The 183,635-nt window shown below is 59.2% G+C and carries 166 protein-coding genes, 5 tRNA genes, 4 pseudogenes and 2 riboswitches (1 of these 177 running past the window's edge); of the genes and pseudogenes, 104 read left to right on the top strand and 71 right to left on the bottom strand.

Annotation, left to right across the window (positions count from 1 at the left end; translation table 11 throughout):
- Positions 1 to 34: 34 nt before the first annotated feature.
- From D0N36_RS01145 to D0N36_RS01125, 5 genes and pseudogenes are all read right to left on the bottom strand, one after another.
- Complete coding sequence (locus tag D0N36_RS01145) at positions 35 to 277, bottom strand: hypothetical protein (protein WP_190242463.1); 243 nt, start codon at positions 275 to 277, stop codon at positions 35 to 37.
- A gap of 516 nt (positions 278 to 793) precedes the next feature.
- Positions 794 to 2,029 (bottom strand): annotated as a pseudogene (nusA, locus tag D0N36_RS01140) (transcription termination factor NusA); the annotation flags it as partial.
- Between the two features lie 133 nt (positions 2,030 to 2,162).
- Positions 2,163 to 2,642 (bottom strand): ribosome maturation factor RimP, encoded by a 480-nt coding sequence (locus D0N36_RS01135; protein WP_190242462.1) that lies wholly within the window; start codon positions 2,640 to 2,642, stop codon positions 2,163 to 2,165.
- 217 nt (positions 2,643 to 2,859) lie between these two features.
- A complete protein-coding gene (locus tag D0N36_RS01130; protein ID WP_116939211.1) occupies positions 2,860 to 3,954 on the bottom strand; it encodes a T9SS type B sorting domain-containing protein in 1,095 nt (364 codons plus the stop codon).
- A complete protein-coding gene (locus D0N36_RS01125; protein WP_147320702.1) occupies positions 3,852 to 6,344 on the bottom strand; it encodes a DUF7948 domain-containing protein in 2,493 nt (830 codons plus the stop codon). Before D0N36_RS01125 ends, D0N36_RS01130 begins: the two co-directional genes overlap by 103 nt.
- A gap of 149 nt (positions 6,345 to 6,493) precedes the next feature.
- Between D0N36_RS01125 and D0N36_RS01120 the strand changes: the two genes are divergently transcribed.
- The 4 genes from D0N36_RS01120 to D0N36_RS01105 all read left to right on the top strand — a co-directional run bounded on the left by D0N36_RS01120 (position 6,494) and on the right by D0N36_RS01105 (position 12,142).
- Positions 6,494 to 7,618 carry an endonuclease/exonuclease/phosphatase family protein gene (locus tag D0N36_RS01120; RefSeq protein WP_147320701.1) on the top strand — a complete coding sequence of 375 codons (1,125 nt, stop codon included), beginning with the start codon at positions 6,494 to 6,496 and terminating at the stop codon, positions 7,616 to 7,618.
- Positions 7,619 to 7,919: 301 nt separating this feature from the next.
- Positions 7,920 to 9,425, top strand: coding sequence for a cysteine--tRNA ligase (gene cysS / locus D0N36_RS01115; protein WP_116939222.1), 1,506 nt, complete (start codon positions 7,920 to 7,922; stop codon positions 9,423 to 9,425).
- Between the two features lie 231 nt (positions 9,426 to 9,656).
- The gene (locus tag D0N36_RS01110; protein ID WP_116939208.1) at positions 9,657 to 10,667 is read left to right on the top strand and encodes a M28 family peptidase; all 1,011 of its coding nucleotides are present in this window, start codon (positions 9,657 to 9,659) and stop codon (positions 10,665 to 10,667) included.
- A gap of 185 nt (positions 10,668 to 10,852) precedes the next feature.
- Positions 10,853 to 12,142 carry a MutS-related protein gene (locus D0N36_RS01105; RefSeq protein ID WP_116939207.1) on the top strand — a complete coding sequence of 430 codons (1,290 nt, stop codon included), beginning with the start codon at positions 10,853 to 10,855 and terminating at the stop codon, positions 12,140 to 12,142.
- Positions 12,143 to 12,220: 78 nt separating this feature from the next.
- Here the strand turns inward: D0N36_RS01105 and D0N36_RS01100 are convergent, their stop codons facing one another.
- On the bottom strand, positions 12,221 to 13,129 hold the full coding sequence (locus tag D0N36_RS01100; protein ID WP_116939206.1) for a S66 peptidase family protein: 909 nt from the start codon (positions 13,127 to 13,129) through the stop codon (positions 12,221 to 12,223).
- Positions 13,130 to 13,350: 221 nt separating this feature from the next.
- Here D0N36_RS01100 and D0N36_RS01095 point away from each other — a divergent pair, with 221 nt between their 5' ends.
- Positions 13,351 to 14,490: an alpha/beta hydrolase gene (locus D0N36_RS01095; protein WP_116939205.1), complete on the top strand. Its 1,140-nt coding sequence runs from the start codon at positions 13,351 to 13,353 to the stop codon at positions 14,488 to 14,490.
- Positions 14,491 to 14,582: 92 nt separating this feature from the next.
- Here the strand turns inward: D0N36_RS01095 and D0N36_RS01090 are convergent, their stop codons facing one another.
- From D0N36_RS01090 to D0N36_RS01075, 4 genes are all read right to left on the bottom strand, one after another.
- The gene (locus tag D0N36_RS01090; RefSeq protein ID WP_116939204.1) at positions 14,583 to 15,860 is read right to left on the bottom strand and encodes a homoserine dehydrogenase; all 1,278 of its coding nucleotides are present in this window, start codon (positions 15,858 to 15,860) and stop codon (positions 14,583 to 14,585) included.
- 3 nt (positions 15,861 to 15,863) lie between these two features.
- Positions 15,864 to 16,877 (bottom strand): homoserine O-acetyltransferase family protein, encoded by a 1,014-nt coding sequence (locus tag D0N36_RS01085; RefSeq protein WP_317191421.1) that lies wholly within the window; start codon positions 16,875 to 16,877, stop codon positions 15,864 to 15,866.
- A gap of 178 nt (positions 16,878 to 17,055) precedes the next feature.
- Entirely contained in the window at positions 17,056 to 18,432 is a 1,377-nt protein-coding gene (locus tag D0N36_RS01080) for an O-acetylhomoserine aminocarboxypropyltransferase/cysteine synthase family protein (RefSeq protein WP_116939221.1), read from the bottom strand.
- Positions 18,433 to 18,798: 366 nt separating this feature from the next.
- A riboswitch (SAM riboswitch) is annotated at positions 18,799 to 18,922 on the bottom strand.
- 348 nt (positions 18,923 to 19,270) lie between these two features.
- Positions 19,271 to 19,558: a LysM peptidoglycan-binding domain-containing protein gene (locus D0N36_RS01075; RefSeq protein ID WP_116939203.1), complete on the bottom strand. Its 288-nt coding sequence runs from the start codon at positions 19,556 to 19,558 to the stop codon at positions 19,271 to 19,273.
- Between the two features lie 237 nt (positions 19,559 to 19,795).
- Between D0N36_RS01075 and D0N36_RS01070 the strand changes: the two genes are divergently transcribed.
- Together D0N36_RS01070 and D0N36_RS01065 are read left to right on the top strand one after the other, a co-directional pair.
- Positions 19,796 to 20,215, top strand: a complete 420-nt coding sequence (locus D0N36_RS01070) for a hypothetical protein (protein ID WP_116939202.1) — start codon at positions 19,796 to 19,798, stop codon at positions 20,213 to 20,215.
- 176 nt (positions 20,216 to 20,391) lie between these two features.
- Entirely contained in the window at positions 20,392 to 22,998 is a 2,607-nt protein-coding gene (locus D0N36_RS01065; RefSeq protein WP_116939201.1) for an erythromycin esterase family protein, read from the top strand.
- Positions 22,999 to 23,018: 20 nt separating this feature from the next.
- Here the strand turns inward: D0N36_RS01065 and D0N36_RS01060 are convergent, their stop codons facing one another.
- Positions 23,019 to 24,104 carry a lysylphosphatidylglycerol synthase transmembrane domain-containing protein gene (locus tag D0N36_RS01060; protein WP_116939200.1) on the bottom strand — a complete coding sequence of 362 codons (1,086 nt, stop codon included), beginning with the start codon at positions 24,102 to 24,104 and terminating at the stop codon, positions 23,019 to 23,021.
- 373 nt (positions 24,105 to 24,477) lie between these two features.
- Between D0N36_RS01060 and dxs the strand changes: the two genes are divergently transcribed.
- Complete coding sequence (dxs, locus tag D0N36_RS01055; RefSeq protein WP_116939199.1) at positions 24,478 to 26,418, top strand: 1-deoxy-D-xylulose-5-phosphate synthase; 1,941 nt, start codon at positions 24,478 to 24,480, stop codon at positions 26,416 to 26,418.
- Between the two features lie 63 nt (positions 26,419 to 26,481).
- On the opposite strand, the gene D0N36_RS01050 is transcribed toward dxs, so the two are convergent.
- Together D0N36_RS01050 and D0N36_RS01045 are read right to left on the bottom strand one after the other, a co-directional pair.
- On the bottom strand, positions 26,482 to 26,814 hold the full coding sequence (locus D0N36_RS01050) for a hypothetical protein (protein WP_116939198.1): 333 nt from the start codon (positions 26,812 to 26,814) through the stop codon (positions 26,482 to 26,484).
- A gap of 233 nt (positions 26,815 to 27,047) precedes the next feature.
- Positions 27,048 to 28,310, bottom strand: a complete 1,263-nt coding sequence (locus D0N36_RS01045) for an AAA family ATPase (RefSeq protein WP_116939197.1) — start codon at positions 28,308 to 28,310, stop codon at positions 27,048 to 27,050.
- Between the two features lie 98 nt (positions 28,311 to 28,408).
- Here D0N36_RS01045 and D0N36_RS01040 point away from each other — a divergent pair, with 98 nt between their 5' ends.
- Both D0N36_RS01040 and D0N36_RS01035 read left to right on the top strand, forming a co-directional pair.
- Positions 28,409 to 29,170, top strand: a complete 762-nt coding sequence (locus tag D0N36_RS01040; RefSeq protein WP_116939196.1) for an alpha/beta fold hydrolase — start codon at positions 28,409 to 28,411, stop codon at positions 29,168 to 29,170.
- 1,560 nt (positions 29,171 to 30,730) lie between these two features.
- On the top strand, positions 30,731 to 31,372 hold the full coding sequence (locus tag D0N36_RS01035; RefSeq protein WP_190242461.1) for a T9SS type A sorting domain-containing protein: 642 nt from the start codon (positions 30,731 to 30,733) through the stop codon (positions 31,370 to 31,372).
- Between the two features lie 119 nt (positions 31,373 to 31,491).
- Here D0N36_RS01035 and D0N36_RS01030 read toward each other — a convergent pair whose 3' ends face one another.
- Positions 31,492 to 32,487 (bottom strand): aspartate-semialdehyde dehydrogenase, encoded by a 996-nt coding sequence (locus tag D0N36_RS01030; protein ID WP_116939194.1) that lies wholly within the window; start codon positions 32,485 to 32,487, stop codon positions 31,492 to 31,494.
- A gap of 163 nt (positions 32,488 to 32,650) precedes the next feature.
- On the opposite strand from D0N36_RS01030, the gene D0N36_RS01025 reads away from it, so the two are divergent.
- From D0N36_RS01025 to D0N36_RS01010, 4 genes are all read left to right on the top strand, one after another.
- Positions 32,651 to 33,943: a hypothetical protein gene (locus tag D0N36_RS01025; RefSeq protein ID WP_116939193.1), complete on the top strand. Its 1,293-nt coding sequence runs from the start codon at positions 32,651 to 32,653 to the stop codon at positions 33,941 to 33,943.
- Complete coding sequence (locus D0N36_RS01020; protein WP_116939192.1) at positions 33,853 to 35,259, top strand: lamin tail domain-containing protein; 1,407 nt, start codon at positions 33,853 to 33,855, stop codon at positions 35,257 to 35,259. Before D0N36_RS01025 ends, D0N36_RS01020 begins: the two co-directional genes overlap by 91 nt.
- Before the next feature lie 57 nt (positions 35,260 to 35,316).
- The gene (locus D0N36_RS01015; protein ID WP_116939191.1) at positions 35,317 to 36,795 is read left to right on the top strand and encodes a DUF1800 domain-containing protein; all 1,479 of its coding nucleotides are present in this window, start codon (positions 35,317 to 35,319) and stop codon (positions 36,793 to 36,795) included.
- Positions 36,796 to 36,922: 127 nt separating this feature from the next.
- Positions 36,923 to 38,128 carry a DUF1501 domain-containing protein gene (locus tag D0N36_RS01010; protein ID WP_116939190.1) on the top strand — a complete coding sequence of 402 codons (1,206 nt, stop codon included), beginning with the start codon at positions 36,923 to 36,925 and terminating at the stop codon, positions 38,126 to 38,128.
- A 45-nt stretch (positions 38,129 to 38,173) separates the two neighbouring features.
- On the opposite strand, the gene D0N36_RS01005 is transcribed toward D0N36_RS01010, so the two are convergent.
- The 4 genes from D0N36_RS01005 to D0N36_RS00990 form a co-directional block, all read right to left on the bottom strand.
- A complete protein-coding gene (locus tag D0N36_RS01005) occupies positions 38,174 to 39,040 on the bottom strand; it encodes a transporter (protein WP_116939189.1) in 867 nt (288 codons plus the stop codon).
- A gap of 113 nt (positions 39,041 to 39,153) precedes the next feature.
- The gene (locus D0N36_RS01000; protein WP_116939188.1) at positions 39,154 to 40,170 is read right to left on the bottom strand and encodes a hypothetical protein; all 1,017 of its coding nucleotides are present in this window, start codon (positions 40,168 to 40,170) and stop codon (positions 39,154 to 39,156) included.
- Positions 40,171 to 40,243: 73 nt separating this feature from the next.
- Positions 40,244 to 40,780 (bottom strand): GNAT family N-acetyltransferase, encoded by a 537-nt coding sequence (locus D0N36_RS00995; RefSeq protein WP_116939187.1) that lies wholly within the window; start codon positions 40,778 to 40,780, stop codon positions 40,244 to 40,246.
- Positions 40,781 to 40,909: 129 nt separating this feature from the next.
- Entirely contained in the window at positions 40,910 to 41,152 is a 243-nt protein-coding gene (locus tag D0N36_RS00990; protein ID WP_116939186.1) for a hypothetical protein, read from the bottom strand.
- 184 nt (positions 41,153 to 41,336) lie between these two features.
- Between D0N36_RS00990 and D0N36_RS00985 the strand changes: the two genes are divergently transcribed.
- Positions 41,337 to 41,409: transfer RNA gene (locus D0N36_RS00985), tRNA-Gly, on the top strand.
- 216 nt (positions 41,410 to 41,625) lie between these two features.
- Here the strand turns inward: D0N36_RS00985 and D0N36_RS00980 are convergent.
- Positions 41,626 to 42,069 (bottom strand): hypothetical protein, encoded by a 444-nt coding sequence (locus tag D0N36_RS00980; protein WP_116939185.1) that lies wholly within the window; start codon positions 42,067 to 42,069, stop codon positions 41,626 to 41,628.
- A 104-nt stretch (positions 42,070 to 42,173) separates the two neighbouring features.
- On the opposite strand from D0N36_RS00980, the gene D0N36_RS00975 reads away from it, so the two are divergent.
- A complete protein-coding gene (locus tag D0N36_RS00975) occupies positions 42,174 to 42,410 on the top strand; it encodes a helix-turn-helix domain-containing protein (protein WP_199798292.1) in 237 nt (78 codons plus the stop codon).
- Between the two features lie 46 nt (positions 42,411 to 42,456).
- Here the strand turns inward: D0N36_RS00975 and D0N36_RS00970 are convergent, their stop codons facing one another.
- From D0N36_RS00970 to D0N36_RS00935, 8 genes are all read right to left on the bottom strand, one after another.
- Complete coding sequence (locus tag D0N36_RS00970; protein WP_242478755.1) at positions 42,457 to 43,470, bottom strand: DUF3871 family protein; 1,014 nt, start codon at positions 43,468 to 43,470, stop codon at positions 42,457 to 42,459.
- Positions 43,445 to 44,353, bottom strand: coding sequence for an ATP-binding protein (locus D0N36_RS00965; protein WP_116939183.1), 909 nt, complete (start codon positions 44,351 to 44,353; stop codon positions 43,445 to 43,447). The genes D0N36_RS00970 and D0N36_RS00965 overlap by 26 nt, the downstream gene beginning before the upstream one ends.
- Positions 44,354 to 45,251: 898 nt before the next feature.
- Positions 45,252 to 48,587 carry a DEAD/DEAH box helicase family protein gene (locus tag D0N36_RS00960; RefSeq protein ID WP_116939182.1) on the bottom strand — a complete coding sequence of 1,112 codons (3,336 nt, stop codon included), beginning with the start codon at positions 48,585 to 48,587 and terminating at the stop codon, positions 45,252 to 45,254.
- A complete protein-coding gene (locus D0N36_RS00955) occupies positions 48,584 to 49,765 on the bottom strand; it encodes a restriction endonuclease subunit S (protein ID WP_116939181.1) in 1,182 nt (393 codons plus the stop codon). Before D0N36_RS00955 ends, D0N36_RS00960 begins: the two co-directional genes overlap by 4 nt.
- Positions 49,762 to 51,243, bottom strand: a complete 1,482-nt coding sequence (locus D0N36_RS00950) for a type I restriction-modification system subunit M (protein WP_116939180.1) — start codon at positions 51,241 to 51,243, stop codon at positions 49,762 to 49,764. Before D0N36_RS00950 ends, D0N36_RS00955 begins: the two co-directional genes overlap by 4 nt.
- A 3-nt stretch (positions 51,244 to 51,246) precedes the next feature.
- Positions 51,247 to 51,762 (bottom strand): GIY-YIG nuclease family protein, encoded by a 516-nt coding sequence (locus D0N36_RS00945; protein ID WP_116939179.1) that lies wholly within the window; start codon positions 51,760 to 51,762, stop codon positions 51,247 to 51,249.
- 114 nt (positions 51,763 to 51,876) lie between these two features.
- Positions 51,877 to 53,208, bottom strand: coding sequence for a site-specific integrase (locus D0N36_RS00940; protein WP_116939219.1), 1,332 nt, complete (start codon positions 53,206 to 53,208; stop codon positions 51,877 to 51,879).
- A 234-nt stretch (positions 53,209 to 53,442) separates the two neighbouring features.
- Complete coding sequence (locus tag D0N36_RS00935; protein ID WP_116939178.1) at positions 53,443 to 54,084, bottom strand: CatA-like O-acetyltransferase; 642 nt, start codon at positions 54,082 to 54,084, stop codon at positions 53,443 to 53,445.
- A 48-nt stretch (positions 54,085 to 54,132) separates the two neighbouring features.
- Here D0N36_RS00935 and D0N36_RS00930 point away from each other — a divergent pair, with 48 nt between their 5' ends.
- Positions 54,133 to 54,840: an HAD family hydrolase gene (locus D0N36_RS00930; protein WP_116939177.1), complete on the top strand. Its 708-nt coding sequence runs from the start codon at positions 54,133 to 54,135 to the stop codon at positions 54,838 to 54,840.
- A gap of 31 nt (positions 54,841 to 54,871) precedes the next feature.
- Here the strand turns inward: D0N36_RS00930 and D0N36_RS00925 are convergent, their stop codons facing one another.
- The 6 genes from D0N36_RS00925 to D0N36_RS00900 all read right to left on the bottom strand — a co-directional run bounded on the left by D0N36_RS00925 (position 54,872) and on the right by D0N36_RS00900 (position 60,531).
- The gene (locus D0N36_RS00925) at positions 54,872 to 55,201 is read right to left on the bottom strand and encodes a DUF5615 family PIN-like protein (RefSeq protein ID WP_242478751.1); all 330 of its coding nucleotides are present in this window, start codon (positions 55,199 to 55,201) and stop codon (positions 54,872 to 54,874) included.
- A 1-nt stretch (position 55,202) separates the two neighbouring features.
- The gene (locus D0N36_RS00920) at positions 55,203 to 55,421 is read right to left on the bottom strand and encodes a DUF433 domain-containing protein (protein WP_458692959.1); all 219 of its coding nucleotides are present in this window, start codon (positions 55,419 to 55,421) and stop codon (positions 55,203 to 55,205) included.
- A 24-nt stretch (positions 55,422 to 55,445) separates the two neighbouring features.
- On the bottom strand, positions 55,446 to 57,482 hold the full coding sequence (gene uvrB, locus D0N36_RS00915) for an excinuclease ABC subunit UvrB (protein WP_116939175.1): 2,037 nt from the start codon (positions 57,480 to 57,482) through the stop codon (positions 55,446 to 55,448).
- Positions 57,483 to 57,722: 240 nt separating this feature from the next.
- The gene (locus D0N36_RS00910; RefSeq protein WP_116939174.1) at positions 57,723 to 58,091 is read right to left on the bottom strand and encodes a DUF6970 domain-containing protein; all 369 of its coding nucleotides are present in this window, start codon (positions 58,089 to 58,091) and stop codon (positions 57,723 to 57,725) included.
- Positions 58,092 to 58,271: 180 nt separating this feature from the next.
- Entirely contained in the window at positions 58,272 to 59,861 is a 1,590-nt protein-coding gene (locus D0N36_RS00905) for a hypothetical protein (RefSeq protein WP_116939173.1), read from the bottom strand.
- Positions 59,848 to 60,531: an RNA polymerase sigma factor gene (locus D0N36_RS00900; RefSeq protein ID WP_116939172.1), complete on the bottom strand. Its 684-nt coding sequence runs from the start codon at positions 60,529 to 60,531 to the stop codon at positions 59,848 to 59,850. Before D0N36_RS00900 ends, D0N36_RS00905 begins: the two co-directional genes overlap by 14 nt.
- A gap of 298 nt (positions 60,532 to 60,829) precedes the next feature.
- Here D0N36_RS00900 and wrbA point away from each other — a divergent pair, with 298 nt between their 5' ends.
- Positions 60,830 to 61,441, top strand: coding sequence for an NAD(P)H:quinone oxidoreductase (gene wrbA / locus D0N36_RS00895; RefSeq protein ID WP_116939171.1), 612 nt, complete (start codon positions 60,830 to 60,832; stop codon positions 61,439 to 61,441).
- Between the two features lie 171 nt (positions 61,442 to 61,612).
- Here the strand turns inward: wrbA and D0N36_RS00890 are convergent, their stop codons facing one another.
- Together D0N36_RS00890 and D0N36_RS00885 are read right to left on the bottom strand one after the other, a co-directional pair.
- Entirely contained in the window at positions 61,613 to 62,356 is a 744-nt protein-coding gene (locus D0N36_RS00890; protein WP_116939170.1) for a LytR/AlgR family response regulator transcription factor, read from the bottom strand.
- 169 nt (positions 62,357 to 62,525) lie between these two features.
- Entirely contained in the window at positions 62,526 to 63,803 is a 1,278-nt protein-coding gene (locus D0N36_RS00885) for a sensor histidine kinase (protein WP_116939169.1), read from the bottom strand.
- Between the two features lie 11 nt (positions 63,804 to 63,814).
- On the opposite strand from D0N36_RS00885, the gene D0N36_RS00880 reads away from it, so the two are divergent.
- From D0N36_RS00880 to D0N36_RS00865, 4 genes are all read left to right on the top strand, one after another.
- On the top strand, positions 63,815 to 64,987 hold the full coding sequence (locus D0N36_RS00880) for an ABC transporter ATP-binding protein (protein ID WP_242478749.1): 1,173 nt from the start codon (positions 63,815 to 63,817) through the stop codon (positions 64,985 to 64,987).
- A 69-nt stretch (positions 64,988 to 65,056) separates the two neighbouring features.
- The gene (locus tag D0N36_RS00875; protein ID WP_116939168.1) at positions 65,057 to 65,869 is read left to right on the top strand and encodes an ABC transporter permease; all 813 of its coding nucleotides are present in this window, start codon (positions 65,057 to 65,059) and stop codon (positions 65,867 to 65,869) included.
- A 107-nt stretch (positions 65,870 to 65,976) separates the two neighbouring features.
- The gene (locus D0N36_RS00870) at positions 65,977 to 68,532 is read left to right on the top strand and encodes a TonB-dependent receptor domain-containing protein (RefSeq protein WP_116939167.1); all 2,556 of its coding nucleotides are present in this window, start codon (positions 65,977 to 65,979) and stop codon (positions 68,530 to 68,532) included.
- Positions 68,533 to 68,595: 63 nt separating this feature from the next.
- Complete coding sequence (locus tag D0N36_RS00865) at positions 68,596 to 69,561, top strand: hypothetical protein (RefSeq protein ID WP_147320700.1); 966 nt, start codon at positions 68,596 to 68,598, stop codon at positions 69,559 to 69,561.
- Positions 69,562 to 69,618: 57 nt separating this feature from the next.
- Here the strand turns inward: D0N36_RS00865 and D0N36_RS00860 are convergent, their stop codons facing one another.
- The 13 genes from D0N36_RS00860 to D0N36_RS00800 form a co-directional block, all read right to left on the bottom strand.
- Positions 69,619 to 70,368: a LytR/AlgR family response regulator transcription factor gene (locus tag D0N36_RS00860; protein WP_116939165.1), complete on the bottom strand. Its 750-nt coding sequence runs from the start codon at positions 70,366 to 70,368 to the stop codon at positions 69,619 to 69,621.
- 237 nt (positions 70,369 to 70,605) lie between these two features.
- Positions 70,606 to 71,781: a sensor histidine kinase gene (locus D0N36_RS00855; protein WP_147320699.1), complete on the bottom strand. Its 1,176-nt coding sequence runs from the start codon at positions 71,779 to 71,781 to the stop codon at positions 70,606 to 70,608.
- A 59-nt stretch (positions 71,782 to 71,840) separates the two neighbouring features.
- The gene (locus tag D0N36_RS00850; protein ID WP_116939163.1) at positions 71,841 to 72,233 is read right to left on the bottom strand and encodes a hypothetical protein; all 393 of its coding nucleotides are present in this window, start codon (positions 72,231 to 72,233) and stop codon (positions 71,841 to 71,843) included.
- Positions 72,234 to 72,407: 174 nt separating this feature from the next.
- The gene (locus D0N36_RS00845; RefSeq protein WP_116939162.1) at positions 72,408 to 73,157 is read right to left on the bottom strand and encodes a shikimate dehydrogenase family protein; all 750 of its coding nucleotides are present in this window, start codon (positions 73,155 to 73,157) and stop codon (positions 72,408 to 72,410) included.
- Positions 73,158 to 73,276: 119 nt separating this feature from the next.
- Positions 73,277 to 73,933, bottom strand: a complete 657-nt coding sequence (locus D0N36_RS00840) for a DedA family protein (protein WP_116939161.1) — start codon at positions 73,931 to 73,933, stop codon at positions 73,277 to 73,279.
- A 75-nt stretch (positions 73,934 to 74,008) separates the two neighbouring features.
- Positions 74,009 to 74,680 carry a spermidine synthase gene (locus tag D0N36_RS00835; RefSeq protein WP_190242460.1) on the bottom strand — a complete coding sequence of 224 codons (672 nt, stop codon included), beginning with the start codon at positions 74,678 to 74,680 and terminating at the stop codon, positions 74,009 to 74,011.
- Between the two features lie 75 nt (positions 74,681 to 74,755).
- Positions 74,756 to 76,093 (bottom strand): PQQ-dependent sugar dehydrogenase, encoded by a 1,338-nt coding sequence (locus tag D0N36_RS00830; protein ID WP_116939159.1) that lies wholly within the window; start codon positions 76,091 to 76,093, stop codon positions 74,756 to 74,758.
- A gap of 252 nt (positions 76,094 to 76,345) precedes the next feature.
- A complete protein-coding gene (locus tag D0N36_RS00825; RefSeq protein ID WP_116939158.1) occupies positions 76,346 to 77,179 on the bottom strand; it encodes a phosphosulfolactate synthase in 834 nt (277 codons plus the stop codon).
- A 152-nt stretch (positions 77,180 to 77,331) separates the two neighbouring features.
- Positions 77,332 to 78,729: a tetratricopeptide repeat protein gene (locus D0N36_RS00820; RefSeq protein ID WP_116939157.1), complete on the bottom strand. Its 1,398-nt coding sequence runs from the start codon at positions 78,727 to 78,729 to the stop codon at positions 77,332 to 77,334.
- A 153-nt stretch (positions 78,730 to 78,882) separates the two neighbouring features.
- Entirely contained in the window at positions 78,883 to 79,881 is a 999-nt protein-coding gene (locus tag D0N36_RS00815) for an NAD-dependent epimerase/dehydratase family protein (RefSeq protein ID WP_116939156.1), read from the bottom strand.
- A gap of 75 nt (positions 79,882 to 79,956) precedes the next feature.
- Positions 79,957 to 80,718: a tyrosine-protein phosphatase gene (locus tag D0N36_RS00810; RefSeq protein WP_116939155.1), complete on the bottom strand. Its 762-nt coding sequence runs from the start codon at positions 80,716 to 80,718 to the stop codon at positions 79,957 to 79,959.
- Between the two features lie 14 nt (positions 80,719 to 80,732).
- Entirely contained in the window at positions 80,733 to 83,189 is a 2,457-nt protein-coding gene (locus D0N36_RS00805; protein WP_116939154.1) for a GumC family protein, read from the bottom strand.
- A gap of 27 nt (positions 83,190 to 83,216) precedes the next feature.
- The gene (locus tag D0N36_RS00800; protein ID WP_242478742.1) at positions 83,217 to 84,149 is read right to left on the bottom strand and encodes a polysaccharide biosynthesis/export family protein; all 933 of its coding nucleotides are present in this window, start codon (positions 84,147 to 84,149) and stop codon (positions 83,217 to 83,219) included.
- A gap of 262 nt (positions 84,150 to 84,411) precedes the next feature.
- On the opposite strand from D0N36_RS00800, the gene D0N36_RS00795 reads away from it, so the two are divergent.
- The 4 genes from D0N36_RS00795 to hpf all read left to right on the top strand — a co-directional run bounded on the left by D0N36_RS00795 (position 84,412) and on the right by hpf (position 87,343).
- The gene (locus D0N36_RS00795; RefSeq protein ID WP_116939152.1) at positions 84,412 to 85,551 is read left to right on the top strand and encodes an acyl-CoA dehydrogenase; all 1,140 of its coding nucleotides are present in this window, start codon (positions 84,412 to 84,414) and stop codon (positions 85,549 to 85,551) included.
- 214 nt (positions 85,552 to 85,765) lie between these two features.
- Entirely contained in the window at positions 85,766 to 85,966 is a 201-nt protein-coding gene (gene rpsU / locus D0N36_RS00790; RefSeq protein ID WP_019946232.1) for a 30S ribosomal protein S21, read from the top strand.
- 156 nt (positions 85,967 to 86,122) lie between these two features.
- Positions 86,123 to 87,010, top strand: coding sequence for a tyrosine-type recombinase/integrase (locus D0N36_RS00785; protein WP_116939151.1), 888 nt, complete (start codon positions 86,123 to 86,125; stop codon positions 87,008 to 87,010).
- 33 nt (positions 87,011 to 87,043) lie between these two features.
- Positions 87,044 to 87,343, top strand: a complete 300-nt coding sequence (gene hpf, locus D0N36_RS00780) for a ribosome hibernation-promoting factor, HPF/YfiA family (RefSeq protein WP_116939150.1) — start codon at positions 87,044 to 87,046, stop codon at positions 87,341 to 87,343.
- A 79-nt stretch (positions 87,344 to 87,422) separates the two neighbouring features.
- On the opposite strand, the gene D0N36_RS00775 is transcribed toward hpf, so the two are convergent.
- Together D0N36_RS00775 and metK are read right to left on the bottom strand one after the other, a co-directional pair.
- On the bottom strand, positions 87,423 to 87,566 hold the full coding sequence (locus tag D0N36_RS00775) for a hypothetical protein (RefSeq protein ID WP_190242459.1): 144 nt from the start codon (positions 87,564 to 87,566) through the stop codon (positions 87,423 to 87,425).
- Between the two features lie 19 nt (positions 87,567 to 87,585).
- Positions 87,586 to 88,848 (bottom strand): methionine adenosyltransferase, encoded by a 1,263-nt coding sequence (metK, locus tag D0N36_RS00770; RefSeq protein ID WP_116939149.1) that lies wholly within the window; start codon positions 88,846 to 88,848, stop codon positions 87,586 to 87,588.
- Between the two features lie 217 nt (positions 88,849 to 89,065).
- On the opposite strand from metK, the gene D0N36_RS00765 reads away from it, so the two are divergent.
- On the top strand, positions 89,066 to 89,890 hold the full coding sequence (locus D0N36_RS00765) for a phosphatase PAP2 family protein (protein ID WP_116939148.1): 825 nt from the start codon (positions 89,066 to 89,068) through the stop codon (positions 89,888 to 89,890).
- A 284-nt stretch (positions 89,891 to 90,174) separates the two neighbouring features.
- Here the strand turns inward: D0N36_RS00765 and D0N36_RS00760 are convergent, their stop codons facing one another.
- From D0N36_RS00760 to D0N36_RS00750, 3 genes are all read right to left on the bottom strand, one after another.
- Complete coding sequence (locus D0N36_RS00760; protein ID WP_116939147.1) at positions 90,175 to 92,628, bottom strand: S9 family peptidase; 2,454 nt, start codon at positions 92,626 to 92,628, stop codon at positions 90,175 to 90,177.
- Between the two features lie 84 nt (positions 92,629 to 92,712).
- Complete coding sequence (locus tag D0N36_RS00755) at positions 92,713 to 93,330, bottom strand: HD domain-containing protein (RefSeq protein ID WP_116939146.1); 618 nt, start codon at positions 93,328 to 93,330, stop codon at positions 92,713 to 92,715.
- 106 nt (positions 93,331 to 93,436) lie between these two features.
- Positions 93,437 to 93,871, bottom strand: coding sequence for a GNAT family N-acetyltransferase (locus tag D0N36_RS00750; RefSeq protein ID WP_116939217.1), 435 nt, complete (start codon positions 93,869 to 93,871; stop codon positions 93,437 to 93,439).
- Between the two features lie 126 nt (positions 93,872 to 93,997).
- On the opposite strand from D0N36_RS00750, the gene D0N36_RS00745 reads away from it, so the two are divergent.
- Positions 93,998 to 95,386 carry a PQQ-dependent sugar dehydrogenase gene (locus D0N36_RS00745; RefSeq protein ID WP_116939145.1) on the top strand — a complete coding sequence of 463 codons (1,389 nt, stop codon included), beginning with the start codon at positions 93,998 to 94,000 and terminating at the stop codon, positions 95,384 to 95,386.
- Between the two features lie 24 nt (positions 95,387 to 95,410).
- On the opposite strand, the gene D0N36_RS00740 is transcribed toward D0N36_RS00745, so the two are convergent.
- Positions 95,411 to 96,400 carry a cation diffusion facilitator family transporter gene (locus tag D0N36_RS00740; protein WP_116939144.1) on the bottom strand — a complete coding sequence of 330 codons (990 nt, stop codon included), beginning with the start codon at positions 96,398 to 96,400 and terminating at the stop codon, positions 95,411 to 95,413.
- Positions 96,401 to 96,619: 219 nt separating this feature from the next.
- On the opposite strand from D0N36_RS00740, the gene D0N36_RS00735 reads away from it, so the two are divergent.
- Together D0N36_RS00735 and D0N36_RS00730 are read left to right on the top strand one after the other, a co-directional pair.
- Positions 96,620 to 98,008 (top strand): Nramp family divalent metal transporter, encoded by a 1,389-nt coding sequence (locus tag D0N36_RS00735; protein ID WP_116939143.1) that lies wholly within the window; start codon positions 96,620 to 96,622, stop codon positions 98,006 to 98,008.
- 98 nt (positions 98,009 to 98,106) lie between these two features.
- Positions 98,107 to 100,566, top strand: a complete 2,460-nt coding sequence (locus D0N36_RS00730; RefSeq protein ID WP_116939142.1) for a TonB-dependent receptor — start codon at positions 98,107 to 98,109, stop codon at positions 100,564 to 100,566.
- A 30-nt stretch (positions 100,567 to 100,596) separates the two neighbouring features.
- On the opposite strand, the gene D0N36_RS00725 is transcribed toward D0N36_RS00730, so the two are convergent.
- The 5 genes from D0N36_RS00725 to D0N36_RS00705 all read right to left on the bottom strand — a co-directional run bounded on the left by D0N36_RS00725 (position 100,597) and on the right by D0N36_RS00705 (position 105,797).
- Complete coding sequence (locus D0N36_RS00725) at positions 100,597 to 101,412, bottom strand: DUF6503 family protein (protein ID WP_116939141.1); 816 nt, start codon at positions 101,410 to 101,412, stop codon at positions 100,597 to 100,599.
- Positions 101,413 to 101,660: 248 nt separating this feature from the next.
- Entirely contained in the window at positions 101,661 to 102,152 is a 492-nt protein-coding gene (locus tag D0N36_RS00720; RefSeq protein WP_116939140.1) for a hypothetical protein, read from the bottom strand.
- 121 nt (positions 102,153 to 102,273) lie between these two features.
- On the bottom strand, positions 102,274 to 104,559 hold the full coding sequence (locus tag D0N36_RS00715) for a B12-binding domain-containing radical SAM protein (RefSeq protein WP_116939139.1): 2,286 nt from the start codon (positions 104,557 to 104,559) through the stop codon (positions 102,274 to 102,276).
- A gap of 312 nt (positions 104,560 to 104,871) precedes the next feature.
- Complete coding sequence (locus D0N36_RS00710; RefSeq protein WP_116939138.1) at positions 104,872 to 105,444, bottom strand: helix-turn-helix domain-containing protein; 573 nt, start codon at positions 105,442 to 105,444, stop codon at positions 104,872 to 104,874.
- Positions 105,441 to 105,797: a hypothetical protein gene (locus D0N36_RS00705; RefSeq protein WP_147320698.1), complete on the bottom strand. Its 357-nt coding sequence runs from the start codon at positions 105,795 to 105,797 to the stop codon at positions 105,441 to 105,443. The genes D0N36_RS00710 and D0N36_RS00705 overlap by 4 nt, the downstream gene beginning before the upstream one ends.
- Before the next feature lie 241 nt (positions 105,798 to 106,038).
- Here D0N36_RS00705 and D0N36_RS00700 point away from each other — a divergent pair, with 241 nt between their 5' ends.
- A complete protein-coding gene (locus tag D0N36_RS00700) occupies positions 106,039 to 106,308 on the top strand; it encodes a hypothetical protein (RefSeq protein WP_116939137.1) in 270 nt (89 codons plus the stop codon).
- A 154-nt stretch (positions 106,309 to 106,462) separates the two neighbouring features.
- Here D0N36_RS00700 and D0N36_RS00695 read toward each other — a convergent pair whose 3' ends face one another.
- Entirely contained in the window at positions 106,463 to 107,545 is a 1,083-nt protein-coding gene (locus D0N36_RS00695) for a DUF5074 domain-containing protein (RefSeq protein ID WP_116939136.1), read from the bottom strand.
- A 112-nt stretch (positions 107,546 to 107,657) separates the two neighbouring features.
- A complete protein-coding gene (locus tag D0N36_RS00690; protein ID WP_190242458.1) occupies positions 107,658 to 109,580 on the bottom strand; it encodes a TonB-dependent receptor plug domain-containing protein in 1,923 nt (640 codons plus the stop codon).
- Positions 109,581 to 109,782: 202 nt separating this feature from the next.
- Positions 109,783 to 110,016: riboswitch (cobalamin riboswitch) on the bottom strand.
- Between the two features lie 189 nt (positions 110,017 to 110,205).
- On the opposite strand from D0N36_RS00690, the gene D0N36_RS00685 reads away from it, so the two are divergent.
- Complete coding sequence (locus D0N36_RS00685) at positions 110,206 to 110,790, top strand: DNA-3-methyladenine glycosylase (protein ID WP_190242457.1); 585 nt, start codon at positions 110,206 to 110,208, stop codon at positions 110,788 to 110,790.
- Positions 110,791 to 110,902: 112 nt separating this feature from the next.
- On the opposite strand, the gene D0N36_RS00680 is transcribed toward D0N36_RS00685, so the two are convergent.
- On the bottom strand, positions 110,903 to 112,111 hold the full coding sequence (locus tag D0N36_RS00680) for a class I SAM-dependent methyltransferase (RefSeq protein WP_116939133.1): 1,209 nt from the start codon (positions 112,109 to 112,111) through the stop codon (positions 110,903 to 110,905).
- A 111-nt stretch (positions 112,112 to 112,222) separates the two neighbouring features.
- Positions 112,223 to 112,843 carry a hypothetical protein gene (locus tag D0N36_RS00675; RefSeq protein ID WP_147320697.1) on the bottom strand — a complete coding sequence of 207 codons (621 nt, stop codon included), beginning with the start codon at positions 112,841 to 112,843 and terminating at the stop codon, positions 112,223 to 112,225.
- 152 nt (positions 112,844 to 112,995) lie between these two features.
- On the opposite strand from D0N36_RS00675, the gene D0N36_RS00670 reads away from it, so the two are divergent.
- A complete protein-coding gene (locus D0N36_RS00670) occupies positions 112,996 to 113,745 on the top strand; it encodes a DUF4397 domain-containing protein (RefSeq protein WP_116939131.1) in 750 nt (249 codons plus the stop codon).
- 135 nt (positions 113,746 to 113,880) lie between these two features.
- Complete coding sequence (gene ahcY / locus D0N36_RS00665) at positions 113,881 to 115,203, top strand: adenosylhomocysteinase (RefSeq protein ID WP_116939130.1); 1,323 nt, start codon at positions 113,881 to 113,883, stop codon at positions 115,201 to 115,203.
- Positions 115,204 to 115,284: 81 nt separating this feature from the next.
- Here the strand turns inward: ahcY and D0N36_RS00660 are convergent, their stop codons facing one another.
- Together D0N36_RS00660 and D0N36_RS00655 are read right to left on the bottom strand one after the other, a co-directional pair.
- Entirely contained in the window at positions 115,285 to 116,163 is an 879-nt protein-coding gene (locus tag D0N36_RS00660) for an SDR family oxidoreductase (protein ID WP_116939129.1), read from the bottom strand.
- A gap of 74 nt (positions 116,164 to 116,237) precedes the next feature.
- The gene (locus D0N36_RS00655; RefSeq protein WP_190242456.1) at positions 116,238 to 116,945 is read right to left on the bottom strand and encodes a T9SS type A sorting domain-containing protein; all 708 of its coding nucleotides are present in this window, start codon (positions 116,943 to 116,945) and stop codon (positions 116,238 to 116,240) included.
- Between the two features lie 207 nt (positions 116,946 to 117,152).
- Here D0N36_RS00655 and D0N36_RS00650 point away from each other — a divergent pair, with 207 nt between their 5' ends.
- The 7 genes from D0N36_RS00650 (at position 117,153) to nadD (ending at position 122,655) form a co-directional block, all read left to right on the top strand.
- A complete protein-coding gene (locus D0N36_RS00650) occupies positions 117,153 to 117,920 on the top strand; it encodes a glycosyltransferase family 2 protein (RefSeq protein WP_116939127.1) in 768 nt (255 codons plus the stop codon).
- Positions 117,917 to 118,960 (top strand): glycosyltransferase family 9 protein, encoded by a 1,044-nt coding sequence (locus tag D0N36_RS00645; RefSeq protein ID WP_116939126.1) that lies wholly within the window; start codon positions 117,917 to 117,919, stop codon positions 118,958 to 118,960. The genes D0N36_RS00650 and D0N36_RS00645 overlap by 4 nt, the downstream gene beginning before the upstream one ends.
- A 154-nt stretch (positions 118,961 to 119,114) precedes the next feature.
- Positions 119,115 to 120,449: an O-antigen ligase family protein gene (locus D0N36_RS19875; protein WP_147320696.1), complete on the top strand. Its 1,335-nt coding sequence runs from the start codon at positions 119,115 to 119,117 to the stop codon at positions 120,447 to 120,449.
- Between the two features lie 40 nt (positions 120,450 to 120,489).
- The gene (locus D0N36_RS00635) at positions 120,490 to 121,134 is read left to right on the top strand and encodes a sigma-70 family RNA polymerase sigma factor (RefSeq protein ID WP_116939124.1); all 645 of its coding nucleotides are present in this window, start codon (positions 120,490 to 120,492) and stop codon (positions 121,132 to 121,134) included.
- A 37-nt stretch (positions 121,135 to 121,171) separates the two neighbouring features.
- A complete protein-coding gene (locus D0N36_RS00630) occupies positions 121,172 to 121,462 on the top strand; it encodes a hypothetical protein (RefSeq protein WP_116939123.1) in 291 nt (96 codons plus the stop codon).
- A gap of 9 nt (positions 121,463 to 121,471) precedes the next feature.
- On the top strand, positions 121,472 to 122,056 hold the full coding sequence (gene gmk / locus D0N36_RS00625; protein ID WP_116939122.1) for a guanylate kinase: 585 nt from the start codon (positions 121,472 to 121,474) through the stop codon (positions 122,054 to 122,056).
- The gene (gene nadD / locus D0N36_RS00620) at positions 122,053 to 122,655 is read left to right on the top strand and encodes a nicotinate (nicotinamide) nucleotide adenylyltransferase (RefSeq protein ID WP_116939121.1); all 603 of its coding nucleotides are present in this window, start codon (positions 122,053 to 122,055) and stop codon (positions 122,653 to 122,655) included. The genes gmk and nadD overlap by 4 nt, the downstream gene beginning before the upstream one ends.
- 91 nt (positions 122,656 to 122,746) lie before the next feature.
- On the opposite strand, the gene frr is transcribed toward nadD, so the two are convergent.
- Genes frr through D0N36_RS00605 form a run of 3 tightly spaced genes read right to left on the bottom strand, consistent with a single transcriptional unit; the run spans position 122,747 to position 124,701 of the window.
- On the bottom strand, positions 122,747 to 123,310 hold the full coding sequence (gene frr / locus D0N36_RS00615; protein ID WP_116939120.1) for a ribosome recycling factor: 564 nt from the start codon (positions 123,308 to 123,310) through the stop codon (positions 122,747 to 122,749).
- 56 nt (positions 123,311 to 123,366) lie between these two features.
- Positions 123,367 to 124,146 (bottom strand): UMP kinase, encoded by a 780-nt coding sequence (gene pyrH, locus D0N36_RS00610; RefSeq protein ID WP_116939119.1) that lies wholly within the window; start codon positions 124,144 to 124,146, stop codon positions 123,367 to 123,369.
- A gap of 45 nt (positions 124,147 to 124,191) precedes the next feature.
- Complete coding sequence (locus D0N36_RS00605; RefSeq protein ID WP_116939118.1) at positions 124,192 to 124,701, bottom strand: biotin/lipoyl-containing protein; 510 nt, start codon at positions 124,699 to 124,701, stop codon at positions 124,192 to 124,194.
- 98 nt (positions 124,702 to 124,799) lie between these two features.
- On the opposite strand from D0N36_RS00605, the gene D0N36_RS00600 reads away from it, so the two are divergent.
- From D0N36_RS00600 to D0N36_RS00335, 54 genes and pseudogenes are all read left to right on the top strand, one after another.
- Positions 124,800 to 127,397, top strand: coding sequence for a M1 family metallopeptidase (locus D0N36_RS00600; protein ID WP_116939117.1), 2,598 nt, complete (start codon positions 124,800 to 124,802; stop codon positions 127,395 to 127,397).
- A gap of 242 nt (positions 127,398 to 127,639) precedes the next feature.
- Positions 127,640 to 127,719 (top strand) — tRNA-Tyr (locus tag D0N36_RS00595).
- A gap of 85 nt (positions 127,720 to 127,804) precedes the next feature.
- Positions 127,805 to 127,877 (top strand) — tRNA-Gly (locus D0N36_RS00590).
- Positions 127,878 to 127,984: 107 nt separating this feature from the next.
- Positions 127,985 to 128,056, top strand: a tRNA-Thr gene (locus tag D0N36_RS00585).
- A 174-nt stretch (positions 128,057 to 128,230) separates the two neighbouring features.
- Positions 128,231 to 129,418, top strand: a complete 1,188-nt coding sequence (gene tuf, locus D0N36_RS00580) for an elongation factor Tu (protein ID WP_116939116.1) — start codon at positions 128,231 to 128,233, stop codon at positions 129,416 to 129,418.
- Between the two features lie 128 nt (positions 129,419 to 129,546).
- A tRNA-Trp gene (locus tag D0N36_RS00575) sits at positions 129,547 to 129,620 on the top strand.
- 63 nt (positions 129,621 to 129,683) lie between these two features.
- Positions 129,684 to 129,878 (top strand): preprotein translocase subunit SecE, encoded by a 195-nt coding sequence (gene secE, locus D0N36_RS00570; protein WP_116939115.1) that lies wholly within the window; start codon positions 129,684 to 129,686, stop codon positions 129,876 to 129,878.
- A gap of 21 nt (positions 129,879 to 129,899) precedes the next feature.
- Positions 129,900 to 130,469, top strand: coding sequence for a transcription termination/antitermination protein NusG (gene nusG / locus D0N36_RS00565; RefSeq protein WP_092767945.1), 570 nt, complete (start codon positions 129,900 to 129,902; stop codon positions 130,467 to 130,469).
- Between the two features lie 206 nt (positions 130,470 to 130,675).
- Entirely contained in the window at positions 130,676 to 131,119 is a 444-nt protein-coding gene (gene rplK / locus D0N36_RS00560; protein WP_116939114.1) for a 50S ribosomal protein L11, read from the top strand.
- Between the two features lie 17 nt (positions 131,120 to 131,136).
- Complete coding sequence (rplA, locus tag D0N36_RS00555) at positions 131,137 to 131,829, top strand: 50S ribosomal protein L1 (RefSeq protein ID WP_116939113.1); 693 nt, start codon at positions 131,137 to 131,139, stop codon at positions 131,827 to 131,829.
- Positions 131,830 to 131,847: 18 nt separating this feature from the next.
- Entirely contained in the window at positions 131,848 to 132,402 is a 555-nt protein-coding gene (gene rplJ / locus D0N36_RS00550) for a 50S ribosomal protein L10 (protein ID WP_116939112.1), read from the top strand.
- A gap of 65 nt (positions 132,403 to 132,467) precedes the next feature.
- A complete protein-coding gene (rplL, locus tag D0N36_RS00545) occupies positions 132,468 to 132,845 on the top strand; it encodes a 50S ribosomal protein L7/L12 (protein ID WP_116939111.1) in 378 nt (125 codons plus the stop codon).
- A 317-nt stretch (positions 132,846 to 133,162) separates the two neighbouring features.
- Positions 133,163 to 137,038, top strand: coding sequence for a DNA-directed RNA polymerase subunit beta (gene rpoB / locus D0N36_RS00540; RefSeq protein WP_190242464.1), 3,876 nt, complete (start codon positions 133,163 to 133,165; stop codon positions 137,036 to 137,038).
- A 322-nt stretch (positions 137,039 to 137,360) separates the two neighbouring features.
- Positions 137,361 to 141,713 (top strand): DNA-directed RNA polymerase subunit beta', encoded by a 4,353-nt coding sequence (gene rpoC, locus D0N36_RS00535; RefSeq protein ID WP_116939109.1) that lies wholly within the window; start codon positions 137,361 to 137,363, stop codon positions 141,711 to 141,713.
- Between the two features lie 430 nt (positions 141,714 to 142,143).
- Entirely contained in the window at positions 142,144 to 142,491 is a 348-nt protein-coding gene (locus D0N36_RS00530) for a DUF3467 domain-containing protein (RefSeq protein ID WP_116939108.1), read from the top strand.
- A gap of 219 nt (positions 142,492 to 142,710) precedes the next feature.
- Entirely contained in the window at positions 142,711 to 143,133 is a 423-nt protein-coding gene (gene rpsL / locus D0N36_RS00525; RefSeq protein WP_116939107.1) for a 30S ribosomal protein S12, read from the top strand.
- Positions 143,134 to 143,219: 86 nt separating this feature from the next.
- Entirely contained in the window at positions 143,220 to 143,687 is a 468-nt protein-coding gene (rpsG, locus tag D0N36_RS00520; RefSeq protein WP_092738479.1) for a 30S ribosomal protein S7, read from the top strand.
- A gap of 144 nt (positions 143,688 to 143,831) precedes the next feature.
- The gene (gene fusA / locus D0N36_RS00515) at positions 143,832 to 145,931 is read left to right on the top strand and encodes an elongation factor G (protein WP_242478741.1); all 2,100 of its coding nucleotides are present in this window, start codon (positions 143,832 to 143,834) and stop codon (positions 145,929 to 145,931) included.
- A gap of 20 nt (positions 145,932 to 145,951) precedes the next feature.
- Positions 145,952 to 146,257 (top strand): 30S ribosomal protein S10, encoded by a 306-nt coding sequence (gene rpsJ / locus D0N36_RS00510; protein ID WP_019946175.1) that lies wholly within the window; start codon positions 145,952 to 145,954, stop codon positions 146,255 to 146,257.
- Between the two features lie 325 nt (positions 146,258 to 146,582).
- Positions 146,583 to 147,202: pseudogene (gene rplC, locus D0N36_RS00505) on the top strand (50S ribosomal protein L3).
- 9 nt (positions 147,203 to 147,211) lie between these two features.
- Complete coding sequence (gene rplD, locus D0N36_RS00500; RefSeq protein WP_116939105.1) at positions 147,212 to 147,850, top strand: 50S ribosomal protein L4; 639 nt, start codon at positions 147,212 to 147,214, stop codon at positions 147,848 to 147,850.
- Positions 147,850 to 148,137: a 50S ribosomal protein L23 gene (rplW, locus tag D0N36_RS00495; protein WP_019946172.1), complete on the top strand. Its 288-nt coding sequence runs from the start codon at positions 147,850 to 147,852 to the stop codon at positions 148,135 to 148,137. The genes rplD and rplW overlap by 1 nt, the downstream gene beginning before the upstream one ends.
- A 39-nt stretch (positions 148,138 to 148,176) precedes the next feature.
- Positions 148,177 to 149,004: a 50S ribosomal protein L2 gene (gene rplB, locus D0N36_RS00490; protein ID WP_116939104.1), complete on the top strand. Its 828-nt coding sequence runs from the start codon at positions 148,177 to 148,179 to the stop codon at positions 149,002 to 149,004.
- 3 nt (positions 149,005 to 149,007) lie between these two features.
- Positions 149,008 to 149,286 (top strand): 30S ribosomal protein S19, encoded by a 279-nt coding sequence (rpsS, locus tag D0N36_RS00485; RefSeq protein ID WP_019946170.1) that lies wholly within the window; start codon positions 149,008 to 149,010, stop codon positions 149,284 to 149,286.
- A gap of 2 nt (positions 149,287 to 149,288) precedes the next feature.
- On the top strand, positions 149,289 to 149,771 hold the full coding sequence (gene rplV, locus D0N36_RS00480; RefSeq protein WP_116939103.1) for a 50S ribosomal protein L22: 483 nt from the start codon (positions 149,289 to 149,291) through the stop codon (positions 149,769 to 149,771).
- Positions 149,772 to 149,776: 5 nt separating this feature from the next.
- Positions 149,777 to 150,649 carry a 30S ribosomal protein S3 gene (gene rpsC / locus D0N36_RS00475; RefSeq protein WP_116939102.1) on the top strand — a complete coding sequence of 291 codons (873 nt, stop codon included), beginning with the start codon at positions 149,777 to 149,779 and terminating at the stop codon, positions 150,647 to 150,649.
- A gap of 39 nt (positions 150,650 to 150,688) precedes the next feature.
- Complete coding sequence (rplP, locus tag D0N36_RS00470; RefSeq protein ID WP_116939101.1) at positions 150,689 to 151,114, top strand: 50S ribosomal protein L16; 426 nt, start codon at positions 150,689 to 150,691, stop codon at positions 151,112 to 151,114.
- Positions 151,114 to 151,329, top strand: a complete 216-nt coding sequence (rpmC, locus tag D0N36_RS00465; protein ID WP_242478740.1) for a 50S ribosomal protein L29 — start codon at positions 151,114 to 151,116, stop codon at positions 151,327 to 151,329. Before rplP ends, rpmC begins: the two co-directional genes overlap by 1 nt.
- Positions 151,330 to 151,331: 2 nt before the next feature.
- Positions 151,332 to 151,625 (top strand): 30S ribosomal protein S17, encoded by a 294-nt coding sequence (gene rpsQ, locus D0N36_RS00460; RefSeq protein ID WP_116939100.1) that lies wholly within the window; start codon positions 151,332 to 151,334, stop codon positions 151,623 to 151,625.
- Between the two features lies 1 nt (position 151,626).
- Positions 151,627 to 151,995 (top strand): 50S ribosomal protein L14, encoded by a 369-nt coding sequence (gene rplN / locus D0N36_RS00455; RefSeq protein WP_116939099.1) that lies wholly within the window; start codon positions 151,627 to 151,629, stop codon positions 151,993 to 151,995.
- Between the two features lie 2 nt (positions 151,996 to 151,997).
- Positions 151,998 to 152,243 (top strand): annotated as a pseudogene (rplX, locus tag D0N36_RS00450) (50S ribosomal protein L24); the annotation flags it as partial.
- Positions 152,244 to 152,269: 26 nt separating this feature from the next.
- The gene (gene rplE, locus D0N36_RS00445; protein ID WP_116939098.1) at positions 152,270 to 152,830 is read left to right on the top strand and encodes a 50S ribosomal protein L5; all 561 of its coding nucleotides are present in this window, start codon (positions 152,270 to 152,272) and stop codon (positions 152,828 to 152,830) included.
- A complete protein-coding gene (gene rpsN / locus D0N36_RS00440; RefSeq protein ID WP_092738469.1) occupies positions 152,823 to 153,092 on the top strand; it encodes a 30S ribosomal protein S14 in 270 nt (89 codons plus the stop codon). The genes rplE and rpsN overlap by 8 nt, the downstream gene beginning before the upstream one ends.
- Before the next feature lie 261 nt (positions 153,093 to 153,353).
- On the top strand, positions 153,354 to 153,752 hold the full coding sequence (rpsH, locus tag D0N36_RS00435) for a 30S ribosomal protein S8 (protein WP_088462454.1): 399 nt from the start codon (positions 153,354 to 153,356) through the stop codon (positions 153,750 to 153,752).
- Positions 153,753 to 153,772: 20 nt separating this feature from the next.
- Positions 153,773 to 154,326: pseudogene (gene rplF / locus D0N36_RS00430) on the top strand (50S ribosomal protein L6).
- Positions 154,327 to 154,335: 9 nt separating this feature from the next.
- A complete protein-coding gene (rplR, locus tag D0N36_RS00425; protein WP_116939097.1) occupies positions 154,336 to 154,686 on the top strand; it encodes a 50S ribosomal protein L18 in 351 nt (116 codons plus the stop codon).
- Between the two features lie 9 nt (positions 154,687 to 154,695).
- On the top strand, positions 154,696 to 155,304 hold the full coding sequence (gene rpsE, locus D0N36_RS00420) for a 30S ribosomal protein S5 (RefSeq protein WP_242478739.1): 609 nt from the start codon (positions 154,696 to 154,698) through the stop codon (positions 155,302 to 155,304).
- A gap of 6 nt (positions 155,305 to 155,310) precedes the next feature.
- Complete coding sequence (gene rpmD / locus D0N36_RS00415; RefSeq protein WP_116939096.1) at positions 155,311 to 155,490, top strand: 50S ribosomal protein L30; 180 nt, start codon at positions 155,311 to 155,313, stop codon at positions 155,488 to 155,490.
- A 13-nt stretch (positions 155,491 to 155,503) separates the two neighbouring features.
- Positions 155,504 to 155,947, top strand: coding sequence for a 50S ribosomal protein L15 (rplO, locus tag D0N36_RS00410; RefSeq protein ID WP_116939095.1), 444 nt, complete (start codon positions 155,504 to 155,506; stop codon positions 155,945 to 155,947).
- 14 nt (positions 155,948 to 155,961) lie between these two features.
- On the top strand, positions 155,962 to 157,275 hold the full coding sequence (secY, locus tag D0N36_RS00405; RefSeq protein WP_116939094.1) for a preprotein translocase subunit SecY: 1,314 nt from the start codon (positions 155,962 to 155,964) through the stop codon (positions 157,273 to 157,275).
- Positions 157,276 to 157,279: 4 nt separating this feature from the next.
- Positions 157,280 to 158,062 (top strand): type I methionyl aminopeptidase, encoded by a 783-nt coding sequence (map, locus tag D0N36_RS00400; protein ID WP_116939093.1) that lies wholly within the window; start codon positions 157,280 to 157,282, stop codon positions 158,060 to 158,062.
- A gap of 7 nt (positions 158,063 to 158,069) precedes the next feature.
- Positions 158,070 to 158,288 carry a translation initiation factor IF-1 gene (gene infA / locus D0N36_RS00395; RefSeq protein ID WP_019946152.1) on the top strand — a complete coding sequence of 73 codons (219 nt, stop codon included), beginning with the start codon at positions 158,070 to 158,072 and terminating at the stop codon, positions 158,286 to 158,288.
- 110 nt (positions 158,289 to 158,398) lie between these two features.
- Positions 158,399 to 158,515 (top strand): type B 50S ribosomal protein L36, encoded by a 117-nt coding sequence (ykgO, locus tag D0N36_RS00390; protein WP_092767990.1) that lies wholly within the window; start codon positions 158,399 to 158,401, stop codon positions 158,513 to 158,515.
- 114 nt (positions 158,516 to 158,629) lie between these two features.
- Positions 158,630 to 159,007, top strand: a complete 378-nt coding sequence (gene rpsM / locus D0N36_RS00385) for a 30S ribosomal protein S13 (protein ID WP_019946150.1) — start codon at positions 158,630 to 158,632, stop codon at positions 159,005 to 159,007.
- Between the two features lie 79 nt (positions 159,008 to 159,086).
- The gene (rpsK, locus tag D0N36_RS00380) at positions 159,087 to 159,479 is read left to right on the top strand and encodes a 30S ribosomal protein S11 (protein WP_019946149.1); all 393 of its coding nucleotides are present in this window, start codon (positions 159,087 to 159,089) and stop codon (positions 159,477 to 159,479) included.
- A 53-nt stretch (positions 159,480 to 159,532) separates the two neighbouring features.
- Positions 159,533 to 160,138: a 30S ribosomal protein S4 gene (gene rpsD, locus D0N36_RS00375; RefSeq protein ID WP_116939092.1), complete on the top strand. Its 606-nt coding sequence runs from the start codon at positions 159,533 to 159,535 to the stop codon at positions 160,136 to 160,138.
- A gap of 147 nt (positions 160,139 to 160,285) precedes the next feature.
- Positions 160,286 to 161,275 carry a DNA-directed RNA polymerase subunit alpha gene (locus D0N36_RS00370; protein WP_116939091.1) on the top strand — a complete coding sequence of 330 codons (990 nt, stop codon included), beginning with the start codon at positions 160,286 to 160,288 and terminating at the stop codon, positions 161,273 to 161,275.
- A gap of 210 nt (positions 161,276 to 161,485) precedes the next feature.
- Positions 161,486 to 162,085 carry a 50S ribosomal protein L17 gene (gene rplQ, locus D0N36_RS00365; RefSeq protein WP_116939090.1) on the top strand — a complete coding sequence of 200 codons (600 nt, stop codon included), beginning with the start codon at positions 161,486 to 161,488 and terminating at the stop codon, positions 162,083 to 162,085.
- Positions 162,086 to 162,285: 200 nt separating this feature from the next.
- Positions 162,286 to 164,640, top strand: coding sequence for an outer membrane beta-barrel protein (locus D0N36_RS00360; protein ID WP_116939089.1), 2,355 nt, complete (start codon positions 162,286 to 162,288; stop codon positions 164,638 to 164,640).
- Positions 164,641 to 164,670: 30 nt separating this feature from the next.
- On the top strand, positions 164,671 to 165,747 hold the full coding sequence (locus D0N36_RS00355) for a sensor histidine kinase (RefSeq protein WP_116939088.1): 1,077 nt from the start codon (positions 164,671 to 164,673) through the stop codon (positions 165,745 to 165,747).
- A gap of 110 nt (positions 165,748 to 165,857) precedes the next feature.
- Positions 165,858 to 166,658 (top strand): LytR/AlgR family response regulator transcription factor, encoded by an 801-nt coding sequence (locus tag D0N36_RS00350; protein ID WP_116939087.1) that lies wholly within the window; start codon positions 165,858 to 165,860, stop codon positions 166,656 to 166,658.
- 108 nt (positions 166,659 to 166,766) lie between these two features.
- Entirely contained in the window at positions 166,767 to 168,038 is a 1,272-nt protein-coding gene (gene eno / locus D0N36_RS00345; protein WP_116939086.1) for a phosphopyruvate hydratase, read from the top strand.
- A gap of 218 nt (positions 168,039 to 168,256) precedes the next feature.
- A complete protein-coding gene (locus D0N36_RS00340; protein WP_116939085.1) occupies positions 168,257 to 168,571 on the top strand; it encodes an FtsB family cell division protein in 315 nt (104 codons plus the stop codon).
- A 28-nt stretch (positions 168,572 to 168,599) separates the two neighbouring features.
- A complete protein-coding gene (locus D0N36_RS00335; protein ID WP_116939084.1) occupies positions 168,600 to 169,016 on the top strand; it encodes a hypothetical protein in 417 nt (138 codons plus the stop codon).
- A gap of 27 nt (positions 169,017 to 169,043) precedes the next feature.
- Here the strand turns inward: D0N36_RS00335 and D0N36_RS00330 are convergent, their stop codons facing one another.
- The gene (locus tag D0N36_RS00330) at positions 169,044 to 170,255 is read right to left on the bottom strand and encodes an anhydro-N-acetylmuramic acid kinase (protein ID WP_116939083.1); all 1,212 of its coding nucleotides are present in this window, start codon (positions 170,253 to 170,255) and stop codon (positions 169,044 to 169,046) included.
- 165 nt (positions 170,256 to 170,420) lie between these two features.
- Positions 170,421 to 172,283, bottom strand: a complete 1,863-nt coding sequence (gene hscA / locus D0N36_RS00325; protein ID WP_116939082.1) for a Fe-S protein assembly chaperone HscA — start codon at positions 172,281 to 172,283, stop codon at positions 170,421 to 170,423.
- Positions 172,284 to 172,776: 493 nt separating this feature from the next.
- Here hscA and D0N36_RS00320 point away from each other — a divergent pair, with 493 nt between their 5' ends.
- The 9 genes from D0N36_RS00320 (at position 172,777) to D0N36_RS00280 (ending at position 182,997) form a co-directional block, all read left to right on the top strand.
- On the top strand, positions 172,777 to 174,867 hold the full coding sequence (locus D0N36_RS00320; RefSeq protein ID WP_116939081.1) for a DUF4331 family protein: 2,091 nt from the start codon (positions 172,777 to 172,779) through the stop codon (positions 174,865 to 174,867).
- A 178-nt stretch (positions 174,868 to 175,045) separates the two neighbouring features.
- Entirely contained in the window at positions 175,046 to 176,407 is a 1,362-nt protein-coding gene (locus D0N36_RS00315; protein WP_147320695.1) for a tetratricopeptide repeat protein, read from the top strand.
- Positions 176,408 to 176,539: 132 nt separating this feature from the next.
- The gene (locus D0N36_RS00310) at positions 176,540 to 177,205 is read left to right on the top strand and encodes a HupE/UreJ family protein (protein WP_242478738.1); all 666 of its coding nucleotides are present in this window, start codon (positions 176,540 to 176,542) and stop codon (positions 177,203 to 177,205) included.
- A gap of 175 nt (positions 177,206 to 177,380) precedes the next feature.
- The gene (locus tag D0N36_RS00305; RefSeq protein ID WP_116939079.1) at positions 177,381 to 177,767 is read left to right on the top strand and encodes a hypothetical protein; all 387 of its coding nucleotides are present in this window, start codon (positions 177,381 to 177,383) and stop codon (positions 177,765 to 177,767) included.
- Between the two features lie 119 nt (positions 177,768 to 177,886).
- A complete protein-coding gene (locus D0N36_RS00300) occupies positions 177,887 to 180,187 on the top strand; it encodes a TonB-dependent receptor (RefSeq protein WP_116939078.1) in 2,301 nt (766 codons plus the stop codon).
- A 121-nt stretch (positions 180,188 to 180,308) separates the two neighbouring features.
- Positions 180,309 to 180,518 (top strand): hypothetical protein, encoded by a 210-nt coding sequence (locus D0N36_RS00295; protein WP_147320694.1) that lies wholly within the window; start codon positions 180,309 to 180,311, stop codon positions 180,516 to 180,518.
- A gap of 123 nt (positions 180,519 to 180,641) precedes the next feature.
- The gene (locus tag D0N36_RS00290) at positions 180,642 to 181,514 is read left to right on the top strand and encodes a murein L,D-transpeptidase catalytic domain family protein (protein WP_190242455.1); all 873 of its coding nucleotides are present in this window, start codon (positions 180,642 to 180,644) and stop codon (positions 181,512 to 181,514) included.
- A gap of 10 nt (positions 181,515 to 181,524) precedes the next feature.
- A complete protein-coding gene (locus tag D0N36_RS00285) occupies positions 181,525 to 182,001 on the top strand; it encodes a hypothetical protein (protein WP_116939076.1) in 477 nt (158 codons plus the stop codon).
- A 210-nt stretch (positions 182,002 to 182,211) separates the two neighbouring features.
- On the top strand, positions 182,212 to 182,997 hold the full coding sequence (locus tag D0N36_RS00280; protein WP_242478737.1) for a murein L,D-transpeptidase catalytic domain family protein: 786 nt from the start codon (positions 182,212 to 182,214) through the stop codon (positions 182,995 to 182,997).
- 74 nt (positions 182,998 to 183,071) lie between these two features.
- Here D0N36_RS00280 and D0N36_RS00275 read toward each other — a convergent pair whose 3' ends face one another.
- On the bottom strand, positions 183,072 to 183,635 hold the 3' end of the coding sequence (locus D0N36_RS00275; protein WP_116939075.1) for a pyridoxal phosphate-dependent aminotransferase. Its footprint extends 633 nt past the window's final position; 564 of the gene's 1,197 nt are visible here — the last part of the coding sequence; the start codon falls outside the window, past its right edge; it ends in the stop codon at positions 183,072 to 183,074.

The raw sequence follows: 183,635 nt of genomic DNA, 5'->3' as shown, positions 1-183,635 counted from the left end.
CGGCCACCAAGAGCGGGTTTGGCGAGGGGCCGGCTCAGGGCTTGGCCTCGGGGGCCGGGGCGGGAGGGGGCGTAGGCCGTGCCGCTTCGGTCGCACGGGCATGGGCCGCCGCAGCGTCCTGCTCGCTCTGGCGCTTGGCCTGGCTCACTTTTTCGGCTTCCTTCTTATCCTGCATCGACGAAGCAAAGGCCTTATTGAGCTGGGTTACCTGCTCGGCCGTTAGCTTGGTCGTTGGCTTGTTTTCGATGGAATGCCCTTTTTCCGTCAGATAATCCACAATCGTGGAAATGCCAACGTTCAGGTCTTTGGCTGCCTGATTTAGCCGTTTAGTTGATGCTTCCGCCATTCTGTGCTCGCGAACGATGCTCTTATTCAGTTGCAAAGGTACTACATTAAATCTTGCCGGGCGACGCTGAAATCAAGCCACCCGACCTGATTTCAGCGTCCTTGCCGTACCGGCCGCCGCGCACTCATTGCGCGCGCCGGAATTTGGTGAATCGTCTTTTTTAAGCGGCTCCGAATCCGGGTCGGCAGCCGTTGCCGGATGCTCTGCGGTGGCTTCGGTGGGCGCCTCACTCGTCTTCGTTTCGGCTGCTTCGGTCGTTGCTTCAACTGCTGCTTCAGTGGCCGGAGCCTCATCAGCTACCGCGTCACCAGCGTTAGCATCGTCGTCGCTGGCGATGTTGGCTACTGCGTCGGTGTTGCTGGCATCGTTGTCGTCAGCTACCGTGTCGTCGCTGTTTTCGTCCTCATCCTCGGCGAAACGGGGCTTGGAAGCTGCTTCAGCTTCGTCGTCGAATTCGTTCCGGATAACACGGAACAGCTCCTCCACGGTTTCCTCCTCCAACTCGGTGCGGCGCACAATGTCTTCCTTGTTCACCGCCAATACGGCGCGGCCGGTGTCGAGGCCGATTTTCTTCAGCTCATCAATAATCCAGCTTTCCACTTCGTCGCTGAACTCGTCGAGGGCAATGTCCTCCTCGAAGTCGCCGGCGTCGCGGAACACATCGATTTCCATGCCCACCAGCCGCGAGGCCAGCTTGATGTTGGCACCACCGCGGCCGATGGCCAGGCTTACCTGGTCGGGCCGCAGGAACACCGATACGCGGCCGGTCTGCTCGTTGATTTTCATCGACGTGAGCTTGGCCGGCGACAAAGCCCGGGCGATGTACAGTTCCAAGTTGTCGGTGTAGTTGATGATGTCGATGTTCTCGTTTTCGAGCTCGCGCACCACGGCATGAATGCGGGAGCCTTTCATGCCCACGCAGGCACCAACGGGGTCGATACGCTCGTCGTAGCTCTCCACGGCCACTTTGGCCCGCTCGCCGGGCTCACGCACAATGTTTTTGATGGTGATAAGGCCGTCGAAAATCTCGGGCACCTCCTGCTCCATCAGGCGCTCGAGGAAAGCCGGCGCGGCGCGCGAAAGGATAATTTTGGGCGTGCCGTTGAGCACATCCACGCGGTGTACCACGGCGCGGATGTTGTCGCCCTTGCGGTAGCGGTCCTTTGGAATCTGCTCGCCCTTGGGCAGGCTTAGCTCGTTGTCGTCCTTGTCGAGAATGAGCGCCTCGCGGCCCCACACCTGGTACACTTCGCCCACTACGATTTCGCCTACCTGGTCCTTGTAGGTCTGGTAGAGCAGGTCGCGCTCCAGGTCCTTCACGCGCTGAATCAGCGTCTGGCGGGCCATGAGTACGGCGCGGCGGCCGAAGTCTTCGAGCTTTACTTCCTCGGCCACTTCCTCGCCCACCTCAAAGTCGGGCTCAATCTTCTGCGCCTCCGCCAGCGGAATCTTGTCGAAGTCCCAGATGTCCTCCGAGTTATCGTCCACGATTTCGCGGTTACGCCAGATTTCCAGGTCGCCCTGGTCCACGTTGAGGATGACGTCGAAGTTGGAGTCGTCGTCGTATTTTTTGCGAATCATCGTGCGAAACACTTCCTCCAGGATGCTCATCATGGTGGGCCGGTCGATGTTCTTCGAGCGGGCGAATTCGGCAAACGATTCAATCAGGACGCTGCTGTTCATTTCTTTGAGCTTCAAGTTTCAGGCTACAAGCTGCAAGCAGCCGGGTAAGCCGGAAAGTGAATAAATAAAGGCTGATGGCTAAAAGCTTGCGCTAAACGAAAAAGCGTGAGGCTTTCAGCTTAAAGCTTGTCGTTTATTTAAACGAAATAACCACTGTCGCCTCGGTAATATCCTGGAAGGATACGGTGATGACGGGCAGGATTTTCTCCTTGTGTTTTTCTTTAAGTATTTCGGCCAGCTCGATACCGTCTCCCTCGGGCAGAATGGCTTCGAGCTTGCCGGTTTTCTCGGTGCCGTCCTGCAGTTTCAGGTGCAGGGTACGGCCCACGTGGCGCACATACTGGCGTGGGTCGCGCAGGGGCTGGTCGGCGCCGGGCGAGGTCACTTCCAGCGTGTAGCTCAGCTCGTCGCCATAATGCTCCTCGATGCGGCGGGCCAGCCGGCGGCTCACCTGCGCGCACTCATCAATGCCCAGGCCCTGCTCGCCATCAAGCGTAACGGTTACTTTGGGCCGCACGGAATCCGAAACGGTCAAATCTACCGCGAACAGGGTGCCTTCGAGGGGCAGACTATCGCGCAGCATTTCCAGTAGCAGGTTACGGTCGAGGGTCATAGGCAGCGGGCCTTGGTAATGGCAGGAAAAAGAAAGAGGGGACGATACGTCCCCTCTGGTCTTGCGTCAACTTGTGGGGCAAAGGTACAACAAGAAAATGCCGCAATCAAGTGAGGAACGAGGATGGAGCAGTGAGTACAGCGAGGTGAGACAGAGGCCATGCTGAGTATCTGCCCGATTTCTCACCTCGCTATACTCACTACGCCATCCTCATTACTTACCGCACTACTGTCAGCCAGCCTTTGGCGGTACGGCCGTCGGCGTCCTTCAACTGGTAGTAATACAGGCCGTCGGATAGCTCCGTGGCTTGCCAGTTGTTGCGGTAGTCGGCCGTTTCGTACACCTTGCTGCCCCAGCGGTTGTAAAGGCTCAGCTGGGTAGTCTGGCAGCTGAAATACGGAATAAAGGTTTGGTTCTGCTGGTCGCTGTTGGGGGTGATGATGTTGGGCACGAAGGTGCGGTTGACGATGACCGGCGCGAAGCTGGTTTCGACCACGCAATTGGCGTAGCGGGCTACTAGGCGCACGTTGTATCGGCCGGGCTGCGTAAATACGTGCTCGGGGTTTTCTTCTGTCGAGCGGGGGCTGCCGTCGCCGAAGTCCCACTCGTAGGTGCCGCCCGTGAGTACCGGCTTCATGGTGAGGGTGAGCGGGGCCAGACCGGTGAACTCCGGAAACCGTTCGCACACCGGCACCTGCAATGGCGCGTTGGTGGTGGGCGAAGGAGCCAGCAGCACCCGCCGGGTGGCCGTAATCGCACAGCCGTTCTCGTTCACTGTATAACTAAGCGTGAAAATGCCGCCCAGCAGGCGGGTATCGGGCGGGGTGAACAGGCCGGCCGGCGTAACGCCGGGGCCGCTCCAGGTGCCGCCCGCGGGGGTAGCCCCGGTCAGCTGTACGGGGGCCGTTTCGTAGGCGCACAGCGTCAGGTCGGGGCCGGCCTGGGGCGTGGGGGGGGCGTTTACGGTAACGGTGGTGCTGGCTATGCCGCAGGCCACCGTGTCGCTTATCGAGTAGGTGAGCGTGAACGTGCCCGGTCCCGACAGGCGCGGATCGAAGGTGTTACCGCTCAGGCCCCGCGGGCCGCTCCAGGTTCCGCCGGTGGGCGTAGCTCGCAGCGTTATCGGGCTGGCGTTGGCGCACAGGGGAACCAGCGGGGTAATGGTTACTGGCAGAGTCTTGGCCACAATCAGGGCCATGGGGCGGGTGCTCACGCACACGCCGGTGGCCTGCACCGTGTACTGGAGCACATTGCGGCCCACCAGCTCGGGCGTAGGCCGGAACTCGTAGCGCCCATCGGGGCGGCGCACCACGCCGGGGCCGCTCCAGGTGCGCCCGCCGGCTGCCCGCCCAGCAGCACCGGCCCATCGGTGGCGCAGGCGTAGCGGGTGGCGCCGGGGTCGGCGGTGATGATGTCGAAGTTGATGGCAAAGGCCGCGTTGTTGCAGTTGGTGCTGCCGTTGCGGGTGGTATAGAAGCTGGCGCCCGGCGGTGCCGGAAAGCCCTGGGTGCCGCCGCAGCCGCCGCACACGGCCTGGTACACCACGCCCTTCTTGCTAAAGCGGGAAGTGCCGCCGTCCACGTGTTCGCCCCGGCCACCCTGCTCGCCATAAAACGTGGCGTACTCAAGCCCGGTAAGGCCGGCCGCAAACTCGGCCAGGTAAAAGTCGTTGCCGTCGGTGGTTTTCTGGACGGCGTCGGGCGTAACGGGCAGGTTGCGGGTGGTGCCCGTGCTGTAGCCCCGGTTGGTCGCGCCGCCCCAGCCACTCACATATACCCTCTCGCAATCATCAACCAAAAAGGCGGTAGGCGAAAACTCGTGCTCCGACTGGGCCGAGCCGAACGTGGTGCTGAACATAGTGGTGCTGAGCGTGGCGTCAAGCTTATGAATAAACTGCCGGGCGCCGGGCGTACCGTAGAGGCCGGCCGTTTTGGGGTAGGCCTTCGAGTTGGTCTGGCCCAGTACGTACACGTCGCCGCTGTTGTCGAGCTGCACGAAAAAGGCCAAGTCGTCGGCCGAGGTACCCAGATACGTGCCGTAGCGCGGGGTGCCGGTGTCGGCGGCCAGGCCCACCACAAAACCCTCGCGCCCACCCGCCGACTGCGGGTGCAGGCTGCCGGCCACCGTGGGGAAGCCCGTGCCGGTAGTAGCGCCGCCCACGTAGAGCGTGCGCCCGGCCGTGAGCTGGAGCGAGAAAGCCGCGTCGGTGCCGGTGCCGCCCAAGTAAGTGCTCCAGTTCAGGCGGTCGAGCAGGCGGGGCAGCTGGCACACCACTGCGTCGGTGGTGCCGCGCAGATTGCGCTGCAGGGCTCCGGCCACCGGGAAGTCGGTGCTGTTGGTAGTGGAGGCGATGTACACGTTGTTTGCACCGTCAGTCAGCACGTCGCCCCGAAACTGGTCGCCATAGTTGTTGGCCAGGCTCAGGTTGAGGCCGTCGTTGGCCGAGCCGCCCAGGTAGGTAGCGGCCACCAACTTGCTGCCATCGGCGCTGAGGGTAGCCACGAACAGGTCGGAGCCCTCGGGGTAGCCCATCTGGTCGAGTATCGCGCCGCCAAATGGGTTCACCGGCTGCCCACCCCGGAAGGTGCGCTGCGCCGCTGCGGCAGTAACCGGGAAATTGCCCGAGCTAGTGCTGCCCAGCAGTACCAGCTCGCCCAAGCCGTTTACTACCAGGCTGTGGGGGGCATCGGTGCGGCTACCGCCGAGGTAGGTGGCATAGAGGCGGGCAGCCGCGCCGCCGGCGGTTACCTTATACTTGATGATGGCCACATCGGCCATACCCGCAAAGCTGGTCTGGAACGCGCCCGGTGAAACCGGATAGCCCGGTCCGAAAGCTACCCCGCCCGAGTACATATTGCCCTGCGCATCGTGGGTGGCCGTGAAGCCCCAGTTGTCGGCCAGCGAGCCGGTAAACGACGAAAACAGCACTGTCGGGTCGATAACCAGCGGCAGCTTGGGGTCGTAGCTCCCGAGGCGGAAGCGCACCGTGCTGCCCTGCAGCTCGAAGCGGCAGCTCACCGGGAGCCGGCGGCCGGCGGACGTGGTCTGCCAGGCCAGGGGCGCCTGCTCGACTACGGTACCCACGCTGGTTTCAATCAGCAGCTGGCCCTCAGCCGAGAGGCGCACGGCGTCGGGACCGGCATAGCGCAGGCGGATGTTGTCGGGCTTCGCGCCAGGGGCCAGCTCGAAGTCGTATTCGAGGTTTTGGCCGGCGTTTTCGTACACCCGCACATCAATGCCGGGATACACGGCCTGGTAGCGCACCTGCCGGTAGCCGGCCACGCCGCTGGCCCACTCGCGCGGGTTGCTGCCCAGAAAGTAGTTGCGCGTGCCGCTGGTGGCCTGCTCGGGTAGCAGCGTGGCCCGGGCATTGCCCCCCTCAAACGACACCGTGTAGGCATGGCCCTGCGCCTGGGTGGGCACAGGGGCCGCCGAACGAGGTGGCGCGTTATCGTCGCCGTGACGATGGTTTATCTGGGCGAAGGTGGCCGCGCTCAGAAACGAGTAGGTGAAGCCGGTGGGCGTGAGGTAGAGCCGCCCGCCGGGCAGCTCGGCCTGGTAGCGCACCGCCTTGGGCCACTGACCCTTGTTCTCCACGAATTCCAGCGTTTTTTCGGGGCCCGGGGCAGCTGTGGGGCGCGGGGCGGCAGTCAACGATAAAGGCAATAGCAAGCACAGCCAGAGCGGTAGTAGTCTACTCATATAAAGAAGGATAGAATGCCCGGGAAAGATACATAACTAGCCGCGTAAAACCCGGGCTGCCGGGTAGCCAGATGGGGCCGGTAATGCGGGGCCGGACCGGAAGAGCTACCTTTACTTATCCGCTTCCGGTTGATAGAAAAGAGGAATCTGTGCGTCGTTCGTTTGCTTTCAAGTGCACTTTGCTGGTGATGGGATGGGTGCTGGTGGGCATTGCCTGCGCGCAGATACCCGCTTACACCTTCTGGCCGGCCATTTTTGGGGCTCTCACGCTGCCCGTGGCCTTGGGCCTGAACCTGCTGGCAGCCGGCTACTGGCTGCTGCGGCGCTGGCCGGTGGCGCTGCTGCCGCTGGTGCTGGCCGGGGTCACCTGGCCCCACTTCCAGCGTGGGCTGGCCCTGCACCCGCTGCGCCTGACTACGGCCGCCGAACCAGCCACCGCCGGCCCCGTAGTGCAGGTGCTGTCGGCCAACGTGCGCATCTTTAATGTGTATCCGCAGCTGCGCAACGACGGCCTGCAGTCATCCAAGGAGATGGTACGCTGGCTGGCCGAAAGCCCGGCCGATGTGCTGTGCCTGCAGGAGTTCTACAACGAGCCCACCGGCACCAAGTCGGCCGACGGTAACGTGTTCCGCACCATGGAGAAAATCGGCCGGCAGGCGGGGCGCGAGTCGTTCCTATCGAAAACGCTGACCAACAGCGCCGGGGCCGAGTTCGGCATGGCCATCTTCTCACGCCATCCTATCGTGAATAAAGGCACCATTCAGTTTGGCAAGCTGACCCAGAACCACGGCATGTGGGCCGATTTGCGCCTGCCCAGCAATGACACCATCCGGGTGTACAGCTTCCATCTGCAGAGTATGAGCATGGATGAAAAGGATATTGTGGACAGCTACTCTAGTAAATCGGGCCTGAAAAAGAAGGGCCTGGGGCTACTACGGCGCTTCAAGCGCGGGGCGGTGCTGCGGCACGCTCAAATTGATACGCTGGTGGCCCGCTTTGCCAAGTGCCCCTACCCAATACTGCTCTGCGCCGACCTCAACGACGTGCCCTACAGCTACAGCTACGACCAGCTGGCCGACCACTTTCAGAACGCCTGGACCGCCGTGGGCAACGGTGTGGGCAGCACCTACAACGGCCGCATCCCCTTCCTGCGCATCGACAACCAGTTTGCCGGCCCGCGCTGGCAGGTGCATGACTTCTGGGTGAACTACGAAATTCTCTACTCCGACCACTTCCCCACCACGGCCACTTACCAGCTCAAGCCAAAGCAGTAGCGAAATGAGTGACCGTGGTGCCACGACTTTTATACTGGCTACCCGTCTTTATAAACCCCCGATTGAACTTTATAGACTGGCTGGCCGAGGTTTTATACCGTTTGAGTCGGGCTTTAGACTTTGTTATCCATAATTCGGGCTTATTAGCCTGTTTCTTCTCGTCTTTCCGCACTCTGGGAAACTGCCGTTACTTTTGCACCGCACCCGCTCACGCACCGACGCCACTTTCTACAAGTAGAAGCGCCTGTCAATCAAAATGAAAGCTAACAGCTATCAGCTGAAAGCTAATAGCTCAGTACATATGCCCCAGCCTCTCTCGCTCTACAACACGCTTACCCGTCAAAAAGCCCCGTTTGAACCCCTGAACGCGCCTTTTGTGGGCGTGTACCTATGTGGCCCAACGGTGTACAGCGAGGCCCACGTGGGCAACGCCCGCGGTCCGGTGGTGTTCGATGTGCTCACGCGTTACCTGCGCTACCTTGACTATAAGGTGCGCTACGTGCGCAACATCACCGACGTGGGCCACCTGGTAGACGATGCCGACGAGGGCGAGGACAAAATTGGCCGGATTGCCCGGGCCCGGCAGGTGGAACCTATGGAGGTGGCCGAGGGCTACACCAACCTTTACCAGGACCACATGGTGGCCCTGGGCTGCCTGCCGCCCGACATTACGCCCCGCGCCAGTGGCCACATCATCGAGCAGATTGAGATGGTGAAGCAGATTATCGGCAACGGCTTTGCCTACGAATCCAACGGCTCGGTGTACTTCGATGTGCCGGCCTACAATGCTGCCGGCAACGAGTACGGCAAGCTTTCGAACCGGGTAGTGGAGGAGCTGCTGGCCGGCTCGCGCGATAACCTGACGGGCCAGGACGAGAAGCGCAGCCCGCTGGATTTTGCCCTTTGGAAGCGGGCCGATGAGCATCACCTCATGCACTGGCCTTCGCCCTGGAGCGAAGGCTTCCCCGGCTGGCACCTCGAATGCTCGGCCATGAGCCGCAAGTACCTCGGCGCCGAGTTCGATATTCACGGCGGCGGACTGGACCTGATGTTTCCGCACCACGAATGCGAAATTGCCCAGAGCCAGGCCTGCGAGCATCCCACCAATGAAGCCCGGGTGTGGATGCACAACAACATGATAACGGTGAACGGCCAGAAGATGAGCAAGTCGGCGGGTAACTTCATCACCATCAGCCAGCTTTTCAGCGGCGAGAATGAGGTGCTGGCCCAGGCCTACTCGCCCATGACAACCCGCTTCTTCCTGCTCCAGGCCCATTACCGCAGCCCCGTCGATATTACCGATGAGGGCCTGCAGGCCGCCGGTAAGGGCTACCGTAAAATAATGAACGGCCTGCGCCTGCTGGAAAAGCTGCAGCTGCCCGAAGGCACGGAAGCCGCCGCCGACACCAGCGCCGCCGATGCCGAGCTGCGCAAACTGGCCGACGACTGCTTCACCGGCCTCAACGACGACCTGAACACGGCCCGCACGCTGGCCAGCCTCTTCAACCTGCTGCGCAAACTCAACGGCTACGCGGCTAAGCCTGATACGCTGGCCCAGGTAAGCCCCGAAGCCCTGGCAGAAGCCACCGCCACCTACCGCACCCTGGTGCAGGACGTGCTGGGCCTGCGCGACGAGCCCCGCGCCCGCGCCGAAGACCTGCTAAGCCTGACGCTGCACTTCTACCAGGAAGCCAAAACCGCTAAGGACTACGGCAAAGTCGACGAAATCCGGGCCGCACTCAAGCAGCAGGGCATCGTGGTGAAGGACTCCAAAACCGGCGTCGACTGGGCCTATAGCGAGGAGTAGCGGAGTGAAACGTGGAAGCTTTGGAGTTGGCCGAGAATAATGTAGGGACGCGAAATATTGCATCTCGTCGATGCTGATATCGACCGTTTTGCACCGTCGTTCAACGACGAGACGCAAAACGTTGCGTCTCTACACCGTTCCTAGCAAGCCCGAACAGTTTCTTAGTTTCGTGTTACGCTTTGCAACCAGTACAAGAGCGAATAGCTTATTACCCAACGCGCATTTCTGCCCATGAAAACCACCCTCCGATTTGTTCCGGCCGCGCTGGCGGGCCTGCTGCTGCTCACTGGCTGCCCCGGCAAAAAAGACACCGCCGATACGGTGGCCGCCGAAGTAGCGGCCCTGCCCAAAACGCCCGCTTTCAACGCCGATTCGGCTTACGCCTTTACCGCGAAGCAGGTGGCCTTCGGGCCACGGGTGCCCAACACGGCCGCCCACGTAAAAACCGGCGACTGGATTATCGGGCAATTCAAAAAGCATGGCCTTACGGTGCAGGAGCAGCCTTTCGAGGCCAAGGCGTTTGACGGCAACATCCTCAAGTCGCGTAACATCATCGCCCGCTTTCACCCCGAGGCCCCGCGCCGGGTGGCCGTGTTTGCCCACTGGGACACCCGCCCCTTCGCCGATAAGGATGCCGAGAACAAGAACGCGCCCCTCGACGGTGCTTCCGACGGCGCCAGTGGCGTGGCCGTGGCCCTGGAACTGGCCCGCGTGCTGGCCGCCCAGCCCGATAGCCTAGCGCCAGGAGTAGGCGTCGATTTCATCCTCTTCGACTCGGAGGATTACGGCTACGACGGCGTAACGCAGGCCGACAAAACGAACCTGCTCGGCAGCCAGGACAGTTGGTGCCTGGGCTCGCAGTACTGGGCCAAAAACGTGGTGCCCGCCAACTACAAGGCCAACTTTGGCATCCTGCTCGACATGGTGGGAGCCCAGGGAGCCAAGTTCAGCCGTGAGGGCCTCTCACGCGAAAAGGCCCCCGATGTGGTGGAGAAAGTGTGGAATACAGCCTCCCAGTTGGGCTTTTCCGACTTCTTTCTGTATGCCGATGCTCCTTCCATTGATGACGACCACGTGTACACCAACCAAGCCGGCGTGCGCACCATCGACATCATCGACTTTCTGCCCAGCGGCGAGTTCCGGCCCTACCACCACACCACCCAGGACAACATGAGCGTCATTGACCGGCGCACCCTCAAAGCGGTGGGCCAGACGGTGCTGACGGTTATCTATGGACAGTAGATTTTTGTGAGTTATTAGCCCTGAGATGTTGGCTGTTAGCCTTGGTTCAGAGGACAATTCTACGCGAAGGAGCCCCAGTAGTGCAAGCTGCCGGGGCTCCTTCGCGTTATGGCTGTTCCAAAGTGCTTATGTTGATTGTTTACGCAGATTTGCTACCTAGAACAAAGGCTGACAGCTCAAACTAAATGCTCCTCGTTGACGACCTGCGGCTCGATGCCGACATCCTGCCGCTGTTCAACTTTACGCACTGCCACGCGGCCGAAGAGGCAGTGCGCGGGCTGCTGCGGGAGCTGCCGCCCAGCCCGGAGCTGGTGCGGCAGAAGCAGGCCGTGTTTCGGACGCTGTTGGCCCAGTGGGACGTTATCGGGGATTTCAGCTACTCCCGCATTCAGCTGGCCGAGGTGCAGCGGTTCCTGCACGAGGTAGTGGGTGGGCAACTGGCGTTGGAAACCAACCGGGTGCGGCTGGCGGCGCGGCTGCTGGTGTCGGAGGAAACGCGCTACCGTACCCGCGCGCGTTACGTGCAGGTTATCATGTTTTTGCAGCGGCTGGAGCAGCACTATTTCCGCCGCCTCGACCCCACCGGTTTCCCGCCCTTTGCCCGCACCCGCCTCGGCACGATTACCCGGTTTCTGGAGCGTTTCAGCCTCAATTCGGCCGCCGCAGCCATTGCTGAAGACCAGTTTTCGGCGGGCCGCATGGTGGACTTTGCCCGGCAGCTGCACGCCGTAGATGAGGAGGAGCTGGCCGGTTTCTGGATGGCCTTTTTCTGGCTGGAAGCCTGTTGGTCGGTAGCGAAAGGCCTGCGTCAACGGGGCTTCGAGTTTCCGGATTTCCAGCCAACGGGCCTGCACCTGGCCGATTTCTACCACCCGCTGCTAATTGCCCCAGTGAAGAACACGCTGGCTCTGGACCCCGACGATAATGTGTTGCTGCTGACGGGCCCGAATATGTCGGGGAAATCTACGCTGCTCAAGGCCCTGGGGCTGTGCGTGTACCTGGCCCACGCGGGTCTGGGCGTGCCGGCCGCCGCGGCCCGGCTGCCGTTCTACTCGTCCATTGTGGTGGCCATCAACCTGGCCGACAGTCTCAGCGGTGGCTACAGTCACTTCCTGGCCGAAATCCGCAACCTGAAGGCCGTGCTGAAAGCTGCGCAGGGGCCGGGCCGCGTGTTTGCGGTGTTCGACGAGCTATTCCGGGGCACCAACGTGGATGACGCCCTCGACATCACCCGCGCCACTGTGGCCGGGCTGGCAGCCTTCCCGCATTCGTGCTTCCTGATTTCCACTCACCTGCTCCAGCTCGAAAGCCAACTGCCCGCCCAGCCCGGCCGCCGCACTTTCTGCATAGAATGCACCCTGCATGAGGGCCTACCGGTATTTTCTTACCGCCTTCAACCCGGCTGGTCGAGCCTGAAAATCGGCCGGATTCTATTTGATAAGGAAGGTCTGCCGGAGCTGCTGAGAATGGTGTAGGGGCGGGGCTTGTCCCCGCCCGCCGTTGAACGACACGCACGCCACCGCTTAACGGCGGGCGGGGGCAAGCCCCGCACCCTACACCGCTCTCAATAGCCGGACTCCCGTTTCATCCACCGTCAGCCGAACTTGCTGCCCCACTACCAAGGCCAAGTTGTGCGGTTCGTGGCCGACGGGGAAGCCGTGGGCCACCGGGAAAGGGTAGTGGGCAGCGTAGTGGTTGATGATTTCGCCGGGCGTGAGGCCGAAGGGAATGGTGTTGTCCTGGGGGTTGGTGAAATGGCCAACTACCAACCCGGCCAGCCCGGCCAGCTTGCCGGTGCGGTCGAGGTGCACCAGCATCCGGTCGACGGCGTAAAGGTACTCGTCGATGTCTTCCAGAAACAGGATGCGGCCCCTCGTAGCTACGTCGGAAGCGGTGCCGGTGAGGGTTTGCAGGATGCTCAGGTTGCCGCCCACCAGCTCGCCGGTAGCAGTGCCGAGGCGGTTGAGCGGGTGGGCCGGCACCTCATACGCCAGCGCCTCGCCAAATAGCGCCCGCCGCAGGCTCTCCAACGATTCGGCCCCACCTTCCTGATTAAATAAAAGCGGCATTACGCCGTGGATACTCTGAAAACCCCGGGCCAGCAGATGGCAGTTGAGGGTGGTGATGTCGGAGAAGCCGGCCACCCATTTTGGCGCTTCAGCGAAGCGCGTGAAGTCGAGCTCGTCTATGATGCGGGTGGTGCCGTAACCGCCGCGGGCACAGAAAATGGCCCGGATTTCGGGGTCGTCGAGTTGTTGCTGCAGGTCGAGGCGGCGCACTTCGTCGGCGCCGCCGAACTGGTGCTGCGTTACGTTGGTGCTCGCGCCCAGCCGCACGCACAGGCCCCAGCCTTCGAGCGTGGCTACGGCCGCGGCCAGCTCGGCGTGCGAGGCCGCCCGCGCCGGGCAGACGATGGCCACTTGGTCGGCGGGGCGGAGTGGGGGTGGGGCGGTGGTAAGCATCAGGCAAAAGTAGTTGCCAGTTGATAGTTGTTGGAAAGAACGTCATTCAGAGCAAGACAAGAATCTCGCGTGCTGAGGCTGCAATAGGAGCTTTAACGACTTCACGCGAGATTCTTCGTCCTTGCTCTATGCGCAACATGCTCTGCATGAAGTTCTTTCCAACAACTGTCAACTGACAACTCAAACGGCACCTCTTTCCCGCTATCCTTCGTTACTAACCCGTGCGTTTTCTACTGCTTCTCTTCCTATTGATTGGGCTGACTGCCCCAAATCTACGGGCCCAACCGGCCCCGCCCGACACAACCAAAGGCCGCTACCACCGCCCGCTGTTCAGCCAAGTGAAAGTGCGGCGCAACGTCGAATTTGCCCAGGTTAGCGGCCTGCTGGGCCAGACCCAGCCGCTGTACCTCGACTTCTACGAGCCGGCCAACGACACGGTGCGCCGCCGCCCGCTGGTGCTGCTGGCCCATGAGGGCGCCTTCGTAACCGGTACCCGCGACGACGTGGTGATGACCGAGCTTTGCACCCGCCTGGCCCGGCTGGGTTACACGGCCGCCAGCATCGACTATCGGCTGCTGTTCTTCCCCTTCGACAGCGTGGGCATCGGCCGGGCCGCCATCCGGGCCACCCAAGACATGCGCGCCGCCGTGCGCTTCTTCCGTCACGATGCGGCCACGGCCCGGCGCTTCAAGGTGGATGGGCGCTATATTTTCGTGGGTGGCTCCTCGGCCGGGGCCTTCATGGCGCTGCAAACCGCCTACCTCAATAAGGCTGCCGAAGTGCCCGCCTACCTGAATCTGGCGGCGCTGGGCGGCCTCGAAGGCAGCGGCGGCCACGCCGGCTATAGCAGCCGCCCGCGCGGCGTCATCAACCTGTGTGGGGCGCTGGCCCAGGCCGGCTGGCTGCAGGCTGGCGACGTGCCGCTACTCAGCATCCATGGCACCCGCGACGGTATTGTGCCCTATAATAGAGGCCTCATTGGCGGTCCGCTGCCGGCCCAGGTAGTGGCGGGCAGCGCGGTGTTGCGCCGCCGCGCCCAGGCTGTGGGCGTGCCCAATGTGCTGCGGCCCCTGCGCGGGGCCGGCCACGTGCCCTATTCCTTCGAGCCCACTTATATTGATTCGGTATTCGTGCCGATGCGCGACTTCCTGCGCCCGTTGCTCGGGACCGGTGCGCCCGGCCCGCTATTGGCTGCCGCTCTCAATCCGCGCCGCACCGCCGTTGTTACGGCCGCGCTGCCGCCGCGCCGGGTGGAGCTGGGCCGATTTATGGTTGATTCGGTAGGAGCAGCCCCGCCGGAGAATCTGCCGCTGCCGGCTGTCTCTCCGGAAACTGAGGCGGTGGTAGGGCCGCCGCAGTAAAGCCGCACTGTTTTGCGTCTCGTTGTTGAACACCATTGTGCGCCGGCCCACATCAGCAACTCAGCAACGATGAGACGCAAAATAGCGAGTCTCTACACCCTTCCGCTGGCCGTTTCCAGCACCGGAGTAGCTGCCTCGCCAATGGGCCGGAGCTGGCCGGTACGCATGATGAACGCACCGTACTCGCGCAGCAGGTCGCGGTGGGCGATGAGGTGCGCTAAGGCCACGTAACCCACTACGTAGCCGTCCTCGTCGGCTTCTTCCGACACCTCGCTGAAGTCGAGCAGATCGATGAGGCGGGGCTCGTCGGTGCGCAGGTAGATTTCGATTTCCAGGTCGGTGGCGTGAGTGGGCGGGGCGGCGGTTTTGGCGTAGTGGTAGGCGAACCCCTGGCGCAGAGCGGCCAGGTCGGCCAGCACGGCCGAGCCGGTGGGATGCCCGCCGGCCCCGCGGCCCCGCAGGAACTGCTCGCCCGCGAAATCGGCCTCCAGCACCACGCCGTTGAACTCCTCATCGACCCCAAACAGCGGCGACTCGGGCCCCACCAGCTGCGGGGTTACCAGGGCCGTAACGCGGCCGTCGGGTAGGCGCTGCAGGCCAGCCACCACCTTTATTTTCTGGCCCCGGCTGGCGGCAAAGGCAATATCCGTGGCCGATATGCCCTCGATACCCAGGTTGAGTACTTGCTCGGGGTCAAGAAACAAACCGTAGGCGTGGGCGGCCAGCAGCACGGCCTTGGAACGCGGGTCGAAAGCGCCCATATCGAGGCTGGGGTCGGTTTCGGCGAAGCCCAGCTGCTGGGCCTGGGCCAGCGCCGGGCCGTAGTCGGTGCCGCCTTCGCCCATGCGCGTGAGCACGTAGTTGGACGAGCCGTTCAGGATGCCCGTCAGCCGCCGCAACGGTTCAGTGCCAAAATAGGCATCGAGCGTGCGGATGATGGGAATGCTGCCGCACACGGCCGCCTCATATAATAAGGTACCACCGTGGGCGCGCTGCAGCGCCACCAGCGCGGGCAGGTGGCGGGCCAGCATGGCCTTGTTGGCCGTTACTACCCGGCGGCCGCGGAGCAGGGCCGCGGCTACCAGCGCAAAGGCCGCGTTGGCATCGTCAATCAGCTCCACCAGTACGTCGAGCGAGTCGTCGACCAGCAGTGCGTCGGCATCAAACTCGAACCGCTCGGCCGGGAGCGTACGGGCCTTGGCTGGGTTTTTCACCACGATGCGGGCGACGACGAAGCCACTGGCCGGGTGCTGCTGTAGGATATCGTAGAGGCCCTGGCCCACGCAGCCGAAGCCGATAAGGCCGATGTGCCAGGGACGAGCAGGGGCAATGGGAGTGAGGGGAGCGGCAGAAACAACGTCAGTGGGCATAAGTCAGCGAGTGGAATCGTTCGAGGAAATGGGTGATTTGGGCGTCCTCCAGCAGGAAGCCGTCGTGACCGTAAGTGGAGTCCATTTCGGCGTACATGGCCCCCGGAATGTGGCGGGCCAGCAGCTGCTGCTCGGCCACCGGAAACAACCCGTCGGAAGTGATGCCGATGACCAGCGTGCGGGCCGCACCCCATTTAGCGCCGCCGCTACTCCACCCCGGCCGCGGCCCACGTTATGGCTGTCCATGGCGCGGGTTAGGACCACGTAGCTATAGGCGTCGAAGCGGGCCGCGAGCTTGTCGCCCTGGTAGCGCTGGTAGGCGGCAGCCCGAAAATCGGTGAGTAGCGCGTCGGTGGGTTCGGTTTGGGTTCGGCCGTAGGCTTGGTAGCTGCGGTAGCTGAGCAGGGCCACGGCGCGAGCCGCCCGCAGCCCGGCCGCGCCCCCGGCCGGCGTGTTCTGCTGGTAGGTGAGGTCGGCGAAAATGGCCAGCCGCTGGGCTTCATTAAAGGCAATACCCCAGGCCGAATGCCGGGCGTTGGTGGCCAGCAGCACCAGGTTTTCGAACACGTCCGGCTGCTGCACCGCCCACTCCACCGCCTGCTGCCCGCCCAGTGAACCGCCAATAAGCGTATGCACCCGCGCCAGCCCCAGCTTCGCCCGAAGCGCCTCGTGGGCCGCCACCAGGTCGCGGACAGTCAGCAGCGGGAACTCCTGGAAGCCGAACTGGCCGGTAGTGGGTTCGGGCGTGAGCGGGCCGGTGCTGCCGTAGCAGGAACCCAGCACGTTGGCGCACACGATAAACCAGTCGGCCGGGTCGAAGTAACGGCCTGGGCCTACCAAACCGGGCCACCAGTCGGCCACGTCGGCGTTGGCTGTCAGGGCATGGCAAACCCACACCACGTTGTCGCGGGCGACGTTCAGGTGCCCCCAGGTCTGGTAGGCAACTTCCGGGTGGGCCAGCTGGCCGCCATTCTCAAGCGGCAGCGGGTGCGGGAGTTGGAACTGGTGAGTGGGCATAGGTTGGGGGCTTGGCTGATAAAGTGAGGTAGGGGCGGGGCTTGTCCCCGCCCGCCGCTTAAACGGGGCTGTTGAACGACACCGTTGAACGGGTCCGCCTGCTTTTGTGCACGACCTCGTTCAAGTGGCGGGCGGGGACAAGCCCCGCCCCTACGGCGGTTTCAACAGCTCAAAAAAGCTATACCTCTAGCGGCTGCTCGTGCTCGGCTACCGGCTCGGGCAGGGGCTCGTCCTGAATGTTGTCGGGCGTGGCGGCGTTGCGCACGGCGTCGAAGGCCTGCTGCAAATCGGCCTGGATGTCGTCGAAGTGCTCGATGCCGAGTGAGAGGCGCAGTAGGGTGGGCGTTACGCCGGCGGCCCGCTGGGCCTCTTCCGAGAGTTGCTGGTGGGTGGTGGCGGCGGGCTGGATGATGAGCGTTTTGGCGTCGCCCACGTTGGCCAAGTGGCTCACCAGCTTCAGGTTGTCGATGAACTGGGTGGCCGTGTGCTTGTTGCCTTTGAGGGCGAAGGTGAGCACGCCGCCGTAGCCGCGCTTGAGGTATTTACGAGCCAGTTGGTGGTAGGGACTGGAGGCCAGGCCGGGGTAATTCACGGCCTCCACCTGCGGGTGCTGTTCCAGCCAGGTGGCAATCCGCAGCGCGTTTTCCACGGTGCGTTCCACCCGCAGGCTCAGCGTTTCGAGGCCCTGTAGCAGCAGGAAGGAGTTAAATGGACTCTGCGAGGGGCCGAAGTCGCGCAGGCCCTCTACCCGGGCCCGGATGATGAAGGCAATGTTTCCAAACGGCCCATTCTTGCCAAATACGTCGCTGAATACTAGGCCCTGGTAACCTTCGGAGGGCTCCGAGAACTGCGGATACTTGCCGTTGCCGAAGTCGTAGGTGCCACCGTCCACGATTACGCCGCCTACGCTCGTGCCGTGTCCGCCAATCCATTTAGTGGCCGACTCCACCACGATGTTGGCGCCGTGCTCCAGGGGCCGGAACAGGTAGCCGCCTGCCCCGAAGGTGTTATCCACTAGCAGCGGCAAATCGTGCGCGCGGGCAATAGCGGCAATGGCCTCAAAATCGGGAATGCTGAAGCTGGGGTTGCCGATGGTTTCCAGGTAAATGGCCTTGGTACGCTCGTCAATCTGGGCTTCGAAAGCGGTTGGTTCGTCGCCGTTGGCAAAGCGGACTTCAATGCCCAACCGCTTGAACGCCACCTTGAACTGGTTGTAGGTGCCGCCGTAGAGGTGGGTCGAGCTCACGAAGTTGTCGCCGGCCTGCACGATGTTGTTGAGGGCGATGAACTGCGCCGCCTGCCCCGACGATACCGCCAGTGCCGCCACGCCGCCTTCCAGCGCCGCCACCCGCTGCTCGAACACGTCGGTAGTCGGGTTCATCAGGCGGGTGTAAATGTTGCCGAATTCCTTGAGAGCAAACAGGTTGGCCCCGTGCTCGGCGTTTTTAAACACGTAGCTGGTGGTCTGGTAGATGGGCACGGCCCGCGACCCGGTTACGGGGTCGGGCTGCTGGCCGGCGTGGAGTTGCAGGGTTTCGAAGTGGAGGCTGGACATGGCTATTTCGTTTTTATTTGTTGGTTTTTTGTTTTTCGGCAACCGGTTTTCGCACACGAATCCGCAGAAAGCAACGGGCAAAGGCTGCGGAAAGAGCGCGCCGGGCCGGGGCCGGAGCAGGCAGAAAAGTCAGGTGGGAGGGAGGCCGCAAGGCCGGGGGGCTGGCTAACAGCCGCTACAACAGCAGCAACACGCGCTACAACAGCCGCGCATTCGCATTCGGGCGGCAGCAGGAGCGGCAGCCGGCAGGGCCGAAACGGCCGGGGCCGGAACGCCGAAAGCCCACAGCGAAGCGGCGGGCCCGAAGGCGGTCGGAGCGGTGGGAGAAACTGGGGCGAAAACGCGGGAGTGGCTCATGGGACTGGGAGGTTATAGTCCCCGCCGCCGAACGGTTAGGTCGGGCTGGTCGGGCAGGCATTGGCACCTTTCGCGCGGTCGAAGGTTGCCAGTGGGTCAGGGAGCCTGTGCTCTCGCCACTTCTGTATAAATCCTATGAAAACTATCCCGCCGCGAGCGGGGCAGTACCGGGTTGGTGTTGCAAAGGTATAGCCGTTATTTTCTGTAATGCAAGAGAATGGTAAATTATTTTTCAACCATTCTCAACTGCTTATTCTTCTATATTGAATTAGGTAATAATACTGATTAACAGGTGTATAGACTTTAATGTTAGTGAAAACCACTGTTATGATCCTTTGGCCCCGCCCCGCCTGTGGTCGGTGTTCAAGCCCCCAATCAAGCCTCAAAAGTGCTTCTTTGAACGCTTTTTTCAACGATATTGGACATGAAAAAAGCCACTCCGGAGAGTGGCTTTTTTGAATATTTCCGCGAAGCGGAGGAGCTATGCTTTAGGCAGCGTCAGTACCTGGCCTACCTCAATTTTGTCGGGGTCGGAGCCGATGGTGCTTTTGTTGGCGTCATAAATCTGGTGCCACTTGCTGGCGTCGCCATAATGGTTCTTGGCGATTTTCGAGAGCGAGTCACCACTGACTACGGTATACGTGTCGCCTGCCGTGGTGTCGGCAGTTTTGTCGGTGCCGAAGAAGTCGGTGTTGCCGCCGGCAGGATTGGTGGTGGGTGCAACTGGCTTGGTTTCACCTTTGTCGGAAAGAAAATCAAAGAGTCCCATGATGGTAATACGTTAGGTGGAGGAGAGAGCGGCCGACGGTTAAGTACCGTGCGGCTTGGATGTTGGCCCTTCTTACGCCGTGTTAGGCAATAGGTTGTGCTGCTCCGCCGGAGGCTATAACGCTATTGGCCGGCGGCCGAACATCTTGAGCAACGCTACCGTAAGAGGCGCATTACCGGCGGTCGGTAGCGGCCGCTTTTTTCGCCCTAACCCTTCACTTATTCTTTCTCTCTCCCCATGAAAAATCTCACCTCTCCCGCCTCGCGCCTGCTGGCCGGCCTGTTCATGTTCGTACTGCTCTTCACGGCCGCTTGCGGCAGCAAGGAAGGCACAGTAGAAGGCGTAAACATGCTCTACGGCACCGACAGCAAAACCTGGAAAACCGATAAGGAAATGAACGCAACGGGCGACAAAGTTGCCCAGACCGATGCCATGGACGACCAGCGCGTGACCTTTTACGCCAATAAGCAGTACAATATGACATCGGGCGCCCAGACGATGAACGGCAAATACACCTTCGACCAGTCTGCCAAAACCATCACTATGATGCCCGACGGTGCCGGCCAGTCGAACACCTTCACGGTGGTAACGCTGACCGACGACAAGCTGACCCTCAAAGGCACCGACGGCTCGGAGCTGCGCCTGGAGAAGGAGTAACCTTCCGAACGAAGCCGAACAATCCGCAATGAAGCCCCTTCCGCCGCTGGTGGAAGGGGCTTTTGCGTTGCTGCCTGCCGCGCCTCGTAGTGGCTGTTGCGCCTTTCGGTTACCGGGTTGTAAATAGTTGGGCTACTTTGCTGTGGAATTTAGCCCCTAGCCGCATCCGAGTGTTTATGAACCGAATTTTACCGGCCGCTTTCGGCCTCCTGCTGGCCACGCTCAGCAGCCTCGCCACCCTGGCCCAAACCGCCCCATCCACCGCCGCTACAGCCCCGGTGCCGCTGCCCACCCACACCATCCGCACCATCGACCCCACGGATGCCGACTTTTCCGATCTGGAGTTTCTTCGCCAGGAAATTGGGGGCGCGCGGGTGGTAATGCTGGGTGAGCCGACCCACGGCGAGGGTAACGTAACGGAAGCCAAAATCCGGCTGATTCGCTTTTTAAAGGAGCGCATGGGTTTTACCACCGTGGCGTTTGAAAGCGGCTTCTACGAGCTGGACCGGGCGCAACGGGAGCTGGAGAGGGGCGCTGCGGCGGCTGAAGTGGTGGACAATAGCGTGTTTTCGGTTTGGAAGAATACCCAGGAATTTCAGCCTCTGCTACCGTTATTGGGCAAAGGTGGGCTGAAAGTAGCCGGCTTCGATGGGCAGCTGAGCGGCGCTTATCAGGATGAGCTGCTGGAGGAGTTGGAGGCCTTCCTTAAGCCCGAAAAGGGGGCCGACGGCATAGCCTACGACTACCTGGATGAGTGCGTGAGCATGATGGGGGAACACTTCATTTTCCCGCCCGCCAACAGCCTCGTTATTTTCAACTTACAGATGAACAAGGCCCGCAAGCTGCTCGAAAAGGTGGCCGCCGGGCCCGATGCTAAGCGCCGGGAGCGGGCCGCGTTCTGGCTCCAGAACCTGCGCAGCCTCCAGGCCATGGCCCGCGACTACGCCACCAACGACCCCGCCTTGAAGGATTCGGCCGATTTTAAGGCCGTCGACAGTAACCCACGCGACGCGCAGATGGCCGACAACCTGCTCTGGTACATGCGCCAGCACCCGCAAGAGAAGGTGATTTGCTGGGCGGCCTTGCTGCATGTGGCCAACCGGGTAGAAGTGCTGGCCGATGCCGATATCCAAACGTTCCGGCCAATGGGCCGGGCGGTGAAGGCGGCATTGGGGGAAGACGCCGTATATGTGCTAGGCACTCTGTCGGGCGGTGGCGAGTATGGTTTTGGTTCCTGGGGGCGAGCTACGCCGGTACCGGTGCCAGCGGCCGGCAGTCTGGAAGCGGCGCTGCTGGCGCAGGGGCAGGCCTACAGTTTTATCAGCCTCAAGCACGATGCGGCTGATAAACAACTAACTACGTACGCTTTTGATTACAAGCCGCTTACCGGAGCGTGGAGCCAGGCCGTGGATGGCTTCCTGTTTCTGCGGACCGTGAACCCGCCGCATGCGCGGGCGACCCTGGCTTCTGGGCCGGAAAACAAGTCCGCTTCGGCCGACACGCTGGCCCCGGCGCGTTTCGGCGGCCGCATCAACCCCGCCGCGAGACCGGTGGCGGGCAAAACTGGCGGCGCGGTTCTCCGGCTCAGCGGCGTGGTGCTCGACCGCAAAACCGGCCTGCCGGTGCCGTTTGCCACCATTGCCGTGCCCGCCCGCAGCGCCGGTACGGTGTCGGATGCCCAAGGGAAATTTCGCTTAGAAACCCGCCGGGGTGAGCTGGTGCAGGTGAGCAGCATCGGCTACGAGCCGGCCACGCTGGCCGCCGCGGCCGGAGCCGCCACGGTGCGCCTGGTGCCGGCGGCCTTTGCCCTGAGCGATGTGCGGGTAAGTGCGCAGTCGCAGGATCCGAAGCGGATTATGAAGAAAGTGATTCAGGCGGCGGAGAAGAACTACGAGCGGCAAAACTATGCCCAGCAGGTGTACACGCGCCGCCGGGCCATCAATTTCGACACGCTCCGGCACGAGGTGGAGTACACCAGCCAGCTATGGGTGCCGGCCGGTTACCGCAATTGGGCAGGTGGGTTTCTGATGCTGGAACCTAAGCCGGTTGAGCAGGTGCAGGAGAAAAACGTACTGACTGAAGCTTCGCCCGCTACCCTGACCCCTACGCTGGACGAAGGGGGACATGGCTTTGCGGGCGGTTTCGACCCGGTCCGAATCTCGCCCCTGTTTAAAAGCAGTACAATGGGTAAATATCAGCTACGCCTGGATACAATTGAGCAGATAGGGGGAGAGTCGGTGTACGTTATTCGTTTCGCCGCCAAACGCGCCAGCCACCGCGCTACTGGTGTGTCCCTGACGGCGGGCTACTCGGGCCGGGTGTATGTGCGGCAGGATAACTACGCGGTAGTACGCTACGAGGCACTGTGGCAGGACGATACGCTACAAAATAACGCGGTGGCCCATAAATATTACGGGCGAGGCAACCTTATTTCCAGGCTATACGACCGGGTATACACTACCAGCCGCACCGCCCACGTGGTAACCTACCAGCGGATGGAAAATGGCCGTTACTACGCGGCCGCCAGCATCGCGCAAGCCGCTGCCGTGGGGCGCGTACTGGGAAAGAAGCCATTCTACCGGCAGCTGACCTGCGAAGTGTATTTCGCGCCGCCTACCCAGGTTGCCGCCAGTGAAATACCGGACCCTAAAATAAAAGGAGATTTAGGTGGCGGCGCAATCTACCAAGTGCCCAAAGTGCCCTACCACCCCGAGTTCTGGCAAACCTACCAGCGCCCCGTGCCCGCCGAGCCGGCCCCAGCCCTGGAGGCTACGCGGCCATAACGTGAAGTAAAGGATGCGCGCTACGCCTCCATGATTTCCTGGACCTTTTTCGTGCCGTAGATGCGAGCTACCCAGCGGGGCAGGAACACGGCCCCGAGTACCAGATAGAGGTAGTAGGTGGTGATGCGGTAGAGCAGCACCATGAAGTTGGTCATGGTGGCGGTGCCGATGAACTTGCCGAAAAACGTGGGGAAGGCCCCCTCGGCAATACCCGCGCCACCGGGCGTAATGGCAATCAGCAGGATAACTTTGTAGGTGAGGTTGCGGCCGAATATCAGCCAGAACTCGGTCCAGCCCACATCAATAAATGCCCCGATGAGGCAGCCGATAACCAGGTAGCGGGCCGTCCAGACGAAGAACGTGCTTAGGGCCGCCCGCAGCCAGTAGGTGCGGCCGTTGCCACGCAGTTCGGCCGAAGCCTGCACCAAATCGTGGCCCAGCAGGTAGGCCCGGCCCCGGAACCGCCGCAGCACCCGCGCCGAAAACAGCCGCACCAGCAGCCGCCGCACCGCCTGGGGGTTGATGAAGATGGCGTACACCATCAGCAGGGCGTAGGCCGTTACGAACACGTAGCTCAGAATGAACCCGACGCGCAGCGTGGTAATCAGGCCGCCGTGCAGGGCCTCGTAGGGGTACAGCGTTTCGCCCCCGATGAGCACTACGAGCGGTACCATGAGTACATAGTACATGTTGTCGAGCATGGCGGTGGCCATGATGTAGGCCACCGCCCGGCCCAGCGGAATGCCCTCTTTGTGCAGTAGCACCGGGGCCACGGCCGTGCCGCCCACTGCCGAGGGCAGAATGCAGGAGGAGAATTCCCAGAGCATAATCACGTCGAGCGAGGCACGCCAACTCAGCACTTTCTGGGTGAGGTAGCGGATGCGGTACACGTAGCCGGCGTCGCGGGCCACCAGCACCACCAGCATCACCAACAGCCACAGGGGCTTGGCGTTGGCCAGCGCATCCAAGTCGCCGGGTTTGTAGCTGCGCCAGAACATGAAGCCTACTACGCCCAGGCCAATCAGTACTGGCAGCACAATCCGCGAGGGCCGGAGCTTGTCGAGCAGTTGCTGGTCTTCGGAAGTGGCGTTGGTAAGCTGTGGCATCCGGCAAAGGTAGCGGGTTGAATGGTTGGTTGGGGTTGGGTTGCGTAGAGGGGCGTAAGGTTGGGTTCCGTTGGATAAGGATCTTGGAAAGAACGGTGTCATGCTGAGCGAAGCGGAGCGTAGTCGTAGCATCTCTACCGCATTGGTAATTCCATTGTCAGCAACGAACAGTGTCATGCTTCGACTGCGGCTGCGCCTGCGCTCAGCATGACACTGTTCGTTTTCACTCACTCCCCAATTCCTTACTTCATCCGCCGGAACGGAAAACCCGTAACTTTGCCCGTTGCCTATTGTCGGGCCGGCCACGAGCATAACTTTCGGACCGGGCGGCGGTTGCAACGCTACTTATCCCTTCGTTTCTACCCCTGCGCGCATGATTGTTGAACCCGGGCCCCTGCTGGCGGAAATTAATTCCCCCGACGACCTCAAAAAGCTCAGCCCCGACCAACTGGTGCAAGTGAGCCAGGAATTGCGCCAGTTCATCGTTGATTCGGTTTCGATTTACGGCGGCCACTTCGGTGCCTCGCTCGGCGTGGTCGAACTGTCGGTGGCCCTGCACTACGTCTTCAACACGCCCCACGACCAGCTGGTGTGGGATGTGGGCCACCAGGCCTACGGGCACAAAATCCTGACCGGCCGCCGCGACCAGTTCCCGACCAATCGCCGCTATCAGGGCATGTCGGGCTTTCCGAAGCGGAGCGAAAGCCCCTACGACGCCTTCGGGGTGGGTCACAGCTCCACCAGCATCGGCGCGGCGCTGGGCATGGCCGTGGCTTCCGATTACAAGGGCGAGTTCGACCGCCAGCACATTGCCGTGATTGGCGACGGAGCTATGACGGCCGGTATGGCCTTCGAGGCCCTCAACCACGCTGGCGTCGAGAAGTCCAACCTGCTGGTTATTCTCAATGATAACTGCATGAGCATCGACCCCAACGTGGGCGCGCTCAAGGAATACCTCACCGACATCACCACCTCACGCACCTACAACAAAGTGCGCGATGAGCTGTGGAACGTGCTCGGCAAGCTCAGCAAGTTCGGCCCCAATCCTCAGCAGATTGCCCGCCGCGTCGAGCAGGCCATGAAGGCCACGCTGCTCAAGCAGGGCAACCTGTTCGAGGCGCTCAACTTCCGCTACTTTGGCCCCGTGGATGGCCACGACGTGCAGCACCTGGCTACCATTCTGGAAGACCTCAAGCACATCCCCGGCCCCAAGCTGCTGCACTGCGTGACGGTGAAGGGCAAAGGCTACGCGCTGGCTGAAAAGGACCAGACCCTGTGGCACGCGCCGGGGCTGTTCGACAAAATTACGGGCGAGATTTACAAGAAAACGCCCGACAAGCCCCAGCCGCCCAAGTATCAGGACGTGTTCGGGCACACGATTGTGGAGCTGGCCGAGGCCAACGACAAAATCATGGGCGTGACGCCGGCCATGCCTTCGGGCTGCTCGCTGAACATCATGATGAAGGCCATGCCCGACCGCGCCTTCGACGTGGGGATTGCCGAGCAGCACGCCGTTACGTTCTCGGCCGGTCTGGCCACCCAGGGGTTGGTGCCGTTCTGCAACATTTACTCCTCGTTCATGCAGCGGGCCTACGACCAGGTCATCCACGATGTGGCGCTGCAGAACCTGCACGTGGTGTTCTGCCTCGACCGGGCCGGTTTTGCCGGCGCCGATGGCCCTACTCACCACGGCAACTACGACCTGGCCTTTATGCGCTGCGTGCCCAACCTTGTGGTTTCGGCGCCCATGAACGAGGAGGAGCTGCGCAACCTGATGTACACGGCCACGCTGCCCGAAAACGCCGGCCCGTTCAGCATCCGCTACCCGCGGGGCGAGGGCGTGATGCCCGAGTGGCGCACGCCGCTGAAGAAAATTGCCATCGGTACCGGCCGGGTAGTGCGCGAGGGCGAAGGCGTGGCGGTGCTCAGCATTGGCCATATCGGCAACTACGCCACCAAGGCCACCCAGCAGCTCGTCGCCGAGGGCCTCAATCCCGGCCACTACGATATGCGTTTCTGCAAGCCGCTGGATGAGGAAATGCTGCACCGCATCTGCCGCAAGTATAAGTCCATCGTGACGGTAGAAGACGGCTGCCTGCCCGGCGGATTCGGTTCGGCGGTGCTCGAATTCATGGCCGATAACGGCTACGCCCTGCCCGTGCGCCGCCTCGGTATCCCCGACCGCGTAGTAGAACACGGCACCCAGGACGAGCTGTACAAGGAGTGCGGCTTCGACGTAGCCGGCATTGCCACCACCCTGCGCGAGCTGAGCGGCAAAGCAGTGAAGCCGGTAGCGGAGAAGGTGCTGCTGTAAGAGTTGGTTTCGCTTGGAATTGAAAAGCCCCGCCGGATTTTGGTCCGGTGGGGCTTTTTGCGCTTAAGCGAAAGTAGTTGAATCGGTGACCAATAGTTCAACCACTACATCTGACCCAACAAGCTTGTTGAGCTGTAGGATGCGCGCGTCAAGCTGGGCCGTGCGGGGTGGAAATTCCTCCTGAAAGCCTACGCAGGCAATGGCTAATACTACCGATTTAGGGGCAATAATGCCGGCCATGATGAAATCGTTGATGGTAGCGGCCAACTGGGGAATACACTCTTTGATGCGGTCGGCGCGTCGCCTGAAGGTGCCATGCTTGAACTCCACAAAACGGACTTCCTGCTTCCGCACCAAGGCACAGTCGCAGCGCGTGGAGTCGCCTGATTCATACATGCAACTGTCGATAGCAACCAAATGCACTGTGTGCGCTTGCGGATTGTGAACAGTTAAATCAGTAATAGCCGGTTCTCCAATTCGGCGGGCGCAAGGCTCACGCCGGCGGACGGCCTTCGAGTCATCAGCCACTTCGGATAATGGCGGGTCATAGACATGGAATAGTTTATCTGTATGGGCATTGATACAAGGGAAATCCCTTCTAGAAGGATAAGCTGTCTGGATAGCGTCTATCATTTTACGGCCACCGATTTAGATAAACGGATAAGGTTATCGAAGGCATCAGCAGCATCACCAGATAGCGCATCCAGTTCATTGTTGTCTATCAGGCCTAAGTCCTCATCTACCAACGACTGAACGCCGCCACCCTCCACCTGATAGCAGGCAAATTCCTTGGGATTAATCCAGCTTTCCCGCGGCACAAGCTTCGCCACATCATCGGCGCGGTCAGGATGATTTTCAGCAACCTGATATGCATAAAGCAGAAGATTAAGATGGGAGAGAATATAGGGGCTGTGCGTGGTTATCGTCAGGTCGTTTTCGCCGGCCGTGCATTTCTCTACCAGCCAGTTCATCAGGCCCTGTTGCGCGGTCGGGTACAGGTTGAGTTCGGGTTCTTCGATGATGAAACTCTGCACCTGCTCCTTTTGCCGCGAAAGATGCTCCAGTAACACCAGCATGGGGGTCACGGACTGGATGCCGCTAGCAGTTTCTAGCAGCATTAGTGGCTCTTCACGTTCTGGGATTTTGATAAAATCCCTCCCATCTGAATGAATATACTTTACATTAAATAATGGAATGTCTAGCTCTGTGATATCCTTACGGGATATAGAGAAGCTATTAGCAAAAGCTAAAATACTTCTCGGTAAACCTATATCATCACGTAATATACCAGCCCAAGAGTATTCAAGCGCTGATACAAATATTCTTTCAGAAGGACAATACCAAACATTATTCGGAGCTATTATTTTAGGAAATTCTTCTCTAGTATTTTCACCGGAATCTATCTTCTCTAGTTTTTCTATAATCAGAGATACATCTTCTAATATACTTTTATTTATCTCACTATAATCTTTACCCTCATTCTGTAGAACAACTGCCTTATTTGCCCTTTCACTAATTGACTTTAATTGCTCCATTATTGTTGTAGAGCTAGATTTAACGTTGTCTCTTAAATAATTCATATTTAAACTTATTAAATGATAATTGTTCTTAAATTCTACACTGCCAATGGATGTACTATAATCCAAATATGTTTCGTTTGAAAAATAATTTCCTAATGAGTGTTCATTATAGGCATCGAAACTATCAAACCTTGGATGACGAGATATTGATTCATCTACTATATAATTTTTTCTATATCTAAAAATATCTTTAAGCTTCGCCAACGTACTCTTGCCCCCGCCAGTAGGCCCAATAAAAACCGTAACCCGCTTGAAGTCCACGGTGGCGTCTTTGATGGGGCCGAAGTTCTTGACGGTGAGTTGCTCGTTCATGGCAGTGGGGCGTGGGGCCGCCGGAGCGGCGGGAAACAAAGATAACTTTCTGCGCAGGTTGCGTAGCAGGTAGGGTTATACGCAACCAACCCTCACTCATGCCCACTGCCACTCAACCTACCCTCGTCTTCCTCCACGGCTTTGCCGAGAGCCCCGCCATCTGGGCCGACTTCACCCGCGGCTTTCCGGCTGGCTACCGCCTGCTGACGCCCGCGCTGCCCGGCCACGGCCCGAACCCCGCGTCGGTAGCCAACTACGCCATGGAGGCCCAGGCGCGGGCCATGCTGGAGCAGCTAGACGCCGCTGACACGGAAAAGGTGATGCTCGTGGGCCACAGCATGGGTGGCTACGTGGCCCTGGCTTTGGCCGAAGCACAACCCGAGCGCGTGGCCGGCCTCGTGCTCTTCCACAGCACCGCCTTAGCCGATACCGACGAGAAGCGCGAAAACCGCGACAAAAATGCCGCCTTCATCGGCCGCCACGGCCTCGATAAGTTCATGAGCTCGTTTATCCGGCCGCTTCTCGCGCCAGCCAACCGCGACCGGCTGAGCCGGCAGCAGCAGCGCCTCGAAAAAATCGGCAAAGCCACGCCCGAAACCACTATCCTCGGGGGCCTCGAAGCCATGAAAGTCCGCCCCGACCGCACCCAGGTCCTGCGCGACGCCAAGTTTCCGGTGCTTTTCATCGGCGGCCACGATGACCCAGCAGTGCCGCTGGAAACGCTGCTGCCCCAACTGGCTCTGCCCGCCCAAAGCCACGCCCTGCTACTGCAGAATGTAGGGCACTTAGGATACTTCGAGGCGCCGGAGCTAACGCAGCGGGCCGTACTGGAGTTTGCGGCGGGGGTATTTGGGGAATAAGGGCAACCAAGAAGGAAAGTAGAGGAAGTTCGCTTAGTAGGCAATCCGTAACGGACGACGAAAAGGGCTGCGATTCAAAAAATTGCATTTGTTGTATAAAATACTAGCAAATTTTATGATTGATGGGTATGAGTATATGATTTTTAAGATAATAGTTAAATAGAAAGTACTTATATCAGTATGGCAGTTAAATGCCTAGTATATTTACTTTTAGCTTCATGCAAACTTTGGTCTTTCTACGCACTTCTTACGGCCACTCGTTACCCTTAAATCAATCTGCATAAAGCCGTACTCGCTTTTTCTGTTCCTGATTTACTTGATCAAGACCCTTCTCAACGCGGGTACCGCTTACAGCTAAAGGTGTTTGGGAAAGTTGCTAGTGCCTCTCCCTCTTTCGCGGCATCATCATACAACAAAAATGCTCCTACTGCGGATGTACCTGTTTGCCCCAATTGCTCGGGGTGGTCAACCATTAATGTAACAAAGGGGGCGAAAGGTGGCACTTTTACCGCCACGAATTCAGATAGGGCGCCGTGTTAGCTGGAGATTTTCTGCTCTGATTTCGGATGCCTTTTCTGATTTATTAGAGAAGATAGATGTTTTCCCTGGCTTAAGGAATCTAAATTTATCTCAAAACGTTTCGCCCAAAAACCAACATTAAGCCCGTGAGGGACAAGCCACATGAAAAACTTGTACAAAATAGCCATCCTTCTGATGGGACTGATGATTGGAGCCCAAAGCGCATCTGTTGCAGGGTGTTCCGGACAGTATTCGGTTCGCTACCCGGGTGCTGCAGCCGCTACCAATTACAACAATGGATCTGGCTTAACAGCGGTTTCATACTGCCCTGATGGCAGTGGCAAGGCCACTTTCACAATAATCGAAGGTGATAATGACGGTGGCGGTGAAACGAGAATTTATGTGGGTAATGTCACAGTACCCAACAGGGGGTTTCCTACCAATACAGAATTTGTAACCGTCTTAACTGCGCAAAATGGGTCAACCACTTTTACTTTAGAAGCTAATTCCTCCGGTGCAACCAGTTATACACTTGTCCACGCTATTCGTGGTTGCCAGAACGATAAAGCTGGGGAGGTCAGACTTACACTCACTCCCACTCTGAATCTGAGTGCTGCTGTGGGTGGCACTACAGTAACCGGAGCTATCTGTCCAAATACTGATGTAACGTTGACGGCGACAGGTGGTGTTTCCGGTGCTATATATACTTTCCGTGATGCCAGTGGAACAGTTATAGGTGTGCCTAGCACTAGTAACACTTTGAATGTGAAGCCTACCACTTCTACCTTTTACACGGTAACAACTAATACCGCTAATTGCGGCTCGACAGATGTAGTGCAGCGAATCAACGTGAATACCAATAACCTCACGCTTTCTTCCACTGCTTCTACTATTACATCGGGCCAGTCTGTGACCCTCAACTCAACGGGCGGAACTAACGGTTCTTATACTTATACGGCTTTTTCACAAGGGGTTACAACAGAAACAAAGAATGCGAATTCTTCGCTAACCGTTAGTCCGACCACTACCACTCGCTACACCGTGACCGGCCCAACGGCCGTTGGAGGCTGCCCTGGCTCGGCCGAGGTGGTAGTTCGTGTAGGCAACACACCTCTTCCGGTGGGCCTGACCAGCTTTACGGCGTCCTGGAAGGGCCGGGCTGCGGAACTGCGCTGGGCTACGGCTTTTGAAATCAATAACAGTCACTTTGTAGTAGAGCGCAGTTTTGATGGAAGCGTCTTTCGGGCCGTTGGCCAGGTAGCCGGAGCCGGTACCACCAGCGGGGCAACCACCAACTACCGCTTCGACGACCCAACGCCTGTTCCAACTGGAGCCTCGTTGCTTTACTACCGCCTGCGCCAGGTAGACCTTTCGGGGGCCGATGTGCTTTCGGGCGTGCGGGCGCTAACCGTGTCCGGCCCGAAGAATGCATTGGCTGCCATTGTTTTGCCAAACCCTACCACTGGCTCCGCTACCATCCGTTTCGTGGCAGCCACCACTGCGCCCGTACGGCTCGAAGTGTATAACATGCTTGGTCAGCAGGTACTGTTGAAAGCAGTAGCGGCCAAGGACGGCCTGATGGAGATACCGCTGCCCGAAGCTGCTGCCTGGAAAGCGGGTGTATACCAGATATCCATTAGCCAGAACCAGCAACGCCAAGTAGTCCGCCTGGTTCGTCGCTAAGCTACTAGCTTCCGCTTTTCCTTAACATAAATGAGTCCGCCTCCTTTTACAGGGGGCGACTCATTTGTGTTAAGCTAGATTGAAACGAGCGGTAATCAGCGCAGCTCAGCCAGTAAAAACTAGCCAATCAGCCCCATTTCCAGCATTTTCTCGGCAATCTGCACGGCGTTGGTGGCGGCGCCTTTGCGCAGGTTGTCGGCCACTACCCACATGTTGAGCGTCTTCGGCTGGGTTTCGTCGCGGCGCAGGCGGCCTACCAGCACGGCGTCGCGGCCGTGGGCGTCCTGGGGCATGGGGTACACGTTATTCTGCACATCGTCTACCAGCTCCACGCCTTCGGTGTGGCGTAGCAGCTCGCGCACGTCTTCGAGGTCGAATTCCTGGGCGAACTCCACGTTTACGGCTTCGGAGTGGCCGCCCATCACGGGCACGCGCACGGTGGTGGCGGTGAGGCGGATAGAGTCGTCGCCGAAGATTTTCTTCGTCTCCAGCACCATTTTCATTTCCTCCTTGGTGTAGCCGTTGTCCTGAAACACGTCGATGTGGGGCAGCACGTTCAGGTCGATGCGGTGGGGGTAGGCGGGGTTGGAGGGCGTTTGGCCGGCGCGCTCCTGCATCATCTGGTCGACGGCCTGCTTGCCGGTGCCGGTTACGCTCTGGTAGGTGCTCACCACGATGCGGGTGGCCTGGTAGCGCTTGTGCAGCTCGTTGAGGGCCACTACCAGCTGAATGGTGGAGCAGTTGGGGTTGGCAATAATTTTATCGTCGGCCGTGAGCGTGTGGGCGTTGATTTCGGGCACCACCAGATTCTTGGTCGGGTCCATGCGCCAGGCCGAGGAATTGTCGATAACCACGGTGCCAACCGCGGCAAAACGGGGCGCTTCCTGCAACGAAATAGCGCCGCCGGCCGAGAAAATGGCCACTGCCGGACGAGCCGCAATGGCATCGTCCATGCTCACCACTTGGTACTTCTGGCCCCGGAATTCGATTTCCTGTCCCACCGACCGGGCCGAAGCTACGGGCAGCAGCTCCGTGACCGGGAAGTTGCGCTCGGCCAGCACTTTAAGCATCTCGGTGCCGACCAATCCGGTGGCGCCCACTACGGCTACTTTCATATTCGTTTCTGGTTGAGCTGGTAAAGGTAAAGCGGTTATCTTACCTGCGGTTACTGACTTTGGCTTATGCGTGTTTCTCGCAGAGGTTTGCGCAGGGATGCGCAGAGGCTGAAAGGCGGTTTCCCTCCGCGTGTCCCTCCGCGAACCCCTGCGAGAAAATCCGATGAAGAAACTGCTACCCCTGCTGTTGCTCCTGCTGCCCGCCCTTGCCGCCCAGGCCCAGCTAACCGACGAATTTATCGACGGCGACTTCAGCCAAAACCCCGCCTGGACCGGCGACGAGGCCGCGTTTCAGGTGAATGCGGCCCGCCAGCTGCAAAGCAACGGCCCGGCCGTTACGGGCACCGAGCTGCAGCTGGCCACCGCGAGCCAGGCCAGCACCGGCACCAGCTGGACGTTCTGGGCCAACCTGAAGCTGGCCACCAGCAGCGGCAACTACGCCGACGTGTGGCTGATGGCCGACCGCGCCGACCTGAAAACCAGCGGCACCCGCGGCTACTTCGTGCGCCTGGGCGGCACCCCCGACGAGGTGGCCCTGTTCCGCCAGGATGCCACCGGCAGCCCCGTTTACGTCGTCAATGGTCAGGATGGAACGCTTAGCTCGGCCACCAACAACCTCGTGCGGGTGCGCGTCACGCGCTCGGTGCAGAACGTCTGGACCCTGGAGCGCGACCTGACGGGCGGCCAGAGCTTCGCGAGCGAGGGCAGCGGAACCGATGCCACGCACCAGCGCAGCGCGTTTTTTGGCGTACTGCTCACCTATTCGTCGGCCAACAACAAGGCCTTTTACTTCGATGATTTTAGGGTGCTCGACGCGACCCCGCCCGCCTCGGTGCAGGCAGCTGGCGTGGGCCCGCGCGCCCTCGATGCCACGTTCAATGAGGCCGTATCCGCCACCCAGAACGCTGCCAGCTACCAGCTGCCCGGCGGCCCGGCCGTAATTACCGCGCAGCGCGACGCGGCCAACCCGGCCCTGGTACACCTCACGCTGGCCGCCGACCTGCCGGCCGGCGGCGGCACGCTGGAAGTGCGCCAAGTGGCCGACCTCTACGGCAACGTAGCCGCTGGCCCGCTCACGGCCGCGTTCAGCTTCGCGGGCATGCTGGCCGTGCCGCAGTTTGGGCAGCTACTCATCACCGAAATCATGGCCGACGAAACGCCGGTCGTGGGTTTGCCTGCTTCCGAGTACCTCGAAATCCACAACCCCTCGGCCACCCGCACGCTCGATTTGGCGGGTGTGCGGCTGAGTAAGGGCGGCAGCACGGCCAACCCGGCCGTGTTTCCGGCCGGCGCACGCTGCTGCCGGGCGAGTACGCCGTGGTATGCGGCAGCACCCGTGGGGCCCAGTTTGCGGCCTTCGGGAAGGTGTTTGCCCTCACCAATTTCCCCAGTCTCAGCAATGCCGGCGACCAGCTGGTGCTATCGGGCCGCGACAGTCGCACCCTGTTCGAAGTAACCTATTCCGACAGCTGGTACAAGGATAACCGCAAGAAGGAAGGCGGCTGGAGCCTGGAAATGGTGGACGAGGCCAACTTCTGCGGCGGCATCGAGAACTGGACCGCCAGCAACGACGCTAGCGGCGGCACACCCGGCCGGGCCAACTCGGTGCGCACCCCCAACCCCGACCGCACCGCGCCGGCTCTGTTGCGGGCCGTGGCCCTGTCGCCTACGCTGGTGCGGCTGTTTTTCAGTGAGAAGCTCGACAGCGCGGCCGTTTCCAACCCCGCCCGCTACACGTTTGCGCCGGCCATGGGCGTGGCCCGGGTACTACCCGTCGGCCCCGATTTCCGACTGATAGACCTCCAGCTGAGTACGCCGCTGCAGCCCAACCAGCCCCTGACGCTGACCGTGCAGCAGGCCACCGACTGCGTGGGCAACGCCAGCGGACCGGCCGCCGCCGTAACGCTGGCCCTGCCCGCGCCGGTAGCGGCCGGTGACGTGGTGCTCAACGAAATCCTGTTCAACCCGCGTACCGGCGGCGTCGATTTCGTGGAGCTGCTCAACCGCTCGGCCAAGTACCTGAACGTGCAGGGCTGGCAGCTGGGCAGCGAGAAGCCCGACGGCGCCGTGGACCAGAAACCCATCAGCGCCGGCCCCTACGTGCTGGCGCCCGGCCAGCTGGTGGTGCTCACGACCAACCCGGCCAACATCCAGAGTTCCTACCCCAACAGCTCGGAGCCGGCCAATTTCCTCGGAATGCCCAGCTTGCCCTCGTACCCCGATGATGCGGGCATCGTGGTGCTGACCTCGGCAACCAACCAGCTGCTGGACCGCTTTGCCTACAACAAAAGCATGCACCTGAAGCTGCTCGACGACCAGAATGGCGTGTCGTTGGAGCGCATCCGGCCTGAGGGGCCGAGCACGGGCGCCAACTTCCACTCGGCGGCCAGCGCCGCGGGCTACGCCACGCCTGGCCGCCCCAACTCGCAGTACCAGCAGGACCCCGGTGGCGACCAGACTTTCCGGATAGAACCCGAAGTATTTACCCCCGACGAGGACGGCCAGCAGGACCTGACGACCCTCAACTACGTCCTCGACCAGCCCGGCTACGCCGCCAGCGTCACGATTTACGATGCCCAGGGCCGCCTGGCCCGCCGGCTCGTGCGCAACGAAACGCTGGCCACCAGCGGCTTTTTTCAGTGGGATGGCCTGACGGACCGGGGCCAGAAAGCCGCCGTGGGCTACTACGTGTTGCACATTGAACTGCTGCGCCCCAACAGCGGCGAAAAGAGCGAGTACCGCAAAACGGTAGTGGTGGGGGCGAGGCTGTAGAATCATCGGCAACAACTGTGATTTAAACCTAGTGGTCCTGTCTGCGTCCAAAGGGCCATGACGACGACCACAACCACGCAACGACAACTCCAGCACCTATACTGGCGGGCGAGCTTCGGGCCGACACCGGCGCAGCTGGCGGCCGGCCTAAGTCCGCAGCAGGCGCTACGGAAGCTGCTGCAGGACTCCCGCAATTTCGAGCCGCTCGATGGTCCGGCCATGCGCTACGCCGAGCCGCTGCCCACGCCCTCAACCGAGATGATGCAGGCGGCCGGCTCGCCCCAGGCGGCCATGGTTACCACGCCCGACCAGACCGCCCGACCCGCCGCTGCGGCTCCGGGCAAAATGACACCGGAGCAGCGCAAGCAGCAGAACCGGAACCTCCGGAGCGCCTTTTACGCCATGAATACCGGCTGGCTGACGCGCATGGCCACTTCGGAGGCGCAATTGCGCGAGAAGCTAACGTTTTTCTGGCACGGCCACTTCGCCTGCCGGGTGCGCCGGCCCGATGCGGCCCTGCAGCTCAACAACACCATCCGGCGGCTGGCACTGGGCAAGTTTCCGGAGTTGCTGCTGGCCGTGAGCCGCGAGCCAGCCATGCTGCAGTTCCTCAACAACCAGCAAAACCGCAAGCAAAGTCCCAACGAAAACTTTGCCCGCGAAGTGATGGAGCTGTTCACGCTGGGCCGCGGCAACTACTCGGAAACCGATGTGAAGGAGGCTGCCCGGGCCTTCACCGGCTGGGGCTACAATGGCCAGAACAAGTTCGTGTTCCGCGAAAAGCAGCACGACGACGGTCCAAAGACCTTGCTGGGCCGCACCGGCAACTTCAGCGGCGAGCAGGCGCTGGAAATTATCCTGGCGCAGCCCGCCTGTGCCGAGTTCATCACCACCAAGCTCTACCGCTTCTTCGTGAACGACGTGCCCAACCCGGCGCACATTCGGCCGCTGGCCCAGGCGTTTTTCCAAAGTGGCTACGATATTTCGGCGCTGCTGGAGCAGCTGTTTTCGGCCGACTGGTTTTACGCCGCCGCTAACGTGGGCACCCGCATAAAGTCACCGGTAGAGCTGCTGGCGGGCATGAAACGGACCTTGGGGCTGGAGCTGGCCAATGAGCGGCCGCTCATCGTCTTTCAGAAGGCCTTGGGGCAGACGTTGTTTGAGCCGCCGAACGTGGCCGGCTGGCCCGGTGGCCGCGCCTGGATTGACTCCTCGTCGCTGCTCTACCGGCTGCAGCTACCGGCCGTGCTACTGCGCAATGCCGCCTTCGACGTGCAGCTCAAGCAGGACGAAAACGACCTCGACCCCAACCTAAGCCGCGCCGCCCGCACCTTCGACCAGTCGGTGAAAACCACCGTGCGGCTGGCCCCACTGCAGCGGCTGCTGGCCGGTACACCCGCCGCGCAGCAGCCCGCCCGCCTCAGCGAAATCCTGCTTCAGGTGTCTATCCGCCCCGAAAACCTGGCTCTGGTGCGCGGCGAACTGCGCGACATGACCACGGCCCTGCTGAGCCTGCCCGAGTATCAGTTGATGTGAAAATTTCTGTCATCCTGAGCGAAGCGAGGGACCTTATCACATTTAAACGGCTTGTTCTGGAGTGATAAGGTCTTCGCTTCGCTCAGGATGACAGAAATTATTCTTCAGTCCCCATTAAACCACCGCTATGACTACCCGCCGCGACTTTCTGAAAGCTTCCACGTTGGCCAGCACGCTGCTGTTTGTGCCCAGTTTTCTGCACCGGCTCGATGCCCACGCTTTGCCCAGCCTGCGCGACGCCGGGGGCCGCCGCCTCGTGGTGGTGCAGCTCAGCGGGGGCAACGACGGCCTCAATACGGTAATTCCCTTCGAAGACGACCTGTATTTCAAGGCCCGGCCCACGCTCGGCATCCGGCCCCAAAGCGGGATTCATACCCTTGATAAGGGCCTGGGTTTCAACCCGGCCATGCGCCGCCTCAAGGGCCTCTACGACCAGGGCCACGTAGCCGTGCTCAATTCGGTGGGCTACCCCAACCCCGACCGTAGCCACTTCCGTTCGATGGATATCTGGCAGAGCGGCTCGGGCGCCGACCAGAACATGACCACCGGCTGGCTCGGCCGCTACCTCGACTCAAACTGCGCCCCCTGCGCTCTGCCCTACAACGGCGTGGAAGTCGACGACACGCTCAGCCTCGCTATGAAAGGCCGCCAGCGTAAGGGTCTGGCGCTCAAAAGCCCCGAGAAATTTCATCAACTGACCCAAGGCCGCCTGCTGGATAAAATCAGCCGCGAGCAGCCGGGCGGGCTTTCGGAAGTTGATTATCTGTACAAGACGCTGGCCGAAACCGCTTCCTCGGCCGATTATCTGTACCAGAAGAGCAAGGTGTACAAGTCGGCCGTAACGTACCCTAATAGTGAGTTCGGCAAGAGCCTCAAAATCACGGCCGAGCTGATAAATTCGGGCGTTGAGTCGCGGGTATTCTACGTGTCGCTCAGCGGCTTCGATACCCACGTGCGCCAGCAGGAGCAGCAGGGGAGGCTACTCGGCGACCTGTCGGAAGGACTGGGCTCGTTTGCCGAGGACCTGCAGAAGGCTGGCAATTTTGACGATACGCTGGTGCTGGTGTTTTCGGAGTTCGGCCGCCGCGTGGGGCAGAACGCCAGCAACGGCACCGACCATGGCACGGCCAACAACGTGCTGCTGCTCGGTGGCGGACTGCGCCAAAAGGGCATCCTCAACAACGCCCCCAGCCTGCAAAACCTCGACGCCGGCGACCTGAAGTATCAGCTTGACTTCCGCTCTGTGTACGCCACCGTCTTGCACGACTGGCTCCAGACCGATGACAAGGCCATCCTGGGCAGCAGCTTCGAACGGCTAAAGGGACTGGTGTAGGGCGCAGAACGGTGTTATGTGACTTATACTTAGCAACCAGCCAACTCATCGCCGCACTGCGAAGCCCACGAAATACTCGCGGTCGGCCTGGCCGGTGAGGGCGAACTGGCGGCCGATATCGAACTGCATATTTTTGCCCACGCTGAAAACAGCTCCGGCGTTTATGGCTTCATCCCAGCGGCGGGCGCGAAAATCGTGCTGGGCCACCAGCTCGCCGAAGCCCGTGAGCCAGGGCCGGAACGCATGGTCGAGGTTGACAGATGGGGCCGTTTGAAGGTAGTGCTGGTTTTCGTCGCGGTCGAAGTTGAGGAGCAGGGGCAGCTGGGCGCTCAGGTTCCAGGTATCGGCCAAGGCGTAGGTGGCGGGCAGCAGCAGGCCATACTCGTAGCCGCCCGCGCCCTGCCGGCCGCCAGTGGGCAGCCGCACAAACCCGATTGCGGCAACGGCCAACGGGCTTTCGGTGGAGTCGTTGCCGAGCAGGTTGCGCTTGAGGCGCACGGTTATGTCGCCGAAGCCCTGGTTGCGGGTGCCGGGCTCGTCGGCGGTGGCAAAGGTCCGGTCCCACTCGTAGGCATCGATGAACAGCTGCACATCAGTACGGTTGTCTATGCCCATTTTCAGCACGAAGGCGTTGGCCCGGAAAGTGTACTGTTTGGGTTGCCGGTTGGGGTGGCTGCTGATGAGGTTAGCCAGGGCTGTTTCGAACTGAAAGTGGCCCGCATCGACTGAAAAAGGGCTTTCGGTAACGCCGGGCCGGTCAGGAGCCAGGTCGCGCATCAGCTCCCGCGGCACCGGCCGAAACAGTGAGTAGCGGCTTTTTACAGCTGTCAGCGAATCGGTTGGCGCCTGGGCGGCGGCCAGCAGCGGCAGCAGCAGGGCAGCGGCCAAAAGGGTAGGGGAGAGCAGGCGCATGACAGCAGTAGGGAGGGGAGAGAGCAGCCCGCCCGTGGGCGCAGCCGGCAGGCGAGGACGGATAAGCACCTCAATACGGCGGAAAAGAGCCGGCAGCTAATCGTGCTTAGCGGCTACCGCGCCTTCAGCCACTCCACCAGTCCATTCCAGTACTCGGGAGCCGGCTGGGGCCACTGCCACTGGCCATCGGAACCGGTGCGGCCGGGGCGCCGGAAATCGGATGTTACACCCGCCAGCACCTGCACCTGCGTGCCCCGGCGGTAGCCTAGTATGGGCCGTAAGCGCCGGGCGCTGGCCGCCGCCTGCACCGTAGTATCGAGTCCGGCGTAGAAGGCCAGCACCGGAATCCGCTGCTGGTTGAACACTTGATATGCGGCCGCCTCGGCGTGGGTAGCGGCTGCCGCGGCCTCCAGCACCGCAAACCCGGGCTGCGGCTGCTGCCCGGCGGCTTCGGCCACCCGCGGGGCCACCGTTCCCCGGCCCCAATAGCCCACCCGCCCCGAATCGGCGGCTGATGGGGGCAGCAGCAGCGTTACAATACCGCGGCGGGCCAGGTGAGTAGCCCGCCGGGCGGCGGCGGGGCCATCGGTGGCCGAGGCCAGCAGTACCAGCGCCGGGTGTCGGGGCAGCGTATCGTCGGGCAGCAGCAGGCGCAGGCGCAGCGCGGGCTGGCCGGGCACTGCCACCGTTAAGGTGGTATCAAGGAAGCCGGGGGCCGGTGCTTCGCCGCGCCGCACCCACACAAAATCGGCCCGCACGCTGTCCCAGTTTACTACGCCGCGCAGAAAGTCGCCCTCGCGTACGGCTTGTACCACTATGCCGCCGGGCTGGCCGGGCGCTTCCTCCAGCCGCAGCTGAGGCGCCTGGTAGTTGGCCGTGGCCGCTTCAAACTCCAGTCCCGGCACTTGCGGAAAGCTCAGCGTGGCCGTCAGCTGGCCGGATTTGGTTTCGCGCAGGTCGAGGGCTGTGCGCAGCTCGCTGCCCTGGTAGCTGATGGCGCCTTCGTAGTGGCCGGTAGGCGGGGCCGCGTTGGGTACCTCGCCCGAGTCCGGGTTGCCCGAGCAGGCACTCAACAGCAAAGCCAGCAGCGAGGCCAGGCCGCTAAGACGAAGAAAGGAAGGGCGTTGCAACGGCACAGTGTAATGGGACGGGCGGGTAAAGGTAGCGGACCGGAGCGTAGCGGACAGGCGCACGCCCCGGCCCTTACAGACCCTTGCGCAGAATCAAATCGGTCTGGGCTTCGGCCCCAAACTGGAAAAGGTGCTGCCCGATGGGCCGAAAGCCGAACCGCTGGTAGAACTCGCGGGCGCGGGTGTTGTGCTCCCACACGCCCAGCACCACGGCCCGGCACTGCTGCTGGCGGGCCTCTTCAATTGCGCGGCGCATGAGCGTGGCTCCCAGGCCGGTGCCAATCCAGTCTTCGGCCACGTACAAGCGCTCCACTTCCAGCCGGTCTTCGGGCAACTTATCAGGGTCGAGACCGAGCTCAGAATGCAGCCGCAGTTTAGCGTAGCCCACCAGCTCCTGCAGCATACGGGCTTCCAGATATACGACGTTGGGATCCTCAAGCTCGGCCAGCTGCTGCTCGGGGCTGAAGGTGGCGTCGGCCTTGGCTGCCATATTCTCGGGGGTGTTCTGGGCGGCGTAGGCTTCGTAAAACAGCCGCCGACTCAGCTCGGCGAGTTGGGCCGCGGCGGCCGGGGTGCGTTTGGCAACGGTAATGCGCAGGGGTTGGCTCATATTTTTAAGCTACTAGCTGAGAGCTGTTAGCTGTCAGCTTCTGTTCAGTCGGATAGTACCTGAGCCGTTCGCTCTCGTTCAGTCAGCTAACAGCTAACAGCTAACAGCTAACAGCTAACAGCTCAATCATCAGTCCACGGTGTCGTTGCCGCGGGTTTCGCGCCAGCCGTAGCGCAGCATCATCACGGCGGCCACCAGCATCATCAGGCGTAGCACCAGGGCCGTGGAGTTCAGGTTTCCGCTGCCCAGGCGCTGGTACTCGGCATAAATGACCCAGAGCTGCATGCTCACGCCCAGCACCAGCAGGATGCCGGCCGTCAGGAACAGCCAGGCGATAACGCGGCGGGTAGCGGGGGTAGGAGGCCAGGCCATAGCAAGCGGGGTTGAAGGGTGGATAGTCACCGGTCGGCCACAGGGCTGGCGCGGCGGCCGCAACCGGCCAGCTACAAAAAGACACAATTTTTCGCGTTCGGGCAACGCCGCGACGTGCTTCGGGGCCGAAGCCGGTTGTATTTCAGTTTTCGCGGTGTATTTTTGCCCTCACCAAATCTTATAAGCGAGAGTAGCTCAGTTGGTAGAGCATCAGCTTCCCAAGCTGAGGGTCGCGAGTTCGAACCTCGTTTCTCGCTCATTCATAGTCAGCCACTTAGATGCAAATCTGGGTGGCTGTTTTGGTTTTGGTGCCCACCATGGTGCATACAGCCTACCACCTTCTTTGCCGTGGAGAATGAGAATCAGGTTTTCCTGAGTTGGCGGGAAACCCTTCGAAAGCGCCAATTTCCTTGCCCTGGTCGAGCATGGGTTCGAAAGACTTGATTCGGGTGCGTGAGAGGGAAAACTCCCGCCTACTTGCGAACCACCACTCTGTACCGATGGTCCAGGTCTAGGCCGTAGGACATTTTCCAGTAGGTCTTGCTGGCCGTGTCAACCCACCTCCTGATGCCTAAACACCTGAAGGAATTGTTGAGACTCACTTCCACCGCTTCACCGTACTCGCCTGTAGCGTCGAAAGCTACCTCTGTGACTCGCCCATTTTTCAGAGTGAATTGGATGGAAGACATTTCAGGGTCATTGTACGACCAGCCTACAACGTCGCTGGCAACACCCATGCTTTCTGATTCACGGTGATACCAGTGGTAGTGATGAGCCTCCTTCTTGTACACTGCGGCGAGGTCCACCGCAGTCATTCCTAGGAACCGACCCAATGAGCGGGCCGGTGGGCCACCTGCGTAGCAAGCAGTTGAAACCAGCAGGAAAACGAGTGCCGTTTTCAGGGATTTTGTGAACATGGTTGATGGGATGAAGTGTGATCTGCACAAAAGTAGCCAGTCAAAGCGCTAAATCTACATCAATGTAGACAGTCTTCCCGGTACGGAGTTGGAGCTTGCCAGCTGTGAAAAACCCGGCTGGTATCAGGGCATTTGGGGACCGTCTTCGGCTCTTGCGCGAAGAGCGCGGATGGAGCCAGCAGGAACTCGCCGACTACGCCGATGTGGCTAAGATGACGGTGCACAGGATCGAAACGGCTCAATTCTCGGCCACTTTGGACGTGCTTTTTTCGCTGACCAAGGCCTTGAAAATTCCTCTGCACGAGTTGATGACGGTACCTGGCACAGAAGAACCCAGTTGAGGAGCTCGCCGACCGCAGCCGCACGAGCCCCTCTCCGAATCCATGCCTACTGCAAGTACCAGTTGGTCTGGTGTCCACGTAGTCCATCTTGGATCTGCCCTACAAAGTCCAACGCGTTGACCGATCGATCGAGGAACTGGTCGATGTATGTGGACTTGTTGGCACCAGTGAACAGATTGTAGAGCCGCCACAAGTTGATGCCTCCATTGGCCTCTCGACAGAAACTCTGGTCGCGGTAGTAGTCCTTGCAGACGCTGGCCAACTGCTGATCTCCGTAGAGTAGCGCTGGAATGTGCTGCTTGGCGGCAGTTGGAAGGTGAGAGTACATCCGGCTCCGCCCGATGATTTGGGCAAACTGTTGCTCCGTGATGGAGTACTCCGTCAGAGCCTGCAACTGGCGCAGATGCCGATGCTGGTCGTAGGTGTGCAGCAACTGATAAATGGCCTTTTGGAGTTGTTCCACGCTACTAACGCGAAGGTCGCCCATGAAGCCGTCAGTTCGCACGCAGAGATTCGTGCAGACCATGTTCTCGAAGCCGACGAAGAGTTTGAAGTGCTCCACCGCCCCCTTGCGATTGTAGAGATTGTCTAGGTTGTACGCCTTGACGCCGCCCACGATCAGCGTAAGCCGGTTGCCGCCGATCTCATCGAAAATGGTCGGGATCTCAACGGCGAACATCATCCTCTCATAGTAGAGCGTGCGTTCCCAATCCTGCAGGTCTTTGGCCGGCTTGTCCTTGGCATCCGGGATGCGGCCCTTGATTGGATGCGAAACCCGAATTTGGGGGGCGAGAACCTGCTCGCCGCGAAACACATCCCGCACGGCTTCGGCGGTGACTTGGATGAAGTCAGCTTGACTGATGAGTGGTTCGTTGTCTTTCACGAACACGGGGATGATGTGGTCGCGTCGGATTTCGCAGAAGCTCGTTGGGGTGGTGTTGGCCTCAATGAAGGCCCGGGAAGTGGAAGGCACAGAAAAGGCCGACTCTTGTGGGTCGGCCTGGGGTAGAATGTGCATGAGAGTAGGCGCGGCACTAAGCCGAATGAGTGAGGTTTCCATGATTGAGTGTTGGGTTGGGTTGAATGAAAAGTTGATTGTTTCCGAGGGAACTGGGAGCCAGTGCGACGGCTTGGAGATGTTGTTTCTGATCTTGAAATGCAGGCCTGAACTCTGCCTGCTCGGCGGATGAGAGGCTGTAGTAGAGCGAGGCCATTTCATCTAGGTTCTGACACTTTTTGATGACCTGATGAATCTGCTCCCATTTGGTAGGGCTGCCCTGTTCGCACCAGCTCCGAAGTGATTCACCAGTACTTTGGCCAGGTCGGAAGGCAGGCTGCTCTCGGAACAGCTGAGTCCGATCCTTGCTGGCGGTAGCGTTATTACGCAAATCCAGTTCAAGGACAACGCTGAACTCGTAGTCGATTCCTTCTCGCTGGATGATTTTCATTCCGACCTTCTCGGGCACCTGTCTGCCGTTTTTTTCTGACAGCACGTACTCCGTCTTAGACCTGACAGTGGCAATGACATGGGCCGGGGATCTGAGAATGCGGTTGACGAAGGCCGTGTGTCTCGGGGTCACCTTGCCCCATGCCGTGAACGAGTTGCCGGGAAGCCCCGCGTGGTAATCCAGCAGGTATTCCCAGCAATGAGTCATCGAATCGATGATGATGACCTCCATTCCGGCCAGCTCACAGGCCTCAATTGCCTGGACGTAGCGCTCTGGTGTGTAGGGTGGGGACAGGGTGAGCACATTGTAGGCGCCCAGATCAGCGTAGAGTTCAGCTGAGCCGTTCTCGCTGTCAATGACGACGATTTTGGGCCAGTGCCCGGCAGCCAGCCCATGGGCGATGAGCAAGGCACTCATGGTTTTTCCTGATCCGCTTGGGCCCTGTAGAAGAAGCCGAATCTGGCATCTCCGACGACATGATTGATGAATGTTCATGAGCAACTCTGATGAATTTAAACGTGAGAAGTTTGGACTCCATCAGGTGGGAAGTCAGTCGATTGCTAGGGGGGGGGGAACCGTTTGCACTCGGCACGGGGGCGGTTCCTCTAGTGGTTCCATCCTCGCGAACTCGGACTTTCTGAAATTTCCCCAAAATTTTGGGCCCGAAAAAGCCTCGACCATGAGGGCCGAGGCTTACGTTTCATGATGACTGAATGAGCAGAAGCGCGTCTCTGGTTCAACCAAGTGCCCGCGAACTAAAACCAGTTGCGCTGGTAGCCATCTAATGATCTACAGGGGGAATCCATTTCATAGAGTTCTGAACAATGATGAAAATGGAGTGCGATCAGTACTCCCTCACTCTCGCTCCCAAATTTGGCATGATTATTGCAAATTCTTCATCAGGATCGCAATTCTGCTCACCTCTGTGGAGAGCTGGTTTTTTTGCGGGGTTTCGTACCGGACGACAACCCCGAGCAGTTGCCTGAAAAGCTCCTAAAGTCCCCTCGTGTTGTCCCACACTCAAAAGGTGCTGGTATCCGCGCACGAGTGGCACCTACAGCTGATTTGGCCCTTCTCCTCTAAATGGGGGGGGGCTGGGGGGGGGATCCATTTGCGCTTCTCAAATGATTCTAATGTGCGCATTTCCTGGCCAAGTCGGAAGGCGGATTCTTCCACCCTGCTTCTGAGAGTTTCTGATTTTTTCTCAGAAGCAGGATCACCATTTGAGTTTCCTGGCCTGGTCGGACAGATACTAGTCGTGCGCGATTTTTCTCTCGTCAGCCAATTTTTTTTACTCCTGTCCGACCGGGCCAGGAAATCTCCCTTCAATCGCAAACACCCGCATTTACGCTCTTGGGCTGATCTGGTCAGTAGACACCTTTCTGGTACAAAATCAGACCGCTTCTGCGTACTGATTCACCCGTTCTAGCATGAACACTACTTGGCCAGCCTGAGCCTGATCGAACACGCCGAGTAGACCATGAGCTGAAATTTCAGTGAATGGGGCCTCAAAGAGCCGCTCTGTTTCCAGGTACCCATTGCTGCCCAAGTACTGCACAATCAGATCCAGGAAGCGGATCTGCTGAGCGTTCATTGATGGATTGTTGATGAAGGAGCTGAAGGCGTCCCTAACCGAACTGGCCTCCAGGCCGACAATGGAGCGCACGAATTTGCCCAGTGGCTGAATGCCGTAGGCTTTCTCAAATTGCTCACGGGTGCCGACCTCACCCTGATCGAAGAGCATGTTCTCCAAGTCCTGAAGCTCGGGCTGCCCAATGGGTTGATTGGTCCGGAGCTTGTGAATGGTAAGGTGGGTCTTGTTTTCTAAGAGAAACTGCGTGACACGCTTTCGGTAGGAGTCCAAATTGACTCCCTTGATGATCAGCGCCTTGGGTTCAGCTACGGTCATCACTTCGTCGTCCAAGCTCGTGTAGATGGGTGGCCGCTTGTCCGACTGAATGAAACGCATGAGCCCCCGAAGATCCTGACGCAGGTGCTCCAGCTTTGAAAGAGGCGTTACAGTCCAGTAAGATGTCCCTTGGACCTGTTTGATGAGGGCCATTTTCTCCCCTACTGTTGGGATAGAGGCCCGCTTGGACAATGAATCTGCCAGCGAGCGGGCTTCCTGCACCAAATGAGCTGGAAGACTGCCCTTCGTCAACATTTCCAGTTCCATGGTGTAGCAGAGCTGATCGAAACGCTTGGCCAACTCGTCCTGCTCCATTTCGAAAACAATGGGGGCGATGTGGTCGGCAAGTTCTTTGACGTTCAACTCGTTGATGGAGTTGAAGCAATGAATGTCCCGGTACTTCTCTACTGCCCGCCAGTGCTGACGCACGAGGAAGCTCTCATCTTCCAGCTGAACGACCTGTTTGTGGAGGTGTTCACGGAGCTCATCGGCGTACTGCTGGAAATCCTGCTCTGGGCGTTTTTGCAGGTGAAAGATCAACTTCAGTCTCTGCTCAAACAGGCGATGAGTGAGTGACTTGCCCTGCTTTGATTCATTCCCCTGGGGCTTCTGGTTGAAGAACTCGAAGTTCTCGCAGAAGTCGAAGATCAGGAAGTTCTCCTTGTCCTGGTCGTCGCCGAGAAGGCCAGGACACAGGCGGGTACCCCTCCCGATCATCTGCCAGAACTTCGCACTGGAGCGGATGGGTTTGTAGAAGACCAGATTGACGACTTCGGGCACGTCAATGCCGGTGTCGAGCATGTCCACGGACACAGCAATGTGAGGCGCTCCTTCCTTCTCCGAGAATTTCTTGATCAGGTCATAGGCGTAGGTTTCGTAGTTGTCGATGACCTTGCAGAACTCTCCCTTGTACTGGGGATACTGGGCATTGAATCGCTCCTCGATGAATTTGGCGTGGTTGTGACTGCGAGCGAAAATGATTGTTTTGCCAAGCCGGTCACCGCCAGCTACCTTGATGCCGTGCTGCATCAGGTAGGCCAGCACCTGATTCACGGTGCCCTCGTTGAAAAGCCAGGTGTTCAAGGCTTCGCTGTCTACCTCATCGGGGAATTCGCCGGTGAGGGGGTCGGCAAACTTCTCCTCGTATTGCAGCTTCTCGGCGGGAGAAAGCTCATTGTAACGGATGCCTTGACGGTGGAACTTCAGCGGGACGGACACACTCAGAGGAGGTACCAGGTACTCGTCACTCACGGCCTGCTCCAGCTCGTAGGCGAAGGTGGGCACTCCGGGTTCCAGACCGAACAGGTGGTAGGTGTCCCGGTCGCCTTCGCTCTTGGGCGTGGCAGTGAGGCCTACTCGGTAGCCGTCGAAGTACTCGAAGATGGCCTTGTAGCGGTTGTAGACGGAGCGGTGGATCTCGTCGAAGATGATCAGGTCGAAGTGACCTGGGCCGAACGTGCGCTGCTTTTTGTCATAGCTCTGGTCGATCAGGCCGATCATCGTCTGGTAGGTGCAGAACACGACCCGAGCCTGAGCATGCTCCTTCTCCCGCGTTAGGTCTACGGCAGGTAAATTCGGCAGACTCTTGGTGAAGGCATTTTTGGCTTGATAGATCAGCGCGTTGCGGTCAGCCAGAAACAGAACCCGTTTTACCCAGCCGGCTTTGCTCATCACATCAATGAGGGCTGCAGCTGTGCGGGTCTTGCCGGTGCCGGTGGCCATGACGAGCAGCGCTTCCCGACCCTGGCCTTCCAGTACCTTGCCCACACTGCGGATGGCTTCGATCTGGTAGTAGCGGTCGGCGATGGCCGGGTCAACGGGGGCATCGGTCAGCGATAGGCGGGTCGTACGACGCTGAATCAGGCGCTCTAGCTCATCCTTTTTGTAGAAACCGTGTACTCGCCGGGGCGGGTACTCAACGTCGTCCCAGAGCCACGTTTCGAAGCCGTTGGTGTAGAACAACACCGGACGCTGGCCGTGCATTTGCTCTAGGCAGTCGGCATAGAGCTTGGACTGGTGCTGGCCCACCTTGGGATCTTTGCTGGTTCGCTTCGCCTCGACCAAGGCCAGAGGCTTCCCGTTATCACCCCAGAGCACGTAGTCTACACGACCAGGGCCATTGTTGAGGCCATTGCCGGTGGGCATGCCCATGACCTTGTACTCCGCCACATTCGGGCCCTCTGGATCCCAACCGACCTCGGCCAGCTGCAAGTCGATGTAGAGCTTGCGGGTGATGGCCTCGTTGGGGTCGGCCGGGGGTGGGAGCTTCGCGTGTGACTCCTTGGCCGCTTTAACGCGGTCGAGTTCAGCTTGCAGCCGTTGGTTCAGCTCTTGGCTCTGCTGGAACGCTGCCTCGGCCTCCTGCATCTTCTCCTTGTACCGGATGACAGGTGCACCCTGGGATACCGCAGCCACATTGAAGGCCGGTACAACTACCCGCTCGGCGCGGTACATGTTCACTACCCACGCCGAGAAGCCGTGCATGAGCTGCAGGACGTGCAACGCCTGCTCTGGCTTGATGGTGAGCGTGCCGTGGGCCGCATCGTTGCCGAGCTTGCGGATGATGTTGGCTTGCGTGAACAAGCTCGGGGCCAGTAGCTCGCGCATCTTCGGCTGGTGTAGCAGCGAGTTCAGCGAGGTGTCAAAGGGCTGCTCAAGGTCGCCGTCGTTCTCGTACATCCACCGAACCCATTCCTCCAGCGACTTCCGGCACAACACCGCCGCGTAGGGTGCGGCCGTGTAAACGTGCTGTTCGGCTTGTTGCAGGGTCGGAGCTAGTGTGCTCCACTCGGTAGGTAGAAACGAGAAGTTCGAGGTCATGATGGAAATGCCATGTCTAGTGTAGACTCGAAGAGGTGGTGCGAGTATTCAACCGATTTCTTGGCTGTCTCCTTCATGTGAGCACAGCGGACCATCGCTCGCTCGAATTGCTGCTGTAAGTCCATTGGGGGAACCACGATTCTCAGTTCTGAGATGGTGCCTGTGTAGATGCCAGCTTGAGCAGACGAACTTGAGCCGTTGCGTATCTGGCTCTGCATGTAGTCCGTCTTGAAGAGATGGTGAAGAAATTGAGGTAGTACCTTCTCTCTAATGGGTTTGATGAGTGCTACGCTCCGAGCAAGACTGAATTCACCCATCTTTGGGACGAGTGACACCCTGCCGATAGTAGCTCCAACACATACCAGCAGCAGGTCACCTTCTTCAGGGTTGCACCTTTTGTAGATTCTACGGTGGTCTGACTCTGAAATGAAACTCATGTCGGATAGGTCCAAGAAAGAGTCTCTGATGTTTCTTGCCATCAAATACATCCATCCATCCTCCAACCGCTTGACGGTGCCATGCTCACCATCCGTGACCTTCGTCGCAACGTCACGGATACTACAGCCCGGCCAGTTTCTGTCGTTGACAGCTGGGTCGCCAAACATCTCGTGAAAAATGCTCTGCGCAAGCTCATCGTACTTCTGCAGCAATTCCTGGCCTTTGCGTCGGAGTGCGTCGGCCTTTTCAAGTGTGGCGACGATTTGGTGCTGCGTATCCAGAGTCGGTAGAGTGAAAGGAAGATTCTCAAGGAACAGCTTCGGTACTCTTTTCTGACCCCCACTGCCAGTCATGTTTTTGGTGCCCTCTGCAATGAATGCGGGTTGGCGCAAAAGGTAGTAGAGGAATTGAGGATGAACAATTTTCTCTTTTGCTCTGATGACGTGAAATTCAGTTGAGCCGAATCCGTGTTCGTGGTGAATATGCGCCAGTGCGACCTTGCCGTTTTCGAAACAAGGCGTGATTTTGGCGAGAAGTACATCGCCGCGTTGAAAGTACGTGAATCCTTTTCTGACTTCTTCAAGAGGGCGTTCCTTCTCAGTAGTCAAGCAGAAGTCGGTATCTGACACTGCTGCCATCGGCACAAACGAGACAGACGGGTATTGATTCACAGTCTTCCAATCAACTTTCGGGTTGATGTCTGCAACCTCGCCAAGAGTGACATGCCGGTAGTTCATCATACTGCGTAGTACTCTGTGACGAGAAGTGACTTGAGCCCTTCGAGCAACTCGCGTCGCTCCTCGTCGAGAGCCTCAATTTGGGCGATGATGAGCTCAGGATTCTCAAAATGTTTTTGCTCGTGTACTGTCGCCTTGTAGCGATTGATGCTCAAGTCGTAGTTGTTGCTACGGATTTCCTCCACCGGTACGAGAAAGCTCTTGGCGGTACGGGTGCGTCCCGCTTCGGCGTCGAGGGCATGCCAACGAGCCACCACATCTGCGGTGTCGTTCTCCGCAATCGGGTTGCGCTTGTCGTCGAGGCTGAATCCGTCGGCCTGCATGTCGTAGAACCAGACCTTGTCGGTGCCGCCCACGCCGGTTTTGGTGAAGAGCAGGATGGCGGTGCTCACTCCGGCGTAGGGCTTGAACACGCCCGAGGGCATCGACACTACGCCGGTGAGCATGTGCTGGTCGATGAGAGTCTGGCGGATGGTCTTGTGGGCCTTGCTGTTGCCGAACACCACGCCGTCGGGCACAATCACCGCGGCCCGTCCACCAAGCTGCAGTCCTTTCAGAATCAGTCCGAGAAATAGCAGCTCAGTTTTCTTACTGTCGATGATGTTGAGCAGCTTCGGGTCAACGGCTTCGCGGTCGAGCGAGCCTTTGAAGGGCGGGTTGGCGAGCATCACGGTCACCTTGTCGGTGAAGCTGGCGTTGTCCTCACTCAGCGCGTCTACCTGCACCAAGTTGGGGTTTTCCATGCCGTGCAGCATCAGGTTCATGGCCCCGATGCGAATCATGGTCGGGTCGAACTCGGTGCCCATCAACGTCTGGTCTTGGAAACGCTTCTGCACTTCGGGCTTGAGCAGCTCGGCGGCGTGGTGTTCGCGCAAGTACTCACCAGCGGCCACCAGAAAGCCAGCACTACCCGCCGAGGGGTCACAGATGATGTCGTCCGTTGAGGGCCTGACCATCTCCACCATCATCTTGATGATGTGGCGCGGGGTGCGAAACTGCCCGTTCTGGCCGGCTGAGGCAATCTTGCTCAGCAGGTACTCGTACACGTCGCCCTTGGTGTCGCGGTCGTCCATGTCGATGGCGCTCAGCATGTCCACGACCTGGGCCAGCAGGCGCGGCGTCGGAATCATGAAGGTGGCGCCCTTCATGTAGTTGGCGAAGGTGCCATCCTGAGTGCCCCGGCTCTTTAGGAAGTCGAACACGCCGCTCTCCCGTGTGAAGAGGCGGTACATCACATCGGGGTCGGTGTTCTTGAAGAAGCTCCACCGTAGCTCGTGTTCGAGTGGCAGGTAGATGGGGTTCTCGATGTTCTTGTGCAGGAACGCAGCCTTCTGCTCGCGCTGAGTGTGTAGATCATCCAGCCGACGGATGAACAACAGGTAGGTCATCTGCTCGATGACGGTGATGGGGTTGGACAGGCCACCCGTCCAGAATGCCTCCCAAACCTTGTCAATCTTGCTTCTTAGTTCTCCGGTAATCATGGTTCAATGTGTGCGAAAAGTGTTCCATTCGGCCGTCTCCAGCTCCATGGCGGCATACGCCTCGAAGACGTACAACTCTAGTGGGTTGTCAATTTCCACCGTAGCGACAGAAAGGCTGCGAAGATAAGCTTGTGCAAGATGGAAATGGTCACCGAAAGCGTAATCCAGCATTGCAGTCTTTCGCGTACCCAGCTTCGATCCATGGTGCTTTTTGGCCATGGAGTAGGCCAAGCTGGCGGCAAAATGGTCCTTTCCCATGAGGTGTTGCCGTAGCCGAACAATCACTCTACGGGAAATGCCCACGTAGATGGGCTTGCCCTTGTCGAGCAACACGTAGCACCCGCTAAAGTCAGCAGTGCGCCCGAGCGTCTTGGCAACGCGCGTTACTCCCTGCCCCGGCTGTGAGAAGATGGAAGTCGACCAAGGCTGCTGGATTGCAATGTGCAGTTTGCCCATGTAACTAGGCAGAATTGTAGCGGCCAACTCGGCGAACGAATGACTGCAGTTGTCGATGTGCATTCTGAGTAGACAGGTGGAAAGCTCCAATCTACTCGCCTCAAGTCACTCCACCAAAGCAGATTCTGCAGAAAGCTGCCGTAGCTATGTGGTAGCACAGCAGCTTTCTCAGAAAATCTAGAGGAGCTGGTCGAAAACAGCGTCCATCGTATCCGAATCAAAAGACCCCAGATACACGGCTGTCACAGCCTCTGATTTGTGTCCCATGGCCTCGCTGATCATGCCGGTGGTTACTCCTCCCATCTTCAAGCTGGTGGCGAATGAGTGTCGGGCCACATAGGTAGTCAACGGGATGTCGATGCCCACCTGAGGACCCAATTCCTTCAGATCATGGTTCACCTGACCCAGAATTTTGTGCAGGCGGTTCCTGATCTGCGTGGGCTTCTGGTGGAAATCGGCATCGAGAATCGGGAAGAGGTAGCTTTCTGGGTTGCGGTAGGTTGTAGGCCGGTAGCAATTCACGATGGCCTCAACCGGAGCCAAGAGCTTGATTGAGAACTTCCCGCCCGTCTTCTGGCGCTCGTAGCGGAGCCGCTGGCTCCCATCTTCTCCGACCTGAAGACTACGCCACCGAAGTTGGGCAAGGTCGACAAAGTTGATCCCTCCACAGTAGAAGGAGAACAGAAACACGTCCTTGGCCAGACGTTGCCGCTCTGTCTGGGGTACGAAAGATTCCAGCCGCCGAATGGCCTCTCGACTAATGGCCCGCTTGGTGGTGGACACGTCGAACTTGCCAATGCTGAACTTGTGGATTTCGGCTGCATTGCGGGCAAATGGGTAGGTGTCCGGCTTCATGAAACCCCCGGCGATGGCCTTGTTGAGCACTGCTCGTAGTGTTCGAAATCGAAATGAAAGGGTCGTTTCCTTCATGCCAGTAGAGCGCAAGACATTTTCCCATTTAGTACAGAACCTGACCGTGACCCGATCAAAGGGCACATCCGAAGTGCCGTACTCCTGCAAGACGAACTTTGTCAGTTGATTTCGCAGATCCTTGTAGGTGCCCGCATTGCCGATCTGGCCGGCTGCTTCCATGCCAGACATCAGCTCGTCCGTGAATGCCAACAATTTCACACGCCGTAGCGCCTGTCGTTCCCTGTTGGCTTCAGCCAGCACAGCGGACGCATCGTGTACTTCGTCCGCACCAGAGAGGGAATCTGCGGCCAGACTGTACTTGTCTTGCCACTTCTGCAGATCAACCAGCAGCTTCTCGTGTAGATCCAGCGGGTAGCTCCGGCGCACCTTCTGTTTTTCTGAATTCCAGTACTTGGGATGAAGTGAAAGACCAGTTGATCGGTAGATCTGCTTGCGGTCCTTGGTGATGCGAATCTGGAAGGGGTGAGAGCCATCAGCGAGTGTTTTTCCGGTCTTGTAGAAGACGCTCACCGTGGCTTTGCCCTCTTTGTGTTCGGTGGTTCGGCTTGTGGTCTGAGAACGTGATTTGCGGTGCATACAGTGGTGCATACAAACGCGAAGAAGGTGGGGCTCATCCGAAAAGGGCCAGCCCATGAAAGTGCACCCAGTGAGCAGAAACGCAGTTTGGATTGGATGCATCCATCCCGAATTCTGCTTCCCAAGCTGAGGGTCGCGAGTTCGAACCTCGTTTCTCGCTCATTCATAGTCAGCCACTTAGATGCAAATCTGGGTGGCTGACTTGTTTTTGGGCCCCACCTTGGTGCCTACAAGCTACGCCTCCCCATCCAGCTGCCGCTGCAACTCCGTCAGAAACAGGCCTACGTGGTAGCCGTCGGCCAGGCCGTGGTGAACGTTGACGGACACGGGCAGCAGCTGCCGTGGGCCCTCGGGGCGCAGGCGGCCGACCGATATTTTGGGGATGCTGTCGGCGGGGCGGGCGAAACTGCGGGCGTGGGTGAGGCCAGTGAACGAGAGCCAGGGCAGAGCCGAGAAGTGGATAACGTCGGCCCGGCCCGTTTCGGGGCTCAGGCGCAGGCCGCTGCTGTGGCGTACGGCTTCGGTTTCGGCGGCTAGGCCCTGGCCAAAGTTGTGCAAATCGGAGCTGAAGGGGATAAAGCTGAAAGCGAAGGTGTGGTCGGGGCGCGTGAGGATGGCCGACACGTTGATCTGGTCGTAACAATCGACCTGACCGTCGGGGCTGATGCGGTAGCGCAGGTTCTCCACGGTTTGCACCGCCGCCAGCGTGGCGTGCAGGTAGAGTTGGAAGAACGATACGCCCAGCTCGCGGGCGCGGAGGTAGGCGCGGGTAGCATCTACGTCGGCTACAAGGCCGAAAAAGGGCTCCTCAAATTGCGAGAAAAAGGCAAAATGCTCCTGCCGGTTCCAACCAGCCTGCTCGATGCGGTGTTTCATAGAGGCGCAAAGGTAACTTCGCGCCTCTCTTTGCCGCTAACTTCGCCCATGCCCGCTCCCCGCCTTATTGCTTTTGACGCCGACGACACGCTCTGGCCCAACCAGCCCCACTTCGACGCCGCCGAAGCCCGCCTCCACGAGCTGCTGGGCCACTACGGCACGCCGCAACAGTTCACCGACCAGTTTTTTGCGGTGCAGCGCCAGAACCTGCCGCTGTTCGGCTACGGGGCCAAGCCCTTCATGCTCTCGATGATTGAAACCGTGCTCCAGCTCACCGACGGGCAGATTACGGGCCAGGAAATCCAACACATCCTCGACCTGGGCAAGCGCCTGCTGGACTACCCCATCGAGCTGCTGCCCGATGTGGCCGACACGCTGGCCGCCATCAAAGCCCAGGGCCTGCCGCTGATGCTGCTCACTAAGGGCGACTTGTTCGACCAGGAAAGCAAGCTGGCCCGCTCCGGCCTCGGCGACCTGTTCGACCATGTCGAAATTGTAAGCGAGAAGAACGAAAGTGCCTACCAGCGCATCCTCGACCGCCACAACTTGCGGCCCGAGGAGTTCGTGATGGTGGGCAATTCGCTCAAGTCCGACGTGCTGCCGGTGGCCCGCTTGGGCGGCCACGCGGCCTACGTGCCCTACCACACCACCTGGGTGCTGGAGCGCGTGTCGGAAGCCGAGCAGGCTGGGGCTTCGTTCCGTGAGATGCAGTCGGTGGCCGAGGTACCGGCATGGCTGCGGGGGCTAGGAAGCTAATGTCAGCACAGGGTCGAATGAGCAGGCGGGCTCAATACAGCTCTAAGATCCCTATTTCATCAGCTGCATCCAGCGCTATAATTTCATCCACATGGCGAAGCAATAGCTCTGTAATGAAGGCAGTGGATTGGTTTCCAGTTCGCAGGAGCACTACTTTCGGCGGGAAGGGGTAGATAGCCGCCAGCCGATAAAAGTCTTCGTCATTGGTGATGATAAGCGCTCCGTTAACCCTCGCCCACTCCCATATTTCTTCGTCGGATGCGGGGGCTGCGAGTCCAGACCGGCTAACATGTAGTATCTCCGCCGCGCACCTGCCAATTGCCGGACCAACCGGTAGGATAAGTTGGCATCGAGCAGCCACTTCATGCCGCTACTTGCCGGGTGCGCCGTTCAATATTGGCCGCGAAAGCCAGCGCCGCCCTGATATGCACCTGCGTCAACTCCGGGAAGTCTTCCTCGATTTCCTCAAAGCTCATGCCCGAGCCGAGCCAGGATAAAATGTCCTGCACGGCAATGCGGGTGCCTATAATGCACGGCTTACCGAACCGGATGGCGGGGTTGAACTGAACAAGCGGGTGCATAGATTCCATAATTGAAGATACGAATTACTCCCGCTTCGTTTTCAGCACCTGTTTCAGCGCGGCCAACTCGTCACGGAGCTTGGCGGCAGTGAGGAAGTCGAGGTCTTTGGCGGCCGCCTCCATCTTCTTCTCGGTTTGCTTGATGAGCTTCTCCAGGTCCACCCGGTTCATGGTGGAGATGACCGGCTCGGCGGCAATGGCCAGCGTTACATCGGCATCGGCGCCGGCGTACACTGTGTTGTCCTGAATGCGGTAGTCTGAAAGGGAAGTCTGGCCCAGAATTTCGGCGTGGCTCTTGCGCACCGTGCGGGGCGTGATGCCGTGCTCCAGGTTGTAGGCAATCTGGGTGTCGCGGCGGCGGTTGGTTTCGTCGATGGCGCGCTGCATCGAACCCGTCATGCGGTCGGCGTACATAATCACCTTGCCCCGGTCGTTTCGGGCGGCGCGACCCATCGTCTGAATCAGGCTGCGCTGGTCCCGCAGGAAGCCTTCCTTGTCGGCGTCCAGAATGGCCACGAGGCTTACTTCGGGCAGGTCGAGGCCCTCGCGGAGCAGGTTTACGCCGATGAGCACGTCGATTTCGCCCAGCCGCAGCTGCCGCAGAATTTCCACCCGGTCGAGCGTTTTCACGTCGGAGTGCACATAGCTGGACTTAATGCCCAGGCGCTCCATGTACTTCTGCAGCTCCTCGGCCATGCGCTTGGTGAGCGTGGTCACCAGCACCCGGTCGCCCATTTTCACGCGGTTATCCACCTCATCCAGCAAATCGTCAATCTGGTTGGTGCTGGGGCGCAGGTCAATTACTGGGTCGAGCAGACCGGTGGGCCGAATGACCTGCTCTACCACCACGCCGTTGGCCTGCGTCAGTTCGTAGTCGGCGGGCGTAGCACTCACGAACACGGCCTGGCGGTACATGCTTTCGAACTCGTTGAACGTGAGCGGGCGGTTATCGAAGGCCGAAGGCAGGCGGAAGCCGTACTCAATCAGCGCGGTTTTGCGGCTCCGGTCGCCACCCCACATAGCCCGGATTTGCGGCATCGTGGCGTGGCTTTCGTCCACCACCAGCAGGTAGTCGTCGGGGAAGTAGTCGAGCAGGCAGAACGGGCGGGTGCCGGGCTGGCGGCCATCGAAGTAGCGCGAGTAGTTCTCGATGCCCGAGCAGTAGCCCAGCTCCCGAATCATCTCCAAATCGAACTCGGTGCGCTCCATAATGCGCTTGGCCTCCGAGTCGCGGCCTTCCTTCTCGAAGTAGGCGTGCTGCTGCACGAGGTCATCCTGGATTTCTTTGATAGCCTGGTTGAGCGTATCCTTGCCGGTCACGAACAGCTGGGCCGGATACAGGGTCACCGATTTCTCGTCGGCCAGCTTCTTGCCGCTGGTCGGGTCGATGCGGTGGATGGCCTCAATTTCGTCGCCGAAGAAAAACAGCCGGTAGGCATGGTCAGCGTAGGCCGGGTACACGTCCACGGTGTCGCCCTTCACCCGAAAAGTGCCGCGGGTAAACTCCACCTCGGTGCGCGAATACAGAATCTGCACGAACTGGTAGAGCAAGTTATTGCGCGAGTACCGCAGGCCGGGGGCCATGTAAATCACGTTTTTGCTGAACTCCTCAGGGTTGCCAATGCCGTAGATGCACGACACCGAGGCAATCACAATCACGTCGCGCCGGCCCGAGAGTAGCGTGGAGGTAGTGTGCAGGCGCAGCTTCTCGATTTCCTGGTTGATGGCCAAGTCCTTCTCGATAAACACATCGGAGGAGGCAATGTAGGCCTCGGGCTGGTAGTAGTCGTAGTAGCTGATGTAGTACTCGACAGCGTTGTTGGGGAAGAACTGCTTGAACTCGCCGTAGAGCTGGGCGGCCAGGGTTTTGTTGTGGCAGAGTACCAGCGCGGGCTTGCCGGTTTCGGCAATCACGTTGGCCATGGTAAAGGTTTTGCCTGTGCCGGTGGCCCCGAGCAGCACCTGGGCCGGCTCGCCGTTGTTAATTCCTTCTACGAGCTGTTTGATGGCCTTGGGCTGGTCGCCGGTGGGCTGGAATTCCGAGGTAAGCTGGTAGTTCATGCAGGCAAGTTAGGCAGCCTGTGATAACCGCTTTCCGGGGCCGTTGGTTCGTGCGGTTGGGCTAATAGCTTCTGGTAGCTTTCCTGCGGAGGTGCACGGAGGAAACGCAGAGCCGTCCCGGATGCCAAAAGCCCGCTTCTGCAAGTAGAAGCGGGCTTTTGACTGGCGCTTAGCGTCTGGAGGTCCAATCAAACCCAGGAATAGCCTAAGCGCTGGGCACTAGCAACGTGGCACTGAACGCTACCGCGGGTCGCGCCAGATAAGGGTGGGGGCGGTGGCGGTGGTGGCAAAATCGGAGCAGGCGCCGTCGCCCTGGCCGGTGGGGCCACCGGCGGCGGCACACACCACGTTGCCGCAGTTATCGAACAGATAGGCGTAGGCAGCCGGGCTGCCGCCGGTTACCAGGAACACCGTGCGGCCCTGGTAGGTGTATTGGGTTACTTCGGCGGCCGGTGTTTGCTTGGGCTTCTGCTTGAGTTGCTCGATGAGCGTCAGCGAAAAATTTCCCCCGCAGTTGAGCGTAGGCGACACATCGTCGGACGTAACCGAGCAGCCCGCCACACTCAGGGCCAGACCAAATGTCGTCAGCAGGAGGGTAAAACGGTTCATGGTGGATTTTGTGCTGAGTGGCAGGTGGCGGCCGGCCGGCCGACAGAATGGTAGGTGGCGCGAAGAACCCTGTGCGGCAGGCAGGTAATAGCGGCCTGCCTACGAAGCTACCCTTGATTCTTGATTCTGCCTAATGTTCTATCCGCCTATCTCCTATCCAATTCCTTGCCACTCGAAAATTTACTGCACTACCGACATCACCTTGGTGCTGCCGAACTCTACCGTGGCTTCTACCCCCACGCTGTAGGGGCGAGTTTGATGAACGGCGCTTTGGCTGGGGTTAGCGTTGAGCGGAGTGATAAACACCTCAGCGCTGGGGCCCACCGTTACGTTCCAGGTCGAAAGCGCGGGCTGGAAGCGCACGCCACCGCCGAGGCGGCCCGAGGCAAACAGCGTCCGATAGGGCGACTCCGACGAGCGGATGTCGTAGCTGCGGGTGGCATCGGGTGAGCCCTCCAGCTCCGAGCGACTGTTGAGCAGCAGGCTAACCACAGCGCCGGCTTTTGCATAGAGCGAAAGGCCCGTTTTGCTGGAACCGTAGCTAAGGCTCACGGGTACGGCTGCGGTGCGGTAGCGGTACGAGGTAGGCCGGGCCGGAGGGCCTGCGCTGCTGGTAGTAAAACCGGCACTGGAGTTTCGGTAGGTCTGCTGGGCGAAAATATCGGGTGCCTCGCTGCCCACCTGCTTGCCATCCAGGAAGCCAAACGAAGTAGCTGAAGAAGCCCGGCTTTCGGCCCATTCGGCTCCGGTCGTTACCGTCCAGCGAGGGCTGAGCTGGTAGGAGGCCGTGAGGGCTACGCGCTGGCTGGGGCCCGAGCGCAGGTTGCGACGGTACTCGCGCTCGGCATCCTCCTGGTAGTAGCTGCGCAGGGCGCTGGTTACGGGGTCAGTCTGGGTGCGGCCATCGGCCCGCGAGAAGTTGATATTGGGGTTGAACACGCTCAGGGCATAACCTCCACCCACGCGCAGGCGCTTCCAGAGCTTACCGGGGGCTTTCGGCGCGGGTTCAGGCGTAAAGTCGGTTCTTACCACCGCTGCTGCCGTAACTTCATCTGGTAGCAGCAGTAGCAGCCGGCGCTGGCCCGGGCGGCCCAGGCCCAGCGCATCGCGCAGGTTCAGGTCGTCAAACGATACCGCCAGGTTGCTTGGGTGGTCCCAGGCGGCGGCCACGCTCTGGCGCAGGCCCGGCAGCGTTGGCAAGCCATTAGTGGCGTAAGCGCCCCGGAAGGCCTCCTTGGTTCCGGCAAAAGTCGTTGCCAACTCGTAGTTGGTAGCGGGCTGACCCGTGGTACGCAGGGCGCGGTCGGGCCCATATGCGCCAACTGACTGCGTGGCGGCCTCATCGGCCGACAGTGTTGCCGCCAGTCCGGCCGGATGGTCGTAGCGGCCGGCTCCAATGCCAGCTCCAATGCCGGTTTCGGGCAGGGCCAAGCCCTGCGAAGAGGCGGCAGGCCCGGTGGTGATGGTGGCCAGTACGGGGCTGTCGGCCCGGCCCGACTGGGCCAGGTAGGCCCAGCTGGCCACGCCCAGCGCCAACACCAGGCAGGCGGCGGCGGCCCAGCGGTACACGGCGGCCCGCTGGCGGTACATGGCGTTCTGGCGGAGCATGTCGGTATGCTGCTGGGTTACCAGCTCGTGGTCGAGCTGGTCCCAGAAATTGGCCCGCGGGCGCACCTCAGCCTCGGCCAGCTTCTGCCGGAAAAGGTGCTCCAAGTCGCCGGTAGGGCGCTCGGGCTGGTGGTTGTCAAACGGGGGTTTAGCGGAAGCCATGAGGACGTTGCGCGTCGAGGCGCTCTATTTTGTTTTTCAGAATGGCACGGGCCCGCGAGTACTGCGACTTGCTGGTGCCCTCGGAAATGCCCAGCATCTCCCCGATTTCCTTGTGCCCGTAGCCTTCAATGGCAAACAGGTTGAACACCATCTGGTAGCGCGGGGCTAAGTCCTGGACCAGCCCGAGCAGCTCTTCGAAGTTGTAGTTGGAAAGCGTGAACTCCTCGCCGGCCAGGTCCTGGGGGTATTCGCCCCCGTCGCTGACTGCCACCAGCGGGGCGTTGCGGCGGTGCTGGCGCAGGGCCGCATTCACCATAATACGACGAATCCAGAACTCCAGCGGGCACTCGCGGCGGAAGCTGGCCAAGTTCTTAAATACGGTTATGAAGCCTTCCTGCAGCACATCCTCCGCCTCGAAGGTGGTTTGGGCATAGCGCAGGCACACGGCCATCATACGGCCCGCAAACCGCTCGTACAGGTATTTCTGCATGAGCCGGCTGCCAGCCAGACAGCCGTCGAGCAGCTCGCCATCGGAAAGCTGCGCGGGGGGCGTGAGCGTGCGGGTGGCCGTGGGGGCCGTAGCCGCCGCCGACCCGGTGGCCACGTGGGCACCCGGCAGCAGGCTCCGGAGGCTGCCAACCCCACTCAGGGCCGCCGACAGGGCACTCATTGAGCTTGCCGGCCAATGCGGAGGCCGGTTCCGGAGTAGAAAGCGTGCTGCATACGCAGTTAAGATAATAGGGGCGGAACGGATTCCGGCTAGTGGCCGGCTAAGTGCCCATAAGAGGACGAACAGACCGGCGGAGGTTGCATGGCCACCTGGCTATTTCCGAACCTACAAGATAAGTCTTTCGTCTTCATGTAGTTCAACCGGCCGCAGAAGCACTGCAACCTTTTTTAACTCAACGGCTATACAGTGGGCTGCCGGCGCAGTTCTTCACTTTTACACCCTCAATATCATACCACCCATGAAAACACTGATTCTGTTTTATTCGACTTATGGCCACGTGTACAAGCTGGCCGAGGCTGTGGCCGAAGGTGCACGGGAGGTTGAGGGAAATAAGGTCGTTATCAAGCGGGTGCCCGAAACGCTGCCGCGCGAAGTACTTGACAAAACAGGGGCTACTGAAGCGCAGAAGGCGTTCGACCATATTCCGGTAGCCAAGCCTTCGGAGCTGGAAGAGTACGATGCCATCATTATTGGTACGCCTACCCGTTACGGCAACGTCTGCGGGCAGATACAGGCCTTCCTGGACGGGACCGGGGCACTGTGGGCTGCTGGCAAGCTGGTGGGTAAAGTAGGAGGGGGTTTCGTGAGCACCGCCACGCAGCACGGCGGCCAGGAAACCACGCTGCGCGCGTTGCATACCGAATTGCTACACCTTGGCATGGTGGTAGTAGGCCTGCCCTACGCTTGGCAGGGCCAGATGGGCCTCCACGAAGTAACGGGCGGCACGCCCTACGGGGCCAGCACCGTGGCCGGCGGCCAGGGCGAGCGGCAACCCAGCGCCAACGAGCTGGAAGGGGCTCGTTTCCAGGGCCGTCACTCTTCCGAAATAGCCAAGAAGCTTAGTGCGTAGTTGGTAGGGCGTAGTGCGTAGTGCGTAGGCATACGCCCTGGACCTGACGAAGGGCCTTGTCGCGCCTGGACGAAAATCGTAACAACGACTCGTTCTGGTATGACAGGGCCCTTCTTTCGTCAGAATACGGCTGTCTGCCTAAGCACTACGCCCTATCAACCAAGCACTAAATCAAAGCTGATTATAGGCCTTAATCAGGGCGTTGAAGGATTCGCGGTAGGTGTCGCCGATGGGCAGCAGGCGGCCCGCCACCTGCACTTTGCCGCGCTCCACGTGCTCGATGCGGCTTAGGGCCACCAGAAACGACTTGTGGATGCGGGCAAACCGCTCGGGGGGCAGCACTTCCTCCAGCCGCCGAAACGACTGCAGCGTGAGTACCTTGCCCGTAGTGGTATAGAGCATCAGGTACTCCTTCATGCCTTCGATGTAGAGCAAATCGTCGAAGGCCACGCGCTGTAGCCGATGCTCGTTCTTGACGAACATAGCGTCGTCGGGGGCAGCGGCGGCAGGGGCCGATTCGGGTGCGGCTGGGGCAGGCGGCGTGGCGGCGGGCGCGGCTGCCATCAGCTGCTGGCGTACCCGCTGCACCGCCTGCACAAACCGCTCGAAGGCAATGGGCTTGAGCAGGTAATCGGCCGCGCTGAGCTCGTAGCTGCGTACTGCGTACTGGTCGTAGGCGGTAGTAAACACAATGCGCGGGCCGGGCTGGGGCAGCAGCTGGGCCAGCTGAACGCCCGTCAGCCGGGGCATATGAATGTCGAGAAACACCACATCCACGGGGTTGTCCTGCAGGAAAGCCAGCGCCGCCAGCGCATCATCAAATTGCCCCACCAGCTCCAGCCCTGGTACCTGGGCGCAGTAGTCAGCCAGCAGGTCGAGGGCCAGCGGCTCATCATCAAGAATTACGCAGGTCATGGGTGAGTTGGGGAATGACTTGGTAAGCAAAAGAACGGGTCATGCTGAGCTTGCCGAAGCATCTCTACCGCAATAGTAAACCTAAACGTCAGGATTGTCAGTGCGGTAGAGATGCTTCGGCAAGCTCAGCATGACCTATTCTCTACTGCCGCCAGTCAGGGCGTCGTCTCTACGGCAGCAGCACTAAGGTAACGCGGTGCTGCTCCGGAGTAGTCTGCACATCGAGGGTGTGGCGGTGAGGGTAGAGCAGTTCCAGGCGGCGCTGCAGGTTGGCCAGGCCCACGCCGCCGGGCTGCTGGGGCAGGGGGCGCTCGGCATCGGCGGGCGCCACATGGTTGAGTACCGAGAAGCGCAGCAGGCCATCGGCGGCCAGGTGCAGGGCAATGTGCACGGCCACGGGGCGGGCCGTCAGGTCGCCGTGCTTGAAGGCGTTTTCGACCAGCGGCAGCAGCAGAAGCGGCGCAATGGGGTGTACGCAGTCGGGGTTGGTGCCTGCTACTTCCAGCACTACCGCCTCCTGGGCCGAGGCCGGCAGCCGCAGCCGCTGCAAATCCAGAAAGCTGCGCAGGTGGGCCAGCTCGCGGCTCAGCGGCACGGTGTCGGTGCTGCTTTCGTAGAGCAGGTAGCGCATAATCTCGGCCAGCCGCAGCACCGCCTCTGGCGCCTTATCCGACTTGCGGCTCGTGAGCGAGTAAATGTTGTTGAGCGTGTTAAACAGGAAGTGCGGATTGATCTGGGTTTTAAGCATGGCCAGCTCCGTGAGCAGCTGCTGCCGTTCCAGCTCGCGGCGGTTGCGCTGCCCGCGCAGGTAGTCGTCGGTGATGCGCATGGCGGAGGCACTGCCGACAATGAACGCGCCCAGAATAGCCGCCGCAAACAACCGCATAGCCATATCCGGCGGAGAGGGTTTCTTAAGCTTCGCGACGTCGATTCTTATCGTGGTTGACTTGCCCTGGCGGCTGGGTGTCGGGGGCACTTTCTGGGTTGATACATGCACTCCGGATGGAAACAGCTGGGGCATTAGCCAGCCATTCAGGCCCAGGTAAGGCAGCAGCAGCAAGGCGGCCATCGGTATGTATTGTACCACCCGGCCGCGGCCCAGCGTGGAGGGCACCAGCCAGCGCCAGGTCAGGTAAAACAACATGGCGGCGCTCACGTCTTCGAGTAGCAGTCGGCCCAGCTGCGGCAGCAAAGGGCCCCACTCGGCCGCCGTAAGCGGGAACTGGGGCAGCTTTGAGACAATGTTGCTGATTTTCAGCCCGTCAATCGTCAGCAGCCACAGCCACAGCAGAATATGCACCCAACGCGGCACCCGGGTGGCCTCCGGGTCGTGGGCCGACCACTCGGTGGGCCGCAGCCACTCGCGCAACCGCGCCTGCCAGCTTCGCCACAGCGGTGGCCGGAGTGGGGCGGGAGCGGCAGGAGCAGGTGGTGGCAGAACTTCCATCCTCGAAAATAGTGCAACGACGGGCCGCTGGGCGGCCTTCTTCAATCAACCCCGCCAGCGGCTCCCTCAACGCCCCGGGCCGGCGCACCAACCCGGCCGGCCGGGGTAAGTGGTATTTTTCGGGGGTTGAGGAGAAGGAAAATGGGTTGCGGGGCCGAAAAGCCGTGTTGGTTGAATTGTCGGGGAAAGATATAGTGCTGCTGCTAGGTTTGCAGCAGTTCTTCCCGTTTCGCCCCGTTCAGCCCACCGCCATGAGTTCCGCCACCACCGCCCCGCTACTCGAAACCCACGACTTGAGCTTTAGCTTCGGCGCCCGTCCCATTGTGCACGAGCTGAACCTGCGGGTGGAGCCGGGCAGCATCTACGGGTTTCTGGGGCCGAACGGGGCGGGCAAAAGCACCACCATGCGCCTGCTGCTGGGGTTGCTGCGGCCCGCCGCCGGCACCGTGCGGCTGTTTGGGTACGATTTGGCCCGGCACCGGGTGGCGCTGCTGGGCCGGGTAGGCGCGCTCATCGAAAGCCCCTCGCTCTACGACCACCTCACGGGCCGCGAAAACGTGGAGGCCACCCGCCGCCTGCGGGGCGTGTCGGCCCACCGCACGGCCGAAGTGCTGGCCCTGGTAGGCCTGGCGGCCGATGCCCATCGGCCTGCCCGTGAATACTCGCTCGGCATGCGCCAGCGCCTCGGCCTAGCCCTGGCCCTGCTGCCCGACCCCGACCTGCTACTACTCGACGAGCCCACCAACGGCCTCGACCCCACCGGCATCATCGAAATGCGCGCGCTGCTACGGAGCCTGGGCCACGAGCACGGTAAAACCATCCTCGTCAGCAGCCACCTCATTAGCGAAATCGAGAAAACGGTCACCCACGTGGGCGTGATTCAGCGGGGGCGGCTGGTGTTTCAGGGCAGCCTGCCCGACTTGCAGCGCCTGCAAACCGGCCGCGCCCAGCTGGTGCTCGAAACCGAAAACGCCGATACCTGCCGCAACCTGCTACCGAACCTGTTGGGCGGGGCCACAGTGGCCGGTCCCGGCACCCTGCAACTGCCTTGGCTGAGCCGCGAGCAAGCCGCCGAGCTGGCCGCCGGATTGGTGGCAGCCGGTCAGCCGCTCTACGGGTTGCGCCAGGAGCAACCGACCCTGGAAGACACTTTTCTGCACCTCACGGAAGCGGTGAGCGAGTAAAGTAGCGCTCAGCATGACTGTCTGCTTTTGTCTGTCAACTTACCACTTCACTCATTCACCGATTCACTCATGGAATTCACCCTGCCCGTTGCCCCCGGCCCGTTTACCCAGCTTGGTCGCGTTCTGGTTGCCGACACGCTGAAACTGCGCCGTACGGCCGTGCTGTGGCTGGCGCTGGGCGGCGGGGCGCTGCCGGTGCTGCTCAACTTTCTGATTTTTTACTTCAAAGGGCAGCACCTTATCAAGCCTGGCCAAAACCCCTGGCCGCAGTATGTGGGCATGAGCTGGCAGACGGCTTCGGTGCTGCTGCTGCCCCTGTTCGTGGTGCTGCTGAGCGGGCTGGTGGTAAACCTGGAAAATCGCGGCGGCTGGCGGCAGCTGCTGGCCCAACCCGTGAGCCGCGGGGCCGTGTTCGGCAGCAAGCTGCTGCTGCTACTGGGATTGAACGCGCTGGCCCAGGTGCTGTACGTGCTGCTGCTGCTGGCCGTAGGGGTGCTGCTGGGGTGGCTGCGGCCTGAACTGGGTTTCCAAAACCACAGTATTAGTCTGCTGCCGGTACTGCGGATGCTGGGCCACACCTACGTGGCGACGCTCGGTATTCTGGGCATTCAGTACGCGGTGGCGCTGGCGTTCCGGGGCTTCGTGGGGCCGCTGACGGTGGGCATCGGCAGCATCGTGTCGGCCCTGACGCTGCTGCGCTGGGAGCACATCGACCTGGTGCCCTATGCTGCCCCCACCCGGGTACTGCGCCTGCTCGAAGGTAACAAGCAACTGAGCGTAGCCGCCGCGCTTTCGCCGGCCGAGTGGTACTCGCTGGGCTGGTTTGCGCTGGCGGTGCTGGTGGGCTACCTGCTGCTGCTACGCCGCCCGGTCACGGACTAAGGTCTGGGCGGCTACGGCGGCCCACTTGTGGCATTCTGCGGCGCAATCGGGCCTTCTGCAACCTTGCTTCTTTTTCTTCTTCTATTGGCGATTCTCTGCCACTTCCCATGAAACACGCTACTCCTCTGGCCCTGTTTGCGGCCACCTTGCTTACCGTTCCGGCCCTGGCCCAGACCGGCCCGCCCGCCGGCCAGCGGCCCGCCGGTTCAGCGCCTGCCGCCGCCCCGGCCCGGCCGCTGCTGCCCACCGCCAAAGGCACGGCCCGCCTCGAAGGCACCGTGCTCGATGCCACCACCAAAAAGCCCGTGGAGTTTGCCACGGTGGCCCTGCTGCCGGCCAGCGGCGCCACGCCCATTGATGGCGCGGTGTGCGACGAGAAAGGGCGTTTTTCGCTTAAGGGGCTGGCTGAGGGGCAATTCCGGCTGCAGATCAGCTTTATCGGCTACGCGCCCCAGACGGTGCCGGTAACCGTGAGCGGCGGCCTGACGACCGTGCCCGTGGTGCGGCTGGAATCGACGGCTCAGAAGCTGGGCGAGGTGACGGTAACCGGCGAGCGGGACATCATCGAGACCAAGCCTGACCGCATCGTGTACAACGCCGAGAAGGACATCACCAACAGCGGCGGCACGGCGGCCGATGTGCTGCGCAAGGTGCCGCTGCTGAGCGTGGACCCCGACGGCGGCCTGCAGCTGCGCGGCTCCAGCAATATCCGGGTGCTCATCGACAACAAGCCTTCCTCGGTTGTGGCCACCAGCGTGGCCGACGCGCTCAAGCAGATTCCGGCCGACCAGATTAAGAGCGTGGAGGTGATTACGACGCCCTCGGCCAAGTACGACGCCGAAGGCACAGGGGGCATCATCAACATCATCCTCAAGAAGAACAACCTGCAGGGCCTCAACGGCTCGGTGGGCCTGGCCGGCGGCAACCGCAGCTCCAACGCCAACGGCTCGCTCAACTACCGCAAGGGCAAAATCGGCATCAACAGCTCGTTGAGCGGTTTCGCTTTCTACAGCCCCAACCGCAACGACCTGACCCGCACGCGCAAAGACGGTGGCCGGGAGCTGCAGGCCGTGCGCCAACAGGGCGACGGCAACACGGTGGGCGGCGGCGGCTTCGGCCGGCTGGGGCTCGATTACGACCCGGCCCCGTTTCATAACCTGCTGCTGAACGTGCAGGGCAGCCTGTTCCGCAACAGCGGTAACTACGAGCAGTACAACAACACCCTGCTGCCGGTCCCCAACGAGTTCATCCGCGACACCGACCGCAAGTTTCGGACCCAGAGCTACGACATCAATGGGGGCTACACCCGCACGTTTGATGGGCAGAAGGGCCGCGAGTGGAGCGTGTTGGGCCAGCACACCCGCAACCGCAACGAGCAGGACTACAGCCTCGACCAGTTTGCGGGCAACACCACGGCCAACGAGGCCAAGAACTACCGCGAGGCCGGCAACAATCTGTCGCGCAACCTCGAAACCACCCTGCAAACCGATTACGTCCAACCCTTTTCGGCCACCACATCGGTTGAAGCGGGGGCGAAAGCCATTCTGCGCCGCGTGAGCAGCATTTACGATGTGCTCAACAGCCCCAGTCCCACGGTGCTCGACCCGGCTTTCAACCCGGCCCGCTCCAACCAGTTCGACTACGACCAGGATGTGCTGGCCGGCTACGCCAGCTACGGCTTCTCGGCTTCCAGCAAGCTGAGCTTTAAGCTGGGCACCCGCGTAGAAAACACCCGCGTGCGGGGAAGCTTCCAAGAGAGGCAGGGTGCGCCCGGCGACCTGCCCGGGGTGCGCCAGAACTACACCAACCTGCTGCCGAACCTGAGTCTGAACTTCCAGCCCAAAAACGAGAAAAAACCCGGCGAATCGGTGCGCCTGGCCTACTCGCGCCGCATTCAGCGCCCCCAGATTTTCTACCTCAACCCCTTCCGCAACACCTCCGATACGCTTAACGTGAGCTTCGGTAACCCCGATTTGCGGCCCGAGCTAACCGACAGCTACGAGCTGAATTACACAACGTTTGTGAAGGGCTCGGTGCTGAACCTGAGCGCCTACGTGCGCCGCACGGGCAACGCCATCGAAAGCTTCCGCGAGGTGAAAAACGGAGTTAATCTCCAGACGTTCCGCAACATCGGCCGCAACGCCACCTACGGCGGCAGCGTGTTCGGCTCCATCAAACCGCTGAAAGACTGGAGCGTGAGCGGCAACGTGAACGTGTACTACGTGTCGCTCAAGAGTCCCGGCCTGGGCTTCAACAACAGCGGCGTGCAGTACAACCTGAACCTGAATTCGAGCTACAAATTCGAGAAGGGACTGAGTCTGCAGTTCTTTGGGGGCCTCAACTCGCCGCGGGTGCAGTTGCAGGGCAAGCAGGCCGCCTGGACCTACTACTCGATGGGCCTGCGCAAAAACCTGCTCAAGGATAAAGCCGACCTCACGCTGAACGCCGACAACTTCTTCTCGGCCACCCGCAACCTGCGCAGCACCCTCGAAACCGACCAGTTCCGCCAGGAAAGCAACAACTACCTCTACCTGCGCGGCGTGCGGCTGGCCTTCAACTACCGCTTCGGTAAAGTAACCAACCAGCCCCCCAAGCGCCGTCGCGGCATCCAGAACGACGACACTAAAAGCGGCGGCGACGGCCAGCAAGGCGGCCAGCAATAGGGAATTGGGCAGAAAAGTAGCGTCTTAACTTTACTGGGATACCATTACTCCTACATTTAGCACATGAAATTATCTATCCGGCCGCTGTTGCTCGCCACCGTTATTTTGCTGGGAGCCTGCGCTACGCCACGTTCCTCCGCTCCATCAGTTCCTGCTTATCCGTGGTTTCCGTTCGAGTGGTACACCGCTAAAATAAAGGGCAAAGAATACAAGGCGGCCATCTTCATACCAATTAAAGTCCGGGATTTGCAGGCCAATTTCGCTGCGCAGTTCGATCTGGGCAGTGATGCGACCTTACTGTATGGCGACGCCCTGAAGAACTATTTCGCCACCCGCGCCCAGCTGTATGCCCTGCTCGATACCACCCGGAGAGGAATGAGCGACTCGGGCATCCGCAACTACGGCACCACGGGTTTGCCCGTAGCTTTCGGCCCCACGCAGGTTGCCCGGCCGCTGTTTATGGCGGGTTACGGGGATGAAGTGCCGGTTGATTCGCTGCACACCAAGTCGCAAAAACTGGTGGGTACCATTGGGGGTGATTTTGTGGTGGGCAAAGTGCTCGTTATCGATTACCCGCAGCAACGGATGTGCGTGCTCGATTCCGTCGATGCCTATTGGCAGGCCCGAACCAGTTTCGTGACGAGCCAGGTGCGCAACAACCGCATGCACATTCCTCTCACTATCGAGCAGCGCACCTATTGGGTCCTATTCGACACGGGCTCCAGCCTGTTCACCCTGACAACCGACGAGCAGACCTGGCGGGGCATCGCCCAGCCCGGTCCCCCCACCGATACGCTGGTCGTGAACTCGTGGGGCAAGCCGGTGGCATATTACGCCGCTCCCGCGCAGTCGGCAGTGTACCTGGGGACGCACCAAGTCCCGCCCGCCAAAGCCTGGTTCACCCGCGACCAGCGCCACCTCGAATTTATGAAAGCGGCAGAAATCGAGGGGCTTACCGGCAACGCCCTCTTTCAAAACGATGTTATAGTGCTCGATTTCAAGCGTAGCAGATTCGGCGTGGTAAAGTAGCGCGCGAGGAACACCCACTGGGTTTGCTTTTCCAACTTCCCGCCTCATCATTTCGCATCACCCAAACTTCCCGTGGTAACGGAGCACTTCGAGCAGCCCTTCGCGGTAGGTTTCGCCGATGGGCAATGAGGCGCCGTGGACCTGCACGCGGTGGCGCTCCACGAATTCGAGGTGGCGCAGGTTGATGAGGTAGGACTTGTGGATGCGCACAAAACGGCCGGCCGGCAGTTGCTCTTCGAGCTTGCGGAACGACTGCAGAATAAGCAGCTTGCCGGTGGCCGTGTAGTACATCAGGTACTCCTTCTGGCCCTCTACATAGTGGATATCATCTGCCAGCACCCGGCGCAAACGGCTGTCGTGGCGCACGAATAACGCTTCGTCGGCCGCGGCCGGATCGGTGGGGGCTTCGGCGGCGGTGGCCGGGGCCAGCGGCGGCAATAGCGCAGCGCGGGCGCGGTGCGCGGCCTGCACAAACCGCTCGAAGGAAATAGGCTTGAGCAGGTAATCCAGGGCCGGCAGCTCGTAGCTCTGCACGGCATAATCGGGGTGGGCGGTGGTGAAAATGATGCGCGGCCCCGGCGCGGCCAGCAGCTGGGCCAGCTGTAATCCCGTCAGGCGCGGCATCTGAATATCGAGAAACACGACATCTACCGGGTTATCCTGCAGAAAGGCCGCCGCCGCCAGGGCATCACCAAACTGTCCCCGCAACGTCAGAAACGGCACCTGACCGCAAAAATCGACCAGCACTTTCAGCGCCAGCGGCTCGTCATCCACCACAATGCAGCTAATCGGTCGGCGGGTTTCCATCAAAAATCAATTTACAGTTACATCGTAAAAAACACCTCTTTCGCCTCCCTTGGCTTCCCGCTTTCACCGAAGCTGTTTGGAAAGTCAAAAGAACGGTCATGCTGAGCTTGTCGAAGCATCTCTGCCGCTTCGTTGAATATTGCAACGGAGCGGTAGAGATGCTTGACAAGCTCAGCATGACCTTTTTTTCGAATATCAACGACTTTATAAACAGCTTCATCAGTTGTTTTTCAACTCTTAACTGATACTTACCGGCACCGTCAGCCGCACGGCGTATTCCTGGGTGTTGGCTGTAACTACCAGCGCATGCCGGCCAGGATACAGCAGCTCCAGGCGGCGGCGCAGGTTGGCCAGGCCCACGCCACCGGGCGTTGCCGTCTCGGGCGAAACGCGGTTGCGCACCGTAAAATGCAGTTGCCCGTCGGTGGGCGCCAGCTCCAACACCAGGCGCACCACGTGGGGGCGGGCCGTAAGGTCGCCGTGCTTGAAGGCATTTTCGACTAACGGCAGCAGCAGCATGGGCGGCAGCAGTAACGTATGGCTGATGCCGGGCGGCAGCAGCATGCGGAAGTCGATGGCCTCGTCGGCGTCGCCGGAGGCGGTGGGCAGGCGCAGTTGCTGGAGTGTAAGGAAGCTTTGGAGGTGACCTATTTCGCGGGCCAGCGGCACGAGGTCGTCGGCGCTTTCATAGAGCTGGTAGCGCATCAGCTCGGCCAGGCGCAGCACCGCTTCGGGGGCCTGGGGCGAGGCGTGCAGCGTGAGCGAATAGATGTTGTTGAGCGTGTTGAACAGGAAGTGCGGATGCAGCTGGCTGCGTAGCAGGGCCAGCTCGGTGCGCAGGTGCTGCTGCTCCAGCGCGCGGCGGTGGCGCAGCTCGCGCCAATAGTCGCCAGCTAGCCCGATGAAAAAGCTCAGCAGCAGAATCGCTCCGCCCAGCTGCAGGTAGTAAGCCTGCAGCACGTGCACGTAGTAATCCAACGGCTGCGACTCGCCCTGCACCCGCACCTCATCGAACGCGTAGCTGACGCCGATGCGCAGGACGCAGAACGCGACCAACCCCAGCCCCAGCAGGCCCAGATACGTGCCCAGCCGCCCGCGCCGGAACAGGCGGGGCATCAGCAGCCAGTTGAAATAGAACAGGGCCGAATCGAGCAGGTTGGCCAGCAGGGCCAGCGGCCAGAAGTTGTCCTGCTGCTGTGGCACCAGCACGCCCTGGCGCAGCAGCCAGTTCTGCCAGTCGATGTAAAACAGCAGCGCGACCCAGCCCAGGTGCACCCAGGGCAGCCGCTGTGCCCAGGCGGGCAGGCGCGGGCGTGCACGAACGAGGGTGGGGGCAGAGGGCAGCAGCAGAGGGCAGGAGCTTGACGAGCCGGCAAAATAGCCAACAACAAGCGCTTCAGAATTACTTTTCAACCAGCACCCGCTTCCGACTCAACCAACCCGGCTCCGGCCGCCACCAGCCATACCCGAAGCTAGTTATTGATATACACCCGGATGAGCTTGGTCAGAATCAAATCCATCTTGCTGCCCAGCGTTTCCAGCTGGCTGCCCATCGTTTCGAGGCGGGCGTCCAGCTCCTCCAGCCGCTGGGCCGGCTCCGGCGCATAATCGACGAGCGAAAACAGGGTGGGGGAGTTGGTTTCCATCGGTTGGGGCAGCGGAGCATTCAGCAGGGCCATGTGCTCCAGGCAATTGGCCTGCCCGGCCAGCAGCTGTTGCATAAGCTGCGTGTTGCTTTCCGTGGCCTGTACCAGCTGCCGGAGCAGGGCGGCGTGCTGGCGCAACTGGGCCGTATGACGGTCTAGAATGGCGGTGGTTTCCGAAAGCAGAGGCTCCAGCTGGTCCAGGCGTTCTTCAGGGGTCATAAAGAAGGTGTGATAGTAAGATTATAAGGCAATCTACTACTATTCCCTTAGTTTTCGCATATAATAAGGAAATTTCACTATATAATTGTACTAATACTTGCGCCTTCCTTCTGCAGTTTCGGGCAGGCCGTTAGCTGATAGCCAGGGCCTTGTTCCGGCGTTCAAACAAGGTTTTCAGGCTTGCTGATGCCAGATATTCCAGGCTGCTTCGGCTTGGCGGCAGAGCATATCGAACCCGTTTTTTACCTGGGTTCCGGCCGCCAGACCGCGGCGCATAAACTCGGTTTCGGCCGGGTTGTACACCAAGTCGTGGAGGTAGTGTTGGGGGGTTAGGGCCTCGTAAGGGAGCGGCGGATAGTCGGCTACGTCGGGGAAGGTTCCCAGGGGCGTGGCGTTGATGATAAGCAGATGCTCCCGGATCAGTTGGGGCGTCAGCTCGTCGTAGGTGAGCCCCGGGCCCAGGGGGTTGCGCGAAACGGTCCAGAAGCCAATTTCCAGTTCGCGCAGGGCTACTTCTACGGCCTTGGAAGCCCCGCCGCTACCGAGTACCAGCGCCCGCAATCCGGCCGGTACCGGGTTGGGCAGCAACGCGCGCAGCGAGTCGCGGAAGCCTATGTAATCGGTGTTGTGGCCCACCAGCTGGCCACCGGCCCTGAATTCGACTACGTTTACGGCCCCCACCCGCGCTGCCGAAGCCGCTACCTCGTTCAGGAAGGGCCAGATTTGCTCCTTATAAGGAATCGTGACGTTGAGGCCGCGCAGTTGCGGGTGGGCCGCCAGCAGCGCCGGCAGCTCGTTCATATCGGCCAGCTCAAAAAGCTCGTAGCGGTAGTCGGCCAGGCCCAGGCTATGGAACTTCTGGCTGAAGTAGGTCTGGGAGAACGAGTGCTTCAGGGAGCGGCCAAGCAATCCGAATTCGGGCATAACACAGAAACAAGTTTGAGCGGTAAGCAACAAAAAAACCGCCGGCTTTCCTTGCGGCGCCGGCGGTTATGCGGGTTTATTTTAGGCAGGTTGGATGAGGAGCTGGCGCGAGACGACGCTTACACTACCGGTTTCTTGCGGCTGATGCGCGTCTTGCTGAACTCCCAGACAACCGGCAGCACCGACAGCGCAATAATGGCCAGCACAACCAGCGAAAAGTTCTTCTGCACAACCGGAATCAGGCCGAAGAAATAGCCGGCACTCGTGAGCGAGATTACCCAAATTACCGCGCCCACCACATTGTAAGACAAAAACTTGGTGTAGTGCATGGTGCCCACACCCGCCACAAACGGCGCGAAGGTGCGCACAATGGGGATAAACCGGGCCAGAATGATGGTTTTAGCTCCGTGCTTCTCGTAAAAAGCCTGGGTACGCTCGAGGTGGGCCCGCTTCAGGAAACGGGAATTTTCGCGAAATACCCGCGGCCCCAGATAGTCGCCGATGTGGTAGTTAAGCGTGTCGCCGAGTACGGCGGCCAAAATCAGCAGCCCCATCATCAGCCACACGTTCAGGGGTGAGCCAGGCAAAGCGGCTGTGGCGCCAGCGGCAAACAGTAGTGAGTCGCCGGGCAAGAAGGGCAGCACCACTACACCGGTTTCCACGAAAATAATGAGAAACAGGATGGCGTAAGTCCAGACGCCGTACTCCTTCACAATTTCACCTAAGTGTTTATCGAGGTGGAGAACGAAATCGAGGAGTTGCTGAAGAATTTCCATAAGAAGGGGTTGATCCTGCAAAGTAAGCGAGTTGGCAGCAAACGGCAGCCCGATGCCCCGCTATGGCGGCGCTAATCAGGCCAGCCGCTGTAAAATGAGCAGGCGGTTGAGCTGCTCTACCTCAATATCCTTCACGGCAAAGCCCAAGTCCTCCAGAAACTCCAGTAGCGGCCGCCCTTCGGGCCACAGCTCGGCCGTTATCAGCAGGTTGCACAGTGCCCGGCCACCCGGCTGCAGCACCCGCCGCAACTGCTGCCAGAAGGCTGCCTCGCCCAATTCGGCCGGTAGCGTCAGGTCCAGAAACAAATCCACTACGGCTAGTTCGAAGCAGTTGGGCGGGGCCGCCGGCAGCCAGGCAAATGCATCGGCGCACACTATATGCAGGCTGGGTCCGGGCTTTACGCCAAACTCCGTGGCGGCTACCTCCAGCACAGCCGGATCGAGCTCGATGGCCGTAACAGGGCCAGTACGGCCCTGCTCGTGGCGCAACAGTGGTAGCACCGAGCCGCCACCCAGGCCCAGCACCAGTACCGGCGCGGCGGCATCGGCTACCGGTACAAAACGAAGCCCGTAGCGCAGCACCTGCTGCAACGAGCCGTAGCTGTAGTTGGCGGAGGCTGTGTTCAGCGTTTTGTGCCCGCGCCAAGTGGTGACTTCCAGCCAACCGCTGTACGCCGACGGTACCCGGCGCGTAAGGGGCACCAGGTAGCTTAGCAGGCGGCGGGCAGTAGGGAGCAGGAAGCGCATCAGCATGAAAATAATCTGTGGTCCGGACTCTCAACACATGGAGCGCGGCGTGCCCGGACGACAACAGACAACAGCTTACTGGGCCGCAATGCGCCAGATTTTACCGCCGGCATCGTCGGCTACCAGCAGTATGCCGTTGGGTAGCATGGTTACGCCCACCGGCCGGCCATACACCTCATTCTGCTCGGCATTAGCAATAAAGCCAGTCAGAAAATCCTCGGGCTTGCCGGTTGGCTTGCCATTCTGGAACGGCACAAATACCACTTTATAGCCCGAAAACTCGGTGCGGTTCCAAGAGCCATGCTGCCCAATGAAGGCCCCTTTACGGTAGCGCTCCGGAAACTGCTCGGCCGTGTAGAAGGCCAGCCCCAGCGAAGCCGTGTGGGCACCCAGCGGCACATCGGGTACTATGGCTGTTTTTACCAGTTCGGGCTTCTCGTCCTTGCGGCGCGGGTCTAGGTGCTGGCCGAAGTAGGAGTAGGGCCAGCCGTAAAAGCCACCTTCGCGCACGCTGGTCAGGTAGTCGGGCACCAGCTCATCGCCCAGCTCGTCGCGCTCATTTACGGCCGTCCAGAGGACGTTGGTACCCGGGGCCCAGTCCATGCCCACGGGGTTGCGCAGGCCGCTGGCATATATCTGCTCGCCACTGCCGTCGGGGTTTATTTCGATGATGTTGGCCCGGCGCTCCTCCTCCTTCATGCCGTGCTCGCCTACGTTCGAAGCCGAGCCTACCGATACGTAAATCTTCTGGCCATCGGGGCTGGCCAGCAGGTTACGGGTCCAGTGGTTGTTGTAGCCACCGGCCGGCAGATCCAGAATCTTCTTGCCCTTTGCGGTAATAGAAGTCTGGCCATCAACGTAAGGGTAGCGCCACACGCCGTCGGTGTTGGCCACGTAGAAGTAGCCCCCCAGCAGTAGCATGCCAAAAGGCTGGTTGAGGCCCTCCAGAAATACCGTACGCACCTCGGGCCGGCCATTGCTTCGCTTATCGCGCAGTAGCGTAATGCGGTTGGCGCTGGTGGGCCGCAACGACTTCGAGGGGTCTAGTTTGAGGGCTGCGGCCACTTCCTCCTTGGGGTCGGTGGGCACCGTGTTGGCCTCGGCCACCAGCACATCACCGTTGGGCAGCACATACATATTGCGCGGGCTTTCGAGGCCGTCCGCATATTGCGTTACCAGAAATCCGGTGGGCACGGTGGGCATCGTTGCCGGGGGCCACTCCACAATTCGGCTACGCTTGGTAACCGATTTGGTAGCGTAGGGCTCGGGTAGCTCCAGTATATCGGCTTCGGTGGCAACGGTATCGGCAGGCGTAAGAACGGCGGCTTCGGTTTTTTCCTGTTGGGTCGGGCCGCCGCAGGAAGCCGTTAATAGCAGCACGGCGGCCGCCAAGAAAGAAGAAATACGCGTCATAGAAGGGTAAAATGACTGAATAATCTACACTCAGGCCCGAATCCGGCCGGGGTTAGCCTCTTTAACTGAATTAAAGCCGCCGGGATTAAGCCTGATACCTGTCGCTGCCGCAAGCTTCGGGCCAGCCTGCCATAACCACCAACTCCGCTTCGCGCCGTACAAAGCGAATACCCTGGTGAACAGCTGTTCAGACAGGGGTATTTGCTTCGTACGACGCGAAACGGAGTCGGGCAGTTTCAACCAAACCAGAAGTTAGCCGCGCGGCATAGAGGTGCCGGGCCGACCAGGAGCCTTGGGCTCGGGCCAGAACATCTCATCTACCTGGCTCATGTCGATGAAGTCGGAAAACGTGTCGCCACGCAGCCCCAGACGGATAGTTTCGAGGCTGATGACTTCGTTGGGCGCGATATTCCCCAGGTTCACATTGGGCCCCAGTAGTTTAATAAACCATACCTGCTGGGCTTTCTGGGGTGCTTCCCAAATAATTTTTTCGGACGGAATCTGGGTCAGGATTTCCTCGACAAGGCCTGAGCGCACCTCGCCGGTGCTACGGAACAGGCCTACGTTGCCAGCCTCGCGGGCTTCGCCAATAACCTTTACAGCCCCGGCTTCGAGCTCCGTTTTCATCTGCGAAATCCACTTATAAGGTGGGATAATCTTCTCGGCATCCTTCGAGCCCACTTCGCTCAGCACCTGCACCTGGCCCGAAAGCGTGCGGATGAACTCCAGCTTTTTGTCGTGGTTGAGGTCGAGAGAACCGTCGGAAACTTCGGCGTACTCCATTCCAAAGGTGTCGAGCAGGCGCTGGTAGTCGGCGAACTGATTGCGGATGATGAAGGCCTCGAACAGCGTGCCACCGAAGTACACCGGAATGCCGGCCTCTTTGTACACGGCCAGCTTACGCTTGAGGTTGGGCGTGGCATACGAGGTAGCCCAGCCCAGCTTCACGATGTCGGTATATCCGGCTCCTACTTCCAGAAAATCCTCCACCTCACGCACGCTCAGGCCCTTGTCCATTACCATGGTGAAACCTTGTTCGCGGGGCTTGCTGGTGCGCTCGGGCAGCTGGCTGAGGGAGTAGTTCATATAGTAGAAGCTTTAGGTGTTGGCTGGATGTCAGCGGGGCAAAAGTACGGCTGGATTGGCGAAAGTGAACTTCGGGCCAGAAAGGTAAAGCCGTTGAACAAGGCAGGTAGCTGCGTTCAACGGCTTTATTGTTCGGCTTTTTGGCTTTGAACTTACTTTCGATACTGGTCGATCAGGTGGGCCAGCGCCTGCTGCGACTCCAGCTCGGGGAAGTAGTCGAAGAGCAGCCGGTGCTTGTCGAAATCGAGCGTAAGAGCGCTTTCCAGGGTCTGGTAAGCCTCGCGGTAGCGGCCAGCCGCCAGCAGGTAGGCACACAGGCGGTAATGCAACTCTGCCTCCACGGGGCTGATTTCGAGGGCCGTACGCATCAGGTCGATGGCCCCATCGAAATTGCCCTGCTCATACAGCAGAATGCTCCAGTTGAGCCAGCCGTCCTTGTTGTCGGGGCCGGTTTCGGTGGCCTTCTCGTAAGCCTCAACCGCCGATGTAAGGTTGCCAATCTGATACTCGGCAGCCGCCAGCGCCAGCCAGTATTCCACACTCTCATCATAAAGCCCCACGGCCTTGCGGAAGAAGTGGATGGCCTCGAAATATTTCTCCTGCGCCTGCATGATAATGCCGATGCCAAACCACGCTTCGTCCATGGTGGCATCGAGGTCGATGGCTTTCTGGTAGAAGCGACGAGCCAAATCCCACTCGGCCAGTTTCTCGTGGCACTCGCCAATGTTGCACAGGGCCTCGGGCGTAGGCATACCCTCGGCATAGCTCAACTCAAACTCGGCAATGGCTGCCCGGTAGCGCTCGATGCTCACGTAGCAGCTAGCCAGGTAGCCGTGGGCATCGTAGTACTGGGCGTCGATGAGGATAGCGTATTCGAAGGCGCTGATGGCCTCATCGAAGTGGCTGACCCGGTACTCGGCCTGCCCCAGGTTGAACCAGGCAAGGGCCGAATAGGGGTCGTCGTCGGTGAAACGCCGGAAGAAGTCCAGATTGCTTTCCAGTCGCCCGCTCACCTCCAGGCAGTATAGCAACTCCTGCACGGCCACGTCATTGTCGGGGCTGAGGCGCAGGCTTTGCTTGTAGTACTTGGCGGCGCTTTTGTATTTCTGCCAGCTTTGGTACGCCAAGCCGAGATTAAAGAAAATATCGTCGCGGTCCTCGGTGGTTTCTAGGGCCTGCAGGAAGAAGGCTACGGCTTCGGCAAAGTCGCCTTTCTGCGTGGCAATAATGCCGCGTGTAACCGCCACATCGGGGTTGGTGGGGTCGAGGTGGGCCACGTCCTCAATCTGGGTGCTGGCCGCGGCGTACTCGCCCTTCATGGCCAGTACCTGCGAACGGTCAATCAGCAGTTCAGTGCTGAACGGGTACTGGGTAATAGCGGCCTCGCAGGCCTGTAGGGCGCGGTCGTATTGGGTATTGGAAGTATAGTGGTCGATGATGTTCTCAAAATCGGCCAAGTCGAAAAATACGGGCTCGTTGCGGTCTACCATGTCCTCAAAACGGCGCACGGTAGCCAGCACTTCATCCCGGTCTTCAAAGTTCTCGTTCATTCTCATGCGTCAGCTAACAACACAAACCCGCCAAAAAGGCAGGTTTCGTGGGGTGGGCAGGGACTCTTTCAAGCCAGAAACATCCTTACCCTGAATATACAACAACCGCACCACTGGGCCGCGACCAATGAACCGACACTGCGTTCCACCGCTTCACTGTTTCACCAGCTCCTGGCAGCACCAGCGGATGGTTTCCGGCAAAGGTCGGAACTCGCGGCCCAACTCGTGGCGGATTTTATCAGTCTGGTAGGCCAGGGGCCGGCGGCCGGCGCGGGCCGTGTCTTTGGTGATGAGCGGCCGCGCACCAGTAAGCAATGAGCGAACATGCTCAAGCCGCCAGATAGTTTCGGCGGCCCACCCCGGTACGGCCAAGGTGGGCGCACGTTTGCTGAAGCCGGCCGCCATCAGGCCCAATACCTCGGCCAGGGGCCAATGCCCGGCGTTCAGCACGTACCGCTCGCCGCTATGGTCGGTATCGAGTGTGAGCTGAGCCAGCATCTCGGCCACGTCGCGCACATCCACTAGGTTGAGGCTGGAAGGTGTGTAGAAGCGGTGCTCATCGTACGCGTAGCGAAAGAGGCGGGTACTACTGCGGTGCCAGTCGGCCGGACCCAGCACCACCGTGGGGTTCACTATCACCGCCTGCAACCCCTCCGACACTCCTCGCCAGACCTCCAACTCGGCCAGATACTTGGACGTGGCGTAGGCGCTGTGCTCAGCCCCCAAATCCCATTGGCCCTGCTCATTGATGCGCAGCGGCTCGGTAGTAGGCAACTCGCGTTGGGCCGCTGCCGCTCCGCCACCCAGCGCCGCCACCGACGACACGTAACCCAGCCGGATACCGGGGCGCTCCAGGCAGGCGTCCACCACGTTGGCCGTTCCCTCCACGTTCACCCGCAGCAGGTCTTCCTCATCCTGGGGGGCATATGACACCAGCCCGGCGCAGTGAAATACATGTGTTATGCCCTCCAGCGCTGTCCGCAGGCCCAGTCCGTCTCGCAGGTTGCCCGGCACCCACTCTACAGGCTGTGTTCCAGCTACTACAGGCGCCACTTTGCCCCGGTAAATCGCGCGTACCGGCAAGCCGCGCCGCGCCAATTCTGCCAGCAGAAAGCTGCCTACCAACCCCGTACCGCCGGTTACCAAAATCATGTTACGAGTTGTCAGTTGCCAGTATGGGGTTGTCAGCTTAAAGTTTGATCCTAACACGAACCAACCACCGATAACCTATAGCGTGTTGTTCAGCAGTGGCAAGGCCAGGGCTTTGGCCAAATAGGGCGTGGCCAGTGTTTTGGTACGTAGCGTGTCGAGGTGCTTGCTATGGTGCGTGTCAGTGCCCAGCATATCCACGAGGCCAGCGTCGATAAGCTTCTCTGCTACGCGCTTGGCACCGCTCGAATAATAGCCAGCCAGCGAATTGAGGTTGACCTGCAGCATCACTCCCTGCTTACGGAGGCGCTCTAATTCTTCGAAACGGCCATACAGATACGTGTAACGCTCCGGGTGAGCCAGCACTGGCTGGTAGCCCGCCGCCTGCATGTTAAAAATACTTTCGTTCAGATTGAAGGGCTCGTTGATATAAGAGGTTTCAAACAGCAGCAGCCGCCGCGCCCCCCCAAACGTGAGCAGCGGCTCCTGCTGCTCCAGACGTCGCCCGAAATACTCATCGAGGTAGTACTCGGCGGCACAATCTAGCTCCAGACCCATTATGCCTGCCCGGGCCGCTGCTGTTTTCAGCGCGGCCAAGGCTCCGCGGATACCTTCAGGCGTGTTGCGGTAAAAGTCGCCCATGACATGAGGCGTCATGATCAGCTTACGGTAGCCGAGGGCCTGCAGCTGGCGTAGCAGTTCGAGTGCCTGCTCCGGCGTCTCTGCGCCATCATCGAGGCCTGGCAGCAGATGCGAGTGCATGTCGACCTCCAGTGCTACCAACGACGCAGCATCGGCAGACGACTCCGACGCACCAAACAGCTTGCTGAGAAATGACATTAGCGGAAGCCGAATCAGGATGCACGCTTCCGCAGCCGGGTTAACAAGCCGCCTTTGGGCGTATTATCCTCATCGTAATATCCTTGTCCGTAACCATAGCCATAACCATAACCATAACCATAGCCACCAGTAGTTTTGGCGTCGTTAAGGATAGTGGTCAGCTTTGTAAAACCATTAGTACGGATAAGCTTATTGATGTTTTTGAGGAATGATTTCTTAGAGTAATTAGCTCGGACAACATAAATCGGTACGTCGGCTTTACGCATAATCAGGATGCCATCAGTCACAAGGCCCACTGGTGGGGTATCGATAATGATAACATCGTAATGTTGCTGTAATTCAGCAATCAGCGGATCAAACATGTCGCTCAGAATCAACTCCGAGGGGTTGGGTGGCGTTGGACCAGCCGAGATGAAATCGAGCGCAGGGATACTGGTATGCTGGACGCATTCCTGCCAGGTATGCTTCTCAATAAGAATTGTGCTGATGCCCTTGGTGTTCTCAGCATCGAAGGCCAGATTCACTTTGGGTTTGCGCATATCGAGGTCGAGAATAACCACCCGCTGATCAGACGCCGCAATGATGCCGGCCAAATTAACTGCCACGAACGTTTTACCCTCACCGCTGATAGTTGAGGTTACCGAAATCAGACGTTTCTTCTTAGAAGAAGCAATAAATTCCAGGTTAGTCCGGATGGAGCGGATAGCCTCCGATAGTGCCGACTTTGGGTTACGGTCAACTACCAGCTTCGAAACGGCCATCTTTTCCTTGTCGTAGGTCGGAATTACGCCCAGTACCGGCGCATGCGTATTGCGCTCCAGCTCACGAATATTGGTGACGGTGTTATGCAGCAGATAACGTACGGCAATCAGCCCCAATCCCAGCACAATGCCGGCTGCCAGCCCAATGGCATATATCATCACCTTTACTGGTGAGATAGGAACGGCTGGGGAGGCCGGAGACAGGATCTGAAAATCAGCGGTAGCGCCGGCCATGGAAATGCCGAACTCGATCCGCTTATCAAGCATCATCAAGTTATATTTCTCATACAGTTCCAGCGGACGCTGCAGACGTGCCTGCTCGGTATATTTATCCGGTAGGCTACGCAGTTTAGATTCCAGCTCGGCCCGCTTGCCCAGCAATTTGGCCTCCTGTGCCTTAAGCAACTGCTGATTTTTACGCAGTAGCTGCCGCACTATTTTCTTGATGTTAGTAATGCTCTGCTCTTTTATCTGCATCGCTACCGTAGCGCCAGGCTGATAAGAAAGCAAGGCCCGCTTCAGGTCAAGTTGGGCGTCGCTCAGTTCTGTAATGCGCTGGATCAATTGTCCATCCTTCACGTCGGCCAGAGCGGGAATGCTCTGCATTACGTCCCCATCGGCACGGGTCGTTAGTTGCTCCCGGTCCAGCAACTGCCCTACGTCGCTCATCATCTCACTCTGTTCCTGTAGCTTGGCCCGCTCTTCCTCCAGCGTTTGAAGTAATCCCGTCAACTGGCTTACTTCCCCCTTCACGTCGTAGGAACCCGTGCGCTTCACAAAGGCCTCCATGTTTTCCTCGGCCTGGCTGAGACTCTGGTTGTTGCTGCCTAACTGCTCGTTTATATAACGTAGTGCCCGAGCAGCCTGCTCACGCTTCCGGGTAAGCTTCTCCTCCAGGTATACTGCATCCACGGCATTTACAATGTCGCGGGCTTTCGCTGGATTATGATCAGTAAATGAGATGCTTATAGTGTTAGCATCCAGGTTTACAATATCAACCAGCAGGTTGGTATTGAAGTAATTGCCTAGGGCACCAGCGCTGTTGATAACGAATGAGTATTGTCCGTCAAGCGCCGCCAAGTTATAGTCTTTGGTTTGACGTATTGTCAGCCGGAAACCAGCAGCTGTGAAAGGTTGGCCAAATGTGTGTTGCTGCTCGGTACCTCCTAAGTCCTCAGGCAGGATCAGTTCAAATGTGGTAGGGGAGAGGAAGCGTAAAGCAATCTTCTGATCAAAAGCGGCATTAGCTGTCGCTTCATAGCTCACTTCGAAAGGTGAAGCCCCATATATTTCGGTTTCCAGAACCGTACCCTGCACGTAGTAGTTTACATCGAGGGCCAGCGAGTCGTTAAGACGGCTGTAAATGATATCAGACTTAATGAGTTCAACTTCACCCGATAGCTTAGTAAGGCTTTGCTTCTGCTCTACGGCTCCACCTAAGCCACCCAGACCCAATACGCCAGCCTCTGTTTTCTCGTCAATTTTTAGCGTGGAGGAGGATTTATAAAGCGGGGGCGTGTAGCGCAGAAACAGCCAGGCAGCCGTGAGGCCCAGCGCAACAAGCAGTATTATCCAAGGCAGGCTTCTGCGGGCTACCGTCAGTAAGGTGGTGAGGTCCAGCCCACCACCATCGTCTTCATCCTCCGTCGGTTCACCCCCACCAGCTTGGCGGATAAGCTCTTCCAGTTCCGCGTCTTCTTTTACTGCCATCCAGGTAACCAATGAGAGAGCATCCGGCTAGTTGCCGTTGCTGCCAAGTCGCGAAATAAGATAAATGGTGCTCACAACGCCTGCAATGCTTGCAATCAAGCTAAATAAGGGCGTTGCATCCTGCAGACCTTCGTAAAAGGGGCGCCGGATAGGCTCAACATATATAATATCGTTGGGTTCCACTTGTAGATTCGCCCGACGCATACCATCAATCGTTGTCAGGTCTATAACCTGCACCTGCGGATTCTTCAGGCTGCCCCGAATCAGGCGAATATTGTCGGCCCGCCCGGCCCGGCCGGAGGCGGTAGTGCCCACAAAAGCCCCCTCAATGCCCCCGGCCATAGCCAGCACCTCCAGCAGGTTCATGTTGTCGTTGAACATCTGGATAACCTGCCCGGAACCTCCTGAAGTGGCACCGAGTACGATAATACGGTTGTTGGCTACCCGCGTCGTTACAAATACACCTTTGTAAAATTCGGTGTATTTGGTTTGCAACAGGCTGTCGGCCTGCAACAAAGTCAGGCCAGTCAGGCGCTGATAGCCCACCATAGGTAGGCGCACAACCCCGTCGTGCTGTACTAAAAACTGGTTGCTATTCTGGTTTTGCTGCTGTTGTCCTCCCTGACTGCCTCCAAGTGCTGATTGTGGTCGGCTGGAGCCATTGCTGCCGGTGCTTCCTGCACCTGTCATGCTGCCGAACTGTAACTCCCCGTTAGGGTCGAGGATTCGTTCGCCTTCGTTGGTATATACCCGAACCTCCAGGTAGTCGTTAGGTTGAATAATATAGTTGCGTTCGGCCCTGTTTACCACATCACGCAGCTTAGCCGTATCAAGGCGGCCAGCCCCATCGGCTCGGAATAAAATATTCTGCTGATGTACGCGGGCGGCCGAACAGGAGCCCAGCAGTAGGGCCGCCGGGGAGCACAGCAGCCACAGGATGAGGAAACGGCGAAGGAACAATTTAGGCATGCAGACCGACTCAGGCCGGATTCAGATGGAAAAAACTCAGGCGAAATACTCTGCCCCGACCGGGCAGTATCCGCTTAATAACCATCAAAGAAACCGAATAAACCGGGCCTATCAAAATTGGAAGCTTCGCTGGCCTGAATCCTGCACTGGCAGGGCCGGGTGTAAAATCGTACTTTCGCGAACCCAAACTTGGGCTTTGCTGGTTGTAGCATTCCCACCCAACTTCTTTCAACCATCCCACCACCCCTTACTTATGGAACTGGTAGCTACCGAAAATCAAACCATGATTGCCCAGATGGTGCGCGACTTTGGCGCCCAGCACATCAAGCCCCGCATGATGGAGTGGGATGAGTCGCAGGAGTTCCCGAAGGAAGTATTTCATAAGCTCGGCGAACTGGGCCTGATGGGTGTGCTCGTGCCCCAGGAGTATGGCGGGGCCGGATTTGGCTACGTGGAATACGTGACGGCCATTGCAGAACTATCTAAGATTGATGGCAGTATTGGCCTGAGCATGGCTGCGCATAACTCGCTTTGCACCGGTCACATTTTGCAGCATGCCTCCGAGGAGCAGAAGCACAAGTACCTGCCCAAGCTTGCTTCGGGTGAGTGGATTGGTGCCTGGGGCCTTACCGAGCCTAACACAGGCTCCGATGCGGGCAATATGCGCACCGTGGCCATCGAGGACGGCGACCATTACGTGCTCAACGGGGCCAAAAACTTTATTACCCATGGCAAATCGGGCAACGTGGCCGTCGTAATTGCCCGCACCGGCGAGGTAGGCGACTCGCGGGGCATGACGGCCTTTATTATCGAGCGCGGCACTCCGGGCTTTGAGGCCGGCCGTAAGGAAGACAAGCTCGGCATGCGGGCCTCGGAAACTACTGAGCTGATTTTCACCGATTGCCGGGTGCCCAAGGAAAACGTAATCGGTAAGGTGGGCGACGGCTTCGTTCAGTCTTTGAAGGTGCTCGATGGTGGCCGCATCAGTATTGCGGCCTTGAGCCTGGGTATTGCTCAGGGGGCCTACGAGGCGGCGTTGCAGTATTCCAAAGAGCGCCACCAGTTCAACCAGCCAATCAGTAATTTCCAGGGCATCAGCTTCAAGCTAGCCGATATGGCTACCGAAATTGAAGCCGCTTCGCTGCTCACGTACCGTGCCGCCAACATGAAGGACCGCGGCCTGAATGTGAACCTGGAGTCGGCTATGGCCAAGCTGTACGCCTCCGAAGTGAGCGTGCGCGTGGCTACTGAAGGCGTGCAGATTTTTGGTGGCTACGGCTATACTAAGGACTACCCGGCCGAGAAATACTACCGCGACGCCAAGCTTTGCACCATCGGCGAAGGCACTTCCGAGATTCAGAAGCTCGTTATTGCCCGGGCCATCCTGAAGTAAGACGCAGTTTGGCCGATTTTTCGTTGGATGTGCGGGTTCCGACCCGTTAAGTATCGGGCTGGTTTTGCAGTCAGGCCAACTCTGGCAACCAGATGCCTGACCGTACAACGTCATTCCAGCTAACGAAAAATCAGTGCCATCTGTGATTGATTATTAAGGAGGGTTCCTTATCTTTGCGGCCCTTCATAGTTGATTTTCCAAGTTCACTGCTGATATGCTCATCGTCCAAATCAAAGAAAACGAGTCGGTTGACCGCGCACTCAAGCGCTTCAAGAAGAAATTCGAGCGCACCGGCGTTCTGAAGGAGTTGCGTCGTCGCACTTTCTTCCAGAAGCCCTCCATCACCAACCGCAAGCAGAAGCAGAAGGCCATCTACAAGCTTTCTACTTACGGTCCTGATGCAGATCCTAAGTAAACATCTGTTGGTGGCTTAGCTACTAATCGGATTAAGAAACCCGTCTGATCTGCTCTTTGAGCGGATCAGACGGGTTTCTCGCGTTTCAACTTGTCGGTTTGTTTGTTGAGTGGAATTGCCTACATTGGCTGTCCGGCCTCTGATTGCTGCTTGTTTATGGAGTTGTTTTTTGATTATCTGCGCTTCGAGAAGCGGTACAGCCCGCACACGGTCGTATCGTACCAAACAGATCTGCGGCAGTTCGGCGAGTTTCTTAAAGCCACCTACGAACTCGATGACCCCGCACGGGCCGACCATACGCTTATCCGCTCCTGGGTGGTGCAACTTATGCAGCAGCAACTCGACCCGCGTACTGTGAACCGCAAAATTGCCTGCCTGCGCTCCTATTACAGTTACCTGCTACGTACCGGAGCGGTGGTCAAGAACCCGATGTTGCGCATCACCTCGCCCAAAACAGCCAAGAAGCTGCCCGACTTCGTGCCCGAGGAAAGCCTTAATAACCTCCTGAATTCCTTCGAATTTCCTGACACTTTCACCGGAGCCCGCGACCAGCTGATTCTTGAACTGCTCTACGGCACCGGCATGCGCCTCTCGGAATTAATGGGCATTCGGCTGGTTGACTTAAGCCTGCCCGGTAGCACAGTGCGCGTAACGGGCAAAGGCAATAAGCAGCGGATTGTGCCGCTCAATCCCAGCTTGGTGCGGGTACTGGAGCAGTATATAGCCCGGCAGCAGCACGAGTTCGGCAATAGCGGCAACACCACCGGCCCACTTCTCGTTACAGACAAAGGCGAGCCGCTGTACGAAAAGTTGGTTTACCGCACCGTGAAGCATTATCTGAGTCAGATAACCACGGCTTCGGGTCAGCAGCATCCGCATGTGCTCCGCCACTCCTTCGCCACGCACTTGCTGGGCAAAGGAGCTGATTTAAATGCCATTAAAGAATTGCTTGGGCACGCCAACTTAGCCGCCACTCAGGTGTACACCCACCTGAGTATCGATAGATTAAAGTCTGTTTTTGAGCAGGCCCACCCCAAGGCCTGACCAGTTTATTGTTTACCCTTAACCCCTTTGCTGATGAAAGTACAGATCCACTCGGTGCATTTCGACGCCGACCAGAAATTGCTCGATTTCATTCAGAAGCGCCTCGACAAATTAGAAACCTTCTACGACCGTGTAACGGAGGGCGAGGTTATTCTTAAGCTCAACAACAAAGACGGTATTGCCAACAAAACTGTTGAAGTGAAGCTGCTGGTGCCCGGCTCTATACTCTTCTGTCAGGAAGACGCTCCTACATTCGAAGCGGCCACCGACGCCACTTATGAGTGCATGCGGCGCCAGTTGGTAAAGCACAAGGAAAAGCTAGTGAATCATTAATTGAGAGCTTATCGTTTAAGCCAAAAAGCCCCGTCTGACTAATCAGACGGGGCTTTTTGTGTTAACTCTTGCTGGGTAGTTAGTGGCTGATATGATACACCAGCTTGCCAGCTGCGTAGCCAGCCTCATAAATGAAGAGGCCTGATAGCGCCACCAGCCCAATCTGGATGAAAGGGTGACGCGAGAGGCGCAGTAGCTGCCGGATAGTGGTGAAATTGCTCATCGCTGCAAAACGTTGAAGGTTAGAGGCCAAATTCAGCTTTGATTCTATCCACGTAGTCAAGCTTCTCCCAAGTAAAGGTTTCGACAGTTTTGGTGCTGCCGTCGGGCATCTGCACCTCTTTGGTGCCAGCCTCGCGGCCCATGTGGCCATAGGCAGCCGACTCGGCGAAGATGGGGTTCTGCAGGCCCAGGCGCTGGACGATGGCGTAGGGGCGCAGGTCGAAGATGTTCTGCACTTTACGGGCAATCTGGCCGTCGGTGAGCTTTTCGCCGGTGCCGTTGGTGGCTTTGGTTGTGCCGTAAGTAGTCACGAAAACGCCCACCGGCTCGGCCACGCCAATGGCGTAGGCTACCTGCACCAACACCTGGTCGGCCACGCCGGCTGCTACCAGGTTTTTGGCGATGTGGCGGGCTGCATAAGCTGCCGAGCGGTCGACCTTGCTCGAATCTTTGCCCGAGAAGGCGCCACCGCCGTGGGCACCCTTGCCGCCGTACGTATCCACGATGATTTTGCGGCCCGTCAGACCCGAGTCGCCGTGGGGGCCACCGATGACGAACTTGCCCGTGGGATTGATGTGGTAGGTAATACCGTCGGTGAACAGTGCCTGGGTGTTGGCATCAAGCTGGGCCTTTACGCGGGGAATGAGGATAGTTTTGATGTCCTCTTCAATGCGGCGCAGCATAGTGGCCTCATCGGCGTCGAACTCGTCATGCTGGGTGCTGACGACGATGGTTTCGATGGCTTCGGGCGTGTTGTCGTCGGCGTAGCGAATGGTAACCTGGCTTTTGGCATCGGGGCGCAGGTAAGTCATTTCGCGGCCTTCTTTGCGCATAGCCGACAACTCGCGCAGTAGCCTGTGCGACAGGTCGAGGCCCAGAGGCATGTAGTTGGCCGTTTCGTTGGTCGCGTATCCGAACATCATGCCCTGGTCGCCGGCGCCCTGCTCTTCGGCCGTAGCGCGCACCACGCCCTGGTTGATGTCGGGAGACTGCTCGTGCAAGCGGTTCATCACCTCGCAGGTGTCGGCGTTGAACAGATACTCGGGCTTATTATAGCCGATGCGGCGGATAACCTCGCGGATGATAGGCTCGGCGTCTACGTGGGCAGTCGACTTGATTTCGCCGGCCACGAGGGCAAAATCGGTAGTTACCAGCGTTTCGCAGGCCACTTTAGCGGCGGGGTCCTGGCGCAGGTATTCGTCGAGGATAGCGTCGGAAATCTGGTCGGCTACTTTATCCGGATGGCCTTCCGAAACGGATTCGGAAGTGAACAGGTAGGGCATCAGCTAAGAAGGGTAGAAGTAAGCGAGAGGCCGGTAGCCCCTGCCCTGCGTCGGCAAATGGCCGGTCAGGGCCGCAAAGCTACAAGATTTCCGTTGGTTGACTTGAATTGGGGCCGGACTAAAAGTGACCCGTATTGTCCCGGCTTAAGCTGTAGCGCTACATTTGCATTTACCGCCTTCAACAGCCCTTTTCTATTTTGGTTTATTTCTCCTTCTTATGAAAAAGCATTTTGCTCCACTGCTGCTCTTACCGCTGCTGCCCCTGGTCGAAGTGCAGGCCCAGCGCGCGCCCTCACCCTACCGCACCCGCTTTGCGGTCGATGCGCCCGTTACGGCGGGCCTGGGTGCGCTGAGCGGCGTAGGGCTGCTGCTGATTTCAAAAAAGGATGGCCTGAACCAGACGCAGCTGGCGGCCCTCAATAAGCGGGATGTGCCGAAGTTCGACCGGTTTTCGGCCGGAAACTACAGCACCAGCGCCCAGACTGCCAGCGACTTTATCGTGTATCCGGCGCTACTGCTGGCACCCGGCCTGCTGGCCCTCGATAGCGACGTGCGGGGCCGCTACGGGCAGGTGCTGGGGCTCTACCTGCAAACCATGCTCGCCTCCAACGCCGCATTCACACTTACGGCCGGCAACGTGTACCGCTACCGTCCTTTCCTGTATGGCTCCGAAGGAGGCGGTAAGCGTACCAGCCATATCTCTACCAATTCGTTTTTCGCCGGCCATACGGCCAATACGGCGGCGGCTACCTTCTTCGCCGCCAAAGTATACCACGATTTCAACCCCGGCTCGGCAGCTCGGCCTTTGGTGTGGGGTGTGGCAGCGCTGATGCCAGCCGCCACCGGCTACTTTCGCCTCAAGGCCGGTAAGCACTTCCTCTCCGACAATATTGTGGGCTACACAGTCGGCGCGGCAGTGGGCATACTGGTGCCCCAGCTGCACAAAACCACCGCCCGCACCGGCCTATCGGTATTTCCGGTTCAGGGCCTGAACGTAAACGGCTACGCCTATTCGGGGCTGGGCTTTACAAAGCAACTGTAATCCAGCTAACGGCCAGCCAAGCCGGATAATGGGCGCTTACCAAGTGCCCGAACCCGCCGCCGTTGGCCGTGGAGCCGGCAAAAAGGTTCTGGTGCAGGCGGTACTGCAGTATCTGCCCTCAGTACGCGGTGCGGGCGAAGACTGGCCCGAAGCCGTGGCCACCAGGAGCAACAGGCGGAGGCATTGGGCGGCATGGTCTGGGGAAGCCCAGGTTACTGAAATTAAAAAACGGCGGCAGGATAAGCCTGCCGCCGTTTTTTGCCTGGAAACGTATGTGCCGGGCTCTATTGCCCACCAGCTCCACTGCCGGCGGCCGGGGCTGGCGTCAGGTTCTCCTCGAACAGCTTCAGAATGCGGCGGTACTCGTCGGTCCACGACGAGGGTTCGGTGAAGCCGTGGTTTTCGACCGGGTACACGGCCAGCTCCCAGTTCTCCTTCTTCAGCTCGATGAGGCGCTGAGTGAGGCGCACGATGTCTTGGAAGTGCACGTTGGTATCGACCATGCCGTGGCACATGAGCAGATGGCCTTTGAGGCCGGCGGCGAAGTTGATGGGCGAGGAGCGGGCGTAGGCCACCGAGTCGAGGTAGGGCTCGTTGAGGATGTTGTCGGTGTAGCCATGGTTGTAGTGGGCCCAGTCGGTAACCGAGCGCAGGGCGGCCCCGGCCTTGAATACCTCCGGCTGAGTAAACATGGCCATCAGCGTAATAAAGCCGCCGTAGGAGCCGCCATAGATGCCGATGCGCTGGGGACTGACGCCGTATTTCTCGGCCAGCAGCTTGGCGCCGTCCACCTGGTCGGTGAGGTCCTTGCCACCCATGTAGCGGTAGATGCCGGTGCGCACGTCGCGGCCGTAGCCGGCCGAGCCGCGGTAGTCGATATCGAGCACCGTGTAGCCTTTATCTACCAATAAGTTGTGGAACATGTACTCGCGGGAGTAGCTGCTCCACCACTTATGGGCGTTCTGCAGGTAGCCGGCGCCGTGCACGAAAATCACGGCCGGGCCCTGGGCCTGGGGGTTGGCCGGGCGGTAGAGGCGGGTGTACACGTCGGCTCCGTCGCGGGCCTTGTACTCGATTACCTCGGGCTGGCGCCAGGCGTAGCTCTCGAACTCGGACGTGGTGGAGTGGGTGAGGGCGCGCATTCTGGCCCCCGGCTTGTTGTCCATCGTGTACAGCTCCCAGGGCTTGTTGCTGGTGCTGTAACGCAGGGCCCAGGTTTTCTCATCGGGCGAAAGTGTAGCCTCGTCGTAGCCGCCGGGCTGGGTGGTGAGCTGCACGAGCGGGCCGCCGCTTACGGGCATGCGGTAGAGGTGCTGCTCGCCGGGGTGGGTTTTGTTGGCCAGCAGGTACCACGTTTTCCCATCGCGGCTCAGTTGGGTTTTCTGAATCTCAAACGGTCCGCTGGTCAGGGCCTTTTTCTGGCCACTGGCGATGTCGTAGGTGTAGAGGTGGGAGTAGCCGGTTTGCTCGCTCTGAAACCAGAACTGGCGTGAGTCGGGCAACCAGCCTACGTTGCCCTCGCCGTAGCCAATGCCGGGGCCGTTGATCCAGGCGTCATCGTGCTGACGGTCTAGCAACTTTATCTTCTGCGTGGCCGGGTCGAGGCCGACAATCCAACGGTCCTTGTTGTCAGTGCTTCGGATGACGAGGAAGGCGTGCCGGCCGTCATCGGACCAGAACGGGCCGAAGGGTGCCACCCGGCGCAAATCGGTGGCCGACTTGGCCGTTTTGGCCGTTTTAGCCGCCTTAGCCGAATCGGCCGGCATGGGTGCCTGGGCCTTCAGCTGATACTCCTTGCGGTAAGCTGGCTGCTCGTCGAGGCCCTGCAGCTCGGTGTAGCCCAGCACGAAGGTTGTGTCGCGGCCCACGTCGTAGAGGCCCAGCTGTAAAGCAGTCTGGGCCGCGCCTACTTTGGTGCGGGTATTGATGTCCTCGGTGAAGCCCGAAGTGGTTACGAAATCGGGCACCAGCGCCACTTTGGCGGCCGGCGGCTCCTGGGCCAGCGTGTAGGTCACGTAGCGGCCGTCGGGCGAGAGGCGCAGGTTGCGCACGGTTTGGGTGCCGAGCCAGATGGCCTTGGGCCGCAGCCGGGCCAGCGCCTTCTGCTGCCGCTGCCGGGCCTTGGCGTCCTGCTCCTTCTCGCGCAGCACCTCGAACAAGGCCAGTTGCTGGGCTTTCAGGTACTGCTCGCTTTTGTCGGTGGGGGTGGTGCCGGCCGGGCGGTTGCCCTTGCGGAAATCGGTGCGCTGCACGGTTTCGCCGGTGGTGGGGTCCCAGGTAAACAGGTTGCCACCGCGGGCATAGCTGATGGCCTGGTCATGCAGGGCGAAGTGTGGGTCGCTCTCCTGCTCGGCCGTGTTGGTAACGCGCCGGATGCGCTGGGTTTTGAGGTCGAGCAGGTAGATGTCGCCGCCCTTCTCGTAGAGCTTGCGGGTATAGCGTCGGTCGTATTCGCCCTCGGCAGCCGGCAGCCCCACCTGCTCGCGCAGGCTTACCTTGCGAGCTTGGCCGCCGCTTGGAGCAATGCGGTAGAGCGAGTCGCGCCGGGCTTTTTCGGGGTTCCAGTTGAAGTAGATGGATTTGCCGTCATCAGCCCAGGAGACGTTGCTGGGCGAGGTCCCCAGCCACTGGGCTTGGTCGCGCATTATTTTCTCGACGGTGAGCGGAGCCAGCTGCTGGGCCTGGGCCGAACCGGCCAGCAGCAGCGCCGCCAGGGGCAGCAGGTAACGGTGGGTCATATAGGAGCGGGTTTGAGCAGGAAGGTAAGGGACGCGGCCGGTAAGTGGGGCGTTGCGCAGTTAGCGCGAAGTTTCCGCCAGGCGCTACAACCCCGCCAGTTCCGCCCGCAGGTTGCGCCGGGCCGCTGCCTCGAACCGCTGCCGGAACTCGGGAGTGCGGTACAGCGCCGGCGCGGCCAGCAGCTGCTCCAGCACCTTGCGGCGGCCCCGGCGGTAGAGCACGGCGGGCACCAGACGGTATTCCTGGCGAATCTGGCGGGCGTATTCGGCATAATCAGCTGGCTCGGCCCCCAGCACGCGCAGGTCGGCGTCAAGGAAAAAATCCAGGTCGGGCGCGGGCATGTGGGCCGCGGCGTGGCGGGCGCTGCATTCGATGAGGTAGGCCACGCGCTGCTGCCGCTCGGGGCTCAGCGTGGAGTGCACCAGAAACTGCCGGGCCATATCGGCACTGCGGGCCTCGTTTTCTGATGACAGATAGTTGTACACCGCATCGTGAAACCAGACGGCCAGCTCCACCACCGGCCGGTCTTCCACCAGCCCGGCGTACTCATCCACGGTAGTCAGCAAAGCTTGCACGTGGTGCAGGTCGTGGTAGTGACGGCCGGGGCCGGAGTACGCCGCCACTAGCTGCTGGTACATCTCGATGCACCGGGCTGCATCGGGCATCAGGGGACTTATGAGGGCGTTCCAGCGGGTTTGCATTTGGTCAATTAGGGATGTAGCGCGAAGCTCCAGCTTCGCGTGTCGTAGAACGATGTCGTGTGGAAGTCAGCAACGATACGCGAAGCTGGAGCTTCGCGCTACAACCTCAATTTCCCGTTGGTACGCCGTAGGGGTTGGCTTTCTTGATTTCCAGGAAGCGTTCGGGCGTGGGCAAATCCTGGAAGCCGAAGCGGCGGTAGAGACTGTGGGCGTCGAGGGTGGCCAGCATGAAGCGGCGCACGCCCTGCAGTTCGGGGTGGGCCATGATTTCTTCTACCAATTGCTTGCCCAGGCCCCGGCCCTGGTATTCGGGCAGCACGAATACGTCGCAGAGCCAGGCAAACGTGGCCCGGTCGGTAACTACCCGGGCGAAGGCCGCCTGCTGGCCATCGGGGCCGTAAAGGCCGAAGTTGAGCGAGTTGGCTAGGGCCCGTTCCAGGGTTTCGAGCGGCATGCCGAGCCCCCAGTACGACTGCTGGCTGAGGTACTGGTGAATCAGGGGCACATCGAGGCGGGCGGGGTCGGTGCTGACGGTAAACATGGCAGAGGGCAGGTTGAAAGGGGGCCGCAAGAACGGCAGGCGGCGGCAGAAGCGGTGTGCCGGGTCGCAAGTCGGGCGTTTTTCTTACCTTTTACACCTCCTCCCTCTTCACTCAACGGCCTAACTATGAACCGCTTTTGCATTTCTTTATCGGCCCTGCTGCTCGCCTCCGCGTCCCTGGCAGCCCAGACGCTGCCGGTTGTCACCACCTTCCCGGTGGGCACCACTACCATCACCGTTTCGGCCCTGACTACCGGCCTGGTGGTACCTTGGGAGCTGGTCTGGGGGCCCGATAACTTCATCTGGATGACTGAGCGCGGCGGACGTATCAGCCGCGTGAACCCCGTCACCGGCGCGGTGACGCCGCTCATTACACTCGCCGATGTCTCTACGTCCTCGGAGGGCGGGCTGCTGGGCATGGTGCTGCACCCCGATTTCGCCACCGCGCCCTACGTGTACGTGGTGTACAACTACACCGAAAACGGAGTCTACCTCGAAAAGCTGGTGCGGCTGACTTACGCCAACGGCACGCTGAGCGCGCCGCTGGTGCTGCTGGGTCAAATTCCGGCCACCAGCACCCACAGCGGCTCGCGCCTGCTCATCTTGCCCGACCGCACCCTACTCATGAGTACCGGCGACGCCCAGCAGCAGCCCCAGGCCCAGAACCCGGCCTCGCTCAACGGCAAAATTCTCCGCCTCAACCTCGATGGTACCATCCCGGCCAACAACCCCACGCCCGGCAGCCCCGTGTACACGTTGGGCCACCGCAACCCCCAGGGCCTCGTGCGTAGCCCCGCCGGCCGCCTCTACAGCTCGGAGCACGGTGCCAACAGCGACGACGAGCTAAACCTCATTGAGCCCGGCCGCAACTACGGCTGGCCCAATGTAGAAGGCTCCTGCGACCTGCCCGCCGAGCAGACCTTCTGCGCCCAAAATAGCGTGCGCGAGCCCCTCACTACCTGGACGCCCACGCTGGGCGTAGCAGGCTTGGCCTATTATAGCTCGCCCGCCATTCCGGGCTGGCAGAACCACCTGCTGCTGTTGTCACTGAAAGGAAGCCGCCTCACCGACCTGGCCCTCAACACCGCCGGCGACGCCATTCCTGCCCGCACCGACTACCTCACCAGCTTCGGCCGGCTGCGGGCCATCTGCGTCTCGCCCCAGGGCCGGGTGTACGTGGGCACCAGCAACCGCGACGGCCGGGGCAACCCCGCCGCCTCTGATGACCGGATTCTGGTACTCGAAAACCGCGACTTCATAGTAACGTCTACCGCGGCCCCGGCCGCGGCCCGGCTCCGCCTCTGGCCCAACCCCGCCCGCCACACCATCACGCTGGAACGCCCTGCCTCAACAGCTGCTACCGTGGTTATCAGCGACGCGCTCGGCCGCCGGGTGCAAACCGCTCAATTTCCGGCTGGTCAAAACCAGCTTACGCTTTCGGTCAGGGGGTTGAAGCCGGGCGTGTACCTGGTGCAGAACGGCGGCCGGGCCCAGCGGCTGGTGGTGGGGGAATAAGGCGCACGCCGGAACGCCAGGAGCCTAATCCACTTCCAACTGGTGCCGCTCGTTTTTGGCCACGTTGGCCAGCGTCCAGGTGATTTCCTGGGTGAAGGGGTGGCGGCGCACGGAGCAGTCGGCGACGTGGCAGTGCCAGCAGGCAGCGAAGGTGCAGGGGTCGGCGTGCACGAACATTTCCACCGGTATGCCGAACTCCTGAGCTACAAGTTCCTCGATGCCGTGGACGTGTTCGTGGGTCTGCTCCAGGCTCAGGTAGTAAGGCATGGTTACGTGGCAGTCGATGTGCAGGCTGGCGCCGTAGCGCTGCACCCGCAGGTTATGCACGTCAATCCAGGCCGGTTCGCGGTGCTCCTGCAGCTCGGCCACCACTTGCTGCACGGTGGTTACGTCGGCCTCATCCATCAGGCCCGACACCGAGCGGCGCACCATTCGAAAGCCGTTCACCACGATGAACACGCCCAGGCCCAGGGCCGCCAGCGCGTCATACAGCACGTTATCGGTGAGCATGACCAGGCCCAGCGCGGCGCACGAAACAAACGTGCTCACGGCATCAAGGTACAGGTGCTGGCCGTCGCCGACCAGGGCCGGCGAGTGGTGCTGGCGGCCGGCGCGCACCAGCAGCCAGCCGGTGCCCAGGTTCACGAGGGCCGTGGCGGCCAGCAGCGCAATGCCCCAGTCGGGCCGGGCTATGGTGTGCGGCTCCCAGAGCGCCAGCAGCGCCGCATAAAAAATGTAGCCGCCCGCCATCAGAATCAGCCCGCCCTCGAAGCCCACCGACAGGTACTCGATTTTCCCGTGGCCGTAAGGATGATTTTCATCCTTGGGCAGCCCGGCCAGGTAGATGCTGTAGAGCGCAAAGCCGCTGGCCACCACGTTGATGATGGATTCGAGCGCGTCGGTGAGCACGGCCTGCGAGTCGGTGAGGGCCCAGGCATAGAATTTCACGCCCACCAGCACCACGCTCACCACAAGCGAAAGCAGGGCATAGCGGGTTTTGAGCGGCAGCGTCATGGCAGGTAAAGAGGAAGGGCAAAAGCAATGCACCGCAAAACGAAGCTGAGTGGTACAGACTATAAGGGCCCGCCAAAATTCCGGCTTTTTTACCGGCCCACAACTTTTTCCGGTGGCAAGAGTTTACTAGATGCTTAAAAAATTAAATTTAGGCTAATCTAAAACAGCCTTCTCTGCATACCTTTGCGGCGTACCTGGTTCGCTCACGTCCTGGCATCTATGTCCGAAATCTTGCCCGCTCCTTCCCCTTCGCCTACTACTTCGCCCATCACGCCGTTTGACCAGGATGCCGGCTGGCGCTTCCCGCGGCGCGCCAACTCGCTTTCCGAAGTGTACGCCTCGATTATGGTGCCGCCCGAGGGTGCCTCGTTCTGGCGCAAGCTCTGGGCCTTCACCGGGCCGGGCCTGATGGTGGCCGTGGGCTACATGGACCCCGGCAACTGGGCCACCGACATTGAGGGTGGCGCCAAGTACGGCTACATGCTGCTGTCGGTGATTCTGATTTCCAACTTCTTCGCCATGCTGCTCCAGCACCTGTCGGTGAAGCTGGGCATCGTGACGGGCCGCGACCTGGCCCAGGCCTGCCGCGACCATTACTCCAAGCCCGTCTCGTTTGTGCTCTGGGTGCTGTGCGAAATTGCCATTGCCGCCTGCGACCTGGCCGAAGTTATCGGCTCAGCCATTGCCATCAACCTGCTTTTCGGCATCCCGCTCACCTGGGGTGTCGTGCTCACTATTTTCGATGTGCTGGTGGTGCTCTACTTCCAGAGCAAGGGCTTCCGCATCATCGAAAGCATCGTGGCGGGCCTTGTTTTCGTGATTTTCGGCTGCTTTGTCTACGAGATAATAGCCTCCAACCCCGACTACTTTGCCATGGCCCAGGGCCTGATTCCGAAGCCGGAAATCGTAACCGACCCCAGCGCGCTGTATCTGGCTATCGGTATTCTGGGGGCCACCGTGATGCCCCACAACCTGTACCTGCACTCCAGCATCGTGCAAACCCGGGCCATCGAGCCCACCGAGCCTGCCCGGCGTTCCGCCATCAAGTTTGCCACCATCGATAGCACGGTGGCGCTGTTTCTGGCCTTCTTCGTGAACGGGGCCATCCTGGTGGTGTCGGCTGCGGCCTTCCACGACAACAATCTGCGCGACGTGGCCGACATCTACGACGCCCACAAGCTGCTGACGCCGGTGCTGGGCGCGGGGGCGGCTTCGGTAGTGTTTGCCATTGCCCTGCTGGCTTCGGGTCAGAACTCGACGCTGACCGGCACGCTGGCCGGGCAAATCGTGATGGAAGGCTTCCTTGATATCAAGCTCAGGCCCTGGATGCGGCGCCTTATCACCCGCGCCATTGCCGTGGTGCCGGCCCTTATCGTCACCATTCTGTATGGCGAAAAGGGTACGAGCGACTTGCTGGTGCTAAGCCAAGTAATTCTGTCGTTGCAGCTCAGCTTCGCCGTAATTCCGCTGGTGCTGTTCACCGGCAACAAGCTCAAAATGGGCGTATTTGTGAACAAGCCCTGGCTCCAAGCCATTTGCTGGACGGTCTCAGCCATTATTCTGGGCCTGAACGGCTACCTGCTGTTCCAGTTCTTCACCGGCGCCTAACCCGCCATAGCATCCGCAAAAACCGCAACAGCAGCGTTGCGGTTTTTCTTGGACTTTTTATTTAGATAAATCTAAAAAATAAATTCAACGCAACTTAAATGAAGTTATATCTTACATTCTTTCTTTTCCTGCTGACGCTGCCCGCCCTGGCCCAAACCGCCAGCCTGCGCGGCCGGGTGCTCGACCAGCGGGGCCAAGCCGTGCCGTTTGCCAATGTGGCCCTGCCGGCTCTGCAAAAGGGCACTGCCGCCGACGAAAGTGGCAGCTTCATGCTACCCGACCTTCCGGCTGGGCCGCAGCAGGTGCAGTTCAGCGCCGTGGGCTACACCACGGTTACCCAAACCGTCGTGCTGCCGCTAGCCCAGCCCCTTATGGCGTGGCTGCAATCAACCGAGAGTACCTTGGGCGAGGTGGTGGTTACCGGCGTGAGTCGGAGCACCGAAATCCGCCGCTCGCCGGTACCCATTGCCGCTATAACGGGCCGCGAAATCCGCCTCAACGCCAACGGTAACGCCATTGATGCGGCCGTGCGCGGGGTTCCCGGTCTGGCTGCCGTAACTACCGGCCCCAACATCAGCAAGCCCTTTATCCGGGGCCTGGGCTACAACCGGGTACTCACGATGTTCAACGGGCTGCGCCAGGAAGGCCAGCAGTGGGGCGACGAGCACGGTATTGAGGTGGACGGCTACGGCCTCGACCGGGTGGAAGTGGTGAAGGGCCCCGCCAGTCTGCTTTACGGTTCCGATGCCGTGGCCGGCGTGGTGAACCTGCTGCCCGCTTTGCCCACCGGCCCCGATGGCGAACTGCATGGCGAAGCGCTGGCCGAGTACCAGTCGGTGAACGGGCTGGTTGGCAAGTCGCTCGCCTTCAACTACCAGAAAAACGGCTTCCAGACCAACCTGCGGGGCAGCCACCGCTGGGCCCGCGACTACAGCAACCCGGTGGACGGCCGGGTGTACAACACTGGTTTCCGCGAGCTGAACCTGACGGGCATGGTAGGCGTGCAGCAGGACTGGGGCAATGTGCGCCTGTGGCTGACGACGTACAACAACCGGCAGGAAATACCCGACGGCAGCCGCGACTCGCTAAGCCGAGCCTTTACTAAACAGATTTTCGACGGTGACCTCGACGACTTCAACAACCGCCCCGTAGTGAGCAACTCAGAGCTGAAGAGCTACGGCATCAGCAACCTGTACCAGCACATTCAGCACTACCGGGCCTTCGCCACGAGCGAACTGAAAACCGGGCCCGGCGAGCTGCGCCTGCTGCTGGGCGTGCAGCAAAACCACCGCCAGGAGTTCAACCACCCCACCGCCCCCGACCAGCCCGGCCTCGACCTGCGCCTGACCACGCTCAACTACCAGGCCCGCTACCTGTTCCAGGATTTCAAGGGCTACGAGCTGACAGTGGGCGTGAACGGCATGGGCCAGGACAACCAGCACCTGAACGCCACCGACTTCGCCATTCCGCCCTACCGGCTGTTTGATATTGGGGGCTTTGGGGTGGTGAAAAAGGCTTTTGGGGCGCTGGAGCTAACCGGCGGCCTGCGCTACGATACCCGCGTGGTAGACTGGAACGACTTCTACGCGGGCCTCGACCCGGCTACCGGTTTCGGCACCAAGGCCGACGCCAATACGCCCGGCGCCGACCGGCAGTTCTCAGATTTCCACAAGGTGTACCGCGGCGTGTCGGCCAGCGTGGGCGGCTCGTACGCGGTGGGGCCAAACCTGGTTTTGCGGGCCAACGTGGCCCGCGGCTACCGCGCCCCCAACATCCCCGAAATCGGCTCCAACGGCCTCGACCCGGGCGCCCACATCATCTACCTGGGCAACCCCGATTTCCAGCCCGAATTCAACTGGCAGGAAGATGTGGGCGTGCTCTGGAAGTCGCCCGGCTTCGAGGCCAGCGCTGAGGCGTTCTACAACCACGTCGAGAACTTCATTTACCAGGCCAAGCAGTTTGACGCCAACGGACAGGCCCTAAGCGACAAGTTCGGCAACTCCACCTATAAATTTCAGCAGGCGGCGGCCACCCTCTATGGGGGCGAAGTCGCCTTCAACGTGCAGCCCGCCGCTTTGCCCTGGCTGAGCTGGCGCTCCGGCGCGGCGTTGGTTGTGGGCCTCAATAAAAATGCGGCGTTGCGCGAACGGGAAGGAAACGCCGCCCGCTACCTGCCTCTGATTCCGGCCCCGACGGCCCAGACCGAGCTGCGCTTCACGCTGCCCGACCAGCCCGGCCGCCGCCTGGCCGGTAGCTACCTGCGCCTGTCGGTGGCCGGCACGGCCCGCCAGAACCGCTTCTACGCCGTGGATGGAGCCGAAACCGCCACGCCCGGCTACCTGCTCACGGGCCTGGGTGCCGGCACCACCCTGCGTACCGCCACCGGCCGCGACGCCCTGCAGCTGGTGCTGCAAGCCGACAACCTGTTCGACGTAGCCTACCAGTCTCACCTCAACCGCCTCAAATACTTCGAGTATTACCGCGCCTCATCCACCGGCCGCCTGGGTATCTACAGCCCCGGCCGCAACCTGAGCGTGAAAGTGGTCGTGCCATTTTAGCGGTACGTGGGCAGCAAGGCGGCCGTAGTTCTACTGCTTCAGCGAATCCAGTTCGGCACCTGCGGGCCGGGCAAACTGGCTGGTTTCGGGCTGGGGCTTGGTGAGCTGCACCTGGCTGAACGCGGCCTGATAGCGCAGCTCGCCGATTTGGTTGTCGGCAAACTTGTGGCCTTCCATGCGGCGGGGCAGCAACAAGCCGTTTACCTGCTGCCACTCGGGGTAGAGCAGGGCGTTGTAGGTGGCAGCCTTGCCGGGCTCGAAGAAGGTGACAGTGTAAAGCACTAGCTCCAGGCGGTAGGTTTCGGGGTTGAAGTGGGCAATGTACTCGTCGCCCGACGAGTCGCCGCGGCCGGTTTCGTAGCTGACTTTGAGGGCCCGGTAGGCTTTGCCGGCCACCGTGCGGGTACCCAAGTCTTCGTAGTTGGTCCCTTCATCGGCCAGCACAAACGGAATGGCGAAGAAGTAGAAATACAGGTTGTGGTAGAAACGAGCCGACATTTTGCCGAAAGCCGCCTTGTTCGGGCTCACCCATACCTCATTCTGGTCGTCGAGGCCCAGTTGATAGTCTGGTCCTTCGATACGAACCTGGCGGGTACGCAAATTAATTAAGTGCTTTTCCTCGCGCGCCTCGCCGCCGAGCGTGCCGCTTAGCTGGTAGCTCATCATACCAAATTGCTGCCAGGCGGCCAGTCCGCCGTGGGCTTCCAGCGCCTGTTGCAGCAGTTTTGGCAGCTCGCGCTTGGGGGTTACAGCTTCGGTGGGGGCGGCCGTCGTAACGGCTTGCTCAGGGTTGGAAGTGCACGCGGCCAATACCAGGGCGAGGCTGAAGTAGAAAACGTGTTTCATAAATAGCTGAGCAGTAGGTGATGGCGGAAGCAGCTATAAGCCTCCTGTACCTGGGTCTGTTCGTGGTCGGCGGCCCTGCCGGTTTCCGGCGGGCCTGTTTGCTGCGGCACAAACAGGCCCGCCAAAACAAGCTTGCCACACGCTTTGCCCACGTGCCTCGCCCGCTTGATACGTTGTCAATAGCCCCAACAGGCGACTTCAACCAGCACAAACAGTTTCTGTCGGTCGACTTTACGGGCGATTCTGGCCTACAGCGTGGCTGTGAATTTGCCGTTCGTCACGGTTTTCGTCAATTGCTTGTTCAGGTAGCCCCTGCCTGTAAGGGTGAAGGTACCCGAAACGCTGGTGGCCGTAAGGGTAGAAATGGTAACGGAGCCAGTCTCGGCCGTGTAAGGCTCTCCGTTTGGTCCGGTGCTGGTACCAAGGTCGATAAAGGTGGCCTGAGTCTGCGAGTTGGTACCGATTGCGTACGTCCCGATACTCTTCGGCAGAGAGAGCGATACGGCAACCTGCGTACCGCTCGAATTCGGACCCATGGAGTTTTGGTAGATATAGACGTTCACCTTGTCAAAATTCGTTTCAGCCCGCGCCAAAATCGAGGTGCGCTCCTGTCCGTCTATCGTCCAGCGGGCCACCACGGCCGGCTGGGGATACGCGTCGGTGCGTTTCGAGCAGGCAGTTAGCGCCAGCAGTACGCATAATGGGGCGGCGGTAGCATAAAAGCGTAAAGAGGGGTACATAGTGAGGGGATTTAACTTGGAAAATAGACGTGTAACAGCCCCCGTCAATAGTTGGTCCAAACTGAGCGCCGGAACGAGGTAAAAAGTTGCCGCCCAGCAGGTAGGCGGCAACTTGCACTTCCTACAGTATCAGCAGCCCCTTTTCGCGCAACGTCAGCCACGCCTCCGACTCCAGGAACTGCGCAAAGACTGACCCGGCCGGGAAGTCGCGGGCGGCGTCTTTGAGCAGGATTTTGGTGTCGTAATCGGAGCTGAGGCGGGTGAGTAAATCGTGGAGCCAAGGGCCGAGGGCGGCGGGTACCTTCAGTTCGAAGTCTTCGGCCTGCTCGTAGAAAGTGAGGATGGCACGGCCGCTTTTTTTGGCGGTTTCGAGGCGCAGCTCGGGTGCGTTGCCGAGCCAGAACAGGCGCAGGTTCTGTTTGGCGAAATCGGGCTTGATAGGTTCCTGCAGGGCCTGGGCCACCGTATTGCGGGGCACGGTGGTTTTGGGTACCCGGAAATCGAACCAGAAGCTTAGCGGCTCGTGCAGGGCCACGCCGTGCAGGTAGTTGTAGAGCGCCTTGGCCAGACCGGGCCCGAACTGTCCGTGGTCGGTACCGGTGGGGTCGTCGTGCCACAGGTCGTTCCAGGCGAAGGGGCCGGGCTCGGGGCCAGTGGCGGCCACTTGGTATTTGGCCGGGTTGCGGCCCACCGGCGAGTGGGCCGTCATCGAAAACCGGTGCCAGTAGCCGCTCTGGACAATGCCGGCTTCAAACAGCTGCCGCACGATTTCCAGCGAATCCACCGTTTCCTGGGTGGTTTGGGTGGGGAAGCCATACATCAGGTAGGCGTGCACCATCACGCCGGCCTGCGTAAAACCGTCCGTCACGCGGGCCACCTGGGCAATGGTTACGCCTTTCTCCATCAGGGCCAGCAGCCTATCCGAGGCAACTTCCAGGCCGCCGCTCACGGCAATGCAACCACTGGCGGCCAGCAGCCGGCACAAATCGGGCGAGAAGGTTTTCTCGAAGCGGATGTTGCCCCACCACGTAATGCCGGTGCGGCGCTTGAGCAACTCGATGGCCAAATCGCGCAGGGCCAGCGGCGGGGCGGCCTCATCCACGAAGTGAAAGCCAGTCTGGCCGGTCTGGGCCACGATTTGCTCGATGCGGTTGGCCAGCAGGGCCGAGGGCGCGGTTTCATAGCGGCCGATGTAGTCGAGCGTTACGTCGCAGAACGAGCAGCGCTTCCAGTAGCAGCCGTGGGCTACCGTAAGCTTGTTCCAGCGCCCGTCGCTCCAGAGCCGGTGCATCGGGTTCAGCACCTCAATAACCGACAAATATTCAGTCAGCGGCAAGTCCGAGTAGTCCGGCGTGCCCACCTCGGGGTGCGGAATATCGGGCTGCGGATGATTGACGTATTCGACCTCGCCAGCGGCATTGCGCAGAAAGGTTCGTTGGAGTTGGGCGGTAAAAAGAACGTCATGCTGAGCTTGTCGAAGCATCTCTACCGCTTCATCTGAGCCGTAATGACGGAGCGGTAGAGATGCTTCGGCAAGCTCAGCATGACGTTCCTTATAACTGGTAAGTCCTTCTAAAAGCCTGAGCCACGGCCCCTCACCGTCGTCCAGGGTCAGGAAGTCGATGTAGTCGAAGAAGCGCGGCTCCTTGATGTTGCGCAGCTCGGTGTTGGGGTAGCCGCCGCCCATGATGGTGTAGGTGGCAGGGCTGATTTCCTTGATGCGGCCGGCCAGCCGGAGCGCCCCGTAGAGGTTGCCCGGAAACGGCACCGTGAAGCCCACAATGTCGGGCTGTACGCGAGCCACGAGGTCGTCGAGCAGCTCCAGCAGCAGCTCATCGAGCAGGTTGGGCGGGGCTTGCAGGGCCGCGTGCAGCTCGTCGAAGGTGGTAGCCGACATGCCCAGCTTCTCGGCGTAGCGCGAGAAGCCGAACTGTGGGCCCACGGTTTCCTTGAGCAGGTCGCCCAGGTCTTCGAGGTAAAGCGTGGCCAGGTGGCGGGCCTGGTCGGTGAGGCCCATGGTGCCGAAAGCGGTTTCCAGGTCGGCTACGTTGTCGAAGCGGCTGGCCTCGGGCAGGTAGCGCGAGTGGCAGATGCGGGGCGCCAGGGTACTGTCCTTGTTCTGCAGAAACCGTACGACCGGCTCCACGGTACTCAGGTAGCTGTTTTTGAGCCGCAACATCCGCCGCACGTTGTCGCTCAGCGCGAAGTTGCCGGCCTCTATTTCGGCGAAAACCCGCGTCAGGCCCGCGCGCGAAAACAGCTTCAGTACCAGCTCCAACCCCAAATCGGCCTGGGTAACGGCGTAGCCGCGCCCGCCCAGAAACCCCTTGATGTAGGCCGTAGCCGGGTAGGGCGTGTTGAGCTGCGTGAGCGGCGGAGTAATGAGCAGAACGGTAGGCGAAGTCAACGCGAAGACATCAAAGGTAAAGGCCAGTCGAGCCGTGAAGAGAGCAACCGCCGGGCGGCCCGAAAGGTGCCCGCAAAGGTACAGCCCCGCCCGCCACCGCCTCCTACACTATACCCAACAGCAGCAGGTTGAGGTTGGTTGGTAATGCTAACCCAAGAAACCAGCCAGTGGCTCTTTGCCTTGCATAGAACCAAACCCGGTGCGAACAACGCCACGCGGGCCAGACCGGAACGCCAAAGCCGCTCAGCTACCCTCGTAAGGTTGGCTGAACGGCTTTGGCTGGCTTCCTCGGCTACTACTACTACTACTAACTTACGTCAGCTGATCGAGCGAAAGACGGCGGGGCAGCAAGTCGCGGCGGAATTCGCTGACCGAACGGCCGGTAACTTGGCGGAACTGGTTGCTCAGGTGCTGGCCCGAACTGTAGCGCATTTTTTCGGCTATTTCGCTCAGCGTCATTTCGTTGTAGCTCAGCATCTCCTTCACCCGCTCAATCTTCATCCGAATGAGATATTTCTCGATGGTAAGGTTGGCGGTGCGCGAAAATACCTTGCTCAAGTGCGAGTAGGTAGCCGCAAACCGGTCAGTGAGGAAGGCCGAGGTCGTTAGCGGCATGCGGGCAGTACGCAAGTGTTCGAGGTACTCTATCAGCGCAGATTTGATTTGTTCGGTAAGCTGGTCGGCGCGGCCCATAATTACGTCGAAGCCAGCTTCGCGCAGCAACGGAGCCACGGCGCTGGGGTCAGCAGGTGTATTCTCATCCAGCTGAACCTGGCCGAGCGTTACGTCGGTAGGGGTGTAGCCGGCCTGTTCGAACAGGTTGCGCACTGCCTCGATGCAGCGGGGGCAAACCATATTTTTGATGTGGAGCAGATTGGTTTTCACGGATGATTGTGGTTGGAGGGTTTCGGCCGTGCGACAGCACGTGCAGGAGAACGGGAAACGACGGCGGCAGCCGGTTTTTTACGCCGTATGGAGCTGGCCGGGGCTTTGGCCCAGGCCGAGCCAAACCAGTTGGCTGCTGCCCAACTTACAAACGGAACTGCTGCCAAAAAGGTAATGGTCAGCAGCCAAAAAAATACAAAAAAAGCCCCAGACAGCCGAATTAGAAATTGGTCCTGACTTCCATACAAGTACAGAATTAGGGCCAGAGACAGCGCAACGCTGATTCCGGCCAGCAGAGCCACCTGCCGGAGTAGCGGCCGGAGCTGGGAAAAAATGCTGACGGATTGAGGCATGATATAACGTAGAGGGCGTAAATATAAGCTGTTGCCCTGCATGGTCGTTACGAGGTAGGATAGGAGCCGGACTGAAAATAGGGCATGTAGCGCAGCGTTGGCCAAGGGAAGAGGATGAAGGCTGCGGGTTGCCTGCTGTACCCGGGAGCCTGAAAATTGCATACGTAAAAACCAGTCAGGCAGTCAGCCGTACAGATACTTACCTTACACTTCTGACTTGTCACGTTCTATTCGCTCTTGCATGAAAATCACCCTACTCCGTCCTCTGGCAGCCATTCTGCTACTTACCGGTTCTCTTGCGGCCTGCAATACAGGTAGCGAAGACGGCGCCACCAACGTCGAGATTGGTAGCGACAAAAAAATGGACCCCGAAGCCCGCCGCCCCAACAACCAGGGAGACGATTCGGCTGCCTCGGGTATGCGGCCCGATACAAACCGGACGACCATTAGAGACCAGTACGAAAATGCCGCCGATACCCCCGACCGCAACCGCGACGGGCTGGCCGACTAAGCTTGCCGACTGATACCAAAGTAACCCGCCGGCGCTTTTGTTTGGCACCCCGGCCTCTACTGATACAAAGCAAGGCCCCGCGCTCAACAGGAGTGCGGGGCCTTGCTTTGTATCAGTAGAGGCCGGCCTTAAAGCCGGTGGCTACCCGTAAGGCTTAATAAAATACGAAGCCGTTGGGGCCGGCCAAAACCGTGAACGAATCGATGGCTGCGCCGGTGCTTTTAAAGCGAATCACCTTGTCGGCCGACGAAAACGAGGCCAGGCCGCCGTAAATCGTGCCGTCCTGCGGATCGACACCCAGGCCGTAGAAGCCACCGCGCTTGATCAGGGGCTGGGTGGGCAGGGTGGCCTCGTTGATGCCGAGCGTGTACACGCCGCCCAGGTAAGTATAATAGAGCTGGTCGAGGCTGCCGTTGATGGTCAGGTTGCCGGGGGAGCTCTGGTCGGAGGGCATTTCACGGGTCGTGGCCGTAAGCTGGCCGGGCACAATCTGCGAAAGGCTGCCTTTGCTCAGCCGGGTGGGGTTGGGGTTGTACACTATCTTACCGCTATTCAACACCCAAACCCGGCCGTTGCGGTCGGCTACCACGCTGTTGGGCCCGTCGCCCACCGTAATGGTGCCTTCCACTACATCGGTGGTAGTGTTGATGACGGTAACGGTATTGTCGCCGTTGTTGGTCACGTAGAGGCGTGAGCCCACCACAACCAGCTGCTCAGGTTGCTTGCCCACGGCAATGCTGCGGGTTACCTGGTTGGTTTTCAAATCGATAACTGATACCTGACCAAAGGTGGTGGTATACGACACTGTTTCGGTTACGTAGCCCTTATCCGACGAAGCAGCCACAAAATAGCGGGGCAGCTTGAGGTCTTTAACTGTGGCCTTCGATTTGAATTTGAACAGCGACACTACCTCCAGCTTGTTGCTGTTGTTGACCACGATGTAGCCCAGGCTGTCGCGCACGGCCATGCTCTGGGCAACATCACCGAGGGGCATCTTGTTGACCGAGGCAAACAGGGACTTGTTGATAACCGAATTGCTAGCCTTGCTGAACAGGCTGATGTCGGCGTTGGAGCGGCCGAAGTTGCCCTCGTTTATCACGAACACCGAGTTCGTAACCACGGGCGCTGGCCCGGGGTTGGGGTCGTTGTCGGGGTCGCAGGCCAGCAGCGTAAGCGCGGCGGCGCTACCCAGCAGCAGCCGGCCCGGCAGGCTGGCAAGAGTAGAAAATGACTTCATTTGGAAAGGGGGATATGTATTAAGGGTGAATTATTCGTGTGCAGTCGTTCGCGGTGTGCGGTTGTGGTCAATGGTTATCGGTCAGAACCAACCAATCACGCACCACTAAAAATCACCGCCACAGCAGGCGCAGGCTGAAGCTGGCGTTGCGGCCGGGCAGGGCGCGGTTCTGGTAATTCTGGTAGTTGTTGTCGGTCAGGTTGAAGCCTTGGGCCAGCACCAGCAGCTGCCAGGTCGGGGCCAGAGCCAGCGTGCGGCCCACTGAAGCGTTCAGCAGCAGGTAGCCGGGCAGAAAATCGGTGGCCGAAGCGTCGGTGTAGCGGTGGCCGGTATAGGTGAGCGTGGTGCCCAGCTGCCAGCCCCGCCAGGCATTATCGGTGCTGAGGGCCACCGTATGCCGGGGCACGAAGGGCAGCTGCCGGCCCACCGGGTCAGCATCAACAGCCGTACCCTGGGTTTTCTCGGTGCTCGTGAAGGCATAAGAACCCCGCGCCGTGAGCCGGTACGCGCCCGGCTGCCAACCCAGCGTGCTGCTGGCTTCCAGGCCCTGCGCCCGCACCTGCCGCAGGTTGCGCGGCGACCAGTACGAAGCGCCCGGCGTCCACTGCACCCAGTTATCTACCAACTGCCGGTAGCCGGTTAGCTCATTTTGCAGCGTCAGGCCAGTCGTTTTAAAGGTGTGCGCCAGTCCGCCCTCGTAGCCGAAGCTTTCCTCGGGTAGCAGGTCGGGGTTGCCGCCGGGCCGCCAGTACCGCTCGTTGAGGGTGGGGGCGCGGTAGCTGCGCGAGGCGTTGCCTTTCAGGCTGAGTGCGTGCCGGCCGGCGGCCAGGGCCAGCCACTCGGCCCCGGCAGTAGGGGTGAGGGGCGGCTGCCGTCCCGGTAGCACTGCCTGCCGAAGGTTCAGCGAGAGCTGCAGCCGGGGCCGCGGGTCGTAGCGCAGCAGCAGGAAGCCCGAGTAGCGGTTTTCGGTGCGCGGGGCCGCGCCGTAGCCATCTACCTGGGCCGCGAAGTGCTGAGCCTCGCCCCCCAGCCGCACTGAGGCGTTGGGCGCCAGCCGCCAGGTATGCTCGGCCTGGGCCTGACTGGTGCGCACCGTCGATTCGCTAAGGCCGCTCGCGTCGTCGCGGTAGTTGATAACGTCCTCGAACCAAGCAGTGCGCACGGCCCACTCGCGGCGGGTACTCACGCGGCGGTAACCGGCCGTCAGGCGGCGGCTCTGGTCGCGCTCCTGGGCGTTGGTGTTGTTGGTGCCGATGCCGGGCTGAATCTGGCGGTCAGCATCGGTGAGCCAGACGGCGATGCTCAACTCGCCGCGCTGGCCCAGGCGCAGGGTAGCATCTTGGCTGAAGCTGGCCTGCCGGAAGGCCGCGTTTTCCTGGCGCTGCTGCACCCGGCCGCGACCTTCACCCACGTAAAAAGGAAAGTCGTTGTTGGCGCGGCGGTAGTTGAAGCTGGTGCGCAACGCTATTTTCTGGTTGCTGAAGCCGGCCGTAGCCACTCCCGCGCCCAGCCCGAAGCTGCCGTAGTCGCCCTGCACGGTGCCGTGCCAGCCCCGGCCCCAGTCGGCTGGACTGTTGGCGGCCGCGCTGAGTTGCACCGTGCCGCCCACCGCCCCGTTGCCGTAGGTAGCGCCTGCCGGGCCCGGCTGCACCTCTACTTGCGTGGTGCCATTCACGGGCAGCAGGGCAAAATCGGCCTCACCCAGCGAAGGCAGGTTGATGTTGAAGCCGTTCCAGAGCACGGCCGTATGGCGGGCCGAAGTGCCCCGCAACGATATGGACGACAGCTGCCCCGGTCCGTAATTTTTGAGGTAAATGGCGGTGCGCGCCCCCAGCGCATCGGCCAGCGTACCGTTGCGGTAGTTGTTCAGGGCCAACGAATCGAGTACCAACTGGCGGCTGCCCACGGCAAAATGTGTCGGCCGGAGCCCCGAAACCCGAACGGCAGGCAACTGCTGGCTCCGCAATGTATCGGCGGGGGCTTGGGCCGCGGCGGGCCGCACCGCGCCAGCTAGCAGACCGAAGCCGCCGAGCAAAGCGAATTGGGCGGCAAGCCGTCCGGGTAAAAGCGTCTGGAGAACCAAAATTTTCGTGACCGAAAAATTCAGTTCAAAACTCCGTGGGGTTAGCGCCAAAAGCGCCGACCAGCCGAAGCCGAGTACGAAAACAGAAGGGTACCTTGCGGCCCCGAAAGGCCGCTACTGCATTCATTCTCCGCCCTTCCTCCGCAGGCGCTGAACATGGGGAAATGCAAAGGCAGGTCTCCTGGCTTGCTCCTGGCGCGTCGCCTTCCCATTTCCGCCGCCTTCTTTCCTGCGAGAGAAAAGAAAACAGCTGCCGAAACAGTGGCCGGTGATGACGCGCCGACTCGTGAAGCGTACAGTTGCGGGGACAGCTCCGGTTTTGAACCGGATTCCCTTTTCAGCCTCGCCCCCCAATCGGGGTCCGGCCACCTTTACGGGGGCAAAGATAAGCGGGGAATTTTAGAAGTGAGAGGGGAGAAAAGGAACGTCATTCAGAGCGCAGCGAAGAATCTCGCCTGAAGCCGTTGTTATACCGTTGCAACATCAGCACGCGAGATTCTTCGCTGCACTCTGAATGACGTTCATCTCACTTCTAACCTCTCACCTCTCACCTCTCTATACTCACCCTTTCCCACCCATGAAAAAACTGCCCCCCGAGTTTTACCGCCGCCCCGACCCAGTGCAGATTGCCCGCGAGCTGCTCGGCAAGCACGTTTTCTCGCGGGTCGATGGCCAGCTTACCGGCGGCCGCATCATCGAAACCGAAGCCTACTCGCACCTCGGCGACGACTCGCTGACCATGCACCTCAAGCGGCTTAGCTCGGCCAGCCAGGCGCTGCGGGAGCCCGGCGGCCGGGCCTACCTGTATAAAGTGTATCAGCGCCACACGCTGTTCAACATCTGCACCAACGAAGCCGGCAAAACCGATACTGTGCTGCTCCGCGCTATTGAGCCGCTCGTGGGCCTGGATGTGATGCAGGAGCGCCGGGGGGCCTCCATCAAGCCCAACCGCCTCACGGCCGGCCCAGGCATGCTCACCCAGGCGCTGGGCCTCACGCCCGACCTCACCGGTACCGACCTGCAGGGCGGCCTGCTCTGGATTGAAGACCACGGCGAAATCATCCCCGCCGACCAAATTCTTGCTGGCCCTCGCATCGGCCTGGAGTACGCTGGCTCCATAGCGGCTGGTCTGCTTTGGAATCTCCAGATAAACCATACATGATGCCGAGGAACGGATGCTGCAGATTCGCTCTTGTTTGCTGGGCGTCTATTCCAGCCAATCAGGACGAATCTGCGGCATCCGTTCCTCCGCATCAGCTGTGATTCGGGCTGCACTATCCTTGTATCGGCGTCATCTGTGATTCGCAGACCAGCACGAGCAGCTTGCCTTCGTGGCTGGTAGTGGCGAATAGGTACAAGTCGCCGCCTTCACGGATACCGGTACGATGGCGGAATTCGGCGACCGAATCGGGGAAGTTGCGGGTGGTGACGTGGGCGCGCACGGCCGGGCCGAGGTGGGCGCGCAGGGCCTGGGCATCGTATTTCTCCACGGCCAGAATGCGGAAGCTGCGGCCGGGAAAGTCGGGGTGCAGCGTGTCGGAGGTGTAGAGGTGGCTGTGCTGGTGCAGCTTCAGCAGCTCGAAAGCCGTGCCCACGCTCTTGAAAGCCCCCGCTTTTAGCACGGCCACGTTGGGCTCGTAGAGAAACTGCTGCGGCTCGGCGTAGCGGGCAATGGCGCGCGCCTCGCGGGCCCGGTTGAACCGAAACTCCTGCCGGCTGCCGTCGCGGCGCAGGTTCACGGTGTAGCGCTCGGGGTCGACGGCAGCCTCTTCGCCCAGCTCATACAGCACTTCCTTGCACTCGTTATCCACGGCCACCACCCACAGCCGCCGCACGTGGCCCAGTTCCCGCAGGGCCTGCTCAATATCGAGCATGGGCGAGGTTTTGAGCAGGATGCGCGGGCTTTTGCGCAAAAGTAGTGGCAGCAGGCGCAGTACGTCGGGCTCGCAATCTTGGAGGCGGAAAATCTTCTTAGCAGCCGTATCGCGCCGGGCCGGGTCGAGGTAAATCCAGTCGTAGGTATCGTCCGAATCGCGCAGGAAATGGGTGGCGTCGGTGGCGTGGCAATGCACGTTCTCTATGCCCAGCTGCGCCAGGTTGTAGCGCACCACATCGGCCAGCGCGGCGTTGCGCTCCACGTAATGCACCTCGCCCACAGTGGCGGCAAAGTGGGCCGAATCGACGCCGAAGCCGCCGGTAAGGTCGGCGAGGCGCTCGGCGCCGCGTACCAATTCAGCTTTAAAAGTAGCAGTGCGGTCGGAGGAAGCTTGCTCGACCGAGAGGGCGGGTGGAAAAACTAGGTCGGGGTTGGCGGCCCAGATGGGGAGCTTGACGCGGGCTTTCTGGCGGGCCTGAATCTGGCGCACCAGTTCGGGAACGGGGAGGTTGGGATGACGGCGGGCCTGCAGGGCCAGTTGGGCGGGGTCGTCGTGCAGGTGCTCGGCCACATACTGGCGAGCCGCCGCGGGCAGCGGGTATTCCATGGTGCGAAGCTACTTCTTTAAGCTGCAGGCTTCGAAACTGTAAGCCACCGGTCAGCCTTGGCTTTTATGCTGCAGATACGTTTGCAACGCCTGCAACGCAGATTTCGCGTATTACAGACTCCAGCGCAGAGCCAGTAGGGGCCGGCCAGTAGCGCTGGCCGCAACACCTATAGCAGTGGGCTGCAACTGCCGCAGCAGGCCAGTACCACGGGCGGTAGGCCCAACGTTGTGGGCTGCCACTGCCCGCTGGAAGTGGGTGTTGGTATTGCGCGAAACAAAGATATTGGTTATTAAACTGGCCGCTGCCACCCCGAGCGCCACTTTTTGGGTGTTGTTGAAGTATTGCTGCCGGTCGGGGGCCGAAAGCACCTGCTGGCCGTAAAGGCCTACCGCGCCCACAAACAGCACTCGTTCAGCCAGAAACAGCATCTTCTGACGCCGGTAGCGGTTGAGTGCAGCCAAGGCATCGGGCTCGCCTGCCAAGTAGGGGCGCAGCCGCTGACCGAAAAAGCCCGCGTTCTGGTAGCTGGCCTCGGTTGGGTTGTTGCTCAGGGAAAAGTAGAAGTTCTTCTGCGGCCCGTTCAGGCCACGCTGCTGGTCGTCGGGGGCCAGGTTAATGGGACCAGTATGCTGGGCCTGCGCCTGTTGGCCCAAACCGGCAAAACACAGTAGTAGTACCAGAAAAACGCGCCCACATACACGCAAAGCAGAAGACACAAAATAGTAATTCATGGGAGCAAAATTACAACGATGTAACTGGGCTTGCTAAGGCCTTCGACGGGAAAAAAGTGCAATTCACCGAGGAATAAATTTTGTTCTATCCAACAAAAAGGGCTTGTGCTTCGTTGGTCTGGCATTCAAGCCACTCTTTCTTTCCCTTTTTTATGAACCTGTTTTCTTCCATCCGCCCCGTTGCTCTTTTGGCTGCTCTGCCTGCTATGCTGGCTTTTTCGGCCTGCGGCGACGATGATAAGGACCCCGCTCCTCAGCAGGGCCGGGTGCTGCTCGTGCATGCTGCCGCTGCCACGCCCGGGCAGGTTACCGCCTTTGTCAATGATAATCAGGTCGGCCAGCTGAACTACGGTCAGAACAGCGCCTACCTGGCAGTGAATTCCGGCAGCCCCACCTTCCGCATCAATAATGGCACTCAGGAGGTCACGACCAAGAAGCTGGACATAGCGGCCAACCAGAACTACTCTGTATTTGCCTACTCGCCCACGGCTACCATCGGCAGCGCCGATCTGATCAGTTTCCAGGATGATTTGACGGCTCCTGTTGCCGGTCAGGCCAAAATCCGACTGGTGCATTTGGCCACCGGTGCCCCTTCGCCGGTGCGACTGAGCGTGCCCGCCCTAGTGGTTGGCACCGCACCAACCGACTTAACGCCCGATGTAGCTTTCGGCACCGCATCCGCATTTGTATCTGTAAACGCGGGTACTGCTCCTACGCTGACGGTGACTACTACGGGCACGCCCCGCACTACCCTGCTGACTGTGGGTGACGGTTCGGGGTCAGGTACCGGCACCAAAACGCTGGAAGCTGGTAAAATTTACACCGTACTTGTGCGCGGTATTGCAAATCCTGGCGCGGCAGCAGCGCAGCAGCCTAAAGCCGCTATTATTGCCAACAACTAAGCGGCAATTATCACTTATTGAACACAGAGGCCTGTTTCCTTAAATGGAGGCAGGCCTCTGTGTTTAAAGATTATCATAGAGGCCGCTCTAACTTTTTCGTATTTTTGTGGTTGACTTCTGAAACCCCTTTTTATCATGGTAGAGACCAAGACGACGACGGCCTACGTGCCCCATAAAGTAAAAGACATGAGCCTCGCCGAGTGGGGCCGCAAGGAAATCCGCCTGGCTGAGGCCGAAATGCCCGGCCTGATGGCTCTGCGCGAGGAGTACGGCGCCAGCCAGCCCCTCAAGGGTGCCCGCGTGGCCGGCTGCCTGCACATGACCATCCAGACTGCGGTGCTCATCGAAACGCTCATCGCCCTCGGTGCTGACGTAACGTGGTCGTCGTGCAACATCTTCTCGACCCAGGACCACGCCGCCGCTGCCATTGCTGCAGCTGGTATCTCGGTGTATGCCTGGAAGGGCATGACGGAGGAAGAGTTCAACTGGTGCATCGAGCAGACGCTGTTTTTCGGCGAGAAGCGCGAGCCGTTGAACATGATTCTCGACGATGGTGGCGACCTGACCAACATGGTGCTCAACCAGTTCCCCGAGTTGGCCGCTGGTATCAAGGGCTTGTCGGAGGAAACTACGACTGGCGTACTGCGCCTGCTCGACCGTGTGAAAAACGGCACGCTACCCATGCCTGCCTTCAACATCAACGACTCGGTTACCAAGTCGAAGTTCGATAACAAGTACGGCTGCAAAGAGTCGGCTGTAGACGCCATCCGCCGGGCTACCGACGTGATGATGGCCGGCAAAATTGCCGTGGTTGCCGGTTACGGCGACGTAGGAAAAGGTACGGCTGCTTCGCTGCGCGGTGCCGGTGCCCGGGTTATCGTTACCGAAATCGACCCAATCTGCGCCCTGCAGGCCGCCATGGATGGCTACGCGGTGAAGAAGATGGAAAATGCCATCAAGGAAGCCGACATCGTGGTAACCGCCACCGGCAACTGCGACATCATCACCGAAGCCTCGTTCCGCGCCCTCAAGGACAAAGCCATCGTCTGCAACATCGGCCACTTCGATGATGAGATTGATATGGCTTGGCTGAACAAGAACTACGGCGACACCAAGGATACTATTAAGCCGCAGGTGGACCTCTACACCATCGAAGGCAAGGAAATTATCGTGCTGGCCGAAGGCCGTCTCGTGAACTTGGGCTGCGCCACCGGCCACCCTTCGTTCGTGATGTCGAACTCGTTCACCAACCAGGTACTGGCCCAACTGGAACTGTGGCAGAACGCCGACCAGTACGAGAACCAGGTATACACCTTGCCCAAGCACCTCGACGAGAAAGTAGCTCACCTGCACCTCGCCAAAATTGGCGTTGAGCTGGAGGTGCTTAAGCCCAAGCAGGCCGAGTACATCGGCGTAGAGGTGGAAGGCCCGTTCAAGTCGGACCTGTACCGCTACTAAGCTTTTGGGCTTTCTATGTAAGTAAGAACCCCGCTCGGCACTGCGCCGGGCGGGGTTCTTATTGTTTGATATGAACTATCTTCACTCCCCAAAAAACTCCTGGCCCACTAGCTTCTCGGTTTCCTGCCACAGCTGCCGGGCTTGGGTGGGCTCGGTGAAGTTGTGCTTCACTGGCTTGGTCTGTTGCTTATCGAAATAGCCACCGCTTACCTGCCCGCCGATGGGGTCAGTAGCCAGAAAAATGCTGGTGCGGGCACCTTCTTCGGTCGTGAGCAGAAAGGGTGCGGCCAGCCGGGTGAGCAGGCTGGTGAGGCCACCTGAGGCCGAGCCGAAACTGCTGGCCACCACGCCGGGATGCAGGCTGTTGGTAACAACATTGCCGATGCCCCGCGCCCGCAGCTGCCGGGCCAGCTCCTGCGTGAAGAGAATGTTGTAGAGCTTGGTGTTGCCATACTGCCGCCACGCGCTGTAATTTTCTTTCTGGTTGAGGTCGTGCAGCTGCGGCTTGGCCATGCGGTAGCCCTCCGAAGCTACGTTCACGATGCGGGCCGCTTCGCTCTGTTGCAACGCCGGCAGCAGCAGGCTGGTGAGCAGAAAGGGGCCAAGGTGGTTGGTCGCCAGCGTCATTTCATAGCCATCAGTCGAGGTTTCACGCTCCTTGCCAAATATGAGTCCGGCGTTGTTGACGAGTACATCGAGGCGCTGGTAGCGCTGGATGAATTCCTCGGCCGCCCGCCGCACCTGGCTCAGGTCCGACAGGTCGCACAGCAGCACGTCTACCCGCTGCCCAGATGGCGCCAGCTGCTGGAATTCCTGGCGTACCCGGGCAGCCTTAGCAGCGTCGCGGGCCAGCAGGATTATGTGGTAGCCCCGGCGTACCAGCTCGCGGGCCGTTACTTTGCCGATACCGGAAGTCGCGCCCGTAACGAGGGCAATCTGCTCAGAAACAATAGTATTCATGGAGTCGGTAGTTGGTTGCCCGGCTATACGCACCCCGGCGTAGTTCGGTGCCGGACCGTCCGCTTCTGCCCTTGTTACCGCTGCACCAGCAACCGGCGCGTCAATGGCGCCGCGGCCGAATCGGGCCAGCTGATACGCACTACATAGTTGCCGGCCGGCAAATCGGCCACCGAAAACGTGAGCCGCGAGCCGGTAGTCGGTAGGGTCCTCAGGCGGCGGCCCTGGTTGTCGTAGAGCGTTACGAGGCGGTTGGCGGCGGTTGCAAAACTCAGGGTGGTTTGCTCCCGAGCTGGGTTTGGGTAGGGGCCAATTATGGCTGCCACGGGCGGTACAGAAGCTTTGGCCGGGCCAGGCAGCGGCTCGGTTGTCAGCAGCTTGTAGGCGGGGATGCTATCGAGTTGGGCCACGTAGAAGGGGCGTAGTTGCCGCTTGTCGAAACGCAGCCGTAGGCTGTCGTTGGCGGCGTTGCGGAAGCGAACGAGCTCAGGAAAATCACCGACTTTTACCCGCCGGCTCAGGGCTAGTACCTGCTCATAACCAGTGCCGAAGCCCTGCACTTGCCCGCGGCTTATACGCATGGCGTGTACCCAGTGGGCTCCCTCATGGGTAGTCTGCACGAAATAATAGAGGCCCCGAAACCGGAAGACCCGGGCCACCAGTACCGTGTCATCTGCTGGTGTTGTAAAGATGTTGCTGCCCATGGCGACATCGAAAGCCAGATGAAGCCGGAGTGTATCGTCGGGGCCGGCCAACGTGAGGTTTGGCCCCAGCTTCTTTGCCAAATTCAGCGGTCGGCGCACCGCCACGGGGTCAAACTGCGCTTCGGGCCTGGATATGCCATCACAACCAGTCAGCAATACTATCAGTCCTAAAAAACAGAAAATCCGCATTGGTCAGGGGAGTTGCTGGTGAGAACTTTAATGCGGGGCTGGTCCCGCAAGTAACCCGCTACTCAGCCAGCCGCCCAAATCATCCGATATTTGCTACCTATGCCCGCTGCCGTTCCGCTGTCCGTCGTCATTATCACCTTCAACGAAGAGGCCAACATTGCCCGCTGCCTCGAAGCCGCCCGCCCGGTGGCCGCCGAGCTGCTGGTCGTGGACAGCTTCTCGACCGACCGCACGGTGGAAATCTGCCGGGAGTTGGGCGTGCGGGTGGTGCAGCATGTCTTCGCGGGCTACGTCGAGCAGAAAAACTACGCCACCGCCCAGGCCCGCCACGAGCACGTACTCCAGCTCGATGCCGACGAAGTGCTGACGCCGGAGCTGCAAGCCAGCATCCGGGCGGCGCTGGCCAGCTGGCAGGGCGGGGGCTACACGCTGGCCCGCCTCACTAGCTACTGCGGCCATTGGGTGCGCCACGGCGGCTGGTACCCCGACCGTAAGCTGCGTCTCTACGACCGGCGCCTGGGTTGCTGGCAGGGCCTGTTGCTGCACGAGCACTACGAGCTAACGCCCGGCCAACCTGCGCCGTTGCCCCTGGCCGGCGACGCGCTGCACTATTCCTACACATCCGTCGAGCAGCACGTGCAGCAGCTCAACCGCTTCACCAGCATTGCCGCCCAGGAACTCTGGCTGAAGAATAAGCGGCAGGTTTCCGCATTTCACTTGGTATTGAAACCTCTCTGGAAGTTTGTGCACGGCTACGTGCTGAGAGGCGGTTTTCTGGATGGTTTCGCGGGCCTGAGCATTGCCGCTATTTCGGCCTGGGGCGTATTTCTGAAATTCGCCAAGCTCAAAACCCGTCATTCCGCATGAGCCGTACCTTCCTCATCAGCCGCACCGACGCTATCGGCGACGTGGTGCTGACGCTGCCGGTGGCCGGCCGGCTGAAACAGTTGTTTCCGGGCTGCCGGGTGCTGCTGCTGGGCCGCGACTACACCCGCGCCGTAGCCGAAGCCTGCCCCTGGGTAGATGATTTTATGAGCTTCGACGAGTTGCAGCAGCTGCCGCCCAACCAGCAGGTAGCTGCCCTGCGCGTGGTTGGAGCCGATACTATTCTGCACATCTTCCCCAATAAGGATCTGGCCCGGCTGGCGCTGCTGGCGGGCATCAAAGTGCGCATCGGCACCCGCAACCGCTGGTTTCATTGGCTTACCTGCAACCGGATGGTAAAGCTTAGCCGCAAAAACTCCGACTTGCACGAAAGCCAGCTTAACCTAGCCCTGCTGGCTCCGCTGGCCGAATCGGCCTTACTGCCGCTGTCCGAAGCGTCTTCCTTGGTGAAACTGACGCCCACCGTGCCGCTGCGGCCCGAGCTGCAGCATCTGCTGGCTAACCGCCAGCCCGGCCAGCTAAATGTAGTGCTGCACCCACGGAGCCGCGGCAGCGCCCGCGAGTGGGGGCTGCCGCACTTCGGGCAGCTGGCCCGCCTGCTGCACGAAGCCGGGCATCGGGTGTTTGTGACGGGCACAACGGCCGAGGGCGAGGAGTTGCGCGACTGGCTGATTGAGCATCGGCCTTACGTCGCTGCCGAACTCACCGGCCAGTTGGCCCTGCCCGAATTCATTGCCTTCCTGGCTGCCGCCGATGGGTTGGTGGCCGGCAGCACCGGCCCGCTACACCTGGCCGCTGCGCTGGGCCGGCACGCGCTGGGCCTTTATCCGCCCATCCGGCCCATGCACCCCGGCCGCTGGGCCCCGCTCGGCCTCCATGCCGAATATCTGGTCATCGACCGGCCCGATTGCCAGGACTGCCGCACGAAGCCGGTAGCCTGTACCTGCATTAAGGCCTTGGAGCCGGCGCTGGCGCTGGCCCGCGTGCAACAGTGGCAGCGTCGGCTACCGGTGGGCTCGTAAGGGTTATATGCTCGGATATTTGTGCAATCGGCAACGAGACGCAATATCTTGCGTCTCGCTCTGATGAATGTTGTCCGTTCAGTAAAACTGGTCAACTACCGCAGGCCAAACCATTGCGTCTCTGCGCCGGGCCCTAGCCCGCCAAATAAACCGAATGCCCACTTCCGAATCTATTTCTTCAATACCGAAGCCCACTGGCTGGAAAAGCTGGTGGTACTCTGGCCAGCTCTCCCGGTATTTGCTACTGCTGGCCTGCGTGGCCGGAGTGGTGGGGCTGATGAGCTCGCGGGCCCTGGTGGCGCTGGCGCCGGTGGTGGGTGTAGTGGCGGCGCTGGCCAACCCAAATGTACGCCAGCAGGTGCCCCAATGGCTGCGGCTGCGCACGGTGTGGGCTCCGGCCGGCCTTTATGTGCTGCTGCTGCTTAGCGGCCTCTACACGCACGATTGGCCCGAGTGGCGGCACGAGCTGTTCCGGCAGCTGCCTTGGCTGGCCGTGCCCCTGGTATTCGGGCTGGCCGTACCGCTCACGGGCCGGCAGCGGTTTGGGGTGGGTAGCCTGTTTGTGGTGGGCCTGGCGCTTATTGGGGCGGCCACCGTGGGGCAGTACCTGCGCGACCCGGTCACTGCCAACGAAGCTTTCCGCCTCGGTCAGAGCATGCCCTCCGTCACGCGCATCTTCCACATCCACTTTGGGCTGATGCTGGCGCTGGCGGCCTTTTTCGGTTTCCGGATGGCCCGGCAGCGGCACGTGCCCCGCTGGCTGCGGGTAGCGCTGGGCCTGAGCGTAGTGATTTGTGTAGGGGTACTGCACGTGCTGGCGTACCGCACAGGCCTGCTGGCTGCCTATGTACTGCTGCTGGTAGAGGCGCTACTGGCGCTGCTGGTGCGCCGCCGGTTCTGGCTGGGCGCTGTACTGCTGCTTGCGCTGGTAGCAGGGCCCTGGCTGGCCTATCACACCCTGGGCTCGGTGCGCGAGCGGGTCAACAATACGCTCTTCGACCTTGAGCAGTTCGAACGCCGACACGATATCAATCAATTCTCGCTCTCGCGGCGGCTGGCTGCCTGGCAGACGGCCACCGTGGTGGCCCGCCAGAATCCCCTGCTAGGTGTGGGCCCGGCCGATGCGTACGCCGCCATGATGGACCAGTATGCCTGGCGTAGCTACGGGCTGCTGCCCAAGAACCGCGTGATGGTGCATAACCAGTACCTGCACCAGCTGGTGGCAGGTGGGGTAGTGGGGTTAGTGCTATGGCTGCTCGTGCTGTTGGGGCCGTTAGGGCAACCCGCCTTACGCCGGAATCCGTACGTGTACCGATTCGTGCTGCTATTGGCTGTGGCCATGCTCACCGATTCGCTGCTGGAGTTGCAAACGAGCTACAATCTGTTTGTTTTTCTCTATGGCTTTCTGATAGTGGCTGCTGAGCGCCGGCTCTGGCAGTACCCCAAACCTTCGCCGGCGCAAAATGGTATAAACAGTATATTTGTCTGACCGCGGTTTTCGGCCCCGAAAACCACACTTTTTAGCGTCCATGAGCGATTCTCCCGAGCGGATCCCTAAGTTGAGTAAAGAGGAAAAAGACCGGCGTTTCCAGGCCGAGCTAATGCCTGTGCTCGACCCCCTATATAACTTTGCCTTCCGCCTCACCCTCGACGAGGACGATGCAAATGACTTGGTGCAGGAAACTTATCTGAAAGCATATCGCTTCTTTGAGTACTTCGAACCGGGGACCAACGCTAAAGCGTGGCTGTTTCGCATCCTCAAAAACTCGTTCATCAACGATTTTCGCAAGAAAAGTAAGCAGCCCGCCAAGGTTGATTACAGTGAAATCGAAGGGTACTATAATTCTGAGGAAGTAGAGGCCGACTCTGATGCCGGTACTACCTCCTCGGACATGCGGCAGCAAGCCGTACGCGACCTCATCGGCGACGAAGTGGCTCGCGCACTAAACTCGCTGCCAGTGGATTTCCGCACAGTTATCATACTTTGCGACCTGGAAGGGTTCACGTACGAGGAAATGGCCAAAGTGCTCGATATCCCCATTGGTACAGTGCGCTCACGCCTGCACCGGGCCCGTAATTTCCTCAAAGAGAAGCTCGACAAGTACGCCCGTTCAATGGGTTATGGCACAAATGGAGCCACAACCGAAGACGAAGACGACGACACCGATCAATAAACGACCGACTAAATTCTTTCAATGCCAGGCAGCAGTTATGGAACCTACCTCTACCTCATCAACCAAACAGGCAGCCGCCACGCTTAACGACGGCCCCGACTGTGACCGCGTAAATACTATCCTCGACCAAATTATCGTGGGGCAAGACCCCTCGGCAGAGGATGAGGACTATTTCGTCAGCCACGCCGAAGATTGCTCGCCATGCTTTGATAGCTTAGAGAAGCAGCAGGTTTTCATCGACTTCCTAACCCAAAAGGTAGGGCGCAAAGGAGCCCCGGCCGCACTTTCTCAGCGCATTCTTGCCCAACTTCAGAGAGAAATGGCCTAATTTTACCCGATGCAGGGTAAAATCATTGCTTTCTCCGCGCCTTCCGGGGCCGGAAAAACCACCATTGTCCACCGGTTACTGGCCCGAATGCCGGAGCTGAGCTTTTCTATTTCGGCCTGCACGCGCGACAGGCGTGGCCGCACCGAAGCCAACGGTAAGGACTACTACTTTATCTCCGTTCAGGAGTTTCAGGAGAAAATCCGCCACGACGAATTCGTGGAGTGGGAAGAGGTGTACGAAGGCGCTTTCTATGGTACGCTGAAACAGGAAATTGAGCGCATCTGGGAAAACGGTCAGCATTCGGTGCTTGATGTGGACGTGAAAGGCGGCCTCAGCATCAAGGAGTTTTACCAGGACCGCGCCTTAGCGGTATTCGTAAAACCACCCTCGCTGGAAATTCTGGAGCAGCGCCTGCGTCATCGAGCGACCGACTCGGAAGCCAGTATCTCAGCCCGCCTCTACAAGGCTAATTTCGAGCTTACGTTTGAAGACCGCTTCGATGTGGTCATCATCAACGACGACCTCGATAAGGCGGTAGACGAAGCCGAGCGACTGGTGCGCGCCTTTATTACCGCCGAATCGGCCATACTGTGAGCAGCCCCACCTCCGTCGCCCCATCGGGCCGGAAAGTGGGGCTACTTTTTGGCTCCTTCAACCCCATCCACACCGGCCACCTGATTCTGGCTAACTTCCTGGCCACGCACACCGATTTGGCCGAGGTCTGGCTCATCATGTCGCCCCAGAGCCCCTTCAAGGCCCAGGCCGACCTGCTGGATGAGCAGGCGCGGCTGGCGCTGGCCACCAGCGCCATTGCCGGCAACGAGCGACTGCGCGTGCTCGACATTGAGTTTCGCCTGCCCAAGCCCAGCTATACCATCGACACGCTCGACCAGCTGCGGCAGCTGCACCCGGGGCAGGAGTTCGTGCTGCTCATGGGTGGCGACAACGTGGCGGGCCTTCCCCGCTGGAAAGCCGCCGACCGGCTGCTCGCCGAGGTCGAAATCTATGTGTACCCACGCCCTGGCTACGCGCTGCCTGAGCCGCTACCGCCCGCTGTGCGCGTCGTTGAGGCCCCGCTACTCGACATCTCGGCCACTTTCATCCGCCGCTGCCTGCGCGAGGGCCTATCTGTCCGCTACCTGCTGCCCGAGGCAGTGGAGCAGCAGATTCGGGAGGCGGGATATTACGTTTAATTGGGGCTACAAGCAATAAGCCGTAAGCCGCAGGCTGATGTTGAACATCGGCCTGCGGCTTACGGCTTATTGCTTGTAGCAGCCGAAAGAATCAGATCGTCATTATCTCCGTTTCCTTTTTGCCCAGCACTTCATCCACTTTGCTGATGTAGACGTCGGTAAACTTCTGGACTTTAGCTTCGGCGTCCTTGATGGCATCTTCCGAAGCGCCATCCTTCTGCAGCTTGCGCAGCGACTCGTTCACATCTTTGCGAATACCGCGGATGCGGACCTTACCGCCTTCCGATTCCGATTTGGCCTGCTTCACCAACTCGCGGCGGCGCTCCTCAGTCATGGCTGGGATATTAAGGCGTACGCCTTCGGCATCCGACTGCGGGTTGAGGCCCAGGTCGCTGTTTTTGATTGCCTTGGCAATCTCGCCAATCATGTTCTTCTCCCAAGGCTTGATGAACAGCGTGCGGGCATCAGGCGCCGACACGTTGGCCACATTGCCCAGCGGAGTAGGCGTGCCGTAGTAGTCAACCCGCAGCGAATCGAGCATGGCGGGCGAGGCTTTGCCAGCCCGGATGCGCGAAAATTCTACAGTCGTGTGCTCCAGGGCCTTGCCCATCGACTCTTCGGCCTCATCGAGGTAAAACTTTATTTCTTCGTCCACTTCGGAAAAGTTAAGTGTTGAAAATTAGGGATTAATGGGTTGACCAGCCGCGAAAACTACGCCGACGGGGTGTTGGGCTCGCCTACGGCCGGTGTGAGGGAGTTGTTCTGCGCGTCGGCGTTGGCGCCGTGCATGCTCACGAGCGTGCCCACGCTTTCGCCGCGTAGCAGGCGCTGCAGGTTGCCTTCCTTGTTCATATCGAAAACGATAATCGGCAGGTTATTTTCCTTGCATAGCGTGAAGGCTGTCATATCCATCACGTTGAGCTTCTTATCCATCACTTCGTCGAAGCTGATGTTGGCGAAGCGCTTGGCCGTGGGGTCTTTCTCGGGGTCGGCGGTGTAGATGCCGTCCACGCGGGTGCCCTTCAGCACTACGTCAGCCTCAATCTCGATGGCCCGCAACGACGCCGCTGAGTCGGTGGTGAAGTAGGGCGAGCCGATACCGGCGCCGAAAATAACGACGCGGCCTTTCTCGAGGTGGCGCATGGCGCGGCGGCGAATGTAGGGCTCGCACACTTGCTGAATGGTGAGGCCCGAAAGCAGGCGGGTGTTCACGCCCAGTTTTTCGAGGGCGCTCTGCAGGGCCATCGAATTGATAACGGTGGCCAGCATGCCCATGTAGTCGCCCTGCACGCGGTCGAGGCCGAAGGCTTCGGCCTGCACGCCCCGGTAGATGTTGCCGCCCCCAATAACGACGGCCACCTGCGTGCCCGTTTCGGCGGCAATCTTAATTTCCTCGGCGTACTGCATGAGCCGGTTGGCATCGATGCCATACTGCTGCTGGCCCATCAGGGCCTCGCCACTCAGTTTCAGCAGAATTCGGTTGTACTTCAAGGCAGTGAGGAGATGGTGTAGTAAAAAGGAAGAGTAGCTGGATGCTTAGGCGAATTGAATCAACACCTGGCCTTTGGTCACGTTGTCGCGCAAGCCTACTTTGATGGCGGCCACAACGCCCTCGCCGGGGGCTTTCAGGATGTTTTCCATTTTCATGGCTTCCAGCACCAGCAGCGGGTCGCCCTTCTGCACAGTCTGGCCCGGTTGCACCCGCACGTCCACAATCAGGCCCGGCATGGGCGCCTTCAACTCGTTTACCTTGGTGCTAACGGCCGCGCTCAGGCCCATCTTGTCGAGCAGCAAATCGAGGCGGTCTTTGGCCTGCAGCTCCAGCCGCTGCCCGTTTAGCTGCAGCACCACGGTTTTGGTGGCGTAGTCGATTTCCAGCAGCTCGGCGTTGTAGGAACGGTTCTGATAGAGGACGTGGTAGCGGCCGGCGCCGAGGGCCGTGAGGTCCCAGGCGAAGGGCTGGCCACCGAGCGTAACTGCACCGGCAGACTGGTAGTCGACTTCCTGCGGCGACTGGTTGGCCGCGGCTAATTGGATTTGCAGCATACGAATAGGGCGGGAGTGGGGCAGAAAAGGGCTTAAAGATAGGTCAAATCTGAAATAAATTCGGAACTTCACCAACCATTACCCTAGTGCCTTATTGCATGAAATACCTATTCCTCGGTATTCTTTTCCTGTGGCTGCCGGCCCAGTTACCGGCTGCTGCTCAGGCGACTAAGGCGGGTCGCGGCGGTGCTGCCAGCCCGCATTCGCCCGCTCGAAAAGCCCCCGATACTACGCCTTACTTGGCGCCCACCACGGCGCCGGTGCCCAACTGGCTACCCGACCAGGCCCGCCCATCGCAGCCTTCGGCCACCATTCTCCACCATTTGGTAGACACCAAGCTCGACCTGCGCCCCGACTGGAGCCGGCAGTGGTTGCAGGGTACGGCCACGCTCACGCTCCGCCCGCATTTCTACCCGCAGTATCAGTTGGTGCTCGATGCCAAAGGCTTCGACATTAAAAGCGTGGAGCTACTCAGCGCGGGCCGCAAGGGCCGCGACCTGAAGTACACCTACGACAAGAAGAAGCTCATCATTACCCTCGACCGCACCTACCAGCGCACTGAGCAGTACCAAGTGCGCATTCAGTACGTGGCCAAGTCCAACGAGCTGCCCAAGGGTGGGGGGAGCGAGGCCATAATCGACGATAAGGGCCTGTACTTCATCAACCCGCTTAATACTGAGAAGGGCAAACCCCGCCAGCTCTGGACCCAGGGCGAGACGGAGGGCAGCTCCTGCTGGTTCCCCACCATCGACCGGCCCAACCAGCGCATGACCCAGGAAATCAGCCTGACGGTGGAGGCCGACCAGAAAACGCTGTCCAATGGCTTGCTCGTATCGTCGCGCCGCAACACCGATGGCACTCGCACTGATACCTGGAAGCTAAACCAGCCCCACGCGCCCTACTTGGCTATGCTGGCAGTGGGCAACTTCGCCGTTGTGTCAGACACCTGGCGCGGGAAGGCAGTGGACTACTACGTGGACCCCGCCTACCGGAACACGGCCAAGCAGGTGTTTGGTAACACGCCCGAAATGCTGGAGTTCTTCTCCAAAAAGCTGGGAGTTGACTATCCGTGGGATAAATATGCTCAGGTAGCAGTGCACGATTTCGTATCGGGAGCGATGGAGAACACCACTGCCTCCACATTCGGGCAGCAGCTGGTGCAGTTTACGCCCCGCGAGCTGGCCGATGTACCCTACGACGGCTCGGAGTCGGTTATCGCCCACGAGCTGTTCCACCAGTGGTTTGGTGATTATGTTACCAACGAGTCGTGGGGCAACCTGCCGCTCAACGAGGCCTTCGCCGATTACTCAGAGCTGCTCTGGGCCGAGTATAAATACGGCCCCGACGCGGCGGCCCTGGTGCAGCGCAATAAGCTGCGCACCTACCTCGAAGAGGCTCAGGTGAAGCGCGAGCCCCTCATCCGCACCAGCTATAACAACCATGAGGATCTGTTTGACCGCCACTCTTACGACAAGGGTGGCCGGGTGCTGCACATGCTGCGCAACCTCGTCGGCGATGATGCTTTCTTCGCCTCGCTCACCCGCTACCTCAACCAGAATAAGCTGTCGGCCGTCGAGCTGTCAAAGCTGCGCATGGCGTTCGAAGAAACGACTGGGGAGGATTTGATGTGGTTCTTCGATCAGTGGTTTCTGCAGCGCGGGCACCCCGAGCTGCGCGTAACCCACAGCTACGAAAACAGTGCTGTGGTACTGCGCGTGCGGCAGGTGCAGGACACCCTTTATCAGCCCGTATTCCGCCTGCCCGTAACAGTCGCCGTCTGGAGTGGAAACCAGTCCACCCAGCACCGCCTCGTCATCACCCAAGCCGACCAGACGTTCCGCCTGCCCGCACTTCAGCGCCCGTCCTTGGTAAAGTTCGACAATGAGGGAATACTGCTGGCCGCCATCGACGAGGCGCAAACCCCCGAGGAACTGCAGTTCCAGCTCAGCCACGCCCGCGGCTACCTCCAGAAAATACAGGCTATGGAAGGGCTAAAAAGCAAGTCGAGCGATTTGCTGGTTAGCTCAGCCTTCCGCGTTGCCCTCACCGACCCCTTCTGGGCCACCCGCGTGGCCGCGCTCGAGGGTCTGCGGCGCTACCGCGGGGCCGAAGGTAGCGTTGTGCGTAAAGATTTGCAGCAGGTCGCCCTCAGCGAGAAGCACGGCGCCGTCCGGGCCACTGCCATCAACGTGCTATCATCGTTTGCCAACGAAGACTTTGCCGGCGTCTACGAAGCCGCACTCATCGACAGCTCCTACCTGGTAACTGCCGCTGCGGTTGATGCTCTGGCCAAGTCGCCTGCGCCCACCACCCGCGCCCAGGTTGCCCGGCTGCAGAAAACCCGTAATCCGGCGCTGCTCAAGTCGCTGTCCGGCTTTTACGGCCTCAACGGCACCCTCGACGACTACGACTGGTTTCTGCAACGCAGCCAAGATGCCCAGCCCGAGGTGCTATATGTGCTGCTCGAAAACTTTGGCCGCCTCATGAACCGCATTCCGCCCGTAGAGCGCGAGAAGGGGCTGCAGCGCCTCGAAAATCTGGCCCGCAGCCATCCGCAGCTCTACGTACGTCTTGGGGCCTACAAGGGCCTGAATGAGCTGACCGGGAGCATGCCCACTCTTAAAACTACACTACAGGATATCCGGAATAAGGAAACGGATAGCAATCTGAAGGCCATGTATAGCTTGGTGCAATAATTTTTTTTCGTCCCGGAACCTTACATCGTGGTTCCGCTTTACCCTAGGAAGTCAGCCGCTTAGCCTGCCGGCGCTGGTTTGAACCGCTCAAAAAGTCAGCCAACCCGAAACCTTTTTTCACCTAGGGCTTGACTTATGTCAGAAACCCACTAATTTTGCAACTCCAATTCGAGAAAAAGCGGCTCCGGCCCACGAATTGGAATGGGCGGCTTTCACGCAAACGGCGTTGAAACCACATAATCGGGGGTGTCGCATAGTGGCAATTGCGGCTGACTGTAACTCAGCTCCTTCGGGTTCAGAGGTTCGAGTCCTCTCACCCCCACATTCGTGAATAAGCGACCCGGTGAAGGAGTAAGTTCAGGCTTATCTGGTTTCACTCACTCATCGGGTCACTCATTCACTCCTTCGCGGGAGTAGCTCAGTTGGTAGAGCGGCAGCCTTCCAAGCTGCAGGTCGCGAGTTCGAACCTCGTCTCCCGCTCGCAGCAACAGTACGCCTGACAATAGATTGCGCCGGCCCAGGCTGGCAAATGTTGTTCTCCTGTCGTACCTTTGCCCCGGCTACGCGCTAGCGGGCTACAACTATCAGCCGTTTTAGCTCAGTGGTAGAGCACTTCCTTGGTAAGGAAGAGGTCATGGGTTCAAATCCCATAAATGGCTCAGAATTACGAGTACCAACGGGGCAGCGCGACTGCACCGTTTTGGAACTGTCAGCCAAGAAAAGCGACGTGCAGTCCCTGGTCAAGCAGAGCTGTGTTTCGCTTTCTTCTGTATAGTTAAGTTTTAAGTCGCGTTTCCCCTTCTCACCTCAAAATTCCTCTTAATCTCTTTACAATGGCTAAAGAAAATTTTGACCGGTCCAAGCCGCACGTAAACATCGGCACGATTGGTCACGTTGACCACGGCAAAACCACCCTCACTGCTGCCATTACCCAGGTATTGGCTGGCAAAGGCCTGGCTGCCAAGCGCGACTTCTCTTCGATTGACAATGCTCCCGAAGAGAAAGAGCGTGGCATCACGATCAACACCTCGCACGTAGAGTACTCGACGGTGCTCCGTCACTACGCCCACGTTGACTGCCCCGGTCACGCTGACTATGTGAAGAACATGGTTACCGGTGCTGCCCAGATGGACGGTGCTATCCTCGTGGTAGCTGCTACCGACGGCCCAATGCCCCAGACCCGTGAGCACATCCTGCTCGCTCGTCAGGTTGGTGTTCCCCAGCTAGTAGTATTCATGAACAAAGTTGACATGGTCGATGACCCCGAGCTCCTCGAGCTGGTGGAAATGGAAATCCGTGAGCTGCTTTCGTTCTACGACTTCGACGGCGACAACATCCCCGTAATTCAGGGCTCGGCTCTGGGTGGCCTGAATGGCGATGCCAACTGGGTTCCCAAAATCGAGGAGCTGATGGACGCTGTTGACTCCTTCATTCCGATTCCTGCTCGTCTGACCGACCTGCCCTTCCTGATGCCTGTTGAGGACGTGTTCTCGATTACGGGTCGTGGAACGGTTGCTACCGGCCGTATCGAGCGTGGCATTGTAAACTCGGGTGAGCAGGTGGAGATTCTCGGCATGGGTGCTGAGAACCTGAAGTCTACTGTAACCGGTGTGGAGATGTTCCGCAAGATTCTGGACCGTGGTGAAGCCGGCGACAACGTTGGTCTGCTGCTCCGTGGTATCGAGAAAGAAGCCATCCGCCGCGGTATGGTTATCTGCAAGCCAGGTTCCGTTAAGCCTCACACCAAGTTCAAGGCTGAGGTGTACGTATTGTCGAAAGAGGAAGGTGGTCGCCACACTCCGTTCTTCAACAACTACCGTCCCCAGTTCTATTTCCGCACCACCGACGTAACCGGCATCATTATGCTGGGCGAAGGCGTGGAGATGGTAATGCCCGGCGACAACGTAACTATCTCGGTTGAGTTGATCAACTCGGTAGCTATGGAGAAAGGCCTGCGTTTCGCTATCCGTGAGGGTGGCCGGACGGTAGGTGCCGGTCAGGTAACCGAAATCACCGAGTAGTTTTCTTCGGAAATCTGCTGAAATAAAGCAATCCGCTCCTGAAATTTTCGGGAGCGGATTTGTTTTGTTTAAAGAGTTACCTACATTTGCAGTCCCAATCGGGCTTTGGCCTAAGTCGGGACGCATCCACGGGCGTAGTTCAAGGGTAGAATAGAGGTCTCCAAAACCTTTGATGGGAGTTCGAATCTCTCCGCCCGTGCCACCAGATTGTCCGGCTGCTTCGGCAGCCGTTCTTTTACTCACTCTCACCAGCAGGTCCTTTAGCATGAGCAAGCTGACCAACTACTTCCGGGAAACATCGGACGAGATGCGTTACAAGGTAACCTGGCCTTCGCTGGAAGAACTGCAGAAAAGCGCCGGCCTGGTGTTGCTTGGCTCGCTGATCTTCGCAGTGGTTGTGGGTGTGATGGATGTGATTTTCAAAGAGGGCCTAGAGGCCTTCTATAACTCGTTCGTTTAATCGGCAACAGACGCGACTAAAATGGGCGAATTGAAATGGTACGTGGTCCGCTCGGTGAGCGGACAGGAGAAGAAGGCCAAAACTTACCTTGAGACCGAAATCGGCCGTCACGGTCTGTCGGAACTGGTGCCGCAGGTGCTGATTCCGGTAGAGAAGGTCTTCGAGATGCGCAATGGCAAGAAGCGTGTCCGCGAGCGGAACCTCTACCCCGGCTACATCATTATCCACGCCGACCTGACCCACGGCGAGGTCGACCACATCATCACCAGCACCCCGGGCATCATCGGCTTCCTCTCCGATAAGGAGGGGAAGGCGGCCAACCAGAACACGGTGCCGGTGCCATTGCATATTTCGGAAGTTAACCGTATCCTCGGCATCGTCGATGAGTCGGAAGAGCAGACCGAAACGCTGGAAACCCCCTTCGTGGTGGGCGAGCTGGTGAAAATCGTAGACGGCGGCTTCGCCGGCATGTCGGGCAATGTGGCCGAGGTGTTCGAGGACCGCAAGCGTCTCAACGTAATCGTGAAAATATTCGGCCGTAGCCAGCCTATGGAGCTGAGCTACACTCAGGTTGAGAAAGAAATAGAGTAGAGCTTAGTTGATTGTGCTTAGTGCTTAGGTCGTTTAGCGATAGCACACTGCTAAAATAGTCTAAGCACTAAGCACAATCAACTAATCTCTAACAATAATACGTCATCGGTTATCCGCTCCGGGCCGGTGGTGCTTCCACTTCGGAGCAATTGAAAAACTGAGGATGATGCGAGTTACGTCGCGACATCCGAAGCCTTACAAACCAAATGGCCAAGGAAATTAGAGGTTATCTGAAGCTTCAGATAAAGGGAGGCGCTGCGAACCCCGCACCGCCGGTTGGACCTGCACTTGGTAGCAAAGGCCTTAACATCATGGAATTCTGCAAGCAGTTCAATGCTCGCACCCAGGATAAGGCCGGCCAAGTTTGTCCTGTTCTCATCACCATGTACACCGACAAGTCGTTCGACTTCGTGGTGAAGACTCCACCGGTGCCCGTTCTGCTGAAGGACGCCGCCAAGCTCCAGAGTGGTTCGAAAGAGCCTAACCGGAACAAAGTAGGGTCGGTTACGTGGGACCAGGTTCGCACTATTGCCGAAACCAAAATGCCCGACTTGAACGCCTTTGAGGTGGAGTCGGCCATGAAGCAGGTAGCTGGCACAGCTCGGAGCATGGGTATCACCGTGTCGGGTGCTTCTCCTTTCGCTGCATAATTTAAACAACGAAAGACATGGCAACTAGCAAAAAACGCAAGGAAGCCCTTGCCAAGCATGACCTGACCGAAATTCGGACTCTGGTAGATGCGGCCAAAGTCGTGAAGGATATTACCTACACGAAATTTGACGCCTCGGTAGATATCGACGTTCGTTTGGGTGTTGACCCCCGCAAAGCCGACCAGATGGTGCGTGGCGTTGCTACGCTGCCCCACGGCACTGGCAAAACCGTTCGCGTTCTGGCTCTCGTAACGCCCGACAAAGAAGCCGAAGCTACTGCAGCTGGTGCCGATTTCGTTGGTCTGGACGACTACATCGCCAAGATCGAGAAAGGCTGGACCGACATCGACGTAATCATCACCATGCCGGCCGTAATGGCCAAAGTGGGCCGTCTGGGCCGCGTATTGGGCCCCCGCGGTCTGATGCCAAACCCTAAGTCGGGCACGGTTACGACGGATGTTGCCAAGGCGATCCAGGAAGTGAAAGCTGGTAAAATCGACTTCAAGGTTGATAAAACTGGCATCATCCACTGTTCGGTTGGCAAGGTGTCGTTCGACGATCAGAAGCTGGCTGAAAACGCCATCGAGGTTATTCAGACGCTGTTGCGTTTGAAGCCTTCGTCGGCCAAGGGCACCTACATCAAGAGCATTACGCTCTCGAGCACGATGTCGCCCGGCGTACCGGTCGACACGTCGGTAACTTCCGCCTAACCTTAATCAACACGACGTATGATCCGGGAAGAAAAACAAGCCCTCGTCGACGAGTTGAGCGAGAAGTTTCAATCGCACAACGCGTTCTACATTGCCGATGCTTCGGGAATGTCGGTGGCGAAAATCAACGAATTCCGCCGGTTGTGCTACAACCGCGGCATGGAGTTCAAGGTGTACAAGAACACGTTCATCCGCAAGGCTCTCGATACCCTCGAGGTTGATACTACGGAAATGGATGCGGCGCTAGTAGGCCAGTCGGGCATCCTGTTCTCGAAAGAGTCGGGCAACGCTCCGGCCAAGCTGATGCAGGACTTTCACAAGGCTCAGAACTACAGCAAAACGGCTGTCGTCCGCCCGGCCCTGAAAGGTGCTTACATCGACTCTGGCATCTATATCGGTCACGACCAGCTCGGCACGCTTGCTACGCTGAAAGGTAAGAATGAACTCATCGGTGACATCATCGGTCTGCTTCAGTCGCCTGCCAAAAATGTTATCTCTGCTCTGTCGAGCGGCGGTACCAAGCTGGCTGGCATCCTCAAAACGCTTTCCGAAAAAGAAGAGGTTGCAGGCTAACCACTGCTCGTCTTTTTCAATATAATTTTTCTTCAACAACCCCCCCTTTTTAACAATCTACAGAAATGGCAGATTTGAAAGCATTCGCCGAGCAGCTCGTTAGCCTGACGGTAAAAGAAGTAAACGAACTGGCTGGCATCCTGAAGGACGAGTATGGCATTGAGCCCGCTGCTGCTGCTCCGATGATGATGGCTGGCGGTGGCGCTGGTGCTGCTGACGCTCCTGAGGAGAAGTCGACTTTCGACGTAATCCTGAAGTCGGCCGGTGGCGCTAAGCTCGCCGTTGTAAAGCTGGTGAAGGACCTGACCGGCCTCGGCCTGAAGGAAGCCAAAGAACTTGTTGACGGTGCTCCAAAGGCCGTTAAGGAAGGTGTTTCGAAAGATGAGGCCGACGGCCTGAAGAAGCAGCTGGAAGAGGCTGGTGCTGAAGTAGAGGTTAAGTAGTCTCTGCGGCCCGCTCTAAGAGCCAACAAATTAGGAGAGGCCTGGCAACTAAGCCAGGTCTTTTCCTGTTTGTAGGCAACAAACTAGTCGGAAGTTCGTTAACGCGCCGCTTTGCGGCTTTTCGCGGCTACGGACGGTCCAGCGCAAACTGCTACTAGTAGTGCTTTGCGCTTCGGCGTGTCCGCTTATTTTAAAATAATTTGCCAAGCTGACTACTCTGTTTTCGGCCTGGCTTGGATTCTCCCAGTCTCCATTTCCTAACCCCACATACATTGGCTACATCGAAAGAACCGAAAGCACCCCAGGTGCCGACAGGGCTGCAAAAATTGCAGGCCGCTGACGAGCGGATCAACTTCGCCAAGATTAAAAAGGTTATTGAGTACCCGGATTTCCTCGACGTGCAGGTGCGCTCGTTCAAGGATTTCTTCCAGTTGGAAACGGCTGCTGAGAACCGGACCGATGAAGGCCTTTTCAAAGTATTCGCCGAGAACTTCCCGATTTCGGACTCGCGCGAAAACTTCGTCCTGACCTTCCTAGACTATCACGTCGACCCGCCCAAGTACTCGGTTGACGAGTGCATCGACCGGGGCCTGACGTATTCTGTGCCGTTGAAGGCCAAACTCCGGCTGGTGTGCAACGATTCGGACAACGAGGATTTCGAGACGATTGAGCAGGAAGTTTTCCTGGGCAACATCCCGTACATGACCGAAAAGGGTTCGTTCGTTATCAACGGAGCCGAGCGCGTTATTGTATCCCAGTTGCACCGTTCGCCGGGCGTGTTCTTTGCCCAGAGCAAGCACACCAACGGCACCAAGCTGTATTCGGCCCGTATTATCCCGTTCAAGGGCTCGTGGATTGAATTTGCCACGGACGTGAACAACGTGATGTACGCCTACATCGACCGGAAGAAGAAATTCCCGGTTACCACGCTGCTGCGCGCCATCGGTTACGGCACCGACAAAGACATTCTCGACCTGTTCGGACTGTCGGAGGAAGTGAAGGCCGACAAGAAGAACCTCAAGAAAGCTGTCGGCCGCAAGCTGGCTGCCCGGGTGCTGCGCACCTGGACCGAGGACTTCGTGGACGAGGACACCGGCGAAGTAGTTTCCATCGACCGTAACGAGGTGCTGATGGAGCGCGATTCCGAGATTTCGGAGGAGGACATCGATATCATCCTGAATGCCGGGGCGAAGTCGGTAATTCTGCACCGCGAGAACGTGAACATCGCGGACTATGCTATCATCTACAACACACTCCAGAAGGACAACTCCAACTCGGAGAAGGAGGCTGTAGAGCAGATTTACCGTCAGCTCCGGAACACGGAGGCTCCCGACGAGGAAACTGCCCGCGACATCATCCAGAAGCTGTTCTTCTCGGATAAGCGCTACGACCTCGGCGACGTAGGTCGCTACCGGATCAATAAGAAGCTGGGCATCGAGACCAACTGGGAGGCCCGCGTGCTGACCAACGAGGACATCGTGCTCATCGTGAAGTACCTCATCGGTCTGATCAACTCGAAGGCTATTGTCGATGACATTGACCACTTGAGCAACCGCCGGGTGCGTACGGTAGGCGAACAGCTTTACGCCCAGTTCGGCGTGGGTCTGGCCCGCATGGCCCGTACCATCAAGGAGCGCATGAACGTGCGCGACAACGAGGACTTCAAACCGGTTGATCTGATCAACGCCCGCACCCTGTCGAGCGTGATTAACTCGTTCTTCGGTACGAACCAGCTCTCCCAGTTCATGGACCAGACCAACCCGCTGGCCGAGGTGACGCACAAGCGTCGCGTATCGGCACTGGGGCCAGGAGGTCTGTCGCGTGAGCGCGCGGGTTTCGAAGTACGTGACGTTCACTACACCCACTACGGCCGCCTCTGCACCATTGAAACGCCGGAAGGACCAAATATTGGTCTGATTTCGTCGCTGTGCGTGCACGCCCGGGTAAACTCGATGGGCTTCATTGAAACTCCGTATCGCACGGCCGCCAACGGCCAAGTGGACATGACGGAAAACGTGAAGTACCTGACCGCCGAAGAAGAAGACACCCACCACATCGCCCAGGCTAACGCCCCGATCGATGACAAGGGTAATTTCCTCAACGAGCTGGTAAAAGGCCGTTTCGAAGGTGACTTCCCCGTGGTTGGTCCCGACGAATACAGCTTCATGGACGTTGCCCCGAACCAGATTGTATCGGTAGCTGCTTCGCTGATTCCGTTCCTGGAGCACGACGACGCCAACCGGGCCCTGATGGGTTCGAACATGCAGCGCCAGGCGGTACCGCTGCTGAAAGCCGAAGCCCCCATCGTGGGCACCGGCCTTGAGGGACGCGTAGCTACCGACTCGCGTACTTTGGTAGTATCTGAAGGTGTTGGTGTAGTGGATTACGTGGATGCCAACCGCATCGTGGTAAAGTACGACCTGACGCCGGACGAAGTCCTCGTAAGCTTCGATGCCGAGCGGATTTCCTACGACCTCATCAAGTTCCGTCGCACCAACCAGGATACTTGCATCAACCTGACGCCTCTCGTGAAGAAAGGCGAGCGGGTAACGCGGGGCCAAGTGCTATGCGAAGGCTACGGCACCAACAAGGGCGAACTCGCCCTGGGCCGCAACATGCAGGTGGCATTTATGCCATGGCAGGGCTACAACTTCGAGGATGCCATCGTCATCTCGGAGAAAGTGGTGCGCGACGACATCTTTACCTCGATTCACATTGAGGAGTTTGAGTTGGAAGTGCGCGAAACCAAGCGCGGCGAAGAAGAGCTGACCTCGGAAATTCCGAACGTGAGCGAAGAAGCCGTGCGTAACCTCGACGACAACGGCGTAATCCGTTTGGGTGCCGAGGTGAAGGAAGGCGACATTCTGATCGGTAAGATTACGCCCAAGGGCGAAACCGACCCGACCCCGGAAGAGAAGCTGCTCCGCGCCATTTTCGGCGACAAGGCCGGCGACGTGAAAGACGCTTCCTTGAAAGCGCCACCGTCCCTGCAAGGTGTCGTTATCGGCACCAAGCTGTTCTCGCGTCCGAAGAAAGACAAAAACCTGCGGGCCAAGTCGAAGAAGGAAGTAGAAGAACTGAAGGAGGCGTATGGTCGCGAGCTACGTGGCATCCGCGCCATCATGGTGGAGAAGATGATTAGCCTGCTCGAAGGCAAGACGTCGCAGGGTATCAAGCATAAGTTCGGTGAGGAAATCATGTCGAAGGGCGTGAAATTCGGCAAGAAGAACGTGGCTGAAAACCTGTTCCCCGACAAGAACCCCTACCGCGACGAGAGCAACTACGCCGTGCCAGAGGAGGCCAACCTGTTCAAGGACCTCGTACTGGATGGCTGGACAGCTGATGCCCGCATCAACGGCATGGTAGGCGACCTAGTGAAGAACTATGCCAAGCGCCGCAACGTGGTAACGGCCCGCTTCAAGCGCGAGCGGTTCACGCTGGAGGTTGGCGATGAGCTGCCCGCCGGTATTGTTCAGCTGGCCAAAGTGTACATCGCCAAGAAGCGTAAGCTGAAGGTGGGTGACAAGATGGCCGGCCGTCACGGTAACAAGGGTGTAGTAGCCCGGATCGTGCGCGACGAGGACATGCCTTTCCTGCCCGACGGCACCCCGATGGACATCGTGCTCAACCCGCTTGGTGTACCAAGCCGGATGAACATCGGTCAGATTTACGAAACCGTACTCGGCTGGGCCGGCCTGAAAATGGGCCGTACCTACGCTACCCCGATTTTCGACGGTGCGACCGAGGACGAAGTAGCCAAGGAACTGACCGAAGCCGGTCTGCCCGACTGGGGCCGTGCGTACCTGCACGATGGCCTGACGGGTCAGAAGTTTGATCAGCCGGTAACGGTGGGTGTTATCTATATGCTGAAACTAGGTCACCTGGTGGACGACAAGATGCACGCCCGTTCGATCGGACCGTACTCGCTCATTACCCAGCAGCCGCTGGGTGGTAAGGCCCAGTTCGGTGGTCAGCGCTTCGGCGAGATGGAAGTGTGGGCGCTGGAAGCCTTCGGCGCTTCCAACGTGCTCCAGGAAATCCTGACGATAAAGTCGGATGACGTGGTAGGCCGGGCCAAGGCGTATGAAGCCATTGTAAAAGGCGACATCCTGCCCAAGCCCAACATCCCCGAGTCGTTCAACGTGCTCATCCACGAGCTCCGTGGTCTGGCATTGGAAATTACGCTTGACTAGTTATTCGGAAAGGGAGCTACAGCCGGTTCGCCGGCGGTAGCTCCCACTTCGGATGTTAAAGGAGTGGCTCCTCCGCCACCGGCGTCGTGCCGAGATATGGTCAGCACGCATACAAGCCCGGCAGGAATGGCCGCACTAAGCTTCGGTTTGCTAAAACCGGAGTGATTACCCATCAGACCTGACGAAAATCTACTGCCCGGCGTACCTATCCGACTGGCAGAGCACTTTTAGCAGAGTCGAGCTGTTATGGTATTTCCGCCTCGCTTAAGCGGCGTGGGTTTTCCCTGACAGATAAACAGCCAACAGCTAACAGCTTCCCTACATGGCGTTTGCAAAAAACAAGAAACTGGTCCAGGACTTCTCAAAAGTGACCATTTCGCTGGCCTCGCCCGAATCCATTCTGGAGCGGTCGAACGGCGAGGTGATCAAGCCTGAGACTATCAACTACCGGACGTACAAGCCCGAGATGGGCGGCTTGTTCTGCGAGCGGATTTTCGGTCCTGTAAAGGACTGGGAGTGCCACTGCGGCAAGTACAAGCGCATCCGTTATAAGGGTATTATCTGCGACCGTTGCGGCGTGGAGGTGACCGAGAAGAAAGTTCGCCGGGAGCGGATGGGCCACATCGAACTGGTGGTGCCCGTTGCGCATATCTGGTACTTCAAGTCGCTGCCCAATAAAATCGGCTACCTGCTGGGCCTGCCCACCAAGAAGCTCGACCAGATTATCTACTACGAGCGCTACGCCGTGGTGCAGCCAGGTACTCTGGCTGAGGAAGGCGTGCAGCAGCTTGACTTCCTGACCGAAGACGAATACCTCGACATCATCGACAAGCTCCCCCGGGAGAACCAGATGCTGCCGAATGATGACCCGAACAAGTTCATCGCCCGCATGGGTGCCGAGGCGCTGCAAATGCTACTCGAGCGCATTAACCTTGATGAGCTGAGCTATTCGCTGCGTGACTCTGCTGCCACTGAAACTTCGCAGCAGCGTAAGGCTGAAGCCCTCAAGCGTCTGCGCGTAGTGGAAGCTTTCCGTGACGCCGCTACCCGTGTGGAGAACAAGCCCGAGTGGATGGTTATCCGCATGGTGCCTGTAATTCCGCCGGAGTTGCGCCCACTCGTTCCGCTTGATGGTGGCCGTTTTGCTACCTCCGACCTGAACGACCTGTACCGTCGCGTTATCATCCGCAACAACCGCCTCAAGCGCCTGATCGAAATCAAGGCTCCCGAGGTGATTCTGCGGAACGAGAAGCGCATGCTGCAGGAAGCCGTGGATTCGCTCTTCGACAACTCGCGTAAGGTGAATGCCGTGCGCGCCGAAGGCAACCGCGCCCTGAAGTCGCTGTCCGATATGCTGAAAGGCAAGCAGGGCCGCTTCCGTCAGAACCTGCTCGGTAAGCGTGTCGACTACTCCGGTCGTTCGGTTATCGTGGTAGGTCCCGAGCTGAAGCTGCACGAGTGCGGTTTGCCCAAGAACATGGCGGCCGAGCTGTTCAAGCCGTTCATCATCCGCAAGCTCATTGAGCGCGGTATCGTAAAAACGGTGAAGTCGGCCAAGAAAATCGTGGACCGCAAGGACGCCGTGGTATGGGACATCCTGGAGAACGTGCTGAAAGGCCACCCAGTATTGCTCAACCGGGCTCCAACGCTTCACCGTCTGGGTATCCAGGCGTTCCAGCCGCGCCTCATCGAGGGCAAGGCTATCCAGCTGCACCCGCTCGTTTGTACGGCCTTCAACGCTGACTTCGACGGTGACCAGATGGCTGTACACGTGCCTCTGGGCCCGGCCGCTATTCTGGAAGCCTCCATGCTCATGCTGGCGTCGCACAATATCCTGAACCCTGCTAACGGCGCACCCATCGCGGTACCGTCGCAGGACATGGTTCTGGGTCTATACTACGTAACCAAAGGCAAGCGCAGCACCGAAGGCGAGAGCATTCAGGGCGAAGGCCGGGTGTTCTACTCCGACGAGGAGGTGGTCATTGCCCTCAACGAAGGCCAGCTCTCGAAGCACGCCTACATTAAGGTGCGCACCGAGATTCGGGACGAGGATGATAACCTCGTAACGAAAATCATCGAAACCGTTGCCGGCCGCGTGCTCTTCAACCAGCTCGTGCCCCGCGAAGTAGGTTTCGTAGACGAACTGCTGACCAAGAAGAAGCTCCAGCAAATCATCTCGATGGTGTTCAAGCGTACGGGCATGGCCCGCACGGCCCAATTCCTCGACGACATCAAGACGCTGGGCTTCCAGTCGGCTTACAAAGGTGGTCTGTCGATGGGTCTGGGTGATATCCAGATTCCAAAGGAGAAGGATGAGCTGATCAAGCAGGCTCAGGCCGACGTTGCCGCGGTAACCCAGAACTACCAGATGGGTCTGATTACCGACAACGAGCGTTACAACCAGGTTATCGACATCTGGACGCGCATCAACAACCAAATCACTGAAACCCTTATGGGTCGCCTCGAAAAGGAGGACCAGGGCTTCAACTCGATTTACATGATGATGCACTCGGGTGCCCGTGGTTCGCGCGAGCAGATTCGTCAGCTCGGCGGTATGCGGGGTCTGATGGCTAAACCGCAGAAGTCGCTGCAGGGCTCAATCGGTGAGATTATCGAGAACCCGATTCTGTCCAACTTCAAAGAAGGCCTGGACGTAATCGAGTACTTCATCTCGACCCACGGTGCCCGGAAGGGTCTGGCCGACACGGCTCTGAAGACGGCTGACGCCGGCTACCTGACCCGTCGTCTGGTGGATGTCTCGCAGGACGTTATCGTGAACGAGCCCGATTGTGGTACGTTGCGCGGTATCGAAACCTTCGCGCTGAAGGATAACGAGGATATCGTGGAGCCCCTGGCCGAGCGTATCCTGGGTCGCGTGGCAGTACACGATATCGTGGACCCGCTCACCGACGAGGTTATCCTCGAAGCCGGTTACGAAATCACCGAAGAGGTTACCCGCCAGATCGATGCTACCAGCATTGAGTCGGTGGAAATCCGCTCGGTGCTGACCTGCGAAAGCAAGCGCGGTATCTGCGCCAAGTGCTACGGTCGTAACCTGTCGTCGGGCCGCATGGTCCAGCGTGGTGAGGCAGTAGGCGTAATTGCCGCTCAATCGATTGGTGAGCCCGGTACCCAGCTCACGCTGCGGACCTTCCACGTAGGTGGTACGGCCTCCAACATTGCGGTGGAAGCCAGCATCCGCGCCAAATTTGCGGGTGTGGTGGAGTTCGAAGATATCCGGACCGTGGAAACGGCCAGCGCCGATGGCGAAGCCGTCAGCGTGGTAATGGGTCGCTCGGGCGAAATCCGCATCGTGGACAAGGAAACCCGCAAGGTATTCATCTCGAACCACGTCCCTTACGGCTCGTTCCTACTTGTGAAAGAGGGCCAGGAGATCGAGAAGGGCCAGGAGCTCAACAACTGGGACCCCTACAACGCCGTTATTCTGGCCGAGTTCGATGGTACTGTTCAGTACGACGCCATCACGGAAGGCATTACCTACCGCGAGGAGTCGGATGAGCAGACGGGTCACCGTGAGAAAGTGATTATCGAATCGAAGTCTGCTAAAGACCAGAACCCCGCCATCATCGTGCGCCCCGGCAAAAAGGGCGACGAGGAGGGGCAGAAGGGCTACAGCATTCCGGTAGGTTCCCACCTGAACGTGGAGAACGGCCAGAAAATTAAGGCTGGTCAGATTCTTGCCAAGATTCCGCGTGCCGTGGGCAAAACCCGTGACATTACCGGTGGTCTGCCCCGCGTAACGGAACTGTTCGAGGCCCGTAACCCGTCGAACCCGGCCGTAGTGGCCGAAATCGACGGTGTGGTAACCTACGGTACCGTGAAGCGTGGTAACCGCGAAATCTTTGTCGAGTCGAAAGACGGTGTCAAGAAGAAGTACATGGTGCCGCTGTCCAAGCACATTCTGGTGCAGGATAACGACTTCATCCGGGCTGGTTCGCCGCTCTCCGATGGTGCCATCACGCCGTCCGACATCCTGAGCATTCAGGGTCCGGGCGCGGTGCAGGAGTACTTGGTGAACGAGATTCAGGAAGTGTACCGCTTGCAGGGTGTGAAAATCAACGACAAGCACATCGAGGTGGTAGTCCGCCAGATGATGCAGAAAGTCGTGATTCTCGACGCCGGCGACACCTCATTCCTTGAGCATCAGGTAATCGACAAGCTTATCTTCATGGAGGAGAACGATACCATCATCGACATGAAGGTGGTAACGACCGCCGGGGATTCGAGCAACTTCAAGCCCGGCCAGATTGTGACGGCTCGTCGCCTGCGCGACGAGAACAGCAGCCTGCGCCGCCGCGACCTGCAACTGGTCGAAGTTCGCGACGCTCAGCCATCCGTTTCCCGTCCGACACTCCAGGGTATCACCCAGGCGTCGTTGGGCACCCAGTCGTTCATCTCGGCCGCTTCCTTCCAGGAGACGACCAAGGTGCTCTCGGAAGCCGCCATCCGTGGTAAGGCCGACGAACTGCTGGGCCTGAAGGAGAACGTGATTGTGGGCCACCTTATCCCGGCTGGTACCGGTCTGCGCGAGTACACGCGTCAGATTGTAGGCTCGAAGGAGGAGATGGAAGCCGCTCAGGCCGCTAAAGCCGAAGAGGCTGCTGCACCTGTAAAGCGCCCGTCGCGCGCCAAGCGCGAAGTTTCGGCAGAGTAATCTCCGAGAGGGATTAAAAGAGAAAAGCCGACTAGAGAAATCTAGTCGGCTTTTTCTGCATAATTAGCTTTGCTATCTATGACACAGGATGAGTTGCAAAATCTATTTCGTACTTGGGTATTACCCATCCTTTTAATATCCAGCTATGTGTACTATTCGGTATTTGAGATAGAGTTTATTTTAGACCCTAAATATGCACTACGATATATTTTGTGGATTATGACTTGGCTTGCTACGTGTGGTAGTGGTTTATGGTCTTTATCAAAGAATGATACATTACGTGTTGTGTATACATGGCTATCAATCGTGGCTTTTGGATTATCAATTATAACCTGTGTAAGCTTACTATTCGGTATCGCATTATCGGAGCCTATCAAGTTTTAGATGAGAATTGCTCACTACTTTTCAGCATAAATTCAGTATAGAACCAATGAACCAACCCACCGAACCCCAGAACACCGACGCGGCCCAGCCCCAGGACCCGAACGCCATCAACATCGAGCTATCGGAGGAAATGGCCGAGGGCGAGTACGCCAACCTGGCCATGATTGCGCATAGCAGCAGCGAATTCGTGATTGACTTCATCCGGCTGATGCCGGGGGTAGCTAAGGCTAAAGTGAAGTCGCGCATCATCCTCACGCCCGAGCACGCCAAGCGCCTGCAGGCCGCCTTGGCCGAGAACATCGAACGGTTCGAGCAGGCCAACGGATCCATCAAAGCCCAGCAGGATACCCCCGCTTACCCAATGGGTTTCGGCGGCACAATGGGGGAGGCGTAGAACGAGGTAGGGGCGCTTGTCCCAGCCCGCCGTTGAACGATTCGGTTATGGGTCGTTGTACTAACCAAGCGGCGGGCGGGGGCAAGCCCCGCCCCTACCTCGTTCTGGTAGTATCTAAAACAAACTATCTCAACTCGTTTGCTATTGCCCCGCAACTTTTCTACCTTTGCAAGCCTAATTTTTGGGAGAGAACCCTCCCTGCACAAACCATTTCCGTAAATGCCTACTATCAACCAGTTAGTACGAAAAGGCCGCGAGAAACTGACGACTAAGTCGAAGTCGCCGGCCCTCGATTCGTGCCCGCAGCGCCGTGGCGTCTGCACCCGGGTGTACACCACCACGCCTAAGAAGCCGAACTCGGCTATGCGTAAGGTTGCCCGCGTGCGCCTCACCAACGGCAAAGAAGTAAACGCCTACATCCCTGGCGAAGGCCACAACCTGCAGGAGCACAGCATCGTGCTGATTCGCGGTGGACGGGTGAAAGACCTTCCTGGCGTGCGTTACCACATCATTCGCGGTGCCCTCGATACAGCCGGCGTAAGCGGCCGTACCCAGCGCCGTTCGAAGTACGGTGCCAAGCGCCCCAAGCCCGGTCAGGCAGCCGCGGCCGCTAAAGGTGCTCCCGCTAAGAAGAAAAAGTAATTGAAGCCGGGTGAGGTAGTGCGAAGTGCTGGATAGCACATGGTTCTTATCCCACTTTCCCGCTACATCAACCCATTTCTACTCTCATGAGAAAGTCAAAACCAAAGAAGCGCATCCTCCTGCCCGACCCCAAGTACAAGGAGACGCTGGTAACCCGTTTCGTCAACTACATGATGTATGACGGAAAGAAAAACCTAGCCTACACCATTTTCTACGATGCTTGCGAGCTGGTAGAGGAGCGGACCAAGGAAAGCGGCGTGGAGATGTGGCGCAAAGCCCTCAACAACGTTATGCCAACCGTGGAAGTAAAGAGCCGCCGCGTAGGTGGTGCTACTTTCCAGGTTCCAATTGAAGTTCGCCCCGACCGTCGCATTGCCGTGGGTTCGAAGTGGCTGATTCAGTACGCTCGTCGTCGTGGTGAGAAGACCATGAAGGACAAGCTGGCTGGCGAAATCATTGCCGCCGCTAAGGGTGAAGGTGCTGCCGTCAAGAAGAAGGACGACACCCACCGGATGGCTGAAGCCAACAAGGCTTTCTCGCACTTCCGTTTCTAAGCCGACGAATGAGCGAATGTGGGCCTGAGTGTCGGTTCAGTAACTGAACTATTCACTCGCCGCATACATTCACTGATTCACTCATTCACTAATCGACCAATGGCTGTAAATCAAGAGCTACAATATCTCCGGAATATCGGGATTATGGCGCACATCGACGCTGGTAAAACCACCACGTCGGAGCGCATTCTCTACTATACCGGTAAGACCCACAAAATCGGGGAGGTTCACGATGGTGGCGCCACGATGGACTGGATGGAGCAGGAGCAGGAGCGGGGTATCACCATTACCTCGGCCGCTACTACTACCTTCTGGAACTACCCGACCGACTCCAATGGCGAGCCGGTTGAAAGCACCAAGCAATACAAAATCAACCTGATTGACACCCCCGGCCACGTGGACTTCACGGTGGAGGTGGAGCGCTCCTTGCGCGTGCTCGACGGCGCCGTGGCGTTGTTCTGCGCCGTATCGGGCGTGGAGCCCCAGTCGGAAACCGTATGGCGTCAGGCTGACAAGTACAAGGTGCCCCGCATCTGCTTCGTCAACAAGATGGACCGTGCTGGTGCCGACTTTTTCAAGGCCGTTGCCGAAATCAAGGAAAAGCTAGGCGCTAACCCGGTGCCGCTCCAGATTCCGATTGGCGCTGAAGATACTTTCAAAGGTGTGGTAGACTTGCTGACCGGCAAGGCCATCGTTTGGGACGACGCTACACAGGGCAAATCTTTCAGCGAAATCCCGGTTCCCGAGGACCTCGTGGACACGGTAGCCGAGTGGCGCCAGAAGCTTGTAGAGAGCGTTGCCGAATACGACGACGCCCTGCTCGAGAAGTTCTTCGACGATCCGGACTCCATTACCCGTGAGGAAATGATGGTCGTTATCCGCCAAGCGGTTATCGACATGAAGTTCTCGCCCGTAATGTGCGGCTCGGCCTTCAAAAACAAGGGTGTACAAACGATGCTGGACGGCGTAATGGCCTACCTGCCCTCGCCGCTCGATATGCCCCCCATTATCGGTAAAAACCCCGATACGGAAGAGGAAATCGAGCGTCATCCTGACAACTCGGAGCCCTTCACGGCCCTGGCCTTCAAGATTGCCACCGACCCCTTCGTGGGCCGTCTGTGTTTCTTCCGCTGCTACAGCGGTGTGCTGGAAGCCGGTTCGTACGTGCATAACAACCGCACGAACAAGAAGGAGCGTATCTCGCGTCTGATGCAGATGCACTCCAACAAGCAGAACCCCATCGAGCGCATCCAGGCCGGCGACATTGCCGCCGGCGTGGGTTTCAAGGACATCAAGACCGGCGATACGCTGAGCGATGAGAAGCACCCTATCGTGCTTGAGTCGATGTCGTTCCCCGAGCCGGTTATTGGTTACGCCATCGAGCCCAAGACGCAAGCCGACGTGGACAAGATGGGCATGGCCATTGCCAAGCTCGTGGAAGAAGACCCCACCCTGGTGGTACAGACCGACCCCGAAACGGGCCAGACTGTCCTCAAAGGCATGGGTGAGCTTCACCTCGAAATCATTATCGAGCGCATGCGCCGGGAGTTCAAGGTGGAAATCAACCAGGGTGCCCCAATGGTTGCCTACAAAGAGGTGCTCACCAAAAATGTTGAGCACCGCGAAACTTACAAGAAGCAGACGGGTGGCCGCGGTAAATTCGGCGACATCCAGTTTGAACTTGGTCCGAAAGTAACCGATCCGGAGAAGCCAGGTCTGGAGTTTGTAAATGACATCTCGGGTGGTGTAATCCCCCGCGAATTCATCGCGCCAATCCAGAAGGGCTTTGAAGAGGCTATGAAGAATGGTCCGCTCGCCGGCTTCCCCATCGAGGGTATGCGCGTTCGTCTGTTCTTCGGTTCCTTCCACGACGTTGACTCGGACGCTTTGTCGTTCGAACTCGCAGCCCGTGGTGGTTTCCGCGAAGCCGGCCGTCAGGCTGGTCCACGACTGCTCGAGCCAATTATGGCAGTAGAAGTAGTTTCGCCGGATGAGTACACTGGCTCGGTAACGGGCGACCTGAACCGTCGCCGTGGCCTGATGAAGGGTATGGACACGAAAGCAGGTGCCAACGTTATCAAGGCCGACGTTCCGCTGTCGGAGCTGTTCGGCTACGTAACCTCGCTGCGTACGATTACGTCGGGTCGGGCTTCGGCTTCGCTCACGTTCTCGCACTACGACCAGGTGCCAACCAACCTCGCCGAAGCCATCATCGCCAAGCAGAAGGGCAACGCTATCCGCTAACCCGCTTTTCACTAATCGACATGAATCAGAAAATTCGCATCAAGCTCAAATCCTACGACCACAACTTGGTGGACAAATCGTCGGAGAAGATTGTGACGGCGGTGAAGGCTACGGGCGCTATCGTTAGCGGTCCGATTCCCCTGCCCACGAAAAAGGAAAAATTCACCGTGCTCCGTTCGCCCCACGTAAACAAGAAGAGCCGGGAGCAATTCCAGCTCTGCACCTACAAGCGTCTGGTGGACATCTACTCGACTTCGTCGAAGACGGTAGATGCCCTGATGAAGCTGGAGTTGCCTAGCGGCGTTGACGTAGAAATCAAAGTCTGAGGACCGGATTTCCGTTAACTGATTAACCTAAACGCCCCATCGTCTCTTCGGAGTCGGTGGGGCGTTTCTGGTATTGAACGACAAACTGGTTGGAAACTGGCATTGGGGTAAGAGACTAGGAACTATGCTACCACTATAGCTATTGCCTGACTTCGGCTCGGGTGATAGCAAGTTTAGGACTGAAAAGACAAGCTAACTATCTAACTCTGAAAATATTTCGGTGCCACCTTAGATATTGCGGCAACAATTTCCTAGCTTTGCACTCCATTTCCGAAAATGCCACGCGGGCGTTTTCGAGTGTGTCTTTTTTTAAAACCCCAATTGAATGCCTGGCATCATCGGTAAAAAAATCGGTATGACAAGCCTCTTCACTCCGGACGGGAAGAACATTCCCTGCACGCTCATCGAAGCGGGTCCGTGCGTAGTGACGCAGGTTAAGACCATCGAAACGGACGGCTATCTGGCCATCCAGCTCGGTTACGGCGAGAAAAAAGCGAAGAACACGACCAAGCCTCTGGCCGGTCACTTCGCTAAAGCCGGAACCACCCCCAAGAAAAAACTCGTTGAGTTCCGCACCGAGGACGCGCCAGCTTTGCTGCCGGCAGCGAAATCAACACCTCGCTGTTCGCCGAAGGCGAATTCGTGGATGTTGTTGGAACGTCGAAGGGTAAGGGTTTCCAGGGCGTTGTAAAGCGCTATAACTTCGCCGGTGTTGGTGGCCAGACCCACGGTCAGCACAACCGCCTCCGTCACCCTGGTTCCATTGGTGCCTGCTCGTGGCCGTCGCGCGTATTCAAAGGAATGCGCATGGGTGGCCGTATGGGCAACGACCGGGTGAAAGTGCAGAACCTGAAGGTTATGCGCATTATAGCCGACAAAAACCTCATCGTGGTGAGCGGCTCGATTCCCGGTGCCAAGAACTCTTTCGTGGTCCTGGAAAAATAACCTAGCAAGATGGAACTGTCAGTAATTAACATCAAAGGCGAAGACACCGGCCGTAAGGTCACCCTGTCCGACGCCATCTTCGGCCTCGAGCCGAACGAGCACGTGATGTACCTCGACGTGAAGCAGTACTTGGCCAACCAGCGCCAGGGCACGCACAAGTCGAAGCAGCGCAACGAAGTGCACGGCACTACCAAGAAGCTGAAGAAGCAGAAAGGCACCGGCGGTGCCCGTGCCGGCTCCATGAAGTCGGGCGTATTCGTAGGTGGTGGCCGCATGTTCGGTCCGCAGCCCCGCGACTACGGCTTCAAGCTCAACAAGAAAACCAAGCGTCTGGCCCGCCTGTCGGCTCTCTCGACGCTGGCTCAGGATGGCAAGGTATCGGTAGTAGAAAATATTACCATGTCGGCCGTAAAGACCAAAGACTTTGTTGCCATCATGGCCGGTCTGAAGCTGAACAACGGCAAAAAGACCCTGCTTGTAACGGGCGCGGTTGAAAAGAACGTAGTCCTGTCGGCCCGCAACATTCAGCGCGTGAGCGTGGCTACTCCCGTAGCCCTCAACACCCACGACTTGCTGAACACCGATACGCTATTGCTGTCGGAGGATGCGCTGACGGCATTGGAACAACTCTATACCACTGCTGAGTAATGAGCATTCTGAAAAAACCCATCGTAACGGAGAAGGCGACCAGCCTCAACGACAAAGGACAGTACTCCTTCGACGTAGCCATCGATGCCAACAAGGTGCAGATCAAGAAAGAGATTGAGCAGCTTTATGGCGTTACCATCACCAGCATCAGCACGATGCGCACGATTGGTAAGGTGAAGTCGAAGTTCACGAAAGGCGGTTCTATCTCGGGCCGTCGTCCGCACGGCAAAAAGGCCGTGGTTACCGTGAAAGAAGGCGACATCATCGACTTCTACAGCGGCCTGTAAGCCTTTCTTTCAGCCAAGAATTTTTCCTAAGCAAGAGTAATGGCACTCAAAAAACTAAGACCAACATCACCGGGTCAGCGCTTCCGCATCGCCCCGGCCTTCGACGAGCTAACTGCGTCGACGCCGGAGAAGTCGCTGTTGGCACCCCTCAAAAACTCCGGTGGCCGTAACAACTCGGGTAAAATGTCGAACCGCTACATTGGCGGCGGACACAAAGCCCGTTACCGTATCATCGACTTCAAGCGTGACAAGGCCTCGGTGCCCGCTACGGTGAAGACGATTGAGTACGACCCCAACCGCACCGCCCGTATTGCCCTGTTGCAGTACGCCGATGGTGAGAAACGCTATATTATTGCTCCGGCCGGTCTGGCTGTGGGTACGGTAATCGTTTCGGGTACGGGAGTGGCCCCTGAGGTAGGCAATGCCCTGCCCCTGCGCGAAATTCCTCTCGGTACCATCGTGCACGCCATCGAGCTGCAGCCGGGTGCTGGTGCTGCTATGGCCCGTTCGGCCGGCACCTACGCCCAGCTCGTAGCCCGCGAAGACAGGTATGCTACTTTGAAGCTGCCTTCTGGCGAAATGCGCATGGTTCTCGTAACCTGCATTGCTACAGTTGGTACCGTTTCCAACGGCGACCATATGAACGTTCGCTTGGGCAAAGCCGGTCGCAACCGCTGGTTGGGTCGCCGTCCGCGCGTTCGTGGTGTAGCCATGAACCCTGTCGATCACCCAATGGGTGGTGGTGAAGGCAAGTCGTCGGGTGGTCACCCACGCAGCCGTAACGGTATCTTCTCGAAAGGGCAGAAAACCCGTAACAAGAACAAGTACTCCGAGCAGCTCATCGTCAACCGTAAAGGCAAGAAGTAAGCAATGGCACGTTCACTAAAAAAAGGGCCGTACATTGACTTCCGGCTCGAGAAGAAAGTAACGGCAATGGAAGAATCCGGCAAAAAGTCGGTGGTGAAGACCTGGTCTCGCCGCTCGATGATTTCGCCCGACTTCGTTGGCCACACGTTCGCCGTCCACAACGGCAATAAGTTCATCCCGGTGTATGTCACGGAGAACATGGTAGGACACAAGCTCGGTGAGTTTGCCCCGACCCGTAACTTCCGCGGCCACGTCGCCAAGAAAGATAAAGGCAAGCGCTAATTATGGAAGCAGTAGCTAAACTCCGGAACGTGCCTACCTCGCCGCGCAAGATGCGCTTGGTAGCCAACCTGGTTCGTGGTCAGAAAGTGACCCGCGCCCTCGGCCTGCTGAAGTTTGAGGCCAACTCGGGTGCCCCCAAAATCGAGAAGTTGCTCCTGTCGGCCTTGGCCAACTGGCAGCTCAAGAATGAGGATGAGCGCATCGAGGATGCTAATCTCTACATCAAGGAGATTTTCGTGGATGAAGGCCGCATGCTGAAGCGTCTGCGCCCCGCCCCCCAGGGTCGTGGCCACCGCATCCGCAAGCGGAGCAATCACGTGACGCTGATCATCGACTCGAAGGTTGAGCCGCTCGGCAGCAAAGCCGCCGCTACGCAAGCCGCCGAGTCGAAGGACACCGAGGCTTCGGCCAACGCTCCTAAGAAGGCCTCGCGTCGCAGCAGCACCAAGAAATCAACTGAAACCAAGGCAGAAGCCACCGCATAAGCACTATGGGACAGAAAGTAAATCCGGTTGGCTTCCGTCTGGGAATCATCAAAGGATGGGACTCGAACTGGTACGGCGGCAAGGACTTTGCCGACAAGCTGGTTGAAGACGAGAAGATCCGCAAATACATCAACGCTCGTATTCCGAAGGGTGGCATTAGCCGCATCGTGATTGAGCGCACGCTCAAGCGTGTGACCATTACCATCAACACGGCCCGTCCGGGCGTGGTGATTGGTAAAGGCGGCGCCGAAGTGGATAAGATCAAGGACGAGCTGAAGCAGATCACCGGCAAAGACGTTCAGATCAACATTTTCGAGATTAAGCGTCCCGAGCTGGACGCCAAGCTGGTCGGCGAGAGCATCGCCCAGCAGCTGGCTGCCCGGATCTCGTTCCGTCGCGCTATGAAGATGTCGATCCAGGCTGCTATGCGTGTTGGTGCCGAAGGCATCAAGATTCAGTGCGGTGGCCGTTTGGGTGGTGCTGAAATCGCCCGCTCCGAGCAGTACAAGGAAGGTCGTACGCCGCTGCACACGCTGCGCGCTGACATCGACTACGCACTGTCGGAAGCTCAGACGGTATATGGCAAGATCGGCATCAAGGTGTGGATCATGCGCGGCGAGGTATTCGGCAAGCCCGACCTTTCGCCCAACCAGCAGCCCGCTGGTAGCCAGGGTGGCGACAGCCGCAACGACCGTGGTCCGCGTAATGAGCGTGGCCCACGTCGCGACCGCAACGACCGGGGTGGTGAAAGCCGTGGTGGTGACCGGGGCGGCGATAGCCGCGGCGGAGCTGCCGGTGGTCAGCGTCGGGGTCCAGGTGGCCCAGGTGCTGGTGGTGCCGGTGGCGGCAACCGTGGCGGTGGCGCACCGCGTCGCTAGTCCTCTCCCTTTCTCTCGAATTTTAAGACATTATATCTCATGTTACAACCGAAAAGGACCAAGTATCGCAAGATGCAAAAGGGTCGCATACATGGCTTAGCCCATCGCGGCAGCTCCATCGACTTCGGTTCGTTCGCTATCAAGTCGCTGGAACAAGCGTGGATTACGGCTCGCCAGATTGAGGCTGCCCGTATCGCCATGACCCGCGCCATGAAACGCGAAGGTCAAGTATGGATCCGCATTTTTCCCGACAAGCCTATTACCAAGAAGCCTGCTGAAGTGCGGATGGGTAAGGGTAAAGGTTCGCCCGAATATTGGGTAGCCTGCGTGAAGCCTGGTACCATCATGTTCGAATCGGACGGGGTGACGCTGGAAGTAGCTCAGGAGTCGCTGCGCCTCGCGGCCCAGAAACTGCCGGTGCGGACGTCGTTTGTTGTTCGTCGTGACTACGTAGAAAGCAAGTAATGATGAAGAACTCCGATATCCTCGCCCTCTCTTTGGAGGACCTCAAAAATCAATTGAAGACCGAGCAGACCTCGGGCCAGACCATGCGCTTTGCGCATGCCATCTCGCCGCTGGAAAACCCGCTCCGTCTGAAGCAAGCCCGCAAAAATGTCGCCCGTCTGCTGACTGAGTTGAAGCGTCGCGAAAATGAGCAGGCTACAAACACTGCTAACTAACGATGGCAAACAACGAAGAACAGCAGGGCACTCCCGCCACCACTGAGCGGAACCTGCGCAAAGAAATCATCGGCCGCGTAACCTCCTCCAAGATGGACAAGTCCATTACGGTAATGGTTGAGAGCAAGATGAAGCACCCGATCTACGGCAAGTTCGTTACCAAGTCGACCAAATTCATGGCCCACGACGAGAACAACGAATGCGGCGAAGGCGACACGGTGCGCATTATGAGCACTCGCCCCCTCAGCAAGCTGAAGCGGTGGAGACTGGTTGAAATCCTAGAACGCGCCAAGTAAGATGATACAGCAAGAATCCCGTCTGACCGTTGCTGATAACAGCGGCGCCAAAGAAGTTCTTTGCATTCGTGTCCTCGGTGGCACGGGCAAGAAGTACGCCAGCGTAGGCGACAAGATTGTCGTTTCGATCAAGTCGGCCATTGGCTCCGGCAATGCTAAAAAAGGCACGGTTTCCCGCGCTGTTGTTGTTCGCACGAAGAAGGAAGTCCGCCGCAAGGATGGTTCTTACATTCGCTTCGACGACAACGCTGCCGTGCTGCTCAACAATAACGACGAACCGCGTGGTACGCGCATCTTCGGCCCTGTAGCCCGCGAGCTGCGTGAGCGCCAGTTCATGAAGATCGTTTCGCTGGCTCCTGAAGTTATCTAATCATGGCAACGAAAAAAGCAACGCCTACGAAACTGCACGTGAAAACCGGCGACACCGTTCTGGTGATTGCCGGCGACGAGAAAGGCAAAACCGGCACCATCAAGTCGGTTAACCGTTCGACCCAGCGTGTCATCGTGGAAGGCCTGAACCTGGCAACCAAGCACAACAAACCTAGTGCGAAGAATCCCCAGGGCGGCATCACCAAGATCGAGGCCCCAATTCACGTGAGTAACGTGAAGCGTGTGGACTCGGCTAACGCCTAACCGCTTCCGACATGGCTCGTTTTAAAGAAAAATACAACAACGAAGTAGTACCCGCGCTCCAGGAGAAATTCCAGTTCAAGAGCATTATGCAGGTACCGCGCATCACCAAAATCTGCATCAACCGCGGCATTGGCGCGGCAGTTGCCGATAAAAAGCTGGTTGATAATGGCGTAGATGAGCTGACTATCATCACTGGTCAGAAAGCTGTTCCAACTATCGCCAAGCGTTCCGTATCGAACTTCAAGTTGCGCGAGGGCATGCCAATTGGCGCCCGCGTAACGCTGCGGGGTGAGCAGATGTACGAATTTCTCGACCGTTTGCTGACTATTGCACTGCCTCGGGTACGTGACTTCAAAGGCATCAACGACAAGGGCTTCGATGGCCGGGGTAATTATACCCTGGGCGTGAAGGAGCAGATCATTTTCCCGGAAATTTCGATTGACAAGATCAAGTCGATTGCCGGCATGGACATCACTTTCGTGACGTCGGCCGAAAACGACGAGCAGAGCTACGAGCTGCTCAAGGCCTTCGGAATGCCATTCGCCAACGCTAAGAAAGAAAACAATGGCTAAGGAGAGCATGAAAGCACGGGAACGGAAGCGTATCGCGACCGTTGCCCGTTACGCCGAGAAGCGCAAGGCCCTGAAAGCGGCCGGCGACTACGAAGGCCTTGACAAACTGCCGCGCAATGCTTCGCCAGTGCGCTTGCACAACCGCGATAAAATAGATGGCCGTCCTCGTGGATACATGCGTAAGTTCGGCATCAGCCGTGTACGCTTCCGTGAAATGGCTCTCGCCGGCAAAATTCCCGGCGTAACCAAGTCTAGCTGGTAAGTATCGGTATTGGGCTGTTGGTAGTGAGTAGGTAGATGATGTTCAGTAGTCCTTTTAGGATCAGTTGCTCATCAGTTCTTTACTCATTACCAGCCATTCAATACTCAAAATTTGGCAGGTTGCCGAAAGAAACCATTGGCCGAGCTATAACAAGCCGAGCCGAGTAGTCTTAACCGAAAATTTCGCTACCACTTTCCGTGGCGGCGAAATTTTCCTATCTTTGCGGCTCCCTAAAAAAGGGCGCTTCATTTTTACAATCGAATGAACACAGATCCAATTGCCGATTACCTAACCCGGGTACGCAATGCCATAAAGGCAAACCATCGGGTGGTGGAGATTCCGGCCAGCAACATCAAGAAGGAGATTACGAAAGTGCTCTACAAGAAGGGCTACATTCAGAGCTACCGTTTTGACGATGCTGCCGTGCAGGGTACGATTAAAATCGCCCTCAAGTACAACCCCACCACGAAGGTGCCGGCTATTACTAAGCTGCAGCGCGTGAGCTCGCCTGGCCTGCGCCAATATGCGCACGTTGGCAACATGCCCCGCGTACTCAGCGGCCTCGGCATCGCTATTCTCTCCACGTCGAAAGGCGTAATGACGGAGAAAGAAGCGAAGGCTGAGAACGTGGGCGGCGAAGTGCTGTGCTACGTTTACTAATCTGAAAGGAAACAGAAACTATGTCACGCATTGGTAAACTGCCCATCAGCCTGCCCGACAACGTGCAGATTGAAGTGAGCAAAGACAACAACGTAACCGTGAAGGGCCCCAAAGGCACTCTGGTAGTTCCTGTAGACCGCGATATTAACGTGGCTACTGAGGAAGGCCAGTTGCTGGTGACCCGCCCCACGGAGCAGAAGCGGCACAAGGCCATGCATGGCCTTTACCGCTCACTGCTCAACAACGCATCGATGGCGTGAGCAATGGCCTCGAGAAAAAGCTGGAATTAGTCGGTGTAGGTTACAAAGCCACTATGGCTGGTACTATCCTCGAACTGGCGCTGGGCTACTCGCACAACATCTTCCTGGCCCTGCCGGCCGAAGTAACGGCTACGGCTATTACCGAAAAAGGCAAAAACCCCATCGTTACCCTTACCAGCATCGACAAGCAGTTGCTGGGCCAGGTAGCCGCAAAGATTCGCTCGTTGCGCAAAGTTGAGCCTTACAAAGGCAAAGGCGTGCGTTTCGTGGGTGAGCAGATTCGTCGTAAGGCTGGTAAAACGGCTTCGAAATAATAACGCACCATGGCTTTCGATAAAGCAACTAGAAGAAAACGGATCCAGCGCATCATCCGCACTAAGGTGGCTGGCACGTCCGAGCGTCCGCGTTTGTCGGTGTTCCGCAGCAATACGGGCATTTATGCTCAGATTATTGACGACACCACCGGCCACACGCTGGCGTCTGCTTCCTCGAAGCACGTTTCGGTGGAAGGGGGCAACGGAGTCGCCCTCGCCGCCGCAGTCGGCAAAGAACTTGCCGTCCGTGCTACTGGAAAAGGAATTTCGAAAGTGGTATTTGACCGCTCGGGCTACCTCTACCACGGCCGCGTAAAATCATTGGCAGAAGGAGCCCGCGAAGGCGGCCTCAATTTCTAATCTATCATCATGGCAGAATTTAACAACGGCCCTCGTGGTGGCGGTAACGACCGCGGCGGCAACAGCCCTCGTGGTGGTGGAAATGACCGTCGCGGCGGCAATGACCGCAACAAAGAAAATGATTCGCGTACCGGCGATTCTGATCTGAAAGAGAAAGTAGTAGCTATCAACCGCGTTGCCAAAGTGGTAAAGGGTGGTCGTCGCTTCAGCTTCTCGGCCATTGTGGTGGTAGGTGACGGCAACGGTACCGTAGGCTACGGCCTCGGCAAAGCCAACGAAGTCACCGACGCCATTGCCAAAGGCATTGACGACGCGAAGAAAAACTTGGTGAAAGTGCCGCTTTATAAGCACACTGTTCCTCATAAAATGGAAGGCAAGTATTCGGGTGGTTTTGTGCTGGTTCAGCCAGCCGCCGCTGGTACGGGTGTAATTGCGGGCGGTGCTATGCGTGCCGTGTTCGAAAGCGCTGGTATCAAAGATGTACTGGCTAAGTCGAAAGGTTCGTCGAACCCCCACAACGTGGTGAAAGCAACTTTCGACGCCCTACTGAAAATGCGCGACCCGATGCAAATTGCTCAGGCTCGTGGTATTACTCTCGCCCAAGTTTTTAACGGATAAGGAACGATGGCGCAGATTCAAATCAAACTCATAAGAAGCGTTATTGACCGCCCCGAGCGTCAGAAACGTACTGTGCAGGCCTTGGGCCTCGGCAAAATGAACAGCACCCGGACTGTGGAAAACACAACCGAAATTGCTGGCATGATCAAAGCCGTTCAGCACCTGTTGGAAGTAACCGAACTCTAGGAATTTCCCGAACATGAATCTCAGCAATCTCCAGCCCGCCACAGGCTCCACCCGCAATGTAAAGCGCGTGGGTCGTGGTACGGGTTCCGGCCGCGGCGGCACATCGACGCGTGGTCACAACGGTGCCAAGTCCCGCTCGGGTTACTCCAAGAAATCGGGCTTCGAAGGCGGCCAGATGCCCCTGCAGCGTCGGGTGCCTAAGTTTGGCTTTAAGAACATCAATCGTGTAGAGTATAAAGCCGTCAATCTCGACGTGCTGGCTGCTCTCGCTGAAAATGGTGCTACTACTTTCGATGTGGCCTACTTCGTAAATGCCGGTTTGGCTTCGAAGACTGCCAAAATCAAGGTTCTAGGCCGGGGTGAAGTCACCCAGGCTCTGGAAGTACATGCCCATGCATTCTCGAAGTCGGCTATTGAGGCCATCGAGAAGGCAGGCGGAAAAGCCGTGACGCTTTAAGCATCAAAGCAGCAATGAAAAAACTTATCGAGTCGATAAAGAATGTATTTGCGATTGAGGATCTGCGTACGCGGATTCTCAATACGCTTTTTTTCATTGCCATCTACCGGCTGGGCTCCTTCGTGGTGCTACCGGGTATCGACCCTACTCGCCTCGACAAGGGCCAAAGCGGTGTTTTAGGCATTCTTGACACGTTGCTGGGTGGGGCTTTTAGCCATGCATCCATCTTCGCGTTGGGTATCATGCCTTATATCTCCGCTTCTATTGTATTGCAGCTGCTGACTATTGCAGTGCCATACTTCCAGAAGTTGCAGAAGGAAGGAGAGTCGGGCCGTAATAAAATCAGTCAGTACACTCGTATCCTCACGATTCCTATTGTGGCAGCACAGTCGGTTGGCTTTATTGCCACCATAAATGCTGAAGCCATTATGAATCCGGGCGTTTTCTTTACCGTTTCGACGGCTCTTATCGTCACGGCCGGAACCCTGTTCTGTATGTGGCTGGGAGAGAAAATTACCGACAAGGGTATCGGTAACGGCATTTCGATGCTGATCATGATTGGTATTGTGTCGCGCCTGCCAGGTGCTTTGATTGGAGAAGCTACAGCCCGCTCGATGCGTGGGTCGTTGATTTTTCTGATTGAAATGGCTGTGCTGTTCCTGGTCGTAATGGCCGTTATCATCCTCACACAGGCTGTGCGGCAGATTCCGGTGCAGTACGCAAAGCAAGTAGGTGGAGCAGCTTCTCTAAGTTCTCAGCGGCAGTACATTCCGATGAAGGTGAATGCGGCCGGTGTAATGCCGATCATTTTTGCTCAGTCGCTGATGTTCGTGCCTGCTATTGCAGCTTCGGCTTGGAATAAGGACAGTGAAGCAGCCACCATGATTGGTACTTGGTTCCAGCCCAATCACGTCGTGTACAACGTCGTGTTCGGGCTGCTCATTGTTGTCTTTACTTACTTTTACACGGCTATCAGTGTCAATCCCAACCAGATTGCGGACGACCTGAAACGCAGTGGCGGGTTTATCCCCGGTGTGAAGCCTGGCCGTGATACGTCGGAATTTATTGATGAAGTACTGACCCGTATTACGTTGCCCGGAGCAGTGGCGCTGGCCATCATTGCCATTCTGCCTGCCATAGCCACCGTTGCCGGCGTAACCGGACCCTTTGCCCAGTTCTACGGCGGTACTTCGCTTATCATCATGGTGGGAGTAGTGCTTGACACTATGAACCAGGTAAAAAGCTACTTACTCATGCGTCGTTACGACAGCATGATGAAGACTGGCAAGACCCGGGGTCGCTCGCAAAATATTGCTCTCGCTTCGTAAAAAAATGATTTTTTACAAAACCGAGGAAGAGATTGACTTGATGAAGGCCAGCGCAAAAGTGCTGGCTCAGGCCCATGGGGAAGTGGCCAAGTTGATTGGGGAAGGGATTACCACCCGGGCGCTGGATCAGCGGGCGGAGGAATTCATCCGCGACAACGGTGGCCTGCCTTCCTTCAAAGGCTACAACGGTTTCGAGTACAGCCTCTGCATCTCACCCAATGCGGTAGTGGTGCATGGTTTCCCGGGCGATTACGTGCTGAAAAGCGGCGACATTGTTTCGATTGACTGTGGTGTACAACTCAACGGTTACCACTCCGATAGCGCGTATACTTACCCAGTTGGGGAAGTGACGCCGGAGGTACTGGCTCTGTTGGACGAAACTAAAAAGTCGCTTTACCTCGGCATAGAGCAAGCCATAGCAGGCAACCGCCTTGGCGACGTGAGCTATGCTATCCAGAATTATGTGGAGAAGCAAGGTTACGGTGTAGTGCGGGAGTTGGTCGGCCACGGTATCGGGCAGAAGTTGCACGAGCGGCCAGAAGTTCCTAACTACGGTAAACGTGGTTCGGGCTTGAAACTGCAGAGTGGATTGACGCTGGCTATCGAACCGATGGTGAACCTGGGCACGAAAAGCGTAGTGCAGGAAAAGGATGGCTGGACTATCCGCACCAAGGATTTCAAACCGTCGGCGCACTTTGAGCATACCATAGTTGTTCGCAAAGACAAGGCAGAAATTCTGACCTCCTTTGATTACATAGAAAAAGCCTTACAAGCAAAAACCTTATAGTAGCCATATGGCCAAACAAACTTCCATTGAGCAGGACGGTACCATCCTGGAAGCCTTATCCAACGCCATGTTCCGCGTGGAGCTGGAAAACGGGCACCAGCTGATTGCCCACATTTCGGGCAAGATGCGGATGCACTACATTAAAATTCTGCCGGGAGATAAGGTGAAACTCGAAATGTCGCCTTACGATTTATCGAAGGGCCGTATCGTGTACCGCTACAAGTAAGGGTGTGGGGTACTTGGGGTCCGGGGAACTGGGTTGAGGTTCAACCAGGTTGTTCGGCTTCCCTTGCAAACCTAGACCCTTCGAACCTCAGACCCTAACAACTCACTACCATGAAAGTAAAAACGTCCATCAAGAAGCGTAGCGCCGATTGCAAGATCATTCGTCGCAATGGCAAGCTCTACGTAATCAACAAGAAGAACCCCCGCTTCAAGCAGCGTCAGGGATAATTATTGGAAATTGGGGTCTTTGGAGCATGGCAGCTTGCTGTGTGTTCCGACAGCCGGAGCTAACCAGCAGCGGAACCCCAGGACCCTAACTCGCCAACAACCCAAACTCATCACATGGCTCGTATTGCAGGGGTAGACATCCCAGACAACAAGCGCGGCGAAATCTCGCTGACCTACATTTTCGGCATCGGCAAAGCTTCGGCTCAGCAAATCCTTTCGAAGGCAGGTGTAGACCTGAACAAGAAAGTGAAGGACTGGACGGAAGAGGAAGCCGGCGAAATCCGTAGCATCATCGCCAGCACTTACAAGACTGAAGGCGTACTGCGTTCGGAAGTGCAACTCAACATCAAGCGGCTCATGGACATCGGTTGCTACCGGGGTCTGCGTCACCGTAAGGGTCTGCCCGTTCGCGGTCAGCGCACCAAGAACAACTCGCGTACCCGTAAGGGCAAGCGCAAGACGGTTGCTGGTAAGAAAAAAGCCACTAAATAATCTGTAGCGGGAATCAGGCTGATGGGTTGCGAAAAGCTTTCAGCCTAACACCTTCCGCAGTAATTTTTGCGATAACCAAATGGCACAGAAAAGAAAAGACAAAGCCAAGAAGCGCGTTGTCGTTGTTGAGCCCGTAGGGCAGGTCCACATTAAGGCCTCTTTCAACAACATCATCATCTCCATCACCAACAACAATGGCCAGGTTATTTCCTGGGCTTCGGCTGGTAAGATGGGATTCCGGGGTTCGAAGAAGAACACTCCCTACGCCGCCCAAATGGCGATGTCGGATGCCGGCAAAGTTGCCCACGACCTGGGCATGCGCAAGGCAGAGGTGTTCGTGAAGGGTCCGGGTGCGGGCCGCGAGTCGGCTATCCGGACGCTGGGTAATGTGGGCATCGAGGTGACGACCATTAAGGACGTAACGCCGCTGCCCCACAACGGCTGCCGCCCACCTAAGCGCCGTCGCGTTTAGTTTGCACCACGCTGGCTTCGGCCGCGCCCCCTTCAACCCCCAACAAATCCGAAATGGCACGTTATACTGGTCCTAAAACCAAGATTGCCCGTCGCTTCAATGAGCCGATTTTCGGCCCGAGCAAGGCACTCACCAAAAAAGCATACCCCCCTGGCCAGCACGGCCGTGGTCGTCGTAAGAAGCAAAGCGAGTACGCTATCCAGCTGATGGAGAAGCAGAAAGTAAAGTACATGTACGGCATGCTCGAGAAGCAGTTTGAGAACCTGTTCCACAAAGCTGCAGCTGCTCCCGGCATTACCGGCGACAACCTGCTGGCTATGCTGGAGTCGCGCCTCGACAACACGGTGTACCGTTTGGGCATTGCCCCTACGCGTCGCGCCGCCCGTCAGCTGGTGTTGCACAAGCACATCACCGTGAACGGTGAGATTGTGAACATCGCTTCGTACAAGCTCCGCGCTGGCGACCTAGTGGCCGTTCGCGAGAAGTCGAAGTCGCTGGAGGCTATCACTACGAGCCTGAGCGCCCGCAACGCCCGCGCTTTCGCGTGGCTGGAGTGGGAAGGCAAGGACATGGTGGGCAAGTTCCTCAATGCTCCTTCGCGCGAGCTGATTCCGGAGAAAATCACGGAGCAGCTCATCGTCGAACTGTACTCGAAGTAATAAACGAAGCGGCCCGGACGCCCGGGCCGCTCGTTTGCTTCGCCGCTTTTTTACTGATTTCAAGTATTGGGTATTAGGTATCAGGCCGCTGCAAACGCATCCTTTTACCTGATACCTTTTACTCAATACTAACCAACCGCCCCACTTATGTCAATCTTAGCTTTTCAAATGCCGGAGAAAGTGGTGATGGAGAAATCCGACGACTTCTACGGCACGTTTGAATTCAAACCGCTTGAGAAGGGCTACGGCGTCACGATCGGCAACGCACTGCGCCGCATCCTGCTGTCGTCGCTGGAGGGCTACGCCATCACCTCGGTACGCACCAACAGTGTGCTGCACGAGTTCATGACCATCGAAGGCGTGCTGGAAGATATGTCCGAAATCATCCTCAACCTGAAGCAGATCCGCTTCAAGAAGGTGAGCGATGCTATCGAGGATAAAATCACCGTCCGCATTAAAGGTCAAGAGTCTTTCAAGGCCGGCGACATCAACAACTTCACCAACGGTTTCGAAGTGCTCAACACCGAAATGGTGATTTGCCACGTCGACCCAGGCACGGAGCTGGAGTTTGAGTTCACCATTCAGAAAGGCCGCGGTTACGTACCGGCCGAGGAGAACAAGCCCCTCGACCAGGTATTTGGCCAGATTGCCATCGACGCCATCTTCACGCCGATCAAGAACGTGAAGTACAGCGTGGAAAACACCCGCGTAGAGCAGAAGACTGACTATGAGAAGCTCGTTATCGAGATTCACACCGACGGTTCTATCCATCCGGAGGAGGCCCTGAAAGGCGCCGCCAATATCCTGATTCAGCACTTCATGCTGTTTTCCGACAGCACAATGACCTTCGAGACGGTGAAAGCCGAGGAGGAGGAAATCGTGGATGAAGAGACGCTGCACATGCGCAAGGTGCTAAAGACGCCGCTGGCCGACATGGACCTGAGCGTGCGTGCCTACAACTGCCTCAAGGCTGCCGACATTAAGAGCCTCGGCGACTTAGTACAGCTCGACATGGCCGACATGATGAAGTTCCGCAACTTTGGTAAGAAGTCGCTCACGGAGCTGGAAAACCTTGTGGAGGAGAAGGGCCTGACCTTCGGGATGGACCTGGGCAAGTACAAGCTCGACGAAGAATAGAGGATAAGCGCAGAAATGTGCTGTCGGTGAAACCGGTGCTTCGGCACAATTCACGGCAGCACATTTTTTGTGTCTGACTATTGCGTACATTTGCAGACTTTTTCACTTTTCTCATAGTGCGCCCCCGGGGCAGCGGTTCTAATGAGAAGGCAGCCGTAAGGCGCTTTCCGCCGTGGTCGTTGCCCGCAAGCGTACCTTTTTCTTTTTTTTATGCGTCACGGTAAATCTTTCAACCATCTCGGCCGCACCACCTCGCACCGCCACGCGATGCTGGCCAACATGGCTAACTCGCTCATCCTGCACAAGCGCATTACGACTACGGTAGCCAAGGCTAAGGCCCTACGCCAGTACGTGGAGCCCCTGCTGACCAAAGCCAAGAACGACACGACGCACTCGCGTCGCCTCGTTTTCTCGAGCCTGGGCCAGAAGGAGGTGCTGAAGGAACTGTTTGACAATGTTGCAGTTAAGATTGCCGGTCGTCCAGGTGGGTACACCCGCATCATCAAGCTGAGCCAGAACCGCCTTGGTGACAACTCGGAGATGTGCGTTATCGAACTGGTTGACTTCAACGACACCATGCTGGAGGCAAAGAATGCCGGTGAAGCTAAGGCTACGACCCGTCGTTCGCGCCGTGGCGGTAAGAAGGCTGATGCTACGACTACCGAAGGCGATTCGTCGGCTGAAGTAGTGGCTGAAGCTAAGCCCGCTAAAAAAGCTAAGGCTGCTGCCACGGAGGTTTCGGCTCCCGAGGACACCGACACGGAGACGCTGAAGGATGGCGAAACCCGCGAGGAGAAAGCTGCTGAGTAATCAGCACCGCTTACTAGATTTAAAGAAGGCTCGCCAATCGGCGGGCCTTTTTTTGTAGAGTAATTCGAAGGACAGCCGTTACACTCATGCCCGATTTACCAGGCTTCATTGGGAATTTGCGGGGCTTCGAAAAGTAAGAGTTCAGTTGGCGGGCTGGGTGGGCGTGTTTTGGGCATCCATTCACCCTCAAGCCTACTGCCATGAAAGCGATTTTCTCCCTTCTGCTAATATTGCTGGCGGTACCAGTGGCCGCTCAACAGTTGACCACAACGGCCGTAAGCGGTCGGGCAATCGATGACAAAGGGCAGGCAGTACCGTTCGCCTCGGTGGTGCTACGGCAACTGGCTGACTCGGCCGTGGTACAGGCTACCCAGGCATCGGAAGCAGGGCGTTACCAGCTGGCGGGAGTGCCGGCGGGGCGTTACCGGGTGCAGGTGTCGGCGGTGGGCTATAGCCAAGGCAGGAGTGCGGAGTTTACGGTAGCGGGAAAAGAGGTGGTAGTGCCGGATGTTCGGCTGGCCGTGGCGGCCCAGGTGCTGGGCGAGGTGCGCGTGGTGGGGCAGAAGCCGCTGCTGGAAATGACGGCGGGCAAGCTGGTGGTGAACGTGGCGGGCAGCCTCACAGCCGGCGCTACGGCGCTGGAGGCGCTGGAAAAAGTGCCGGGCCTGCTGGTGCTCAACAACCGGATTGTAGTAGCCGGGCAAGAGGGTGTACTTATTCAGATTGATGGCCGGACCACCCAGTACACCGACGTGGTGGGCGTGCTGAAGGACTTTCCGAGCAGCACCATTGAGCGGATTGAGGTAATTACCCAGCCCGGCGCCACCCGCGACGCCGCCGGCACGGCGGGCATCATCAACATCATCCTCAAGAGGAATACCGACCTGGGCACCAACGGTACCCTGACTGCCAACGCGGCCTACGGGCGCTTTGCCAAGGCCGGGGCCCTGCTCGACCTCAACCACCGGGCCGGCGCGCTGAACGTGTTTGGGACGGCCAGCTACAACTACCGCCACACCTACGAGCAGCTGAACACAGCGCGGCTGGATACCCGAACCGGCATCCGCTACGAGCAGCAGAGCTACCAACCGCGGCTAACCCAGGCGCCCACGTTTCGGCTGGGGGCTGATTACCGCTTGCCGCACCGCCAGACGCTAAGCGTGCTGCTGAACACTTATCTCAACCGCACCCAGCTGAATGCAGAAAGCAGCACGCTGGCCGATAACGGCGTCAACGTCTTCACCGACAATAATACCCGCCGGAGTACCGATTCCTACGCTGGCAACCTCAACTACAAAGTGCTGCTCGACACACTGGGCCGCGAGTTGACCGCCGATGTGGACTACTCGCGCTACACTGCCGGTAGTCTGGGCCTCTTGGCCAATCAGGTGCGCGTGGGCGACGTGAACCAGCTGCAAACCCTGCGCAACGACCAACAGACGCGCATCGGGCTGGCTTCGGTCAAAGCAGACTACCGGCAGCCGCTCAATGCCACCACCAACCTGCTGCTGGGCGCCAAGGTCAGTCAGGTCGACATCCGAAGCGAGTTGGAGCTGACGGGCGCTGATGCCGGCCGGACCGACCAATTTCGCTACGCTGAGAGCATTGGGGCCGCTTATGTGCAGGCCGAGGGTACACAGCTAGGCCTGACGTGGCAGGCCGGTTTGCGGGGCGAATACACGGTGGCCGAAGGCACGGCGGCCACCAGCATCCGGCGTAGCTATGGGCAGTTGTTTCCGAGCTTGAGCCTGGATAAGCCGCTGACCAAAGTACTGGGCGCGAACCTGGCGTACAGCCGCCGCATTGGGCGGCCCAGCTACCAGGATCTGAATCCGAATCTGGTGTACCTCGACCCCTACACCTCGCAACGCGGCAACCCCTTGCTGACGCCCCAGTTCACGGGCAACTATAAGCTGGCCCTGACCTACCAGAAGCAGCCGTTCTTTATCCTGGGCTACAGCCGCACCCGCGACGCCATCAGCTTGGTGACGGCCACCGAGGACAGCATTATCTACTCTACCTCGGCCAATCTTGATAACCTGCGCAACTACAACGCCACGCTGAACCTGCCGCTTACCTACCGCAAGCTGCTGACGGGCTACGCCGGCGTGACGGTGTTCTACAACGAGTACCTGAGTGAGTACTTGGGCAGCACGTACCGGGCGGGCCGGACTGCCGCTACTTTCTACGGCCAAGCCAATGTGCAGCTGCCCCAGAACATCAAGCTGGAGGCCTCCGGCTACTACCAAACGGCTGGTATAAATGGCTTAGTCAGGTTTCGGGGCTTTGGGGAGCTGAACCTGGGGCTGCAGAAAACGCTGTGGCAGGACCGCGCCACCCTGCGCCTGGCCGTGAACGACGTGCTGTTCTCGAGCAAGCAGCGGGGCATGGTGCGCTACCAGAACCTGGACGTGGCCTTCCAGAGCTACGGCGAAAGTCGGCAGGCGCGGGTAAGCCTGAGCTGGAAGCTGGGCAACCAACAGTTGAAAGCGGCCCGCAAGCGCACCACCGGCCTCGAAGAAGAGCGGGGTCGCGTGAAAACCGACAAAGAGTAGCATCTTTCCGCCCCGTTATTATCTGCCGCCATGCCGTTCACGTTTCAACGCCCCAGTCGCTCCGACTACCTGCTGGTACTTGCCTACTGGCTGCTGGCCGCGTCTATTATCTTCTTCAGCTACCTGCAGCAGTTTGGGCTGGCACGCGCGGTGCCCTCGATTCTCTTCACCATCGGGCTCGACACGCTGGCCGTGTATGTGCTGGTATTTGGGCTGCTGCCGCTGGCTTTGTCACGCCGTAGCCCCTGGATAGTGCTCGGCGCGCTGGTGGTATTTGTGGTGCTCGACGCGCATTTGTATTGGTTTGGCTACTGGATACTGCTGAGTGACAAGCCGCTGCAATGGACCGCCCCAGCTATTCTGTACACCGTCATGAAGCATACCCAGAGTTACGGGATGCTGGGTATTCTGATGGCGGGCAAGCGGTACTTCGACGTGCAGAAGCGGTTGTTGCAAACCCAGCAGGCCCAGACTCAGAGCGAGCTACGCAACCTCAAGGCCCAACTCGACCCGCACTTCCTGTTCAACAACCTCAACGTGCTGCGCGGCCTCATTCAGCAGGACCCCGCGGAAGCCAACGAGTACCTCAACCGGTTCGCGGGCCTTTACCGGCTGCTGGTCCGGCACCAGAACGAGGACTTCGTGAGCGTGAGCGACGAGCTGCGCTTCGTGGAGGAGTACATCTACCTGCTGCGGCACCGCTTCGGCACGGCCTACGAGTTTCGGCTGGACCTGCAGCCTGGCCCCGCCTGGGACCAGCGTCTGGTGGTGCCGGGTACGCTGCAGCAGCTGCTCGAAAATGCCATCAAGCACAACGCCGGCAACGAGGACGACCCGCTGGTAATCGAAATTACGGCCACGGCGGATAGCCTGACGGTGCGTCACCCGCGCCGGCCCAAGCTCACAGCCGTCGACTCGACGGGCACCGGGCTGGCGAACCTGCGGGAACGGTATCGGCTGTTGTTCGCCCAGGAAATTCGGGTAGTGGATACGGCCGCCACATTTGCCGTGACGGTGCCCGTGGTAGCTCAGTCGCCGGCCAGGGTGCCCGCTGACGCAGGCTTCATGAACGATGTAGGGGCGAGGCTTGCCCCCGCCCGCCTTTGAACGGAACTGCGGGACGGAGCCATGTATGGCCGTTTTAACGGCGGGTGGGGACAAGCCCCGTCCCTACATCGTTCTGAATAACTCATCATAGTCTGTTTTTTGCTATTCGTATGCATATTCTGATTCTGGAAGACGAAGAGCTGGCCGCCCGGCAGGTAGTGGCGTTTGCCACCCGGGCCGGGCTGAACGAGGCGGACCTGACGGTGCTGCGGAGCGTGGAAAAAGCATTGACCTGGCTGCAAATCAATTCCATGCCGGCCCTGATTCTGTCCGATATCGAACTGCTCGATGGCAACGTGTTCGCCCTCTACGAGCGGTTTCAGGTCACCTGTCCCATCATCTTCACGACGGCTTACGACCAGTTTCTGCTGCCCGCTTTCCGGGGCAATGGCATTGCCTATTTGCTCAAGCCGTTTACCTACGAGCAATTCGAGGAGGCCCTGACCAAGTATCAGCTGCTGCGCCGCAACTTTGCTGCCCCAGCTCCGGTTCCAGCCCCGACACCGCCGGCTGGGCTGAGTCCGGCGTTGGTGCAGGAGTTGAGTGCGGCTTTGCGCCAGGGAAGTCAGCCCCAGTACCGGCGGCGGCTGTCGGTGCGGATGCGCAACGGTCTTTACGTCTTGCAAACCGATGACGTGGCCTTCCTGCAGGCCGACGAGGGCGTGGTGTTCGCCGTGGATGGGGCTGGCGCGCGCCACCCGCTTACCGGCACGCTCACGGAGCTGGAAGCCCAGCTCGACCCGGCCCGGTTTGGGCGGCTCAACCGCTCGGAGCTGGTCAATGTGGCTTTCGTGGAGCGCGTGGAGCCCTATTTCAACAACCGGCTGGTGGTAAAGCTGCGGAGTAGTGCAGTTTCGCTAATGACCAGTGCGGCCCAGACGCCCGAGTTCCGGCGCTGGCTGGAAGGGTAGGGGCGCCCGGGAAAGGGGAGAAAGGTCGGGGATACTATTTACCTTGCGGGCCAGCGGCCGTAAAGCTGTTGGTTAACTCGTAATCCGTTTCATCAACCCCTTTCGCTCATGAGCATTATCACCGAAATCCACGCGCGCCAGATATTTGATTCGCGCGGCAACCCGACCGTTGAAGTGGATGTAACCACCGACAGCGGCACCGTGGGCCGCGCTGCCGTACCCAGCGGTGCCAGCACTGGCAAGCACGAAGCCGTGGAACTGCGCGACAACGATAAAGCCATGTACATGGGCAAGGGCGTGCTGCAGGCCGTGGAGAACGTGAACACAACTATTGCCGAGGAGCTGATTGGCTTTTCGGTATTCGAACAGGGCCTGCTCGATAAGATTATGTGCGAGCTCGACGGGACGCCCAACAAGGCCAACCTGGGTGCCAACGCCATTCTGGGCGTGTCGCTGGCTGTGGCCCGCGCTGCCGCGGCCGACTTGAGCATGCCGCTGTACCGCTACGTGGGCGGCGTAAATGCCACCACGCTGCCCGTGCCGATGATGAACATCCTCAACGGCGGCTCGCATGCCGACAACAGCATCGATTTCCAGGAATTCATGATTATGCCGGTGGGCGCTTCGAGCTTCTCGGAGGCGTTGCGCTGGGGCACCGAAATATTCCATCACCTCAAGGAAGTGCTGAAGAAGCAGGGTTTCAGCACCAACGTAGGCGACGAGGGCGGTTTCGCTCCCAACATCAAGAGCAACGAAGACGCCATCAAGATTGTGCTCCAGGCCATTGAGAAGGCTGGCTACAAGCCCGGCGACGAGGTGATGATTGCCATGGACGCTGCCGCCTCGGAGTTCTATTCCGACGGCCACTACCACTTCAAGAAGAGCACCGGCGACAAGCTGACCTCGTCGGAGATGGTGAGCTACTGGACCGACTGGACCAAGAAGTACCCCATCATCAGCATCGAGGATGGCATGGACGAGGACGACTGGAGCGGCTGGAAGGACTTGACGAACAGCATCGGCAAAACCACCCAGCTCGTGGGCGACGACCTGTTCGTAACCAACGTTGACCGCCTGCAGCGCGGTATTGACGAGCAGATTGCCAACTCCATCCTCATCAAGGTAAACCAGATTGGCACGCTCTCCGAAACGATTGACGCCATCAACCTGGGCCGCCGCAACGGCTACAAGAGCATCATGAGCCACCGTTCGGGCGAAACCGAGGACAACACTATTGCCGACCTAGCCGTGGCCCTTAACACCGGCCAGATCAAGACCGGCTCGGCCTCGCGTTCCGACCGGATGTCGAAATACAACCAGTTGCTGCGCATCGAGGAAGAGTTGGGCGAGGTAGCCTACTTCCCCGGCCGCAAGATGTAACCAGCGGATTTGCGCTGATCAATTGTAATTCCGCTGATTTCAATGTTTAGCTGGCCGACGGTACCGCTCCTTTGGGGCGGTACCGTTTTGGTTTTAGCGGGTATGAAAACCGGAAATGGCTGAGCTGAATTGATAGGGTAGTTGGTTGAAATAACGGATATTTGTCATGCTGACGCTGGCATCCGTGGCATTGGCGTAATCTACATCATCTGTGATTTATGAGAGTAGGAGAATTATTTGACCGCATCCCCCGCTTTCTGCGCAACTTCTATTTTCTGACCGGGCTGGCGTTTCTGGTCTGGATGTTTCTGTTTGATGCCAACGACCTGGTGCGGCAGTACGACATGTACGCTAAGTGGGAGGAGCTACAAGGCGACCGGGAGTACTACCTGCGCGAGATTGACAAGGTGAAGAAGGACCGCGCCGAGCTACTAAGCAGCCCCGAGCTGTTGGAGAAATTCGCCCGCGAGAAATACATTATGAAGCGCCCGGGCGAAGACGTGTTTGTACTCGTTCCGCAGGATGAAAAGTAGCCGGCTGGCCAGGCTGATGCGAACGCACATGGTAAAAACAACGCTACTTGCCCTCGGCCTGCTGCTGGCTGTGCCGGGGGTGGCCCTGGCGCAGCAGCGGCTTTCCCAGGTGCAGGTAGCGCGGCGGTTCTGGATGGCGGCCGTAGGGCAGGAGTGGAAGCAGGCTTACCGCTGGCTGGCTCCCGCTACCCAGGCCACAATGAGCCAAAAGCAATTCCGGCAGATGCTGCAGCCGTTACGCAAACCGGTATGTCGGTTCGGTTCCGTTATCGACCTTTACAAACTGGGTTTCCGGCTGCGCGATGCCGCCGCCCCCGAGCCTTTCGTTGCCTACAGTTTCCGCGCCGACACGCTGGCCGCGCGCCCACACTTCCAGCTCGACGTCAGTTTCCAGGACTCTACTGCCCGACGGGTTAAGGTCTTTCGGCTGATAGAGGTAAAGTAGCTCAGCCGACGGGTCGCCTGATTGCTTCTATTCCGGCAGCGAGATTTTGCCCATGCGGACAGCCGGGACGCGCTGGCGGCCGGCTCCAATGCTGAGGGGCTGGCCGGCCACGGCTTCGTTGGCCAGCAGCGCAAACAGGATGGCTTCTTTGGCATCGGGTGGTATGCCCAGGGTGGCGGTGCTGGCAAAGCGGCAGGCGGGCAGGTGGCTTTGCAAGGCGGCCAGCAGCACAGGGTTGTGGGCACCGCCGCCGCTGGTGTACACTGCCACAGCCGGCTGGTCGCCCAAAGCTAGTCGCACCGCCCGCGCCACGCCAGTTGCACTTAGCTCCACCAGCGTAGCCAGCAGGTCCTCGACTGCCAAGGCCTGCGTGCCAGTGCGGGCCTGAGCGGCCTCCAGGTATGCCGGGCCGAACAGCTCGGGGCCGGTGGTTTTGGGCAATGCCGCTGCAAAAAATGGGTGGTTGAGTAGTTCGGCCAGTAAGTTGGGATGCACCGTGCCGCCGGCCGCCAGCTTACCGTCCTCGTCAAAGGCCAGCTGCGCGAAGTGGGCGCGTACCACGGCGTCGAGCAGGGTGTTGCCGGGGCCGGTATCGGTGCTGAAGGCGGCGCTGGCAGTCTGGTCATTCTCAGAGCCGATGCGAGGCAGGTAGGTAAAGTTGGCAATGCCGCCCAGGTTGAGCAGCACACGCTCCTTAGTGGAGCTGCTGAGTAGCAGAAAGTCGCCGTAGGTAGCTAATGGCGCACCTTCGCCCCCGGCCGCTATGTGCTTCTGGCGGAAGTCGCCGATGGTGATGATGCCGGTACCCACGGCCAGGTGGTCGGCGTCGCCGAGTTGCAGGGTGGCGTTGAGGCCGGGGAAATCGGGGTGTTGGTGCTGATGGGCGGGGGCGTGGTACACCGTCTGGCCGTGGCTGGCCAGCAGGTCGACTTCGGCCGGGGCCACCTGCCACTCGCGCAGGCAGGAGAGTACCATGCGGGCATGCTCGCGGCCCAGCCAGGCGTGCAGCAGCGTCAGATACTCCAGGCTCACCTGCTCGCGGGCAAATACCTGCCGCACCCGTCGCCGGAACTCTTCATTGTAAGGTATCGTGGCAAAATGCTCCAGCTCCAGCCGCGTGGCTCTGCCGTGTCCGTGCAGGCGGCACAGGGCCACATCCAGCCCATCGAGCGAGGTCCCCGACATCAGCCCGATAATCCGGCGGCTGGGCTGCTGAGCAAGTTGGGCGAGGCGGTGCATACGCTATGGTGAAGAGTGAACAACGAAGAACGTCATTCAGAGCGTAGCGAAGAATCTCGCGTGCAAAAGTATTCCTGACAATAAGGAGCTACTGTGGCACGCTAGATTCTTCGCTACGCTCTGAATGACGTTCTTCCCTAATTCCTAATTCCTAATCCCTAATCCCTAATCAATCTTCTTCCCGGCCATGGCCTGGCTGATGCTGATGTTCATCACGCGCTCGGCGAAGGGGCGGGTGAGTTCTTCCAGCTCGTCCACGGCTTTCAGCATCACGTCCTTTTCCGGGGTCTGCAGGGCCGCTTTCAGCTTCGTTACGCCGGCCTGGGTCTGGGTGAGCTCGGCAGCGGTGAGGTGCTGGCCGTTTCTGGCCACGAACCGCTCCACCTGATAGAGCATCTGCTCGGCTACAGTGCGGGCTTCGATAACCATACGGGCCGCCACGTCTTCGCGGGCGTGCGTGAGCGAGTCCATCAGCATCTGCTCCACCTGCTCGTCGGTGAGGCCGTATTGGGGCTTGATTTCGACTTCCTGGCGGGTGCCGGAGCGCAGTTCGATGGCCTCGACTTTCAGGATGCCATCGGCGTTCAGGATGAAGTTGACATCGACCTTGGGCAGGCCGGCGGGCATGGCCGGGATGCCGCGCAGGTCGAACTCGGCCAGCTTACGGTTTTCCTTCACCACGTCCCGCTCGCCCTGATACACCGAAATTTTCAGGTTCACCTGCCCGTCCACGCTGGTAGTGTACTGGCGGCCGGCTTTGGTCGGGATTTTGGAGTTGCGTGGGATAATCGGGTCCATCAGGCCACCCAGGGTTTCGATACCCAGTGTAAGCGGCGTTACGTCGAGCAGCAGCACGTCGCGGCGGTTGCCGGCCAGAATATCGGCCTGAATGGCCGCGCCCAGCGCCACTACCTCGTCGGGGTTGAGGGAGCTATTGGCTTCCTGCCCGAAGAACTTCGATACCGAATCGTGTACCAGTGGCACCCGGGTCGAGCCGCCCACCAGCAGCACGGCGTCGAGCTGGTCGGCCCTGAGGCCTGCGTCCTTCAGCGCGAGGCGGCACGAGTCTATCGTGCGCTCCACCAGCGGGCGGGCCAGCTCTTCAAACTCCGAGCGGCTGAGGCGCACCACCACATCGTCGCCGAGGTTGCCGGCAAACTCGGCGTGCTGGCTGAGGTAGCGCTTGGCCGATTCAGCCAGCAGCCGCAACTCCTGCTGTAGCGAGCCGTTGCCGGCCAGTTGGGCCGTTAGGTTGTGCTGTTCAATCCAGTGCTCGGATACGGCGCGGTCAAGGTCGTCGCCACCTAAATAAGTGTCGCCGTTGGTGCTCAGGACCTCAAAAATTCCCTGGTGCAGCTTCAGAATGCTCACGTCGAAGGTGCCGCCGCCCAGGTCATACACGGCCACGGTCTTTTCTTCGTCGGGATTCAGGCCGATGCCGTAGGCCAGAGCTGCCGCCGTGGGCTCGTTCACGATGCGCAGGACTTCCAGCCCGGCCAGGCGGCCGGCGTCGCGGGTTGCTTGGCGCTGCGAGTCGTTGAAGTAGGCCGGTACCGTAATCACAGCCTTGTTAACCGGCGTTTTAAGCGCGTGCTCGGCCCGTGCGCGCAGCTCCTTCAGTATCTCGGCCGACAGCTCGATGGGCGAGTAGAATCGGTCGCCAACCCGGATTTTCACTAGTCCCTCTGAGTTGTCGTCAATCACCTTGTAGCCAAGGCCACCGGCGTGCTGGCCTAGGTCGTGGTAGCTTTTGCCCAGCAGGCGCTTCACCGAGTAAATGGTGTTCTGAGGATCAGAAAGTAGATATTCCTTGGCTTCGGTGCCCACCAGCGCCGATTCGCCGCCCTGCGGGAAATGCACCACCGAGGGCACGATGGTACCCCGGCCCTGGTCGTTGATGGCCAGCGGCTGGCGGTTTTCGGGGTGAATATAGGCGACCAGCGAGTTGGTGGTGCCCAAGTCAATACCCACGATAATTTCTTCCTGCTGAATACTGCCGGTAGAAAGGTTGATTGCAACTTTAGCCATAGGGAACAACGAGGCGGCGGGGCCGCACGGAAAGCGGGAAAACGGATGGGCTTGGCTAGTGTAACAGCCGCCCGCCCGAAAGGGCCAAAATTACGCAACAAAAGTCCGGCCCGGCTAAGCCGCCTGAACCAGACTCAGTGGCCATCAGTCCGCGCCAGTTACTGGGTGTACTTATCAGACTGGCAACGAAAAGCAGGATTAAGAGAATTGATAATCAGGCGGTATGATTAGGATTGCGGATTTTCATAAATAAATGGTACATAATTGCGGTTATTTAAATCCACTGCTGAGTTGCGCTGCGTACGCTTTTTGTGGGCATTAATGCCGCGCTTGTCCGTTGTCTGTCGAAGACTACTTAGCCGGCTGCCACACTCCATTAATATGGGCCACTACCGGCTCTGCTGCACTTGTCTTTCAGGTCTCTTTCGAGAGGACTTATCCGCTGTTCCGGCCATAGTGGCCGGTTCTTTTCTCATTTTTTACCCCTTTTATCATGCCCAAATTTCTTACCCGCCCTATCCTACCCATCGCTCTGGCTGCCGCTACCGTGGCTGGCCTGATGGCTTGGACTGCCCAGCAAACTACGCTCGAAGCATCGAGCCATCGTGAGGCGCCTCTTATTGCCGACGACCCGTTGGCTGACAACACCGACGTATATGCCTTCCGCGACCCCAACAACGCGGAAATGGTTAACCTTATCGCCAACTACGTTCCGTTGGAGCTGCCCCAGGGCGGCCCCAACTACAACACGTTCGGCGAAAACGTGCGTTACGAAATTCACATCAAAAACGACGGCAGCAAGCCCAACGCCGACGACATTACGTACCGCTTTACCTTTAAGCGGGTAAATGAGGACCCGACCACGTTCTTCAACATTCGGCTGGGCAAGCAGAACCTGAAGGCTACTTACACTATGGAGCGCAGCGTGAATGGCGGCGCTTTCACGACTCTGAAAACTGATGGCGTGGTGCCGCCGCCAAACATTGGGCCGCGCTCCATTACCGGAGCCGCCGGCTTGGGCGCACCGAGCTACGAGAGCCTCTTTACGGGAGCAATCCAGACGGTAGATGGCGATATTAAGGTGTTCTGTGGACCCGTCGACGACCCGTTTTTTGTGGATCTGGGCGGTGTGTTTGACCTGGGCGGCATCCGCACGGCTTCAGCCCGCGACGGCGTAGCCCGCAAGAACACCCACACTATTGCCCTGCAAATCCCGATTGCCAAGCTCCAGAAGGCTGGCAAAACCGGTGCCCAGGCCGCTAACATCCTCGACCCTGACTACATTATCGGTGTGTGGGCTTCGGCCAGCCGCCAGTCCATCCGCACCATCAGCACCAACGATGGCACGCAGGCGCACACCGGTACCTGGGTACAGGTGTCGCGTTTGGGCATGCCGCTGACCAACGAGGTAATTCAGCCCATCGGCTCGAAGGACCGTTGGAACTACGACACCCCTTACACCGAGCAGGCTAGCACCGAGGACTACCTCTCGAACCCTGAGTTGGGCCTGTACATGGCTGAGGGCGCGGGCTATTTCGGAACGGCAGTACCCGGCTTCAATCAGTTGCGCATTCAGCGCAATTCGCTGGGCTCTTTCGACTTTGCCAATGGTAAAAATGGCGTTTCGGCGCTGCTAAACGCACCTGCCGCCGATGTAGCCGGTACGGCCTTCGCCAAAGTGGCCAACGGTGGCTTCGCCGAATACCTGCTGCGCCCGGGCAAGCCCCGTTCAGTAGATATTCTGCCCATTTTCCATACGGGCGTGCCCAACTTGCCGCCCTACCAGTTGGCCAATATCAAGCCTGCCGGTCAGCCTTTGGCCCCGGGTAAACCGTTCGTCAACAACTTCATGCCCCTCATCGACAATGTGGGTGCTGCAGCCGGTGTGGGCGGCGATATGTTGCGCCTGAACATGGCTGTACCGACGACGTCGCGTAGCTCAACTGACTTCAGCTCGGAAGGTCTGCTTGCTGCCGCTGTTCTGGGCCTGACCGACGCGCGTTTCAACACAACCAATACCCTGCAGTTCATCCCCAACATGGATGGTTTCCCGAACGGACGCCGTCTGGAGGATGACATCACCCGCATCGAGTTGCAAGCCGTGGGTGGCATCGTACTGGCGGCCATTGGCCTGCCCTACGAGGCTGGCTCGCCCGGCTTGGCCGGCGCTCTGGCCTTCCGTACCGGTATCGAGAAGAACGATACGACGTTCCGCACAGGCTTCCCTTACATGCAGTTGCCTTGGTCAGGTACCAAAGCGCAGGGTACGGTTACCTCGCAGCTCGGCGCAGCTGGCTTCAGCCTGAAGCCTGAGATTGTGGCCGCCGCTCAGAACTACCCGAACCCGTTCAACGAGAGCACCAAAGTAACCTACGAGGTAGCCACCAAAACTCCACTGACGATGTTTGTGAGCGACCTGACGGGCCGCCGCGTGGCAACGTTGATGGAGGGCAAAACCCACAAAGTAGGGAAGTTTGAACTCGACTGGAAGCCCGGCCCCGAAGTAGCCGCCGGCACCTATGTGCTGACAATTGCCACGGGCAAGACCGTGTTGCAATCGATGAAGCTGGTGCACAACCAGTAAGTCGGTTTGACGCTGGCCGGCGCGGGTAGAACCTGCGCCGGCCAGCTGCTGACGGATAGCCGGGCCCTGGGTGAGTCTGCCTATCTTACTGGCTACCGACGGGGGAACCGGCCACTAGGCTGGTTCCCTTTGCGGCTGTTAGCCATTCCCTAATCACTGGCACATATATTCTGAGTACGTGAGAAAATACCTCTACCCATCCCTTATCCTGTTGTTTCTGGCCCTTGGGGTAACCATTTACCTGACCCGCAAGCCCGACCCCGTTCCGCAATTGCGGGCGCGGCGCGGCGACCTGGCGGCCGGAGGCGAATGGGTTAATACCAAAGCGGCCATAGAAGGCCTGCTGGCCAACCTGCGGGCTAAGCCCGACGACACGAAATCGAAAGTACTGCTGGCCCAGGCCTACATGCAGGAAGCGCGCGTAACCGGCGACCATTCGTATTACGATACGGCCGCCATGCAGCTGCTGAATGAAGTGCTGCGCGACGAGCCCGAAAACTTTGAGGCCCTGTGCTGCAAAGCCTCGCTGAGCCTGACCCAGCATCACTTTTCGGAAGGGCTGGCTATAGCTGAAAAAGCGGTAGCCCTCAACCCGAATAATGCGTTTGTATACGGCTTGCTCTGCGACGCTAACGTGGAGCTGGGCCGTTACGATGAGGCCATTAAAATGGCCGATAAGATGAATGCCGTGCGGCCCGATTTGCGCTCCTACTCGCGCGTTTCGTACCTGCGCGAAATCCACGGCGACCTGCCGGGGGCTATTGAAGCCATGCGGATGGCCGTACAGGCTGGCTACGCAGGCCTGGAGCAGACCGAGTGGGCCCGCATAACACTGGGCCACCTCTACGAAACCACCGGCGACCTGACCAACGCCGAGCAGGCGTATCGGATGGCGCTGGTTGCCCGCCCTTATTACGCCTACGCGCTGGCCGGACTAGGCCGCGTAGAGCAGGCCCGCCACAACTACCCCGAAGCCATCAAGTACCTGGAGCAGGCCCGAAATACGGTAAAGGACTACGCTTTTGCCGAAGAGCTGGCCAACCTCTACCAGCTCAATAACCAACCCGCCGAGGCCCGCAAAATGGAAGCCGAAGCCATCGGTATGCTCGCCTCGGACGCCGACGCCGCTGACGAGAATGAAGACCTGGGCCACTATGCCGACCGTGAACTGGCCTATGCCTACCTCGAAACCGGGGAGCTGGACAAAGCCCTCGAACACGCCAAAATTGAATACGACCGGCGCCCGGATAACATCGACGTAAATGAAACCCTGGCTTGGGTTTCGTACAAGCGTGGTGAATATCCGGCTGCTGCTGCCTATATGAAAGCGGCCCGCCGCACCAACTCTCGGAGCCCGGTTCTGCTGTGCCGCGCCGGCCTCATTGCCTCCAAAAACGGCAACCCCACCGAAGGGCAGGCCCTTATTAAACAGGCGCTGGCCATCAACCCCTACCTCAGCCTCGACCTCGCCGAGGAAGGCCGCCAGCTACTGGCGCCCGGTAAGAGGGGTGCTTGCTGGACGAGAGCAGTGTCATGCTGAGCAGATTCAAAGTATCTCTACTGCCATGGTAATCTTGTCGACTGCAAAAATGCGGTAGAGATGCTTCGACTACGCTCTGTTTCGCTCAGTTGACAGGTAATTCAATACCAACCCTTCATATCAAAACACTTCATGCACGCCACTCGCCTCGTTCGCTGCTTGCCCCTGATTGCCGCGCTGCTGCTGCTGCCGGGGCTGGCGGGCGCGCACGTACTCGACGTGGATTTGAGCAAACTCTCGCGCACCGATGTATTCTTCACTTACCTGAAGCTTGGCTACACGCACATTCTGCCCCTTGGTATCGACCATGTGCTGTTCGTGCTGTGTTTGTACCTGCTGGAGCCGCGCCTTAAACCGGTGCTCTGGCAGGCCACAGCCTTCACGGTGGCCCATTCTATTACGCTGGGGCTGGCCATGTACGGCGTGGTGTCGCCGCCAGCCAGCCTGATTGAGCCGCTCATTGCGCTTTCGATTCTGTTTGTGGCCATCGAGAACATCGTGGTCGAGCACCTGAATCCGTGGCGTATTGTGGTGGTGTTCGGATTTGGGCTGCTGCACGGGCTGGGCTTCGCCGGGGCCCTCACCGGCCTGGGCCTGCCGTCAACCATGTTTGTCGAGTCGTTGGTGGCTTTCAATGTCGGAGTGGAATTGGGGCAGGTTTCGGTAATTGTTCTGGCTTGGCTGCTGATTGGCCGCTGGGCCGCCGACAAGCCCTGGTATAAGCGCCGGATACTAGTGCCCGCCTCCGTCGCTATTGCCCTCATGGCTGCCTATTGGACTTTTGAACGGTTGAGTTGAGTAGAAGCAAGAGAAATAAAGAACATCATGTTGAGCGCAGTCGAAGCATCTCTACTGCTTTGTTGCACCAGTAATCCAACTGACAGAATCAGCATGGCGGTAGAGATGCTTCGGCAAGCTCAGCATGACGTTCTTTCACCAACCATCACTAACTAATTACCAAGCTCTAACCCGAATGCTCCGCCTCCTGCTCCTGCTGCTGCTTTTGCTACCCTACCTGGGAGGCATCGGTGCGGGCCTGGTGGGGCGGCCCGAGGCGCCGGGGCCTACGGCCGCGCATCCTTATGTGCACAGTGCGGCCTGCCAGCACGAAAACTACCTGCGCCTCGACTGCTTCGATACCTGCAACGGCGACCAGTCGGCGGTGGAGGCCCAGACCAAGAACACGACGCCAGCCCAGTTGCTGGCCGCGGCTAAGAGCATCGACCTGCATTGCCTGCCGGAAACGCCCCGTCTGCAAACGGCGCGGTTCCGGCAGTTTTTAGTGTATCAGCCGGCCGCTGTGCCGGCCGTGCCCGCCGGTATCCGGCCAGTACCCAAGCAGCCACCCCGTCGCGGATAAGTTGAAGCGGAGCCCATTAAGGGCTCTGAAGGCCGCGCTACAAGCGTGTGCCGTTGTCAATTTATCTTCTGACTCAGACGCGCTGCCAGTAGGTAGAGCGTCGCCTTGTGGCTGCACATATGCGCCTTTTTTGTTGGATTGCGACCAGCATTATGCTGGCCGCGTGTGGGTTTGGGCATGATGCCCAGGCCCAGAATACCGCCGTGTTGCGCGGCACCGTGGCCGATTCGCTCTCGGGCCAGCCCCTGGTGGGCGTGAGTGTAGGCCTGGAAGGCCAACCCGGCGGCACGGCCACCGATGCACTGGGCAACTTCCGGCTCGGCGGCCTGGCGGCCGGTACCTATACGCTGCGAGTTGGTGCGCTGGGTTACCGGGGTCAGACGCTGCCGGTGGCCTTGGCTGCGGGCGAAACCCGCACAATGGCCCTGGCTCTGCCCACGATGGTGCTCAGCCTTAGCGAGGTGAACGTGAGCCAGCCGCGCGACCCCAACCAGAGCCTGGCCGCCATCAGCCACATCGACCAGATTCTGCGGCCCGTGAACTCGGCCCAGGACCTGCTGCGGCTGGTGCCGGGTTTGTTCATTGCCCAGCACGCGGGCGGCGGCAAGGCCGAGCAGATTTTCCTGCGCGGTTTCGACGTGGACCACGGCACCGACTTCGCCGTGAGCATCGACGGGCTGCCGGTGAACATGGTGAGCCACGGCCACGGCCAGGGCTACGCCGACTTCCACTTTGTCATCCCCGAAACGGTGGAGCAGCTCAAGGTGTACAAAGGTCCGTACACGGCCCGGTTTGGCGACTTTGCCACGGCCGGCGCCGGCGAATTCCTCACCAAAACCCGGCTTGATGCCAGCCAGGTGAAGGTGGAAGTGGGCCAGTTTGACACCTACCGTGGGCTGGTGATGCTGGATTTGCTCGGCAACGACAAGCGCCACTTGTTTTCCAAGAAGCCGGAAAGCGCCTACATGGCCGCCGAGTACCTGTACACCAACGCCTATTTCGATCAGCCCCAGAACTTCAAGCGCTTCAACGGGCTGGCCAAGTATACCGGCCTGCTTACCGAGAAAACCTCGCTTACGCTGCTGGGCTCACACTTCACCTCCAACTGGGACGCCAGCGGCCAGATTCCGGACCGGGGCGTGGAGCAGGGCATTATTTCCCGCTTCGGCAGCATCGACCCCAGCGAGGGCGGCCGCACCAACCGCACCAACGCTTCGGCCATCCTCACCACGGCCCTGCCCGGCAACGCCGTGCTGCGCCAGCAGGCGTACTACTCGCGCTACAACTTCGGGCTGTATTCCAACTTCACTTTTTTCCTCAACAACCCCGAGGACGGCGACGGAATCTACCAGACCGATAACCGCGACATTGTTGGCTACACCGGCACCTACGACCGCGACACGCAGCTCGGCAGCCGCACGCTGCATACCACCTTCGGGGTGGGTACGCGCATCGATGCCACCGACGTAACCCTGCTCAACGCCGTGCGACGCGTGGTGACCGATACCACCATCAGCGGCCGGGTGAACGAGCAGAACTTCAACGCCTACCTCGACGAAACGCTGACCGTGACCGAGCGCCTGACCGTGAACGCCGCCCTGCGGCTCGACGTGTTTCGGTTTCGCTACCGCGACCAGCGCGACGCCACGGATGCCGTGTCGGGCCGGGCCACGGCGGCGCGGGTGTCGCCCAAGCTCAACTTCTACTACCAGCTCAGCCCCAACGCGCAGCTGTTCGTGCGCTCGGGCTTTGGGTTTCACTCCAACGATGCGCGCGGCGTGGTGCGCGGCACCGCCGGCGACAACGTGCTGCCCCGGGCCATCGGCTACGAGGCGGGCAGCACCTTCAAGCCCGTGCCTAGCCTGGTGGTGAACGTGGCCGCCTGGGCCCTGCACCTGCAGGACGAGCTGGTGTACATCGGCGACGAGGGCGTTACGGAAAGCACCGGCCCCACCCGCCGCTTCGGCCTCGACCTGGCCGCCCGCTATCAGGTCACCACGCGCCTCTTTGCCGATTTGGACGTGAACTTCAACCGCGGCCGGCAGGTGGACGCCCCCGAAGGCGCCAACTTCATCCCGCTGGCTCCCAACCTGACCAGTGTGGCCGGCCTCACTTACAAAGCCCCCAAAGGTTTCAATACCAGCCTGCGCTACCGCTACATCGACGACCGGCCGGCCAACGACGACGGCAGCATCACGGCCCGGGGCTATTTTCTGCTCGACGCCGTGGTCAACTACACCACCAAGCGTTTCCAGGTGGGGGCCACGGCCGAAAACCTGCTCAACGTGGAGTGGAACCAGGCCCAGTTTGCCACCGAAACCCGCCTGCGCTCCGAGCCGCTGGGCACTTCCGTGGATGAGCTGCACTTCACGCCGGGCACGCCGTTCTACCTGAAGCTCAACGCCAGCGTGTTTTTCTAAGGATGCCGGCCGGAAACGCAGTTTCTGTCGTCGTTTTCCGACTGCCAGGCCTTGACTGAACTCAGGACCTGCTTAAACGAGCCTTGCCGGGCTTATTTTCCAACCTCAACTTTACTGCATCATGTCTTTCTTCTCTATCCCCAATTCCGTTGATACGCAATCCATCATTCGGCAGGCCCTAATGGGCACCACTGCTCCGCCGGTATTTGAGGCAGGGGCGCCGCCGCCCCTGCCCCAGGGTACCCAGCAACGGTACCGCGAGGTGCGGGCCCGGGTGCATTGCCGTACCCACGCCCGCTCTGCGCCGCACAGCTCCGCCAAGCGTTGGTAATTTCGAAAGCCGCTTTCTACTCTGGAAAGCGGCTTTTTTGTGGGAGGGAAACCGACTTGAGGAAACCTTTATTTGCATCCGGCAGCGTAAATGCGGATTTTGGCCCCGAACCAGCTGCTGCTCATGACACTTCCCGCTCCGTCTTCCCGCCTTTCTGTCCTGCTGCTGGGTCTGTTGGGGATGGGTGGAATAACAGCCAGCTGCCAGTCGGCGGGCGGTGAGGTGGCGGCGGCCCGCCAAAGCACAGCGGTGGCCCTTGCGGTTCCGGTAGCGCCAACCTCCGCCGTCGATTCGCTGGCCCCCACGCCGCTGGTGCCGCTACCCGATGTGCCGCCGGAGTTGCGGGCGGCCGTAGCGGAACTGCGCGGCCGGCTGGGTCCGGAAGCCGCCGCGCTACGGCCTGAAGTGCTGGAAAGGGCCTGCGTGGGCTACCTCAACCTGCGGCAGGCCGGCCGCATCAGCCGGCCCGGCATTCTGGCCGTGGCCGATATGGACCTGCCTTCCTCCGAGCCTCGCTTGTGGGTGCTTGACTTGCGGGCCGGCCAGGTGCTGCACCGCAGCCCCGTGGCCCACGGCCGCGGCTCGGGCGACCTACGCGCCCGGCGCTTCTCCAATACCATCAAATCGGCCTGCACGTCCTTGGGCTTCTACCGCACCCAGGATACGTATCGGGGCAAGCACGGCCTCTCGCGCCGCCTGCGCGGCCTCGATGCCGGCCAGAACGATAACGCCCTGCGCCGCTATGTAGTGCTGCACAGCGCCGACTACGTAAGCGCCGCCTACCTGGAGCGCCACGGGCAGGCCGGCAACAGCCGCGGCTGCCCCGCCCTGCCGCCCGACCAGTACCGGGCCATCATGGGGCCGTGGGCGAGGGCGGCTGCTTGTACCTCAGCGGCCCCGGCTTGGAGTCGAAGTGGCTCGATGCTGCCGAAGCAGCCCAGCGGCTGGCGGCACGGGGGTGGGAGTAACGACTGGATGGTTATAATTCACCCGTAAAAACAGTTTGATGAAAGTCGAATTTGGTGAGCCGAATCATGGTTGGTTACCGGTGAGAATCGAAACCACAGACTTTGAACTGGCTTTCGAAGCCTCAGACGTGCCGCTTAACCCGATCAGCCAACTGGCGGCGGCGTTGCGGCTGGTAGTGGCGGATGCTATCCTTGGAGAAACGCTGGTATGGTGGCACCTGGAGCCATCCGGCTATTACTTTTCTTTCGCCAGACTGAATGAGCAGCTTGAGTTGACGATTTGGTACGCGGAGAATGACCGCGCCGCCAGAAGTCTGCATAGCCGAACCGTGGGCAGCATGGATGATATCATGTTACCATTCTACCGGGCCATTAAGCGGTTTGCATCATATGAGTACAACGAATCTGATTGGCCGCAGCTGGAGCCTGGAGAAATTCGGTGGTTAAGGCAGGTCGTGAAAAATCCACTTAGCTGGTCTTCGGCGTACCAATGGCAGAGTGGCGCACGGAATTAATCAGCTAACCGCTATGTTATGGCCATACCGCGCCCGAATGCGCAACTTTTAGGCGTCCGGGTTTCAGGTGGCTGCGTATAAGCTGATAATCCATTCTGCCGTGCGCGGCAAAGCCCTTTCCGCAACCGAAATCTGCAACCGAAACGAACCGTGATGATGGAAAATAAAAGTGTAGTTCGCCGGCAACGTCTTAAGTTGAAGTCGCGCCGTATGGTCCGTCGGGTGTTGCCGTTTGTGGCGGCCCTGTTTATGGCTACGCCTTTGGCCGCGCCGGTTACGCGCTCCAAAGCGGCCGTTATGGGTTCCAGCCTGCATCTGCCGGCACATGCGCCAGTAGTAGCTTCTAAGGCCAATATCTTCGACCAAAAGGTGCACAACCTCTACCGCGACCTGCAGGTGGAGCAGCAGGGCCTGACGTTCGAAGTGTTTGAGAAGGCTATGACTGGCTACCTAAACCTCGAAAAAACCGACAAGCTCAGCGACAAAAAACTGCTTACCGTAGTCGATTTCAGCCTGCCTTCCACCGAGAAGCGCCTGTGGGTGCTTGATCTGGAAAACAAGCAGGTAAAATTCCATACGCTGGTGGCGCACGGTCGCAACTCGGGTGAAAATATGGCCACGACCTTCTCCAACGAGAATGAGTCGAACAAAAGCAGCCTGGGCTTCTACGTAACCGAGGGTGAGTACGTGGGCAAGCACGGCCGCTCGCTAAAGCTGGCCGGCGTCGACGAGGGCTACAATACCAATGCCCTGATGCGCTCCGTGGTAATGCACGGCGCCGATTACGTGAGCGAGGAGTTTATTCGCCAGAACGGCCGCCTGGGCCGGAGCCTGGGATGCCCGGCCCTGCCCATGGATCAGAAAGACGCCATCATTGAAAGCATCGGCGGGCAGACGGCCATGTTTATCAACGGCCCCGATACCCGCTATTCTTCCAAGTACCTGAACCAGGATGTGGCCATGAGCACTATGCTCGGTAACAGCCAGATGATTTAAACCCTCTATAATTTAGAAAGCAAATGAGCGCCCATCCGTAAGGATGGGCGCTCATTTGCTTTCTAAACTGGTTGTTAATCCTGCCGGCCCGGATACTGTTCCAGTGCCGCTGCCAGACAGTCCATTGCGCGGTTGATAACGTTTTGGTGCACGACGTAGGCCAGGCGCAGTTGCTGGCGGCCGAGGCCAGCGGTGGCGTAGAATCCGGCGGCGGGCGACACCAGCAGCGTTTCGCCGTTCAGGGCGAACTCCTCCAGCAGCCAGCGGGCGAAGCGGGTGGCATCATCAATGGGCAAGTGGCAGAGCACGTAGAAGGCGCCGCGGGGGCGCGGGCAGCGTACGCCGGGCATGGCCTGCAAGCGGTCTACCATCAGGTTGCGGCGGGCCTGGTACTCGGCCTGGGTGTGGGCGAAGTAGTCGGTGGGCAGCTCGGCGGCAGCCTGGGCCAGCAGCTGGCCCAAACCCGGCGGGCATACCCGTAGCTGGGCCAGCTTAAACACCGCCTCGCGTAACGCCTGGTTTTTCGTGACCAGGGCTCCGATACGGGCTCCGCAGGCACTATAGCGCTTGGAAATAGTGTCGAGCAGCACTACGTGGTTTTCCGCGCCCGGCAGCTCCAGGGCGCTGACGAAGGGTGC

The organism is Hymenobacter lapidiphilus (genome assembly GCF_003417065.2).
Classification (GTDB): domain Bacteria; phylum Bacteroidota; class Bacteroidia; order Cytophagales; family Hymenobacteraceae; genus Hymenobacter.
Note: the sequence above shows the minus strand (reverse complement) of the source record. Positions and strands in the feature narration are given on the sequence as shown.

What these genes read in the sequence shown, in the direction of transcription:
- D0N36_RS00965 (WP_116939183.1), bottom strand. Translation starts at nt 44,353, where the DNA reads ATGAACATTCATCAATCATGTCGTCGGAGATGCCAGATTCGGCTTCTT.
- hpf (WP_116939150.1), top strand. Translation starts at nt 87,044, where the DNA reads ATGAAAGTACAGATCCACTCGGTGCATTTCGACGCCGACCAGAAATTG.
- rpsN (WP_092738469.1), top strand. Translation starts at nt 152,823, where the DNA reads ATGGCTAAGGAGAGCATGAAAGCACGGGAACGGAAGCGTATCGCGACC.
- D0N36_RS00685 (WP_190242457.1), top strand. Translation starts at nt 110,206, where the DNA reads ATGAAAAAACTGCCCCCCGAGTTTTACCGCCGCCCCGACCCAGTGCAG.
- rpsC (WP_116939102.1), top strand. Translation starts at nt 149,777, where the DNA reads ATGGGACAGAAAGTAAATCCGGTTGGCTTCCGTCTGGGAATCATCAAA.
- rpsK (WP_019946149.1), top strand. Translation starts at nt 159,087, where the DNA reads ATGGCACAGAAAAGAAAAGACAAAGCCAAGAAGCGCGTTGTCGTTGTT.
- secY (WP_116939094.1), top strand. Translation starts at nt 155,962, where the DNA reads ATGAAAAAACTTATCGAGTCGATAAAGAATGTATTTGCGATTGAGGAT.
- D0N36_RS00720 (WP_116939140.1), bottom strand. Translation starts at nt 102,152, where the DNA reads ATGTACCCCTCTTTACGCTTTTATGCTACCGCCGCCCCATTATGCGTA.
- D0N36_RS00935 (WP_116939178.1), bottom strand. Translation starts at nt 54,084, where the DNA reads ATGAAACACCGCATCGAGCAGGCTGGTTGGAACCGGCAGGAGCATTTT.
- D0N36_RS00955 (WP_116939181.1), bottom strand. Translation starts at nt 49,765, where the DNA reads ATGATGAACTACCGGCATGTCACTCTTGGCGAGGTTGCAGACATCAAC.
- D0N36_RS01080 (WP_116939221.1), bottom strand. Translation starts at nt 18,432, where the DNA reads ATGTCCAGCCTCCACTTCGAAACCCTGCAACTCCACGCCGGCCAGCAG.
- D0N36_RS00890 (WP_116939170.1), bottom strand. Translation starts at nt 62,356, where the DNA reads ATGACCTGCGTAATTCTTGATGATGAGCCGCTGGCCCTCGACCTGCTG.
- D0N36_RS00805 (WP_116939154.1), bottom strand. Translation starts at nt 83,189, where the DNA reads ATGGCAGTAAAAGAAGACGCGGAACTGGAAGAGCTTATCCGCCAAGCT.
- rpsE (WP_242478739.1), top strand. Translation starts at nt 154,696, where the DNA reads ATGGCAGAATTTAACAACGGCCCTCGTGGTGGCGGTAACGACCGCGGC.
- secE (WP_116939115.1), top strand. Translation starts at nt 129,684, where the DNA reads ATGAGCAAGCTGACCAACTACTTCCGGGAAACATCGGACGAGATGCGT.
- rpoC (WP_116939109.1), top strand. Translation starts at nt 137,361, where the DNA reads ATGGCGTTTGCAAAAAACAAGAAACTGGTCCAGGACTTCTCAAAAGTG.
- D0N36_RS00340 (WP_116939085.1), top strand. Translation starts at nt 168,257, where the DNA reads ATGAGAGTAGGAGAATTATTTGACCGCATCCCCCGCTTTCTGCGCAAC.
- eno (WP_116939086.1), top strand. Translation starts at nt 166,767, where the DNA reads ATGAGCATTATCACCGAAATCCACGCGCGCCAGATATTTGATTCGCGC.
- D0N36_RS01135 (WP_190242462.1), bottom strand. Translation starts at nt 2,642, where the DNA reads ATGACCCTCGACCGTAACCTGCTACTGGAAATGCTGCGCGATAGTCTG.
- rpsH (WP_088462454.1), top strand. Translation starts at nt 153,354, where the DNA reads ATGAACACAGATCCAATTGCCGATTACCTAACCCGGGTACGCAATGCC.
- D0N36_RS01010 (WP_116939190.1), top strand. Translation starts at nt 36,923, where the DNA reads ATGACTACCCGCCGCGACTTTCTGAAAGCTTCCACGTTGGCCAGCACG.
- rpsM (WP_019946150.1), top strand. Translation starts at nt 158,630, where the DNA reads ATGGCTCGTATTGCAGGGGTAGACATCCCAGACAACAAGCGCGGCGAA.
- D0N36_RS00930 (WP_116939177.1), top strand. Translation starts at nt 54,133, where the DNA reads ATGCCCGCTCCCCGCCTTATTGCTTTTGACGCCGACGACACGCTCTGG.
- D0N36_RS00825 (WP_116939158.1), bottom strand. Translation starts at nt 77,179, where the DNA reads ATGAACTACTCCCTCAGCCAGCTGCCCGAGCGCACCAGCAAGCCCCGC.
- D0N36_RS01085 (WP_317191421.1), bottom strand. Translation starts at nt 16,877, where the DNA reads ATGCCCACTCACCAGTTCCAACTCCCGCACCCGCTGCCGCTTGAGAAT.
- rpsU (WP_019946232.1), top strand. Translation starts at nt 85,766, where the DNA reads ATGCTCATCGTCCAAATCAAAGAAAACGAGTCGGTTGACCGCGCACTC.
- D0N36_RS00905 (WP_116939173.1), bottom strand. Translation starts at nt 59,861, where the DNA reads ATGGCTTCCGCTAAACCCCCGTTTGACAACCACCAGCCCGAGCGCCCT.
- D0N36_RS00320 (WP_116939081.1), top strand. Translation starts at nt 172,777, where the DNA reads ATGCCCAAATTTCTTACCCGCCCTATCCTACCCATCGCTCTGGCTGCC.
- rplE (WP_116939098.1), top strand. Translation starts at nt 152,270, where the DNA reads ATGGCTCGTTTTAAAGAAAAATACAACAACGAAGTAGTACCCGCGCTC.
- metK (WP_116939149.1), bottom strand. Translation starts at nt 88,848, where the DNA reads ATGCCCTACCTGTTCACTTCCGAATCCGTTTCGGAAGGCCATCCGGAT.
- D0N36_RS01110 (WP_116939208.1), top strand. Translation starts at nt 9,657, where the DNA reads ATGAAAACCACCCTCCGATTTGTTCCGGCCGCGCTGGCGGGCCTGCTG.
- D0N36_RS01125 (WP_147320702.1), bottom strand. Translation starts at nt 6,344, where the DNA reads ATGAGTAGACTACTACCGCTCTGGCTGTGCTTGCTATTGCCTTTATCG.
- D0N36_RS00945 (WP_116939179.1), bottom strand. Translation starts at nt 51,762, where the DNA reads ATGCACATCGACAACTGCAGTCATTCGTTCGCCGAGTTGGCCGCTACA.
- D0N36_RS00810 (WP_116939155.1), bottom strand. Translation starts at nt 80,718, where the DNA reads ATGTCATTTCTCAGCAAGCTGTTTGGTGCGTCGGAGTCGTCTGCCGAT.
- D0N36_RS01050 (WP_116939198.1), bottom strand. Translation starts at nt 26,814, where the DNA reads ATGTATGAATCAGGCGACTCCACGCGCTGCGACTGTGCCTTGGTGCGG.
- D0N36_RS01005 (WP_116939189.1), bottom strand. Translation starts at nt 39,040, where the DNA reads ATGCGCCTGCTCTCCCCTACCCTTTTGGCCGCTGCCCTGCTGCTGCCG.
- D0N36_RS00745 (WP_116939145.1), top strand. Translation starts at nt 93,998, where the DNA reads ATGAACCGCTTTTGCATTTCTTTATCGGCCCTGCTGCTCGCCTCCGCG.
- hscA (WP_116939082.1), bottom strand. Translation starts at nt 172,283, where the DNA reads ATGGCTAAAGTTGCAATCAACCTTTCTACCGGCAGTATTCAGCAGGAA.
- D0N36_RS00335 (WP_116939084.1), top strand. Translation starts at nt 168,600, where the DNA reads ATGGTAAAAACAACGCTACTTGCCCTCGGCCTGCTGCTGGCTGTGCCG.
- D0N36_RS00705 (WP_147320698.1), bottom strand. Translation starts at nt 105,797, where the DNA reads ATGCCTCAATCCGTCAGCATTTTTTCCCAGCTCCGGCCGCTACTCCGG.
- rpsD (WP_116939092.1), top strand. Translation starts at nt 159,533, where the DNA reads ATGGCACGTTATACTGGTCCTAAAACCAAGATTGCCCGTCGCTTCAAT.
- ykgO (WP_092767990.1), top strand. Translation starts at nt 158,399, where the DNA reads ATGAAAGTAAAAACGTCCATCAAGAAGCGTAGCGCCGATTGCAAGATC.
- D0N36_RS01045 (WP_116939197.1), bottom strand. Translation starts at nt 28,310, where the DNA reads ATGAACGAGCAACTCACCGTCAAGAACTTCGGCCCCATCAAAGACGCC.
- rplA (WP_116939113.1), top strand. Translation starts at nt 131,137, where the DNA reads ATGGCAACTAGCAAAAAACGCAAGGAAGCCCTTGCCAAGCATGACCTG.
- D0N36_RS00600 (WP_116939117.1), top strand. Translation starts at nt 124,800, where the DNA reads ATGAAATACCTATTCCTCGGTATTCTTTTCCTGTGGCTGCCGGCCCAG.
- D0N36_RS00660 (WP_116939129.1), bottom strand. Translation starts at nt 116,163, where the DNA reads ATGAATACTATTGTTTCTGAGCAGATTGCCCTCGTTACGGGCGCGACT.
- D0N36_RS00900 (WP_116939172.1), bottom strand. Translation starts at nt 60,531, where the DNA reads ATGAGTGCCCTGTCGGCGGCCCTGAGTGGGGTTGGCAGCCTCCGGAGC.
- D0N36_RS01025 (WP_116939193.1), top strand. Translation starts at nt 32,651, where the DNA reads ATGAAGAAACTGCTACCCCTGCTGTTGCTCCTGCTGCCCGCCCTTGCC.
- D0N36_RS00970 (WP_242478755.1), bottom strand. Translation starts at nt 43,470, where the DNA reads ATGGAAACCTCACTCATTCGGCTTAGTGCCGCGCCTACTCTCATGCAC.
- D0N36_RS00795 (WP_116939152.1), top strand. Translation starts at nt 84,412, where the DNA reads ATGGAACTGGTAGCTACCGAAAATCAAACCATGATTGCCCAGATGGTG.
- D0N36_RS01100 (WP_116939206.1), bottom strand. Translation starts at nt 13,129, where the DNA reads ATGCTTACCACCGCCCCACCCCCACTCCGCCCCGCCGACCAAGTGGCC.
- rplV (WP_116939103.1), top strand. Translation starts at nt 149,289, where the DNA reads ATGGAAGCAGTAGCTAAACTCCGGAACGTGCCTACCTCGCCGCGCAAG.
- D0N36_RS00675 (WP_147320697.1), bottom strand. Translation starts at nt 112,843, where the DNA reads ATGAATTACTATTTTGTGTCTTCTGCTTTGCGTGTATGTGGGCGCGTT.
- fusA (WP_242478741.1), top strand. Translation starts at nt 143,832, where the DNA reads ATGGCGCACATCGACGCTGGTAAAACCACCACGTCGGAGCGCATTCTC.
- D0N36_RS00330 (WP_116939083.1), bottom strand. Translation starts at nt 170,255, where the DNA reads ATGCACCGCCTCGCCCAACTTGCTCAGCAGCCCAGCCGCCGGATTATC.
- infA (WP_019946152.1), top strand. Translation starts at nt 158,070, where the DNA reads ATGGCCAAACAAACTTCCATTGAGCAGGACGGTACCATCCTGGAAGCC.
- D0N36_RS00645 (WP_116939126.1), top strand. Translation starts at nt 117,917, where the DNA reads ATGAGCCGTACCTTCCTCATCAGCCGCACCGACGCTATCGGCGACGTG.
- D0N36_RS00300 (WP_116939078.1), top strand. Translation starts at nt 177,887, where the DNA reads ATGCGCCTTTTTTGTTGGATTGCGACCAGCATTATGCTGGCCGCGTGT.
- D0N36_RS01015 (WP_116939191.1), top strand. Translation starts at nt 35,317, where the DNA reads ATGACGACGACCACAACCACGCAACGACAACTCCAGCACCTATACTGG.
- rplP (WP_116939101.1), top strand. Translation starts at nt 150,689, where the DNA reads ATGTTACAACCGAAAAGGACCAAGTATCGCAAGATGCAAAAGGGTCGC.
- rplK (WP_116939114.1), top strand. Translation starts at nt 130,676, where the DNA reads ATGGCCAAGGAAATTAGAGGTTATCTGAAGCTTCAGATAAAGGGAGGC.
- D0N36_RS00840 (WP_116939161.1), bottom strand. Translation starts at nt 73,933, where the DNA reads ATGGAAATTCTTCAGCAACTCCTCGATTTCGTTCTCCACCTCGATAAA.
- wrbA (WP_116939171.1), top strand. Translation starts at nt 60,830, where the DNA reads ATGAAAACACTGATTCTGTTTTATTCGACTTATGGCCACGTGTACAAG.
- D0N36_RS00980 (WP_116939185.1), bottom strand. Translation starts at nt 42,069, where the DNA reads ATGTTCACAAAATCCCTGAAAACGGCACTCGTTTTCCTGCTGGTTTCA.
- rplN (WP_116939099.1), top strand. Translation starts at nt 151,627, where the DNA reads ATGATACAGCAAGAATCCCGTCTGACCGTTGCTGATAACAGCGGCGCC.
- D0N36_RS00850 (WP_116939163.1), bottom strand. Translation starts at nt 72,233, where the DNA reads ATGACCCCTGAAGAACGCCTGGACCAGCTGGAGCCTCTGCTTTCGGAA.
- D0N36_RS00680 (WP_116939133.1), bottom strand. Translation starts at nt 112,111, where the DNA reads ATGGAATACCCGCTGCCCGCGGCGGCTCGCCAGTATGTGGCCGAGCAC.
- rplO (WP_116939095.1), top strand. Translation starts at nt 155,504, where the DNA reads ATGAATCTCAGCAATCTCCAGCCCGCCACAGGCTCCACCCGCAATGTA.
- D0N36_RS00845 (WP_116939162.1), bottom strand. Translation starts at nt 73,157, where the DNA reads ATGCCCGAATTCGGATTGCTTGGCCGCTCCCTGAAGCACTCGTTCTCC.
- dxs (WP_116939199.1), top strand. Translation starts at nt 24,478, where the DNA reads ATGATTGTTGAACCCGGGCCCCTGCTGGCGGAAATTAATTCCCCCGAC.
- D0N36_RS00830 (WP_116939159.1), bottom strand. Translation starts at nt 76,093, where the DNA reads ATGACGCGTATTTCTTCTTTCTTGGCGGCCGCCGTGCTGCTATTAACG.
- D0N36_RS00885 (WP_116939169.1), bottom strand. Translation starts at nt 63,803, where the DNA reads ATGGAAGTTCTGCCACCACCTGCTCCTGCCGCTCCCGCCCCACTCCGG.
- uvrB (WP_116939175.1), bottom strand. Translation starts at nt 57,482, where the DNA reads ATGAACTACCAGCTTACCTCGGAATTCCAGCCCACCGGCGACCAGCCC.
- cysS (WP_116939222.1), top strand. Translation starts at nt 7,920, where the DNA reads ATGCCCCAGCCTCTCTCGCTCTACAACACGCTTACCCGTCAAAAAGCC.
- D0N36_RS00725 (WP_116939141.1), bottom strand. Translation starts at nt 101,412, where the DNA reads ATGAAACACGTTTTCTACTTCAGCCTCGCCCTGGTATTGGCCGCGTGC.
- D0N36_RS00310 (WP_242478738.1), top strand. Translation starts at nt 176,540, where the DNA reads ATGCACGCCACTCGCCTCGTTCGCTGCTTGCCCCTGATTGCCGCGCTG.
- D0N36_RS00290 (WP_190242455.1), top strand. Translation starts at nt 180,642, where the DNA reads ATGACACTTCCCGCTCCGTCTTCCCGCCTTTCTGTCCTGCTGCTGGGT.
- rplB (WP_116939104.1), top strand. Translation starts at nt 148,177, where the DNA reads ATGGCACTCAAAAAACTAAGACCAACATCACCGGGTCAGCGCTTCCGC.
- D0N36_RS00285 (WP_116939076.1), top strand. Translation starts at nt 181,525, where the DNA reads ATGAAAGTCGAATTTGGTGAGCCGAATCATGGTTGGTTACCGGTGAGA.
- D0N36_RS00865 (WP_147320700.1), top strand. Translation starts at nt 68,596, where the DNA reads ATGAAATTATCTATCCGGCCGCTGTTGCTCGCCACCGTTATTTTGCTG.
- rpsJ (WP_019946175.1), top strand. Translation starts at nt 145,952, where the DNA reads ATGAATCAGAAAATTCGCATCAAGCTCAAATCCTACGACCACAACTTG.
- D0N36_RS00700 (WP_116939137.1), top strand. Translation starts at nt 106,039, where the DNA reads ATGAAAATCACCCTACTCCGTCCTCTGGCAGCCATTCTGCTACTTACC.
- rpsS (WP_019946170.1), top strand. Translation starts at nt 149,008, where the DNA reads ATGGCACGTTCACTAAAAAAAGGGCCGTACATTGACTTCCGGCTCGAG.
- rpsQ (WP_116939100.1), top strand. Translation starts at nt 151,332, where the DNA reads ATGGCAAACAACGAAGAACAGCAGGGCACTCCCGCCACCACTGAGCGG.
- D0N36_RS00350 (WP_116939087.1), top strand. Translation starts at nt 165,858, where the DNA reads ATGCATATTCTGATTCTGGAAGACGAAGAGCTGGCCGCCCGGCAGGTA.
- map (WP_116939093.1), top strand. Translation starts at nt 157,280, where the DNA reads ATGATTTTTTACAAAACCGAGGAAGAGATTGACTTGATGAAGGCCAGC.
- D0N36_RS00860 (WP_116939165.1), bottom strand. Translation starts at nt 70,368, where the DNA reads ATGGAAACCCGCCGACCGATTAGCTGCATTGTGGTGGATGACGAGCCG.
- D0N36_RS01030 (WP_116939194.1), bottom strand. Translation starts at nt 32,487, where the DNA reads ATGAAAGTAGCCGTAGTGGGCGCCACCGGATTGGTCGGCACCGAGATG.
- D0N36_RS00530 (WP_116939108.1), top strand. Translation starts at nt 142,144, where the DNA reads ATGAACCAACCCACCGAACCCCAGAACACCGACGCGGCCCAGCCCCAG.
- rplD (WP_116939105.1), top strand. Translation starts at nt 147,212, where the DNA reads ATGGAACTGTCAGTAATTAACATCAAAGGCGAAGACACCGGCCGTAAG.
- D0N36_RS00605 (WP_116939118.1), bottom strand. Translation starts at nt 124,701, where the DNA reads ATGCTGCAAATCCAATTAGCCGCGGCCAACCAGTCGCCGCAGGAAGTC.
- D0N36_RS01075 (WP_116939203.1), bottom strand. Translation starts at nt 19,558, where the DNA reads ATGGGACTCTTTGATTTTCTTTCCGACAAAGGTGAAACCAAGCCAGTT.
- D0N36_RS00355 (WP_116939088.1), top strand. Translation starts at nt 164,671, where the DNA reads ATGCCGTTCACGTTTCAACGCCCCAGTCGCTCCGACTACCTGCTGGTA.
- D0N36_RS00730 (WP_116939142.1), top strand. Translation starts at nt 98,107, where the DNA reads ATGAAGTTATATCTTACATTCTTTCTTTTCCTGCTGACGCTGCCCGCC.
- D0N36_RS00295 (WP_147320694.1), top strand. Translation starts at nt 180,309, where the DNA reads ATGTCTTTCTTCTCTATCCCCAATTCCGTTGATACGCAATCCATCATT.
- rpmC (WP_242478740.1), top strand. Translation starts at nt 151,114, where the DNA reads ATGATGAAGAACTCCGATATCCTCGCCCTCTCTTTGGAGGACCTCAAA.
- D0N36_RS00280 (WP_242478737.1), top strand. Translation starts at nt 182,212, where the DNA reads ATGGTCCGTCGGGTGTTGCCGTTTGTGGCGGCCCTGTTTATGGCTACG.
- nusG (WP_092767945.1), top strand. Translation starts at nt 129,900, where the DNA reads ATGGGCGAATTGAAATGGTACGTGGTCCGCTCGGTGAGCGGACAGGAG.
- D0N36_RS00775 (WP_190242459.1), bottom strand. Translation starts at nt 87,566, where the DNA reads ATGAGCAATTTCACCACTATCCGGCAGCTACTGCGCCTCTCGCGTCAC.
- D0N36_RS00755 (WP_116939146.1), bottom strand. Translation starts at nt 93,330, where the DNA reads ATGCAAACCCGCTGGAACGCCCTCATAAGTCCCCTGATGCCCGATGCA.
- D0N36_RS00670 (WP_116939131.1), top strand. Translation starts at nt 112,996, where the DNA reads ATGAACCTGTTTTCTTCCATCCGCCCCGTTGCTCTTTTGGCTGCTCTG.
- D0N36_RS00360 (WP_116939089.1), top strand. Translation starts at nt 162,286, where the DNA reads ATGAAAGCGATTTTCTCCCTTCTGCTAATATTGCTGGCGGTACCAGTG.
- D0N36_RS00370 (WP_116939091.1), top strand. Translation starts at nt 160,286, where the DNA reads ATGTCAATCTTAGCTTTTCAAATGCCGGAGAAAGTGGTGATGGAGAAA.
- tuf (WP_116939116.1), top strand. Translation starts at nt 128,231, where the DNA reads ATGGCTAAAGAAAATTTTGACCGGTCCAAGCCGCACGTAAACATCGGC.
- ahcY (WP_116939130.1), top strand. Translation starts at nt 113,881, where the DNA reads ATGGTAGAGACCAAGACGACGACGGCCTACGTGCCCCATAAAGTAAAA.
- D0N36_RS00820 (WP_116939157.1), bottom strand. Translation starts at nt 78,729, where the DNA reads ATGAACGAGAACTTTGAAGACCGGGATGAAGTGCTGGCTACCGTGCGC.
- D0N36_RS00765 (WP_116939148.1), top strand. Translation starts at nt 89,066, where the DNA reads ATGAAAAAGCATTTTGCTCCACTGCTGCTCTTACCGCTGCTGCCCCTG.
- D0N36_RS00990 (WP_116939186.1), bottom strand. Translation starts at nt 41,152, where the DNA reads ATGGCCTGGCCTCCTACCCCCGCTACCCGCCGCGTTATCGCCTGGCTG.
- D0N36_RS01040 (WP_116939196.1), top strand. Translation starts at nt 28,409, where the DNA reads ATGCCCACTGCCACTCAACCTACCCTCGTCTTCCTCCACGGCTTTGCC.
- gmk (WP_116939122.1), top strand. Translation starts at nt 121,472, where the DNA reads ATGCAGGGTAAAATCATTGCTTTCTCCGCGCCTTCCGGGGCCGGAAAA.
- D0N36_RS01090 (WP_116939204.1), bottom strand. Translation starts at nt 15,860, where the DNA reads ATGCCCACTGACGTTGTTTCTGCCGCTCCCCTCACTCCCATTGCCCCT.
- D0N36_RS01060 (WP_116939200.1), bottom strand. Translation starts at nt 24,104, where the DNA reads ATGCCACAGCTTACCAACGCCACTTCCGAAGACCAGCAACTGCTCGAC.
- D0N36_RS01105 (WP_116939207.1), top strand. Translation starts at nt 10,853, where the DNA reads ATGCTCCTCGTTGACGACCTGCGGCTCGATGCCGACATCCTGCCGCTG.
- D0N36_RS00635 (WP_116939124.1), top strand. Translation starts at nt 120,490, where the DNA reads ATGAGCGATTCTCCCGAGCGGATCCCTAAGTTGAGTAAAGAGGAAAAA.
- D0N36_RS00305 (WP_116939079.1), top strand. Translation starts at nt 177,381, where the DNA reads ATGCTCCGCCTCCTGCTCCTGCTGCTGCTTTTGCTACCCTACCTGGGA.
- D0N36_RS00940 (WP_116939219.1), bottom strand. Translation starts at nt 53,208, where the DNA reads ATGCACCGCAAATCACGTTCTCAGACCACAAGCCGAACCACCGAACAC.
- D0N36_RS00920 (WP_458692959.1), bottom strand. Translation starts at nt 55,421, where the DNA reads ATGCACCCGCTTGTTCAGTTCAACCCCGCCATCCGGTTCGGTAAGCCG.
- D0N36_RS00740 (WP_116939144.1), bottom strand. Translation starts at nt 96,400, where the DNA reads ATGACGCTGCCGCTCAAAACCCGCTATGCCCTGCTTTCGCTTGTGGTG.
- D0N36_RS00910 (WP_116939174.1), bottom strand. Translation starts at nt 58,091, where the DNA reads ATGAACCGTTTTACCCTCCTGCTGACGACATTTGGTCTGGCCCTGAGT.
- D0N36_RS00750 (WP_116939217.1), bottom strand. Translation starts at nt 93,871, where the DNA reads ATGTTTACCGTCAGCACCGACCCCGCCCGCCTCGATGTGCCCCTGATT.
- D0N36_RS01070 (WP_116939202.1), top strand. Translation starts at nt 19,796, where the DNA reads ATGAAAAATCTCACCTCTCCCGCCTCGCGCCTGCTGGCCGGCCTGTTC.
- D0N36_RS00735 (WP_116939143.1), top strand. Translation starts at nt 96,620, where the DNA reads ATGTCCGAAATCTTGCCCGCTCCTTCCCCTTCGCCTACTACTTCGCCC.
- rplJ (WP_116939112.1), top strand. Translation starts at nt 131,848, where the DNA reads ATGATCCGGGAAGAAAAACAAGCCCTCGTCGACGAGTTGAGCGAGAAG.
- D0N36_RS00650 (WP_116939127.1), top strand. Translation starts at nt 117,153, where the DNA reads ATGCCCGCTGCCGTTCCGCTGTCCGTCGTCATTATCACCTTCAACGAA.
- D0N36_RS00950 (WP_116939180.1), bottom strand. Translation starts at nt 51,243, where the DNA reads ATGATTACCGGAGAACTAAGAAGCAAGATTGACAAGGTTTGGGAGGCA.
- D0N36_RS00630 (WP_116939123.1), top strand. Translation starts at nt 121,172, where the DNA reads ATGGAACCTACCTCTACCTCATCAACCAAACAGGCAGCCGCCACGCTT.
- D0N36_RS00960 (WP_116939182.1), bottom strand. Translation starts at nt 48,587, where the DNA reads ATGACCTCGAACTTCTCGTTTCTACCTACCGAGTGGAGCACACTAGCT.
- D0N36_RS00760 (WP_116939147.1), bottom strand. Translation starts at nt 92,628, where the DNA reads ATGACCCACCGTTACCTGCTGCCCCTGGCGGCGCTGCTGCTGGCCGGT.
- D0N36_RS00785 (WP_116939151.1), top strand. Translation starts at nt 86,123, where the DNA reads ATGGAGTTGTTTTTTGATTATCTGCGCTTCGAGAAGCGGTACAGCCCG.
- rpsG (WP_092738479.1), top strand. Translation starts at nt 143,220, where the DNA reads ATGAGAAAGTCAAAACCAAAGAAGCGCATCCTCCTGCCCGACCCCAAG.
- D0N36_RS00815 (WP_116939156.1), bottom strand. Translation starts at nt 79,881, where the DNA reads ATGATTTTGGTAACCGGCGGTACGGGGTTGGTAGGCAGCTTTCTGCTG.
- rplQ (WP_116939090.1), top strand. Translation starts at nt 161,486, where the DNA reads ATGCGTCACGGTAAATCTTTCAACCATCTCGGCCGCACCACCTCGCAC.
- D0N36_RS00835 (WP_190242460.1), bottom strand. Translation starts at nt 74,680, where the DNA reads ATGCGCTTCCTGCTCCCTACTGCCCGCCGCCTGCTAAGCTACCTGGTG.
- D0N36_RS19875 (WP_147320696.1), top strand. Translation starts at nt 119,115, where the DNA reads ATGCCCACTTCCGAATCTATTTCTTCAATACCGAAGCCCACTGGCTGG.
- D0N36_RS00870 (WP_116939167.1), top strand. Translation starts at nt 65,977, where the DNA reads ATGAAACACGCTACTCCTCTGGCCCTGTTTGCGGCCACCTTGCTTACC.
- rplL (WP_116939111.1), top strand. Translation starts at nt 132,468, where the DNA reads ATGGCAGATTTGAAAGCATTCGCCGAGCAGCTCGTTAGCCTGACGGTA.
- rplR (WP_116939097.1), top strand. Translation starts at nt 154,336, where the DNA reads ATGGCTTTCGATAAAGCAACTAGAAGAAAACGGATCCAGCGCATCATC.
- rpmD (WP_116939096.1), top strand. Translation starts at nt 155,311, where the DNA reads ATGGCGCAGATTCAAATCAAACTCATAAGAAGCGTTATTGACCGCCCC.
- D0N36_RS00695 (WP_116939136.1), bottom strand. Translation starts at nt 107,545, where the DNA reads ATGAAGTCATTTTCTACTCTTGCCAGCCTGCCGGGCCGGCTGCTGCTG.
- rpsL (WP_116939107.1), top strand. Translation starts at nt 142,711, where the DNA reads ATGCCTACTATCAACCAGTTAGTACGAAAAGGCCGCGAGAAACTGACG.
- D0N36_RS00875 (WP_116939168.1), top strand. Translation starts at nt 65,057, where the DNA reads ATGGAATTCACCCTGCCCGTTGCCCCCGGCCCGTTTACCCAGCTTGGT.
- D0N36_RS00995 (WP_116939187.1), bottom strand. Translation starts at nt 40,780, where the DNA reads ATGAGCCAACCCCTGCGCATTACCGTTGCCAAACGCACCCCGGCCGCC.
- D0N36_RS01065 (WP_116939201.1), top strand. Translation starts at nt 20,392, where the DNA reads ATGAACCGAATTTTACCGGCCGCTTTCGGCCTCCTGCTGGCCACGCTC.
- rplW (WP_019946172.1), top strand. Translation starts at nt 147,850, where the DNA reads ATGAGCATTCTGAAAAAACCCATCGTAACGGAGAAGGCGACCAGCCTC.